This is a genomic window from Salinibacterium sp. SWN167 (genome assembly GCF_015864665.1).
Taxonomy (GTDB): domain Bacteria; phylum Actinomycetota; class Actinomycetes; order Actinomycetales; family Microbacteriaceae; genus Rhodoglobus.
In genome coordinates this window covers 57,672-256,235 of record NZ_JADYWU010000003.1, presented here as the reverse complement: position 1 = coordinate 256,235, position 198,564 = coordinate 57,672, and the positions used below count along the sequence as shown (strand labels likewise).

Sequence of the window (198,564 nt, the reverse complement as noted above, 5' to 3'; positions counted from 1 at the left end):
AGGCTGGATGTGGAAGCAGGGACTAAAGACCTGTGGAGCTGACCAGTACTAATAAGTCGATAAATTGATAACACCCCACCTCACTGGGCAACCCTCGGGTTGTCGAATGGTGACTGAGAAGAATTCTCGCGTCCACTTTGTGGTTCCCGATTTACGGTCGGGAACTGCGCCCAGCACACACTGCTGAGCACCCACCTTGGTGGAATGCTCTGCGATGTGAACTGGCCCAGACTGATACATAAATCAATAGTGTTTCGGCGGCCATAGCGAGAGGGAAACGCCCGGTTACATTCCGAACCCGGAAGCTAAGACTCTCTGCGCCGATGGTACTGCAAGGGGGACCTTGTGGGAGAGTAGGACACCGCCGGACTTCAATTGTAAAATAGCCACACCCTTCGGGGTGTGGCTATTTTGCGTTAACCACCCACGATCTTCGTCCACCGCCGGGTGCAGTTCTTGTACGATCGAAGCTCGGCGACGAGCGGACAGACATCCAGCGCCGTGCTAGCGGAGCTCCGCGTCGACCCACTCGGAGCCGACGCTCACGAGCGACCGCGAGCCCGACGTGATGCCGGCAACGCGCTCGGCCAGAGCTGATTCGTCGCCAGGGTCCGCCGCCAACGTCATCACCGCTGAACTTCCGTACTCGGTGCCGACGACCGTGACGCCGTGTTGGCGCAACTCAGACTCAACCCGCCCAGCATCCGCATGAGGGAGTGCCAGCTTAAACAGCTCACGCCGTGATCGAAGAACAAGACGCTTCTGGACGCGCAACCCGTCGACGGCGAGTGCTGTGGCATCCGAGTAGGCGCGGATAAGACCGCCGGTGCCCAAGAGGGTGCCGCCAAAATAGCGTGTAACCACCGCAACGCAATCAATGAGATTGCGGCCGGTGATCACGTCGAGAATGGGGCGTCCGGCGGTTCCTGACGGCTCACCATCATCGTTTGATCGGCGAACCTGATCTGGCTCAGTTGAAGAGCCGAGGACAAACGCAGAGCAGTGGTGCCGCGCATCCCAATGGGTTTTACGCGCCTGTTCGATGACGTCTCGGGCATCCGCTTCGTTGTCGACTCGGACTATGCGGCACAGGAAGCGTGATCGTTTGACTTCGAGTTCGGCTTCGGCGGTGGCACCGGGGCCTCCGCGTAACGTGTACTCGCGCATCCATCCATTGTCTCGCACTCGCATCGGGATGGTGGCGCACGGGCTCACGAGCGCGGCGTAGGCTGAGAACATCATGGAGCTGTTTGCCGCAATCATTCTGTTTATCAGTGCGCTGTTCAATGTCATCGCGTGGCCGCGATTCTTCAAGCGCGTCAGCGCTGACCCTCGGGCGCGCGACACCGCGGGAAAGGCCACCGCGTTCTACCGTGTGCACGCCGTGCTGCTCGGAATCGCATTGGTGATTGCTGCGGCATCCGTGCTTGCCGGCATACTTCTGCTGCTACGTGGCTAACTGATGCTGAGCTAGAGCTACTAGCTGCTAGCTGCTAGCAGCTAACTGCTCTTGTTCGGAGATTCGGCGAGATAGTCGCGCAAGACGTTCGCGTGATTGACCTGGGGATCATGAGCGGCGTAGAGCAGCGTGACGTGGTCGTGGGACTCCAAGCGGGCGATCGCATCGGGCACGTCTGGATTCTCGTCCAGTTCGAGACGATAGCGGGCGGCAAATTCATCGAGCCGCGCAGGATCGTGGTTCCACCATGTGCGCAATTCTCTGCTGGGCGCGAAGTCTTTGCACCATGCGTCAAGTTCGGCGCGGGCCTTGCTGACGCCACGCGGCCAGAGCCGGTCAATAAGCACCCGGTAGCCGTCCTCAGCCTGTGCGGGCTCGTAGATTCGTGCAGTTACGAACGTCGTCATGCGGGATTTCTCCCCTCTCGTCGCTGTGGTCACCATAGCTGGCGAAGCTTTGAACGGGGAAAGACCGGCTCGCGGACGCGGCCTGAATGCAGTTGTCAGCATCGTCGCCCAGTATAGGGAGTATGAGTTTCAAGCTCCCGCCGCTGCGGAATCCACGACGCACTATTGGTGATCGAACCTTCGACTTCTCGCGCCAGGTTGCGGTGATGGCAATCGTGAATCGCACGCCCGATTCTTTTTACGATGCGGGAACCAACTATGCGCTAGAGGACGCTGTTGCCGCGTCGCTGCGGGCTGTCGAGCAGGGAGCCGATTGGATCGACATCGGCGGTGTTCCGTTCGCTCCAGGCGACCCGCTGAGCGTCGAGGAGGAGTGCGAGCGAGTCGTTCCTGTGGTGCAGGCGCTTCGCGAAGCATCCGACGTCGTGATCTCCGTCGACACGTTCCACGCTGAGGTTGCACGCCGCAGCATCGCGGCCGGTGCCACGGTGATCAATGACACGACAGGCCTGAGCGATCCTGACCTCGCCGGAGTTGTTGCTGCCAGTGATGCATCGCTCATTCTTGTTCATTCGCGGGCGCAGCCACGCACCCAGTTCGCGCGGCCGCAGTATGACGATGTTGCGGCAGAGGTGCGTGACTTTCTGCAGAGCCGAGTCGAGCAAGCTTTGGATTCTGGAGTTGCCGACGATCGGCTCTTCATCGATCCGGGGCATGACCTGAACAAGAACACGCTGCACAGCCTCGAACTCACGCGCCGCCTCGACGTAATCACCGAACTCGGGTTGCCGACCCTCGTCGCGCTCTCCAATAAAGACTTCATCGGCGAAGTGCTTGATAAGCCGAAGCATGAACGGTTAGAAGGTTCGCTCGCAGCCGCCGTGGCATCCATCCTCAATGGCGCGAGGGTGGTGCGGGTGCACGAGGTCGCTGAAACGGTAGCTGCCGTGCGCATGACGGAAGCGATTCTGGGGCTCCGCGAGCCCGCGCTGCTGAAGCACAACATGTCCGACATCAACGAAAGGTAGGCACTGTGGCCGACGCATCTGAGATCCATTCCCTGAGCGCAGGCGCTCCTCTGACCGACGAGCAACTGCTGGCGAGCTACGCGGTAGCTGATCGATCGGTGCCGTGGTTGCGCGCGAACTTTGTGTCGAGCATCGATGGTGCTGCTACCCACGAGGGAGTATCGGGTGGCCTTGGCACGGACTCAGACGGTCGTGTTTTCGGGCTGCTCCGTCGACTTGCGGATGTCATCGTCGTTGGCGCAGGAACAGTGCGGCAAGAGGGTTACCGCAACCTCGCTCTCGACGCGGAATCTGCGGAGTGGCGGACTTCGCAAGGACTCGCTGCTCAGCCACCGTTTGCGATTGTGACGGCATCCCTGCGGCTGGAACCGGGAGACCTAGGCAGCTATGCGACGCGCCCCCTCGTGGTGACCACCGAGAGCGCACCCGCGGAGAGTCGTAAGCGAATCGAAGAGGTTGCTGACGTGATCATTGCGGGGGATGCTGCCGTAGACACCGTCGAGATGAAACACCTTTTGGCGGAGCGCGGGCTAGTTCAGCAGCACAGCGAGGGCGGTCCAACACTCTTCGCAACCATGATTGCCCAAGGCGTTGTCGACGAGCTTTGCCTCACCGTGAGCCCGCGGCTTGAAGGCGGCTCGGCGCGACGTATTGTGGACGCGGCGGATGCGACACCGCAAAACATGTCGCTCGCGCACGCGCTGTCCGCGCCCGATGGAACGCTACTGCTGCGCTACCTCCGCGCCGCTCGCTAGCGCGCTGTCGTTGCGATACGCGCGCGCTAGCACTCGACGACGTTGACGGCGAGACCGCCCATCGACGTCTCTTTGTAGCGCGAACTCATATCCTTGCCGGTCTCGGCCATCGTGATAATGACCTCATCGAGCGAGACGCGGTGCTCGCCATCACCCCACAACGCCATCTTCGCAGCGTTGATCGCCTTCGAGGCAGCAATCGCGTTGCGCTCAATGCACGGGATTTGCACGAGTCCACCAATAGGATCGCACGTGAGTCCGAGGTTGTGTTCCATCGCAATCTCGGCCGCATTCTCGACCTGCGCGGGAGTTCCACCGAGAATTTCAGCGAGCCCCGCAGCCGCCATGGAGGAGGCCGAGCCAACCTCGCCCTGACATCCGACCTCGGCGCCCGAGATGGAAGCCATGCGCTTGTAGAGCACGCCCACGGCCGCGCTGGCCAGCAAGAAGCGCACGGTAGCGTCATCCTTCGTCGCTTGGTCGGCGTCTTTCATACCTGGTGCGTAGTGGGTCGCGTAGAACAGCACGGCCGGGATGATGCCAGCAGCACCGTTGGTGGGGGCGGTGACGACCCGGCCACCTGAGGCATTTTCTTCGTTGACGGCTAGGGCAACGAGGTTGACCCATTCCTGCCAAAAGTTCGGATCGCGGTTGGGGTCTTCTTCGCGTAGGCGTCGGTGCCACTCGGGAGCCCGACGCCGCACCTTCAAATTGCCGGGCAGGTTACCGGTGCGTTCGAGGCTGTTGTTCTTGCACTCGTCCATGACATCGCGGATGTGCAGGAGCCCAGCAACCACCTCAGACTCGGGGCGGCGCGCCAACTCGTTGCGCAACATCACGCCGCTGAAGCTGAGCCCTTCGGCGCGACAGTGCGCGAGCAATTGCGCTGCAGTGCGGAACGGCAGCGGGTCTGCCACAGCGGCTGGGCCGCTAGAGGAGCTGCCATCACGGTTGTCGCCCTCCCGATAGATGAAACCGCCACCGATCGAGAAGTAGGTTGCCTCGAGAATTGCGGTGCCATCCGCATCGTATGCCGCAAAGCGCATGCCGTTCGGATGCCCGTCGAGCACGGTGAGCGGGTGCAGGGCGATGTCGGACTCGCGGAACGGCAGATCGTGACTCGCGCCCAAGCGCAGCAGCCCAGATTCTTCGATGCGGGCCAGAATCTGTTCCATCTCTGCGGGGAGAACCTGGTCGGGGAGCTTGCCCTCCAAGCCAATGAGTACCGCGCTCATCGTGCCGTGGCCAGCACCGGTTGCGGCGAGAGAACCGTAGAGGCGAACGCTGAGAGTGTCGACAGCGTCGAGCATCCCGTGGTCGGAAAGATCAGCGGCGAAGGACGCAGCCGCGCGCATGGGGCCGACCGTGTGTGAACTGGAGGGGCCGATGCCGACCGTGAACAGATCGAAGCTGCTGAGGGGCACCTCTTCGAGCGAGGGCGTTGGTACTTCAGTTCGGGGGGTCAGATTGCGAATGGCCACGGTGACTCCGTTTCTTCACCGCACAGCGTCGTACGGGTGTCGTCGAGTCCTCTCCGCTCTGTATCGGGCCTGAGAGTTTCCGCACGCTTGTGGCGTTGCGTTGCCCCGTCGGCGAGTCGGACAGGGCCGACTGCTTTTCAGAGTTGCCTATCCACTGCGGTACTGGGGCCTGAGAGATTCCCGGAGAGGGTTTGCTCCTACGGCGCCAACCAACGATCGGAAGGACTCTCCCGCAGCGGAATGACGGCTGTTCACTTGTGCCCTCAGCATACACTTGAGCCTGCCTCGCAGACCCGTCAATCTCGCGCCGGACTGGTGCTCAGTCGAGCGGGCGTTCCACCACTCAGCGCTGCGAAACGCACGCTCGTTGAGACGGTTTAGTCCTCCGGGTCTGAGGGATCGATCGGCTCGTGGTGGTCAGCGTTTGTCACTCCACGGCGCCAGTAACCGTCGGCTGTTACTTGCTGCTTGGGGAGGCCAAGCTCGCGGCGCAGGTAGCGCCGAAGCGGAACAAGGGTGGTGGCTTCGCCGGCGAGGAACACGAAGGTGGATTCACCGATCTCACCGAGCGCGCGTAGCGCGGCTTCCAGCTGCCCAAGACCGTCACGGCGATAGAACCACTCGGCATCCATGCGCGCCTTTAGCTCGTCGCTGAAGTAGCTCTCAAGGCTTTCGTCGGCGACGTCGAACAGGGCGGTGATGTTTACCGAGGTGGGGAGCATGTCGATCCAGCGCGAGGCTGCCGGGAACGCCGTTTCGTCCACGATCAGGATGACGTGGGTTGCGCCAACGGGCAGCAGTCGTGATCCCCGCGGACCGGCGATCACGAGGCTGTCGCCAGCGGCGGCTTTTCCGGCCCAGGCGGAGGCGGGCCCCTCGTCTCCGTGGACGACGAAGTCGATGTCGAGCTCGTGACGACCAGCATCGCTGCGGAAACCGAGCGGGGTGTAGTCACGCGAGATAACCTTGCCTTCGCCCTTGGGCTTCTTGATTCCATCGGCGGTCATCGTGGGTGCGGTGAGCACGCCGGTTGCGGGATCGGGAAAGAATACTTTGACGTGGTCGGTGGGGCCACTGCTGACAAATCCGGCGAGTTCATCACCGCTGAGGGTAATGCGCGCAATCGACGGCGCCGGGTGGCTGACGGCGCTCACCGTCAGGTGGCGGATGACGAGGGGATGCTTGACGGAGTCACGTTCAATTGTCATAGGCGATGGGCGCGGGCGCCAGCTCATTTCCGTAAAAGTTAGGCTTACCTAACTACTGTAACCCTCGCGAGCGGGGAGAGCTAGAGCGACGGCGCGGTTTCTGTCGTCGTGATGGAGATTTCGCCCTCGAGCGAGCGATGCACGGGGCACTTATCGGCAATGACGAGAAGCGAAGCACGTTGCTCGGCAGTGAGGTCGCCCTCGAACGTGAGCTCGCGTGTGAAATGCTCGACCATTCCTTCGGTCGAGGTGCAGTGCTCGCACGCGGCCGCGTCGATACGCTCGCGACTCAGCCGAACGCTGACCGACTTCAACGGCATCTTTTTGCGGTCGGCGTACATCCTGATGGTGATGGAAGTGCAGCTTCCGAGCCCGGCCAAGACAAGGTCATAGGGCGCTGGGCCATGATTTTCGCTCAGCGGTGCAGGCTCATCAGAGATGAGCTCGTGACCCGAAGCAAAGACGCGCTGTTCGTAGCGCGCAGGGCCGCTCTCGGTGACGATCACCGAGCTGCCATCGGCGGTGATCGAGGCGCTCGGGTGGGCGACGACCGGAGGAGTCTTCGGTCCAGCACTGCTCGCCCGCTGTTCTGGGGCTGCGGTGTGGTCGAAAGCATAGCGAGCCGACCAGGCCGCGATCATGCTGGCCGCGAAAGCAGCATCATCACGATTGCTCAGGAGATGATCCGCACCATCGAGCGCCACGAACGACTTGGGGTGCTTCGCTGTTTCGAAGATCTCCCGCGCGTTGTCGATGCCCACGGTCTGATCGATGGGGGAGTGCATGACCAAAAGTGCGGCATCCAGATCACGCAGTCGAACCGACTGCGGCTGTGCGGCAATGTCATCGAGGAGTTGTTTGCGGATGCGGAACTCGCGGCCGCCCAGCTGAACCATTGCTTCTCCCGCAGTCACAATTTCCTCGCTCGCGTGGGCGAACAGATTCGTGATGTGGGCAGGATCGCTGGGACTGCCGAGCGTGACGACAGCACGCGTCGAGGGCACGCGATGGGCTGCCGCGAGCACGGCGGCTCCGCCCAGGGAGTGTCCAATGAGGATCGTGGGGGCGCGGTAGTTGGTGCCGAGATATTCAGTGGCGGCCACAACATCATCGATGTTTGAGCTGAAGTTAGTGTTAGAAAAATCACCGTCGGAGCCGCCCAAGCCAGTGAAGTCGAAGCGCAAGACGGCGATGCCGTAGTCAACGAGTGCTTTCGAAATGCGTGAGGCAGCGAATGAGTCCTTCGAACACGTGAAGCAGTGAGCGAAGAGCGCGTAGGCGGAAGGGGTGCCTTCGGGGAGGTCGAGGCGGGCCGCCAGCATGGAGCCGTTGGAGCCGGGGAATTCGATCTTCATTGTCCGTTACCGCTTTCGTGTCGACTTGCTCCAGCGTTTCTTATCCGGATACCGGATGCAACGCCCCCATGCTCTCAGTTCTTCCCGTTAACGCCGGAACGGCTGGCAAAGACCGTGTCTTCGCCAGCCGTTCCGAAAAGAAAATTACTCTGCGGCACCTGCAAGCGAACCGCTGATCTGGTCGCCGGAGGGGTCGTAGACGAGACACAAGATCTCGCGGTCGCCCTCTGACCAGCTGCCCTCGGTGGGGTAGTACCAGGAGAAGTCGTAGACCGAGTCTTCGTACTCTGCGCCGATGAAGGTTCCGAACTCTGCGTAGCAGTCAGCCGTTGCCTGATCTTCAATTGCGGAGTCACCGGGGAAATCACCGTCGGCCATGTAGGACGCCGCGTAAACCTCTGCATCGTGCGGCTCGGCGCAGTCGATGGTCTTGGTGCTGGAAACTTCGCCGCCGTCTTGGTTGCCGACTTCGCAGTCACCAATAACGAGGCTGAAGATATCTTGAGTGGTGCCGGCTCCGGGGTCGACGGCATCCGAAATTTCGTTCGTAACTTGATCGATGATGCTGCAGCCACTGAGCGCCACAGCTGCAACAGCAATGGTGGCGATGGCGAGCGTCCGGCGCCAGATGTTATCTGTCGTCATAGAAGTGGGTCTCTTTCGTCTGAGGTGATAACGCTTCGTTCTTCTCAAGCTTAGTGAAATTCAGCACATTCACAGGTCGAAGAAGCGGGAAAAACGCTAATGAGAGCCCAAAAACCCTAGAACTTCGTCGTGAAGTACGCCATTTGTTGCCAGAGCGTTACCTTCCCACGGTCCGGGAACGCCTTCAACAGAAGTGAAACGACCGCCGGCTTCCAACACAATGGGGATCAGAGCCGCCATATCGTAGGGCTTCAAATCGAATTCGCCCACGACATCGAGCGCACCTTCGGCGAGCAACATGTACGCCCACATATCGCCGATCGCGCGCGAACGCCACGTGGCACGAGTCAACGCAACGACAGCATCGAGGCGACCAGCTTCATCCCAGCCCGGCAGGCTGTTGTAGCTGATGGATGCCGCCTCAAGCGAGGACACCTTGCTCACTGAGATCTGTTCAGGCTCGCCATCGCGGGCCTGAGCGAAAGCGCCGTGACCGGTGGCCGCCCACCACCGCTTACCAAGAGCGGGGGAACTGACCACTCCAACCTGGGGCACACCATCGATGACGAGCGAGATAAGTGTTCCCCAGATGGGGACGCCGCGCAAAAAGTTTGAGGTGCCATCGATGGGATCGATAATCCACTGGCGGTTCGAGTCTCCGGCCTCGCCATACTCTTCTCCGAGAATCGAGTCTCCGGGACGGGCAGCAGCAATTCCGGCACGGATGCTGCGCTCAACAGCTTTGTCGGCATCCGTGACCGGCGTGCGGTCGGGCTTAGTCGTGACTTCGAGATCGAGCGCGGTGAAGCGGTCGAGCGAGATGAGGTCGGCATCGCCGGCAAGGGCGAGCGCGAGGGAAAGATCGTCGGCGAGAGTGTATTCGGTCACGACTACACGCTAGCGGAACCGAGTGTCGTGATGAGCCGCTGGAACGAGTCGAGGCGTAACTTACCGACCTCGCCGAGCGCTCCGGCTGCGACCGCTTCAGCGATCGCGCAGTCGGGGGCATCAGGCAAGTGAGTGCAGCCGCGCGGACACTCTTCGGCAAGCTCGGCCAAGTCGGTAAACGACGACAAGATCTTGCTCGGGTCGATGTGACCGAGGCCAAAAGATCGAACTCCGGGAGTATCGACGACCCAGCCGGTGCCCACGCGATACGAAATGGTTGACGACGACGTGTGACGCCCGCGCCCCGTGACTGCGTTGACATGGCCGACCGCGCGATTAGCGTCGGGCACAAGAGCATTTACGAGCGTCGATTTGCCCACTCCCGAGTGGCCAACCGCAACCGTAGTGTGGCCGTCGAGAAGGGCACGCAGCTCGTCGAGGGGAACCTCATCCGAACGGCTCTCGATCACTGTCAGATCGAGACCGGCAAAGTTCTCCAAGAACGGCGCCGGATCTTGCAGGTCAGTTTTGGTGATGCACAGGATGGGATCAATCCCCGCATCAAAGGCCGCCACGAGATAGCGGTCGACGAGTCTCGGTCGCGGCTCCGGGTCGGCGGCGGCAACAACGATGAGCATCTGGTCGGCGTTGGCGACAATGATGCGTTCGACGGCATCCGTGTCGTCGGCGCTGCGGCGAAGCAGTGTGGCGCGCTCTCGGATGCGCACGATGCGCGCGAGAGTGCCTTCGGTGCCGGTCGTATCGCCGACGAGGTCGACCCAGTCACCCGTAACGACCGACACTTTGCCCTGTTGGTTGCGGCCGAGTTCGCGGGCACGAGCGGCGATGATTTGGCGTTCGTCTGGCGTTCCCTCGTCTACCCAGACGCCGTAGCGGCCCCGATCGACGCTAAAGACGCGTCCTTCGATGGCGTCCGCGTGGTCGGGGCGAATCTTGCTCCGTGGCTTATTCGCCTTGGGGTTCGGCCGCATGCGAATCGAACTCTCATCGTATTCGCTGTACTTGCGGTCATCATCGTCGTCATCGCCCGTGAGCCAACTCATCGTTAGAGCAATCCGAGAGTGTCAGTGGTCAGCGGAGCATCGCCGACGAGCGTGCGCCACAGTTCTGGGAACTGGGGGAGCGTCTTGGCGGTGGCGTCGATACCCTCAATCTCCACGCCTTCAATGGCAAGGCCAATGATGGCGCCAGCCGTGGACATCCGGTGGTCTTCGTAGCTGTGCCACACGCCACCGTGGAGTTCGGCTGGCTCAATGTGGAGACCGTCGTCGAGTTCGGTGACGGCTCCGCCGAGCGCGTTGATCTCGGTGCGTAAGGCTGCGAGACGGTCGGTTTCGTGGCCGCGCAAGTGACCGATTCCCGTGATTGTGCTCGCGGACGACGCGAGTGCTGCAATCGCCACGATTGCGGGAGCGAGCTCACCACCGGTAGAAAGGTCGAGCTCAATTCCGGGGTAGCGCTGGCCGCCCACGACGCCTACGCCGCCATCGACAGTGAGCGCGCCATCTTTGCGAGTGACTGTCGCCCCGAAAAGGGGAAGTAGCTGCTCAAGGTCAGCACCGACCTGAGTGGTTGACTCTGGCCAGCCTTCAATCGTGACAGTTCCGCCGGCCACGATCGCGGCAGCCAAGAACGGCGCTGCATTAGAGAGGTCGGGCTCGAGCGCCACGTCGATCGCGCGGATGGGGCTAGCGGGAACAACCCACACCCCGGGTTCCGGACTCTCGACCGTGACCCCACGTGCAGCAAGGCATGCCACCGTCATTTCAATGTGCGGCATGCTCGGCAGCTTGTCACCGGTGTGACGCAACGTGAGTCCGTTCTCGAAGCGTGCTGCCGCGAGAAGAAGACCAGAAACGAATTGGCTGGATGCCGAAGCATCGATGCTGACGTCGCCGCCGGCAACCGTGCCCATGCCATACAGGCTGAAGGGGAGGGTTCCGCGACCGTCGTCGGACACATCCACGCCGAGCGCTCGCAGTGAGTCAATCGTGGTGCGCATGGGACGACGAAGGGCTGCTTCGTCGCCGTCGAAAGCGACCGGGCCGAGGGCGAGCGCCGCAACGGGCGGCAAGAAACGCATGACCGTTCCCGCGAGACCGCAATCGATTGAGGTGCCACCTTCGAGCTCGCCCGGGGTGATCTGTAGGTCGGGACCAAAAGCGTTCCCCGTTGCGATCTCGTCAATTCTCACGCCGAGCGCGCGGAGAGCCTGAATCATGAGAGCGCTATCGCGCGAATGAAGGGGCGAGTGCAAACGAGAGGGGCCATCAGCGAGGGCAGCCAAGACCAGTTCGCGGTTCGTGAGACTCTTGCTGCCCGGCAAACTCAGCGACGCTGCGAGGGCATGCGAAACGGTGGGCGCAGGCCAGTTTCCGGGCACCGTGGTGTCTGGCACCGTCTCGTCGTCATACGGGCTGAATTCTGGGTTGGAATACTTAGATACGAACATCAGTTACTAAGAGTATCGGCGTTTAAGACCCCACGGAGGAGGCGCCCGTATGACCGCAGTACTGAACACTCAGCAGGATGCCGTCATCAGCGAACTAGAATTGTCGCTAATGACTACCGACAGAGTTGAGCCCAGCGCTACCGATGCTGCCGCTGACGAGAAGCGACGACAGTTTGAAGAGCAAGCGCTGCCCTTTATGGACCAGCTTTTTGGCGCTGCCATGCGTATGACCCGCAATCCCACCGACGCTGCAGATCTCGTTCAAGAGACCTTTGTAAAAGCGTTCCAAGCATTCGGGCAATACCAGCAGGGCACCAATTTGAAGGCCTGGTTGTACCGCATCCAGACCAACACCTTCATCAACATTTATCGCAAGAACCAGCGCAATCCTTATCAGGGCACGATTGATGAGCTCGAAGACTGGCAATTGGGTGGCGCAGAATCTGTCACCCAGTCGGTGTCAACCCGGTCAGCTGAGGCTGAAGCGATTGATCACCTGCCCGACAGCGCGGTGAAGGATGCCCTGCAGTCGATTCCCGAAGACTTCCGCCTCGCGGTCTACTTCGCCGACGTCGAGGGCTTCTCCTATCAGGAGATCGCCGACATCATGAAAACCCCCGTAGGCACCGTAATGAGCCGACTGCACCGTGGCCGTCGTATGTTGCGCGAACTACTGGCCGACTACGCGCGTGACCGCACCCCCGGCACGCCAGCAGCATCAAGGAGCACCAAATGACCGACTGCGGTTGTGAAAAAGCAAAAGCTGAACTCGAGGAATACCTCGACCGCGAACTCAACGAGGCCGACTTTCAGGATGTCTCAAACCATCTCGACAACTGCGAATCCTGCTCGAGCGAACACCTTGTGGCACTCGCGTTGAAGCTCAAGGTCAAGCAGGCCTGCCGTGAGACGGCACCAGATGATCTGCGCAGCGCGATCTTGTCGAAGCTGGCGGGCGCCTAAATACTCTCTAGCGCTGAGCGCCTACAGCTGCTCACTTGCTAACGCAAAAGCGGGCATCCTCCGAAGAGGATGCCCGCTTTTGTTATTAACGCGGGTGCGGTTACGGCTGGGTAATCGCGTGGTCGATCAGTTCGGCCTGCTCAAGCGCGCTGCGCTTCGACGAACCGGTCGCCGGTGAGGCGGATGCCGGACGCGAGGCGAGCTTGATCTCGCGCGACTCAACGTGGCGCTGCAGTTCCAAGCTAATGAACGGCCAAGCACCCTGGTTCTCGGGCTCATCCTGAGTCCACACGATGTCTGCGTTCGGGTACTGGCTGAGAACCACATTCATGTCAGCAACGGGGAGCGGGTAGAACTGCTCCATGCGCACCACGGCAATGTGCTTGATCTCGCGCTTGTCGAGTTCGGCAACGATGTCGTAGTAGGTCTTGCCCGACGTCACGATGACGCGAGTGACGGCCGACTTGTCGTCGAGACGAACATCGTCGAGAACGGGCTCGAAGCGACCACTCGTGAAGTCGGCAACATCACTGGTGGCACCGCGCAGGCGAAGCATCGCCTTGGGGGTGAACACGATCAGCGGACGGCGCGGACGCGAGTAGGCCTGGCGGCGCAGCAAGTGGAAATACGATGCCGGCGTCGACGGGCGAGCCACGATCATGTTGTTCTCGGCACACATCTGCAAGTAGCGCTCGATGCGGGCGGAGGAGTGATCGGGGCCCTGGCCCTCATAGCCGTGTGGCAGCAGCATGACGACGCTTGAACGTTGCGCCCACTTCTGCTCGGCGCTCGAAATGAACTCGTCTACGACGATCTGAGCGCCGTTGGCGAAGTCACCGAACTGGGCTTCCCACATGACGAGAGCGTCGGCACGCTCGACCGAGTAGCCGTACTCGAAGCCGAGAGCGGCGTACTCGCTGAGCAGCGAATCGTAGATCCAGAAGCGTGACTGGTTCTCGGAAAGGTTTTGCAGCGGCAACCACTCTTGACCGTTTTCGCGGTCGTGGAGCACAGCGTGACGCTGAACAAACGTGCCGCGGCGAGCATCCTGACCGGCCATACGCACCGGGGTGCCTTCGAGAAGCACAGAACCGATAGCGAGCAACTCGGCGAAAGCCCAGTCGATGCCGCCCTTGCGGCTCATGTCGGTGCGCTTCTTCAGCAGGGCCTGCAACTTCTTGTGCACGGTGAAGTTTGCCGGTGGGTTAGCGTGCGCATCACCAATGAGCTGAACAACACTCTCGTCGATACCCGTCGTGATGGGCTCCCCGATCGCATCGTCGCGCTGCGAGCCGGGACGCTCGAGGTCAGAAACTCCGTTGCCATCTTTGGTGAGGATCGGCATCGAACCGGTCTGAGCGGCGTGCGTTTCGGCAAAAGCGCGCTCGAGGCGGTCTTGGAAGTCCTGGTGGCTGGCTTCGTACTCTTCCTGAGTGATGTCGCCACGACCAACGAGACCCTCGGTGTAGAGGGTTCGAACGGAACGCTTCGCTTCGATCAAGTTGTACATGAGCGGCTGCGTCATCGAGGGGTCGTCACCCTCGTTGTGGCCACGGCGGCGGTAGCAGATGAGGTCGATCACAACATCGCGGTGGAACTTCTGGCGGTAAGCGAAGGCGAGCTCGGCAACGCGAACAACAGCTTCGGGGTCGTCACCGTTCACGTGGAAGATCGGTGCCTGGACCGTCTTGGCAACATCTGTCGAGTACTGCGACGTGCGGCCCTCGCTCGGCGGCGTCGTGAAACCAACCTGGTTGTTGATGTTCACGTGGATGGTGCCACCCGTGCGGTATGCACGCAGCTGCGACATCTGCAAGATCTCAACAACGATTCCCTGACCGGCCATCGCCGCGTCTCCGTGAACCATGACGGGCAGAACGGCGTAGGAACCAATGGGGCGACGGTCTTGCTTAGCGCGAACGATTCCCTCAAGCACGCCATCTACCGCTTCAAGGTGTGAAGGGTTAGCGGCAAGGTAGACAGGAATCTGGCGACCATCGGCAGCAGTGAAGGTGCCCTCGGTGCCGAGGTGGTACTTCACGTCACCCGAACCCTGAACGGTGCGCGGGTCTTGGGTTCCCTCGAACTCGCGGAAGATTTGACCGTAGGTCTTTCCGGCGATGTTCGTGAGCACGCTCAGGCGGCCACGGTGGGCCATACCGATGGCAACCTCTTCAAGATTGGCCTCGGCGGCTTTCTGGATGACGGCATCCAGCAGCGCAATCGTCGACTCTCCACCCTCAAGGCTGAAGCGCTTCTGGCCGACGTACTTGGTCTGCAGGAAGGTCTCAAAGGCTTCGGCTTCGTTGAGCTTGCCAAGGATGCGCATCTGCTCGTCGTGGCCGGGCTTGCTGTAGGGCTTCTCGACGTGATCCTGGATCCAGCGGCGCTGCTCCGGGTTCTGAATGTGCATGTACTCAATGCCAACGGTGCGGCAGTAGGCATCACGCAGTGTGCCAAGAATCTCGCGCAGCAGGGCTTGACGCTTGCCGCCGAAACCGCCAGTGACAAACTCACGGTCGAGATCCCAGAAGGTAAGGCCGTGGCTCGAAATGTCGAGGTCGGGGTGTGAACGCTGACGGTACTCGAGCGGGTCGGTGTCAGCCATGAGGTGACCACGAACGCGGAACGAGTTAATCAGTTCCTGAACGCGCGACGTCTTGTTGATGTTGTCGGCGAGGTCGACGTTGATGTCGTTGGCCCAGTGAATGGGGTCGTAAGGGATGCGCAACGCCGCGAAGATGTCTTCGTAGAAGTTGTTGGCACCGATGAGTCGCTCGTGGATCTTCTTGAGGAACTCACCCGAGCCGGCACCCTGAATGACGCGGTGGTCATAGGTGCTCGTGAGGGTAACCGTCTTGCCGATACCCAACTCCGTGAGAGTGCGAAGGCTCGCACCCTGGAACTCGGCCGGGTATTCAAGCGCTCCGGCGCCGACGATCGTTCCCGAACCGCGCATGAGGCGGGGAACGGAATGCTCGGTGCCGATTCCGCCAGGGTTGGTGAGCGAAATCGTGTTGCCCATGTAGTCGGGCCCGGTCAACTTGTTCGCGCGGGCGCGAGACACAACATCTTCGTAGGCGGCGAGGAACTCGGCGAAGCCCATCGTCTCGGCGTTCTTGATGCCGGGAACAACGAGCGCGCGCGTGCCATCAGGCTTCGGCATGTCGATCGCGATGCCGAGGTTGATGTGCGCCGGAGTAACAACAGACGGCTTACCATTTGGCTCGTCGTAAAAAACGTTCTGGCTGGGGAACTCTTTGAGAGTCTCGATAATGGCCCACGCGATGAGGTGCGTGAACGACACCTTGCCACCGCGAGCACGCTTGAGGTGGTTGTTGATGACAATGCGGTTGTCAATCATGAGCTTCGCCGGGATCGTGCGAACACTCGTAGCGGTAGGGACCGTGAGGCTTGAGTCCATGTTCGACGCGAGTGCCTTCGCAGCGCCACGGAGGGGAGCAACAACGTTCTCCGTTTTGGGCTTAGCGGCGGCCTCAGCCTTGAGCGTTTCAATCGGAGTCGTCGACGGCGCTTCAGCCGGGATCGGCTGGGGCTTCGGCTCAATCGACGTAGTGCGAGCGATGGGCTGGCTGCCCGTGCTGGGGTTAGCCTCGTCGACGAAGGGCTTGGCCTCGGCGGCGGGAGAGGCTGCAGCGGGGGCCGCGGGAGCGGCGGGAGCGGCGGGAGCTGCAGGAGTTGCTGCGGCGGTGGACTGCGGTGCAGCCGGCGTCGTCGCCGGGGCTGCGGCCGGAGCATCCGGAGTTGTCGACGTGGGAACGGCACTTGAGGGAGTCAAGTCTGCCGATGGCGTATAGCTCTCCAAGAAGGGCCACCAGGATTCCGCTACTAGATTTTTGTCTTCGAGGTACTTTTCGTACATCTCGTCGACCAACCATTCGTTGGCCCCGAAGTCGCCCGAGGAGTCTCCGTCCGCTGCGGTTCCGGTTACTTGGCCTGACACGTCAAACCGCCTACTTTCAGTTCTGGTGATCACAAAAACGGCGCGCGGTCTGCGCGCCAGACATCCCTGACAATGTTAATCGCTTTGTTGTGCGTCTGCTGGCCGTGAGGCGGCGATCTCCCTTATTTTCCTGACTTTTCTGCAGATTGTTTTCCTCTAGTGACAATTAGGCTCGTCACTATGGATTTCTACGAGACCACGCCCACGCACGACTTGACCTATTCCGACGTGTTTTTGGTGCCTAGCCACTCCTCGGTAGGCAGCCGGATGGCCGTCTCGCTGGCGCCCGGTGATGGAACGCCCGCAACCATTCCGCTCGTGGCATCCAACATGAACTCGGTGACCGGCCCTCGCCTGGCCGCCAGTCTGGCGCGACGCGGAGGACTCGGCGTGCTCCCGCAAGATCTCAGCGACGACGACATGGCTGAGGCTCTCGCGTGGGTTCGAAACCAACCCGTCGATCTCGACTCCGCCGTCTTTTTGAGCCCGAACGACACAGTAGAGAAAGCGCTGCTGCTGGTGCCTCCGCTGCCCGGCCACGGGGTTGTTCTCCAGAACGACGGCGAACTCGTTGGTGTGGTGGATGCCGAACAACTGGCCACGGCGATGCCCGGTGCCGCTCTGGGCGACATCGCCCGCGCCGACGCCCACGCGATTGACCGCACGGAGTTCGGCAGCGCTCGCGAACTCTTCGACCTTCTCGTCGAGCGGGGCCTCGGCTTCGCCCCGGTCGTTGAGGGCACTACGGTCGCAGGAACGACCAGTAAGACCAGCGCGCTCCGTTCCACGCTCTACACTCCAGCCCTCGACGGCGACGGTAAACTCGCGGTCGCCGCAGCCCTCGGAATTAACGGTGATGTTGGTGCCCGCGCTCGTGCTCTCGTCGTCGCCGGCGCGTGCGCTCTCGTTCTCGACACCGCACACGGACACCAAGAAGGCATGGTGCGGGCTATCGAAACCGTCGCCGCCCTTGACCTCGGCGTACCGCTGGTTGCAGGCAACGTAGTGACGAGCGCCGCTGTACGTGACCTTGTCGAAGCAGGAGCAACCATCATCAAGGTCGGGGTTGGCCCCGGCGCCATGTGCACCACGCGCATGATGACCGCGGTCGGTCGTCCGCAGTTCTCCGCAGTGCTCGAGACGGCGGCAACCGCGCGCGAACTCGGCGCCCACGTGTGGGCTGACGGCGGGGTGCGCTACCCGCGCGACGTTGCGCTCGCGCTCGCCGCTGGGGCGACATCCGTCATGATCGGTTCGTGGTTTGCCGGCACGATCGAAGCCCCTGGCGAACTGCGTCACGATGATGCCGGTGCGCTCTACAAAACCAGCTGGGGGATGGCGTCAACCAAGGCAGTGCGGGCCCGTTTTGGTGGCCTTGATGCCTATGATCTCGCTCGCAAGGAACTCTTCGCCGAGGGAATTTCAGGCTCCAAGATTTATCTTGACCCGGCTCGACCGTCTATCGACGACCTCGTGGACATGATCACCTCGGGGGTGCGCAGCTCGTGCACCTATGCTGGCGCGGCCACTCTGAGGGAGTTCCGCGAGCGGGCGTTGGTGGGAATCCAGTCCGCTGCCGGGTACGAAGAGGGAAAGGCGCTGCCCGTGAGCTGGTAGTACATCGGTGGTTACTGAGGAATCTGTCCTATAATCGAGCCCATAATGGACGACCCTCCCTCTAGTTGTCGCCGGGGCCCTTCTCCGTGCGACCATCACCTGTTTCTCGCCCGTTCTCTACCTACCTCCGCGGCTGGAGGTGAACTGTCATGAATGAATGGCTTCTCCTCGCCGCTGGCCTCGTGCTGACTGTCGGCACTGGCTTCTTCGTCGCCTCTGAATTTGCTCTCGTCAACCTCGATCGCTCCGATCTTGAGTCACGACAAGAGCGTGGCGAAAAGCGACTTGCCCCCATAATCGCGGCGCTCAAGCACACCTCGACTCATCTTTCGAGCGCGCAACTGGGCATCACCCTCACGACTCTTCTCGCGGGTTACACCCTCGAACCTGCATTCAGCATTTGGCTATCGATTCCGCTCGGTGAAGTGCTGCCTGACGGCGTCGTGGTCGTGCTCGCTAGCGTGCTGGCCATCACGTTTGCCACGCTGCTCTCCATGATTGTGGGCGAGCTGGTTCCCAAGAACTTCGCTCTCGCGTTGCCACGCGCCACCGCAAAATTCGTTGTGCCGTTCCAAGTTCTTTTTACGACGGTGTTCAAGCCTGCTGTGAGCCTGCTCAACAACACGGCAAATGCGATCCTCCGCTCTGTGGGAATCGAACCGAAAGAAGAACTTTCGGGCGCACGCACGGCAGAGGAGCTAACGTCGCTCGTTCGCCGTTCGGCTAGCCAAGGCAGCCTCGAAGCGGACACGGCCACCCTGCTCGCGCGCACCCTCGCCTTTGCCGATCACACGGCGCAAGACGTGATGACGCCTAGGCCGCGGGTCGACAGCATCGACCGCACCGACAGTGCGCAAGACGTCATTGACCTCGCTAAGCGCACCGGCTTCTCTCGCTTCCCCGTAATCGACGACAGCATCGACGATGTCGTGGGCTTTGTGCACATCAAGCAGGCTGTTGCGGTGCCGCACAAGAAGCGTGCCGACGTGCCCGTTTCTGCACTGCAAACCGAAGCGCTTCGGGTGCCAGAAACGATGCGACTGGATGCCCTCCTCGCCGAACTTCGCGGACGTGGCTACCAAATGGCTGTTGTCGTTGACGAATACGGCGGAACTGCCGGAGTCGCCACGCTCGAAGACCTCGTGGAAGAACTCGTCGGCGAAGTGTCCGACGAGCACGACCGTTCGAAAGCAGATGTGGTGCGCTCGCGTGACTGGTTCACCTTCCCCGCAATTCTGCGCCCCGATGAGCTTCTCGAGCGCACCGGCGTTGAGGTCCCCGAAGAGGGCCCTTACGAAACGGTCGCAGGTTGGCTCATGAGCGAACTCGGCCGAGTGCCGCGCACCGGCGACACCATTACCGCCGCTGGCGGAGTGTTCCGCATTGAACGACTGGAAGGTCGACGCATCGACCGCGTGAGGTTTACCCCCGATCCCATTGACACCACGAGCGATGCTGAGGTGGTGCGCTAATGGATGTCTGGGGAATCATCTGGCTTTTCGTTCTACTGATCATCAACGCCTTCTTCGTCGGGGCAGAGTTTGCCGTCATTTCGGCACGACGCTCACAGATTGAGCCGCTTGCGGCATCCGGTTCACGCTCGGCAAAGACCGCGCTATGGGCGATGGAACACGCAACGCTTATGCTCGCGGCGTGCCAATTGGGCATCACAGTGTGTTCGCTGCTGATTCTGAATGTGTCAGAACCGGCCATTCACCACTTGCTTGAGGTGCCGTTGGCGCTGACTGGCCTCAGCGAAGAACTGATCAGCACGATCGCGTTTATTCTTGCGCTGATCATCGTGTCGTTCTTGCACGTTGTGCTCGGCGAAATGGTGCCGAAGAACCTGTCGTTCTCGATTCCTGATCGTGCGGTGCTGATTCTGGCGCCGCCGCTCGTGTTCATCGCGACAGTCTTCCGCCCGATCATCGTTGCCCTCAACGCGACAGCGAATGGCATCCTGCGACTCTTCAATGTCGTGCCTAAGAACGAAGCGAACAGTGTCTTCACGCTCGACGAAGTGGCCACGATTGTGGCGCAATCGAAACGAGAAGGTGTGCTGATGGATGCCGGTGGCACCCTCACCGGCGCGTTCGAGTTCACCTCCAAAAAGGTTCGCGATGTCGCTATCCCGATGTCGGGGCTCGTCACGTTGCCCGAGGACGCTACCCCTGCCGATCTCGAAAAGGCGGTCGCTCAGCGCGGATTCTCGCGCTACATCCTGCTCAATGACGCGGGAGAGCCCACGGGGTATTTGCATTTGAAGGACGTCATTGACCTCGACGAGAGCGAATTCTCGGAGCCGGTGCCGCCCAAGCGGATTCGTCAGCTCATCTCGATGTACTGCGAGACCGACCTTGAAGATGCGCTGGCGACAATGCGTCGTTCAGGAGTGCACGTTGCTCGCAGCTTCGACGCGACCGGTGAAACTACCGGTGTGCTGTTCCTCGAAGACATCATCGAAGTGCTCGTGGGCGAAGTTCAAGACGCCACCCGGCGTCGCTAACAGCGTTCTCAACTATCGTTGACATCCATGGATACTGAGTCGATGTGGGGTGCTGCTGAGGCGGCACGTCACATCGCTCTGCCCCAGGACTCCGATGACAAGTATTCCCGCGGGGTGCTTGGGCTGATTACAGGGTCGGCGCAGTATCCGGGAGCCGCCGTTATCGGTGTTGAAGCCGCTGCTCGAACCGGCGTCGGGATGATCCGCTACCTCGGTGCTGAGCGTGCCGAAAACCTGATCCTCCAGCGTCGCCCCGAAGCGGTGATGGCTGACGGTCGCGTGCAGGCCTGGCTCATTGGCTCGGGCATGGACTATGCCAATCGCGAGCCCGTGTCCGAAAAACACATCACTGCCGCCCTGAGCCAGAACGTTCCCCTCGTGCTCGACGGGGGAGCCCTTGACGTGGTTCGCCGCGTGAGCACCCCAACCGTAATCACCCCGCACTATCGTGAACTTTCCCGGCTGCTTGACGAGCCTGTCGACGAGATCGCTGCGGCACCCCGGGACTGGGCGGAATCCGCTGCCACCCGACTCGGCTGCACCGTGCTGCTCAAGGGGCACACGACGTACATCACCGACGGAGTAACGACGGTCGCGGTGGCGGCAGCACCAGCCTGGTTGGCTACCGCTGGCGCTGGAGACGCCCTCGGCGGCATCCTCGGGGCACTGGTCGCAACGCACAGTGACGCGGTGCTTGCTGATCCGGCACAGCTCGTGGGGCTCGGTGCTACCGCGTCGTACATTCATGGTCGTGCGGCGCAGCTCGCCAGTGCCGGGGGACCACTCACCATCCTTGACCTGTGTGCTCACGTGCCTCACATCGTCGCGGAGCTTGTCGCGGTCGCTGGCGACAGTGCGCCTGCTCCCGCGCCAGCGTGCTGAACCGCCACACGGTCAGTGCCTTCGCGCTCTGGCTTCTCTTTATCGCGGTGCACCTCCTGCTGGGCTTGCTCAACCTTCAGGGCCCCGGAAACCCCTTTGGGGATGTCACTATTGTGTACGCAGGCTGGGCGCAGCAGGCCTATGTCTCAGGCATCGTGGTGGGCGTCGATATGCCGTGGGTGTATCCGCTACTCGCGATCGTGCCGATTCTCGCGTCAGTCACCTTCGGTATCGGCCACATCGGGGCGACGTGGCTGGCGCTCGTCATGCTCCTCAACCTCGTCGCGCTGGGGTTTCTCACCCGTTGGGGTCGCTCCCGCGCGGGAGTGATTATCGGATGGTGGTGGCTGATCTTCTTGCTGGCCCTCGGACCGATTGCGCTCGGTCGCATTGACGCGGTGACGGTGGCGGTCGCGCTTGTCGGAGTGCGGCTGCTGAGCAGGCACCCCCGAGCGGCAGGCATCGTGTTGGCGTGTGCCACCTGGATCAAGGTGTGGCCTGCAGCGCTCCTGCTCGCGGCGTTCATCACGTTGCGTCATCGTTGGGCTATCGCGATTGCCGCAGCGGGAACAACAGCCACCGTGGTCGTATTCGCACTGCTGGCAGGCTCAGGGATGAACGTGTTCAGCTTTGTGAGTGAGCAGACAGGCCGCGGCATTCAAATTGAGTCTCCGATTGCCGGGTTCTGGCTTTGGCAGGCTGTGGCGGGCGTGCCCGACACTTTTATCTACTACGACGCCTCGATTCTCACTTTTCAAGTGACCGGAGCCGGAGTGCAACTCGCGGCGGCCCTCATGACACCGCTGCTGGGAGTGGTCATTCTTGTTATTGCTGTGCTGGGCGTGAGAGCAACGCGCGCGGGCTCCTCAACTCTGGGCGTTCTTTCGATGTTGAGTCTCGCCCTCGTGACCGCGCTCATCGTGGTCAATAAGGTCGGCTCGCCTCAGTTTGTTGGCTGGCTCGCGGTACCGATCGTTCTTGGGCTGCTCATCGCGCGCGCCGAGGGGTCGCTTCGGTTCCGGCTGCCCGCGGCGCTCGCCCTCGTCATTGCCGCCCTTACCCAACTGGTGTATCCGTACTTTTATGACCAGCTTTTGGCTGCCAACCCCATCATGGTCGCCATCCTGACCGTGCGAAACGTGCTCCTTCTCGCCCTTCTGGTGTGGGCGATCGTGCAGCTCGTACGGCTCGGTTCTCGCTCGTCTGCGAGCGGGGAACAGACGCCGCAGCCGTTCTTCTCAACCCCATTCAGCCCATCCCTCGAACGCCCCTCGGCAAAGGAGTCAGTATGATCGTCGCATTCTCAATCGCACCCAGTGGTGGTTCCGACGGAACCGATTCAGTCCACGATGCCGTCGCTGCCGCTGTAAAAGTGGTGCGCGAATCAGGGCTACCGAACCAGACTGACTCGATGTTTACGACGATTGAGGGGGACTGGGACGAGGTTTTTGCGGTGGTGAAAGCCGCGACAGAAGCTGTCGGGCAATTTGGTTCGCGGGTCTCGCTCGTGCTGAAGGCCGACATCCGCCCCGGTCGCACCGGTGAGATGACCGGCAAGCTCGAGCGTCTCGAAGAAGCACTCCTTCGCGCCGACAGCTAACGGTCGTCGGCGTGCCGTCGGATGACGGCACCTGCTCTTAACGAACAAACCGCGCTGGATCCGCGTGAAGCGGAGTCAGTGCGGTTTGTTGTTGCGACCAGAACGGCGCGGTAAGGCTTAAAGGTGGTGCATCGTGTCGGTCTCGATGAGGATGCCGTCTTCGAGAGCACGCTTGCGCAGCGCTACCTTGGTGCCGACATCGAAGCCCGCGACGCGGTACTTCTCGCGAATGCGCTTGAGGTAGCTCTTGGCGGTCTCTTCAGAGATGCTGAGTTGGTAGGCGACCGACTTGACGGGCTCGCCGCCGCCGTAGAGCGCCATGACGCGACGTTCTTGAGCACTCAGCTTGGGGGCTCCACCGATTTCGTCGGCGTTGATCGCCAAGTCGAGCTCGGCCGAAATGAACGATTCGCCCTTGGATGCTGCCCGAATTGCTTCCACAATCATGTCAGCGTCTTCGCTCTTGACGAGGTAGCCGAGGGCGCCGGCGGCGAGAGCTTCGCGAACCACGTTGGGCTCGGAATAGGTGCTCATCAGGACGACGCGAACGTTCATGGACTTGAGAGTGTTGATCTTGAGCGAGACCGGGATGTTGTCTTTGAGGTCAAGGTCGAGCAGCACAACGTCGACAGGGAACTCTGGGTGGATTGTGAGTTCGGGCCACGTTGGCACGGCGACAACCATGTCGATGTCGGCTGCGGCCTGACGAATCCACTCGGTGAGCGCACCGAGCAACATTCGGTGGTCGTCAACGAGTGCGAGCCGGATGCGCTTTGTTGGTTCAGTCACGATTAGTTCCTCTGGTCGTTCGTCTTATCTTACGAAAATTATTGGTCAGCGGGGTTTTCGACAAGGCATTCAATGTCGAGGCGCAGGCTGGAGTTCTCTATGGAGTCGGTATACGTTCCGACCTTCGCGACCGCTTCCCACGTGGAAGCGTCAACACGATTTCGTGCCACTCCGGTCGAGGTGATCGAGATTCCGACTGCCACTTTGTCTTCGAAACCAGATGCCAAAACGGTAGTTGATGGCGCGATCGTGATGTGGACGGAGTTTTTGGCCCCGCGTTTGGTGGTGTCAGTCACAAAGAGCCACGCAGTCGAGAGCAAGCCGTCGCGCTGGGTGGGGTCGAGCAAACCGGCAAGGCTTCCCTTGTCGGTAAGTGTTACCGATTTGCCGAGCAGGTCAGACTCGGTGATCGCATGATAGAGCCAGGTTTCGCGGCGGCCCTCAATGAGGTGCAGTCGCAATTCGGTGGCGAGGGATGCCGCCGTCGAGGCAATTTTGGGTTGCAGAGGCAGCTTGGTCGAACCGTTTGCCACCGAGTCGAGCAGCTTTTCTGCGGCGAGGTCGAGGCGGGCAAGTTCTTCGGATGCCATCATGCCGACGGCAAAACGTGGTGCGGTGAGGGTGCTCTGAACGAGCACGCGGTCGAGCTCGACCTGCACGAGTTGGCGGAAGTTGACGATGAGGGAGAGACCAATCACGGTGGGGAGCACGGCGAACGCCACGGTGGTGATCTGCGGAGCAATATTGTCTTCAGTCAGGGGCACGTTCACCACGATGGCGGCGGCTAATCCTGCGCCGACCGCAGAGACAGCGATGATGATGTCGGCGCTCGGGCGAACCGTCAGCACAAGAAGTAACGCCATTCCGGCCGCAACCGCGGAGGTCGCGTGGCCGCCGATGTTGTGTAGATCCCAGATGGCGAAGATGTCGAGCGCCATGACGGCGGCGAGGCCAACAAGGAAGAGAACGAACATCCAGAGCGGAAGTTGTCCGCTAGTGAGCTGCACTAACGTGATGGTGCCGATGATGATGACGATCAGGAGCACCCACGCAATGGCTGCCGCAACAGGATTGGGGTAGATGTCCCATTGGATGACGAGCCACACGAGGCCGTAGATTGCGCGAAGGCTCACGAGAATGGCCGCTCCGATGCCGACGAAGCCGGTGCCGAGTCCGATGAGTCGGGGAGTGTCGTCGCCCGCGAGGCGCCGGACAGCGGCGCTCTTGGCATGGCGTGGTTTGCCGCCGACGATGACGCCGAGAGTGTTTTCTTCGGGGGGAGCGTAGGTCATCGGGGAACCTCCAAGACAACGGTGGTTCCGGAGCCGGGGGTGGAGAACAGTCGAGCTTGTCCGCCGACTTCTTTCAAGCGTGCGACAACGGACTCTTTGAAGCCGAGGCTCGCCGAATCAACATCGTCGAGGATGAAGCCGACACCGGAGTCGGTGATCATGGCTCGAACGGTCGTGTTGTCTTCGGTGATCGTGACGTGAGCTTCGGTGACGCCGGAGTGGCGGCGAACGTTTTCGAGGCATTCAGCGAGGGCGAGCAGGAAGGCGTCGAGAACGTCGCTGGGGAGCAAAACCTGGCCGGTGCCATGCCAGCTGACTTCGAGTCCCATGCGGCCGAAACGTTGCTTGACTGATTCGAGCGTTGTGCCGAGCACTGTCTCGCTTACGGGGGCGCTCAGGTTGTAGTCGCCGGATGCTTGCGGCGTGGGGGTGGCACCGAGGCGAAGTTGACGCAAAAGTCGAGCATCGTCGCCGGCCTGCTGGCGCATGGCCTCTGCTGAAACGCCGACACCGGAGTGGGCGAGCAGTGTGAGAGTGGCCAGAACTGTGTCGTGAAGCAGGCGAGCACCCTGACGACGCTGGGCTTCGGTCTCGCTGGCTTGGCGTTCTGCGCGGTGGGCACGACCAATGCTCGCGATGCGGCGTACGGCTTGTGGAACGCCCGAGCTAATCCAGAAGCCGATGAGGGCGGCAAGGATCCAGCCGAAGATCGCGAGGGCGAGAGTGCGCACGGGCGGTTGGAACGGTGCGAGCGAAATAATGGTGACGCTCGCTACGGCGAGAAAACTGAGGAGCAATACGATGCGGCGCAGCAGCGTGGTCGTCAAAACGATGGCAAGACAGGCGAGGGATGCTGACGAGAGTTGGGCCACGGCAGAAAGCCCTGCTTGGCTCGGCCCACCCGGTGTGCCCGCGATAAGAAGGATTGCGATGATGCCCACCACGAACGAGGGAATGACCCAGCCGATCGAGCGGCTGTTTCCCGTTTGGAACTGCAACACGGCCATGACCGCATAGAGCGGGAGGCACAGCAGCAGCGTCGTTGTCGACACTGCCCCCGGGATGCTGAGGCATACGACCGAAACGATCAGAAAACTAAGACTCGCTACTCGCGCAGTGCGCTGAAGTAGGCGATCTCGTTCTTTCGTAGTGAGGTCCATTTGTGGCAATGTTTGCACATTTCGTACCTCTCTCGGGGGTGACGCACCGCCGATTGTCATGAGAAAGCGACATTTTTTCGCCCAACACGCTCGGTGTCGGACGATTCTCAGCAAATTTAGAGAGCGAGTAAGCGTTCCAACTGGGCGCTCACGAGCGCATCCTCAATCAAGAAACCGTCGTGGCCGAATGGGGAATGGATGACGTGCGGCAGCGCGCCGTCGATGTTGCCAGGCAGGTGCTCGGCAATGATCTCTTGGCCGGACACGGGGAAGAGTCGATCGCTGTCGATGCCCAGCACGAGCGCGGGCATCGTGGCGCGCGCCAGTGCTTGAGCGACGGTGCCGCGACCGCGGGCAATGTCGTGGGAGCTCATTGCTTCGACGAGAGTGACGTAGCTGTTGGCATCAAAGCGGCGCGCAAATTTGTTGCCGTGAAAGTCGAGGTAGCTTTCGACGGCATAGCGGCCGCCCTTGCCCCACGGGCTCACTTCGCTTTGCCACGTGCGGGCGAAGCGTTCATTGAGCTCGTCGGAAGAGCGGTAGTTGAGCAGTGCGAGGCGACGTGCGAGAGCGAGCCCGCGGTGGGGTCCATCGCCATCGGCGGCGTCGTAGTACGCACCATCAGCGAAGGCAGGATCGGTGCGCAACGACTCGACCTGAACCGAGTTATGAGCGATCTGGTCGGCTGTGGAGACAGGCGGTGCGGCCAAAACGGCTACCTTCTCGACGCGATCAGGATGCGCGACCGCCCATTCCAGAGCATGCATGCCCCCCATCGAGCCGCCGATCACCGCGGCCCACTTGTCGATACCGAGGGCGTCGCTCAGGGCGACCTGCGCGGCTACCTGATCGCGGATCGTGATGAAGGGAAAGCGGGCGCCGAACTCGGCTCCGTCGGGCGCGTGAGATGCCGGACCGGTGCTGCCCTGACAGCCACCCAAGATATTGGGAGAGACGACGAACCAGCGGTCTGTATCGATGGCTTTGCCTGGGCCGACAAGATCGTTCCACCATCCGGCAGTGGCGTGCCCGTTTCCGGGGTTGCCGACAATGTGGCTATCACCGGTGAGGGCGTGGGCGACGAGAATCGCGTTCGACGCGTCGTCGTTGAGAGTGCCGTGAGTTTCGTAAGCGATACGCGCTGAGGGAAGGCGGCGGCTGAACTCTAAAGCGAGATCGGTGATGGTGACGAACTGGCGTTGACCTACCGGATCGCCCTCGCGCCACGCGCCCGTCGCCGGGGGCTTGCCGAGGAGTGAACGCACGTTTGCGTCAGTGATGAATGCCGAAGGAACAGTGTCTTCAGGTGTCTGCCAGTCCATGTCGCCTTAAGTATCGCGAACTATTCTGTGTGGCACGAAATTATTACGAAGCTGGTGGCTGCCGACCGCGTTAACGAGGCAGTGGCGGCAGCACTCCGAAGAGCACTGCCGCCACTGGTGAAGCCAGCAGTCTTAGACGCGGGCGCGAGCCTCTGCGGCTGTCGCGCGGGCGGCATCGAAACCGGTTTGCAGGTCGGCCTTGATGTCCTCGATGTTCTCGAGGCCCACCGAGAGACGCACCAGTCCTGGTGTGACTCCGGCGGTCAACTGCTGCTCGGGGGAGAGCTGCGAGTGGGTCGTCGATGCGGGGTGAATGATGAGGCTGCGCACGTCACCGATGTTGGCGACGTGGCTGAAGAGTTCGACGCTGTTCACGAACGAGCGGCCAGCATCCACTCCACCCTTGAGTTCGAAGGAGAGAACTCCACCGACACCCTTGGGCGCGTATTTGTTGGCGTTCGCGTACCACGGGCTCGAGGGGAGTCCGGCGTAGTAGACCGTGTCAACATCGTCGTGGCTGTCGAGCCATTCGGCGATTGCTTGAGCGTTCTGCACGTGACGCTCAATGCGCAGGCTGAGCGTTTCGATGCCCTGGATGAGCGAGAAAGCGCTGTCGGGGGAGATGGCCGAACCAAGGTCGCGCAGCAACTGAACGCGAGCCTTGATGATGTACGCGATGCCATCGCCAAGAACGCCGGTGTAGCTGGCGCCGTGGTACGACGGGTCAGGCTCGGTGAGACCGGGGAACTTGTCAACGTTCTTCGACCACTCGAACTTGCCGCCATCGACGATGACTCCACCCAGAACCGTGCCGTGACCGCCCAAGAACTTGGTGGCGGAATGAACGATGATGTCGGCGCCGTGCTCGAACGGACGAATCAGGTACGGAGTTGCGATGGTGTTGTCGACGATGAGGGGAACACCCGCAGCGTGGGCCACATCGGCAACGAGCTCGATGTCGAGAACGTTGATGCGCGGGTTACCGATGGTCTCCGCGAAGAGGAGCTTGGTGTTGGGGCGGATAGCGGCAGCCCACTCGGCAGCGTCATCCTGATTCTCAACGAAGGTGGTCTCGATGCCGAGCTTCGCGAGCGTGTACTTGAAGAGGTTGTAGGTTCCGCCGTAGACAGACGACGACGAGACGATGTGGTCGCCGGCCTGTGCAATGTTGAGCACGGCGAAGGTCGTTGCCGACTGGCCGGAAGCGAGCAACAGTGCTGCGGTTCCGCCCTCGAGAGCGGCAACGCGCTGTTCGACGACATCCTGAGTGGGGTTCTGGATGCGGGTGTAGATGTTTCCGAATTCGGCCAGCGCGAAGAGGTTCTTGGCGTGATCCGCGTTGTTGAAGACATACGCGGTCGTCTTGTAGATCGGTGTGGCCCGCGAGTTAGTCGTGGGGTCAGGCTGCGCGCCCGAGTGGATCTGCTTGGTTTCGAAGTTCCAGTCGCTCACGGCGGCCTCCTAGGTCGGTTGGTGGATCGGGATGTCCGCCACACTGTGAGCCTAAGCAGGCCCCGTGGGGCGGTCAATCACTCGTGAAATATGTCGTAACTCAACGTTTTTTAGTAGACAGATCTGTCTCTTTGGGCACGGGCACAAAAACCCAGTTCGGTTTGGGCTCGATAATCGGCCGGAAAATCTTCTTGATCAACGGAGTCGACAGTACGAGAGCGATACCGATTGAGCCGAGCACCATGCTCACGAGCCACATCGCCGAGGACTGTTCATCGAGCAGCAGCCCGCTTTCGCGAAGCGGATAGAGGATGAAGCTGTGGAGGAGGTAGACGTACATGGTGGCTTGGCCGGCATCTGTGATCCAGGTGTGGCGGCGCGGAACCAGAGCGAAGAATGCTGCACTCAAAATGATGGCGAGGGCGATAAGTCCGAGGCGCACGGCGCCAGCCCACCACTGGTCTTCACCGAGGCCCTTATAGGAGTCGTCGTAAAAGAACCAGAAGCGCAGGTTGATGGTGCGCCACAGCTCGATGTTGCTGAGGATGACGGCCATCAACCCGAAGAAGATCGTGACCGCGAGTGCCCGAATGAGCACGACCGAGCGTTCGGCGACCTTCCAGCGCTCCATGAGCTTCCACTCATTGAGTTTCCACCCCAGCACGAAGAAGGGCAGGATGCCGATGGCGCGAGAGAGCGAGAAGGTGCTGTCAACGTTGTCGAAGTACCCGACCCCGACGGAGCCGATGATTGCCCACAGCAGCGGCCAGCGCAATAGTGCGAGGTACGGGAGCACCAGGCGGAAGATGCCGAGAGCAAGAAGGAACCAGAGCGTCCAGCTGGGCTTCGACGGGTTCAGATCGGTTGTTCCCTCGGTAAAGAACTTCACGATTGACCAGATGGCTTCCATGATGAAATACGGCAGCAAAATGTCGGTAAGAACCCGACGCATCTGAAGCGCCGATGGCGGTCCGGGCTTCGAGAAATAGCCACTGATGATCGCGAAGGCGGGCATGTGGAACGCGTAGATAAAGAGGTACAGCGCTAAGGCGTTGTTGGAGTCGTACGTGAGCCGCTGGATGCCGTGGCCAATCACCACGAGGGTGACGGCGAGAAAGCGCGCGTTGTCCCAGTGGGGGAGTCGCACTTTGGGGGCGCGCGCAGGCGGCGAAGTGGTGAGAGAAGCTCCGGTCATTCGTTGAAGTGTAATCGGCATCGCCGTGAGCTTCGTGTGCCTTTTCCCGGGTTGTGGGAACTAGATTGAACCGACAGTTCGCTGCAGAAAACCTTTCAGGAGACAAATGACCACCGTGCTCGTTACCGGCGCCTCTGGCTTCATCGCCAAACACATTGTTCGCGAATTGCTGGAGAGTAACTACTCGGTGAAAGCCGCCGTGCGCTCCGGAACGCGACAGGCTCAAGTCGAGGCTTTGTTTCCCGGTGCCGCCCTGAGCTTTGTCTCCCTCGACCTGCTCTCCGACAAGGGCTGGGCCGAGGCGATGGCCGGGGTAGACGTGCTTCTTCACACCGCGTCACCTTTCCCGGTGGATGAGCCCAAAGATCCTCAGGAACTCATTCGTCCCGCTGTCGAGGGCACTCGGCGCGCACTGGCGGCGGCACAGGCCGCGGGAGTGCGCCGCGTCATCCTCACCTCCAGTTGCGCCGCAATCTATAAAGATTCCACCAAGCCGCGAATGGATGTCTCGACGCTCGCGAATTGGACCGACCCGACGCATCCCGACACCACCGCTTATGAAGCATCCAAAACCTTGGCAGAGCGAGCTGCATGGCAGTTCGTGGCCGAGCATCCTGAAATGCAGCTCACCACGATCAACCCGGGCGCTGTGTTTGGACCGCCCATGGACGAGCACTACGCGACTTCTTTGGCGTACGTAGAGCGCTTCCTCGGGGGCGTTGACCCGGCTTACCCGAAGTCGAATCTGCCCATCGTGGATGTCCGTGACGTTGCGCGCATGCACGTCGCTGCGATTGATGCCCCTGTGGCAATCGGAAAACGGTATCCGGCGAATGCGGGCGCGATGATGATTGCTGAAGCGAGCACGGTACTCAAGAATGTCTATCCCGAGCGCAGGATCACGACTCGGCAATTGCCCAACTGGCTGGTGAAAGTTGTGGCGCCGTTCAACCCCGCAGTGCGGGCTCTTGCCGGTTCCATTCAACGCAACCTTGACGTTGACGGCTCGGACGCCCCGCGTGACTTGGGCTTCACCTACATTTCGTCGACGGATGCCATTCTGGCAGCAGCCGAATATCTTGTAGCGAACGAGCGCTAGCGCCGCTGTTCCGTGCGCCAGATCAGCATCCGGTGGCTGGGTGCTGGCCGGAGCCACTACTTTTAAAGCATGGCGATCAAGCGAGTAGTAGTTACCGGCGCAAGTTCAGGCATTGGCGAAGCGACTGCTCGCCGTTTCGTGAAGCACGGCTGGCAAGTCGTTGCTGTTGCGCGACGTGAGGAACGGCTCGCGGCGCTCGCAGCAGATACGGGCGTTGACACGTTCGTTGCCGATGTCACCAAACAGGATGACGTCGACGCGCTCGCGGCCTTCTTGCGTGAGCTCGGCCCCATCCACGCTCTCGTTAACAACGCGGGTGGTGCGCTCGGCGTCGCCAGTGTTGAAGACAGCGACGCGGATGACTGGATCCGCATGTTCGACGTGAATGTTGTGGGAACGAAGCGAGTGACCAGTGCGCTGTTGCCGCTGTTGCGCGAAGGAATCGCGGAGGGCGATACGGCCAGCATCCTCATGATCACGTCGATCGCAGCAACGGTGCCCTATGAGGGCGGTAGCGGCTACAACGCCGCGAAGTTTGCCCAGCATGCGCTCACCGCAGTGCTGCGGTTAGAGCTCGCGGGGGAGCCGATTCGTGTTATCGAGGTCGCTCCCGGCATGGTGAAGACCGAAGAGTTCGCGCTCGTTCGTTTTGGCGGCGATGCGGCCAAAGCCGACACCGTGTACGAGAATGTGCCCGATCCGCTCGTCGCCGACGACATCGCCGAAACGATTGTGCACGCCCTTGAACTTCCGCCGTTCGTCAACCTTGACCTCATTACGATCAAGCCCGTGGCTCAGGCCGCGCCGCACAAGATGATCAGAGGCGAGCTCAAGCCGCGCTAGTCGGCGACGGTAGTCTCTTCGCTCGCTTCGAGCTCGCCGATGTCGTCCACGACATCCGCGAACGCGAGTTTCGGCACCAAGAACAACAGCACCGCCGCGACGAGGGCGCCCGCACCACAGATTGTGAAGACCGTCAGGTAGCCGAACAGACTGGAGGCCGTTTCGGTGACGGCGGATGCCGCCCCGGCCAGCAGCACGATGGCGAAGATTGCGGAGGCGAACGATCCGCCAATGGTTTTGGTCGTGTTGGTGAGGGCGGTCGCGATGCCGGTCTGGCCGCGCGGAGCAGCGGCGGCGGCGGCAGCGGGGAGGGCGCCGACGAGCGCACCCGAGCCGAGACCCGCAATGCTCATGTTGAGGAACACACTCAGCACCGTCATGTGGAAGGGCAAGAACATCAGGTAACCGGCCGCCACCAAGAACGTGGCGACGATGAGCGCCACGCGAGGGCTCTTCCACTTGGAGAGGATCGGGAACAGCAGGGCACCCACGATCATCGAGACGAGATACGCGCCGATGATGTACGAAATCTCATCCGATTCCATCCCGAGGCCGTAGCCGTTGATCGGGTCGGTGCCGGCGAAGGTCGCAAGCGGAGCCTGGGCGCCGAGCAAACTGATACCGACGAGGCCCGCCGTGAGCTGGATGGGCCACATGCTCGGGTCGCGCAGCATCCGAAGATCGATCGCGGGGTCTTTCTGGCGTAGCTCGTAGCGACCCCACGGGATAAAGGTCGCGACACCGGCGAGCATGACGAGGTAGACCCACCACGCGCCGGGGCCGTTGATGCGTAAGAACGTGAGGCCCGAAGTGATGAGCAATAGGCCGATAGTGAGGAGCACGAAGCCCCAGAAGTCGAGGGTGCGGCCGGGCAGTGGTTTCGATTCGGGCACGCCGAAGAGGATGACGAAGAAGACGATGGTGACGGCGATGGCGGGGATCATGAGCGTCTGCTGCACATTTTCGCCGAAGAGTTTGAAGATACGGCCGCCACCGAGCGCGCCCATGATGGCGCCCGCTTCGAGGGCAACAACGAGGAAGCCCGCAGCGCGGCGGGTCTGGGATGCGCCCATACCGGTGACGCGGCCGCGGTCAAAGATCAGTGCGACTTCGAGCGGGAGCCAGACGACGTAGAACCCCTGCAGCGCCCACGCAATCAAGAAGCTCGTGAAGTCACCCGTGAACGCCAGCCACCAGGTTGCGCCGGCGGTCAGAACGGTCGAGATCAACAGGATGCGCTTGTGGCCGTGCATGTCGCCGAGTTTCGCGAGAATGGGAACCACAATGGCGCTCAACAGCAGCTGGGCGGCCTCGAACCAGTTGAAGTCAGCATCGCGGATGCCGAGGTGATCGACGATGTCGGGGATCAGGGGGATGTAGTACCCCTGAATGATTCCGCTCACCAGCTCGACAAAGAAGAGGTAGCCGATGAGGCCCATCGTGATGGCCCCGGATTTTCCGCGCAGGAATGACATGAACGGATGCTATCGGTAGACAGGCCGCGCATTAGCGTAGTGACATGGACTTGAGCAGTGTCGACCCCGGGTGGGCTCGTGAATTACACCCGTTAGAGGGTCAGCTGGAGGCGGTTGGCGCGTTTCTTGATGCCGAGAGCGCAGCCGGGCGACCCTGGCTCCCGGAACCGGATGCCGTACTCCGGGCCTTCGAAGCACCCTACGATCAGGTGCGCGTGCTCGTTGTCGGCCAGGACCCGTATCCGACGCCGGGGCACGCCGTAGGGCTCGCGTTCTCGGCCGACCGGGCGGTGCGACCGCTGCCGCGGAGCCTCAGCAACATCTACAAGGAACTGCACGACGACCTCGGCATCCCGCCCGCTGCGCACGCCGACCTGAGTGCGTGGCAGAGTCAGGGCGTTCTGTTGCTCAACAGGGTGCTGACAGTGCAGGCCGGGGTGACGGGCTCCCACCGTCGTCACGGTTGGGAAGAGATCACGGCGGCCGCGATTCGGGCGCTCGCGGCGAGGCCGCAACCTCTTGTTGCTGTGCTGTGGGGTAAGGAGGCGGCAGCCGTCGCGCCACTGCTGGGGGATACGCCGGTGATCGTGAGTGCTCACCCGAGCCCGCTGTCTGCGCGCCGCGGGTTCTTCGGTTCGAAGCCGTTTAGTCGGGTGAATGCGGCGCTTGAAGTGCAAGGGGCTGCCCCTATTGACTGGCGCGTTGACCGCTCACTCGACCTCTAAAATAGGAGTCGCGATACCCGCGACACGGGCAAGCGTCACCACGTGCAGCCTTCGCTAATCGCATTTTTGTCACGACACCTCAGGAGCAGCCATGGCACACCACTTTAGAGACGCCATCGCAGCGGACGATGCGGCGCTCGCCGAAATCTATGGCCACTACGTGAGCACGACCGTCGTCACTTTCGACATTGTTGAGGTCACTCCCGAGATCATGACCGCTAAGCGGGTCGCCGTGGAAGAGTCGGGGCTGCCGTTCATTGTCGCGGTCGACGACGAGGATCGCGTGCTCGGCTACGCCGCCATGTTCCCGTGGCGCCCCAAGGCCGCCTACAAGCGAACAGTGGAAGGCTCGATTTACCTCTCACCGGCTGCTACCGGGCAGGGCGTGGGCGGTGCGCTGCTGAACGAACTTATTGAACGCGGGCGCCAGTCCGGCATCCGCGAGATCATCGCCGTGATTTCGGATGACGGAGCCGACGCCTCCATTCACCTTCATAAGAAGCTGGGCTTCGAATCCATCGGGCATCTCACGCGCGTCGGCTTCAAGTTCGACCGCTGGGTCGGCACGTATCTGATGCAGAAGTCGATCGACGCGTAGCGCGGAGTCACGAACCCCGTACAAACGAACGGATGCCCGGCCTCCCCCGAGGGGAGAGCCGGGCATCCGCCGTTCTGATGGGTGGTGAGGGTCAGCGCGTTGGCTGCCGCGTACGGGTTAGGCCGCGTTACGAGCTAGGCCGCGTTGCGCGGAGTTGCGCGCCGTAGCAACGTGAACCCAGCCACACCGCTGATCGCGGTGAGCACGAGGCTCCAGGCCGCGACGCCAGTGACCCCGAGATCGACCAAGGTGGCCCCGATTGCGACCCACGAATCCGTGAAGGTTGCTAGCGCAATCAAGCCGACGAGCAACGCCGCGACGACGATGAAGAACATCGTCACGCCGGTGGCCTTCCAGCGTACCCAGACAGCGGCAATGGCTGAGCCGAAGAACAGGAAGAACAAGAACGCGACGAATTGCACGAAGATGCGTTCCACAATGCCCGCTCCGAAGTAGACGGGCGCGAAAATCGTGACGCCCATTCCCCAGCCGCCTGTCATCGTTTCCGCGACCGAAATTATCGTGAGTCCTGCGGTATAGATCACGGCTAGCGCCACGAAAGCGAGCGCGCTTCCGAGGTAGTAGTCGCGGCGCGTAACGCCGTAGCCGAGAGCAAACGGGAATGTGATGCTGATCGCTTGGATCGCCACGACCATCATGTAGATGTAGATGAAAAAGCTTGAGCCGGAGAACTGCGTTCCTTCGAGGGCTGATTCTCGGGCGGACTCATCAATGGCGGAATAGATCAGCCACCAGACGGTCAGCATCCCCACAAAGATCACGCCGAGAATGATCCACGGCAGCCCAAGGGTCGTCCAGGGGTTGGCGAAATGCAGTTTGGCTACGTTGGTAATGCGCTTCAGGGGGCTTGCCGGTTGGGCGAGAGCCGTTGTGGTGGTCATGCGCTGGCCTCGAATTCCTTGGTCTCGGTGCGGGTGAGTTGGATGATGAGCTGCTGCAACGACACCGGTGACAGTTCCAGCCCGGCAGCGTGTGCGTCGCGGCGCTCGCTCTCGCTGAGCCCGGCAACGGTTACCGAGCTGAGCCCGCCGATGCCGTCGCGGTGCAACACTTCGCGGTTGCCGATGAACGCCTCGACGGCGGTCTTCATGCCGACAACGTTCGTGGCGCGGTTGCGGAGAGTTTCGGCATCCTCGTTGATGAGGAGTTTGCCTTCGTCGATCACGAGAACGTGTTCGAGCAGGTTGCTGACCTCGTCGATGAGATGAGTGGAGAGGATCACGGTGCGCGGGTGGTTGGCGTAGTCCTCGAGAAGGCGATCGTAGAAGATTTGGCGGGCTACGGCATCCAGCCCCAGGTAGGGCTCATCGAAGAAGGTGAGCGGTGCGCGTGAGGCGAGACCCACGATGACGCCGATGGAGGAAAGTTGGCCGCGTGAGAGCTTCTTGATGCGGCGGTCGAGGGGGAGGCGGAAGTCGGCGATCAGACGATCGGCGAATTCTTGGTCCCAGTTGGCGAAGAACCAGGGTGCGGTCTTGAAGACATCTTTGGGGCGGAAGTCTTCGGGATAGCGCTGGCTCTCTTTGATGAAGCAGGTGTTCTGCAGAACCTTGGCGTTCTCGACCGGAGGTTGCCCGAAGAGGGAGATGGTGCCGCTCGAGGCGAATTCTTGGCCGGTGAGCAACTGCATGAGCGTGGTCTTGCCGGCACCGTTGCGACCGAGTAGGCCGTAGATCTTGTTCTCGGCGACCGTGAAGCTCACGTCGTTGACGGCGTTCACTTTGCCGAAGTGCTTGCTGAGGTTAGTTACCTCGATGGTGGAGGTCATGAGTTATTCGCCTCCTTGGCGATCATCTGGGTGAGTTGGGCGGAGTCGATGCCGAGCTTTTCTGCTTCGGCCAAGAGAGGGCGAACGTACTCGCTGCTGAAGCTGTCGCGGCGAGCACCTTTGAGTTGTTCTTGAGCGCCGGTGGCGACGAACATTCCGATTCCTCGTTTCTTGTAGAGAATTCCGGCATCGACGAGCACGTTCACGCCTTTGAGGGCGGTCGCGGGGTTGATGCGATAGAAGGCTGCGAACTCGTTGATCGAGGGAGCCTGGCCTTCTTCGGGCAGGGCGCCGGAGATGATGTCGTTCTCAATGTTCTCGGCGACCTGCGCGAAAATGGGGCGGGAGTCATCCATGTGAGCCTCCTTTCTGGGTGCGGGTTGTGGTCTAGCGGTGCCGCGGTGTTGCGGTGCTGCGGTGAAGCAGCAACAGTGCGGCGGCTAGTTGGTTAGTTGGTGATGTAACTAACCAACCAGCATGGCGGGTCGTTGTCAACCCCCTTAGGCTGAATCCGTGTCAGAACTTCATCGCCTCACCGCCCTTGAGCAGCTTCATCTCGTGCGAGCGGGCGAGCTGAAGCCCAGCGAACTCGTGGAGTGCTACCTCGATCGCATCGAACGCCTCAACCCCGAGTTGGGCGCCTTCACGGTCGTGACTCCGGATGCTGCGCGCCAGCGTGCTGCGGAGCTCGAGGCCTCTGGCTCCCGCGCCGCCGCCCTCTGGGGCCTACCCTCGGGCGAAAAAGACTTGTGGGCCCGCGCCGGAGTGCGCACCGCCTATGGATCCCGCGCCTTCGCCGACTTCGTGCCCGAGGTGTCGGATGAGATCACCGACGTTCTCGATGCCGCCGGCGCGATCAGCCTCGGCAAAACGGCGACCCCCGAATTCGGTCTGCCTGCCTACACCGAACCACTCTCGGATGCCCCGGCCGTGAACCCCTGGGACACCTCATTGGGCTCCGGCGGCAGCAGCGGGGGAGCGGCCGTCGCCGTCTCGGCGGGGCTCTTGCCGTTCGCTCCGGGCTCGGACGGTGGTGGCTCGATTCGTATCCCCGCCGCAGCCACCGGTCTCGTCGGCCTCAAGCCTTCGCGCGGTCGCGTGCCCGCGGGCAGCGGTTTCGGCAGTCTCGGCCAGCTTCCGGTGACCGGGCCGCTGGCTCGCACCGTGGCGGATGCTGCGCTCCTCCTCGATGGAATCGCCGGCCCCTCGCCATTCTCGGTTGGCCCGCCAACGTGGGACGGCGGCGCCTTCCTCAACGCGGCCATCCGGGGCGAGGGCACCTTCACCATCGGCGTCATGACGACCTCGCCGTGGGATGACACCTACGAGATTTCTGTTTCGCCGGAGGCTAAGGATGCTCTGACCCTCGCTCGCACCGCGCTCGACCAGCTCGGCCACGGCAGCGAAGACTTCGCGCTCGACCCGTCACCCGAATACGCCGAAGCCTTCACGGTGCTGTGGCAAGCTTCAGCCGCCGGAATCCCGCTCGATGGCGAACAGCTCGAGCTCGTGGAACCGCTCACGAAATGGCTCATCGACAGCGGACGCCGGATGAGCGCGCGCGACGTTGGCGTCGCCATCGCGACGCTGTCTCGGTTCGAGCGCAGCGTCATCCGCCAGTTCTCGACCTACGACGCTGTGCTGACCCCGGCGATGGCGATGACACCGCGCCCGCTCGGCTGGTTTTTTGCCGAGGATGCCTTCGAGAACTTTGCGAAGCAAGTGCAGTACACACCGTGGACGAGCTTCGTCAACGTCTCCGGCCTGCCCGCGATCAGCCTCCCCGTGCACGAAACCGCGGAAGGGCTGCCGATGGGCGTGCAGCTCATTGGCCGCCCCGGTCGCGAGGATGTGCTGCTCGCGATTGGCGCGCAACTCGAGCGGCGCTTCCAGTGGGGCTCGCGGCATCCGGCGGCGTTTGGCGAGGTCCGCACCGAGGCTGCTCGCCCGGGCACCGACATGCCTAATTTCTAGAACCGCTTTTGCGTGAACGCTCTGCCCACAGTGCGCCATAGCTTTCGAGAAGGGGTCATTGCCTCATACGCACAAAGCGGCGCGCCCTGCGTTGGCACACAGGACACACCGCTCGGTACCGTGGTCTACTTTTCTGCGCCAGCAACCATGCCCTTCATGAAGTATTGCTGCAGGAACAGGTAAGCAATCAAGACCGGTGCAAGCGCGAGTAGCGCGGCGGCCGCTGCTGCCCCTAGATTGCTGGATTGCAACGAGAAGAACGAGGCAATCGCGGGTGCGATCGTCTGCACGTCGGGTTTGGTCAAAATGAACGATGACAAAGCGTATTCATTCCACGTGGCGATTCCCGTGAGAATGATGACCGTCGCTGTCACCGGCTTCAGCAGCGGGAACACGATGTAAAACAGAGTCTGCAGGAGGTTGGCGCCATCGAGTTTGGCCGCTTCTTCCAAAGAACTAGGAATAGTGCGAAGGAAAGCAGCGTACAGAAAGACGCTCAATGAGAGGTGCGTCGCAATCATCACCAAGATGATGCCCCAATAGGTGTTGACTCCACCCATCTTGCTCAGCATTGTGTACAACGGCACCAAAATGCTGAGCGGTGGCACCATGATCATGCTCAAAATGACGAGCATGATCACCTTGTTCACCCACGTGCCTCTGCGTGCCAAAGGGTACGCAGCGAGCGCACCCAGCACGCACACGAAGAATGTCGAGACTGCCGTGACAATGATGCTGTTCACGATCGCCCGCAGAATATTGCCATCATCCAACGCGCTGGCAAAGTTTCCGAAGAAGATTTCGCCCGGCAGCGCGAGCTGGGACGATAAGTCAGTCTTCGGTTTCAGCGAGGTCGTCAACGCCACGTAGAACGGCAGTAGCTGCACGAAACAGACGACGGCTAGCCCGATTCCGATAAGTACTTTCGAGAGTCTGGACATGATCTATGCCTCCACCTTCCGGCTACCGAGGACCTTATTCATAATGATCGTGATCACGATGATGATCGCAAAGAGTGCAACTCCCATCGCCGACGCATAGCCAGCGCTTTGGCTGTCGAAGTAGGTCGTGCTAATCAGTGTGGAGACCGACTGGGTCGAATATCCCGGGCCGCCGTTCGTCAAGATTTTGATGACGTCGAACAGTTTCAAGCCACCGATGAGGTTGAGCACAATACTGGTCGCAAATGCCGGTTGCAGTAGGGGAACAGTGACGTATCGGAACTGTTGCCAGGTCGTCGCTCCATCGAGGCTCGCGGCGTCGTAATACATTTCAGGGATTGATTGCAATCCGGCCAGGTAAATGATCATTGAGATGCCCATGAACTGGAGGCTATTGACGGCGACGATGATCGCGATCGCCATTGAAGAGTCAGCCAACCACGCCATACGCTCACCACCGAACGCGACCACGACGTCGTTGAACGCGCCGTCGTTGTATTGCAGGAGGAGGTAGTACATCGTGCCCATGATGATCGGCGAGACGAGCACGGGCAGATACACGATTGCACGCACGGTCGAACGTCCACGCAACGGCTTATCCAATGCGATGGCCAGCCCCAGCCCGAAGACTTGTTGAATAATCGTGCAACCGATGCCGAATATGAAGGTGTTGCGCACCGCTGTCGCAAAGACGGGATCGGAGAATAGCCGCGCAAAGTTGTCGAATCCGACGAAGCTGCGCGCTTCGCTATACCCGTTCCAGTTCGTGAATGCTAAGCCGATGCCGCTAATGAGCGGGTAGATCATAAAAACTGCGAACAGCACGAGTGCAGGCAGATACAGCAGGTTGACGTAGCCACCGCCACGGGTGGCGCTACGGCGCAGGCCGCGCGACGGCTTGAGCGGTGCAGTAGTCATGAGAGTCGGCTCCTTTGTCGACGAGGGGATGGTGCCCCGGGTGGGCAGTATCTGTGCAACCCACCCGGGGATTTTAGGCGTCCTACTCGGACTGGCCCCGGAGGCTGTCGTAAGTGGACTTCATTTGCTCAGTCGCCTGCGCAGGTGTGCCCTGTCCGGTAATCACGACGTCGGTAGTGACCTGCATGGATTCCCACGAACCGTTAGGAAGGTACACGCGGTCGAAGTAGGGCAGCACAGGCACTTCTTCTTCAGTCATCCACTTTTCGAAGCTCGGCTGCAACTTTCCCAGCTCCATAGTCGCCGTCGTAAGCCCGGGAGGTGAAGTGGATGCTGCGGCGAGCGCCGTGTCGTTCTCCGCGAGGAAGGCGATGAAGGCCTTCGCCTCGTCTGGGTTCTCGGTCTTATTCGAGATGCCGAACGCCGTGCGTTCGCCACCCACGAGGTAGCGAGGTGCTCCTGTAGTGGTGGGGATTGGCATGAACCCGAGGTTGGCATCGGGGTTGAAGCTCCACGCGTTATCGAACAGTAGCGAGGGCCCGTACATGAATGCGGCCTGGCCCTGAGCCAGTGCCTTCGCCATGTCGTCGCGGCTGGCTGAGGAGTAATCCGGGTTGAAATACCCCGAGTCGCCCCAGTCCTGCACCAGATCAAGCATCTCTTCGTAAGCCGGCGTCACGAAGGAGCCATCCAGCATCTCGGCGAGATCATCGTCATCGAACGTTCCGCTGACGACACGGTCAGCTAGCGCTCCCGCGAGCGGCTTGCCTCCCTGATAGATCGGCGAAACCGTATCGGAGTTGACCGCATCAGCTGCGTCGTCGAAGTCATCCCAGGATTCGATCCCGTACGGGTCGACTCCGGCCGCTTCAAGAACATCTGCGTTGTAAATCAAGCCTGAGATGTCGATGTTGGTGGGCAGAGCGAAAATTTCGCCCGCGTCGTTGCGCATCGTCTCGTCAAGCGAGTCAATGACGTCGTCCGCCCAAGGCTGATCTTCCAAGGGCAGAAGAAATTCGCTGTATCGCAGCAGCGACCAGCCGTGCGTGTTCCAGATGTCTGGCGCTGTGCCCGCAGCCAGGCGAACCTTCATATCCGACTCGTAGTCGGTACCAGCCGCGATCAGGTCGATCGTGACGCCCTGGTTGCTGGCCTCAAACTCAGAGACAAGCTCTTTCATCAGCGTCATCTCGCCGTCATCGACTGCGAATCCCGTCTGGAATTCGATCGTGACGTCGCCGCCAGCGTCGCCGCCATTGGCTCCGGATGAGCATCCGGCGAGAGTAAGGGTTGCGACGAGCGCAACAGCCGAAATTGCCTTTATTGACTTCATTGTCTTTCCTTTGCAATCGAGGTGCAAGTCTGCTGTGCCCTGACGTTACACGAGTAACTTTTCGTTGGCAAGAGTCTCTTTCATGCTGGACTTTCCACGTTTTTCCACATTTGACTGGAGTAACTAGCTAGTCCATACTTTGGTAGAAATGACAACGCAGTCACTACGGCTGCCGATTGAGACAGGAACCTCATGAGCACGGCGAGCACACAAGCTGCCCCGGGCCGCGCCACCCGCGCGGATGTGGCGAAACTGGCTGGCGTCAGCACAGCTGTCGTGAGCTACGTGACGAACGCCGGGCCACAGTCAGTGGCGCCCGCGACGCGTAAACGCGTACTCGAAGCAGCGGCAGCACTCGGGTATCGGCCTAACGCCGCTGCGCGAAGTCTCAAAACTGGTGCGACCCAACTCCTCGGCATGGTTATTCCTGACGCCACCAACCTCTACTTCGCTGAACTCGCGGTCGCCGTAGAGACGGCCGCCGTCGCTCACGGCTTCGACCTGCTTGTCGCGCACTCACACTCAAGCCGCGAGCGCGAAGCGCAACTGATGCACAGCTTCACGTCGCGACAAGTTGACGGCATCATCATGTTGAGCACCGTCGCGGACCAAAGCGCAACCACGCTCGGTGCAACGAAGACACCGTTTGTAGAGTTCGGGTGCAATATCGGTACGCCCGGCGGTCTCGCGTTTACCGTCGATCACCGCGCTGGAGCCCGCGAAGGGGTGAAACACCTGATTGAGCACGGCCACACTCGGATCGGCCTCGTTGTGGGCCCAGAGATGGCAGGGATCGCGCATTCGAGAGAAGTGGGGTGGATGGATGCGCTTGCTGATGCGGGGCTTCGACGGGGACCCATCTTCCGTGCAGATTTCTCGCGTGCCGGGGGGCTCGAAGCTGGGCGGGCGCTCGTCGAAAGCGCCGCAGCGCCCTCAGCGGTTTTCGTCGCATCCGACGTGCAAGCAACCGGAGTTATCCGGGCCGCTCACGAAGCGGGAGTGCGGATGCCCGATGAACTCGCGATCGTCTCGTTCGATGCCTCCCCTGAGTCTGAATACACCTGGCCCGCATTGACCGCAATGCAACAGCCCATCGATGAGATGGCAGACGCCGCCGTCGAAGCCATTGTTCGACTGCGTCTTTCAGAACCTGCTGAATCTCGCATGTTCAGCACCACCCTCGTGCGACGTGCGTCTTGCGGGTGCCCTCCTAGCGTCGCGCAATGACGCGCCACGCTCTCTGACGATATTTGAACGGACTTCTGATGTCTAAAAATCCCAACATCTTGCTCATTACGACCGATCAGCAACACTTCGACGCCCTTGGTAGCAGGACTCCATTACTCAAGACCCCGAACCTCGACCGGTTGGGGGAAGCCGGCGTTGTGCTTGATCGCGCATACTGCCCGAACCCGCTCTGCTCGCCGTCACGATCGTCGATCATCACGGGTCAGTATCCGTCACTCCACGGTTGCTGGACCATCGGTACCAAACTGGACGAGGACAAACAGACCGTTGGTGAGATTCTTGGTGCCGCAGGCTACTCCACGACACTGATTGGTAAGGCCCATTTCCAGCCGCTGGCATCCCAGCCTGATCAGACATCGCTCGAAGCCATGCCCACCCTGAGAGATCTCGATTTTTGGCGCTCCTTCACCGGACCCTATTACGGGTTCGACCACATTGAGCTGGCGCGAAATCATGCTGATGAACGATGGGCCGGGCAGCATTACGCCCTCTGGATGCAAGACAAGGGACTCACGAACTGGCGCGACTACTTTCAGAACGACGACGGATCCAATCCCCGCAGACATTCATGGGATCTACCTGAGGAATATCACTACACAAACTTTGTCCGGGAACGCAGCGCTCACGCTCTCGATATGGCGGCAGAGAGTGACTCGCCGTTCTTCCTTTGGGCCAGCTTCCAAGACCCCCACCCGCCGTACGTTGTTCCCGAGCCCTGGGCCTCTATGTACGATCCGGCCGACGTGACACCCGGCTCGCTCGCTCCGGGCGAACTTGATCGCATGCCGGTGTGGCACCGGCTCACTCAAGAAGAGGCACCCGACTACTCGCCGTGGCAAGAGACGCCGTACGAGAATCATGGGTTTGGCAGCCATCTCATCGACGACGACGAGCTCCGCCGCAACATCGCGATCTACTACGGCATGATGTCGTTCATCGATGACGCAGTTGGCACCCTGCTCGACCGACTTGACGCGCTTGGCCTCACGGAGGACACCCTTGTCATCTTCACGACGGATCATGGTCACTTCCTGGGTCAGCATGGCTTGATCGCCAAGGGAGCGTTCCACTACGAGGATCTTCTGAGAGTTCCGATGATGGCGCGGTTCCCCGGGCGCATCCCCGCAGGCTCGCACTCAACAGCACTGCAAAGTCTCGTCGACCTCACTCCCACCATGTTGGCGGCCGCGAACCTGCCGATTCCCCTTTCGATGCAGGGAGTCAACCAACTGCCCGTGTGGAAAGCCGAGCAAGAACACGCGCGTGACCATGTCTTGGTCGAAAACCGCCACCAACCCACGCGTGTGCACATCCGCACCTATATCGACGATCGATACAAGCTCACGATCTACCGAGATGAAAACTATGGAGAAATGTTCGATCTACACTCTGATCCTGGCGAGACCCACAACCTCTTCGACGAAGCAGAGCACAGTGAACTTCGCGCTGAACTGCTGGGCAAGTTCATGAACGCAGAGCTCACGCGCGAGGTAAGCCGCTACGCACGAATCGCTGTCGCGTGAGCGCGTTGAACGAATCGGGAGTCGTCGTGCTGCGCGGGGGAGGTGCCAGCCTCATATTCGATGCGACCGGCGCCGTTCCCGCGGTGATTCACTGGGGAGCGGATCTTGGCCATCTCGATGACGAAGCTCGACGCATGCTTGCACTCACCGCCGTTCCCGCTCAGCTCAACGCCGCGCCCGACGTGCCACGCGTGTTCGGAATTCTCCCCAGCGAGCAGACCGGCTGGCTCGGGCGTCCCGGTATTGCGGTATCGCGCGATGGTTACCAGTTAACCTGCCGCTTCAGCACGACGCAGATCAGCGCGAGCCCCGAGGGCGACTCCGTTGCGTTCACGCTTTCCGACGAAGAGAACGGGGTGCGGGTTGTCGCAACGTACGCCCTGAGCATGCAGGGCGTAATCTCGGCGCAAGCCTCAGTCACCTCAATCGCTGGCAGCGTCTTGAGCGTTGAGCGACTGTCTTTGAGTCTCCCTTTGCCCTCTCGGGCGACGGAGATCCTTGATTTCAGCGGCAAGTGGATTCGAGAACGATCTCCACAACGCCAACAATTGGCGGATGGCATCCATGCTCGCGAGACGCGTCGAGGAAAGACCGGATCCGACAGCCCGTACGTCATGAGTGCGGGGACACCCGGCTTTAGCCACCGCACCGGCGAAGTATGGTCGATGCACATTGCCTGGAGTGGCGACTCAACATGGCACGTCGAACGACTCCCGGAAGGCGCCGGCGCCTTGACCACCTCTCTAGGTGGAGCGGAACTCCTCCGCACCGGAGAAGTGCGGCTGCACCCTGGCGAGACCTACGCGACGTCGACCATCATGTTCGTGTGGTCGGGTAACGGCCTCGATGGCATCCGGTCGCGGTTTCATGCGCACCTGCGCGCTCGTCCTCACCACCCAACTTCTCCGCGACCGCTCACGCTCAACTCGTGGGAAGCCGTGTACTTCGATCACGACTACGAGACCCTGACGCAGCTGATCGACCGCGCTGCCGAGGTAGGCGTGGAACGATTCGTGCTCGATGATGGCTGGTTTCACGCGCGTCACGATGACACCGCGGGATTGGGCGACTGGTGGATCGATCCACTCACGTGGCCCCAAGGCTTTGGCCAGCTCGTCGCGCACGTGCGCAAGCACAACATGCAGTTCGGGCTCTGGTTCGAACCTGAAATGGTCAACCTCGACTCAGACACCGCACGTGCGCATCCCGATTGGGTGCTCGCACCAGCGTCAGGAGTCGGCTTACCTGCGCGTTCACAACACGTGCTCAATCTGGCTAACCACGATGCGTGGGAGTACATCCTCGGATTCATGGATGCGCTTATCGCCGAGCACGCGATTGACTACATCAAGTGGGACCACAACCGCGATCTCGTCGAAGCCTCCCGTCAAACATCTGACGGCGACCGTGCGGGGACCCGAGACCAGACCCTCGCGGCTTACGCCCTGATGGATGAACTGAGGCGGCGTCACCCTCGGCTAGAGATTGAGTCGTGCGCCGGCGGCGGCGGCCGCATCGATCTCGGCATTCTCGAACGGACAGATCGCGTGTGGGGTTCGGACTGCAATGATCCCGTTGAGCGCCAGGTGATTCAGCAATGGACGACACTCTTGATCCCGCCCGAGCTTATGGGGGCGCATATCGGTGAGCCCCGCGCCCACACAACTAAGCGAACCACCGAGCAATCGTTCCGAATGACCACCGCGTTGTTTGCGCATTCTGGAATCGAAAGCAACCTGACAAAGTTCGCGCAGCCCGAAATCGATATCTTCCGCACCTGGGCCGATCTCTACAAAGAAATGCGTTCGTTAATCCATAGCGGTGTTGCGGTAAATGCGGACCTCGCCGACGATGCCGCGGTACTCCATGGCGTCGTCGCGCACGACGGCTCTCATGCACTGTTTGAGCTCGCGCAAGTGCGAACGTCTTCTCTGGGGCAGTATGGGCGCGTTCCCATTCCCGGGCTTGACCCCGATCGCCAGTATCAGGTTCGCGTGCGATTCGATGTGGGAGCGCCAATGAGTCAGTCGTTCACCCACCCCGCGTGGATGCTCGCCGGCGAATCAGACCCACTCATTCTCGATGGGAACGCTCTGACGGTGTTAGGTCTACCCCTGCCGTCGCTCGATCCTCAGCAAGCGGTGATCATCGAGTTCCAGCGCGTCACGTAGACGTATCGAGTCCAGATGAAGGGGAAACTGTGACCAACGTTCTTGTTTTCATGACGGATCAGCAGCGTGGTTCAACCATCGACCCGGCGCACCCTGTACGAGCGATCACTCCGCGAATCGACAAGTTTCGAAACACTGGCGTGACTTTTACCCGCGCGTATGCGCCTTCGCCGCACTGTTGCCCGTCGCGAGCGAGTTTCTTCACAAGCCGATATCCGTCCGAACACGGCGTGTGGAACAACGTGAACGTTTCGAATGCCCTCTCAAGAGGACCGCGGGAACAAGTCGCTTTCTGGTCTCAGGACTTCGCTGAAGCGGGCTATCAGCTCGGTTTCTCTGGAAAATGGCACGTAAGTAATTCGCAGTCGCCCGAAGTCTTCGGCTGGGATGAATTGTTCTTGCACCCGCCGATGCCGGCTGCCGCGTCGAGCAAAGAAAGTGAACACACCACCGCAAGAAATGCTGAGTGGGCAGAGCTGAAGAACTCGCTCGCGTCTTCAGACGCGAGCGAGCGAATGCCGGGGGAGATCATCAGACCGGGGTGGCCCCAATACGTGCAGTACGGCGTTGATGAAGCCCCCTTCCGAGACGACGCCGTGACAGATCAGGCCGTGTCGTTCATTGCGGAGAGAGCCGACGGTGAGCGGCCGTGGATGCTGTACGTCGGAACATTGGGTCCCCACGACCCGTACACACCACCGCAACGATTCCTCGACATGTACGACCCTGAAGAAATCACCCTGCCAGCGAGCTTCTTGGATCCGTTGATCGATAAGCCCGCGCTCTATCGTCGAACACGCGACCCGTTCGACCAGCTCTCGCTCGAAGAACACCGAGAGTCCCTGCGGCACTATCTTGCGTTTTGCTCGTACGAGGACTACTTGTTTGGGCGACTTCTTGACGAACTTGAGGCATCAGGTGAGCTAGAAAATACTCTCGTGCTGTATGTGTCCGACCACGGCGACTACACCGGCGAGCACGGGTTGTGGGCAAAGGGGCTTCCCTCCTTCGACGCGGCGTACAACGTGCCCTTGGTGATCGGCGGGGCGAATATTTCGACGCGCGCCGCCGGCACCACCTGTGATGTCCCCGTCAGCCTCGTCGATCTTGGGCCCACCCTGCTAGAGGAATGCGGCGTCACCAGCCGTACCCGACCCTCGGGTTTCTCATTGTCTGCCGCACTGCGCGGACAAGCGCTGAACTTGCCCCGCAATGAACTTGTCTTCCAATCGAACGGAAATGAAGCGTACGGTATCCAGCGCATCGTGATGACAGACAACTGGAAACTTGTGTACAACATGTTCGATGATGATGAGCTCTATGATCGCGTCGCCGATCCTGACGAGATGACAAACCTTCTCGCCCCTACTCCCGGCCGATCACTCGGAGCAGCCCCGAGTGCGCGTATCCCGGCGCACCTACGAACAACCGTGCGGGACCTTTATGAGCGGCTATGGCGGTTTGCCAAAGAGCATGAAGACGACATCATCAACTCGTACATTGTTACCGCATTCGCCCACTTCGGGCCCACGACCACCGCGCAAGCCTAGACGTGCGATTCGGCGTGATCGGGTCTGCTCTAGGCGGCGAGCGCCGCGATCAGATCAGCCGAGGGGCCATGTAGTGGGTGCGGCTCCGCAATGTCGAAGTGATCTGGCCTGGGTCCAGTTCCGAGCGGCTTGTCCTTTCGGCTGACCGCGCCGCCATGTTCAATCACTGCAGGGGCAGGCTCTCTGCGCGCAGCATTGACTCGACATTCCAGCCAATAATTCTCCTCGAGAACACATCGGTGATGAATGTAGCCCACGCGAACCCACGCCACGTCGCGACGGAGGTCACCGCAGCCCCCACAGTCGGCGTGGGCTTGACGCGGTGAACTCTCGACGCACGAGAATCCTTCGGTTGATCTATCGCAGAGCCTGCTCGTGTCGTGAAACCTCGTCTGGAGCGTCTCACCCCGCGGACGCCGGAGGGGCGCATGAGTCGTTCGGTCTGATCGCGGCCGATCACCCATCCCCGTCGTCGTAACAGCGCATGCGTTTTCCATCTCCCATAGACGCCGTACTTTCTGCAGGTAACCGCGCAACTCCGAGTAAGAGAACCTTCACAAGCGATCGACACGTTCAAGCGAGAGATCCACACGCACCACGGTGACATCCACGCAGCAGCAATCGAGGTATTCCTCATGATGGCCGTGAACGGAGAGTGCGCGGAAATGGTCGAATTCTTGAAGATTCCATCTCGCCTGAGTCGAATAATCTGAGCAGGGCTCACACCCGCAGAAGGGTGCCACTACGGTGACGTCATTGGAATTTGCATCATCCGGCGGCATCGGGGGCTTAACCGCGCGCGTTTTCGGCCCCAACGTCGTCTGGCGCGCAGGTACATAATCCGCGCAAGTGTAGTTAGTATTTCTTCCGATCAGGCTCGCGAAAGCAGGGTTCGAGCCGAGCGGGCGCCCTAGCGGCGAGAAGATGCCTTGGGCAGGTACGCCCACACAATCTGCGCAGCGATCAGAATCGCGATAAGAATGGCGCTGACACCCATCAGCCAGATCGACCACCACCAAATTGTCGATACCCACTCGGATGCGGTGCTGCTCCACTCAGAGCGTTGAGCGAGCGCGATAGACGTCGAGGCGAGGACTCCAAGATAGAGCGCAAGGCTGATTCCCAGAACTACAAATCCTCCGATTGTTGCTCGCTTCACAGGGCCAGCGTACCTTCTGAACCCCCGATGAACAAGATGAATTCTCATAATCGCGGTCGTGCTGTTCACGGGCCGAATTTGAGACTTAGAGTCAGCCGAGAGGGCTTCGTAATTTAGGTAAGGCATGCCTATACTGGGATCAATGTTTCCCGAACTTTTCACCCCGCAGATCGCCTGGAATCCCCAGTCGGCTGACCGCGTTTTGCTCGCGGGAGACGAGACCTCGATCGACGCAATCTCGATGATTCTGGCGACATTGCCGGCCCGGTCACGAGGCCAAGTATTCATCGAGGTCGACTCGGCTGATGACATCCAGCCGCTGTCGGCTCCTGGCCGTTTCAGCGTGTGCTGGTTGCTGCGCGAGCGCGGCCAAAGCGTTTCCCGTTCGGTCGACGCGTGGCTCAGCGAAATGCTCCCCGTCAGCGCCTTCGGTGAGAGCACCGTCTACGCGTGGGTTGCCCATCAGGGTCCCGCACGCCTGCTCAGCTCGAACTAGCTCGCGCCCAGCATCCGTCCGCTAATTCTTCGTGCTGCCTTCCGGCGCACGCGAAGACTTCGCGCGCACATAGCCACCGAGCTCAAGCCCCGCCTCAACCTCGAAGCGATTCGTTAGTGGATTCTGCCCGGCCAGAAGATACAGCGGGATAAACCACAACCCGTACTTTCGCCACTGCTCGCGGTGAACAGCCTCATGCTCCAACACGTTATCGCTCGCGTTGTCGCAGGTCAGATACACGGCGCCGATCGTGGTGCCGCCACGACCAAAGGCCCAGCGAGGCACGTGCTCGGCAACGATAACGCCGCCCTGAGAGCGCACCCGCAGCCCACTCAGTACGCCACCCCACAGCAGGCCGGATGCCGTAGCAAACCAGTAGCCGGGTCGCGTGACCACTGGGTGCAGCAGCACTCGCTGAGCCCGCGGACTGTGTTCGGCGCGCGCCAGCGCGTGCCCAAGCCGCGTGCCCAGCGTTAGTGCTCGGCTCACGGACGCCCGATCGTTTCAAGCAGGCGCAGCCACACCTCGCTGATCGTGGGGTACGAGGGAACCGCGTGCCACAGGCGCGCGATCGGAACCTCGCCCACGATGGCGATGGTGGCCGAGTGCAGCAACTCCGCAACATCCTGACCCACAAAGGTCGCGCCGATAATGACCTGACGCTCGCGGTCAATGACGAGGCGCGCGTGACCTTCGTAGCAGTCGGCCTGCAGGCTCGCGCCGGCAACCCACCCGATGTTGTAGTCGACGACCTGGGCGTCAATGCCCTGCTTCTCGGCATCGTGCGACATGACCCCGACCGAAGCGACCTCAGGGTCGCTAAACGTGACTTGCGGAACAGCGCCGTGGTCGGCCGTCGCAACGTGCGCACCCCAGGGGGCGTCATCCACGGTCTCGCCCTTGGCACGGGCGGCAATCACGTCACCGGCCGCTCGCGCTTGGTACTTGCCCTGATGGGTGAGCAGCGCGCGGTGGTTGACGTCACCCACGGCGTAGAGCCAGTCAGTGTCGGGTACGAGCATGGTGTCATCAACCCGGATCCAGTCACCCGGCTCGAGGCCAACGGTCTCAAGCCCAATGTCGTTCGTGCGCGCGGCGCGACCAGTAGCAATGAGAACTTCGGATGCCGTAAAAGTGGCATCGTCGGTAGTGATCACGACGCCGTCAGCGGTGCGTTCCACGCTCGTGGGGGAGGCCGCAACGATCGTGACGCCGCGCTCCTTGAGTGCCTTCGCTACCATTTCGCCGGCGAATTCTTCTTGTCCGTGGAGGAGTCCGCTGCGGGCAAACAGAGTGACTTCGGCACCGAGGTCACGGTAGGCAGTGGCCATCTCGACGCCCACAACGCCGCCGCCAATGATGGCGAACGATTCGGGAACAACTTTCACCGAGGTCGCTTCACGCGGGGTCCATGGCTTGGCGTCGATCAGTCCGGGAATGTTGGGAAGCTTCGGATCGGAGCCGGTCGCGACGACGACCGCATGATTGGCAGTCAAGGTCTTCACAGTTCCGTCGTCAGCCGTGACGGTGACCTTCTTCTCTCCTTCGAGGCGAGCGTGACCACGCTCGAGCCCGATTCCCGCTTTCTTCACCCACTTCACTTGACCAGCGTCATCCCAATTGCTGGTGAAGCTGTTGCGGCGAGCGAGGAGCGCTTCGACGTTGATGCCACCTGTGACGGCTTCGGCGGCGCCCGGTAGCTTCTCGACAGCACGCAGAGCGAGACCGCTGCGGATAAGAGCCTTCGACGGCATACAGGCCCAGTACGAGCACTCACCGCCCACAAGTTCGCTCTCGATCAGTACGACGCTAAGCCCGCCCTGAACGGCGCGATCTGCAATGTTTTCACCAACCGCTCCGGCTCCGATGACGATGACATCCCAGTTGTTCTCGGTCATTTCGAACTCCTTCGCGGTGGTGGTGCGCGTGTGGCCGGTATTGGTTGTGCCGGCGGTCCTACTGGCCGATGAACTCGGCAGTAGTGCGCGTCATAAACGCTTCCATGCCAATTCTGGCATCTTTACTCTGAGCGACCGCTACGAGGGCGGGCTGGAGGCCAGCCTCGGCCGCTGCATCGCCCTCGCGAATCGCAAGGTTCGCATTGGCCAGCGCAGCTTGCACCGCGAGCGGAGCCTGGGCCGCAACGCGGTGAGCCAGTTCAAGGCCACGGGCGTACTGCTCGCCGTGGGGCACAACTTCTTGCACCATCCCGATGCGGTGGGCTTCGGCCGCATCGAAGCTGTCGCCGGTGAGAATCCAGCGCATCGCGTTCGACCAGCCCACTTGGCGTGGGAAGCGAATGGTGGCACCACCAAAGGGGAGGATGCCGCGGGAGACTTCGACCTGGCCGAAGACGGTCGAGTCGGCGGCAACCGCAATGTCGCTCGCCAGCAGCAGCTCAATGCCGAGCGTGAGGCACGTGCCCTGCACCGCAATCACGACAGGCTTCGAGAGCTTTTCGCCCGAAACCTGCCACGGGTTGATGCCGCCCTCGGGCACCATGTCGAGTCCGTCCGCACCAATGCGGGGGCCGATGTCGGCAAGGTCGAGGCCGCCAGTGAAGTGGTCGCCGTGAGCAAAAACGAAACCCGCCCGCAGCTCGGGGTCGCGCTCAAGCTCGCCGTACGCAAGCGCCAGCTGCTGCAACATCTCCATGTCGGCGGCATTGCGCTTGTCGGTGCGATTAAGTCCGATGAGCAAGACGTGACCGTCTCGCTCCACAGTGATTTTGGGCGTGCTGGTGTTGGCGTCAGTCATGTCTTCAGACTACGACTCACCGACTGTTCTGTCGCCGGATGCTGGCGATAAGCTCATACCCACACCAACTTTTCGGAGGCTCCTGTGTTGCGTTCCGCAATCCTCGTACTTACTCTCGCGTCGACGGCGCTCATCGCCGGCTGCTCGAGCGAGCCTCCGGTAGAAGTCCCCGCGAGTGAGATCGCTGCCACGGCAGCAGGCGCGCTCGAACAATCCACGGGAGAACTGCCCGAAATGGACTGCGGTGACGACAGCATCCCGCTCAAGAACGGCACGAAGCTCGATTGCGTTCTCACCGACACCACGCTCGGTGAAGACTTCGACAGCCGTGTCACCCTCAGTGATGTCGACGGCGCGAACTACTCGGTTTCTGTCGAGGTGTCTGAAGAACCACGCGAATGAGTGTTGGCGCTGCTGAGGGCGCCAATCAATCGCAAAATGGTCGGCAGATCATCCACGGCATGGGCGGCGGATGACGGAGCAAACTCGGTGATGCCCGCTCCTGCAAGCGGGAACTTCGCGAGCACCGCGCGAATGGCCTCGGTGAGCGCGGATGCTTCGAGCCCGAACGGCACGGGGGAGCCGAGCCCAGCCAGCGCGGCAGGATCGAGCACGTCGAGGTCGATGTGCAGGTAGACGCTCTCGGCGCCGGTTGCGGTGATGGCCTCGAGCAACGCTTCCGTTGAAAAGGTGGCAGGGCCCAGCATCCGGATGTCGGACTGTGTGATGTATTCGTCTTCGGCCGTGTCGATTGAGCGCACTCCGGCGAGAATGACCCGATCAGCGCGCACCGGATGCTCGGGAACGAGTTCAGCCGGCCCATCACCCAGCAGGGTGCGCAACACCATGCCGGTGAACGCGCCAGACGGGCTGGAGGCCGCAGTGTGCAGGTCGGGGTGCGCGTCAAACCACACCACGGCCGGTTGCTGCGCACTCACATGCTCGATTGCGGCGAGTTCAACGCCACAGTCACCACCAATCGTGAGGTGGGGTGTGTCGTCGGCAGCGAGAGCGTTGCGGGTGCGGTCACGCACGAGCAACAGGGAACTGTAGCGGTGGATACCCGTGCCCTGGTGGTCGCCCGCCTCAAGCGGGACATCGACGGAGCGAGTCGCTGCGGAGGGAAGATCTCCCCGAATCGACTCGGCTCCGTCGACCAGCTGCATGGCTCGAGAAGAACCCGAACCCTGCCACTGGGGCACGACAACATAAGTGAGTGCCATGGTGTGAACTTTCGTGCTGGCGAACTATTCGCCGGCGGTGAGTGCCTGAGCGCCACCAGCCTTGAGAGCAGCGAGTCGTGCTTCGACTTCGGTGACCTTGCCGAGGTCTTCGAGACCTTCGAACTGAGCATCGAGGCTGGATGCGGCGAGCTCCTGCTGACCGAGAACCTTGGCTTCTTCGCGACGGATCTTGTCTTCGAAACGACCGAGGTCACTGGTGGGGTCGAGGAGGTCGATTGACTTGAGAGCATCGTGCACCTGCGACTGGGCCTCAACCGTCTTCGAGCGGGCAACGAGTTCATCGCGCTTCGACGTGAGTTCGCTCAGCTTGGCGCGCATTCCGTCGAGGCCGCTCTTGAGCTGGTCAACGACCTGCGTCTGTGCGGCGATCGTGGGGGCAGCAGCGCGAGCTTCGTTCTCGGCAGAAACCTGACGCCCGATAGCGATCTTGGCGAGGTTGTCGAACTTGTCGGCATCAGCGGCATTGCCGGCGGCGCGAAGTTCGTCTCCCTTGACGCTGGCGGCAAGAGCCTTACGGCCCCAATCTGATGCAGCCTCGCGGTCTTCGGCGTGGTCCTGCTCCATGAGGCGCAAGTTGCCGATGGTCTGAGCGACAGCGCTCTCCGCATCCGCAATGGAATTGGTGTAGTCACGAACCAGCTGGTCGAGCATAAGCTGCGGGTCCTCAGCCTGATCGAGGATGGAATTGATGTTCGCCTTCACCATTTGTGAAATACGACCGAGAATCGACTGCTTTGCCATGCGAAGTGCCTTTCGTGAGTTTTCGAAGAAACCGTACTTAGAATCTACCGCCGCGACTGCGACCGCCACCACCGCGTCCAGAACTTCCACTGGAACGTCTACCGCCGCCACCCGAGAATCCGCCCGAGCGAGAGCCCCCGCCCCACGAACCGCCGCTGGACGGGCGTGACGACCGCGATCCGAGGCTGCCACCGATCAAACCACCGATGATGCCGCCCAAGACGTCGCCGCCGCTGCCGCCAACCGCGCCACCCAGACCGCCAAGCATTCCCGAACCGGAACTGCTGCCCGTCGAGAATTGCGACACCTCACGCTGGGCGAGGTCATAGGCACTTGCCGCCAACTGGTCAGCCTGGCGCGCATGCGTCAACGCCGTCACGGGATCGGATGTCTGCAAAGCCAACGCCTGCTTGAACTGACGGTCTGCTTCGCTGATTCTCGTTCGCGCCGTCGCCCCCACACCGCCACGGCGGGTGGTGATGAACTGCGCTGTGGTCGTAATGCGGGACTGCGCTGCAGCCAAAGCCGCCGACAGCTGTGTCGCGGCGTGGGCGAAGGCAGCCTGCTGATCGCGCACGCCGACGAAGACTGTCTCGAGTGCAGCGTTGGCGTCACCCAGAGTGCTGAGGCTCGCCACCGGGTTATCCGTCGCGGACTGCGCCGTCGCGAGAGCCGCTTCAGCAGCCGCGATCGCCGGCTGCAACGCTCCGGCAGTGGCATCAGTAGGCAGCGCGCGAGCAGCAGCAATATCGCCGGTGGTGTCAGTGATCGTGGCAGAAAGCTGGGTCTCGGCAGACTGGAGTTCTGTCGAAAGGGAATCGACGGCATCCATGAGTTGGATGGCCTGGCCTAGTTCCGCTTGAGCGGTGCGAACACCGACGGCGGCCTCGCTCGGTTTCTGCGCCTCGATGGCAGCGCTGGCGGCGGTGGAATCGGCAACGGCCGAGGCGAGCAAGGCGCGAGCGCGTTCACCATTGTCAGTCACGGCTTCGATAGCAACCGGCGCATAGCGACCTCGGAGCACTTCGAGCGCGCTCTCGGTTGCGGGCAATCGTTCCGACGCCTTCGCGATCAGCGTGGACGTTTCGGCGAGGGCTGCGGGCGCATTCGTTTCGAGCTTGCGCAGCTCATCGAATGCGGCCGCTTGAGCATCAAGCAAATCATCTGCCCGCTCACACAGCTCGATGATCTCAATTGTCATCGCCCGCTTCTGCTCAGCAGTCTCAGGCTCACTATCATCCAGTTCCTGACGGAGGCGGAACGCCTGCGCCACCGCATCGCTCGCCTCTTTCAGTGATGCTGCGAAGTTAGTCGTGGCCGCCGCGCCAAACTGGGCCTCAGCAAAACCGAGCTCTTGCTCGCTGGTCTTGAGCGAGTCATCTAGCTCGACAAGCGCACTTCCGGCCCGGCGGTCGAGTTCCTCTTGCGACACGCTCTCGACGGGGGCGCCCGCAGTTGCACCTGTGCTGCCGCGGCGGCGAACACGGTAAAACACGTAAGCACCAACACCAACCACAGCCGCGCCGCCCACAATCGGCAACACCGAGATGCCGCTACCCGATGACTCGGTCGAGCTGGAATCTGTGCCTGTGCCAGTGCCCGCAGCACTATCGCCCGCGAGCGAATCTGCGCCAGCGATCGCAGCCTGTCCCCAGTTATCGTCGCGCAGTTGCGACTCAATGGCGGCTTCCGCTGCATCCAACTGGGCATCGGTGACGGGAGCATCGACGGCAACCGACAGCGCGTACTGGCGCTGCGAGACGGCAACCGCGAGCAGAAGATCATCGTCACCGAGCCCATTAGCTTCTGCCGTGGCATCCGCCCAATCGATGGGAGCGGAGGGGTTAGTGAACTCGTCGACATAGACAACAAAGAGTTGGATGCCGGCCCGGTCATACAACGAATCCAGCGCGTCGGTAACGTCGCCGCTATCGCCCGCAAGCACCCCAGCGGAGTCGATGACATAGGCACCATCGAGGCTCACTGGGTCATCGGCCAGGGCAGGGCTTGCGGTTAGCAAGGCTAGTGCCGCAGCGAGGGCGAAAACGGTGCCCAATCGTGCCTTCACGGGATGCTCCTTCGTCGACAAAAGTGTCACGGCGAGTCTAACGACAGGAACCTTGGGTTATTGCAGAACGATCGGCATCTGTTCGCTGCGCACCTCAGCGGCGGCGCCGTCGGCAGGGTCGGTGGGAACGAACGCGAGTGTGCTGCTGATCGCATACGTGCCAGGGGCAACCATTCCGCCCGTGTCGATGGTGGTGCAGTCGTAGATGGCGATAGCCACGGAGAACTCGATGCTTTGGCCAGGCTGCAAATTCACCGGCATGACCGAGAGAATCTGCGCATCGGGGCTGTGGGAAATCACGATGGAATCGTCGAGGAGATTCACGTCAGGCACCGACGCGGTTGTTCCCTGCACAGGGGCATCCGAGTCGTTGGTCAGGCGTACCGTTCCGAAGGCGCTGCCCGACGCCACGACTGCTGCCGGTAGTTCGAGTTCGAGCGTCAAGCCGAAGGGCGACGCAGACTCCACCGGAATCGTCTCACCACACAGGCCAAAAGCGCGGGAATCATCGGGAGCGGCCTGCGCTGCTCCTGCGTCAGACGAATCCGCGGCCGACTCCGGAGCAGAATCGTCCGCCAACATACTCACCGCGGTATCACTGCTTGAGAACAGCGGAATAATGCTGGCTCCCGTAAAGATCAGTGAACTCACCGCGAGTGCGCTCACCACGCCCACTGCCCACTGGCGCGGCCGACGACGCGACTTACTGCGTGAAATAACAGCGGCCGTATCGATGGCCATGGCTGGCGGTTCGCTCGACGTCAGGTGCGCTCGAAGCTCGTTTTCATCAACCACGGTGACCCCCTACGGTGTCGGTAGCATCGCGATCAAGGCTTACAGCCATGCGGCCGAGGGCATCGCTCAAGTAGCGTTTCACAGCGCCTGAGCTGATATCCAGCGTCGCAGCGATGTCGTCCACCTTGAGGTCTTCGTAGTAACGCAGCACGATGCAGGCGCGCTCGCGGGGGCGCAACTTCATCAGCTGAGACTGCAAATCTAAGCGAGCCTCAGTGTCGGCATCCGCAGATTCATGGATGTCGGGCTCTACCGTGAGGTGGGCAATCTTGCGCCAGCGGCTGATCTTTCGACCGCGGTCAAGGTAGGTGTTCAGAATCGCTCGACGCACATAGGCTTCGGCGCTGGCGATGCCAAATCCGTTGCGCAGGCGACCGAATGTTTTCACGAGGGCATCGTGCACGAGGTCGGAGGCGTCGTCGCGGTTTCCCGAAATCAGGTACGCGTAGCGCGCGAGTGCTTCGCCGCGCTCTTCGACGAGTTGCGTAACTACGTCTTCCCAGCGGGCAGGGGTGTTTTCGGTCTCAGTCACTGAGCCCCTCCTCGCCGTCGTCTCTATTGTGGCCGAGGAATGGCCAATAGTTAGTGCAATTGTGGTCACACTAGTAAAGACGAACGGCGAGGCGGTTTCGTTGGTTAGCTCTGGAGACGCGTTTTCAGGTGCTCAAGTTGGCGAGAAACGGCGGCAGGAACCCGGCCGTCGAAGGTGGCAAAGAACTCTTCGGTGGCTTCGGCTTCGGCCATCCACGAGTCGTTATCGATCGCAAAAAGCTGTTCCATGGTGTCATCGGCGAGTTCAAGACCATCGATGTTGAGATCGCCTTCACGCGGCATCAACCCGAGGGCGCTTTCGCGGGCGGCAACCGTGCCGTCAACACGGTTGAGAATCCATTCGAGCACGCGCGAGTTTTCGCCAAATCCTGGCCACAAGAAGGAGCCGTCGGCACCTTTGCGGAACCAGTTGACTTGGAAAATGCGCGGCACCGTGCCGGATCCGCGGAGATCCTGGCCGACCGAGAGCCAGTGGGCCCAATGGTCTGCCATGTTGTATCCACAGAACGGCATCATGGCGAACGGATCTCTCCGTAGTTCGCCAATGGTGCCTTCGGCAGCCGCCGTCCGCTCAGATGAGATAGTGGCGCCCAGGTAGACGCCATGCTCCCAATCTCGTGCCTCCACCACTAGCGGCACGTTGGTCGCGCGGCGACCGCCGAAGATTATGGCGTCGATAACGACGCCCTGTGGCGATTCCCAGTCATCTGCGATGCTGGGACATTGTGCTGCTGCCACAGTAAAACGTGAGTTCGGGTGAGCCGACGGGGTGCCAGATTCTGGCGTCCAGTCGTTACCCTGCCAATCGATAAGGTGCTCGGGCACTTCATCGCTCATGCCTTCCCACCACACGTCGCCGTTATCTTTCAGGCCAACGTTGGTGAAAACGGTGTTGCCCCAGATGGTGTCCATCGCGGTTTCGTTGGTGGCGTAGCCGGTGCCCGGTGCCACTCCAAAGAAGCCGGCTTCAGGGTTGATGGCGCGCAGGCGGCCGTCAGCTCCCTTGCCGAGCCACGCGATGTCGTCGCCAATCGTCTCGGCCTTCCAACCGGGGATGGTCGGCTTGAGCATGGCCAGGTTGGTCTTGCCACAGGCGCTGGGAAATGCTGCCGCGATGTGGAACACACGACCGCGGGGGTTGGTGAGCTTGAGGAGCAGCATGTGCTCAGCGAGCCAGCCCTCTTCGCGAGCGATTACCGAAGCGATGCGCAGTGCGAATGACTTTTTCGCGAGAATCGCGTTGCCGCCGTACGCGGAACCGAACGACCAGATTTCGCGAGTCTCGGGGAAGTGGCTGATGTATTTGGTCTGGTTGCAGGGCCACGGCACATCGGTGTCTCCGGCAGCCAGTGGTGCTCCGACACTATGGATGGCGCGCACCCATTCAGTGGAGTCGTCGATGGCATTGAGCACGGCGGTTCCCATTCGCGTCATGATGCCCATGCTCATGACGACGTAGGGGGAGTCCGTTACCTGCACGCCGATCTTGGCGAGTGGGGAACCGAGCGGTCCCATCGAGAACGGAACAACGTACATCCGACGACCGCGCATGCTGCCGGCGAAGAGGCCGTCAAGCGTGTTGCGCATTTCTGCAGGCTGTGCCCAGTTATTCGAGGGGCCAGCATCTGCTTCTTCGGCAGAGCAAATGAAGGTTCGCGCTTCGACGCGGGCGACATCGCTCGGATCGCTGCGGGCGAGGTAGCTGTGGGGACGGTACTCGTCGTTGAGGCGGGTGAGCGTTCCGGCAGCAACCATTTCGGTCGCGAGCTCGTCTGCTTCCTCTGCGCTGCCGTTGCACCAGACAATATCGTCGGGCTGTGTGAGGGCGGCGATCTGTTCCACCCACGTCATAACACTCTGGTTTGTTCCGTCGGGTGCGGAGAAGTGCGTTCTTGTCATCTCGGCGATGCTCATTTCTACCTTCCGCTGAAGAGTTGTAGTGCTGAAAAAACTATTGTTATTCGATGATGACGCACTTTTGCTCCCCACGTTGGCGAATCGAGTGGTAAGAATCATTATTCTTTAGTTATAGTGAACGTGTGAATGATCTTGTGACTCTCGGGCAACGCATCCGACATTTCCGCACGACCGCCGGCATGACCCTCGATCAGTTGGGAGACAAGGTCGGTGTGGCTGGTAGCCAGCTCTCGCTGATGGAGAACGGGCGACGAGAACCCCGACTCACTCTTCTGTCGGCCATTGCGGCCGCCACGGACATCCAACTGGCTGATCTCTTGGAGGAGTCGCCGCCTACCAAGCGCGCTGCCCTCGAAATCGAGCTGGATCGCTTGCAACGCAGCACTATCTACGCCTCGCTGGGGTTGCCCAAGATTCGCCCATCAAAGGGCATTCCCGATGAGACGCTTGAAGCCATCGTTGGCCTCCACCACGAACTTTCGACGCGGTCGCGCAAAGCAATTGCCACGCCTGAAGAGGCCCGTCGTGCCAACACCGAGCTGCGGATCCGCATGCGTGCCCTCGACAACTACTTGCCCGAGCTTGAAAAAGAAGCCGAAAAGTTGACGATTGCCGGAAACCACACCTCGGGCGCCCTGACTCACCGGGCCGTGAGCCTGATGGCAGAATCGCTCGGCTTCGAGCTCGTGCATGTGCACGACCTGCCGCATTCAGCACGCTCGGTTACTGACCTCAAGCACGGACGCATCTACTTGCCTCCGGCATCTATTCCTGGCGGTCACGGCTTGCGCTCCATGGCGCTTCAAGCGATGGCGCACCGCGTTCTTGGGCACACCGAACCCACCAGTTACGCCGAGTTCTTGCACCAGCGTCTCGAAATTAACTACTTTGCGGCGGCAGTGCTCATGCCCCTCAAGCAGTCCGTTGCATTCTTGGGTGAAGCCAAGACGAATCGCAATATCGCTGTTGAAGACTTCCGGGACGCCTTCGGCGTCACCCATGAAGCAGCAGCGCTGCGCTTCACCAACTTGGCAACCTCGCACCTCGATCTCGAAACGCACTTCTTGCGCGTCGGCGACGATGGGGCTGTCTACAAGGCTTACGAAAATGATGGTCTGCGGCTGCCCGTTGACGTCACCGGTTCAGCGGAGGGCCAGTTTGTGTGCCGCAATTGGAGCGCGCGAACAGCGTTCACGCGCACCAACCGCACGACAGAGTTCTACCAATACACCGACACCCCAGAGGGCAGCTTCTTCGAGTCAACCCAAACGGGAACGACGGATGCCGAAGAGTTCTCCATCACCATCGGGGTGCCCTTCGCGCACTCGAAATGGTTCCGCGGCCGCGCGACCGACGTTCGCAAGTCGTCAACGTGCCCCGATGAGAGCTGCTGTCGCAAACCCGAAGACGAGTTGCGCGATCGCTGGTCAGGTAACGCGTGGTCGAGCGCCAAACTTCACGCCCACATTCTCTCGCCGCTGCCCTCGGGAACCTTCCCGGGAGTGGATGATCGCGAGCTCTACGAATTCTTGGAGTTGCACGCGAGCGACGCGCGGTAACGGCGTATCGCGTGGCCGGATCATCTCGCGGTTAGCAGTCGCAGGAGATCGCCGCTACGGGGGCGGTGAGCGGATCCTTTTCGCGGATGACGGGGCCGGTACTGCTCTCTACGGGGAAGCCTTCGCGCGCCCAGTACTCGAAACCGCCGATCATTTCGCGCACTTCGTAGCCGAGCTTCGCGAACTCCAGCGCGGCTTTCGTGCCACCGTTGCAGCCGGGGCCCCAGCAGTAGACGACGACAGGCATGTCGTGGGGGATCTCGGCGTCGGCGCGAGCGCTGATGGTGGCGGTCGGCATATGCACGGCACCTACCGCGTGACCCTGGTCCCACGCAGCGTCGCCGCGCGAGTCGATGAGCACGAAGCGGTCATTGGCCTCGAGCGCCGCCCCGACATCCGAGGGATCAGTTTCACAGTCGAGCTTGCTCGAAAAGTGGGCAACTCGGTCTGCGGCGGTAGCGGGAGGCGTCATGAGTTCAGGCTAGCGGCGCAGCGTCGGTGCGGTGGGGTAGTTTCGGTTCGACGCAGAACCCATTAGAAGAAGGAGCACCCCGCTATATGGCGAAGAAAGCAGTGACGGCAGCTCCGCTCATCGATACGCTTCGCCTGGAGAATCTCGTCGATGGAGAAGCGACGTTGCTGCGCGCCCACGAAAGCTATGACGGGCAACGGTTCACGGCATCCGATGTCAGCGAAGATGACCTTTCAGGGATTTCGTTCACGGAGTGCGAACTGATCGAGCTCGAAGCCAATGAGGCAAACTTTCGAGCAGCCACTTTCGTGGAGACGCGATTCGAAAAACTGAACGCCGCCATTTTCTCGGCCCCACGTTCTAATCTTCGTGACGTGAGTATCGAGGGCTCCCGGCTGGGGTCGGCGGAATTCTATGAGTCAACGTGGAGATCGATCCGTTTCGTGCACTGCCGCATCGGATACCTCAATCTGCGCGGCGCCCACCTGCAAGATGTGTTATTCGATGACTGTCTGATCGACGAGCTCGACCTCGGCGGCGCTACGGCAAACCGTGTCGCGTTCACGAACACGCAGGTGAACACTCTCGACCTCACCCGCGCCAAGCTCACTAACGTCGACTTGCGGTCGCTCGAATTGCGCCACGTCACGGGGGTCGAACATCTCAAGGGCGCGACGATTAACTCTTACCAACTGGCAGAACTCGCACCGGCCCTCGCCGCGCACCTCGGGATCGTGCTCGAAGACTAAGTCGGCTTAGCAACCGCCGCTAGTGGTCGAGCAACAGACGCCCGTCTCGGGCAGCATCAGGTTCACGCGGCCGGCACTCGCCACGTCGCCCGCAATGGCTGCGACGACGGAACGAACTTGTTCATAGCCGGTGGCCATGAGGAAGGTGGGCGCGCGACCGTAGCTCTTCATGCCGACGATATAGACGTTCTTTTCGGGATGCGCGAGCACGCTCGCTCCGTGCGGCTCCACGGTGCCGCAGCTGTGCACATTCGGATCGATGAGGGGCGCCAGCGTCACGGGAGCTTCGAGCACTGGGTCGAGGCTAAGGTGCAGTTCCCTCAGGATCGCCAGATCGGGGCGGAAGCCGGTGGCGGCGGCGAGAGCATCCACTGTCACTGATTGCTCGCCATCGGGATTATGGCTCGTGACGGTGAGGCGGCCATCGGGCTGTGGAGTGAGCTCGGTGACGGTGAAATCAGTCAGAAGAGTGATCGCTCCGGATTCGACGGCATCCTTGAGATTGCTGCCGAGGGCGCCGCGGCCCGGTAGTTCATCGGCGCTGCCGCCACCATAGAGTCGACGGGCCGAGCGGCTGCGAATTGCCCACGTGATTTCTGTACCGGGGTCAGTCTCGCGCAGTTCGGCGAGAGCAAGCAGCGTATTGGCAGCGGAGTGCCCCATGCCAATTACGAGGGTGTGCTTGCCAGCGAAGCGAGCCCGATCGGTGCCGAGAACATCGGGAAGCGGGCCGGTAAGCCAAGAAGCGCTGTCGGTCTCGCCTGTTGCCGGCAGCCCGGAGGCACCGATGGGGTTGTTGTGGCCCCAGGTTCCCGAGGCATCAATGATGGCCGAGGCGAGGATGTCGTACACGCCATTGGGGGAATCAATGCGCACCAGGAGCGGCCGGCGCTCGCGGCCAACCGTCTTGGTTGAGTCAATGCTCTGGCGCGACATCCCGATCACGCGGCTGTTGTAGCGGATGAGCGGTGCCAACTCGGCGGTAGCAGCGAGCGGAATTAGGTAGTCCCGCACGAGTTCGGCGCCGGTGGGCAGGGTTTCGGCGTCGGGGGAGACCCAGTCCGTTTTTTCGAGAAGTGCACGCCCGCTGGGGTCGATGTTGTATTTCCACGAGGAGAAGAGGGAGACGTGCCCCCATGCGCTAATGGCCGCACCGGCATGGTCGCCGGCTTCGAGCACTACGGCATCGATACCTCGCTGAGCGAGGTTGGCGGCAGCAGCGAGCCCAATCGGGCCGGCTCCGATGACCACGACGGGGAGCGGGCTGGAGGGGGAAGGTGCGATGGTCATTGCTCTCCTTGATGATGTTCGTCATAGCGTTACTAGCGCTCACTCACAATAACAGTACTTACTGTTGATAACAAAGAAATCAGGTAAGGTGAGGGTATGAGCGAACGTGTCGATCTTCTGATGATTCAGAAGCCCACCTGGTCGGCAACGGCCGAGCGGGCCCAGAGCCTGGCGCCGCTCCTGCGCGCCCTCGGCGATCCCAACCGGCTGCAGCTCGTGCTGCTCCTCACCGAACGCGCCCACACGGTGCGCGAACTGACGGATGCCACCGGCCTGAGCCAAACGCTCGTGAGCCACCACTTGGCGCCGCTGCGCGAGAACGGTCTCGTCACGGTGACGCCTCGCGGTCGCTCCAACGTGTACGAACTCTGCTGCGAAGCCTTCGCCGAGCCTGTCAAGATGCTCGCGTCTGTCGCGACGAGCACCGATGCTGGCGCTGAGGCCTGCTGTGTCGTCGCGAATTAGCTCCCGCGCGAGAAAGCAGAACAGCCGCACAAAGTGTGCGGCGTTGAGCTGATAACAGTGCCCCCGGAGGGAATCGAACCCCCGACCTACGGTACCGGAAACCGGCGCTCTATCCCCTGAGCTACGAAGGCAAGGGCTCCATCTTAGCAAGCAATTGCCGCCCACTATTAGCACGCTGTGGGGATGACCAGTTCAGCTTCTCGTGACAGTATCGGAGGATGCTGCGCACTGTGTCATCCCACCAAGAACTCGACCTTCGGGGTCGCACCGAAATGGTCTTCAGTATTGCGGTCTCCGCTTACTGGCCTAAGGCATCCGAGTCCATCGATTTTGTGTTGGATGGTGAGCCCCAGCAGCCAACAGAGTTGGTCGATGCGCGCGGAACCCGACTGCATTCGCTCACTGCTGGCCCGGGGCGTCTCGTCGTGGACTACGCCGCGACCGTGGAGGAAACTCCCGAACCTGCGCCGGTCAACGAGATCGACCTGATCGAGTTTTTGCGACCGAGTCGCTATTGCGAGTCCGATGTTCTGCTTCCGAGCGCTCGTTCGTTGTTCCCGAGCCAGACCGGTCACGAGTTGCTTCAGGCAGTGCGTGATTGGGTCGGCGCGAATATGCGGTACACGCCAGGTATCTCATTGGCGACCGATGGGGCAGCCCATTCGATGTTGGCGCGCCAGGGTGTTTGCCGGGACTACGCGCACCTCACGATTTCGATGCTGCGTGCCAAAGATGTGCCGGCGCGGTATACCTCGGTGTACGCGCCCGGGCTGAGCCCCATGGACTTCCATGCCGTAGCCGAGGCGTATGTCGACGGCGCGTGGTGGATCGTTGATTCCACCGGGCTTGCTCCGCGTCAGTCTCTTGTGCGCATCGCTGCGGGCCGGGATGCAGCCGATACGGCCTTCCTCACCAATCACTGGGCTGATTTGTTCTTGCAGAATCTTTCGATCACGGTGACGGCAGATACGCTGCCCGCCGACGATCATCGGTCGCCGGTGCAGCTTCCCTAACTGTCCGTGCCTTGTGGGTGCAACAACTGCCCGCGCCGCCGCCGAGCGTTGTGCGGCGAACCGGCGGGTGTTACTTCAGTGCGGCAGTGACATCCGCAACCAGGGCGGTCGCATTGCTGGCACGCGAGAACAGCGGCGAGCTGATGGTCACCCAATACGGGCCGGTGAAGACTTGAGCTGTTCCTGTGCCGCCTTGGGATGAAAAGTAGCCAGCGTAGCTATCGGTGCTTGCGCCAGCGTTTGCCTTGAGTGTACTGATCGCGCTGGGGGTTGGTTGCGCGACTGAGACATCGATAGTGGTTCCGCTGGTTCCGTTCTCCCAGCGGCAGGCGGTGCCCTGCGAACCAACTGCCGCTGCTGCGGTTGACCCGGCGGCGGGGGTGAAGTTGCTCAGCAACACATAGTTGGGGTTGAAGTCGTACATTTCCTGGGGCGTGATGAGCGCTGAGCAGGCAATGTCTACAGGGGTGGCTTCAGGAGCGGGTGCCGAAGTTGGTTCAACCGGGGTCGTTGGGGCGCTTGTGGGGTCTGAGCCACTCGTCGATGTAGCGGTTGGCGTTGCGGTGCTCGACGGCACGGTACTGGTGAGGGAGGCGCTCGGCACTGATTCGGTCGGAACACATGCGCTCAAGAGAAGAACGGATGCGCTCAGTGCGATCACTGCAGGAATAATGCGAAGTCGAGAAGCCATAGTTCCATTCTGCTGACCCGCAGCGCTGACGAAGTGCAGTGACCCGGCATTGTCGCGAACTGCGCCAGATCCGCAGTCGTCACCCAGTACTCTTAAGAGGTGAATCCTGCTGACCTTTCTGCCACCTTGCTCTCTGTCGTCTCCCGCATTGCGGCTGACCGCGGCACGCCCGATCTGGGCCTGACTGTGAACGATCTGGTGCTGGAGCGTCCGCGCAACCGCGATCATGGCGACTGGGCATCCAACATCGCTATGAAGCTGGCGAAGCCGTTGGGGGCGAACCCTCGTGAACTTGCGACAGAAATCGCTGAGCAGGCGCGCGCTATCGATGGAATTGCTTCGGTGGATGTTGCAGGCCCCGGCTTCATCAACATCACCCTGGATGCCGCTGCCGCTGGTGCGCTCGCGAAGACAATCGTTGAGCAGGGCGAGGCCTACGGTCGCAATGATTCCCTCGCGGGTCAGACCATCAACTTGGAGTTCGTTTCGGCCAACCCCACGGGCCCGCTGCACATCGGCCACACGCGGTGGGCGGCTCTCGGCGATTCGCTTGCCCGCATCCTGAAAGCTGCCGGTGCAGAGCTGGTGAGCGAGTTCTACATCAATGACGCCGGAAACCAGATGGACAACTTTGGGGCGTCAATTCTCGCGTCGGCGAAGGGTGAGCCCACTCCGGAGAACGGCTACCCGGGCGCTTATGTTGCCGAGCTCGCTCAGCGCGTGCTCGCCTCGAACCCCGAAATTCTCGAACTCGACCACGACGAGGCGATCGCTGTTGCGCGCGAGCGGGGCTATGAGCTTCAGCTCGGCGAAATTAAGAAGTCGCTCGCCGCATTCAACGTGCACTTTGACGTCTGGTTTAGTGAGCGCGAGCTTCATGCTGTCAACGCCGACGGCAAGAGTGCGATCGATACTGCCGTCGAGCGTTTGCGTGCCCAGGGCCATGTCGCCGACATCGACGATGCCGTGTGGGTCAAGACCACCGATTTCGGCGATGACAAAGACCGCGTCATCAAGCGCGGCAACGGCATTTATACCTACTTTGCAGCCGATGCGGCCTACTACTTGAGCAAGGGCGACCGTGGCTTCGCCCACAAGATCTACTTGCTCGGTGCAGACCACCACGGCTATGTCCACCGCCTCAAGGCGCTCGCGGGTGCTGCCGGTGACGACCCCAACAAAGACATTGAGGTGCTCATCGGGCAGCTCGTGAGCATCAATGGTGCTCGCCTTTCGAAGCGTGCCGGCAACATCATCGAACTCGACGACTTGCGTGAATGGCTCGGAACAGATGCGCTGCGCTACTCGCTCGGTCGCTACCCCTCCGATTCGCCGCTCAGCCTCGACCCCGAGATTCTGCAAAAGCGCACGAACGATAACCCCGTCTTCTACGTGCAGTACGCTCACGCGCGCACTCACAGCGTTGCTCGCAACGCGGGGGAGTCGGGAGTGGATCGCAGCGTCTTCGATGCTTCGCTTCTCACGAACGAATCTGAGAGCATCCTGCTTGGAGTGCTTGCTGAGTTCCCGCGCATCGTCGCTCAGGCGGCGGAGTTGCGTGAACCGCACCGCATCGCGCGCTTCGCGGAAGAGCTCGCGGGCAGCTATCACCGGTGGTACGACCAGTGCCGGGTCACTCCCTTGAACGATGAAGAGGTCACCGACGTTCACCGCACCCGACTCTGGGTCAACGACGCTGTCGGTCAGGTTCTGCGCAACAGCCTTTGGATGCTCGGGGTCAGTGCACCCGAGCGGATGTAGCTTTCGTGACTTCAGACGAACGGCCCGGTCACGACGAAGAGCTTGCCGGCTCCGAGGATGGCACGGCGCCGACGCTCGATTTGGGCGTTCAGTCCACCGTCGAGTTGCGTCTCGCTGAGACGGCTGCGCCCGCGGCGAAACCCCGGCGGCGACGTCGTTGGATCTGGTGGGTCGTTCTTGCGGTCGTGGCGATCATCCTGATCACGGGCGTCATTCTCGTGGAAACAGTCGGTCGTACTTTCGCGACGAATCTGGTGCGGGATGAGATTGCCTCGTCGCTCAACCTCGAAACGACCGAGGGCGTTGCTGTTGATCTCGGCTCCGGTTCGCTCATCGTGCAAGCTCTCACGGGCGGCCTCGATGTCGTCACGATCGACGTCGATAGCTTCGAAGTGAACGGCCTTGAGTCTTCCGTCAGCGTTGAGGCGACAGGTGTTCCGATAATGACCTCGCAGCCTGTGGGCACTCTCTCGATGGATGTCTCTATTGCGGGCAGCGAAGTGACCAAGCTTGCGACAACGTTGAGCGGCACCGGGCTCGATTCGATCGAACTCGAAGGCAGCGCCATCCGAGTGTCGACTGTCTTCAAGCTCTTGTTCTTTGAGATCCCGGTCGCCCTTGATTTGGTGCCGGTTGCTGCCGGAGACGCCGTTGCGTTTGAACCGGAGTCGGTCATTCTGGGGGATCAACAGATCTCAGTTGCTGACCTGCGCGAGAACCCGCTCGTCTCGGGGCTGGCTGGCAGCCTATTGAGCTCTCAAGAGTTCTGTGTCGCGTCATCATTGCCGACCGCCTTGACGATCGATTCGGTTGAAGTGGCGAACGACAACCTCGTCATCCAACTCAGTGCTGACGGCATCGCGCTCGACGATGCGGCCTGGCAACAATACGGCACGTGTCCAGCGCCGTAGCTCGATTCAGCGCTAGCCGCGCCAGCCGTTAGAGTGGTCAGCATCCCCAACGCCTGTGCGGACACAATCCGCCGTTTTCCGTCTACATCTCTGTGAGGTGCGACTGTGTTCGCGAACCCGCTGGCGCCCGAGTGGCTCGAAACTCCCGCCGAAGCAAATTCTTTGCCATCGACCGTCTGGTCACGCACGTCAGCGCGCGCCGAGAACGGTGAACTGACGATTGCGGGGGTCACAGCGAGCGAGCTCGTTTCTGCCTTCGGCACTCCGGTCTACGTTGTGGACGAAGCGGATGCCATTGCTCGTGCCACCGAAATCAAGGCGGCGTTCGATTCCGAGTTCTCTCGCATCGGCTCCGGAGTCAAGGTGTATTACGCGGGCAAGGCGTTCCTCTGCACGGAGGTCGTTCGGTGGATGACGGCTGCTGGCCTCAACATTGATGTCGCCTCGGCTGGCGAGATGGCGGTTGCGCTCGCGGCTGGCACAGATGCGTCGCGTTTGGGTTTTCACGGCAACAACAAAAGTCTTTCCGAGATCGACCGTGCCGTGCGCGCGGGCATCGGCCCCATCGTTATCGACAGCGTCGTCGAAATCGGTCGGGTTGCTGAAGCCGCCACACGGCACGGTCGAACCCAGCGGGTGCGTTTGCGCATCAATAGCGGGGTTCACGCATCAACCCACGAGTACTTGGCGACGGCGCGGGAGGACCAGAAGTTTGGTGTCCCGCTTGCTGAGGCTGAAACTCTCGTGGCGCAGATCCGCTCGCATCCTTCGCTGGATTTTGTGGGCATCCATTCGCATATTGGTTCGCAGATTTTTGATACTGCGGGCTTTGCTGAGGCGGCACGTCGTTTGCTTGAGTTGCACGCGCGGTTGTCGGTGGTTGCTCCGGTGCCCGAGCTCAATCTGGGTGGCGGTTTTGGCATCGCGTATACCTCGGTTGATCAGGCTTTGCCGGTTGCTGAGCTTGCCGCGTCGCTGGCTACCATCGTTGAGGCCGAGTGCGCGCGGCTCGAGATTCCGGTACCGATCATTGCGATTGAGCCCGGCCGGTCGATCATTGGCCCGTCGACAACCACGCTCTACACGGTCGGCACGATTAAGGATGTGCTCGTTGATGGTGTCGCCGTGCGCAAGTACGTCAGCGTTGATGGCGGCATGAGCGACAACATTCGTCCTGCTTTGTATGAGGCCGACTATTCGGCTCGCATCGCGAATCGGATTTCGGATGCCGCCCCTGAGCTTGCACGCATTGTGGGCAAGCACTGCGAGGCGGGCGACATTGTCGTGCGCGCCGAGTACTTGCCTGGTGACGTCGAGATTGACGACGTGATCGCCGTGCCTGCCACTGGTGCCTACGGTTGGGCGATGTCCAACAACTACAACTATCTTGCGCGCCCGCCCGTCGTTGCGGTGCGCGATGGCCACGCCCGCATCATTGTGCGCGGCGAAACCGAAGACGACCTACTCAGCCGCGACGCGGGAATCACACCATCGGGAGACTCTGAATGATCGAATATCGCAACCTTCGCGTCGCAGTTTTGGGCGGAGGGAGTGTCGGATCGCAGGTCACCGCACTGTTGCTTGAACACGCTGACGAACTCGCCGCCCGTGCCGGAGCCGGACTTGAAGTCGTCGGCGTTGCCGTGCGCGACCTCGACGCTCCTCGCGACACCAACATCCCCCAAGAACTCCTGACGACCGATGCAGAGTCGCTCATCGTCGGAGCCGACATCGTCATCGAACTCATTGGTGGCCTCGAGCCCGCTCGCACCTGGATTCTCAAGGCTCTGCATTCAGGCGCTGACGTCATCACCGCCAACAAGGCTCTGCTGGCTCACCACGGCGCTGAACTCTTCGAAGAGGCAGCCCAAGTCGGCGCGCAGCTCTACTACGAAGCTGCTGTTGCTGGCGCGATCCCCATCATTCGCCCGTTGCGCGACAGCCTCGCTGGTGACCGCGTCAAGCGCATCCTCGGCATCGTCAACGGCACCACGAACTACATTCTTGACCGCATGGATGCCACGGGCGACAGTTTCGACGACGCCCTCGCCGAGGCGACTCGCCTCGGGTATGCCGAAGCTGACCCCACTGCAGACATCGAAGGCTATGACGCCGCCCAGAAGGCATCCCTGCTCTCGAGCCTCGCGTTCCACACTCGCGTTCCGCTGGAATCGGTCCACCGTGAGGGAATCACGGGCGTCACCGCCGAGCAGGTTATTGCGGCCCGCAAGGCTGGCTATGTCGTCAAGCTCCTCGCCATTTGCGAACGCATCCTCAACGTTGACGGCACCACCGCTGGAGTCAGCTCTCGCGTGCATCCCGCACTCGTTCCGCTGACTCACCCGCTCGCTGCGGTGCACGGCGCGAACAACGCTGTGTTTGTTGAGGCCGAAGCTGCAGGCAGCCTCATGTTCTATGGCGCTGGTGCTGGCGGAATCGAAACCGCATCCGCTGTTCTCGGTGATGTCGTATCCGCTGCTCGCCGCCACGTCATTGGTGGTCCTGGCGTTGCCGAGTCGACGCACGCTAACCTGCCCATCTTGCCGATCTCTCGCGTTACGACGCGCTACCAGATCACCTTGACGGTCGTGGATGAGTCTGGTGTGCTCGCTAAGATCGCTGCCGTCTTTAGCGATAATGGCGTCTCTGTCGAGGCGGTCAATCAGACTGTCGGCGCGGTAACGGAGGGCGTGCCGAGCGCTACCCTTATTACGGTCACGCACGAAGCGACCGATGAATCGCTAGCCGCCACGGTGGCAGCGCTGACCGAGAACTCGGTGGTGCGCGATGTTGTGTCTGTTTTGAGAGTCGAAGGACTGTAGCCAATGGGCAGTGAAATCAGCAACCGGCAGCGGGAAAGTCTTCTTCAGGAGCGCGCCGACCGTCTGGGTATGACGATGGCGAAGGCATGACCTCGCTCGTCGGTCGCAGTGTCGTCGTGCGTGTGCCGGCGACTTCGGCCAACCTCGGCCCGGGGTTTGACACGCTCGGGCTTGCGCTGTCGCACTATGACGAGTTGATCGTCACTGCGGTCGATGGCTCTGGCGTCACGATTGATGTCACGGGTGTTGGCGCCGGAATTGTCGCGACCGATGAATCAAACCTCGTCATTCAGGCGATTCAGCACTGCTTCACACACTTTGGGCAGATGATGCCAGCGCTGCAGGTGTCGGCGACCAATGTCATCCCGCACGGTGGGGGACTTGGTTCGTCTGCTGCGGCAATCGTTTCGGGCGTCATGGCGGCCAAGGGGCTGCTTGAGGGCATCGTCGAAATGGATGCCGCAACTCTCCTCGTGCTCGCAACAGAACTTGAGGGACACCCCGATAACGTCGCGCCTGCTCTCTTGGGCGGCCTCACGATCGCGTGGACCACCGACTCGGGGCCGCAGGCCAAGAAGCTGATGGTGCACCGTGGAGTGTCACCTCTTGTTCTTGTGCCCGACTTCCGGGTCTCGACGGCGCATGCGCGCAGTTTGCAGCCGGATGCAGTGCCCTACGCCGACGCTGTCTACAACGTTTCGCGGGCTGCGCTCCTCATTGCGGCACTCACGCAGAGCCCTGAAGTGTTGCTCGAAGCCACCGGCGATCGCCTGCATCAGGACTACCGGGCTGCAGCGATGCCGCAGACCACAGAGCTGATCCGGATGCTGCGCTCGCACGGCCATGCTGCGGTCGTTTCCGGTGCCGGGCCCTCGGTTCTGGTGCTGGCTGATGACCCCGCGAGGCGTCTCGAGGCCGCGGCTCTCGTGCAGGAGCACGCCGCAACGCCGTGGGAAAGCCTCCTCTTAGCCGTGGACTTCAAAGGTGCTACAGTGAATGAGCACCAGGTAGAAGCTACGGCGTAGTCGTAGCCTCCCGGTCGCACTTCACCCGTCGTATCCCCGAATTTAGATTCCTGCGCATCCGCGCAGACATCGGTGAGCGACTAGCTCTCCACCAAGGAAATCAATCTTGGCTGGGGAAAGGAACCCCAAGTAGTGACTGACGTCAACAACCACGCATCAAGCGTGGATTCCCGTGCCGCGCTGAGCGCGTTGCGACTGCCCGAGCTTCAAGCTATGGCAGCCGAACGCGGCATCACCGGTACTTCCAAACTTCGCAAAGGAGATCTCGTGGACGCAATTAACGAGAAGAACAACAGCAACACCGCATCAACCCCACCCACCGAGGCTGCAGCAGCTCCGGTTCGCAAGCGCGCTTCGCGCCGTGTCACGAGCACTGACGGTGCCGCCATCGCTGGCACCGAGAGCCCCGCTGGCGCTCCTCAGGTAGACAAGAGCGCTTCATCGTCGAAGGAATCAGCTGCTCAGGCACCTGCCGCCGACGCCGCAGCGGAGAAGCCGAAGACGGCTCCTCGTAAGAAGAAGACTGAGGCTGCAGTTGCTCCCGAGTCGGATGCCGCAGCAAGCACCACCGCATCGACCAGCGCAGCAGCATCCACCGATGCTCCCGCAGCCGATGCAGCCCCCAAGCGCAACCGTCGCAGCTCCAGCCGTAGCGCTGCACCTGCGGACGCATCGAACGACGAGACCTCGGCTTCGGCCGACGCGAAGTCGGCCGACGTGAAGTCGACCGACAACGACAGCAAGGCTGCCAAGGGCGGCAACAAGAACGACAACCGCAACAACAACAAGAGTGACAAGGGCAGCAACAACGCCGACAACTCTGACAAGAATTCCGACGACAAGAACGGCAACGCTGACAAGAACGGCAACGCTGACAAGAACAGCAACGCTGACAAGAACAGCGGTTCTGACAACAGCGACGACAACGATTCCGACAACGAGTCGGGTTCGGGCCGTGGCCGCAACCGCAACCGCAGCCGTAATGGCAGCAGCCAAAACGCTGAGGGTTCGGGCCGTCAAAACAACAACCGTCGTCAGAACAACAACAACGATGGCAACAACGCTGAGGGCAACAACGGCGGAAACCGCAACGGCAACAACAATGGCGGAAACAGCCGTAACAACGATGACTCGCGCGGCGGCGACGTCGACTCCGAGCGCGGTGGACGCGGTCGTTACCGTGACCGCAAGCGTGGCCGTGGAAACATGGGCGACGACTTCGAGCCCGAGATCACCGATGACGACGTACTGATCCCGGTTGCCGGCATCCTCGACGTTCTCGACAACTACGCTTTCGTGCGCACCACTGGTTACCTTCCCGGTAACAGCGACGTGTACGTGTCGCTTGGCCAGGTCAAGAAGTACAATCTCCGCAAGGGTGACGCCGTTGTTGGCGCTATTCGCCAGCCGCGTGAGGGTGACAACAGCCAGGGCCGCCAGAAGTACAACGCGATCGTGCGCATCGACTCGATCAACGGTCTTCCCGTTGAAGAGGCTGCGAACCGCGTTGAATTCGGCAAGCTCACACCGCTCTACCCGCAGGATCGTTTGCGTCTCGAGACTGAGCCGTCGATGCTGTCGACGCGCATCATCGACCTTGCTGCTCCGATCGGTAAGGGCCAGCGCGGACTAATCGTCTCGCCGCCCAAGGCAGGCAAGACGCAGATTCTTCAGGCCATCGCGAACGCGATCTCCAAGAACAACCCCGAGGTTCACCTCATGGTTGTTCTCGTTGACGAACGCCCAGAAGAAGTTACGGACATGCAGCGCACCGTCAAGGGCGAAGTTATTGCTTCGACCTTCGACCGCCCCGCTGAAGACCACACCACCGTTGCCGAATTGGCTATCGAGCGCGCTAAGCGTCTCGTCGAGCTGGGTCATGACGTAGTCGTACTGCTCGACTCGATCACGCGCCTCGGCCGTGCCTACAACCTGACTGCACCGGCCTCGGGTCGCGTTCTTTCCGGTGGCGTCGACTCCGCAGCGCTGTACCCGCCGAAGCGTTTCTTCGGTGCGGCTCGCAACGTTGAAGAGGGTGGCTCGCTCACCATCATCGCTACCGCGCTCGTCGAGACCGGTTCGAAGATGGACGAGGTTATCTTCGAAGAGTTCAAGGGCACTGGCAACATGGAACTGCGTCTGTCGCGCCAGCTGGCTGACAAGCGCATCTTCCCCGCCGTCGACTTCAACGCATCCGGAACACGTCGCGAAGAGATGCTTCTCGGGGCCGACGAAGTCAAGGTCACTTGGAACTTGCGTCGTGCCCTCGCCGGTCTCGACCAGCAGGCTGCACTCGAGATCGTGTTGAATAAGCTGAAGGAGACGCAGTCGAACGTTGAGTTCCTCATGCAGATCCAGAAGTCACTTCCTTCCACTAACGGCACAAAAGAGGACTAACGATGTTCGAGTCAGTACAGTCGCTGCTGACCGAGCATGGGGAGCTCGAAGGTCAGCTAGCTGACCCCGAGCTCCACTCAGACCCGGTCCGCTCGAAGAAAGTCAACCGACGTTACGCCGAGTTGTCGCGCATTGTTGCGGCGTACCACAACTGGCGTCAGTTGACGGATGACCTTGCGGCAGCCACCGAAATGGCTGACGAAGATGAGTCATTCGCTGCAGAGATCCCCGGGCTCACCGAGACTCTCGAGGCCGCCCAAGAAAAGCTTCGTCGCATTCTGATTCCGCGTGACCCCAACGATTCCCGTGACGTGATCATGGAAATCAAGATGGGGGAGGGCGGCGCCGAATCGGCGCTCTTCGCTGGCGACCTGCTGCGCATGTACTTGCACTATGCAGAGTCAAAGAAGTGGAAGACAGAGATCATCGAGCAGACCTCGAGCGACCTCGGTGGCATCAAAGATGTTCAGTTGGCTGTCAAGGGCAACTCGAGCGATCCTGCTGAGGGCGTCTGGGCGCACTTGAAGTACGAGGGGGGAGTGCACCGCGTTCAGCGTGTGCCCGCCACCGAGTCTCAAGGTCGCATCCACACCTCTGCTGCTGGTGTGCTCGTGTTCCCCGAGGTCGACGAGCCTGAAGAAGTTGAGATCAGCCAGAACGATCTCAAGATCGACGTGTATCGCTCCTCGGGTCCCGGTGGCCAGTCGGTGAACACCACTGACTCCGCTGTTCGTATTACTCACCTTCCGACCGGTATCGTCGTGGCGATGCAGAACGAGAAATCGCAACTGCAAAACCGCGAAGCCGGTATGCGAGTGCTGCGCGCGCGCATCTTGGCTCGATACCAAGAAGAAGCGGATGCCGAGGCGAGCGAGTACCGCAAGAGCCAGATCCGCACGATGGATCGCTCCGAGCGCATTCGCACGTACAACTTCCCAGAAAACCGTATTGCAGATCACCGCACCGGGTACAAGGCCTACAACCTTGACCAGGCGATCAACGGCGCCCTCGAGCCTGTCATCCAGTCGTGCATCATGGCCGATGAAGAGGCTCGTTTGGCTGCGGTAGGAAACGACTCCTGAACGAGGCAATGACTGCCGAGCACAACATCAGTGTCGCTGACCTTGTAGGCAGCGGCACTGAATTGTTGGGTGCTGCAGGAGTTCCGTCTCCGACGGTCGATGCGGAACTGCTGGTCGCTCACGTGCTCGAGCTGAGCCGTGGCGAGTTGCGGGTTCGCCTGGTCACCGGTGCGCTGGTGCCCTCTGCCGCAGAAGCTACCGTTCGCGAATTGTTTGCCCGCCGTGCTGCCCGCGAGCCGTTGCAGCACATCACTGGTATCGCGCCGTTCCGCAATCTTGAATTGCGTGTTGGCCCCGGCGTCTTTGTGCCGCGGCCCGAAACAGAAACTGTCGTGCAGTTCGCGATCGATGCCCTCACTCTCAGCGCAACGCCTGAGCCGATCGGTGTCGATCTTGGCACCGGAAGCGGCGCGATTGCACTCTCGATGGCCACCGAGGTGCCGCGCGCTCGTATTTATGCGGTCGAGTTGTCACCGGACGCGATGCCGTACACAAGCGAGAACTTTCGTCGCTACGGCGCCGATAACGCGACGCTCATCAACGCCGACCTGGGGGACGCTTTTCCCGAGCTCAACGGCACCGTTGACGTGGTCATTTCGAACCCGCCGTACATCCCGGCCGCCGCAATCCCGCGCGATATCGAAGTGCAACTCCACGACCCCGCTCTGGCGCTCTACGGCGGAGAAGACGGTATGGATGTCGTACGCCGCGTCTCAACGACGGCTCGCCGTCTGTTGCACCAGGGTGGCACTCTCGTGCTCGAGCACGGCGAGGAGCAAGCTCCGGCATTGGCCGCGCTGCTCACGGCGGACGGCTGGAACGCCGTAGCTCACCACAAAGACCTCCTCGGCCGCGACCGCGCCACTACAGCGCTGCTGTAACGACCGGGTTTCGCCGGGTTCACCGCCCGCAGCGCGTGTGCAGAGGCGCTCTAGGTGCGAGCAGCCGCAAACTCTTCAATCGCCTGGTGCAGTTCTGCTCCGCTGCGAAAGTGGTGTCCGGTGATGCCGAGGGATTCGGCACCCGTCACGTTCTCGGCTAGATCGTCGGCGAAGAACGCGTTATCGGCGTCGATGCCGTACGCCTCCAACGTGCGCTCGAACACGACCGGGTTAGGTTTGCGAGCGCCGTAGAAACTCGATGTGCGCAAGTGGGTGCCGAAAATATCCACAAGCTCGGGAGCGACCACGGGAAGGTTATCTCCGAGCAGTGATCCGTTGTTGGTGAGCAGGGTCGCTTGGCCCAGTTCGGACGCGCGTCGGGCAGCGGCGAGCGAATCGGGCCAAGCCGTCATCGCATTGGATCGAATCTCTAGCCAGCGCTCGACATCCACGCTGTGGCCGATCGCTTCTTCAAAGGCCGCGAGGTACTCTTCGCCGGTCGGATACAGCCCTGCTTCGGCACCAAATTCGCCATTGTCGTGCCACCAGAGGCGTCGCAATTCGAGAAAACTGCGGCCGGTTAGCTCGCTGAGAGCGGCCATTCGTGCGCGCCAGTCGTACTCATAGAGCACGTCATCCATGTCAAAGATGAAAAGCAGCGTCATTGTTGGCCTTCGCTATCTGTTAGTCGTGATCAGTCTTTCACTGTTTCGCCCGGTACCATGTTGGGGACATGGATGACCTTTTTGATTGTGCCGACGAAGCGCAGCTCTTGACCGGCATGCGACTCGCTCGCGTCGCTATTGGCCGCGGCGATCTCGTTGTGATCCCTACTGACACTGTTTACGGGGTGGCGGCTGACGCGTTCCAGCCCGAGGCGGTGCAGAAGTTGATTGATGCCAAAGGGCGCACGAGGCAGTCTCCTCCGCCGGTGTTGATCCCGGGCATCCCAACCCTTGATGCGCTTGCCGCCCAGGTCCCTGACGAGGTTCGCGAACTGGTTGCCGAGTTTTGGCCCGGTGGCCTCACGATCATTCTTCCGGCGCAGCCTTCGCTGATCTGGGATCTGGGCGAGACTCAGGGCACAGTGGCGTTGCGGATGCCGTCGAGCCGTATTGCTCTCGAACTGTTGTCAGAGACGGGTCCGCTTGCGGTCTCGAGCGCTAACAGCACGGGTCTGCCGGCGGCACGCTCGGCGGCCGCGGCAAAGGAGATGCTGGGGGAGTCGGTTTCGGTCTACCTCGACGATGGCGAGGGCGGCGAGCTCGCTTCAACGATTGTGGATGCTACGGGTTTGCTTGTCGACGGCGGCAAACTGCGCATCGTGCGTGAGGGCGTCATTTCGGCCGACGCCATTCGCGATCTGATCGGGGCCGATCGGTGCGAATAGTTTTTTACTTCCTCATTGCGGGTATCGCCGCAATGGTCACCTATGCCTTGTCGCTGGTTGTGCTCAAAATGAGCCTCAAGTACAAGCTGTATCCGCAGGTTCGCCAGCGTGATGTGCACACGACTCCGACACCACGACTCGGTGGTGTGGCGATGTTCTTCGGAATTGTCGTCGCTTTCGCGGTGGCGTCGAGCTTTGACAACTTTTCTTTGATTTTCGACGAGCCAAGCAAAGTGTTTGGTTTGCTCGGTGGAGCTCTCATTGTCGTGGTGATTGGCGTTGCTGACGACATTTGGGATCTTGATTGGCTCACCAAGTTGGCGGGCCAGATCATCGCGGCTTTTGTCGTCGCGTGGCCCGGCGTGCAGCTTTCTACGCTCCCAATCGGGGGCAAGACGATCGTGTCGCCCCATATCTCGCTCATCATCACTATCTTCGCGATAGTTCTCGTGATGAACGCGGTGAACTTCATCGACGGTCTCGACGGCCTTGTTGCGGGCGTCGCGATCATCGCGAGCAGCGTTTTCTTTGTGTATGCCTATCTATTGCAGGGGCAAGCGCAAACGGAATACTTCAACTTGGCGTCCCTCGCGACAGCCATCTTAATCGGTGCCTGCGTCGGGCTGCTTCCCGTTAACTTCCATCCTGCCAAGATGTTCATGGGCGACTCCGGTGCTCTACTCGTCGGACTCGTGATGGCGGCGTCTGCAATCTCCGTGACGGGCCAAGTGGACAACACAGAATTGGCTCAGCCTGACCAATTCACGCTCAGTTTCTTGCCGGCCTTCATCCCGATCCTTCTCCCGGTTGCAGTCTTAGTGATCCCGTTGTTAGATTTTGGGCTTGCCATCTTGCGACGGCTCCGGGCAGGCAAATCGCCCTTCACTGCAGACCGCAAACATTTGCATCACCGCCTGCTCGACATGGGGCACTCCCACCTGCACGCTGTTCTCATCCTGTACAGCTGGACGTTTGTGGCCTCGGTCGGCGTCCTCGCCTTCACCTTCGTGCCGTGGCGGTGGGCGGCGCTTATGTTCGTCGTCGGTCTCGCTGGCTGCGCAGCTCTCACGCTCGCACCTCTCAGTCGTCGCAAGTCGCGTGAGGCTGCTGCGCAGCGCCTCGCGGCCGAGCAAGAGTCTCTCGACGATGCACGATATGACGGTCTGGATGCCGCCTCCAACGACAGTTCGACCCAGCACAACACAAAGGAACCCACCGAATGAAGTCCTCCTCAATCCTCGGCCGTGCGATCGCCTATGGCGCGATCTTGACCGTCAGCATCGCTGTGGTCGGCTCCATCGTGGGGTACCTCGTCGCAGACACCTCCGGGCTGATCAGTGCCTTGATCGGCGCTGGGCTCACGGCCCTCTTTATGGCGCTTACTGCCGGCAGTATTGTCGTCGCGTCGCGGGCAACCGGTGGCGATTCATCGAGCACCATTTTCTTCGCGATCGTTCTGGGCGCGTGGCTGATCAAGTTCGTCTTGTTCATCGCCATCTTGGTTGTGCTGCGCGGCCAACCGTTCCTGGAGCCTGTCGTATTCTTCTTCTCGATCCTCGCGGCGGTGCTCGGTAGCCTCATCGTCGACGTGCTGGCGTTTGTTCGTGCGCGGGAAAGTTACGTGCCCGGAGTGCAGTTGCCGGGTGAAGATACCTCGACGTCAAACTAATCTGGCGGATTCGCCCGCAGATTCGTCGTGAGCGTAATTCTCTTGATAGAGTTAGTTCCTGTTACAACCCCCCAATTTTCATCGCCGCGTAGTTACACGCCCCGATTCTGGAGACAGCGCTGTTATATAACGCTCTCGCGCTCTTAGCGCCCTTTGCCACCGATGACGGATCAGGCGATGGGGGCTTTCATGGCCCCTCGCTTATTGAGTTTGTCCCGCCCGGGTTTCTTTTCGTAGACACCCCCTTCGAAATCAACAGACTCATGTTGGTCCGCTTCATCGCGGTCGCCGTGCTGATTCTGTTGTTCTGGGTCGGCACCCGGCGCATGCGGATGATTCCGGGTCGCGGCCAGAGCATCCTCGAGATGGCTGTTGGTTTCGTCCAGTCGAATATCGCGGATGGCGCGCTAGGCAAGGTAGACGGCAAGCGGTTCATGCCGTTGCTCGCAACGATGTTCTTCATGGTGCTCGCGATGAACCTCACGGGTATCGTCCCTGGGCTCAACGTCGCGGGTACAGCCGTAATCGGTGTTCCACTGGTTCTCGCTCTTGTGGCGTACGTTGTTTTCATTTACGCCGGCATCAAAAAGCAGGGCATCACCTTCTTCAAGGCGTCGCTCTTCCCCGCCGGTGTCCCGTGGCCGCTCTACTTCATCGTTACTCCGATTGAGTTCGTTTCCACCTTCATCCTTCGTCCGGTAACTCTCGCACTGCGACTCCTGATGAACATGATCGCCGGTCACATGCTCCTCGTGCTGTGCTTCTCGGCAACGCACTTCTTCCTGTTCACTGCTGGCGGCCTCTTCGGTCTCTTCAGCATTGGCACCCTCGCCTTTGGCTTCATCTTCACAATCTTCGAACTCCTTGTTGCGGTACTTCAGGCCTATGTCTTTACATTCCTGACCGCCGTATACATCCAGCTCGCGCTGGTCGAAGAGCACTAGACCGATCCCGGCACTCGCCTGGATTAGAAAACCACGGAAGGAAACACAAATGAACGTCGCAGAGCTGACTGGAAACATTGCACCCCTCGCATTCGGTGTTGCAACCATCGGACCCGCAATCGGTGTAGGCATCGTTGTGGGCAAGACCGTTGAGTCTGTTGCCCGCCAACCAGAACTTCAGGGTCGCCTCACGGGCCTCATGTTCCTCGGTATTGCATTCACCGAGGCGCTCGCGTTCATCGCGATCGCAGTTGCATTCATCCCTTTCCCCGGCTAATTACTAACAACTGATTGAGGAGGCTGGGATGCTTAGCGCACTACTGGCTGCTGCAGAAGACACTGAGGCTGATGTAATCAACCCGCTTCTTCCCGCAGATTACGACATCATTTGGTCGTTGGTTTGCTTCGCGATCATCTTGTTCTTCTTCTGGAAGAAGTTTCTTCCGGCACTGACGAAGACGCTCGATGCTCGCGCTGAGGCCATCGAAGGTGGCATCAAGAAGGCTGAGATCGCTCAGGCTGAAGCCGCTGAAGCTCTTGAGCAGTACAAGACGCAACTCGCCGAAGGGCGTGCCGAGGCCGCGAAGATTCGCGAACAGGCACGACTTGAGGGCACCGAGATCGTCAACGAGCTCAAAGAGCAGGCAACGGTTGAGGCTGCTCGCATCACTGCGAACGCACAAGCCACGATCGAAGCAGAGCGCCAAGCAGCTCTCGTCTCGCTCCGCAGCGAAGTTGGCTCCATGGCCATCGACCTCGCATCGGGCGTTATCGGGCAGAGCTTGACGGACGACAAGAAGTCCTCCGCACTCGTCGACCAGTTCCTGGCTGACCTTGAGGCTTCAGAGAAGGCGAAGGCGAAGAAGTAATGGGATCAGCTACGAGAGAAGCGCTTGTAGCAGCGAAGGATGCTCTGTCATCCGTCACTGTCAAGAACTCTCTGGCCACTGGCGCAGAGCTGTTTGAAGCAGGGCGTGTCGTGGGCGATTCCGCTCAACTGCGCTCCGCTTTGGCCGATCCTGCCGCCGCTGCGAAAGACAAGGCCGCCATTGTCGGTTCGGTTTTCTCGTCGCTGAGCGCGTCAGCGCGCACCGTACTTACAGCCATCGTGAGTGTTCGTTGGTCGGATGCCGATGACCTGCTTGCAGGAATCGAAGAGATCGGCATTCGCGCAATCGCTAAGTCCGCTCCGGCGAAGCTCTCCATTGATGACGAACTGTTCGCTTTCGGCGACACTGTGTCATCCGATGCTGAGTTGGAACTCGCTGTCGGAAGCAAACTTGGTTCCGCTGCATCGAAGTCGTCCTTGGTTCGCGAACTGCTCGCAGGCAAAGCCTCCGATCAGTCAATCGCCATCATCGACCAGCTCGTGCAGCAGCCGCGTGGCCGCCGCATCGGCGAGCTCGTCGCAACAGCCGCTGACATCGTGGCTGACCAAGCGGGCAAGTCAGTCGCGACAATTACGACTGCCGCGCCGTTGAAGGCCGCACAGCTCGAACGTCTGCGCGCCGGCCTTACCAAGAATTACGGACGCGAGCTCAAGCTCAACGTTCGTATTGACCCCTCGCTCATCGGTGGGGTACGCGTTCAAATCGGTGACGAAGTCATCGACGGCAGCGTTTCCACCAAGCTCAATGACCTCAGGATCCAACTCGCGGGCTAGCGAGTTAGCAGACCTTTCCACGGAATAGGAAAACACAATGGCAGAACTCAGCATCAGTCCGGACGAGATCCGCGACGCGCTCAAGGACTTCGTCAAGGCTTACGAGCCTGGCAAGGCTGCGACAACCGAAACGGGCACCGTCGTAGACGCTGCCGACGGTATCGCTCACGTTGACGGCCTCCCCGGCGTCATGGCCAACGAACTCATTCGCTTCGCTGACGGAACTCTGGGCCTCGCTCAGAACCTCGACGAAGACGAGATCGGTGTTGTAATCCTCGGTGAATTCACCGGCATCGTCGAGGGCATGGAAGTAACTCGCACAGGCGAAGTCCTTTCCGCGCCCGTCGGAGACGCATTCCTCGGTCGTGTGGTTGACCCCCTGGGCGCCCCGATCGATGGTCTGGGTGAGATCAAGGCTGAGGGCCGTCGTGCTCTTGAACTTCAGGCTCCCGGCGTCATGGACCGCAAGAGTGTCCACGAGCCCATGCAGACCGGTATCAAGGCAATCGACGCCATGATCCCGATCGGCCGTGGACAGCGTCAGCTCATCATTGGTGACCGCCAGACCGGTAAGACGGCCATCGCGATCGACACCATCATCAACCAGAAGGAAAACTGGGAGTCCGGCGACGAGAACAAGCAGGTTCGCTGCATCTACGTCGCTATCGGCCAGAAGGGTTCGACGATTGCTGCCGTCAAGGGCGCACTCGAAGAAGCCGGCGCCATGGAGTACACCACCATCGTGGCTGCTCCCGCATCCGACCCCGCAGGTTTCAAGTACCTTGCTCCTTACACCGGTTCGGCCATCGGCCAGCACTGGATGTACGGCGGCAAGCACGTACTGATCATTTTCGATGACCTCTCGAAGCAGGCTGAGGCCTACCGTGCGGTATCGCTGCTCCTGCGCCGTCCGCCAGGGCGTGAGGCATACCCCGGTGACGTGTTCTACCTGCACTCCCGTCTGCTCGAGCGTTGTGCCAAGCTCTCGGACGAGCTAGGTGCCGGATCGATGACGGGTCTTCCCATCATCGAGACCAAGGCCAACGACGTCGCAGCGTACATCCCGACCAACGTGATCTCGATCACCGACGGCCAGATCTTCCTGCAGTCTGACCTCTTCAACGCTAACCAGCGCCCCGCCGTCGACGTCGGAATCTCGGTTTCGCGTGTGGGTGGTGACGCTCAGGTCAAGTCGATCAAGAAGGTCTCGGGAACGCTGAAGCTTGAGCTTGCTCAGTACCGCTCGCTCGAAGCATTCGCGATGTTCGCATCCGACCTCGACCCCACCAGCCGTCGCCAGCTTGCTCGAGGCGCTCGCCTCACCGAGCTGCTTCGCCAGCCGCAGTACTCGCCGTTCCCCGTCGAGAAGCAGGTCGTTTCGATCTGGGCCGGCACCAACGGCAAGCTCGATGAGGTTCCTGTTGAAGACATCCTGCGTTTTGAGAGCGAGCTGCACGACTACCTCGCCCGCAACACCAAGGTTCTCGACACCCTTCGCGAGAAGAACGCCCTCGACGACCAGCTGATCGCCGACATGGATGCCGGAGTTGAAGCCTTCAAGCTTGGCTTCCAGACGGGTGAGGGTAAGTCCCTCAACTCCGTTGGTTCTGAGCAGTTCGAAGAGATCGCTGAAGAAGACATCGCTCAAGAGAAGATCGTCAAGCAGAAGCGCTGAGCTCTGCACCAGTGATCATCGACCAACACGACATAGAAAGTTAGAAAGCCATGGGAGCGCAACTTCGGGTCTACCGGCAGAAAATTAGTTCTGCCAAGACGACCAAGAAGATCACACGCGCGATGGAGCTGATCTCCGCGTCGCGCATTCAAAAGGCGAAGCAGCGGGTTGCTGCATCGGGTCCGTACTCACGTGCGGTCACTCGCGCCGTCTCGGCGGTGGCGACTTTCTCGAATGTCGATCACGTGCTGACAACCGAACCAGAGTCAATCGACCGCGCAGCGGTCCTCATCTTCTCGAGTGACCGCGGACTCGCGGGAGCGTTCAACTCGAACGTTCTTCGTGAAGCTGGCGAGCTCGCTGCTCGACTCGAAGCTGAAGGCAAAGAGGTTGTGTACTACCTCGTGGGCCGCAAGGCCGCCGCTTACTTTGCTTTCCGCAAGCGTGACGCAGAACAGATTTGGACTGGCGGAACGGACTCACCAGAGTTCGAAATCGCTAAGGAAATCGGCGATGCAGTCGTCAGCAAGTTCTTGCAGCCGGCAAGCGAAGGTGGAGTGGACGAGATTCATATCGTCTACAACCGCCTCGTCAGCATGCTTTTGCAGGTTCCTGAGGTCGTTCGTCTTCTCCCACTGGAGATCGTTGAGGGTGTTGAGGCGCCCGAGGAGTCGGAGATTCTTCCGCTCTACGAGTTCGAACCAGAGGTAGACAAGGTGCTCGACGCCTTGCTTCCTGTGTACATCGAGAGCCGTATCTTCAACGCCATGCTCCAGTCCGCTGCTGCAAAGCACGCGGCAACGCAGAAGGCAATGAAGTCTGCAAGCGACAACGCAGACAAGCTCATCAACGACTACACGCGCTTGGCCAACAACGCGCGTCAGTCGGAGATCACCCAGCAGATTTCCGAGATCGTGGGCGGCGCGGACGCCCTCAGCTCGGCTAAGTAAGAACCATAGATAGGGAAGCCATGACTGAAAAAGCCCCGGCCAAAAAGGCCCCCGCTGCAAAGGCAGCAACCACAAAGGCAGCAGCTGCAAAGGCACCAGCCAAGAAGGCTCCTGCCAAGAAGGCAGCAGCTAAGACGGTTGCTGCGGCAACTGTTGCCGGTATCGGCCGCATCTCGCGCGTAACCGGTCCGGTCGTAGACGTAGAGTTCCCCCACGATTCGATCCCGGGAATCTACAACGCCCTCAAGACCAACGTCACGATCGGCGGCCAAACTACCGAGATCACACTTGAGGTTGCACAGCACCTCGGCGATGACGTCGTACGTGCCATCGCGCTCAAGCCGACTGACGGACTCGTTCGTGGCCAGGAAGTTCGCGACACGGGCAACCAGATCACGGTTCCCGTGGGTGACGTCACCAAGGGCAAGGTCTTCAGCGTTACCGGTGAAATCCTTAACGCGGATGAAGACGGCAAGGTCAATGGCGAGACCGTTGAGATCACCGAGCGCTGGCCCATCCACCGCAAGCCCCCGGCATTCGACCAGCTTGAATCGAAGACTGAGCTCTTCGAGACCGGTATCAAGGTCATCGACCTTCTCACCCCGTACGTTCAGGGTGGAAAGATTGGTCTGTTCGGTGGTGCCGGTGTCGGTAAGACCGTTCTTATCCAAGAGATGATCCAGCGTGTGGCTCAGGACCACGGTGGAGTTTCCGTATTCGCCGGTGTTGGTGAGCGTACCCGTGAAGGTAACGACCTCATCGCTGAAATGGATGAAGCAGGCGTCTTCGAGAAGACCGCTCTAGTCTTCGGCCAGATGGATGAGCCGCCAGGAACGCGTCTTCGCGTTGCGCTCTCTGCTCTCACCATGGCTGAGTACTTCCGCGATGTGCAGAAGCAAGACGTGTTGCTCTTCATCGACAACATCTTCCGCTTCACTCAGGCCGGTTCTGAAGTATCGACCCTTCTGGGCCGCATGCCCTCCGCCGTTGGTTACCAGCCGAACCTCGCCGACGAGATGGGTATCCTTCAGGAGCGCATCACCTCGACGCGTGGTCACTCGATTACGTCGCTGCAGGCAATTTACGTTCCTGCCGATGACTACACCGACCCGGCTCCGGCAACCACCTTCGCCCACCTCGACGCCACGACTGAGCTCAGCCGTGAAATCGCATCGAAGGGTCTTTACCCCGCCGTTGACCCGCTCACCTCGACGAGTCGTATCCTCGACCCCCGTTACCTAGGTGCCGACCACTACCGTGTCGCGACCAACGTGAAGCAGATTCTGCAGAAGAACAAGGAACTCCAGGAGATCATCGCGATCCTCGGTGTTGACGAGCTTTCTGAAGAAGACAAGATCACCGTATCGCGCGCACGTCGCATCCAGCAGTTCCTCTCGCAGAACACCTACATGGCGAAGAAGTTCACCGGTGTTGAGGGATCGACTGTTCCGCTCAAGGAGACCATCGAGTCGTTCGACGCGATCGTCAAGGGCGAGTTCGACCACGTTGCTGAGCAGGCGTTCTTCAACGTCGGTGGCATCAACGATGTCGAAGAGCAGTGGGCGAAGATTCAGAAAGAGAACTCCTAACAATGGCAGTTCTGACAGTGAGCGTCGTCTCCGCCGACCAGGAAATCTGGTCGGGGGAGGCGAGCCAGCTCGTCGCTCGCACCACTGAAGGTGAGATCGGTATCCTTCCCGGCCACGAACCGCTTCTCGCGATTCTGGCTCAGGGAGAAGTTCGTGTGACCACCGTAGATGGCAAGAACGTGACCGCTACCGCGGACAACGGCTTCCTCTCGGTTGAGCACAACACCGTAACAGTGGTGGCAAGCACCGCTGAACTCGTCTAGTTTTCTAATCATGCTTATAGCGATGGCCGGGTTGCCGGGCGCAGGAAAAACCACGATCGCAGAGGTCGTGGGCGCCCGGCGCAAGACCACCGTGCTCTCAGTCGACCAGATCGAGACAGCAATTCTGAAGGCCGGCATCAGTGCCGGACAACCCATCGGACTTGCTGCCTATCTGGTGGCTGAGGCGCTAGCAGAATCAGTCTTGCTTAACGACGATGACATCATCATCGATGCCGTCAACGCGGTAGATCCGGCCCGTGAACAATGGGTCAGTCTCGCGGAACGCACCGGCTCCGGCATCCGCTTCATCGAAGTGGTGTGCTCGGACGAAGCTGTGCACGAAGAACGACTTGTGGAACGCGCTGCGAAGCGTGCACTCGCGGGCGCACCCGATCGTGACGCAGTAGAGCAGAGCGTTGAAGAGTATTCTCCGTGGGGCGGAGTGAGCGGCGCTGTCGCGCGCATCACTCTCGACTCGGCAGGCCCCATCGGCGTGAACGTCGAACGGGCATCCGCGTTCCTCGACGCGTGATCATTCTTCTCCCACCCTCTGAAACAAAGCGTGACGGGGGAGACGATAACGCCGCGCTCGACTTAACTCAGCTCTCGTTCCCTCAACTTACTGAGGAACGAAATGCGCTGTCGCACGCTCTCATTGAGCTGGCGGGCGATACTGACGCAGCGCAGCGGGCTTTAGGTATCAGCGCGAAGCAGCTGTTCGAGGTTGAACGTAACCGCACTCTTGAGGCTTCACCAGTGATGCCCGCCCTCAAGCGCTATACGGGTGTTCTTTTCGATGGACTGGATGCCGCGTCGCTCACTCCTGAAGAATGGGCCTTCGCTGAAAAAAGCGTGGTCGTGCACTCCGCATTGTTTGGTCCGATCGGCGCGGGAGATCCCATCCCGGCCTACCGACTTTCCCACAATTCAAAGGTGCCCGGCCTCCCGTTGAAGCGGTACTGGCGTGCACCAGTATCTGCGGCGCTTGCCGCGGTTGAGGGGCTCCAGCTCGACTTTCGGTCGGAGGCTTACACCCAACTGGGTGCTGCATCCGCCGACAGCATTTACCTCCGGGTGGTGACCGAAGGCGCTGACGGCAAACGGGTCGCGCTCAGTCACTTCAACAAAAAGTCCAAAGGACTCTTTGCGCGTGCTCTCATCAGAGCGGGAATCGACCATAACTCGATCGATTCGCTCCTTACTTGGGCGAACGGCGCAGGCTTCCGTCTTGAGCATGGTGCCCCTGGCGAGCTAGACCTCGTCGTGGAGAACGCATAGCTCACGCAGCGCTGCGACTACGCCACGCGCCAGCAGCCCTCGAGGTGGTCATCAACCATGCCGGCAGACTGCATGAGCGCGTACATCGTCGTCGGTCCCACAAAGCGAAAGCCGTGTGCCTTGAGCGCTTTGCTCATGGCGGTGGACTCGGGGGTGATGGCCGGTACTTCAGTAAAAGTGCGCAGCCGTTCATGGCGAGCGGGGGGAGCGAAGCTCCAGAGAAGGGTGTCGAGGGCGCCCGGGGCGTTCTCCGTCAGCGCGAGAGTCGCTTTCGCGTTGGTGATGGCGGCGGAGACTTTGAGGCGATTGCGAATGATGCGCGGATCGTCGAGGAGCCGGGCCACGTCGTCATCGCCGTAGTTCGCGATCGTTGCCGCATCAAACTGATCGAAGGCTTCGCGGATGCCCTCGCGCCGACGCAGGATCGTGATCCACGACAACCCAGCCTGGAATGCTTCGAGCATGATCTTCTCGAATAGGCGGTGATCGCCGCGCAGCGGATTTCCCCACTCGTCATCGTGGTACTTGCGATACAGCTCGTCGTCGCCCACCCAGCTGCACCGAGCTCGGCCGTCGGGGCCGACAATCAGTGCTTCACGATCGCTCACTTGTGAGCGATCTCCTCGTGCTTGAGCAGCCACACCTTGGTGGGAACGCCTTCGCCACCGCTATAGCCGGTGATGCGCTGGTTTGAAGCCAGTACGCGGTGGCAGGGGACGATGATCGGGATGGGATTGGCTCCGACAGCGCCGCCGACGGCTCTGCCCGCACTCGGTCGCCCGGTAGCGCGCCCGATGTCGGCATATGACACTGCAGCGCCGAAGGGGAGCTGACCGAGCTGGAGCCACACCGAACGCTGAAACTCGGTGCCAATCATGGATAGCGGGAGGTCGAAGGATCGACGCGTTCCCGCGAAATACTCGGCGAGCTGCTGAGCAGCCTGCACGAGCACCGCGCACGAAGCTTCAGGCTGCTGATCGTGAGGGAGTGCGCCCGAGCTTTCGATGGCGAGCCCTGTGACGTGCTCGCCGTCGCTCGTAAGCTCGATGCGGCCGATAGGTGACGGCACTCTGAGTAGGTACGCGACCTCTGTGGAGGGGGATGTGATCGTGTGCATGTGTCGAGCGTACGCTGTGCTGTTTCTGGGCCGCTGGCTATTTTCGGACATTGCAATTCCGAGAGGAATTGGGATGCTGGTGAGGAGAGGTGTTAGATGCCGTCTTCGTTGCGCGGCTCGATGTTGATGCTCTGGTTGAGTTCGCTAATCGTCGTGTTGAGCGCCTCAAGCTGCTTCACCAGGTCGTCGTAGGTATCGACATCCGCTTCGATGGAATCATAGAGAGTGTTGAGGAAATCCTGACGACTTATGAGTTCGTTGCGTTCGCTGTTGAACTGATCGAGGGTGTTGAAATCGCCCTCATCGGCGCGTGAATTGAAGCTGTCGATATCGTCGTTGAGCTGGTCATAGCCAGAGTTGTAGGTCGCGTAGTCGTCATCGATGCTCGCGCGAAGAGTGTCCAGCTGCTCGACGAGTTTCGTGCTGGCCTCCAACTGTTCGGTGAAGACAGCGTTCGACTTCTCGTGAAGCGCTACAACGGTGGCACGGTCGGTGAAGTATGTCGCGTAGTGAGCCTCAAGTTCCGGAGTGAGATCAGCAAACTCGGTACCGATGATGGAATGCAGTTCGTTCGCGCGCTCGCCAGGCTCCGTCTTCGCGTAGAACTCAAGGGTCGTCGCAAACTCGGGATCATCCTTCATGCTTTCGGCGGCTGCCTCAAGTAGGGGAGTCAAAGCGTCTTGCTCTTCACTCGACATGCGATCCCACGCGGCGTGCAACATTTCGTGGGCAGCGACGACTTCTTCGATGCCGTCGAGTCGCTCATCCGTCACATCAAAGAGAAAGATCGACTTGCTGCTCGGAAAGTAGCACCCGAGCACGCCGAAATTCTCTTCCACGTTGGAGCACGTGGTGTTGAAAATCGGGTTCGTTTCAATCTTGGGATGACTGGCGTAGAACAGGAACTGGCCCTCTTCGGACATGGCAGCGGTAGTTACATACGCTTTCACCGTCGCCGATGGCTCAAAGTCCCACACCGCGAACTGATCCGAGATGCGCTGCTGGTTGGTCAGCGCCCAGACACCACCCGCAATGACCACGAGATTGAGCGCGACAGCGAGCACGATCGCGATAACGCGCGCAACGGTAATGCGCGCATCGCTTTCGTGGGGACGCTGCGTTAGCGATTTATCCTCAGTGCTCACGAAAAGAACTCTATCTGAGCCGTGGGGTCAGAGGGAGGGGCGAACCTGGTGAGTTCTAGAGACGGCTCCATGCTTCGGTCAAGACCGAGCGCAGGATTGATTCTATCTCGTCAAACTCGGCAGGTCCGATCGTGAGCGGTGGTGCCAGCTGAATCACAGGATCGCCACGGTCATCCGCTCGGCAATACAAGCCGGCTTCGTAGAGCGCCTTCGACAAGAACCCGCGGAGCAGGCGCTCTGATTCGTCCTCGTTAAAGGTTTCTTTTGTCGCCTTATTTTTCACAAGCTCGATGCCAAAGAAGTATCCATCGCCACGCACATCGCCGACGATAGGAAGGTCGAGCAGGCGCTCAAGGGCAGCCCGGAACTTCGGTGAGTTCTCGCGAACGTGCTCGTTGATCTTCTCTTCTTCGAAAATGTCGAGGTTCTCCAGGGCAACCGCAGCGGAAACCGGATGTCCGCCGAAGGTGTAGCCGTGGTAGAAGGTTGTAGCGCCGTGCTTGAAGGGCTCGTAGATGCGGTCAGACACGATTGTGGCGCCGATGGGCGAGTAGCCACTCGTCATTCCCTTGGCACACGTGATCATGTCGGGAACGTAGTCGTAGGCGTCGCACGCAAACATGTGGCCAAGGCGACCAAAGGCACAAATGACTTCGTCGCTGACCAGCAGTACGTCGTATTCGTCACAGATCTCGCGAACACGTTGGAAGTAGCCGGGGGGAGGCGGGAAGCATCCACCCGAGTTTTGCACGGGCTCGAGGAATACGGCTGCAACAGTCTCAGGGCCTTCGAAGAGGATCATTTCTTCGATGCGGTTGGCCGCCCACAGTCCGAATTCTTCTTCGGTGCCGTGGAAGCCCATTTCCTCTGCGCGGTAATAGTTGGTGTTCGGCACGCGGAAGCCACCAGGAACGAGAGGCTCAAACATCTCCTTCATTCCGGGGATGCCGGTGATGGCCAGAGCGCCCTGAGGGGTGCCGTGGTAGGCAACCGCGCGGGAGATTACTTTGTGCTTAGTGTGACGGCCCTGCAGCTTCCAGTACTGCTTAGCCAGCTTGAATGCAGTCTCAACGGCTTCGCCGCCGCCGGTGGAGAAGAACACACGGTTGAGGTCGCCGGGCGCGTAGCCAGCCAGACGATCTGCCAATTCGATGGCGTTGGGGTGCGCGTAGGACCAGATCGGGAAGAACGCGAGCTCTTCGGCCTGCTTGGCGGCAACCTCGGCGAGGCGCTTGCGGCCGTGGCCAGCATTGACCACGAAAAGTCCGCTCAAGCCGTCGAAGTACTTGTTTCCTTTGCTGTCATAAATGTGGTGGCCTTCGCCGCGCACAATGATGGGAACCCCGGCACCGTCTTCCATCACCGATTGGCGAGAAAAGTGCATCCACAGGTGGTCTTTGGCTTTTTGTTGAAGATCGGCTTCGTCGTACTCTGACATGGCTGACGCTTTCTTGAGGGTTGTGAGGAACGCTTAGCGTGTTCCCCAGTTGTAGAACTGCTTGTGGAGGCGCAGATAGACGAAGGTTTCCGTCGAACGCACGCCGTCGATCCCGCGAATGTCGCGGTTGAGAAGGTCGATCAAGTCGTCGTCGTTTTCGCAGACCACTTCGGCGAGGATGTCGAAGCTGCCAGCGGTGAGAACGACATAGTCGACAGCGGGCAGTTTTCCGATCGTTTCGGCAACGACGGTTGTGTCTCCCGAGACCTGAATGCCAATCATGGCTTGGCGAAAAAAGCCAAGCTGCATGGGGTCGGTAACCGCGACGACCTGCATGACGCCGGAGTCTGTCAGCTTCTGCACGCGCTGACGCACGGCGGCTTCACTGAGGCCAACTGCCTTACCGATCTCAGCGTAGGAGCGTCGGCCATCGTTCTGAAGCTGCTCGATGATGGCCTTTGAAACGTCGTCAAGATGCACAGGCTTGTTTGCGGAACTACGCGACGGGGTGGTCATGCCTCGATTTTGTCAGTTCAAACCCGCTTCTGCAAGCGATTCCGAATCAAAATAGTGATTTTGCTGCGGAAACCGTCAGTCTGCGGGTAGATTCCGGAGGACACCCTCGCTATCGTTGACGCATGAGCGCTTCAGAAATCAAGAACTTCATCAACGGCGAGTATGTAGCCGCGCGCACCGAGTCCAGTTTCGACGTGATCGACCCCGCGACTGAACACAGCTACGCAGAGTCGCCTGTTTCGTCGGCGGCCGACGTCGACGCTGCCTACGCTGCCGCATCCACCGCCTTCGAGACCTGGGGCGAAACCACCCCCTCGGAGCGCCAACTCGCCCTGTTCCGCATCGCCGATGCCATGGAAGCACGCGCCGACGAATTCGCTGACCTTGAATCGAAAGACACCGGAAAGCCTCGCGCCAGTCTCGTCGCGGACGAGATCATGCTCTCCGTTGACCAGATCCGATTCTTTGCGGGAGAGTCTCGACACCTCTCGGGCATGGCCTCTGCCGAGTATATGAAGGACCACACGTCATCGATTCGCCGCGAGCCGATCGGCGTAATTGGTCAAGTAGCGCCGTGGAACTACCCACTCAACATGGCCGTCTGGAAAGTTGCCCCGGCAATCGCCGCAGGCAACACGACGGTGCTGAAGCCCAGCGACACGACACCCTCGGCTACCCTGCTGTTCGCCGAGATCGCCTCGGAGTTCCTGCCAGCCGGCGTCTTCAATGTTCTGACGGGAGACCGCACCACTGGCGGTCTCATGATCGACCATAAGACGCCACAGATGGTGTCGATTACGGGATCGGTGCGGGCGGGAATGGAAGTCGCTAAGGCAGCATCCGTTGATCTCAAGCGTGTGCACTTGGAACTGGGCGGCAAGGCTCCGGTCATCGTCTTTGACGATGCCGACATCGAGTCCGCCGTCGCCGGAATTGGGGCCGCAGGCTATTTCAACGCGGGCCAAGACTGCACCGCGGCCACCCGAGTGATCGTGCACGAGCAAGTACACGACGAATTCGTGGCAGCCCTCGTAGCCTGGACGCGTGACAACGCGACAACGGGTGCGCCAAACGAAGACGTCTATTTCGGTGCCGTCAACAACGCGAACCAGCTTGCTCAAGTGTCACGCGTGATCGAGGAGTTGCCCTCGCACGCTCACGTCGAGCTCGGAGGCACGCGCCAAGGCAGCCAGGGCTACTTCTACGAAGCCACGATCGTTTCTGGGCTGCAGCAACACGACTCCGCCGTGCAGAATGAAATCTTCGGCCCCGTCATCACCGTCCAGAAATTCACGGATGAGAACCAAGCGCTGGAGTGGGCCAACGACGTCAACTACGGTTTGGCTTCGAGCGTGTGGACTCGCGATCACGGTCGCGCAATGCGATTCGCAAAGCACCTCGACTTCGGTTGCGTGTGGATTAACACCCACATTCCGATTGTCGCGGAAATGCCCCACGGCGGTTTCAAGCACTCCGGATATGGCAAAGATCTCTCGAGCTACGGCTTCGAGGACTACACGCGAATCAAACACGTGATGAGTTTTATCGGACAAGCGTGACGCGCTCCCACGAGAAAACGTCAAGCGTGTCTAAGATTGCGGCGTGAGGCAAGACTTTGATGACACGATAACGGCGGGCCAGCGGCCCACAGCGTGGTCGAACGTTCCTGACCTCGATGACACAGTCATTCTCAGTTCTCGACGTCGACCGGTTACCGTGCAGCCGTACGAGCGTCCGGTGGAGGCCCACGCGAAGCAGGCGTCAGCGACCTCCGCTCAGGAGGCGGCGCGATTACGGGCGCGCGCCGCAGCCCAAGTGAAGCCTCCTCAGCAGACTTCGCCGCCGGCGGCATCCGAGTCATCTGCGATGTACTACCGAGTGCAACTCGACGGAACGGGGCAGGCTCATTCACTTGAGCACGCGTGCGTATTCGGTCGTGATCCACGACCGCCGCGCATCGTCAAGGGCGTTGGGCCACGCTTGGTTGCGGTGCAATCTCCGCTGCGCGAAGTCTCTGAGACGCACGTCGAAGTGCGACAATTGGGAGCTTCGGTGATCGTGACTGATCTGCGATCAACGAACGGTTCCATCGTTCAAGTGCCAGGCAATGCTGCACGAAAACTCCGTCAGGGTGAGTCGGTGGTCGTTTCGACCGGCACGCTGGTGGATATTGGGGACGGAAACATTATTCGGATTCTGCCTCGGCGGCGTCTGGAGTAAAACGGGCAGGAAGGTAGCCGTGACCGAAATCGGCGGCAACAACCCGAAGCACACCATCGCTCTACCAGGGCGAGAACAACAAACGTTTACGTTTGCGTGGGCTGCGGGAACTCATACGGGCCATCGGCGCGCCGCAAATGAGGACAGCTACGTCGCGCGTTCTCCCATGTTCGCTGTGGCCGATGGCATGGGCGGTCACTCCGCTGGCGATTTGGCGAGCGCTGCGGTCGTGGAGAGGCTCGACGACGCGATTACGGGTGATTTTTTGCCTGCTCGCGCCGTGGAACGCGCTCTCGAACGGGCGACCGACTACATCAGCCTCATCGCTCAAGACAGCGAGTTGGGGGTTGGCACGACCGTCACCGGCGTCGTGATCACAGAGCACCACGAATCGGCAAGCTTCGCTGTCTTCAACGTCGGTGACAGCCGCGTATACGACTACGAGAACGATCGACTGGTACAGGTCACGCGAGACCACTCGGTTGTTCAGGATCTTGTGGATGCCGGGGTGATTTCCCGCGAAGAAGCGGAAGATCATCCTGATGCCAACATCATCACTCGCGCAGTGGGCTTCAACGCGACCCCGTCGCCCGACTTCTGGATACTTCCGATTCAGCGCGGTCAGCGGCTCTTGATCTGCTCGGACGGCCTCACCCGCGAGGTTTCAGACGTTGAGATTTCACGGATTTTCGCACAGCATAATTCGGCGGAGGAAACTGTGACAGAACTCATTGATTCCGCACTCGACAGCGGCGGTCGCGACAACATCACGGCCATTGTGATCGACGTGTTAGAAGTGCCTACAGCGACATAGTCGTCTAGTCCTCCATACTGGGGACAGACAATCTGACCCCAGACAAGGGGCAGAATCCGATTTGTGAGTGCTTTCCTCACTTAGAATGATCGAACTCGACGACATGTTAGGGGTGTTTCTGTGGCTCGAAGACTGCCCTCAGATCCGCCTGCCCTGCCCGGGTTCTCACATGTGCACGTTTTGGGCTCCGGTGGATTCGCCGATGTGTTCTTGTATGAGCAGAATATGCCGCGTCGCCAAGTCGCCGTCAAGGTTATGCTCAGCGAGGTCGTCAACGACCAGGTTCGCCTCATGTTTCAGGCTGAAGCGAACCTTATGGCACAGCTCAGTTCGCACCCCTCAATCCTCACGGTGTACCAGGCGAGTGTCTCGTCTGATGGTCGCCCCTATTTGGTGATGGAACTGTGTTCCTCCACTCTCAGCCAGCGCTACCGCATGGAGCGACTGCCGGTGCCCGAAGTGCTGCGGATCGCGATCAAGATCGGCAGCGCCATCGAGACGGCCCACCGTGCGGGCGTATTGCACCGAGACATTAAGCCGTCCAACATATTGACGACCGCTTATGGGCATCCGGTGCTGTCTGACTTTGGCATTGCCGCAACGCTGAGCGAGTCTGAAAATCTCGAAGCCGTTGGTATGTCGATCCCGTGGTCTGCTCCAGAAGTGCTGATGGATGAGACGGCCGGCACGATTGAGTCCGAGTTGTGGTCCTATGCCGCGACCGTGTACTCGCTCTTGGCCGGGCGCTCACCCTTCGAAGTTCCGGGGGAATCGAACAAGTCGACCGACCTCATTTCTCGAATCAACCGCGCAAAGCCACGCGCGACCGGTCGCAGCGATGTGCCCGAGAGCCTGGAGCGTGCGCTCAACCGTGCCATGTCGCGCAAGCCTGAAGCGCGCCAGGGCAGCGTGCTGGAACTCGTGCATGAACTGCAGGCCGTGGAATCCGAATTGGGGCTCTCGCAGACTGCCATCGAAGTTGCCATGGATGACTGGGCGCTCGCGACTGTCGCTGAGCTTGAAGACCGCACGCGAGTGCGTCCGGGTCAGGCCGCGCCGATGACGTCGTCACAGCGTCGCAAGCGCCGACGCCCTGCCGCCATCGATGACAGCTTTGGCTCGTTCGAAAGCGAAGCGGCTGAAGGCAAGATGTCTCGCCGCAAGACAGGGATGAGCCCGATTCCTCGTACCCGCGGCATGCAGACGATCGCCTGGATCGGTGTAGCGGTTGCAGCTCTCGTAGTCGTTCTCGGTGCCACCGTCACGCTTGTCCAATTGCAGTCGGGCTCGACTGACATCCCGACCGTGAGCGATATCAGCGCTTCGGTTTCGACTGATGTCGTGGAGTTCTCGTGGCTCGACCCCGGTCTTGAGCCGGGCGACCGGTACCAAATCACTACGACAGACAATCAGCCTCCCGTGCAGCAGCTAGAGCCCAGCTTCGTGGTTGACGCGGAGTCGGGAGAGAACGTCTGTATCTCGGTAACGGTAACTCGCGACGGCAAATCTGGTGCAGCGAGCGCGCAGAAGTGTGCGGTGTTGCAGTAATGATGGGTAGCCGTGATTAAGCGCTGGGGTAAGGCGCGTCGTTCAACAGTGACCGGTGCGGTGAGTGTTTCTGCGATCGTGGCGCTAGTCGCCACGGTCGCCATTGTTTCGACCGGCTATACCGCCCAACAAGTGGACTTGGCAGACGGTGCCGTCTGGGTCGCGAATAATCAAGAGCAGGCAATCGGGCGCGCAAGCACGGAAGTTCTCGAGATCAACTCTGTTGTAAGTGCACAAAGTGCTGATCTAGAAGTCATTCAACAAGGCGATAGCGTGTTGCTGTTTGACCGCTCGGAAAGTGCAATCGATGTAGTCGATCCGGCGGTGTCGGAGATCGAGGAAAGCGTCGCTCTTCCGCCCAACCGGCCCGAGGTGTACTTCGCCGGGGACAACGTTGTTGTTCTCGAACATGGCACGGGCGAACTCTGGATTCGGTCCTACGAGGACTTCCTCAATTTCGACGCGGAATCACCGGCATCCTTGAGTCTGGGTGCTGACGCAATTGTCAGCGTTGACGACGACGGGTTGCTTTTCGCGTATTCGCCGTCAACGAGCCAACTTTTCCGCGTGAATGCGGCGATTTCCGACACCGCTGAGTCAAGCGTGAGCCTTGAGCTCGACCCCAATGCTGAGCTCAGCATCACTTCAGTGGCTGGCCAGTGGGCCGTTCTCGATTCGGATACCGAATTGCTGTACATGGACGGCCGCACAGTTGACCTCACCGGCCTTGTCGACGGGGGAAACGGCACCGTAGTGCAGCTTCCGTCTGTCGGCGGTGAGCGCGTGCTCATCGGTTACAGCCAAGGCGTTATTAGCGTTCCGCTCAGCGGCGCTGCCGCAGTCGGCCTCGCCACTGGCCAGTCCGGTGTTGCGGCAGCTCCGCTGCGCTTGGGCGATTGCGAGTTCGCGGCGTGGACAAGTGGCGAGAACTGGCGTCGCTGCCCGAGTGATGCCGGTGAAGGCGTCATGCTGCAACTGAGTGAGATGGAAGCGAACGCTCAGCTCTCTTACTCGGTCAACGGATCGCGTGCCGTGCTCAACGACCGCCTTACCGGCCGCACGTGGGCGGTGCAAAGCTCCGGCGAGTTGATTGACAACTGGAACCAACTCATCACCGCAGAAGATGAGGAGCCTGAGGTCGAGCAGAACCTTCTCGATGTCGAGCCTGAAGTCGACAGCGTGCAGCAACCGCCGGTTGCAGTAGACGACAGCTTTGGGGCTCGCCCTGGGCGAGCGACCGTATTGCCCATTTTGCTCAACGACTACGATCCCAATGGTGACGTGCTGGTTGTCGAGGAACTGCCGACCATTGATGCCAGCATCGGGCGAATCGATCGCATCAACGAGCGTCAACAGATTCAAATCACTCTCGAAGCCGGGGCCAGCGGTCAAGTGAGCTTCAACTACACCGTGAGCGATGGTCGCGGTGGCACCGCCAGTGCGACCGTGACGGTTGAGATTCGCTTGGACTCCGAGAACTCGCCGCCAGAACAAGTGCGGTCGACGAAGCTTACGGTGCAAGCTGGCGGCCGTGTATCGAACCAGATCTTGGGTGATTGGGTCGACCCAGATGGCGATCCCTTCTACCTGACTAGTGCCTCTGTTGCGGCTCCCGATGCTGTCAGCTACAAGCCCGGGGGAGATCTAGTCTTCTCAGACTCCGGTGCTGGCGGAGAGCTTAAAGTCGTCACCCTCGTCGTGTCGGATGGCACAAGCGAAAGTTCGGGCGGTGTCTCCGTCTCAGTGAAACCGGCGGGCGAAGTCCCCATCGAAGCTGATCCCTTCGTTGTGCTTGCGTATGCCGGCAAAGAAATCACCGTTTCGCCGCTGAGCCATGTGCGCGGTGGCAACGGCAACATCCGCCTCAATAGCGTTCCCGCGAAGACCGGCGCTCAAATCCTGCCCAGTTATGAAACGGGAACCTTCCGGTTCCAAAGCGATGAGATTCGCAGCTACAACCTCGAATACGTCGTCACGGATGGCAATCTCACCTACACGGCAATCGTGCGAATTGACGTGGTGTCTCCACCCGATGCCAACACTTCGCCGATCACCGTTCCCAAGACTGTCTTTGTTCAAACGCTTCAGAACGAACGCATCGATGTCGCCGGCACTGACGTTGACCCGGCCGGTGGTGTGCTTCTCGTCACCGAAATCATGAACCTCCCCGTGAGCTCAGGCGTGCGCGCGGAAATCTTGGAACAACGACTCGTTCGTGTGAGCTTGGAAGCCCCGCTCGATGATGGGCCAGTGAGTTTCAACTACCGCATCAGCAACGGGCTCGCGGATGCCATCGGCGTTATTACCGTCGTTGAAATTGCGGCTCCGTCTCAACTTCAAGCCCCCATCGCTAACGATGATTCCGTGACGGTTCGCGTGGGACAAGCCATCGACATCAGTGTTCTCGACAATGACGAACACCCTGACGGGCTTGAACTGACTCTGGTGCCAAAGCTGGCGCAAGATCTCCCCGACGACTCGGGACTGCTCTTTGCTTCGGGCGACGTGCTGCGCTACCTTGCCCCTGATCGCACGGGAAACTTCACGGCCGCATATCAAGTCGCTGGCCCCGATGGGCAATCAGCAACCGCAATCGTGAATATCGCCGTGCGTGAACTCGACGCCTCCAGCAATAATCCTCCCGTGCCACCGACGGTCACGGCCCGCGTGCTGGCCGGTGACACCGTGCGGGTGCAGATTCCGTTGACATCGGCCGACCCCGACGGGGACTCGGTACAGTTGCTCGGTCAGGCAACGAACCCGAGCAAGGGTGCCGTCATCGATGTGGAATCCAATACCTTCGTTTACCAAGCCGGTGAGTACTCGGCCGGAACCGACACCTTCAGCTACACGCTGATCGACTCACTTGGTGCGCGTGCAAACGGCGAGATCAACATCGGAATTAGCCCGCGACTTGATGGCGCCCGCAACCCCGTTGCGATCATCGACGAAGTGACAGTCAAACCGGGAATTACCGTCTCGGTGCAGGTTCTCGCCAACGACTCCGATCCCGACGGTAGCCCGCTGTCGGTGGTGTCAGTGGAACCCAACGATCCCAACACTGTCGCAGAAATTGATGGGGACGTGGTGAAAGTCACTCCACCAGAAGAACCGGGTGACTACGGCATCATCTACGTCATCGAAAACGAGACGGGCGGTTCGAGCCAAAACTTCATTCGGGTCACTGTCGACCCCGAGGCTAAACCTGCTTACCCGATCGCCACCGATAGCGTCTTGACCCTTTCGGACGTATTGGATCGCAACCGCGTTACCGTCGATGTGCTCTCGGGAGTGTTCTTTGCCGACGGTGACCCCGGAACTCTCACGCTGGGTATCTACCCCGGGTATGGCGACGCCGCTCGAGTGACGCCAGACAAGCAGATCGAGGTCTCGGTGGGGGATGTGGGACAAATCATCCCGTTCCGCGTCACGAACCCCGCCGACCCCACCGTCTTCAGCTACGCGTTTATCAAGGTTCCGGGATACAACGACGCCCTGCCGCAAATCGACCGCCGCGCCCCCAAACTGAGTATCAATAGCGAGAGCACGCTCGTGATCGACCTCAACGACTACATCATCGCCGTCGGCGATAAGCCTGTGCGCCTCACCGACTCCAGCACCGTACTCGCCACTCACAGCGATGGCACTGATCTCGTGCGTGACGAGGACACTCTCGTTTTCACATCGGCAGAGAACTACTTTGGGCCGGCATCCATATCCTTCGAAGTAACGGATGGTAGCTCGGCATCTGACCCTGAGGGCCGTACCGCTATTTTGGTGCTGCCTATCGACGTGCTCCCTCGCGACAACCAGGCTCCCGTGTTTGGCGGCGCTGTAATCGATTTTGAACCTGGCCAAGAGAAAGAGATCGACCTCCTCAAGCTGACCACCTACCCATACCCTGACGACCTCGACGAGCTCGCTTACTCGGTGTTGAGCCCGTTGCCGGAAGGCTTCACGTATTCGCTCGAAGGCACAACGTTGATGCTTCGGGCCAACAACAGTGCGTTCAAGGGCACACGAACCTCGATATCTCTCGGCGTTCGCGATGATCTCTCCGAAGGTAAATCTGGCCGGATCGAGCTGAACGTCGTACCGTCGACGCGCCCGCTCGCGAGCCCGGCCGCGGACCTCGCCATCGTGAAACGTGGCGAGACCACTGTCGTTGATGTGCTTGCAAACGATGCGTCTACGAACCCGTTCCCGGGGGCACCGCTGCGAGTGGTCGATATCCGTGGACTTGGCGGGGGAGCTATTCCTGCAGGGATCTCGATCGTCCCGAGCAATGACAACAGCACACTCACCGTCACCGTCTCCAGCGAAGCAGCGCCTGGTGACGTGAACCTTCAATATCGCGTCGCGGATGCCACCAACGATGAGACGCGGTATGTCTGGGGCACCGTTGTAATCTCGGTTCAGGACACACCAGACCCGGTATCCAACCTCGGGCCGAGTGGCTTTGGTGACAAGACCATCATGATGCGTTGGAACGCCGGGCCAGCGAACAACTCCGCCATTACCTCGTATAGGGTGACGACGAAGTCCGCTGGTGTCCTGGTCAACACAACCGACTGTGCCGGAACTACGTGCGCGATTCCGACGACCGGAAACGGCCCGACCAACTCGGTCAAGGTCACTGTTGTGGCGATCAACGCCATTGGCGAATCGGAGCCCGTTACTCTCGCTGACTCGGTCTGGTCGGACATCATTCCGGTAGCGCCAACATCGCTCAGCGCATCGCCACTTGATCACGGGCTTCGGTTGACATGGAATGCGGTGCCCACACCGGCCGGTGGTTCCGCTGTTGACCGCTATCGCATTGCCGTCGGTGGTTTCGAAACCACGCTCGGCCTAGCTCAGTGCGACGACACGACCTGCACCTGGGAGACTCCATCATCGTGGGTTCTCGATAACGGTGTAGCCGTGACGTACACCGTGAGCCCTCGAAATGCCGCTTACACAGCGCTCTCAGTGTGGAACACGAGCGAACCGCGTAGCGCCATTCCCGCTGGCCCGCCTATCGCTCTCGCTGCGCCTGTCGCCACTGTTGTCAACGACACGACCGCCGGACTCACGTGGCCCGGTGCGTTCAACGAGAACGGGCGCCCGGTAACCGCCTACACAGCAGCTGCCTACACCGGCACCGAGCCAACCTGTTCAGCGAACGGATCGATCACTGGCAACGGTGCAAAGCTAGCGTCGGTTGGCTCGAGCACGTCAGCGACGTTCAACGGGCTCACACCTAACCGCACCTACACGATGGTGGTATTCGCCTACAACGGTCAGGGTTGCGCGGCATCGCCCACCGTCGTTGCTCATACCCCGCCGGCAGTCGTCACAGCGCTCAGCACCGCCGGTCCGGTGGCTAACGGAAACCGCTTCGACTTCACCGTTAACGGGGGAGCGATGGGCTCTGACACGCTCAACAGCGACTACACCCTGTACTACCGGCTCAGCGGTGGCAGCGTTCCTGGAACCATCTACGGGCCAGTAGCTCTCGGCTCCTTCCTCACCGCGGATGGTGGCCAGCAGTACGGTCAAGATATCTCCGTTGAGGTGCGCGCATGCCGTAGCTACGGTTCAGGACCCATCTGCCAGCCCGAGTGGTCGGCACCCTTCGCTCTCGGGGTTCCGGTGAACCCGTCAGTAGCAGGCTTGACCTTTACCTCAGACAATGACGTGCTGAACGACAGCGGGACCTTCGCTTGGCTCGACTGGCCAAGCGGAACCTACGAGAGCGTGCGCTACCGCTGCGGTGGACTCACCCTGGGACCATGGCAGACGGCAGACACCACCGTTCCTGGGGGAAGCTGTCACGCTGATGTGGTGCTTCTGCTGGCAAACCCGACCCTCGTCGTTCGTGTAGTTGCCAACGGTGGGCAGATCTACGAGAGAACTTATAACGGATATGACTATGACTAGAGGTGCGCTATGACCATGACTCCCGACGAAGCCGCATGGTTCGCGGAAAGCTTCAACCGACTCGTCACGAACGTCGAACAAGTTCTCCTCGGAAAGACGTTTGTAGTGCGACTCGGCTTCACCGCCCTACTGAGCGAAGGACACCTACTCCTTGAGGACTACCCGGGAACGGGAAAGACCTCCTTCGCTCGCGCCATCGCACAGAGTGTCTCGGGAACGACAAACCGTATCCAGTTCACGCCCGACCTTCTGCCGGGTGACATCACGGGTGTCAGCATTTTTGATCAGCGCGATAACGAGTTCGAGTTTCACGCTGGACCTATTTTTTCCAACATCGTTCTCGCGGATGAGATCAACCGGGCGAGCCCCAAAACTCAGGCAGCCCTTCTCGAAGTCATGGAAGAGGGGCAAGTCACCGTCGACGGAGTCACGCACCCTGTCGGCGCCCCGTTCATGGTGATCGCCACCCAGAACCCCATCGAGCAGGCCGGAACATACCGCTTGCCCGAAGCTCAGCTTGACCGTTTCTTGATGAAGGCTTCCATCGGCTACCCCGATCGTGCGTCCACACTGCGCATCTTGGATGGCGCCGGCGTTGCTGCACACTCGACCGCGATCGAGCCCGTCGTGAGCGCGGAACTTGTTGTCGAAATGGCGCAACTCGCACGCACCGTGCACGTTGATCCAACCATCAACGACTACGTAAGCCGTCTGGTCGAAGCGACCCGTAGTGCTGCCGAAGTGCGACTCGGTGTGAGTGTGCGCGGTGCGTTGGCGCTGATCCGGGCAGCTAAGACGCTCGCAGCATCCAATGGTCGTCACTATGTCGTGCCGGATGACGTCAAGGCTCTTGCCGAATCAGTTCTCGCTCATCGTCTCGTGATCGATGCCGAGGCCGAATTCGAGGGAGTCACTGCCTCAAGCGTGATCGCTCAGATCCTGATCGAGAACCCACCGCCCACAGAACGGCAAGCCGTGTGAGTTCAATTCTCAACCGCTCGGCGAAAGGGCAGCCACAATTCACCGCGCCGGAACAATCGAGTCCGAGCGGTGAAAAGTCGCGCTCGGATGCGGACTTTCCCACCGCTATTCGCGGTCTAGACAACGCGCGAACACGAATTGTCGGCTACCGTACGGGGTTTCTTGCTGACCTGATTGTCGGGCTTGTACGGTTTGCGGTGCTCGCGCGAGCTACTTTCTCCCGGTACGCCAAGCGCATCACGGCCGTGGTCACCCCGGTTGGCTGGGTAGTTCTTCTGCTCGTGCCGGTGACGCTCATCGTGGGGTACACGATCGCATGGCAAGAACTAGTCGTCGTAGGGTTCGCCCTCGCCGCGATTGCGCTAATGGCCGCGATTTATCTCTTTGGGCGCAGCCAGCTGACGATCAGTCTGCATGTCGGCCACCATCGCGTTGTCGTTGGAGAGAACGCAAGTGGTGAGGTGCGAGGCGAGAACGAGGGCAAGCGGCGGAGCCTCGGTGTTGTTGCAGAGATTCCTATCGCAGCGACCTATGCTGAAGCGGTGTTGCCGAGTCTGCGTCCTGGCGCTGCGGCGACACACGAATTTCCGATCCCCACTCATCGACGTGGAGTAATCACGGTCGGGCCCGTGCGCACCGTGCGTGCTGACCCGGTGGGACTCGTGCGCCGCGAGTTGGTGTGGACTGATTCTGCCGAAGTTTTCGTGCATCCGCGCACCATCAGCATCCCGAGTGTGAGCACGGGGCTTATTCGCGACTTGGAAGGCAACCCCACCAAGGACCTCGCGAACAACGACATTTCGTTTCACGCGCTGCGGGAGTACGTGCGTGGTGACGAGCGACGCAACATCCATTGGAAGACCACTGCTCGCACCGGCCGCTACATGGTGCGCCAGTTTGAAGAGACACGACGAAGCCACCTCGTGATCGCGTTGAGCTTGGCTACCACTGACTATGCGAATGATTACGAGTTCGAAATGGCGGTGAGCGTTGCCGGTTCGCTCGGTGCTCAGGCGATTCGTGATGCCCGCACGGTAACAGTCGTGGCGAGTGAGCAAACACCCCAGTTTGCGAAGCGAAAGATTTTTGCAGTGCGGGCGCTATCGACGCTCACCGGAACCCGTTTGCTGGATGACCTCACGCGCGTTCAGCGTGCCAACACGGCACTACGCCTCATCGATGTCGCGCGCGTCACCTCCGAACAGACCAGTGGAGTTTCTGTTGCGTTCCTGATTTGTGGGTCGACTGTGACTTCGCAGCAGTTGCGGGCGGCGTCTACCAAGTTTGCGACGAATGTCGAAGTGGTAGCGATCGTGTGCGACCCAGAAGCGGTCCCGGGGCTCCGACGGGTTTCTGGCCTCAGCGTGCTCACCATTGGGTATCTTGAAGAGCTGAAGAGAGCCCTCGCGAGATCGGCGGGTGCATGACCGCCCCTGTTACTCGATCTTTCGTTGTCGTCTCCGGAGCTCTGCTCTGGCTTACAGTCGCGCTCGCTTCGGCAGCGCTCTGGCCGATCTATCGCACGACAGATCTCACCATCTTGATCGTTGCCGGAGTCCTTGCAGGCTCAATAGTCGCGCTTGCTTCGCTCTGGCGCCGCTGGTCATTCCTGACAACGTCGATAGTCGCAGTAATCATGTTCGTGGTCATCGGCGTTCCTGTGGCTGTCCCATCAGAGACGCAATGGGGAGTAGTTCCGACGCTGGAAGGTCTGAGCGACCTTGTGCTTGGCGTCGCGCTCGGCTGGAAACAGTTGCTGACCATCTCGCTGCCGGTCGGAAACTATCAAGCTCTTCTCGTTCCTGCTCTCGTCCTCGTCTTCTTCGGCACCGTGATTTCGCTGAGCATCGCATTCCGCACGGCGGTCGCAGAGTTGTCTGTCGTGCCGTCGATCGTCATTTTTGTGATGGCGATCGCGTTGGGCCCGACCTACCCCGACCAGCCCGTTCCTCTCGCTCTCGCCCTTCTGATTGTGATTGCGCTCGCCATGGTGTGGTTCCGGTGGCGCCGGCGTCGAGACACCGTCAACGCGCTTGAAGCGGCAATGGACGCGCCCGGAGTTGCGCGACGCAAACGCGAGTTTGGGTTCGCGGGTGTGCGCACCATGATCAGTGCTGTGGTCATTTTGGCTATTGCCTCGGGAGTCGCGCTGGTGGCGGTGAACCTCGCTCCACCGACTAACAATCGAGCAGTGCTGCGGACGGCGATTGTGGAACCATTCGATCCCCGCGACTATGTGAGCCCGCTTTCCGGATTCCGTCGCTACTGGCAGCCGAGTACCGCGAACTCTGTGTTATTTGAAGTTTCAGGGGTTCCACTGGGTACCCGAGTGAGACTCGCGACACTCGATAGCTACAACGGTGTTGTGTATGCGGTCGGTAGTGGACTCGTGTCGGGCGCATCAGGTTCGTTCTCTCGTGTGCCATCTCGTTTTGACCAGTCTGAAGTTGACGGTGATCAAGTCGACATGACCATCACGATTGCCGGCTATGAGGGTGTCTGGCTCCCCACTGTCGGACTGTTCGAGCAAGTCGACTTTTCGGGGTCGCGCGCAGTGGATCTTCGCGATTCTTTCTACTACAACAAAATATCCGGGACAGCCGCCGTCGTTGGCGGTCTTGAAAGTGGCGATACCTACACCTTTGAGGGCGTTATTCCTGTGCAGCCGAGTGCCGAAGAGCTCAGTGCTCTCACTCCCGGTCTCGCAGAGGTTCCGCCCGTTCAAGACTCCCCAGAGGAGCTCACTGAGCGACTCGACCAATACGTTCGCGGCGTCACGACGCCGGGGGAGCGCCTCGCGGCGATGCTCGATGGGCTCGCCGCCGACGGCTACATCAGCCACGGGGTTGGCGTTGACGAGCCCGTCAGCCGGTCCGGCCACTCTGCTGATCGCATCGCAGAACTGTTCACAGCGCCCCGCATGATTGGCGATGGTGAGCAGTATGCGGTTGCGGCGTCCATGATGGCGAATGAATTGGGCTTCCCGACCCGCGTGGTTCTCGGATTCATCACCTCAGATCCTCAGATTCGAGGCGACGATGTCTCTGCATGGATCGAAGTAAACACCGCAGAGTATGGATGGGTGACGATCGACCCCAACCCGCCGCTGCGGGAAATCCCGGAAGAGAATCCCGACGATATCGCGCAGGTTGCGCGACCCCAAACTGTGGTTCTGCCGCCCGAAATCGAGTCGGACACGACCAACGGTCAGTCGAATCCTGACAGTGAGCAAGCGCTGCAGCCTGACCTCGACCCCGTACTCCAGGCGGTTCTTGCAGTGTTGCGCGTTGCGGGCTGGTCGCTGTTGGTGCTCGTGGTACTCGCGGCGCCGTTCCTACTCATTATTGCGGCCAAGGTGCGCCGTCGACAGCTGCGCAAGCGCGCCGACTCGACGGTGGAACAGATCAGTGGTGGATGGCAGGAATTCGAAGATTCGCTGATCGACCACGGCTATTCACCGCCCCTTTCGGGAACGCGAACAGAAGTTGCTGCTGTAATGGCGACTCCGGATGCTCGCACACTCGCTGAGCACGCTGACCGTGCCATTTTCTCCGGTGCTGAACCGGAAACTGTTGAAGCCGATGCGTTCTGGACGAACGTGACGGAACTGGAAACTCAACTCAATACTGGACTGTCGCGCTGGGCGCGGTTCAAGACCAAAATATCGCTGCGATCGCTCGGTGGTTATAGTGTCACAAGTCTGTTTAAGCGATAGAGGACTACCCGTGAATTGCTCTTTCTGCGCGACGCAACTGCCCGCCGATGCCGTCTACTGTGCTGAGTGTGGGCGGCCTGCGATGTCTCGTCGCGCCCGCAGGGGTGCTGCCGCAAATGGTGCAGCTCCTGCTGCCGCCGTCGCCACTGAGCGTTCAGACCGCGTCAGCGACGAAACACCGGACAATTTGCGTCGCCGCCGCAATCGTGGCTCTGCAGCGACTGCGACTGCGAGTGCGTCAGCTCCGGCCGTGACGACAACCGCTCACGAGCATGCTGAAGAGGTGGCGGCTGTGCAGAACCCGGTCGCGACATCCGACGTTGTGGATGCTCCTGCTTCCACGCCAACGGAGCGGGATCCTGAGCGTGCCGAGAGTCTTCTCGAAGCCGCGCCCGTTGCTGAGATTCCCACGGATGATGCGGAGCTTCCTGCAGCACTTCGTGACGCCCTCGAATCGACACCGGATGTGCTGGCAGATGGCGCCCGCACGCTGCGATTGGGTGAACCGCTGGTGTTGTCAGCTGCCGCTGATGTAGTTCGTGCCGATTCTGAGGCTGCGAGCGAGGCGGAGACCGAGGAGTCGGGCGTCGCTGATATCGCTGCTTCTGAGATCCCCAACGATGCGGCGTCGGCTGTCGATGCTGAGGAACAGGATCACCCTCTTCCGTTTGACGAAGATGGCCCGTACGACGAGGTGCTTCCATTTGACGAAGACGGTCCTTACGACGAGGTCGCGAATCCCGCGCTTCTTACTTTCGACCAGAACCTTCTGGTTGTGTCTGCCACTGGGCCGGAGATCGCCCCGGCCTTCGAAGCGGAAGCTGCGCCTGCCATGGAGCCCGAGCCCGAGCCTGAGCCTGAGCCTGCGGCAGCCGACGAAACCGAGCGTGCGGTAGCCGACGAAACCGAGCGTGCGGTAGCCGACGAGGTTGAGCCCGTCGCCGCTACGGACGAGCCCGAGCCCGCGGTAACGCTCAGCGCTGACGGTGAAGGTGTTGCTGGCGCTGATGCCGCGACCGAAGAGCCGCTTGGCGAAACGAACGAGAGCTGGCGGGGTATGCCAGCACCGACCCTAGAAGAATCCATTCCGCTTTCGAACGCTGCGGAGTTCTTCTCGCTCGCAGTTGATGAGGTCGAGATTGTGCGCGCGCCAGAGGTAGCAGTGCACGAAGTCGTTGAGCCGAATGTAGATGCGGATGCTGGGGATACTAACTCCGCCATCGACGCTCACGAGTCTGATGCTAATGCGGCCGTTGACGAGTCCGAAGCTCCCGTCGAGCTTGCGACTGCGACACCAGTTGAACTCGAATCCGAACAGACCGACGAAGCTCTCGCCGAAGCCACGGACGAGTCCCCGGCCCACCTGGAGTCTCAGCCTGATGCTGATGCTGATGCTGATGCTGATGCTGATGCTGATGCTGATGCTGATGCTGATGCTGAAGACGTGACGACGGCAAAGACCCCCAATGTCGCGCCCGAGTTCGAAGAGCCTGAAACTGTCGCAGATTCTGAAATAGAGAACGTTGCTGCTATGAATGGCGATTCTGAGCCAGACACTGCGCCGGAGTCAGACGTCGAGGCACTAGTTGAGCCTGAGCACGAGTCGGAGCCGGAACCCGAACCGGAGCCGGAGCCGGAGCCGGAGCCGGAACTCGAACCGGAACCCGAACCGGAACCCGAACCTGAGCCCCTCGTAGAGCCAGCACCGCTCTCACGGTCGGCTTTTGAGCCCGATCTGAGCAAGTTGGGACGGCCAGATATCGTCGACGAGGAGCCAGCGTCACTGCGGGTGAAACCCGTGCGCCGACTCGGAGAAGAACCACTCTTCACGACCGCAGACCGCTTGCGTGCATCTGCCTTCGCTCCGGTCGCCTCCGAACGTGTCGATGGCCAGCCAGCTCCCGAAACTATGGCGGCGCCGGAAGAATCAGTTGCAACAGCGTCAGGAGCGGAATCCCACGCCGCCGGCGATCACGGCACCCAACCGCGTAGTGAAGTTGCTGCGGTGGTAGCGGCCGTCGAAACACAACTTAAGGGTGACGAAGCAGGGCAGCCAGCCGAACCGACTGACTCAGCCATCGAGACGTGCCAGCAGTGCGGCACAGTGTTGGCTGAATCCGATATCTTCTGCGGTTCCTGCGGCTTTGTGCGCCACGGCGTGGGCCCGGGTGCTCGCGTCGCAGCCCCCGCACGCGCCGCCATCGTGCATGAAACCTCTGCCGCCGACGAAGGCACACGCGCTGTGTCGGATGCGATCGACGACGGTGCCCCTGCAGCCGATGAGGCTCCAATCGTCTCCACCGCCGAATCGTCGGCAGAATCCACGGCGAACGATGAAGCTCCGAACGACGTGAACGTGGAGTCGGAGATGCCTGCGGCGATCGAAGAAGCAACACCGGCCGCATCAGAATCGCCAGCGCCATCAGAGCCGATAGAAGACCCGGTTGCTGAGCATGTCGTCGTTACCGATGAGCACTTCTCTGCTGAAGCAGCCGAGCCTGACGCTCCCGAAATCATGACCGAACCGGAGCCGTTGCTCGAACCAGAGCCGCAGTATTCAGCAGCGTCCGATCTGGTAGCAGCGCCGGATCTTGAGCCTGAGACCGAGCATGACGACGCTGGTGAGGCCGCTGCCGCGCTCTCCACAGGCTCGAAGCCATTCTCTGTGCTTGCGCCGCCGCCGAAGTCCCACCAACGTGTTGAACTTCCCATCTCACCGCCGGTTCCACTGGCAACCGTTGGTGGTGATGACGAAGACATCGAAGATACGCGCATCGTGGAGCGCAGCGTCACTGGAACCCGGTTTGTGCTCCAATTCAGCACAGGGGACAGCGTGATCGTGACCGGAAACGGCCTCGTCGGTCGTAACCCGATCCCGGAACCCTCAGAAAAGTTCGACATCATCGTGCCGATCACTGACCCCAGCAAATCAGTGTCCAAGACTCACTTGGAGTTTGGGCAGATGAGTGGAGTGTTCTGGATCAGCGACCGGTATTCCGGTAACGGATCGATCGTGCGCGAACCAGGCGGCGAGCCCAAGCGCTGCGAGCCTGGGAAGAGGTATCGCGTCGTCCGCGGAACGCGAGTTGAAATTGGGGAACAGTTCTTCATAGTGAGCTAGTGGTCTGCGGCATCCGATGTTCAGCGCGTTGTGATTGCCGCATCCACCCCTACACAGCGCACGCTGAGTGGCGCTCTCCACCGACGTGAGTGCGCTCAACGCAGCGCGAGCCAGCCCTGCTGGAGTAGGGATGTGACCGAATCCCGAACCCCCGACGCGCGCATCTTCCTGCCCGCTCCGCCGCAAGCACCAACTCCTTTTCGATTTCCGCTTATCGCCGCCACAGTGCCGGTAGTCGCCTCGGTGGCGATCTGGTTGATTACTGGCTCGACGTTTGCACTCATCTTTGCGGCTCTGGGGCCTTTGGCCGCGACCGGAAGCTACATCGATTCGCGAGTAACCGCGCGCAAAACAGTGCGCGCCGAGCGGTCGCGCTTCGCGGCGGATGCCGCGACCACGACGAAAGAGATTCAGGCCTACCATCGCCGCGAACTCGTTGAACTGGCGGAGAAAACCCCCTCGTCCATCATGTTGGTCAATGACGTTCTCACCGACGCGTCGAAGTGGATGCGCGAACCCGACAATGTTCTTCCTGTCCATCTCGGCTACGGCAGCGTCCGCAGCAGCATCGCAATCGATCGCACCGCCTCGCACGATTCCGTGTCGCAGGATGTTGAAGAGACTTACCGCAGCCTGACCGAGCAAGCAGAACATTTGAGTCGGGCGCCCATCGCAGTTAATGCCCGTCTCGGCATCGCACTATTCGGTAACAACCTCATGGCTTTGTCACTCGCGCGCTCACTGGCGATTCAACTCGCTCGCACGCTCGCGCCCACCTCAAGCTGGGTGCGGCTCACGGGCGTGTTTGCAACAGAAATTTGGGGAGAACGCCTGCCCCACCGCCTGCTGCGATCGAGCGGGGCGCCAGGGCGGGTAGCGGATGCAGCCAGTGCGAGCGGTGAGATCGCGAGCGTGCAGTGGGGAGCACTTGGCGATCCCAGCCCCCGTGTCTCCATCACGATCGTCTCGGAAGAAAAACAGGTGCCGAGCGGGCATCGCATTGTGATCCGCACGAACGCTGCAAGTGTGGCCGTGGTGCGGCATCCTGACCGCCATCAACGCCGCGACTTTGAGCCGTCGTTCCTCGGCAGAGAGCAAGCGTTGGTCTGGGTGCGAGCGGCCCACGATATCGCGGCCCGCGATGGACTGGCTTCGGGGCAGGACGCCCTTCCCGATTCCTTTGCCTTTGCCGAACTCGAAAAACGTCCCGTTTCGATGCTCGCCTCGCGCCCCGATAGTCGTCGATCGCTAGCCGCTCGCCCCGCTGTCGCGGCGTCGGGGGAGCTCACCATCGATCTTGTCGTCAATGGCCCCCACGCCATTGTGGGCGGCACCACAGGCAGTGGAAAGAGCGAATTACTCATTGCGTGGGTGCTTGCAATGGCCGCCGAAGTATCTCCAGAAGACGTCACTTTTTTGCTCGTCGATTTCAAAGGTGGCTCCGCCTTCACCGCTCTGACAGAACTGCCCCACACCGTGGGAATAATTACCGATCTCGACGAGACCGCTGCCGCACGGGCGTTCTCTAGCCTTAGCGCGGAGCTGCGGTACCGAGAGCGTGCTCTCGCCCGGGCGGGCGTGCGTGATATTTCAGAACTTGCGAGCGTGCCGCGCCTCGTCATCGTGGTTGACGAGTTTGCGGCCATGATGGCCGAGTACCCCCAACTCCATGTGCTCTTCAGCGACATTGCGGCGCGCGGACGTTCGCTGGGAGTGCACCTCATCCTGTGCACGCAACGACCATCCGGAGTCGTACGCGATGCGCTTCTCGCCAATGCGGATTTACGGATTTCTCTCCGCGTCAACAACGGTGCCGACAGTTCTGCCGTCATCGGCAGCGATCGCGCCGCAGAACTGCCCGCCGAAGCAAAGGGTCGCGCGTGGGTGGCGCATGGCTCGTCTTCAGCGGAGCTCGTTCAGTTCGCGCTCGTCTCGCCCCGCGACATTCACGAGGTAGCGGAGCGCTGGCCGATCGCCGCTCCACCCAGACGGCCCTGGTGCGAACCACTGAGCGAGCACATCCCTCTCGCTTCAGTGCTGCAGGCGACGGCGGAGAAAGAAGGCCGTGAGTCGCCGGGTGAGGCAGACACCGACACTCTTCACTTTGGGCTGACCGACCTGCCTGAGCTTCAACGCCACGGTCGGGCTGTTTGGGTTCCCAAAACAGACGGACCCCTGCTGCTGTTAGGGGCATCTGGTAGCGGAAAGACAACGGCACTCACCAGCCTTGCCCACGTCAGCACGGCAGCCGTGGTCGTGATGAGTGCTGAGCCCGCCGCCTTCTGGGATACTCTCGCCGGATTATACGGTCGGCTCGACTACAGCGCTGAAGCAGCGCATCCGTCATCCCCGACCCACGTCGTGATCGACGACATCGATGCTGTGCTGGCTCGCTTCGATGATGAATACCGCGCGGTAGTCGTTGAACGGCTCACTCGTGTGCTGAGGGAGGGGCCTGCGAACGGCATCTGGGCTATTGCTAGTGCCCAACGAATCACATCGCCGTTGCAGTCACTGTCACAACTCATGCCGAGCATTCTTCGTCTCCGATTCAGTAGTCGGCAAGAGTTCATCCTCTCGGGTGGCGCTACTGATGAATACCTCCCGTCCTTGCCATCAGGGGGAGGTCTCTGGCGGGGAAAGAGAGTCCAGGTCGCGCAGAGCGGCCAGTACCTTCCGGTTGCAGAACGAAGCTCGTCAACGACCCTCTCGCGCAGCGACCACGTCGTCGTCGCGAGCAGTCGCCCGTCGGCCACTGCGACTGCATACGCGGCCGCTGGATGGGAGATTCGCTATGTCGAGGGGTCGCCAGGGAGCGAACAGGAGCTCTTGGTCCGCCCTGCAGCGTCACGTTCTCCCATTGCTTTGATCGGATCCGTTGATGAGTGGCAATCACGCTGGGGCGCGCTGGCGGCGTTGCGGCATCACGCCACGATCGTGCTCGATGGCTGCAGCCTCAGCGACTACCGCCAGCTTGCCCGCACTCGCGAGCTCCCGCCGCCACTGACGGCCGGCTCAGGCGAATACTGGTGTCTCACCGACACGGGGCCAACGCAACGCGTGCGGCTGCCCCACAGCGCCCACAGCGACGGTGGGGCCCCACCGTGCTAGGCCACTTGCTGAGACGCCGCAGGTACGTGTTCTCGACCTCAACGGGAACAGCAATTCTTGCGGGCGTGCACGAAACCCGGCGGTACCCGAATTGGGCACAATTATTGGGCGAAATTACCGCGGAAACATGGAATTATTGCAACGGACCCGCAATGCCCCTCCTAACTGGGGCTATAACAAAGAAGACCGCGCTCACTACCATCGGGGTAACTGGTGGGGGCGAAGGAGAAACAGTGACGAGACCACTTCCGCAGGATCCTGCGATCCAGCAGCTAATGCTGCAGGCGAAGCAATCTCAACTCAGCCGCAGGCGACTGCTGCAAGGAGCGGGGCTTGGCGCGTCCGCGCTCGCTCTCGCAGCATGTGCTGCGCCGGATGGGTCAGATGCGAATGATATTTCCGACAGCGACAATAAGCTTGTCTGGGCAAGCTGGCCGTCGTACATCGACGAAGACCTCAGCGGAGGCTCTCCCACGCTCAAAGCGTTCTATGAGGAGTCCGGGGTCGAGGTCGAGTACAAGGCTGTCATTGAAGACAACGTTGGTTTCTACCTTACGATGAAAGATCAGCTCTCATTGGGCGAGCCGACTGGTGTAGATATTATCTGTGTCAGTGACTGGATGGCCGCACGACTCATCCGTTTCGGGTACGCCCAAGAAATGGATGCCGCCAACATCCCCAACAAAGCCAATCTCACCGAGTCGCTTGCGAGTCCAGACTTTGACCCCGATCGCAGCTACTCGCTGCCCTGGCAAAGTGGCTTTATCGGACTGGCGTGGAACGCTGAAGAGTACCCTCGCGGAGTGCTCTCGGTCGATCAGCTCTGGAACGAGGAGCTCAAGGGCAAAGTTGTCGTTCTCGCAGAAATGCGCCACACCATGGGCATGCTGCTGCTTGCTCAGGGCATCGATATTGCCGAGGAAGACTGGGGTATCGAGGAATACAAGAAGGCAAGCGCCGTGCTCGAAGAGCACTTGACGTCGAAGCACATTCTTGGTGTTTACGGTAGTGATTACCTAGAGAAGCTCAAGTCGGGCGAAGCCATCGCTGGGTTCGCTCGTGCTGGAGACGTTGTCGTTCTTAACGCGCAAGCTGGTTACGAGAAATTCAAGTTCTTGCTCCCAGGCTCAGGCGGAACATTCTTCACTGACTCGCTTGTGATTCCTGCCGGTGCTCAACATAAAGCGAGCGCCGAAAAGCTCATGAACTTCTACTACGACCCTGCGGTGGCGACTGAAGTTGTGGAGTGGATCCACTGCGTGAGTCCCGTCGACGGAACCCTTGAGTACGCCATTGAGAACTTCCCCAAGCTGGCGTCGAATCAGTTCACTTTCCCGAACGCGACGGCAATGTCGCGAGCGCGCACTTTCCGCACGCTTAGCACTACCGACGATCAGTCATTCAATGCTGAGTTCCGCCGCATAACAGGCAAGGGCTAGCGCGCGAGTTCGCGGAGAACTTTAGGCGAGCTCGAAACGGAGTTCGCCGACGGGGAGTCCACGGCCAAGCACCTGCTCGGTCGTGGCTTTCAGTACACCAGCGACGGCATCCGCATCGAGCGCGCCAGCTTCGGCTAACAGCGAGAGCCCGACGGGAAGCAGCGGGCGGATCGATCCGTCAAGAATCTTGAGGGTCACCGTGGTGCCGTCGGGGGCTGTCGCAATGAGAACACCCTCAGCCCCTCGCTTCGCGATAATCCCGAGCGTGTCCATTGCTTCGGCCACTTGGGGCATGTCGAGGCCCCACGCGTTGGCCCGAATTGCGTCTACGAGGGCAGCGGCGTGAGGATCGGTTTCTTCCGTGGCGGTAACCACGCGCTGAATGGCGGTGGCGAGTGAGACAAGGCTCATGGCAAAGACGGGAGCCCCGCATCCATCCGTTCCCTCATGAGCAAGCGGTGCGCCCGTGAACTCGACTACGGTCTGTCGGATGCGTTCCTGCAGCGGATGCCCGTGCTCGAGGTAACTTTCCAGCGGCCACTCATTCACGACGCAGGCCGCCAAGAAGCTCGCGTGCTTGCCTGAACAGTTCATGGCGAGGCGACGAGGAGCGTCGGAGGCGCGTCGGGTTTCGGAGTCGGCTGGCCAGTCGGGCGGGCAGCGGAGGTCGTCTTCGGTAAGGCCGTACGCGGCTAGGGTCGAAGCCACGACATCTTGGTGACGTTGGCTGCCGGTGTGGCTGGCGCTCGCGAGCACGAGCTGTTCGTCGGTGAGGGTAACTCCCGCACGAAGCACAGTGATCGCCTGCATGGGCTTGAGCGTCGAACGCGGATAGATGAGCGCGTCGGGGTTGCCGAGGCGGCGTAGCTCAGTGCCGTCGGGGGAGAGCACTACCGCGGCACCCAAGTGGCGTGACTCGATCATCCCCGAGCGTTCAAGGACAGCAAGCTGAACGGTGTCGTTGACGGTGAGAGCGGTTGCGGGGGAGGTCGAGGGGGAATTCACTCTCCTACGTTATCGCCGCCAAAGCGCGTGTGGGCACCGCAGTCTTCAGGATGGGGAATAGTGTCGCTCACTCCCAGCGTTGACCGCTAGCGTGATCATGAGCGAAGTCTGCCCGATCGCCCGGTGCGATTAACAACGCTGGCTTTTCAAGCAGGCCAAGGAGGTCCCTATGAACATCGACCACAACTTTGAAGTGCGCGTGGAATGGTCGGGCAATCTGGGCGACGGCACCACTAGCTACCGTGGGTACTCGCGCCACAACGACATCACTGCCGTGGGCAAGCATCCCATTGACGGTTCGAGCGCCCGTGTCTTTCACGGCTCGGCAGATCGCTGGAATCCTGAAGAGCTGCTCATCGCGGCGCTCAGCCAGTGCCACATGTTGAGCTATCTGCATGTGGCTGTGAGCCGAGGCATTGTCGTCACGGCGTATCACGACGAAGTTTCCGGCACGATGAAGCAGACGGATAACGGTGGCGGGCACTTCACGTCGGTCACGCTGCGACCGGTGGTCACGATTGCGGCCGGCAGTGTGGAAGACGCCATGGATGCTCACGCTGAGGCCAGCCAGAAGTGCTTCATCGCCTCCTCCGTCAACTTTCCTGTTTTGCACCAACCCCGCATCATTGTGGAGGCTGAGGCCGAGTAATCGCGCCTTCACCTGCTTGCTGCGGGAGTGTCATAGCGGTTATAGGGAGAACTGTCGAGGTTTCGGCGGCGATTCCACACGCTTTGTACAGCCGCGGTACGGCAGGATTGGTGCTCCGTGTTCGTGTTGTGAAGGGTTCTTGTGCGTAAAGCGATTCCATTTTTGTTGACCATCGGCGTTGTGGCGTCGCTTGCGGCGTGTTCGCCCGCTGATACAACCACGAGTGAGAGCGCCGCCGGCGACTGTGTTCCGACGTCATCCGGTTCCGCTTCGGACGCGGTTGAAGTCAGCGGCGACTTTGGCGTAAAGCCGGAGGTCACTATCGACTTCCCGACCGACGTTTCAGAAACTGAGCGCACGGTTGCTATCGCCGGCGACGGTGACCTGATGGCGGTCGAAGCTTCCACCGCGAATGTTCAGTTCTCGTTGTACAGCGGTGCGACCGGAGAGGAACTTTCCTCCACGACGTACGACGAAACTGGCCTCACCCCGTTCCCCGTGGACGCTGAGCAGTTCTTGGTCGGAATCGTTAAGACCATCGAGTGCTCCACGGCAGGCACACGCGTTGTCGGTGTTATTCCTCCCGAGGAATCATTCGCCGACGATGAGAGCCGCGAATCGCTCGGAGTCGGCGCAGATGACGACATCGTTTTCGTTGTTGATGTCATTTCCGTCGACGAGCCCGCTGAGCCTGCCCTTCCGCGTGCCGATGGTGAAGACCAGCCTGCAGTAGAAGGCTTCCCGACTGTCGAACTCGACGATGACGGTCGCCCCACAATCACCATCCCCGACGCTGACGCTCCCACGGAGCTCGAAGTTGCTGTGCTGAAGCAGGGCGACGGCGAGACTATCGAAGAGAACTCGGATGTTGTTGTTCACTACGTGGGTATGAACTGGACCACCGGCGAAATCTTTGACGAAAGCTGGGCTCGCGGAGAACCGTCGACGTTCAACACTGGCCAAGTCGTTAGTGGGTTCAAGACCGCTCTTGAGGGTCAGCAGGTCGGCTCGCAGATCATTGCCGTTCTTCCGCCAAGCGAAGGCTATGGCGAAGCAGGCAGCGAAAGCGCGGGAATTTCTGGCACCGACACCATCGTGTTCGTCGTTGACATCCTCGGCATCGGCTAATTTAGCCCTAGCGTTGACGCACATTTGTGCGAGCCAACTAAAGTAGCGGGATGCGCAAGATAATTCTGCTCGGATCGACGGGCTCGATCGGCACGCAAACCCTCGAAGTTATCGAGGCAAACCGTGATCGATTCGAGGTCGTCGGTCTGGCGGCAGGCAGCAACCGCACTCTCGTAGAAGAACAGGCGGCACGTTTTGGCGTGCAGCACATTGCTTTCGGCGCTGAGCAGGCCGCCCAGCTGGTCCGGGATGTCCCTGCCGATGTCGTCGTTAATGGAATCACCGGTTCTGTAGGCCTCGGGCCAACGCTCGCGGCCCTCGAGTCCGGCGCCATGCTCGCCCTCGCCAACAAAGAGAGCCTCATCGTCGGCGGTGAGCTCGTCATGTCGAGAGCGAAGCCCGGCCAAATCGTTCCGGTTGATTCGGAGCACTCGGCGATAGCCCAAGCGTTGCGTTCCGGCGAACACTCGGAAGTGCGACGCCTGGTGCTGACGGCATCCGGGGGACCGTTCCGTGGTCGCACTCGGGAGTCGCTCCACACCGTGACCCCGCGTGAAGCACTCGCGCATCCCACGTGGGACATGGGCCTCGTGGTGACGACGAATTCATCGACTCTCGTGAACAAGGGTCTCGAAGTGATCGAGGCGCATCTGTTGTTCGGGGTGCCGTATGACCGCATTGCGGTCACTGTGCATCCGCAGTCGATCGTTCACTCGATGGTTGAATTCGTCGATGGCTCGACGATCGCTCAGGCGAGTCCTCCCGACATGCGTTTGCCGATCTCTCTCGGCTTGGCTTGGCCAGAGCGGGTTGCCGGCGTCGGAGCGCCGCTCGATTGGACGAAGGCGAGCACGTGGAGCTTCGAACCTCTCGATAACGAGGTGTTCCCCGCTGTGGAAATGGCCAAAGCCGTTGGCGCCGCCGGTCTCACGTTTCCGGCTGTGTTCAACGCCGCCAACGAGCAGGCGGTGCTTGCATTCCACGCTGGTGCCATTGGCTACCTTGATATTTTGGACGTCGTTGAGCAAGTTGTGCAGAGCCACGAGGCGACCGAGCTCACTCTCGATGCGCTATCGGATGCCGAGTCATGGGCGCGACGCACGGCGGATGACGTTGTAGCGACCCGCTCCTAGCGTGGGATTCGCCCCCAATCTGGGGCAGTTCTGGGGCTTCCACAGCACGAGTACAGGCGAGCGTCGGTGCTCGTGACTATTCTTAGCGAGTGGAAAACGTGCTCTTGTACATTCTTGGTGTCCTGATTCTTGTGGTTGGGCTTGCTATCTCTATTGGCCTGCATGAAATTGGTCATTTGGTGCCGGCGAAGCTCTTCGGCGTGCGCGTGAGTCAGTACATGATCGGGTTCGGCCCGACTCTTTTCTCCCGCAAGCGCGGTGAGACTGAGTACGGTCTCAAGGCCATTCCACTCGGCGGATATATCTCCATGGCGGGCATGTTCCCACCCGGCAAATCACACAACAATTCACGCAGTGCCACCACGGGTGTTTTCCAAGCTCTTGTGCAGGATGCCCGGGAGTCCAGTGCCGATACGCTCACCGATGTCGATGAGTCGCGGGCGTTCTACAAACTCCCGGTGTTCAAGCGCATCATCATCATGCTCGGTGGTCCGTTCATGAACTTGCTCATTGCGATCGTGATGTTCGCGATTCTGTTGATGGGCTTTGGCACCGCTCAGGCATCGACGACGATCAGTAGCGTCTCGGAGTGTGTGATCCCCGCTTCCGCTGACCGCGACGCGTGCATCGACAGCGACCCTGTTGCCCCTGCTCTTGCTGCCGGCATTCAACCCGACGATCGCATCGTCTCGATGGACGGTGAGCCAATCGCAACTTGGGATGAGATCACTGAGCACATTCGTGCTGCCGCGGGGGATCAGCTCACGATCGTGGTCGAGCGTGCGGGGGAAGAAGTCACTCTCACCGCTGAGCCTCTGCTCGCGGAACGATACGTGTATGACGACAGCGGGCAGATCGCTGAGAACGATGACGGCGAAGCCCTGACCGAGGAGTACGGCTTCTTGGGAATTGGCCCCGCGGCGGAGACTGTGCAGCAGCCCGTGACCGCTGTATTGCCTGCTGTAGGGGACAACATCGTGGCTGTGGCCAAAGTCGTCCTGACTCTCCCGCAGCGCATGGTCGACGTGGTAATTGCCGCGTTTGGTCCGGAGGAACGCGACCCGAACGGTCCCATCGGACTCGTCGGCGTCGGCCGTATCGCCGGAGAGGCAACGAGCTTGCAGGCGGCAACCGTTGCCGACCGTGCCGCTTACCTCATCAGTTTGGTGGGATCGCTCAACGTTGCGCTCTTCGTCTTCAACCTTGTGCCTCTGCTGCCGCTCGATGGTGGGCACGTAGCGGGCGCGCTGTTCGAAGGTGTGCGCCGCTTCTTCGCGAAACTATTCGGCAAGCCCGATCCTGGTCCGCTCGACACCGCCAAGTTCGTGCCGCTCACCCTCGTGGTGGTAGTGCTTCTCGGCATCATGACACTGCTGTTGGTGTACGCAGACATCGTGAAGCCAATCTCGCCGTTCTAGCGAAGCGGGCCGTTCTAGCGAAGCGGGCCGTTCTAGCGAAGCGGGCTGTATTAGCTAAGTCAGAGGCTCTGGCTGGCGCTGTGGTCGCGTTCGACTGAACGCGACCACAGCTAGGCAGCTTTAGCGCGTGAGCAGCAGCGCGTCGCCCTGACCGCCACCGCCACAGAGAGCGACGGCAGCGCGGCCTGAGCCGCGGCGTGCCAGCTCGTGCGCGGCATGAACGACGAGGCGAGCACCGGATGCTCCGACCGGGTGGCCGATCGCAATAGCGCCGCCGTGGATGTTTACGATGTCGTGGCTCAACCCAAGCTCGGCCGTTGAGCGCAGGCTTACCGCGGCAAAGGCTTCGTTAATTTCGGCGAAGTCGAGGTCGTCGGCCGTCCAACCCGCGTTGTTGAGGGCTGCCGCGATCGCGCGAGCAGGCTGCGAGTGCAACGAGTTATCGGGGCCGGCAACGTGACCCGAGCGGTCGAGCACCGCAAGCCACGGAAGATCGTGCTCTTCGGCCCACGAACGGCTGGCCAGAATCACGGCAGAAGCACCGTCGCTCAGTGGCGACGAGTTGCCTGCAGTGATGGTGCCTTCGGGGTCGAAGGCGGGCCGCAACCCAGCAAGGGTTTCGACGGTGGTGTTGGCGCGAACGCCCTCATCGGTGTCGAGAACGAGGTCGTCACCCTTGCGCTGGGGGATCGTGACCGGCACGATCTCGTCGGCAAATACTCCGGCGTCAATGGCGGCGGCTGCCCGCTGGTGCGAGGCGGCTGCGATCTCGTCCTGTTCGGTGCGACCGATCTCGAGGCGTCCGTTGTGGCGTTCGGTACTTGCGCCCATCGACTCAGCATCGAAGGCATCTGTGAGGGCGTCGTGGGCTGCGGTGTCGAGTGCTGACACGGTTCCGTACGCCCAACCCAGGCGTGACCCGGGGAGTACGTGAGGGGCATTGGTCATTGATTCTTGGCCGCCGGCAGCTACCACGTTGGCTTCTCCGAGACGGATGAGGCGCGCAGCATCCACAATGGCGGCAAGTCCGGAGAGGCAGACCTTGTTGACGGTGACGGCCGGGGTTTTCCAGGCGAGGCCTGCCGCGATGGAGGTCTGGCGGGCGGGGTTTTGGCCAGCGCCGGCCTGGATCACTTGTCCGAAGATCACCTGATCGATGGCGTCGACATCCACGCCGGAGCGTTCAACGGCGGCTCGAAGTGCGATTGCACCTAGCTCGACGGCGGTGAGCGAAGCGAGCTGTCCGCGCAGTTTCCCTTGTGGGGTGCGTGTCGCAGAGAGGATCACTACGTCATTGGGTGCGGGGGTGTTGGCCACTGTGCAAACTCCTTTGTTTGGGCGCCGTTGTTGACAGCGCGGTTGCGCAACCATAGGCTACATGAAACCTGAACCGGGTCTCAGGTTCAGATCACAATCCTCCTAAGGCAGCAGGAAAGGTCCCATCATGCGGGTCAGTAAAAAGTACCTCGCTCCGGCGTTAATTGCGACGGTTGCACTCACACTGGCGGGCTGTGCCCCCAGTACTGACGGCGGAACTGGCGGCGATGAACTCGCCCCCGTCGACATCTCCATCATCACTTCCCAAACTGGCCCCCTCGCGGCCTACGGTGAGGCCTACCTCGCCGGCTTCGACGCTGGTCTCGATTACGCCACCGACGGAACAGGCACCGTCGATGGTCGCGAGCTAAACATCGAAATCACGGATGACGCTGGCGACGCTGACAAAGCCGTCACGGCAGCGAAAGATGTGATTGGCCAAGGCCAGAAGATCATCATCGGCACGGTCTCGTCGGGAATCGCACTCGCGCTTGCTGAGCAAGCCGAGCAGAACAAGGTTCTCTACATTTCAGGGCCGGCCGCGGCTGACGGCATCACTGGCGTGAACGACTACACGTTCCGCTCGGGTCGTCAGAGCTACCAAGACGTCGCAACCGCCGGTACCTTCATCGGTGACCCGGCAGGCCAGTCCGTTCTGGTCTTCGCTCAGGACACCGCTTTCGGTCAGGGCAACGTAGCGGCAGCAACCGCTGTTCTTGGAGGCCAGGGCGCTGACGTGACGAGCCTGCTTGTTCCCGAAGATGCCACCGAGTTCACCCCTTTCGCGCAGCAGATCGTTGATGCTCAGCCTGACCTCGTGTTCGTCGCGTGGGCCGGAGCAACCTCGGGGGCAATGTGGGAGGCACTCAGCCAGCAGGGCGTGTTCGACAGCGTTCCTGTCGCAACCGGTCTTGGTGACATCTCGACCTATGGCGCTTACGGCGCCGCGAGCGACCAGATCAGCTTCCTCAACCACTACTTTGCAGGAGCAACCGACAATGACGCCAACAGCGCGATGGTCAGCTACCTCGAAGCAGAGGGCAAGCAGGCCGACCTGTTCTCGCCCGACGGCTTCGTTGCCGCTCAGATGGTTGTTCAGGCAGTGCGTGAAGGTGGCGACGATGTCGACGCTATGATCGCCGCGCTCGAAGGCTGGACCTTCGATTCCGTCAAGGGATCGATCACGGTTCGTGCTGAAGACCACGCGATGATCCAGCCGATGTTCCAGGTGTCGCTTGTTGCCGATGGCGACTCGTGGATTCCTGAGCTCGTCACGGCCGTTGATGCTGACGCCGTAACCCCGCCCATCGCAGAGTAAGTACCTAGAGAACTATGTCGAACCAGCCCGTGCTCACGGTCGAGCACCTTGCCCTCACGATCGGGGGAGCCGTCATCATCGATGACGTGTCCCTCTCGATCGCCCAGGGTGAGATGCTCGGCGTGATCGGCCCGAATGGGGCCGGAAAAACCACGCTCTTCAATCTCATCTCGGGGGTGATGACTCCCACGACGGGAGCCGTCACTCTTGAAGGGCGTGATGTCACGAATCAGACCATTGATGCGCGGGCCCGGGCTGGGCTCGGCAGAACCTTTCAAACATCCAGCCTCTTCCCGGCGCTCAGTGCGCTGGAGAACGTGCGCCTCGCCGCTCAAGTGAAGCTGGGCGGTGCCACCTCGGTACTGCGCTTTCCGCGGTCGCACGACAAAGCGACCACAATTGCTCGAGCTCGCCTCGACGAAGTCGGGCTCAGCCACCACGCCGCTACGGAGGCGGGGGTGCTGTCGCACGGTGACAAGCGCAAGCTCGAAATCGCCATGTTGTTGGCTACCGATCCCAGCGTCATCCTGCTCGACGAGCCGATGGCCGGTGTCGCTTCGGGCGACGTTGCCGGGCTCACCGAAGTGATTCGTCAGGTTCATCAGTCGGGTCGCACCGTGCTTATGGTCGAACATCACATGGATGTCGTGCTCGGCCTGGTCGACCGAGTCGCCGTTATGCACCATGGCAGTTTGCTCGCGTGTGACACCCCGGATGCCGTCATGGCAGACGAAGCGGTGCAGAAGGCCTATTTGGGGGCGCCACTATGACCAACAGTGTGACCGAGTCGATTCTGACGGTCGCTGGTTTGAACGCCAGCATCGAAGGTCAGCAAGTGGTCGAGGACGTGAGCTTTGAGATGCTCCCCGTCGGCGTGACGGCGCTTCTCGGCCGCAATGGTGTCGGTAAGACAAGCACGCTGCGCGCCATCATGGGCCTCATTGAGCGCTCGGGTGAAGTAACGATTGCGGGGGAGCGCGTTGATCGCGAACCGACTCACCGCATCGTGCAGCGGGGCGTTGGTTATGTTCCCGAAGACCGCGAAGTCTTTGCCTCGCTCACCGTGAACGAGAATCTCCGTTTGGCTGAGCGTGATTCCACGCCGAACCGCCAACTCATAGAAGAACTTTTTCCGGACCTCATTGCGCGGGCCGGTCAGCTTGCCGGCACCCTCTCGGGTGGCCAGCAGCAGATGGTGTCACTGGCACGAGCGCTCGTGAACGACAACAGGGTCCTCCTCGTCGACGAACCGACCAAGGGCCTGGCGCCATTGATCGTGATGGATGTCGCGAAAGCACTCGAACGTGCCGCTCAAACAGTGCCGGTGCTCTTGGTGGAACAAAACTTGCAGGTCGTGCGGATGCTCGCCGACAAAGCGATCGTGCTCGAAGGCGGTCGAGTGGTCTACGACGGCAGCGCCGAAGAACTCTTGGGCAACGAAGCCCTCACGAAAGAATTGTTGGGGGTCGCGTGAGCACCATAATTCTCCTGCTCATTACAGGACTCGGCCTCGGTGCGCTCTACTTCCTGGTCGCATCCGGTCTCTCGCTGATTTACGGCCTCATGGGCGTGCTGAACTTTGCGCACGGTTCCTTCCTCACGCTTGGTGCATTTGCCGGCTGGGAGCTATCGAGACGGATGGGCGGCGAAAGCTGGGGCACCCTCATCGCCTCGATGCTGCTCGGAATGGTCGTCGGCGCTGCTGTTGCTGCCGCGACCGAGTTTCTGCTCATCCGACGCCTCTACAACCGGCATATCGAACAAGTGCTCGTGACGGTCGGTTTGGCGCTCGCGACGGTTGCTCTCTTTGAGGGCATCTGGGGTACCGACCCGATCTACGTGACAGCACCTCCGTGGTTGTCGCAGACCACTGAGATCTTGGGGGCACGCGTTCCCAACGACCGGTTCTTGATGATCGGGGCGGCAGTGCTCGTGCTGCTCGGAATCGTTGCCTTCTTGCGCTACACCCGCTTCGGCCTCATCATTCGGGCCGGTGTTGAAAACCGATCCATGGTCACGGCGCTCGGTATCGATGTGCGCAAAGCCTTCACGGTCGTGTTCGCGATCGGTGGCGCTGCCGCCGGTTTGGGTGGCGTCCTTGCCTCGCACTACTTCGGCTACGTTTCGCCCCAGCTCGGCGGATCGCTACTGATCTTCGCGTTCATTGTCACCGTGATCGGTGGCCTGGGTTCACTCGCTGGCGCCGCTATCGCGTCGGTGGTGGTCGCCATCCTGCAGCAGTTTGCCAATTACTTCTGGGGTGGAACAGGTGACCTCATGGTCGTTCTCCTGCTCGCCGTCGTCTTGTTGGTGCGCCCAACCGGAATCTTGGGGAAGAAAGCATGAAGTCGCTCGCAAACCTGAGTCAGCGCACCTGGTGGATCGTCGGCGGCGTTCTCGTCGTCGTAGCCGCACTGCTGCCACTGCTCAACCTTTCGATCCCCGGCGTGCTGCCGGGCGCAACCTACACGCCTGGCACGCTTCAACTGCTCGCGCTCGCTTTGCTCTTTGCGTCGCTGGCGCTCAGCTACCACTTGCTCTTTGGCACGGCAGGGATGCTGTCCTTCGGCCACGCGCTGTACTTCGCGCTCGGTGCCTATGGTCTCGGCATCGTGCTGCAGCAGACCGAACTGACACTGATTCCCGCTCTCGGGCTCACTCTCGCGGTTGTCATTGCCGCCGCGTATCTTCTGGGTTCGCTGAGTCTGCGTGTCACGGGGATCTCCTTTGCCATGGTGACGCTCGCCTTCGCTCAAGCCGGCAACGTGCTCGTGCGACGCAACCCCGGCCTCACGGGCGGTGAGGAAGGGTTGCGACTCGACACCGAGCACATCCCAGATTTCTTCATCGGAGTGGTTAACACCCGTAACCTGTACTGGCTCTCACTCGCACTGCTCGTCGTGGTGTTCGTGGTTGTCGCGTGGTTCGAAAACTCCCGTGCCGGTCATGCTGTGACAGCAACCCGCGAAAACGAGTTGCGCGTGCGGGTGCTCGGCCTCCGTCCCTTCGGCGTGAAGCTCATGGCGTTTGTCATCGCCTCTGTGCTGGCCTCGCTCGTGGGAATGGTGCACTTGCTGCTGCAGAGCGGCACAACACCGCGGGCAACCTCGGCTGACTTCACGCTCACGATCCTGGTGATTGTTGTGCTCGGAGGTGTCGGCTCGCGCTGGGGTGCAATCGTCGGCGGCATCATCTATACCCTGCTCGATCAGCGCCTCACGGCTCTGGCCAGCTCGGATGCCATCGACGGACTTCCGGCAATCTTGCGCATTCCTCTCTCCGAACCGCTCTTTATTCTCGGCACCCTGTTTATCCTTGTGGTGTTGTTCCTTCCCGGAGGAATCGCCGGTGCGGTGAAGCGCCTCTCCACAGGCACCTCTGCCACACCGTCAGAGCGCAAGCTGCTTGAGGAGGCGGAATGACCCAGTCTGAAGGGCTACACACGCTAGGGCGGTGGACCGCCGACCGCGCACTCGCGACGCCAGACAGAGTTGCTGTCGATGACCGCGGTGTCGTGCTGACCTACCGCCAACTGGATGATCGGGCTACGGCGCTCGCCGAAGCCTTCCTCGATGGCGGCTACGGTGTTGGCGATCGCATCGCCACCATCACGGGCAATAGCTCGGACCACGTCGTCGTGTTCTTCGCGTGCGCCAAGGCTGGGCTCGTGCTCGTTCCGCTCTCGTGGCGGTTGTCGCCGCGGGAGATCGCGCAACAGCTCGAACAGGCAGACCCCGCACTGCTGCTCGTTGAGGACGAGTTCGCGACCCTGGCAACCCTCGCCACCGACCGCCTCATTGCACCAATCGCTCGCGGCATCCTCGGCACTCACGGTATTGAACGCGACATTGTCGCCCCGCTCCAGCACGCGAGCGTCGACCCCGTGCGACGTGCCGTGCGCGACGACGATCCTCTGCTCATCATTTTCACGTCGGGAACCCTCGATCAGGCCAAGGGCGCTATTCTCAGCCACGCCAATTGCTTCTGGACCAACCTCTCGCTCTCGCGCACGGCCGAGATTACGAGTGCTGACACCGTGCTCGCCGTCATGCCGCAGTACCACGTCGGTGGCTGGAACATCCAGCCGCTGCTGGCCTGGTGGATGGGCGCGACCGTCGTTCTCGAGCGCACATTTGATCCGGCCCGAGTGCTGCAGCTCATCGCCGACCGTCGCATCACCACGATGATGGGTGTGCCCGCCAACTACTTGATCCTCTCGCAGCATCCGCGATTCGCCTCAAGCGATCTCTCAAGCCTTGCCCACGCCATTGTCGGCGGAGCCCCGATGCCCGAACCGCTCTTGCGCGTCTGGCACAGCCGCGGCGTCGCCCTCACTCAGGGTTATGGCCTCACCGAAGCGGCGCCCAACGTGCTGTGCCTGCCCGATGAAGAAGCACGCACCCGCATCGGTTCTGCAGGCAAGCCCTACCCTCACGTGGATGTCGATATCGCCGACCCCGTGACGGGAGAACGTATCGAGGGCGAAGGCCAGGGCGAATTGCTCGTGCACGGTCCCGGAGTTTTCAGCGGCTACTTTCGTGCCCCCGAAGCTACAGCGCTCGCGCTCCGCAACGGCTGGCTGGCAACCGGCGATCTCGTCAGTCGCGACGCGGAGGGCTACTATCGCGTGCTCGACCGTCTCAAAGACATCTTCATCACCGGGGGAGAATCTGTCGCCCCCGCCGAGATCGAAGGCGTGCTCTTCGGGCATCCGGCGATTGCCGACGTTGCTGTCGTTGGGGTTCCCGACGAAACGTGGGGCGAGGTCGCTATCGCCTGGGTGGTCGTGCGATCAGGAGCATCGACCGACGAGACCGACGTTCTCGAGTTTGCGCGGGCAAGTCTCGCCAAATTCAAAGTGCCCAAGCGAGTGATCTTCGTTGAACAGATTCCTCGGTCATCCAGCGACAAAGTTCGTCGCCGAGTGTTGCTAGAACAATGGACAGAACAGCCTTCACACCACGGACGGATCAGTTCATGAGCACACCCCTCACCGCTCGCGGCACTCGCACGAAGACGAAACTGATCGAGGCGGCCGAAACAATCTTTGCCCGCTATGGCTACACAGATGCCTCAGTCGTGCGCATCACAGAAGAGGCCGGCGTCGGTCAAGGCACTTTCTATCTCTACTTCGCGAGCAAACTCGAAATCTTCGAAGAGCTCGTGGAGGATCTCAACCGCCGCGTTCGTCGTGCCATGAGCGAAGCTTCGGGGGCGGCATCCAACCGCATCGAATCAGAGCGTGCTGGGTTTAGGGCCTTCTTCGAATTCACCGCCGAACACCCCGCCCTCTATCGCGTCGTGCGCGAAGCCGAATTCGTGTCGCCCAAGTCGCTGCGCTTGCACTATTCCCGCATCGTCGACGGCTACATTGAGGGCCTCAAAGAAGCTCAACTGCTCGGCGAAATCGGTGACATCGACCCGACCGTCGCCGCCTGGGCCCTCATGGGCATCGGCGAAATGATCGGGATGCGCTGGGTGCTGTGGGGCGATTCGCCCGACGCTGGCCACGATGCTGACCCGACCGCGAGTGGCACATCTCGCGTGCCCGATGAAGTTCTCGATCAGATGATTACGTTTATCCGCCGCGCTTTGGCCGTGCCAGAGCCGAGCACTGAAGGAGTCGAGAAATGACCGATCTCACGGGCCGTCGAGCCCTCGTCACCGGCGGAGCGAGTGGAATTGGTGCCGCGTGCACCGAGTCGCTTGCTCGCGCTGGAGCCCACGTTGTCGTGGCCGACCTCAATGGTGATGCCGCGAAAGCTCAAGCCGACCGCATTGGTGGTGAAGCGTGGCAGGTTGACCTCACCGACACGGTGGCGCTCGCCGATCTCACCCTCGACGTGGATGTCATCGTCAACAATGCGGGCATCCAACACGTGAGCCCCATCGAAAGTTTCGACCCGGTTATGTTCGGCCGCATTCTCGACCTCATGCTCGAAGCGCCGTTCTTGCTCGTGCGGGCGGCGCTACCGAAAATGTACGAGCGCGGGTTCGGTCGCATCATCAATATCAGCTCGGTGCACGGCCTCCGCGCGTCGCCCTACAAATCGGCCTACGTTGCCGCGAAGCATGGGCTCGAAGGCTTCTCCAAAGTCACGGCCCTCGAAGGCGGTGCCCACGGCGTCACGAGCAATTGCGTCAACCCTGGCTACGTGCGCACGCCGCTGGTCGAAAAGCAGATTGCCGATCAGGCCAAGGTGCACGGCATCCCAGAGGCTGAAGTCGTCGAGAAGGTCATGCTCACCGAAAGTGCGATCAAGCGACTCCTGGAACCGAGTGAGGTCGCCGATCTCGTGCTCTGGCTCGCGGGGGACACGGCCGGAATGGTCACGGGCGCCTCATACACGATGGATGGCGGCTGGAGCGCACGATGACTAAGCCACACACCACCTTTACCTGCGCGGTCGATGGCGGCGAACTCACCGCTGCGATCTGGGAGCCCGAGTCGGAACCTCGCGGCACGATTTTGCTTATCCACGGCATTACGGCGTCGCACATGTCGTGGCCGCTCATCGCAGCCGCGTTCCCGGATTGCCGAGTGATCGCTCCCGATCTGCGCGGTCGCGGTGCGAGCCGCGACCTTCCCGCTCCGTTCGGGATGCCGCAGCACGCTCAGGACATGAACGCGCTGTTGGCCGCAACCGGCACTGATTCCGCGCTCGTCGTTGGGCATTCGATGGGTGCTTTCGTCGCAGCAACTTTGGCGGCGCAGTACCCGGAGCGTGTCTCCAGCCTCCTCTTGATTGATGGCGGTTTGCCGATTCCGGCACCGGAGGGCGTGTCGATGGAGGATCTGCCGCAGGTCATCTTGGGGCCGGCTGTTGATCGGTTGTCGATGACGTTCGCCGACCGCGAGAGCTACCAGGAGTTTTGGCGAGTGCACCCGGCGTTCGCCGATAACTTCACTGAGGCCATCCGCGACTATGTCGATTACGACTTGGTGGGAACCGCCCCCGAGCTGCACCCGGCGAGCAACCTGGCTGCGGTCAGTTTCGATGCGCTGCAGTTGAGCGGCGACACCGATTATCTTGCGGGACTTCGTGGACTCACGATGCCGGTGCACTTCGTCCGGGCGCCGCGGGGTCTTCTCAATCAGGTTCCGGCGTTGTATTCTCCGGAAGAGTGCGACCGCTGGCGTTCTGAACTTCCTCACGTGACGTTCTCTGAGGCCGCCGACGTGAACCACTACACGATTACTTTGACGCAGCGTGGCGCCGACGGTGTTGCGGGCGTCATTGCTGAAATATTGGCGAATCAACCGCGGGAGGTCCGAGCGTGAGCATCGACAAGACAGTGGGGTCAGCGGCAGAAGCGATCGCTGATATTCCGAGCGGGGCATCTCTTGCCGTTGGCGGCTTTGGCCTCTGCGGAAATCCGATGGTGCTTATCCAAGCGTTGCTCGAGTCAGGGTCAGATGACCTCAGCATTGTCAGCAACAACTGTGGTGTCGATGACTGGGGGCTTGGCGTGCTGCTGGCTGCCCGCCGCATCCGCAAGATGACCTCGTCGTATGTGGGCGAGAACAAAGAGTTTGAGCGTCAGTTCTTGACGGGGGAGCTCGAAGTGGAGCTGACCCCCCAGGGCACCCTCGCCGAGAAGCTTCGGGCCGGTGGCTCGGGAATCGCAGCATTCTTCACGCAAACCGGCGTCGGAACCCAGGTTGCCGAGGGCGGCCTGCCGCGCCGCTACGACGGTTCGGGCGGCATCGCGATTGCCTCGCCTCAAAAAGAGGTTCGTTCGTTCGACGTGAACGGCACCCCCAAAGATTTCGTGCTCGAAGAATCGATCACGACCGACTTCTCACTTGTGCACGCGCTCAAAGGCGACCGTCATGGCAACCTCGTCTTCGCGAAGTCGGCGCGCAACTTCTCGCCGCTAGCCGCGATGGCTGGCCGCGTCTGTATCGCCCAGGTCGAAGAGCTCGTGGAGCCAGGCGAGATAGAACCGGATGCCGTTCACCTGCCCGGCGTGTATGTCACGCGGATCATCGAGGTTGGCCCCGATGTCGAGAAACGGATCGAACGTCGCACAGTGCAGAAGGTGGTCGCATAATGGCTTTGACTCGCGAAGAAATGGCGGCGCGTGCCGCGCTCGAACTGGCTGATGGCTCGTATGTAAATCTCGGTATCGGCCTTCCGACGCTCGTGCCGAACTACGTTCCGGAGGGCCGCACGGTGGTGCTGCAATCGGAGAACGGCATCCTCGGTGTTGGGCCGTACCCCACCGAAGAGAATGTCGATCCCGACCTGATCAATGCGGGCAAAGAGACGGTCACGACCCTTCCCGGCACGGCCTTCTTCGACTCGGCCATGAGCTTCGGCATGATCCGCGGTGGCAAGATTGACGCCGCCATTCTCGGCGCTATGCAGGTCTCGGTCGCTGGCGATCTCGCCAACTGGATGATTCCCGGCAAGATGATCAAGGGCCCCGGCGGCGCCATGGATCTTGTGCACGGCGCGGCTCGCGTCATCGTGCTCATGGAGCATGTCGCCAAAGATGGCAGCCCCAAGATCGTAAACGAGTGCTCGCTGCCGCTGACTGGCCGCGGTGTCGTTCACCGCATCATTACCGATCTCGCGGTGATTGATATCACTGACCGCGGGCTCGTTCTTCGCGAACTTGCCCCCGGCGTCGACGAAGCGACCGTTCGCGCTGCCACCGAACCCGAACTCATTGTCGAGCTCACTACTTAAGAAATTTCGCCACCACCCGTAGTTCCACTCACCAAAGGACACATCATGGCTACCCTTCTCACTGGCATCGTTCAGCACAGCGTCACCACACCGCGCATTGTCGCGTCGGTTCTTGAGCGCCCATCCGACACCGCAACGTCGACGGTGGTGTTCGTGCACGGAAACGTCTCGTCGTCGCTGTTCTGGCAGCCCACGATGCTCGCACTCGATAGCAGCGTTCGCGCGTTGGCGATTGACCTGCGCGGCTTCGGCGACAGCGAAACACTTCCCGTGGATGCCACGCGCGGCGTTCGCGACTTCTCTGACGACATCGCTTCCGTGCTTGACGCGCTGAGCATCGAGAGCGCGAGCTTCGTCGGCTGGAGCCTGGGCGGCGGAATCGTGATGCAGTTCATGCTCGATTACGCCGACCGTGTTGAGACCGTCTCGTTGGTGTCTCCCGTCTCGCCCTACGGCTTCGGCGGCACGAAGGGCGCGAATGGCGAACTCCTGAACCCGGAGTGCTCGGGTACGGGAGGCGGGGGAGCGAACCCCGAGTTCGTGGCTCAGCTAAACGCGGGCGATGCGGCCGACGAGTCGCCGACCTCCGCTCGCTCGGTGTTCCGCACCGCTTATGTGGCGGATGCTGCAGCCCACACCGAACACGAAGACCTGTGGATCGAATCGATGCTCACGACCGCTACCGGTGAGGACAACTACCCGGGTGACTCGGTTGCTGTTGACGCGTGGCCGGGCTTCGGCCCCGGCGGTCGTGGCGTGCTCAACACCATGACTCCCAACCACTTCAACGTCAGCGCCATCACCGAGTTGCCGACGAAGCCGCGCATACTCTGGGTGCGCGGTCTGCAAGACGCGATTGTGTCGGATGCCTCCGGTTTCGACCTCAACTTCTTGGGACAGCTTGGTGTCATCCCGGGCTGGCCCGGCGCCGAGGTTGCCCCGCCGCAGCCGATGATCGAACAGACCCGCGCGGTCCTCGAGCAGTACAAGGCCAACGGCGGCGAGTACACCGAGCTGGCGTGGGAAAACTGTGGCCACTCAGCGCATCTTGAGCGTCCCGAGGAGTTTGTGCAGGCACTGACTGCTCACCTCGGCGCGCGCTAGCGTTCCGCTGATGTTCAGGAGTCGGCTTTAGGATGGGTTAGTGCCAGCAATTAATCTCGGAATGCCGAAAGTCCCTGAAGTCCTCGCTCCCCGTCGCAAGACCCGGCAGATCAAGGTCGGTTCAGTAGGAGTCGGCAGCGAGTCACAAGTGAGCGTCCAGTCCATGACGACGACGCAGACCACCAATATTGACGCGACGCTGCAGCAGATTGCCGAACTCACGGCATCCGGTTGTGACATCGTGCGTGTTGCTGTGCCTCATCAAGACGACGCGGATGTGCTGCACATCATCGCGAAAAAGAGCCAGATTCCGGTTATTGCCGACATCCACTTCCAGCCGCGTTATGTTTTTTCCGCGATTGATGCCGGAGTGGGCGCCGTGCGCGTCAACCCGGGCAACATTCGCAAGTTCGACGACAAGGTTGGCGAGATCGCTAAGGCTGCCAAAGACGCGGGCACAAGCCTGCGCATTGGTATCAACGCCGGTTCGCTCGAGCCAAGTCTGCTGCAGAAGTACGGCAAGGCCACCGCAGAAGCGCTCGTAGAGAGCGCTGTCTGGGAGGCAAGCCTCTTCGAAGAGCACGACTTTCACGACTTCAAGATTTCGGTCAAGCACAACGACCCCATTGTCATGGTCAAGGCGTACCGCATGCTCGCAGAGCGCGGCGACTGGCCGCTGCACCTCGGTGTGACCGAGGCCGGGCCGGAGTTTCAGGGCACGATCAAGAGCGCAACGGCGTTCGGCATCCTGCTATCGGAGGGCATCGGAGACACGATTCGTGTCTCGCTGTCGGCTCCTCCCGTGCAAGAGATTAAGGTTGGCCTGCAAATTCTGCAGTCGCTCAACCTGCGTGAGCGCAAGCTTGAAATCGTCTCGTGTCCCTCGTGTGGTCGCGCGCAGGTCGATGTCTACAAGCTCGCCAACGATGTCACCGAGGGCCTCGAAGGAATGACGGTTCCGCTGCGCGTCGCTGTCATGGGCTGTGTCGTCAACGGACCGGGTGAAGCTCGCGAAGCTGACCTCGGTGTTGCCAGCGGTAATGGCAAGGGCCAGATCTTTGTGAAGGGTGAAGTCATCAAGACTGTTCCCGAAGCAGACATCGTGGCGACCTTGATCGAAGAGGCCAACCGCATCGCAGCAGAGATGCCGGCCGGTGCCACGGGAAGTCCGCAAGTTCTCACCCCGTAGGCGCACTACCATTGAGGCGTGTCTACACGTCTCTCTCAACTCTTTGTCCGCACGCTTCGCGAAGATCCCGTCGATGCTGAAGTAGCCAGCCACCGCCTTTTGGTGCGCGCCGGCTACATCCGTCGGCAGGCTCCCGGTGTTTTTGCGTGGTTGCCGCTCGGGCTCAAGGTTCGCCGCAAGATTGAAGCGGTCATCCGTGAAGAACTCGAGTCGTTTGGCGCCCAAGAGGTGCTGTTCCCGGCTCTGCTGCCGCGCGAACCCTACGAGCTCACGGGCCGCTGGACTGAGTACGGTGACGGCATCTTCCGTCTCAAGGACCGCAAAGACGCCGATTATTTGTTGGCGCCCACGCACGAAGAGGTCTTCACGTTGCTCGTGAAAGACCTGTACTCGAGCTACAAAGACTTGCCGCTGTCGCTGTACCAAATCCAGGACAAGTACCGCGATGAAGCCCGCCCCCGTGCCGGTCTGCTGCGTGGTCGCGAGTTCTCGATGAAAGACAGCTACTCCTTCGACTACACGGATGCCGGCCTCGATGTTTCGTACCAGCAGCACCGTGACGCCTATGAGCGCATCTTCAACCGCCTCGGTCTCGAATATGTGATTGTCAGCGCGGATGCCGGCGCGATGGGTGGCTCGAAGAGCGAAGAGTTCTTGCACCCGACTCCCGTGGGCGAAGACACGTTCGTGCGCTCGGCTGGTGGCTACGCCGCCAACGTTGAGGCGTACCGCACCACCGTTCCCGAGGCATTGCCGATTGATGGCCTGCCCGCTCCGCTGGTCTTCGATTCGCCGAACACTCCCACGATCGACACTCTTGTTGCTCTCGCTAACGAAGAGCAGCCCCGCGATGATCGTCCCTGGACCGCCGCAGACACGCTCAAGAACATCGTTCTCGCGCTGACGTCAATTGACGGAACGCGCGAACTCGTTGTCGTCGGTTTGCCTGGCGACCGCGATGTTGACATGAAGCGCGCCGAGGTTGCCTTCGCGCCGGCTCAGGTTGAGCCCGCCACGGAGAAAGACTTCGCCGAGCTGGCCAAGCTCGAGGGAAACCCCGGCTTTGTTAAGGGCTACATCGGTCCATGGTCGCCCGAGGGCGCTGTCATCGGCGAGAAGTCGACGACGGGCGTGCGCTTCGTACTCGACCCCCGCGTCGTTGATGGCACGCAGTGGATCACGGGCGCCAACCTCCACGAAAAGCACGTCCTAGGTCTCGTTGCCGGTCGTGACTTCATCTCTGACGGCACCGTTGAGGTGTCGGATGTCCGCGCCGGCGACCCTGCCCCCGATGGCAGCGGTCCCATCGAAACCGCTCGCGGCATGGAGATCGGTCACGTCTTCCAGCTCGGCCGCAAGTATGCTGAGGTGCTTGGGCTGAAGGTTCTCGATGAGAACGGCAAGCTTGTCACCGTCACGATGGGGTCCTACGGAATCGGCGTCACCCGTTTGATGGCGGCCATCGCTGAGACCACGAACGACGGCAAGGGCCTGTTGTGGCCCAAGCAGATCAGCCCCTACGACGTGCACATCGTTGCGGCGGGCAAGGACGCCGTTGTCTACGAGACCGCCGAAGGCCTCGTGAGCTCGCTTGAGCAGTCGGGTCTCGACGTGCTCTTCGATGATCGCCCGAAGGTTTCGCCCGGCGTGAAGTTCGGCGATGCTGAGCTCCTCGGCGTGCCCATGATTGTGATTGTCGGTCGCGATGCCGCCAACGGAATGGTCGAAGTCTGGGATCGCGCGACGAACGAGCGCACGAGTACCCCTGTGGCCGATGTCGTCGCTGCACTCTCGAAATAAGCCAGCTAAACTAGCAAGTTCGGAGCCGCAGACGGTTTCGAGTCACAACCCCTAAATGAATATCGGAGGTCCTCAATGGATATCGACTTGAGCGTGCTGCGCATGATGGAGCGCGAGCGAGAGATACCGTTCGAAGAACTGGTGCAGATTATTGAGCAGGCGATTCTGAGCGCCTATCTCAAGCACGTTGAGGCTCCCGAAGGTAAGGCTGCAGAAGTGCAGCCGACCGCTCGTGTTGTGCTCGACCGCAAAACTGGACACGTCAGTGTCTGGGTCCCTGAGTACGACGAAGAGGGTGCGGTTATTGGCGAGGCTGAAGACAGCCCCAGTGATTTCGGACGTATTGCAGCGTTCGCGGCAAAACAGGTCATCAACCAGCGCTTGCGCGACATTGGTGACGACAAGGTGCTTGGCGAGTTCAAGGGTCGCGAGGGTGACATTGTTGCCGGCGTGATTCAGCAGGGTCCCAACCCTCGCATGATCCACATCGACCTCGGTTCGGTGGAGGCAATCATGCCTCCCGAAGAGCAGGTTCCCAGCGAGGAATACACGCACGGATCACGCATCCGGGTGTACGTCACGGCAGTAAACAAGGGCGACAAGGGGCCGCAGATTACGGTCAGCCGCACCCACCCGTCGCTCGTTCGTAAGCTCTTCGCGCTTGAGGTTCCTGAGATTGCCAGCGGACTGGTAGAAATCACTTCTGTTGCCCGCGAGGCAGGCCACCGCACCAAGATGGCTGTCCGGGCAACCGAGACCGGCATCAACGCGAAGGGTTCGTGCATTGGCGAGCTTGGCCAGCGTGTTCGAGCAGTAACAGCGGAACTCAATAACGAGAAAATCGACATCGTCGACTACTCCGAGAACCTCGCCACCTTTGTTGCTAATGCGCTCTCGCCCGCCAAGGTATCGAGCTCCTTCGTGATCGATGAGGCCACCAAGGCGGTTCGTGCCCTCGTGCCCGACTACCAGCTGTCATTGGCAATTGGCAAGGAAGGGCAAAACGCCCGACTGGCTGCCAAGCTCACCGGCGCACGCATCGACATCCAGCCCGACTCGATTCTCGACGACTAATAGTCGTTCGTCTGGCTCTCCCCGCAGCACGGTGTGCTGTGGGGGAGGCCGGTAGCGTTCCATCGCGCGTGCGTTTATTCTCGGGCGCGGGGGAGTGCGGGATTGCAGAGTAGGGGTATCATGGAAGCAGTAAGAACGTGTATTGGCTGTCGCGCGAGCGCCAGCAGATCCTCGTTACTGAGGGTTATCGCATCTCACGGTGCGGTTGTGGCCGACCATTCGGCCACACTTCCGGGTCGCGGTGCGTGGCTTCATCCCACAACTACGTGTTTTGAGTCTGCAATCAAACGCAGAGCTTTTGCACGTGCGTTGAAGGTGGAACCACCGCTAGATACCGGAGCACTTCTTTCAGTGTTAGCTGAATATGAGGCGGGACATCAACCGATGTCCCCTAACGAACAGGCTGATTGACCTATGGACAACTAATGAGCGGCTCGAAATGAGTTCCGTCCGTAATTAGTGGTCTGCCCCTGTCTGGGAGCAGACCCAGACAGGAGAAAAGTGGCTGCAAAACCACGCGTACACGAAGTCGCCGCCGAAGCTGGCGTCGATAGCAAGGCTGCTCTAGCGAAGCTCAAAGAAATGGGCGAATTCGTTAAGGGCCCGTCATCGAGCATTGAGCCCCCCGTCGCCCGACGGTTGAAGGCTGCGCTCGAAGCTGACGCAGCGAAAGCACCGGCAGAGCCAGAGAAGCCTAAGGCTGCTCCCAAGGCCGCGCCGAAGGCTGCCGCTAAAGCGACACCGAAGCCCAAAACTCCGATGCCAAGCGCGCCGACCCCAGCACCTGTTGCTGAGGAAGCACCCGCTGCTGCACCGGAGCCCGAGCAGGCTGCTGAACCAGAAGAAGGCGCGGCTCCCGCTCCTCTGACTGTTGCCGAGCGTCAAGCTCAGGCATTGGCTGCTGAAAAGGCATTGGCCGCTGAGAAGGCTTCCGCCGAGTCTGGTGCAAAGCCTGCGGGCGGCGCAGCAGATGCTCCCAACCCTTCCGCTGTTCCTCGTCCGGGTACTCCCCGTCCGGGAAACAACCCCTTCGCCTCGAATCAGGGCATGGGACGACCGGCACCTGCCGGTGGCGCAAGCTCAATTCCTCGTCCTGGCGCTCCGCGTCCGGGCCTGCCTCGTCCCGGCGCTCCGCGTCCGGGTGCACCTCGTCCCGGTTCGCCGCGCCCAGGTTCACCTCGTCCCGGCTCGCCTCGTCCCGGTGGACCCGGCCAGGGTCAGCGCCCAGGTGGCTTCGGTCAGCGTCCAGGCGGTCCTGCTGGAGCAGGCGCCGGCGCACGCCCAGGCGCAGCTGGTGGCGGATTCCGTCCCGGTGGAGCACCAGGAAACAACTTTGGTCCTAACCGTCCGCCAGCTGGTGGACGCGGTCGTGGCCCCGGTGGAGGCACCGCAGGTGCTTTCGGTCGCGGTGGCGGCAAGAGCAAGGCACGCAAGTCCAAGCGGGCGAAGCGGGCAGAGTTCGAACTGAGAGAAGCACCGTCGCTTGGTGGCGTTAGCGTCCCGCGCGGAAACGGCAAGGAAGTCATTCGTCTTCGCCGTGGTGCGTCGATCACCGACTTCGCCGACAAGATCGACACGAGCCCCGGAAACCTCGTCACCGTTCTGTTCCACTTGGGACAAATGGCGACGGCAACCGAGTCTCTCGATGAGGCCACGTTCGACATCCTGGGTGAAGAACTCGGCTTCAAGATCGAAATGGTCTCGCCAGAAGAAGAAGACCGCGAGCTTCTGCTCGGCTTCGACATGGACCTCGATCAAGAACTCGAAGACGAATCAGAAGATGAACTTGTTATTCGTCCTCCTGTTGTTACCGTCATGGGTCACGTCGACCACGGTAAGACCAAGCTTCTTGACGCTATCCGTAACGCCAACGTTGTTGCGGGCGAAGCCGGTGGCATCACGCAGCACATTGGTGCTTACCAGGTCGTCAAAGAGCACGACGGTATCGAACGTCCGATCACCTTCATTGACACCCCGGGCCACGAAGCGTTCACCGCTATGCGTGCTCGTGGTGCTCAGGTCACCGACGTTGCGATCCTCGTGGTTGCAGCAGACGACGGAATCATGCCCCAGACGGTTGAAGCTCTCAACCACGCTCAGGCAGCAAACGTTCCGATCGTTGTCGCGATCAACAAGATCGATAAAGAGGGTGCAAACCCGGCCAAGGTGCGTCAGCAGCTCACCGAATTCGGCCTCGTTGCAGAAGAGTACGGCGGAGACACCATGTTCATGGATGTCTCGGCGCTCAACAAGGTCGGTATCACCGAGCTTCTTGACGCAGTGCTCCTGACAGCGGATGCCGGACTCGACCTGCGCGCAAACCCCAACAAGGACGCTCGTGGTGTCGCGATTGAAGCGAAGCTCGACAAGGGCCGCGGTGCTGTTGCTACCGTGCTCATCCAGTCGGGAACGCTTGAAGTCGGAGACCCCATCGTTGCGGGTACCGCCTACGGTCGCGTTCGTGCCATGTTCGATGAGAACGGCGAATCGGTTACACACGCGGAGCCTTCGCGCCCCGTTGCTGTGCTCGGTCTGACTTCAGTACCCAAGGCCGGCGACGTGTTCTTGGTTACCGACGACGACCGCATGGCCCGCCAGATCGCTGAAAAGCGCGAAGCAGCAGAGCGTAACGCAATGCTCGCTCGCAGCCGCAAGCGCATCAGCCTCGAGGACTTCACGAAGGCCCTCGAAGACGGCAAGGTCGAATCGCTCAACCTCATCATCAAGGGTGACGTATCGGGTGCTGTTGAAGCCCTCGAAGAGTCGCTGCTCAAGATTGATGTTGATGACTCGGTTCAGCTGCGCATCATCCACCGCGGTGTCGGTGCTGTTACCGAAAGCGACATCAACCTCGCCACGGTCGACAACGCCATCATCATTGGATTCAACGTTCGCCCCGATCCGAAGGCACGCGAGCGCGCCGTTCGCGAAGGTGTCGACGTGCGCTTCTACTCGGTCATCTACGCCGCGCTGGAAGACGTGGAGAACTCGCTCAAGGGAATGCTCAAGCCTGAATTTGAAGAAGTTCAGTCGGGTGTTGCTGAGATCCGCGAGATCTTCCGCTCCTCCAAGGTCGGAAACATCGCCGGTGTCATCGTGCGATCGGGAACGATCACGCGAAACGCCAAGGCACGAGTTATCCGCGAAGGTGTCGTCGTTGGCGACAACCTGGCGATCGACTCGCTGCGTCGCTTCAAGGATGACGTCACTGAAGTTCGTACCGACTACGAAGCCGGTATCGGACTTGGTAAGTTCAACGACATCCAAATCGGTGACGAGATCGAGACAATTGAAATGAAGGAAAAGCCGCGGGTCTAGCCTGTTGGCTTATGACGGCAACCTGATCAGGAAGCGGAGCTACGCAAGCTTCCTGGTCAGGTTGCCGTCAACGCCTCGGTACACCCCGAGGCGGAGAATGTTCTAAGGAGTAAAGATGGTTGACGCAGCTCGCGCCGCGAAAATGGCGGACCGCATCAAGGTGATCGTTGCCAAGACGCTTGAGCGTGGCATCAGAGATCCTCGCTTGGGTTTCGTGACCATCACTGACGTTCGGGTAACCGGCGATCTCCAGCACGCTTCAGTTTTCTATACGGTCTACGGCACTGACGAAGAACGCAGCGACAGTGCAGCGGCTCTCAAGTCGGCCACCGGCCTCGTGCGTCGCGAAGTGGGTAAGAATCTCACCGCACGCCTCACGCCATCAATTCAGTTCATTGCAGACGGCATCCCCGAGAACGCGGCTCTCATCGACTCGCTTCTTACGGAAGCCCAACAGCGGGACGCGTCGGTTGACGCTCTCAAGAAGAGCGCGAAGTACGCAGGAGAAGAAGACCCCTACGTGAAGCCTCGCGATCTTGCCGCCGAAGAAGAAGCCGCAGGCTTTGACGACGACGAGGATGACGCGACTCAGGCCTAGCGCTTCCGCCAGGCGGCGAAAGCGCGCCTGACTGACGCCCGCTAGGGCAGAACGTAACCCGAATCCTCAGCTACGGCGAGTCCGTCCTTCAGGAGGCCTGCCAGTGCGCGTTCACGCTGTTCGGCATCCGCCCACACTTGCGTGATTTCGTCTGCGGTGACCGGCACATCGCTGGCCCGAAGCTCGGCAAGGATAAGACCGCGCACTTGGCGGTCTGAGCCCTCAAATTTTTTCTGCACCACCTGCCGCTTACCCTCATAGGCCGGGTAGCCAGCAGCACGCCATGCGCACAGCTCGCGCACCGGGCACTCCTCACACCGCGGTTTCTTGGCGGAACACACGATCGCGCCTAGTTCCATGACGGCCGCGTTGGTGGCGTGAGCTGCAGCCCGGTCGGCGGGCAGAAGCTGCTCCATCGCTGCGAGATCTCTCTTCGTCGACGGCGGGCCCGCTTCGCCCTCGCCGTTGACGGCCCGGGCGATCACCCGCCGCACGTTGGTGTCAACGACCGGGTGATGGTGGCCGTAGGCGAACACAGCGACAGCGCGGGCCGTATAGTCGCCGATCCCGGGCAGCGACAGCAGGGTCGGCACATCCTCGGGAACCACGTTGTGGTGGACCTCAGCGATGACGGTCGCGGCAGCGTGCAGGTTGAGAGCGCGGCGCGGATAGCCGAGCCGTTCCCACGCTCGAACGGCGTCGCCGGGGGCGGAGGCTGCGAGGGCTGCGGGGGATGGCCAGCGTTCGAGCCACTGCGCGAGTCGGGGGATGACGCGAACCACGGGGGTCTGCTGCAGCATGATCTCGCTCACGAGGATTCCCCACGCCCCGAAGTCATCGTGTCGCCACGGCAGGTCGCGGCCGTGTTCGGTAAACCAGTTGCGGATGAGTCGGGCGATTTCGCTGCGATCAGGCGTCGCGGTTTCGGTGGTCACGGAAGTCTGTGGTTTCGTCGAAGTCGTCGGGCGCAGGGTCGGGGCGTAATCGGCGCTGGCTATCGAGCGGGGCGAGTGCTGGTGTCGAGCGCGGCGTATCGTGCAGCGACATCGTCGATACTCAAGAAGTTGCCGGTCTTTTCGACGGAGTGCACGAGCTCAACCATGAGCGCGTTGATCGGAGCGGCGCGGTTGATCTCGGCGGCGGCGCGCACGACGGCACCGTTGAGGGCATCCACTTCGCTGATCTGGCCGCGACGAATGCTCTGCAACGTAGAGCCGGGATTGGGCGTGCGCCCCATCCGTTGGCTCATGAGTAGGGGAATGATCTGACCGACCCACAGCGGTGACCGTGCGAGGTCGCGCAGGCGTCGGTGGGAGAGCCCTTGAAGGGTTTCGAAGCGGATGCCGCTGGCGAGGGCGGTGCGTGCCGTCTCACGCATACTTGCGGTCATTATCCGGCGCAGCGCCCGATCTTCGATGACGTCTTGCACGCTGAGGCCCGTGATCGCCGGCAACGCGTTGACCTGATTGATGACGAGCTTCGTCCATTGGGCACCCTGGAAGTTGGCCACAGCGAAGGTCGGCATCACGGTATTGAGCGCGTGAGCGGCGTACCGTGCCGGCACATCGTTGTTCCCGGCGACTCCGAGGTAGCTGGGGCCGGCGGCGGTGACACGAATGATGCCGGGCGAGAGGAATGATGAAGCGAAGGTTGCAAGCCCGCCGATGATGTCTGATCGCGGGGAAGCGTGGGTGGCGACATCGAGTGAGTCGAGACCGTTCTGGAAGATGACGACCGGAAGGTCGCGCAAGAAGCGGATGTTGTCGCGAATCGCCTCTTCAGCATCGTGCGCTTTTGTGGCAACGATCACGAGTTCGTTGACGCGGCTGAGGGTGCCAGCAACGCGTACGCGGGAAACACTGTCACCCCAGGCGCCGGTGAGGGTGAGTCCCGATTCGCGGATGGCCTGAAGGTGGGCTCCGCGGGCTGTCACTTCAACATCGTTGCCGGCGCGCGCGAGTAACGCTGCTATTGCACCGCCCACGGCACCCGCCCCAATAACGCCGATTCGCATAGGGGAAGTCTAGGCGTACTACGTGAACATTTATCCTGACCGAACTCAATGGAGCGCCGCACGTCGACGGCGCCAGAATTGGCTAAAGTTGTGGGGCTGCCCATCTAGGGCACCCGTGCGGAAAGGAATGTTATGGCTAAGCCGCCACGCAATCCTACGAGCGGCATCCTGTTCGTCGATAAGCCTCAAGGCATCACGAGCCATGGCGTCATTTCTCGGGCCCGCAAATCAGTGGGCACCCGCAAGATCGGTCACGCGGGCACGCTCGATCCGATGGCCACCGGGCTTCTCGTGCTCGGCGTCAATAACGCGACTCGACTGCTCACCTATCTCGTGGGCCTTGACAAGCAATACACGGCCACAATTCGTTTGGGGGCGTCGTCGAATACCGACGATGCTGAGGGAGAGCTTTCTGAGACCGCGGATGCCGCGGCTCTCGCTGCCGTAACCGACGATGCCATCGCGCACGCCGTGGCTAACCTCACCGGCGCTATTTCGCAGCGCCCCAGTTCTGTGAGCGCCATCAAGGTGGATGGTCGCCGTGCGTACACGTTGGCTCGCGCGGGAGAAGAGGTCGTGCTGGCTGAGCGAGCGGTCACAGTTTCTGTTTTCGAAGTGCTGGAGATCGCTCGCGGAGAGTTCATTGATGTGAAGGTTCGAGTGGATTGTTCCTCGGGCACCTATATCCGTGCCCTTGCTCGTGACATGGGGGAGGCGCTGGGCGTTGGTGGTCACCTCACGGTGCTGCGTCGCACTCGGGTCGGGCCGTTCTCTGTCGAGCACGCGAGTGCTGTCGATGAGGATCTCGAAACGAAGCTCGTGGCACCGGCCGTGGTCGCTCGTGTGCTTTTCGACACTGTCGATCTCGATGACGAGCAGGCGGCAGATCTGGCGCAGGGCAAGCAGATCGCTCTGGAGCCTCAGGGCGAGGGTGCGATCGCCGCTATCAACGCGGAAGGCCGCCTGGTTGGTCTCTTGGAGATCGTTGACGGCCGCGCCCGCATCCTCTCCAATTTTCGGCCGGATGCCGAGCCAGCTGCGCCCGAGAAGCTGCCGACGGCCGACGGCGAGTTAGCCCCTGAGGAAGGAACCCCGAGCAATGGTTGAGTGGTTTGTGTGGGTTCAGATCGTCACCGCGATCGTTGCCGGGCTTGGCGCCCTGATCGTTGGCTTTGCGGGAGTGAAGCCCAATGACTACACGCTTGGCGCGACGCTACTAGTCGAGCTTTTTCTCATCATCCAGCTCGTGATGGCGATCATCGCGCCGCTGCTCGGTAACGTCGCGACAGGCAGTGCACTGGAGTTCTGGATTTACCTCGTGTCGGCCATCCTGATTCCTCCCGCCGCTGTCATGTGGGGGCTTATCGAGCGCAACCGCTGGAGCACGGTCATCTTGGGCGTGGCCTGTTTGTCGATCGCCGTCATGGTCTACCGCATGAGCCAAATCTGGTTTGTGCAATTGGCGTAGCCGAGAGCGCCTAAAGTTGAACGTGATGACTAGGAAAGCTTCTTCGACTGCCTCGGGCATCGGCCGAGTGCTGATTGCCGTCTATGCGGTGATGGCGCTGGGCGCCACCGCGCGGTCGCTGTTTCAGATCGCCACCAAGTTCGATGAAGCGCCTCTGGCATATCTGTTGTCGGGGCTAGCGGGGCTCGTCTACATTGTCGCCACTGTTGCCCTCATTCGCTCGGGTCGGGGCTGGTTCCGCGTCGCTGTGATCGCGATTGTTTTTGAACTTGTCGGAGTAATCACTGTCGGAACCCTCAGTCAGGTAGATTCCGTGCTGTTCCCTGCAGATACTGTCTGGTCCGCTTTCGGCGCCGGCTATCTCTTCGTGCCTCTCGCTCTTCCGGTGCTTGGCCTGATCTGGCTGTATCGGGTGCGTCGTGCTGAGGGGAGACGCTGACATGGATGTTTTCGAGTCAATTGATGCTGTCCCCGTGACCTACGGTCCCGTTGCCGTCACTATCGGCAAGTTCGATGGCGTGCACAGCGGACACCGTGCGGTGCTGGCTCGCTTGCGGGAGGTTGCCGCTGAACGCGGTTTGCGCTCTGTCGTTGTCACTTTTGACCGCAATCCGATGAGCCTGTTGAACCCTGCAGCGTGCCCACAACCTTTGCTGAGCAAGGAACAGAAGCTGGAACGACTGGCCACGACCGACGTCGACGCCGCTCTTGTCTTGACCTTTGACCGTGCCCTCAGCGAAGTCTCCGCTGATGACTTTGTCGCGACGGTACTCGCGGGGGCGCTCGACACCAAAGTTGTTCTCGTCGGGGCTGATTTCCGCTTTGGCGCTCGCGGCGCCGGCGATGTCGCTTTGCTGCGCACTCTTGGCGAGCAACACGGTTTTGATGTCGTTGTCATCGACGACATTGCTTTGGAAGAAGGCCGTCGCGTCTCCTCCACCTTTGTGCGCGAGCTTCTCGCTGAGGGCCGAGTGGCTGAGGCGGGGCAATTGCTCACGGCCCCGCACTCGGTTCGGGGCGTGGTGGTACTCGGCCAACAGCGTGGGCGAGAGCTCGGGTATCCGACCGCCAATTTGGAACGAAACTCTGAAGGCTTTATTCCGGCAGATGGCGTCTACGCGGCGTGGCTCGTCATAGACGGTGTTCGCTTTGCGGCAGCGGTGTCCATCGGCAACAACCCGACTTTTGACGGGGTGCCAGAGAAGCAGGTCGAAGCACACGCTCTCGACCAAGATTTCGATATTTACGGCAAGCGAGTCGAAATCGAATTCGTCGAATACGTCCGTGGCATGGTCAAGTACACGACGGTCGATGCTCTGATCGAGCAAATGTGCCTTGACGAGGTTGCCGTGAGAGAAATCTTGGGCGTCCCCGCAAAAGAGACGCCCAAGAAATAGTTCTTAAGAGTTAGCCCTTGATGAGCTTGTCGAGGGGAACCTTGACGCCGTTCTTGAGGTTCTCCACCACGTCATCGGGCACGTTGCCGACGATGGGCAGGTTGAGGTCCTTGGCCCAGTTCGCGACGGTCTCAAGGATCGTGTCGGTGTCGAGACCCTTGAGGGTCGGCTGGATGCCTTCCCAGATGGGCTCAAGAGCGTCAGTGTCGAGACCCTTGCCTTTGACGAGATCGCCGACGACGTCACCAATGTCCCCGAGGTCGAATCCGCTGTTACCCATATTTGTCTCCCTGAGATGCCAGCCGACACGAGTTGTCGGCGATACCACTATCGTACGGGTAGACGATTTCGGGACGTAGACTCGTGCGAATGATTACACCCACGCGCACCCTGTGGAGGGGCCGCATTCTTGCCCTTGCTGGCATCCTGTTTGTCGCTCTCAATGTGCGCACTGCAGTGGCGGCCATTTCGCCGATTATTGGCGTGATCGAAAACGACATCCCGATCTCGAGCCTCGGCCTTGGAGTGCTCGGGATGCTGCCGCCGATTGCTTTCGCCATCGCCGGGATCGCCGCGCCGGCGCTCGCTCGCGCCCGCGGTCTCGACGCTGGATTGCTCATCGCGGCGGCGGCCATGGTTGTGGGGTCCAGCCTGCGTGCGGTCAGTGATGACTACGTCGTCTTGGCCATTGGTAGTTTTGTCGCTCTGGCGGGAATGGGCATCGGCAACGTTCTGCTGCCTCCCGCCGTCAAAAAGTATTTCCCGGATCGCCTAGCGACGGTGACGGGTGGCTACGTCGTGCTCATCTCGTTGGGCGCAGCTATCCCAGCATTCTTCGCGGCACCGATCGCGGATGTTGCCGGCTGGCGAGTCTCTGTTGCGGTCTGGGCGGCGCTCGCACTCACAGCGTTCGTGCCGTGGCTTATTTTGACGACGCGCGGACGGCAGGCCAAACGTCGTGCGGTGAGCGATGAGAGCGTGCTGCCGCTGACGCCCCATATTTCGGTGTGGGCCGTCGCTAAATCGCGGACGGCGTGGGCGATCACGATTGCGTTCGGTGTTTCCTCGGTTTCGTTCTATTCATTCTTTGCCTGGCTCCCGGAGATTCTTATCGAGTCTGCCGAGTTCACTCCGGTTGAGGCCGGGGCGATGCTGTCCCTCTTCGGACTCATCGGAATTCCGCTGGGTATCCTGAGCCCGATTCTTGCCAGCCGCGTGCAGAATATTGGTTTTGTCATCGCCGGGGGAGTCCTCGTGGGCGTCATCGGTTTTATCGGCCTGGCGTTTGCACCGACGGTCGCGACCTGGTTGTGGGTGGTGCTCGTCGGGATCAGTTCGATCCTGTTCCCGCTGTGCCTCGTGTTGATCAATCTGCGCACGAGATCCCACGAAGGCTCAGCAGCCCTCAGCGGGTTTGTGCAGAGCGTCGCCTACTCGGTCGCGGCGCTTGGCCCGTTTGCGGTCGCCCTCGTGCGTGAGCTCAGCGGTGGCTGGGTGTGGCCGCTTATGTTCTTGCTGGGAGCTAGCCTGCTCGCGCTCATCAGCGCGGTTATGCTCGCCCGCCCTCGCTTTGTCGAAGACGAGATCGATTTTCCGGTAGCCGCTCTCGACGATTAGCGGTGCGCCTAGCCGCGTTCAGGATGCCAGCCGCAGCACGACATCCTGAACTGTGCGTCTAATGGCCGAGTGCTGAGGTGCTCAGGCGCTCGGGGTGGTGCACGAGGGAAGCCGCGCCAATCAGCGGGCCATCGCTGGAGAGCCCGGAAGCGACGACGCGCACCTTGGTGATGAACGGAAACGGTGCGCGGTCGGTGATGGCGTCGGAAACCAGATCGATGTAGTCGGCGGCGACGTGGGAGAAACCGCCACCGATTGCGACGAGTTCGAGATCAACGAGCGCCGTGGCTGAGGCGATTCCGTGGCCAACGGCACGCGCAGAGCGGCGAACCGCAGCGATCGCAATGTCGTTTCCGGCCGCATAGTCGGCAGACAGCTCTTCGCCGGTGGTACCGGTCCAGCCCTGCGATTGTGCCCACTCCACGGTTTTGGGGCCAGCGGCGACTGCTTCAACGCAGCCTGTTCCGCCACAACCGCAGATAACAGTTTCTCCTCCAACTTCGACGTGACCAAAGTGGCCGCCGTTGCCCGTGGGGCCGTCGATGAGCTGATTATCGAGGATGAGCCCGCCGCCGACGCCGGTGGAGACGACCATGCCCATGAAGTATTTCACTCCCTGGGCAGCGCCAATCCAGTGCTCAGCCAGTGCGATGCAGTTTCCATCGCCGCGCAGAGACACTGTGAGTCCTGGCAATTCTTCTTCGACCAAGGCTCGGACTCCAAAGTCGCGCCACGCGGGCAAGTTCAAGGGGGAGACTTCGCCGCGCGACACCGAGATGGGGCCAGCGCTGCCGATGCCAGCACCGAGTAGTTCCGCACCATCCGGAAGCTCGGCGATCGACTGGCGCACGACGGTGCGCACGCTCTCAGCGAGTTGGGCGCTCGACGATGCACGACCCGTGGGGGCGCGGAAGCGACTCGGGGTGAGAACAACGCCGTCGGGGTCAACGAGGGCGGCCTCAACTTTGGTTCCGCCAATATCAATGGCAAGGGCATAGCGATTTGATGTGGTGGTGGTCACGGCATCCACCTTATGGGGTTCGAGGGGTGGTCATTGTGCACCTGTGGACGTTCGTGTGGTGTTCAGCTTCAGGGTGTTTGCTGCTCGTGTGCGCACTCACGACCCCAACCAGCTGCTCATCTGAGCAAGCATCCCCGCATATGTTGCACGTGGGTGTCCGTGACTCTATCGTTGAAGCAGGAGGCAGCAGTGGATGAATCAACCGAACTCTTGGCCGTGCGCGTTGCCGAGCTCTATTACGAAGAGAACAAGACGCAAGACGAAGTCGGCGCCCTCCTCGGAATAACCCGGTGGAAAGTGGGCCGTCTGCTTACCCGGGCGCGCGAAGCCGGGATCGTGCGGATCGAAATCGTGCACCCGCGTGCGCGCCGGTTAGATGTCGAACGCCAACTTCGGGATCGCTTCGGGCTGAAAGATGCCGTCGTGGTTCCGCTGCCCACTGAAGACGAAGAAGTGAGCCCTCGTGTGGCGCAGGCCGCCGCCGATTACCTCGCCGCCGTACGCCCCATTCCTCGGACTCTCGGGGTGAGTTGGGGGCGCACCCTCGATGAAGTAGCTCGTGTGCTCGCCGACGGGTGGACCGTCGGGGTGCAGGTGGTTCAAATCAACGGTGGAGTGAGTCTCAACAGCAAGCAAGGTACCGCGGCCCAGACTGCGGTGACCATCGCCCAGAAGGGGCACGGTCAAGCAACGCTGCTGCCGATCCCCGCGATTCTGGAACAGGTCGAAACGAAGCGTGCGATCGAACGTGACCGCACGGTCGCGAGTGTCCGAGCTTTAGGTGCTTCGGCATCCGCTTACCTCTACAGCGCTGGAGTCGCGGGGGCGAGTTCCGTGCACGTCGACAGCGGGTACCTCTCTGAAAGCGACGTCGATGACCTCGTGGCCAAAGGTGCGGTGGGCGATGTGGTCGGCCGCTATATCGATAGCGCCGGCGAGATCGTCGATTCGGCGCTCGACGAGCGCACGGTCGGCATCGGTCTTGATGAACTCCGTGCTGCTGATCACGCAATTTTTGTCGTCGCTGGCGACGCTAAACATGACGTCGCGCGCGCCGTCGTTACGAGTGGGCTGTGTTCCGTCATCGTCACTGATGAGGCCACTGCTCACGCCCTTCTGGAGGAAACTACATGACAATCGAACAGGCCATCGCGCTCGCTCCGGCTGAGCGCGCGGTCAATCTCATCGGATCAGACCTGACCGAGAAATCCCTCAAGCTTCACCTTGAGGGTCTCGCGGGCGTCGACGCCGTCGGTCTCGAGCAGCGTGCCGCCGGATTGGGCACGCGCTCGATCAAGACCACGTCGAAAGCCTGGGCGCTCGACACGATCATCAAGTTGATCGACCTCACCACGCTCGAAGGAGCGGATACTCCCGGCAAGGTGCGCTCGCTCGCGGCCAAGGCCGTGCTGCCTGATGCTTCGGATGCCTCGACCCCGCAGGTCGCAGCCGTGTGCGTTTACGGCGACATGGTTCCCTACGCAGCAGACGCCTTGGGCTCGGCGTGGTCGAACGGCTCAGACAACGGAATCAACGTTGCCGCCGTCGCCACCGCGTTCCCGAGCGGACGTTCGTCGCTGCCGATCAAGATCATGGACACCAAAGAAGCCGTCGCTAATGGAGCAGACGAAATCGACATGGTCATCGACCGTGGCGCCTTCCTCTCCGGCAAGTACGGTGTCGTCTTCGATCAGATCGTTGCCGTCAAAGAGGCGTGCCGCCGCGAAAATGGCACCTACGCCCACCTCAAGGTGATCTTGGAGACCGGCGAGCTCAACACGTACGACAACGTGCGTAAGGCATCGTGGTTGGCAATTCTCGCCGGGGGAGACTTCATCAAAACCTCCACCGGTAAGGTCTCGCCGGCAGCGACCCTGCCCGTGACTCTGCTCATGCTTGAGGTTGTGCGCGACTGGCACCTGCTCACCGGGGAAAAGATCGGTGTTAAGCCTGCCGGCGGCATCCGCAGTTCGAAAGACGCCATCAAGTACCTCGTGACTGTTGCCGAGACCGTGGGCGAGGAATGGCTTCAGCCGCACTTGTTCCGCTTTGGAGCATCCAGTCTTCTTAATGACGTGCTCATGCAGCGTCAGAAGCTCACCTCTGGCCACTACTCCGGCCCCGACTACGTCACGATTGACTAAGGCACCCCATGACTGAGAATGACAAAGCACTGAGCGTGAAGGCACCAAGCTTTCTCGACTACGCGCCAGCCCCCGAATCGACTTCGGTTCTGCACCTGAAGAAGCACTACGGTCTCTTCATTGATGGCGAGTTTGTGGATGGCCGCGGCGACGCGTTCACCACGATCTCTCCGGCAACCGAAAAGGAGATTGCTTCGATCTCCAACGCCAACAACGCCGACGTGGATGCCGCTGTCGCTGCCGCCCGTAAGGCCTACGACCGCACGTGGTCGAAGCTCTCGGGCGCTGACCGGGGCAAGTACCTCTTCCGCATCGCTCGCCTCGTGCAGGAGCGGGCTCGTGAGCTTGCCGTTGCCGAGAGCCTCGACAACGGAAAGCCGATCAAGGAGAGCCGCGACGTTGACGTGCCTCTCGTTGCGGCGTGGTTCTTCTACTACGCCGGCTGGGCCGACAAGCTCGACTACGCCGGTCTCGGCCCGAACCCGCAGTCGCTCGGCGTTGCCGCTCAGGTGATCCCGTGGAACTTCCCGCTGCTCATGCTCGCGTGGAAGATCGCTCCGGCGCTCGCCGCGGGAAACACTGTCGTGATCAAGCCGGCTGAGACCACGCCGTTGAGCGCGATGATCTTCGCCGAAATCCTGCAGCAGGCTGACCTGCCCAAGGGTGTCGTCAATATCGTCACCGGTGCCGGTGACACGGGCCACGCGCTCGTCAATCACCCGGATGTCAACAAGGTCGCCTTCACCGGCTCGACCGGTGTTGGCCGCGCGATCGCCAAGTCGGTCGCGGGTACGGGCAAGAAGGTCACGCTCGAGCTCGGCGGTAAGGCCGCGAACATCGTTTTCGATGACGCCCCGATGGACCAAGCCATCGAAGGAATCGTTAACGGCATCTTCTTCAATCAGGGTCACGTCTGCTGTGCAGGATCGCGACTGCTGGTTCAAGAGAACGTGCACGACGAGGTCGTCGACCGTCTCAAGGCGCGACTCTCCACCTTGCGCATGGGCGACCCGCTCGACAAGAACACCGACATCGGTGCGATCAACTCCAAGGCTCAGCTCGATCGCATCCGCGAACTGAGCGATATTGGTGAAGCTGAAGGATCCGAGCGCTGGACTGCCGAGTGCCCGATCCCCGAGAACGGCTTTTGGTTCGCTCCGACGATCTTCACGAACGTGTCGACCTCGAGCCGCATCGCTCGTGAAGAAGTCTTCGGGCCGGTACTGAGCGTTCTCACGTTCCGCACCCCAGCAGAAGCTATCGCTAAGGCCAACAACACGCCCTACGGCCTGTCTGCGGGCATTTGGAGCGAGAAGGGCTCACGAGTCCTCGCGGTGGCCGACAAGTTGCGTGCTGGCGTGATCTGGGCCAACACGTTCAACCGTTTCGATCCTGCGTCGCCCTTCGGCGGCTACAAGGAGAGTGGCTACGGCCGCGAGGGTGGCCGTCACGGACTGGCCTCCTACCTAGAATCCGCTGGATGGGCCGCGCCCGCCGTCACGAAAGGTGGCAAGAAATGACCCGTCTCACGGTTCCTAAGACCTACAAGCTCTACATTGGTGGCAAGTTTCCGCGCAGCGAAAGCGGCCGCACCTACGAAGTCGCCACTAAAAAGGGTGCCTTCCTCGCGAACGCAGCGCTGGCAAGCCGCAAGGATGCACGGGATGCCGTAGTCGCCGCCCGCGCAGCCTTCAGCGGCTGGTCGGGGGCCACGGGCTACAACCGTGGCCAGGTGCTGTACCGCATCGCCGAGCTGTTGGAGGGTCGTCGCGAGCAGTTCATCGACGAGCTCATGGCTACCGAATCGCTCTCGAAGTCGGCAGCGAGCGCACAGCTCGATACGGCAATCGATGCGTGGGTTTGGTATGCAGGCTGGGCAGACAAGTACGTGCAGGTTGCCGGTAACGGTAACCCCGTTTCTGGTCCGTACTTTAACCTGTCAACGCCTGAGCCGAGTGGCGTTATCGCGATCGTTGCTCCGCAGGACTCGTCGTCGTTGCTCGGCCTCGTGAGCGTCATTGCTCCGGCTCTCGTCAGCGGCAACACAGTTGTCGTGGTCGCTCACCAGAACGCTCCGCTCAGCGCGATCAGCCTCTCTGAGGTTCTCGCGACGAGTGACGTTCCCGGTGGTGTCGTCAATATCCTCACGGGGTCACCAGCGGAGATCGCGCCGTGGCTTGCGAGCCATGCGGATGTCAATGGTCTCGACCTCGCCGGAGCAGAACAGCTCGAGTGGGTTGACCTTCAAATCGCGGCAGCCGACACGCTCAAGCGCGTGCTCGGCCCGGTGGTAGGGGTTCCTGCGCCCTCCGTTGAACGCATCGTTCAGTGGACCGAAACGAAAACGGTCTGGCACACGAAGTCTCTGATTTAGCCGAGAGGTGTGGCGTGGGGGTTGCCCAGCGCGCGTATCTACGGATACTTGCTGAGTAATGATTTTTTCACGCCACACTCCGTCTCGTATTGTCAGCGCCGCCTTTGCCTTCCTGCTGGCGATATTTCTGGTCCCTGTCGCCGCAGCCAGCCCCGCTTCTGCGGCAGAGGCAGACACGATTTACAGTCTCGTGAATGAAGCTCGGTGGGATGACGGTCAGCTTGGCCTCATCCGCAACGCTGAGATGGACGCGGTCGCTTTGGCGTGGGCCAAGAAGATGGCGGCGAACAACACCATGTCGCACAACCCCAACTATTCGGATCAGATCCCGAGTGGCTGGCGTTCGGCTGGCGAAAATGTGGCACAGGGCTACCGCACCGCTCAGGCGATGCATGATGGCTGGATGGCGTCGCAGGGCCACCGCGAGAACATCCTGGGCGCATTCACCGACATCGGTATCGCCTTCTACTCCAGCGGGGGAACAACGTGGGGAGTCCAGGTCTTCGCGACCTACCCCGGCCACACTGGTCCGGATGCGGCTTCCGCAGCGCCCGCACCGGATCCCGATCCTGAGCCTTCTGAGGAGGCAAGCGATTCGGCAACCGCCTCCGCAACGCCGACTCCCACCCCGACCGCCAGCGAGACGGGCGACGCGGGCACGGGAACGAACTCATCCTCGGGGTCGTCCTCCGACGGAGCAATTGGTGAGATTGACGGCGATGCCGCTCCCACGCTCTCGCAAGCCGAGTTGCAGGCCAGCGTCTATGGCGCTCGCCCCGACTACAGCTGGATCTCGTGGACCATCTTCTTCACCCTGCTTGCGGTCGGCGGAGGCTTCTGGTTCGTGGTGTGGCGTCGTCTGAAGTCACGACGGCCTCTAGCGCGTCGCGCCCGTCAATAGAAGCACCTAGGGCGAGTATCTAGGCGTTTGTGCGCTGCTTCCCAGTCGCGCTGCCTAGTGTTGTCGCATGCGCGTTCTAGTAACTGGAGCAACAGGATATTTGGGTGGCCGACTCGTACCTCGGCTGATCGAAGCGGGTCATACGGTGCGCGTTCTGGTGCGCAACCCCCGCAAGCTGCAGGACGTCCCGTGGCGTGAGGATGTCGACGTCGTCGTTGGTGATCTCACCGACGCGAACTCTCTCACCGACGCCATGGTCGACATCGATGCGCTCTATTACCTCGTGCACGCCATGGGCGCCGCTGGGGACTTCGAAAAGACCGAGAAGCTCTCCGCGACCAACGTGGCAAAGGCGGCCAAGAAGGCGGGTGTCTCGCGCATCGTCTATCTCGGTGGCTTGCACCCCGCCGGAGATATCTCTGAGCTCAGCCGCCACTTGCGCAGTCGCGCCGAGGTGGGCAACATCCTGCTGGAATCTGGTGTGCCCACGATTGCGTTCAACGCCGGCGTGGTGATCGGTTCGGGTTCGGCATCATTCGAGATGATCCGCCACCTCACCGAGGTGCTTCCTTACATGCCCGCACCGAAATGGGTGCGTAACTTTATTCAGCCGATCGCGGTGCGCGACGTGCTCTATTACCTCGTGTCTGCCCTCGAACTGCCAGCAGAGCTCAATCGCAGCTTCGACATCGGCGGCCCGGATGTGCTGCGCTACGGCCAAATGATGAATGGCTACGCTCTCGAGGCGGGGCTTCACCAGCGCCCCATCGCGTCATTGCCGGTGCTGACCCCGTGGCTGGCCTCGCAGTGGGTCAACTTGGTGACGCCCATCCCGCGCTTGCTCGCTGTGCCGATTATTGAGTCGCTTCAGTTCGACTGTGTCGTGCGCGACACGTCGGTGTCCGATTTCATTCCTGAGCCCGAGGGCGGCCTCACGGGGTACCGCGCTTCGGTGCGCTTGGCCCTGGTAAAGATGGGCGATGGCGAGGTAGAGACGAGCTGGCAGGATGCCACAGTTGTCGGTGCGCCGAGCAATCCGCTCCCCAGCGACCCGGAATGGACGGGGCACACGGTCTATACCGACCTTCGAGAACGTGAAACTCCGGCGTCAGCGGAGGCCCTCTGGGGCGTCGTCGAGGGAATCGGTGGCGAGAACGGGTGGTATTCCTTCCCGCTGGCGTGGGCTCTGCGCGGCTGGCTCGACAAGCTGGTTGGTGGGGTCGGCCTGCGTCGTGGCCGGCGGCATCCGAGCACGCTCAATACGGGCGATGCTCTCGACTTTTGGCGAGTGGAAAGCATCGATCGTGGGCACAGTTTGCGGTTGCGTGCCGAGATGAAGCTTCCCGGGCGGGCGTGGCTTGAGCTGACCGTTGAGGATCGCGGTGACGAGGGTGCGCTGTATCGCCAGCGCGCCGTATTCTTCCCGAGCGGTTTGGGCGGTCGGCTGTATTGGGCGGCCATTTTGCCCTTCCATGGCGTGATCTTTAGCGGCATGGTGAACCGGATTGTGGCAGCGGCCGAAGCCGAGTCAGCCGAATAAAGTGCGCCGAGCGGGCCAGAAATGCGCTATTTTTGACTAATGTCAGGAATCGTCGTCGTCGGTAGCGCAAACATTGATCAGGTCTTTCGAGTAGAACGGATTCCCTCTCCGGGAGAGACCGTCCTTTCTCAAGGGCTCAACACCGCGCTCGGCGGTAAGGGTCAAAACCAGGCTGTTGCCGCGGCGCGCGCGGGAGTAGCAACCACGTTTATCGGCGCCGTCGGAAACGATGGTTTCGGCGAAATGGTGCGCACCGGACTCGCAGCCGACTCTATCGACGTGTCGCACCTCAAGACCACAGACAAGCCAACCGGAACCGCGCTCATCGCTGTCGATCCCACGGGCGAGAACACGATCATCGTTGAGGCCGGTGCCAATAACGACGTCGCTAACCTCACGAGCGAAGACTCTGCCGCGATCAGCGCAGCATCCGCTCTCATGATGCAGCTGGAGATCCCGCTGGCTACCGTGATCGAGTCAGCTCGTATCGCTCGTGCCGTTGGCACGCGCGTGATTCTGAATGCAGCACCCATTCAGGCTCTGCCCAAAGAGCTGCTGGATAACCTCGACATCTTGATCGTCAACGAGCACGAGGCTACTGAGCTCGCGCGCGATAATGGACTCTCTGCTGACCTTGAGGGAGTGGGAGAGCGACTCTTGAGCCTCGTCTCTACCGTCATCGTCACCCTGGGTTCGAAGGGTGCTGCTCTTCACCGCGTCGGCTCTGAGCCGGTCGTCGTTCCCGCTCACCGGGTCACGGCCGTAGACGCTACGGGCGCTGGCGACACGTTCTGTGGTGCCTTCGCCGCGGGCGTCGTCGAAGGAATGATGATGGATGATGCTCTGCGCTTTGCTGGCGCTGCGGCATCCATTTCGGTAGAAAATCACGGTGCTGTGCCGTCGATTCCGCACCGGGCAGCGATTGAGACACGCCTTAACTAATCCGCCCAAAAGGTAACGGATTGGTAACAGGCTCGCTATAGTGGGGTCACCGTGAACGTGCGGCAACCCGACACAAGGACGGCGAGTCAATGGCGACATCGCACCACCTGGCACACCCGAAACACCATCTTCGAGCACGGCGAGCTGCGCTAGCGGCCACGATAGTGACGGCGGTCACGCTTGCTCTCGTGCTGAACGCCAACGTCGCTCGCGTGCATGCGGCGGGAGTTTTCACCTCGCTTAAGGCGCCGGGGGAGGCCGCGTTCATCGCCGGTCATCGCGGCGACAAGACCGTTGCTCCCGAGAACACGATCGAAGCCTTGAGTCTCGCGCTCGATAGCGCGGCCGACTATGTCGAAACGGATGTGCAACTGACCTCCGATGGCGTTCCCGTGCTCATGCACGACTGGACCGTTGATCGCACGACAGACGGCACTGGTCCGGTGTGGCAATACACCTACGAGGAGCTTTCTGCCTTAGACGCTGGCTCGTGGTTCGGCGAGGAATTTGCGGGAGCCAGTGTGCCCACCCTTGAGCAGTTCTTAGGGGTGCTTCGCTGGTCGACAAAGAACGCCATCCTTGAACTCAAAGGATCATGGACCGACGATCAGGTGGCGCTCGTCGCCGATCTGATTGCCCGCAATGGCGTGAACAACCACGTGATCATCGGTAGCTTCGACATCATGACGCTGCAGGCCGTACAGCGGGTGAGTCCAGAGTTACCCGGGATGCTCATTGTTGGAGACATCGTCGGAGACCCGGCAGAACTCGCGGCAGCATCAGGGGCGGTGGCACTCGTCACGAGCAAGAAAGCCATCACTCGCGACCCCACCCTCGTGCAGCGCGTTCACGATGCGGGGCTCGGCATCCTGATTTACACCCTCAACGATTCAGACACGTGGTCGGATGCTGTTGCCCTTGGCGTCGACGGAATCGTCACCGATCGTCCGGCAGAGCTCGGCACGTGGATCGCGAAAGAAGTCTCGGACGCAAATACCCTCCCGCTAGCGCCTCGTCGTGCCGCAGCGGGATAACGCAGTCGTGTACGACTCACCTACAGCGAAGCGATGAGGGCTCGATAGAACGCGATGCCGTCGAGGTAACTGCTGACGAGCATCCGCTCATTGCGCGCGTGCAGAGTGTCGCGCACCTCTCGTGCCATCGCGAACGGCGTGAAGCGGTAGACGCCGGTGCTGATGCGGGTGAAGTGGCGGCTGTCCGTAGCGCCATTTTGTACGTAGGGGGTTACGAGGGTTCCTGGGAAGCTTTTTTCGATCGTTGAGCGCAGCAGTTCCCAGGCGAGGCCCGTGGTAGCCGAAACCGGCGATGGCTCGCCGGGGGAGTCGACCGTCACCCGAACGCGCTTGTCGTTGATCGCGCGCGTCACATGCTTGACCGTCTCGTCGAGACTTGAGTTCACGGCGATGCGCACATTGATGACGGCGCTGACCCGCTCGGGCATGGCATTGACGGCGTGACCACCCTCAAGGATCGTGACAGCTTGGGTCGTGCGCATCATGGCGGCGAGCTCGTCGCTTTTGCGTACAAGAATCGGCACGAGGAGTGCTTTGGTCCACGACACGTTGCGCAGCAAGTAACCGGTAACGCCGCCAGCGTGCTCGCCGAGCAGTCGCATGAGGTCAGCGCCCGTGGGAGTGAGTCGCGACGGAAAAGGACGAGAGTTGAGACGCACGATGGCCTGAGCAAGACGCACGGCGGCGGGGGTTTTCGGCGGTGTAGAAGCGTGTCCACCCGACTGATCGACGGTGAGTCGAAGAGCCGCTGTGCCCTTCTCCGCAACACCAACCACGGCCATCGGGGAATCGACCTGCTCGAAGACATCATCAACGATGGCGCCCCCCTCATCGAGCACGAGGGTGGGCTTGATGCCTCGGCTTTCGAGAAGATCGACAATGGCGGCTGCCCCGGTTCCGTGAGTTTCCTCATCGTGGCCGAAGCACAGATAAATGTCCTGAGCCGGAACGAGGCCGGCTTCGAGTTGCGTCTCGACAGCCTCAAGGATGGCGACAACAGAACCCTTGTCGTCGAGCGTGCCGCGACCCCAAATCAGCTGCTCATCTTCTTTGCCGCTGAGTTCGGCAGCGAACGGCGGCCGTTTCCAGCCTTCGTTAGTGGCCGCGACGACGTCGTAGTGCCCCATGAGCACAGCGGGTTCGGTCGATGCGCGACCGCGCCAGCGGAAAATCAGGGAATGGTCCAGCACCGTTTCGCGCTCGAGCCGGCTGTGGCACAGTGGATACAGTTTGCGCAGCGTCTGGGCGAAACGGTCGAACTCTTGCCATTCGGTAGTGGAGGCATCCTCCCGAGAAATGGTGGGAATCCGAACGAGTTCTTGCAGATGTTCGACAGCCAAAGCACTCTTCATACGTCGACTCTAGCGAGCACTGGGCGGTGCGTGTTTTCCCGCGAGGGTGAAGGAAATCGGAGACAGCATGACGAACGGTCGATTGCGGATGGTCGGGATTCGGGCCTTGGCCCGAGTCGGAGCCCGGTTTCTGAGCATAATCACGATTGTTCTCGTACTCGGTTTAACTCCCGCTGCCGCTTCTGCCGCTACCCCTCCGGTAGCCGTCTCAGCCGGCTCCTCCGCTTCAGCGAGCGTAGTTCGCACGGGTCTCGACGATTTTGTCTTCGATAGTTATGAGGCAGAATTCTTCCTTGATCGGGATGCTGACGGCCGGTCGACGTTACGCACGGTAGAAACGTTCGTCGCTATTTTTCCTGCCGATCAAAACCGTGGGATGCGCCGGGCTATCCCCAACTACTACAAGGGTGTCCCGGTCGACGTGCACAACATTTCCGTGACGGATGAGACGGGCACAGCACGGCCGTTCGACGTCGAGAATGATGACGAGTTCACTCTCGTCACGAGCGCCGCTACCTCTTTCGTGGAGGGGCCGAACACGTATGTTTTTAGCTACGAGCAATCGAACGTCACAGCATTCGCCCCCGACACTAACGCCGACGAGTTTTACTGGGACACCAACGGCACCGGGTGGAATCAGCCCTTCGGCTCGGTTGAGGCCACCATTCACTTAGGTGAGGGGCTCAGCGACGCTCTGGTGGCGGAGCCCGATTGCTATTGGGGCATTGCGCGATCCACGCAACAGTGCGAGATCGCTGCCCGCGATGCCGATACGTACGTCGCGACGCATGAACTGCTGCAGAGAGGCCAGAATGTCACGGTCGCGTTTGGCTTTGAACCTGGCACGTTCGTCGAGCGTGACAGTTCCTATTTGGCCTCCCCGGCGGGATACGGGCAATCGGTTGGCTTTCTTGCTGCGCTGAGTGCCCTCATCTGGGCGATCCGTCTGCGACGTACCCAACTTGCGGATGCCGCTGGGCGTCCGACGATCATTGCTGAGTATGCGCCGCCGAAGGGAGTTTCGGTCGCTACCGCCGCTCTCGTGATCAATAAGCGCACACGAGTGGTTGCTGCTCAGATTCTGGATTTTGCTGTGCGCGGCACAGTGCGTGTGCTTGAGCAGGAGTCCAAGGGAATGTTCCGTACGCGAACGGAGTACCGGCTTGAACTCGTTGACCCTACGAGGGTCGAGGGGTACGAGTTAGAAATCTTGCGGGCACTCTTCGGCAATTCCCTGCACCACGGAGCGATTCGGGAACTGAAAACAGCGGACTCCAAGCTCAGTCGCGCGCTCTACAAGATTGTGCAGAAACAGCATTCTGGACTGATCTCCGCAGGGTATCGACGAAAGGTGCCGGCCAATCGCTACCTCCCGCTGCTGGTGGCAGCACTCGCGGCCCTAGCCTCGATCGTTTTCGGAGCAGTGCTGATCACGGGCTCGTATGGATCGGCGTTTCCGTTCGTGGCGATCGTGTTCACGATGGGGGTTGCCTTCGCGTGCGTGTTCTTGCTGTTTCGGTCGCCGCTCACTCCGGAGGGGGCGGAGCTGCGGGATCATCTCGCGGGGCTTGAGCTGTATATCCGTTTGGCTGAGGCCGATCGATTGCGCATGTTGCAAAGTCCAGCGGGCGCCCTTCGGGAACACAACGAGGACACCGGTGCTGCCGATGTTCTCGCAGTGTACGAAAAGCTTCTTCCCTACGCCGTCATTTTCGGTCTCGAGAAGCAGTGGCTGACCGAGCTGGGCAACTACTACGCCGATGAGTCACCCGGGTGGTATTCGGGCTCAGGAGCGTTCAACGCGGCAGTATTCGCGTCGAGCATTTCGACCGTGTCTTCGTCGATCGCGAACTCGTACTCCGGCAGCTCGTCGAGCAGCTCAAGCGGCGGATCGGGCGGTGGAGGTTTTTCCGGCGGTGGCGGTGGTGGTGGCGGTGGCGGCGGGGTCTAGCGCCTGAGGCGACGAAGGGCTCAGCCGCAGGCGGGTATATTCGAACGAGTGAGTGCAACGTATCCGAACCGCCCCCGACGCGTGGCACTGCCCGCCGCCATTCTTGCCGTGCTTGTGCTGTTGGTGGGCGCCGGCGTCGTCGGAACCGAGATCTTTACGATCGTGCGCTATGTCGTGAGCATCCTCGCTCTTATCTGCGTTGTGCTCGTCTGGCAGGTTCGCCAGTGGTGGTGGGCCGTCGGGCTCATTCCCATTGCCATCCTGTGGAATCCGATTTTTCCCATCGAGATTGCTGACGTGCAACTACTGCAAGGGCTGCACTACACGGCGGCTCTCGTGTTCATTGCGGTCGGTGTGGGAGCACGCGTCACCGACTCCACAAGTCGAGGTTAATTCGCGCGGATAGCGCACTCTGGTGATTTTCTGCGTAGACTGATTCACGCATCCCTTGAGACCACCAATCGCATCGCAGTTGGGTCTGGCTCCCTTGAGTGGATGTTGTCACTCTATTGAAGTCCCTATCGTGGCAACGTCTATTCGTTCAACGGCTATGAGTCCTCGTACCCGCGACTGAGCCGCTCGCCTAGCGCCAGGAGAATAATTGACCACCTCGTCAAAGTCCGATTCCGCACAGCGCAACAAGCGACCCAAAAATTCGGGTCAGCGCCAAGCGGGCGGCGCTCAGCGTCGTCGTGCTCGTCCCGGTGATGACACCGGTGTGATCCCCGTGTTGGCCCGTGCCGCACGCGAGGTCGAAACTGCTGTGCAAAAGGGACCGCTGAAGCCCGCCAACCGTGCCCGCTTCCAAGTTGCGGCACTACTGCTGCGCGAAGAACGTGCTCGAGTAAAGACGGATGCAACCCTCACTGACTCTGAGCGCGCGAATGAACAAAAGCGCCTCGATGGCCTCGCTGGCATTCTGGCTAAGACGGCCGCTCGGGATACGAGCCTGCTGTCGATGTTGGGGGAGTCAGCGCCGATCACACCCGCAGCGAAGGCGCTGCGCCGTGACCTTCTGCTCGACGCCGGTGTCGAGTTGAGCCCCGATGAGCTGATCATCACCGAAGAACCCAAGCCCGTTGACAAGCAGGTCGAGAAGCAGGTTGTTCCCGCATCCGTTCGTCAAATGCAGATGGCGAACCCGTTCTTGGCCCCCGATTTCAGCGCGATTGCTCCGCAGAAGGAACACAGCAACCGGCTCGCTAACTGGGAACTCATTGATCCTCTCTTCCGTGCGTTTGAGCACGGCTCCGGCGGTGGAGCGGCATCGATGGAGTTGCCAGAGGCCGCATCGCTGCGCACCCGCGGAAATCTTGAACTCATGCGTCACCAGGCGCGATTCGTCGAGGTCGTCAAGCAGGGTCACCGCACCTTCTTGCTCGCCGATGAGCCAGGACTTGGCAAGACCGCGCAGGCGTTAATGGCAGCTGAAGCCTCTAACTCGTACCCGCTGCTTGTCGTGGTGCCGAACGTCGTGAAAACCAACTGGGAACGCGAAGTTGAACTCTGGACTCCGGGTCGCAGCGCGACGGTCGTGCACGGTGACGGCGACACGGTAGACGCGTTCAGCGACGTCGTGATCGTCAACTACGAAGTTCTCGACCGCCACGTCGGCTGGCTCGGCCGTTTCGGCTTCAAGGGCATGGTCGTCGACGAAGCCCACTTCATTAAGAACCTCAAATCTGAACGCTCCAAGCACGTTCTGAGCCTGTCGCAAAGCATCCGCGCCACCTACCCGAAAGCGCTCCTCATGGCGCTGACCGGAACACCGCTGATCAACTCGATCGAAGACTTCCGCGCTATCTGGCAATTCCTCGGTTGGATCGACGGCACCAAGCCGCTCGCGCCGCTCATGTCGAAGCTCGAAGACTCCGATCTCACGCCAGCCGATCCCGGGTTCTTCTCTGAAGCACGCCGTGCTGTTATCGATATGGGAATCGTGCGTCGCAAGAAGGTTGACGTCGCTGCCGACATTCCTGCCCGCCGCATCGCCGACATCCCGGTGGAGCTCGACGACGACCTCGGTCGCTCGATTCGGGCCGCAGAACAGGCTCTCACCGCCCGCCTTGTCGACCGGTTTACACGAGTACGCAAGCTCAAGCCCGACGTGGCTATCGAAGACCTCATTCGGGTTGTTGCTCACGCCGAACTCGAAGAGTCGAAGAGTGCAACCACCGGCGAGAACGTCTTCACGATGGTGCGCCGCATCGGTCAGGCCAAGGCAACGCTGGCCGCCGACTACACGGCGCAGCTCGCTCGCTCCGTGGGCAAGGTCGTCTTCTTCGCCAAGCACATCGATGTCATGGACACCGCAGAAGCACATTTCGCCAAGGTTGGCCTCAAGGCTGTGTCCATTCGTGGCGATCAGAGTGCCAAGGCGCGTCAGAACGCTATTGATTCGTTCGCCAATGATCCGGATGTCGCGATTGTGGTTGCGTCGCTCACCGCCGCTGGTGTCGGGCTCAACCTGCAGGCAGCATCCAACGTGGTGCTTGCCGAGTTGAGCTGGACCAACGCCGAGCAGACGCAGGCAATCGACCGCGTGCACCGCATCGGTCAGGAGCTTCCGGTCACCGCCTGGCGCATCATCGCCGCGCACACGATCGATGCTCGCATAGCCGAGCTGATCGACAGCAAAGCTGGCCTTGCCGCCCGCGCGCTCGACGGTTCTGACGAGGCTGTTGTGGCCGAGGCGAACATCCAATTGCAGGCTCTTTCAGCGCTCTTGCGAGACGCGATCAAAGACTAGCGGCACGTTAAGAAGTGGCTTTCTGGCCACGGCTCTTTCCTCCGGCACGACTCTGCGCGAGCGTACACTTGAGGCGTGATCACAACGCTTGTGCGTCGCGCCAAAAATCAATGGAGATGAGAAAAAGAGTTGAGCAACACCTCTGTGCAGAACACCGCCACCCGTATCGAATCCGATTCACTCGGCTCGCTTGAGGTCCCTGTTGATGCGTATTGGGGAGTGCACACGCTACGCGCGATGCAAAACTTTCCCATCACGCGTCGCGCTATCTCCGTTTACCCCGATCTTGTCCGCGCACTCGCTCATATCAAGCAGGCAGCAGCGCGCGCTAACGCCGAACTAGGCGTTCTCGAATCACGCAAGGCGCACGCTATCGACCAGGCCTGCCAAGAGATCCTCGATGGCTCTCTGCACGCAGAGTTCTGTGTCGGAGTGATCCAGGGCGGTGCCGGAACGTCGACCAATATGAACGCGAACGAAGTGATCGCGAACCGTGCCCTAGAAATTTTGGGACACAGCAAGGGCGAATACTCGTTCCTGCATCCCATTGATGACGTGAACCGCAGCCAGAGCACGAACGATGTGTACCCCACGGCGATCAAGCTTGCGATGGTCTTCGGCGTGCGGCGACTGCTCGTGGAGCACGAGTTGCTCTCGGAGTCGTTCGGTGCCAAGGGACGCGAGTTTGTCAATATCCTCAAAATCGGTCGCACGCAGATGCAAGATGCCGTGCCGATGACGCTTGGTCAAGAGTTCACGGGGTTCTCCCACACGCTTGAAGAAGATTATGCGCGCCTCACCGAGGTCTTGCCGTTCATGAGCGAGATCAACATGGGCGCCACCGCGATCGGCACCGGTATCACCGCCGACTCTCGTTACGCCGAAGCGGTGCGCCGTCACCTCACCGAGGCCACCGGCATCGAGATGAAGACCGCGTTTGACCTCATCGAGGCCACAAGCGACGTCGGAATCTTCATGACCCTCAGTAGCGTTCTCAAGCGCTCTGCTGTCAAGCTCTCAAAAATCTGTAACGACCTTCGGCTGCTGTCGAGCGGTCCGCAGGCAGGTTTCGGCGAGATCAATTTGCCGGCCAAGCAGGCCGGGTCGTCGATTATGCCCGGCAAGGTCAACCCGGTTATCCCTGAGGTCGTCAACCAAGTTGCCTTCAGCGTGATTGGAGCGGATGCCACGGTCACGGCAGCCGCGGAAGCGGGCCAGTTGCAGCTCAACGCTTTCGAGCCGGTGATCGCTCACTCGATTCTGCAATCAGTGATGTGGATGACCAATGCCTGCCGTACGTTGCGGGAGAACTGCATCGATGGCATTACGGCCAATGAAGAGCGACTCGCGGCTCAGGTTGAGACGAGCGTCGGCGTTGTGACGGCGCTGACGCCCTACATCGGCTACGCGGCGGCAGCGAATCTTGCGCATACGGCTCTCACGACAAATGCGTCGATTGCGCAGCTCGTCGTCTCGTCGGGGCTCATGAAGGAAGAAGACGTGAAGCGTGTTCTCACGCCCGAGCGTCTCAGTGGAACTTCGCCGATGACCGCAGCGATCTCGCTGCCCTGGCTGGAAGAACAAAAGTAGCCACCCGGTAGACCAGAAAGACGCCCCAGCTTCTCACGAGAGGCTGGGGCGTCTTTGTGTGGTCAGGTCGCTCGTGAGCGATAACCGAGAACGGCGTGGGGCTTTACTTCTGGGTGGCCGGTTCGTCGTAGTCCTCATCGTCTTCGTCATCAAGAGGAGCGAGGGCTTCATCTCGCGCTTTTCCCGCGGTAATGAAAGCGCGGTCGATGGCTTCTTCGCCGCGTTCGCGAAGCTCTGCTAGTTCCTTATTAGCGTTCTCGCGAACGTCGTCAGCAGTTTCCGTGACGCGACCGACGGCACCACGGGCGGTGTTCGACGCACGATCGGCGAGTCCCTTGGCGGATTCCTTGGCGTTGTCGGCAAGCTCTTTCGCCGATTCCTTCGCGTTCTCCGCCAGCTCCTTGGCTGACTTCTTCGCGTTCTCCGCGAGATCTTTGGCGGTGTCGCGCGTGTGCTCGGCAAATTCCCGAGTGTTCTCGGCGACATCCTTCGCTTTTTCGCTCACGAAACCGGGCGTCGCTTTGGCAACGGCGGTTGCTTTGTCACGCACGATGGGGCCCTGAGTGCGGGCATATTCTTCGACCGAAGTGCGCGCGCTCGACACTCGAGGGCTCTCCCACACTTGGGTGGCTTTGCCCTTCATTTGGTCGTAACGTTCGCGGCCGGCGCGGGCGCCAACAACGTATCCGACAGCGATACCGAAACCGAGGATGAAGAGTCTGGCGTTCATGACCCCAGCCTACGGTGACGTTGCCTTTCGCTCCACCTGCACGGGCCTCGATCGCCACAAGTGCATGCACGCGTAGCTTCGCCACGGCGCCCACCGGCGTGAGTATTCGGTGAGAGCCTTCGCGGTGTCGGGCAGCCCCAACTCCCCAGCACCTTGGCGAACAACGAGGTCGCTGCTGAGCATGATGTCGGAGTTGCCGAGCACACGCATCGCCATGTAGCCCGCGGTCCACGGGCCGATTCCGGGCATCGCCACCAACTTTGCTGTGAATTCGTTGACAGGGGTCGAGACGTCCAGGTCGAGGTCACCCGAGGCGATGGCTTCGGCGACCCCGAGGATGCTTGCAACGCGCGTGGCCGGACCCCGCAGAACCTGTGCTCCGGATGCTGCGAGCACGGCCGCGGAGGGGAACAGCCCGTCGCTGCCCAGTTCTTCCACGACGCGGGCATGCACCGTGCGGGCGGCAGCCACGGAAATCTGCTGGCCGATGAGCGTGCGGAAGAGGGTCTCTTCGGTGTCGACGCTGCCGGGGAGGCGCATTCCGGGAACACGTGCCACAGAGTCAGCCAGCGCCGGATCGCTGCTCAGCGCGCGATCGATCGCGAGCGAATCGGCGTCGAGATCGAAGAGACGCCGCACGCGGGCCACGAGCGGGGCGACATCCGAAATGGTGGCCAATTGGGCTGTGCAGAGGATGCCGTGGTCGCCGAGTTCTAGCCGCACTCGAGCGACGCCTCCCGGAAGCCGGATCGCGCGCTCAAGGCTGGTGTCGGTCGCAGTCTCGATGCCGGCAACGGCGTGGTTGGCAAAGAATGTCATGAGCCCGGCGCCGTCGAATGGGGGGCGAGTGGGCAATCGCAGGGTAAGCGCTGACGGTCGTTCGACGGCACCGTGGGGATGGGCTGCAGCCCCGCGGCGGGCAAGGGCGCGAAGTTGGCTCGGTGTGGTTTCGTACACCGCCTGAATGGTGTCGTTAAACTGACGGATGCTGGAAAACCCGGCAGCAAACGCAACGTCAGAAATACTGAGCTCTGTCGCGGCGAGCAAGGTGCGGGCGGCTTGGGCGCGGTGAGCGCGGGCGAGTGCGAGCGGACCGGCGCCGAGTTCGGCGGAGAGTACGCGTGTGAGGTGGCGACTTGTGTAGCCGAGACGTGTCGATAGCCCTTCTACGCCGTCGCGTTCGACAACACCGTCGGCGATGAGTCGCATAGCGCGCGAGGCAAGGTCGTCGTTGAGATTCCATTCGGGCGAGCCGGGAACGGCATCCGGCTGGCAGCGTTTGCAGGCGCGAAGTCCTGCTTCGTGGGCGGCGGCAGCGGTGCGGTAAAAACGCACATTGCGCGGTTTGGGGGCGACCGCAGGGCAACTGGGGCGGCAATAGATTCCGGTGGAGTGCACGCCAGCGATGAACTGACCGTCAAAGCGAGCATCCCGCGAACAAAGGGCGCGGTATTGCTCATCGAAGCTGAGCGTGGGGGAGGGCATGCCTTAACTGTGCCACCCCCAGCCGCGCGCGACCAGCGGAAATCAGACATCACCACGGCACCGTTTCCCCTCGACTGCCCCCGGTGACCATGCGCAAGGGGAGCGTGAACGACTACAGTCGCACCGTGGAATCTTCGTGGACAGCTCTTACCGTTGTGGCAGCACTGTGGCTTATTGCGTTCTCGGCGCAACTCGCTGACTACGCCACCGCCCGCTTCGATGACCTCCGCCTCGCGCGCGGAGTTCGCACCCGACTGCGTTTACATCCGGTCGCGTGGATCGTGCCGACGGCGGGGCTGGGGATTGTCGCGCTCACGATTGCGGCCGACTGGAGCACCCGACTGTTCTTTGCCGAGCCAGCGCAGGCACCCGCGGCCATCCTTATCGCGCTCAGCACGGTAGTGGTAGCGGTCACGATCGTGGCAATTATCGCGGTAGTCATCGTTCGGCCGCCCGCCGACAGCTACCGTCTTGTGCGCGACGAACTCATCGAGTCGGCGGGGCTGCGCATCCATCAAGACCAGGTTGAGGAGTTTCGCGCTCGTGTTAACGCCATCGACAGCGCATCACGCGGTCGATTGAACACGGATGCCACCACCATCGCTGCGGCGCTGCAGCTGAGCGTGCGCACCCCCTATCGCCTAATCGCCCCCGTTCTTGCTCTCGTACTGGTGGTTGCTTCGGCTAGTGAGGTTGCCGCGGAGTCCTCGCCGGGCTGGGCGGTCGTTGTCGCGGTGCTTGCTCTAATCGCGAGTTGCGTTATCGGCGTCATCGCGGCCCAAGCCTCGCTCGGTCTCAGAGCATCAGTGCGGTCGACTCACGATGTCTATCGAGGCGAGCTCATGGGCCTCATCGCGGATGCCGAGCGCTCGTCCAAGAAGCGCGTCGCCGGGCTCGGCGATCGAGTCACTCGCGCGCTTAGCATTCTGCGCGAGCAGCAAGAAGCAGAGTAGCGGCGACACGGCGGGGTGCCGCCTTCACGCTAGTCTCGTTGACATGACCGAGAGCCATTCTGCTTCTGCGACTCCCGATTTCACCGCATCTTCTGGACGATCAGCACCGCACCCGACGGCGGCCTCCGCCGAGATCGCCGATCAGGCGCGCCAACACCACTTGCCTCCGCATGTGCCTCAGCCTCGGGGACCAGGCCTGCTTATTCTGGGAATCTTGGGAGTCATCGCACTCTCGTTCGTTCTTCTCTTCGTTGTCGTCTACGTAATTTCGGGCATCGGGACTGATGCCTTCGCTATCGGGGGAGTGCTGGCCGTAGTCCCGCTTGCTGTCGTGTTTTTCGCGGTGCGCTGGATCGACCGTTGGGAGCCGGAGCCTCGGCTCGCCGTGGTGTTTGCCTTTCTCTGGGGCGCCGGCGTTGCGGTGTTGCTCGCACTCATCGTGGGAGCCGAGATCGACAACGTAATCAACTCTCTCGGAGGCCCCGGCCCCGGCTACGAATTCTTCTCGGCAGCGATTCAAGCGCCCATCGTTGAAGAAGCGGGCAAGGCGCTCGGCATTCTGGTGATCTTCTGGGTCGCGCGACGCCACTTCGATGGTCCGGTCGATGGCCTCGTGTACGCAGCGTGGATCGCGGGCGGTTTCGCTTTCACTGAGAACATTCTCTATTTCGGTTCCGAACTGCTCAGCGCTGGGGATAACAGCACAGGCATCCTGCAGGTGTTCCTCATCCGCGGGCTCATGTCACCGTTCGCGCACGTCATGTTCACGGCCTGCACCGGTATCGCATTGGGCTTTGCTGTGCGATCGACAAGTAACGCCCGCAGCGTCGGTGTCTTTGCCGCAGGCCTCGGCCTCGCGATCGCGTTGCACGCCCTCTGGAATGGCGCCCTCTTCTTTGTGAGCGACTTCTTCGGTTACTACGCCATCGTGCAGGTGCCGCTCTTCGTGATCGCCATCATCATCGTGGTGTACCTGCGCCGCCAAGAAGAGCGCATGACTTTCGAGCGACTCACCGAATACGCGAATGCTGGCTGGTTCAATCAGGATGAGGTGCCGGTTCTCGCGACTTCCCAGGGACGTCGACGGGCCCTGACGTGGGCGGCGCAACACAACAAGCGCGCCACGATGAAGGTATACATCCAAGAGGCCACTCGGCTCGCTTTCGCTCGCCAACGCATCATCACCGGACGGGATCGGATCGGGGCAATCGCTGACGAAGCAGTATTGCTCGGTGCAATCGTCGAAGCACGCCACGCGCTCACGGGTGCGCCGCGACCGTAAGGTTCTGATCGCTACGCCCAAACTCGACCTCGGCGGCGTTAGGTGAACATCCCGAGCACGAAAGGGATGCCCCACACTGCCGCGAAGAGCGCGACCATCACGAGCGTGGCTGCGGGGATGCCGGCCTTGAGACGTTGACCGCGGGGAGCCACGAGGTTGACGTTGTAGTCGCCGATTGCTTCATCGGCATAGCGACGTGATTGCCGCACAGTTTTTGTGCCCACGGTGTCAGCGATGCCGAGGAGGCGGCGGTGCTGGGCCGGATCTACAAGGTCAAATGGTTTCGGGGAGTACACCAATAGCCACTTGTCGACTACTTCCACGTCGTACGCTGCCACGTTGTCGATCAGCAGCGCCATAAGGTCGGGCGTGAAAATGTATAGAGCGTCACGTTCGTACTCGCGCGGGCAATAGAGGGTGAAGTGTGAATTGAAATCGCCCTCGAGCGTGAGGACCTGATTCTTCGCGAACGTCTGAGGAAGATTGCTCATGCCAAAGAATTGGTTATTGCGGGTGGCGTCGAGCACCATGTGGGGCAGGGCGCGGTCGAGTTCGAAGGCCAAAAATCCCCAGTCGTAGGTGCGACGGTTCTTCCCTGAGCCGGTGGTGTACTGGTAGTTTCCGTAGTCGAGTGCTCGGCCGCTTGCGCTGCGGAATCGATCACGAATCGACTGATTGCCGCCCTGTCCAAAAATCAGGCCGGGATACTCGGCGCCCAGATCTTTGGGTGAAAACGCTAGATCGTTGTCCTCGGCGAACTTATTCATCCGGTAGAACCGCTTCCACGGTCCGCCGTCTTTTCGCCATGCCCGCACCACGGTGAAGAGCGCGCCCGCGGCAACAGCAATGACGAGGCCGGCGATGATGAGCATCGGGGCGACCTGGGCGATGTTGCCTGTCTGCGCTGCGCTGCGAAAATCATGCGCAACGATCAGAGCGAATGGGACGCCGGCGAAGGAGATGAACGCAACGATGATGAAACCCACCATCAGCACTCTGCCCACAAGGTGCGCCTGCGAATAGCCGAATAGTCCGCGGCGGTTGGCTTTGAACTCTGCGACAGCGTGAGGGGTCACAGGATAGATCAACCCGGAATAGTCGATAGAGCGAAGCATCCGCCCATCGTAAGGGCTGGGGGATGGTTGCTGCAGTCTCCGTTTGGGGGTGATCAGCGCGGTCTCTACCCCTTAACAGACTCATCGCCCGCTGGTGCGGCACTGCCTGCGACCTAGAGGGCGATGAGTTTAACTGCTTTTAGATTGCCACTGAGTTTCGCTGAGCGCAAGAGTTAAGCGGCGAATTCATAGTCAAAAAGCGCGTACGATTGGACGTCGCAATTTGGAGAGGACGGCTGATGTCATCGAGTGAGCTTGAACGCGAGCGGGACTATGTCCACGGCCTCTACCGGCGGCTCGACGCCCTGAGAGATGCGGCTCAGGAGCAACTCGAATCAGTGCGCCGGAGTGCGCCAGGTGGCACCCACCAGAACCGTTCAGAGCGCGACGCTTTCGCCCGCATCTACGAAGACCGAATCGGCCAGTTGCGCGAAATCGATGAGCGGCTCGCCTTCGGTCGCCTTGAACTCGAGATCGAGACCGAGACCGACGCGGAGAGCGACAGTGCTATTGAGCGCCCCGTGCGGTACATCGGCCGCATCGGATTGCGGGACGAGGATCAGCGCTCGCTCCTGCTCGACTGGCGGGTTCCTCAAGCGCGAGCTTTCTATCAGGCCACGGCCGCGACGCCACTGGGGGCGAGAGCCCGCCGGCACCTGCAAAGCAAAGGTCGAGATATCGTGCGCATCGACGACGAGATCTTTGACTCCCAACTCCTTGAAACCGATGCGGCATCCCTCCAGGGTGAAGCAGCCCTCATGGCAAGTCTCACGGCAGAGCGCACCGGACGCATGGGCGACATTGTCGCGACCATTCAGGCTGAGCAGGATGCGATCATCCGCTCCGAACTTCGCGGCGCGCTCGTCGTGCAGGGTGGACCCGGCACCGGAAAAACGGCCGTCGCGCTGCACCGCGCCGCTTTCTTGCTGTACTCGCACCGTGAACGCCTCTCGGCATCCGGAGTGCTCATCGTCGGACCGTCGCGCGCGTTCGTTCGTTACATCGAGGCCGTGCTGCCTTCGCTCGGCGAGACGGGGGTGGTCTTGGCGAGCCTGGGGCAGCTCTATCCGGGCGCCGATGCGCGCCATGATGATGATGCGGCAGTGGCCCAGTTGAAGGGCTCCCTCGAGATGGCGGCGCTCATCAAGCGTGCCGTTCGCTCGCGTCGGGTAGTTCCGACTGAGACGCAGCGCATGGAGATCAACGGTGAGATTCTGGATGTGCCTGCCGAGCTTCTGCGGTCAGCCATGCAGAAAGCGTGGGATTCCCACAAGCCGCACAACCTTGCACGAGTGATTTTCAATAAGGCGGCGATCGCAGGCATTAGTCGATTGCTCGCCGACCAGTTGCGGGCCCACGGCAACACGATCGACGACGCTGACCAGAAGTGGCTGCGCGAAGATATTCGCACCGCCCACGACGTCAAGGTTGCGCTCAATACTGCGTGGATGCCGTTGACGCCCCAGAAACTTATCAACGACCTCTATGCCCGACCTGGTTGGTTGAAGAGCCTCACGCACCACTGGACGCCCGAGCAGCGCGAACTGTTGCGCCGCGAGCGAGACGCTGCATTCACCATCAGCGATGTTGCTTTGCTCGATGAAGCCGCCGAACTGCTCGGTGAAGTCGATGTGGCCCACACGGCGGCAGAGCACGAGCGCAAGCAGCAACGCAAACGCGACGTGGAGAACGCAACGGCCGCTATTCGCAACATGGGCGTTGACGGCATGATCGATGCGGAGACGCTGGCCGAGGGCTTCGAGGCAAGTGTTGAGCGATCAACGACGGCAGAGCTGGCATCCGCTGACCGGTCGTGGACCTACGGTCACATCGTGGTTGATGAGGCTCAAGAATTATCGCCGATGCAGTGGAAGCTGCTGGCGCGTCGCAATCCGCTGAAGTCCTTCACGATTGTCGGCGATATCGCCCAGGCGAGTGCTGCTGCGGCCACCTCGAGTTGGGGAGCTGCGTTGTCGGCTGACGTCGGTGAGCACTGGCGTCTCGAAGAGCTCACGGTTAACTACCGCACACCATCCCAGATTGTTGCGGTTGCCGAGGCGGTGGCGGTTGCCCACAACGTGTCCATCACGCCATCGCGGGCGGTCCGTCACAGTGAATGGCCCGTGGCCGTCACCGTCACGACCCCGGAACAGCGAGGCGCACGAGTCAGCGCCGCAGTGACGGCTGATCGTGCTATTTCGAGCGACGGCACCATCGCGGTGATCGTTAGTGATTCTCTGACGGCCAGCATCGTAGATGCTCTGCAGCAGTCCTTCGCCGGCGAGGTTGGGGAGGGTGCCGCTGGGCTCAACAAGTCCATCGCGGTGCTAACGCCGCGCGAGTCGAAGGGGCTCGAGTTTGACTCTGTGATTGTGGTCGAGCCACAACGCATCGTCGAAGAGATTTCTCGCGGTGCTGCGGCGCTGTATGTCGCCATGACGCGGCCAACTCAACGCCTCGCCATCGTCGCGGCCGAGGGGCTTCCGGAAGGTATTCCCGAACCGTCATAGAGGGTGGTCAGAGTAGTTGACCCCCACTCGGGTATGCCCAATAGTGGGGGTTTCGGCAGATTCACAGGTTCGGCAGTATGTATCTAGAAGTTATTCCTCGGGGGAGGAACCTTCACTCGGGAGCGATTCTTCGCCACGAGTCGGGCCGGAGGCGGGGGAGCCTCCGGCCCAACGTATTTCTGCATGCTTTTCTACGCATGTGAGAGTTGGAGGTCTGCGTGCCGCAGAATCATGATCTTCGCGGCCGGATCGCCGGACAGTCAGCCATGGCCGCCGTCGTAGAGGCGCAATCTCGTCGTGCGCCTCGACGTGCTGTGGCGCGCTTGTTTGGTATCTCACCGCTGACGAAGCAAAGCCGCGCTCAGTATCGTGGGGCAGTCGGGGAGCTTCTCGTCGGTTCCATCCTTGATCGGCTTGGGCACAGCTGGGACGTACTCCACGGAGTTCCACTCGGTGACACCTCGCTCGACCACTTTGCTGTCGGGCGTGCGGGCGTCTTCGCCGTGACTGTCGTGAACTGTCAGGGCGACGATGTTGCCGTGAACGGCGACGAGCTGATCGTCGCGCGAAGCGTGAGCACAGCCATCGTTACCGCTCGGACTGCCGCTCGTGCAGTCGCTGCGGCGCTCTCGACGGCGCTGGGGCGCGATGTCGACGTCATTGCGGTGCTTGTCATGGTCGAGCCGGTGAAAGTTTCGATGCTCGCGATTCCGGCTGACGTTCAGATCCTCACCTCGATGCAGCTTGAGCAATGGCTTGCGAGTGCGCCGGCACTATTCACGGGGGAAGAGGTCGCCACGCTCTCCACTGCGGCTGAAGCAAGCACAACGTGGCCGCACCCGCAGCAGGCGGCGCAGAAGTCACGCAACCTGACGCGCGCTTTTGTGCGCATCCATCATGATGTTCGCGCCGCGAGCCTCCGAAGCTTCTTCTGGATCGTCACGGCGCTCATCGTCACCTTCCTTTCAGTGTGGGTTCTTGTCTCTGTCTTAACCGAGCTTGTGGTGACCTCCTAGCGCGTCGAGCACTTTCCGAGCGTACGTAGGGCACGATTAGTGGATGTTTCGGCGTCATCCTTATCTGAGCGCTGCCACGTTCAGCTATCTCGCCGTTGTGGCGTGGTTGACGTTGAGCCCGCAGGCCCCCGACCAACGCGATGGTCCGCTCTGGCAGCTCGCTGTTTTTCTTGACCGTTTTTCGGCGACCCAGTGGCTCACCTTCAATGATCTTGAATTCGTTGCGAACATCGCGTTGTTTGTTCCGCTCGGACTTTTCTTCGTGCTCTTGGTGGGAAAGCGGCGCTGGTGGCTCGCTCTCGCCCTGGCTGTCGTTTTGACCTCGGGAATCGAGTGGGTTCAGCAGTTCATTCCCTCTCGCGTATCTGATGTGCGCGATATTGTGTCGAATTCGCTTGGCGCCACAATCGGCGTGGTGGTGACACTGAGTGTGGCCGCGGCTCGGGAGCGCGCTCGCCGTCGTCACCGTGAACACAATTACGATAATTATTCACAAAAACGGTGATTCGCTCTACGCTGTGAAAGTGATCAACTTCCGATGGTTTGGCATTTATGGCGCGGTCGCGCTTGTTCACGTCGTCAGCCTCCTGGGGGGCTGGGATGCAATAGCCACTCCCAGTAAATTCCTCTTGATGCCCGCTCTCGGGGTTGCGGTCGTTCTCGCGAGTGCTCGTCCATTTCGGCGCCCCGACTACGGGTTCCTGGCAGCGCTCGCTCTGGCCTGGATCGGCGATATTTTTGTGGCGGATGCCGCGAGCTCAAGCTTCATCATCGGACTTGCCGCTTTTCTCGCTGCCCACGCTGTGTACCTCGCACTGTTCCTGACGGCCGTGCGCTCTCGTCGGATTCCGTGGGGCACCGCCGTGCTCGTCGTGTGGTGGGTGGGGCTGCTCGTCATCCTGCGCGACGATCTCGGGCTGTTCTTCGTGCCGCTCGCGGCCTACGGAGCGGTGCTGGCTGCCTCCACGGCGTCGGCATTCGCGACGAACCGGCTCATCGCATCCGGAGCCGTACTATTTTTGGTCTCTGACACCGCGCTGGCATGGGCTCTTTTCGCGCCGACCGCAGTGTGGTGGCAGTCGGATGTCGTCATCATGGCGCTCTATACGGGAGGCCAGTTGTCGATCGCGATTGGCTTTGTCGCGGCACGAAGGGCCTCGCGGAAGACTGCTAGCGTATCCGGGTGACTCCCGAGCCCTCTGAACCCTCCGTGAACCGACGCGTCGCCGTCGTCCCTGTGGTTATCGGGGTTGTTGTGCTGGTGGTCTTTGCGGTTGTCCTCACCGTGGTTATTACGTTGGCTGCGGCATCGTCGTCTGAAGCTCCAGTGACACCGATTGCCGCTTCGCCGTCGTCCTCCCCGCCAATCGAATCGGAGGCGCCGGAGCCAGGGTCGACCGTCGTCGACCCTGCGGGGGTATCGAGCGGCAACGAGTGCGTGGATTTCACAAACGAAGTCGAGTCGCTCGATATCGAGTCAGCGCGGGTAGCGCAGTCGGAGCGCGACGATGTCGCGATCGAGATCACTCTCGCGTCGCCGATTGATCAGGATTCATCGCAACTCGGTATCTATGCCGAGACAGCAGACGGCGATCGCGCCTACCAATTCATGGCCGAGCTCGACGATGGCGAGGTCGACGAGGTCTCGGCGTACGAGCTGTCCCGAGACGACAGCGACAGGCTAGATGCTGACGACGCCCAAGTGAATGGGGCCACCGTTCGCTTTCTCATTCCCCGTTCGATCGGCAAGAAGCTCGGCGACGACTGGTCATGGTTCGCGTTTAGTGCCGCCAATGAATCGACAGTGGACACGTGCCCAGGAACACCGGATGCGCCGGAGTACTTGATCGTCGAACGCTAGCGCTCTAGCGCTCTAGCGCACATTCCGCAGCGGATTAGTGTGCGATGCAGGAACCGCTAGAAACAGTGCTTGTGAGCTCTGCAGCGTTCTCGACAATCGGTTGAACGGCATCCAGCGTGAGAGCGTAGCCGACGTTGTTTTGTTCGGTGCTACTGCCGAAGATTGCACCAACGACGTCTCCGTCGAGTGTGAGAAGCGGGCCCCCAGAATTACCCGGATTGACCTGCCCGGCGAGGGTGTAAACCTCGCGTGGGGCCCCTCCGTTTCCATAAATGTCGGGGCTTTCGAACGTGCTGATGTGTTGCACGAGCGCGGCGTGGGTGTTGAACGGTCCGCCGTAGGGGTACCCCTGAAGCGCCGTGCTTGTTCCGGGGCGCGCGGTGACACCAAGTTGCAACGGATCAGCATTTAATCCGGGAACGGCGAGCACCGCGAGGTCATTAATGGAGTCGAAGTACACGATGGTGCTCGGCAGCACTTGACCGTTCAACGCCTCGATGACCGGGTCGGTAGTTCCCGAGATCACATGCGCGTTCGTCATGACTCGTTCGGGCGCAATAACGAACCCGCTGCCGGTCTGGCCCTGACCGCACGCATAGGCGTTTCCTGTTATTCGCACGACCGATTGTGCGGCTGCGGCAAGCGCCGGACTATCAGAGTCGATCGTCGGGATCAGAGCATTGGGGTCGCCGAGCGGAGAGCCAATCAGAGGCAGGGCTTGATCGGTGAGCACAGTTCGCCAGCGGGCGATGCTTGCTTCAACGACGTCGGGCGTGATGTCCTGAATGGTGCGGATGACCGCCGAAGAGGCAATGGTGCGCGAGAGAATCGGCAGGCCAAGTTGGGCAGCGCTGAAGCTGACGGTGGAGATGACGAGGGCCGCAACGACACCAATCACGAGCCCACCAACGGCACGGTTCGCTCCCCGCAGCGCGCTCGTTCGAATCTCAACATGGATTGCTTTGCCGGCAGCAACGCCCACGGCGTGGCCGAGAGCGATGAGTCCGACGGCGACCGAGATGGCAACTATCGCCCGCAACTGTGGAAGCTCCACGAGCTGGGATGCGGCCGGGGCGAGCATCGTGGCAAAGAAAATACCAACGCCAACGCCCGCAATCACAAAAATGCCGCGCGTGAGACCGATGACGAGGCCGTAGATGACATACCCCAGCAGAACCACCACGAGGAGTAGATCGAGCAGAGGCGCCACGTTCATGGGTTCAGCCTAAACTGCGTCGGCCTGTGACGTGCCGAGTTGGGCGAAAGCGAGACGCCAGATATTCTCTGACGGAACGATGTTGGGGGGATCCCGTGAGCGAGTCAGCACACAAAGGCCAGGTTCCGGCGACCCCAATGCTCGATCGCGGCTTTGGCGCAGCGATGGCTGCGTGTCTCCGAGCGCAAGCTGATCATGAACCGCGCACCTGGCTTCAAGCCCTCCGCGGAACGAGCCCGTTGTCTGGAGAAGCGAATGATCTGTACCCGCACGGAGTTGGCGAGTTGGAGTCAGCAGTGGCGCTCGCCGCGCTGGGATCCGACTGGATGGTCGCGCAATCCGACGACGATCACGATCCGAGCGTGGGCGCCAACCATCTGGTCTTAGGCCCAGCCGGTGCCTTCATTGTGAGCAGCCGCCGGCATCCGGGGGACAGGGTTGTGACGGCGGGGCGCATGATTCTGGTGAATGGTCATCGTGCCGACTACGTGCGCGACGCAACAACGCGTGCAGTGCAATTGTCGGAGGAGTTTACGCAACGAGGAGCGGCCGACGTCGCTGTGCGGCCGATCGTGGCGCTCACGGGCGCATCCGATCTCATCCGTGGCCGGTCGAAAGCGCCGGTACCCGTCCTTGCTCTCGGCGAGCTGGCCGGCTGGTTAATTCGTCATGAAGCGGTGTATTCACGTGCTCAAGTCGCTGCTCTCGTGCCGGTCGCTGGCCGCCTCTCCGGCTGGCAGGTGCGCCCTGCCGTCACGGGTGCGAGCGTGCGACTCACGGCACGATTCGAACGATTGCGAACAGAAGTGGATGCCGCCCGCCGGCGCTCGCGGCTGTGGATCATCCTCGGGGCAGCGGTTGCGCTCGCGGCTACCGTCACCATGCTGGCGTTCGCGATTCCCGCCATCGTTGCGCTTGTCTCGGGATAGTGCTTGTCGAGGGATAGTGCTTGTCTCGGGATAGTGCTGCCGGAGCATCCGTTCTGCTAAGCTTTCAAGGTTGCCGTCCAACGGCCGCGGATAAAGAGAGCTCACGCATTCAGCTATGGGCACCGCGCAACGACTAGAGAGGGGATTACCTTATGGCACTTGAAGCAAGTATCAAGAAGGCGATCATCGAAGAATACGCAACACACCCAGGTGACACGGGATCCCCCGAGGTCCAGATCGCGATGATGACTCGTCGCATCCTCGACCTCACGGAGCACCTCAAGATGCACAAGCACGACCACCACTCACGTCGTGGACTGCTTCTTCTTGTTGGTCAGCGTCGCCGTCTGCTGGGTTACCTGCAGAACGTTGACATCACGCGTTACCGTACGCTGATCGAGAAGCTGGGACTGCGTCGCTAGTCGATTCGTCACACTTGCCAAAGGCCGTCATCGCAATGCGATGGCGGCCTTTGTTGTTTCCGGCAGGGCCCGCCACCTCGCGCTGTGCCTGCCTGGTCACTTATCCAGAAAGGGGCCGGGCTACCCTTGCGGCTGGCCCGACCCCGTTCGGTCGATCGAGAGTGCTAGCTAGACGGTTGCAGCCGTGGAGTTATCGGTGGCGTCCTTGGGCTTACGAGGCAACGTCAGCAGGGTGGTCAGGCTTACGGCGATCATGAGAATCGCGCCGATCGCCACGAGCGAGAACACTCCAGCTGCGGGGAGCACGAACATGGCAACGCCAGCGGCCATGGAGACGATTCCGCTGACCCAACCGAACCAGCGGGGCTGGATGGTGCCGCGCACGCCGCCAACGAGGTCGACGATTCCTTCAAGAATCCAGCCGATTCCGATCACGAGCGCGAGCGCGATGAGCGACTGGAAGGGGTTGGCGAGGCACAGGATGCCGGCAATGACGACGAGGAGTCCCAGGAGGCCGGTCGTCCAGCGCATCGGGGAATCAAGGTTGTTGGCGACGAAGGCCGCGGTGACGCGGTAGATGCCAGAGGCAATGAGGTAGATACCGAAGAGCACTGCGATGGTAAGCAGCGTTGCTCCGGGGAACAGCAGCCCAATCACTCCGAGAACGAGTCCGATGACGGCAACGGCGATGAGTTGCCCGCGGTGCACGCGCAGCAAACCAGGGAGAAGGTCGTTCACCGAAGAGGTGGGGGATGTCGTGCTGTCAGACGAGCTCATGAGAGTCCTTATCCAGAGTTGTCAAGTGATGCCTTACTCTGCCATTCTCCCAGTTCGATTGGCTCGGTGTGCAACTGCGACGCACCGGTTAGGCTCGGTATATGTCGCGACGTGTTACTTTCTCCCAGCTCGGTGGGCCCGAAGTGCTCACTATTTCCGAAGTCACTGAGCCCCACGCGGGCGCGGGGGAGGTGCGCGTGCGAGTCAAGTTCGCTGGCATCAATCCTTTCGACGCGAAGGTGTTCAGAGGCGCCGCCACTGCTGCTCCTCAGGACGTGCAGTTTCCGAGCGGAAACGGCAACGACTTTGCTGGTGTCGTTGACGAAGTCGGCGCTGGAGTAGACGGTTGGACTGTCGGCGATGAGGTCCTCGGAGGCAAGGGCTTTAGCGGCCAAGCTGATTATGTGGTGGTGCCCGCCGACAAGCTCGTGCGCAAACCTGAAGCTCTCAGTTGGGAACAGGCCGGTGGCCTCGACATTGTCGGGCGCACGGCGTGGGCGAGTGTCGACGCGATCGATCTGACGCCGGCTGACACCGTGCTAGTGAGCGCAGCAGCGGGTGGTGTCGGTTCCATCGCCGCCCAGCTTGCCAAGCTCAAGGGCGCGACAGTAATTGGCTCCGCGAGCGAATCGAACCACGAATTCTTGCGTTCGCTCGGCATCCATCCTGTGAAGTACGGCGAGGGCATGGTCGAACGCATTGTGGAGATCAGCCCCGAAGGCATTACAGCTGCTCTGGATAACAACGGCCGCGAAACTGTGGATGCTGCGCTTGCGCTTGGGGCTCCAGCCCACCGCATCAACACAATCGCTGACTACGCCGCGGTCTCGGAATACGGCACATCAGGCGTTGGAGCAGCCGGTGCCACCCCAGCAGACCTTGCGGCGCTTGCCGCGCTGGTTGCTGACGGCTCCGTGCAGGTGCCGATTGATTCTGTCTTCCCCTTCGAGCACGTCTCCGAGGCCTACGCGAAGCTTCTTGAGGGGCACTCTCGCGGAAAAATCGTTCTCGCGCTCTAGAGCTCACCGCTTGACCCGGATTATCCCTGCGCAGAGAGCGACAACCACTATTTTCCAGCTCCTCACCACCGGCATCATTGCCGGAATCGCCGGTTTTGCGTCCTCGTTTACTCTCGTCGTTGCGGGGCTTCACGCGGTTGGCGCTAGCGACGCGCAAGCGGCATCCGGCCTGCTGATTGTGACCGTCATGATGGGGCTCGTCACGATCGGTTTGGCGTGGCGATACCGGATGCCGATCACCGTGGCCTGGTCAACTCCGGGAGCAGCGTTGCTGATCGTCGCAGCGCAGGGTGATATCGAGTTTCAGGCGGCCGTCGGTGCATTCATCGTGTGTGGCGTGCTCATCATGGTGTGCGGTCTGGTGCCAGCGCTGGGCCGACTCATCACTCGCATTCCGCAGCCAATCGCGAGTGCGATGCTCGCGGGCATCCTGTTCCCCATTTGTCTTGCTCCGATCACGGCTTCGGTTGACTACCCGTGGCTGGGCCTGCCGATGGTTGTGGTGTGGCTGATCCTGTTGAAAGTGGCGCCGCGCTGGGCTGTGCCCGGCGCGCTCGTGGCGGCGATTGTCGCGATTACGCTCACGACCGAGGGCAACCTATTAGGGGATGCCGCCGTGGTGCCGCAACTTACTCCTGTCGTTCCGATTTTTGACCCGATTCTGATCGTGAGCCTCGGCATCCCGCTGTTCATCGTCACGATGGCTGGTCAGAACGTACCCGGCTTCACTGTGATGCGCACCTACGGCTACGCGGTGCCCGCGGGCCCCGTGCTCACGGTGACAGGAGCGGCATCGGCAGCGAGCGCGTTCTTCGGAGGCCATGCTCTCAACCTGGCTGCCATCACGGCAGCGCTGACGGCCAGTGAAGAAGCGCACGATGATCCCAAGCGACGTTGGATCGCATCCGTCTCCGCCGGAGCAACCTATGTCGTGATTGGGCTGGCGGCAGGCTTTGCGACGGCGTTGGTGTCTGTTGCGCCCCCGATCGTCGTGGTCGCGATCGCAGGCCTTGCCGTGATTGGTGCCCTCATCACGTCGGTGCGCACGGCTCTGGATGCTCCCGAGCATCGCATCGCGGCCATAGCGACCTTTCTTGTCGCCGCGTCGGGCGTCACCGTGATCGGAATCGGCTCCGCGTTCTGGGCGCTCATCGTGGGAGCAGTCTTTATGGCGTGGCTCGGCTGGCGCCGGAAGGTGGCTCCCGCGCCGGTGCCCGGTGGCGAAGAACCAACGCCCGAGGGAACCAAAGCGGCGACCCCAGAAAAGAAACTTTAAAGTTTTTTGAGAGTGCTGCATCCAAAACAGGGGTTCAGCCGGAAGTACTCCATGTAAGGCGATTTACGCCCGACCATGAGAGGACAAGAACAGTGCGAAACAAAATTTTTGCCGGTGTAGCCGCCGGAGCGATTGCCGCCGTAGGAGTCGCCATTCCCGCCAACGCCATCTCGGACACCACTGCGGACTTATACGTTCTGCACGCAGTACCGGGACTCACCGTAGACGTCTACGTCAACGGTGAACTAACCCTCGACGACTTCGAGCCCGGTGACCTCGCTGGCCCCCTCGATCTTCCGGCCGACACCTACACGGTCGCGATCACCGCTTCTGACGCTACCGACGATTCGGCGCCCGCTATTGGCCCCATCGACCTCACGCTCGAAGCCAACACGAGCTACACCGCTGTAGCTCACCTCGACGAGTCTGGTGATCCCACGGCAAGCCTCTTTACGAACGACCTCTCGACGGTCGCTGCCGGTGAAGGCCGACTCACCGTTCGCCACACTGCGGCAGCCCCCGCTGTCGACGTGCTCGCCAACGATGCAGTTGCCTTCGAAAACCTGAGCAACCCCGACGAAGTAAAGGCTGACCTCGCGGTCGGAACGATTTCCGCCGCTGTTGCCCTCACCGGAACCACTGACCCTGTAATCGGCCCGGCTGACGTCGACATTGCCGAAGGTGTTAACACCATCGTTTACGCCTGGGGCAGCGCCGCGGACGACAACCTGACGCTCGCAGTGCAGACCATTGATGGTCTCCACTCGAACCCCACCGGTGTGGATGCCGGAACCGCCGGTCTCGCCGCTGATAACAACAACGGCATCCTCTTCGCCGGCCTTGGCGGCCTCGCAGCGCTTCTTGCTCTCGCAGGATTTGCCGCAACCCGACTCACCGCAGCTCGCGCCGCGAAGTAGTCACCAGCACAACCTCCACAGCACGACCCAGCAACACCAGCACTCACACACCCCAGCAAGGAGAACGTCATGGCCTCGAGAATCCTAGCCCTCACCGCCATGGCGCTTCTCCTTGCTGGCTGTGCTGCAGCCCCCGCCGAATCCATCGCTCCCACGCCCGTGCCTTCTCCGCCGCCAACCGCGGTGATCGATGTGCCCCGCCAGTCGAGTGAACTTGCGCCGGTAGAGCAGCTCGCTGCTCCGGTTCGGATTCAGATTCCCTCCGTGGGCGTGGACATCTCGATTGCTCCGGTCGGTATCCAGCCCGACGGCTTTATGGAAATCCCCGAAAACATCACCGTTGCGGGCTGGTACCAATACGGCTCGTCTCCGAGCAGCGACACAGGGTCTACTGTCATCACGGCCCATGTCGACGACTTCATTCAAGGTCTTGGACCGTTTTCGCAACTGGCATCGATGCCAGCTCAAGCGGAAATCATTGTGACGACCGACGACGGCGTCGATCACCGCTATCAACTCGAATCGGTTCAGAACGTTCAGAAGGCCCAGGTCCCACTCGACCAAGTGTTTGATCGAGACGGAGCGCCACGCATCGTCCTTCTCACCTGTGGTGGACAGTTCGACGAAAATGTGCGGCAATATTCTGACAACGTTGTAGCGATCGCTAACCCGCTATGAACGACATTCTCAACCGGAGAGCTATGACGGACGACGAAGCCGCAGCCGAAGCCCGCATGACGCAGGCCTTCATCGCCGGCGACGAGACGGCGCTCGCCAAGGTTTACAAGCGGTGGTCGTCGCTCGTGTTCACTCTTGCAGTTCGCTCGCTCGGTGATCGCGGCGACGCAGAAGACGTCACGCAAAAAGTTTTCGTCTCCGCGTGGACTGGTCGGTCGAGTTTCAAGCCTGAGCGATCGAGCCTCTCCGCCTGGCTCGTCGGAATTACCAAAAACAAGATTGCCGACACCCACGAAGCCCGGGCACGTATCCGCCGACTTCAAGAAGAGCTGGCGTCGACAACATCGCGAGGGGACGCAGTCGTGGAAGACTTCGACTTAGCGGACACGTTGATGGTGGCCGACGAGATTTCTCGCCTTGAACCAGATGCCCAAGCGATCATGAGGTTGGCATTCTTCGACGATCTCACCCACAACCAAATAGCCGACCGTCTCGAACTACCTTTAGGAACGGTCAAGAGCCATATCCGGCGCAGTCTGCAACGGATGCGAACACGATTGGAGGCGACCTATGCGACACGTTGATCCGGATATCCTTGCGCTGCTCGCCCTCGGTGAGCAAGTCGCCCTCCCCGAAGACAGTGTGCACGTCAGCGAGTGTGAACAGTGCCGCCGCGAGATCGAAGTTCTCTCTCGTGCTGCCATGGTTGGTCGTTCCACCTTCGATGCTGGCGAGCTCGTGGAGCCGCCGTCGCGGGTGTGGGAACGCATCAGCGACGAGCTGTCGTTGGCACCGCCCGCCACGGGAGTTGAACCCGTGTTGGCTGCCGTCGGCGATGCTGCCGATAGTGCCGATGCTGCCGATGCCCCCGCTTCTCATGATGTCTCCGCCGCAGGCGCAACGGTGCACTCGCTCGCCGAACGCCGACGTCGCCCGTGGGTTGGCATCGTGGCCGCAGCGGCCGCTGTAGCTCTGGTCGCGAGCGCCGGTACCGCGCTGTGGTCAACTTTCAGCCCCGCCGAACGGCCGACCATTCTCGCGAGCGCAACTCTCGACGCGTTCCCGGCGTGGCCAGATTCTGCTGGTGAAGCCACGCTTGAGCAGCTGCCCGATGGCACACGCGTTATCGACGTCAACTTCGATGCTCCCGCGACCGACGGTGGCTATCGCGAAGTCTGGCTGATTACGACGGATGCCACGGCTCTCGTCAGCCTCGGAATCGTCGAAGGCACGTCAGGTCAGTTCACGGTGCCCGACGGTCTCGATATTTCGAGTTACGACCTCGTCGACATCTCGGAGGAACAGTTCGACGGAAACCCGGCTCACTCCGGTGACTCCATCGTGCGCGGTCAGCTCTCAACCGAGGCGTAGCGAAGGCCGCTGCTGAAGTGCCGCCGAACCTTCGGCTCGCCTCGGCTCACTCGAAGCGTGCGGTTTCGAGCCGGTGCAGGGCGAGAGCGACGGATAGCCGGGTGCGGCCGCGCGACGTTCGCACGTCAAAACCGAGCTTGGCGCTGAGTTCCTCCGCGCGAGACTGCACCGTCGAGTGGTGAAAGCCGAGCGTCGCGGCTGCGGCCCGCAAACTTTCACTGGCGGCGAGAGTGTCGAGCATCGGCAGGATGCGCGGTGTCTCGCGAATCACGACACCGAGCGACTGCAGATCGCAATTCTCAGGAGCTCCGGCGGTACTGATTTCGGCGAGTAACAACAGCGAACCAAGATCGTCGCCATAAAGCACGGGCTCATGATCGGAAGTCAGGCGCAGCGCCGTGAGCGCCGACATCCACGAGCGTACGAGGTCAGCGGGCGAGGCAGCGATGCCGATGCCGGCGCGCGGGGCGGCGACGGCATCCGTGCTCAGCACGATCTCGGCGCGCACAGCACCCGCAACGGTGGTGATCACGGCAGACGGCCCGGCCGCGGCCTTCGTAGTGCTCGCTGGTTGAGTGATCACGCGATAGCGGGTTGTGGCAACCAAATGGAGAGCGTGGGCGGCGGTTTGTCGGCTCTCGGCGCTCTCCGATGAATCGAGCAATGTTTCAACGGGGTTGTGAACGGACTCAGCGGGCCCGGTGCGTTCGAACAGGATGCCGAGGGCGAGCGCCACTCGTTCGAGAATCATGTCGTCGTTTGCGTGGGGGCTTTCGTCGCGTTCGATCCACACGGTGCCGCCACCGGTGACCGCCCGTGCTGGCCAAGACGCGGGGGTGCCCGCTTCTGGGCTGCGACGTCCGCGTTCGTCAACGCGAAGGGTGAGGGCTGGAGAGGTGAGCCCGCTAGCGCAGCCGGCAAGCATGCTGGCGCCGCGCAAGAGAACTTCAACGCTCGCGTGGCCTGCGGTGAGCGCATCGAAGTACGAGATCACCCGCAGGGTTTCGCTGGCTTCGGGGTCAAGCGCTTTCAAGCGCCCGGCTAGTTCTTGCATTCTCGTTCCGCCCTCTGTGGTTCGAGCCCTACTCTATTGCGGCCTGCCCAGAACAAACAGTCGCAGCAAGGCCCGAACCACAGCGGTGTCAGTCGCGCTTCAGCCTGCCGGCTCGTTACACACCGAGCGTGCGGCGCAACCAGTTGAGTCGAGCGTCTTGAGTGGCGATGGAGAGGGCGGCGAAGGGAGCCATGGCATCGTAGCCGTGGAAGCCGCCGGGCCAGACGTGCAGCTCGCAGTGGCCGCCCGACGCCCAAATGGTTAAGGCGTAGGCGACGTCTTCATCGCGAAATACTTCCGAGGTGCCCACGTCGATAAAGGCGGGCGGCAAGTTGCTGAGGTCCGTCGCTCGCGCGGGGGCCGCATAGATCGAGACGTCGTCGGTCTTTCGGCGGTCGCCGAGCAGAGCATCCCAGCCGGTGTCATTGCTGCCGCGATCCCAGACTCCCGTGCCGTCGATCTGATAGCTCGACACTGTCTCGTTGCGGTCATCGAGCATGGGGTAGATCAGCATCTGAGCGGCAAGCGCGGGTCCCTTGCGGTCGCGTGCCAAGAGCGTCGTGCCCGCAGCAAGGCCACCTCCAGCGCTACCGCCGGCGATAACGAGTTTCGTCGCGTCGATGCCGAGCCGTGCTGCGTTCTCCGCCGTCCAGACGAGAGTCGCATAGCAGTCTTCGACCGGAGCGGGGTCAGGATGCTCAGGAGCTAACCGGTACTCGACCGACACGACCACGGCATCCAGCTCGTCGACCCAGCTGAGCATTGTCTCCATGCCGCTGAAACGGTCGCCAATGATCATTCCGCCGCCATGCGTGTGAACGATGCCGGGCCCGGCAACGCTGTGATCGTTGCGGTGAAAAATGGAAACCAGCAGGTCCCCACCGGGACCCGCGAAGGTCTCTTCGCGGTGAGTGATCGCCCGCCCTTCGAGCAAATCGGCGACCGGCGTAGCCAGCCCGGCCCGAAGAGGCTCGATCATCGCGGGAGTGAGTGTGGGCGGCAGCTGCTCGTTCACGATCGACAGCACTGCAGCCAGCTCGGCATCGAACGGGGGAGCGGGATGAACATTGTTCGTAGTCATGAGACCTCCATTGGTCTGCGTCACGCCAGTGTGACGGCCTACGTCCACGCTAGAGCGTTGCGGCTCCACGGTAGTACCGCCAGCCACTCCACGTTCGGAGCCCCTTAACCGCCATCTGGCGGTACGGTGCTGGAATTATCGGGAAACCGTGTGGTTGAACCGGATAACTGATTCATCCAGACAGATTTTGGGAGACCGGAGCACACCATGCAGTTCGGAATTTTCACCGTTAGCGACGTCACGACTGACCCGACAAACGGCACAACGCCCACCGAGGGCGAGCGCATCAAGGCCATCGTGACGATCGCTAAGAAGGCAGAAGAAGTCGGGCTCGATGTCTTCGCCCTCGGGGAGCACCACAACCCACCGTTCTTCTCCTCAAGCCCCACCACGACGCTGGCGTACATCGCCGCACAGACCGAGAAGCTCATCCTCTCGACGAGTACGACGCTCATCACCACCAACGACCCCGTGAAGATCGCCGAAGACTACGCGATGCTTCAGCACCTCTCCGATGGTCGCGCCGACCTCATGATGGGCCGCGGCAACACTGGGCCGGTCTACCCGTGGTTTGGCAAAGACATTCGAGAGGGCATCCCGCTCGCCATCGAAAACTATTCGCTGCTGCACAAGTTGTGGCGCGAAGAGTTCGTCAACTGGGAAGGCAAGTTCCGTACGCCGCTGCAGGGCTTCCAATCGACGCCACGACCGTTGGATGGCGTGCCTCCCTTCGTGTGGCACGGCTCGATCCGCAGTCCCGAGATCGCTGAGCAAGCCGCGTTCTACGGTGATGGTTTCTTTGCCAACAACATCTTCTGGCCCAAAGAGCACTACATGCGCCTCGTCGGCTACTACCGCCAGCGCTTCGAGCACTACGGTCACGGCACGGCAGCACAGGCCATCGTAGGTCTTGGCGGCCAGGCATTCATGCGCAGCAACTCGCAAGCCGCGAAGGCTGAATTCCGCCCGTACTTCGACAACGCACCGGTTTACGGCCACGGGCCATCGATGGAAGATTTCACCGACCAGACTCCGCTCGCCGTGGGCAGCCCGCAAGAGGTCATCGACAAGTACGCCGGGATGCGTGAACACTTTGGCGACTACCAACGCCAGCTCTTCCTCATGGACCACGCCGGCTTGCCGCTCAAGACCGTTCTCGAGCAGCTCGACATCCTCGGTGAAGAAGTTGTGCCGGTGCTCCGCAAGGAGTTCGCCACGAATCGACCTGCCGAAGTTCCGGATGCCCCAACCCACGCCTCGCTCGTCGCTCAGCGTGATGCGGCTCTCGCCGCCTCCGCAGCCGACGCCCCGGCGACTGTCTAGTTTCGCGGCCCGCCGCGCACCCACACCCAGATCCATAGAAAGAAGCACACCATGTCCGACGTCAAGAAGATTGCCGTCATCGCCGCTGGACTCAGCCAGCCGTCCTCAACCCGCCTCCTCGCCGACCGCCTCACCGAGGCAACCATCATCGATCTGCGGGAACGTGGCATCGAAACCGAAGTGACCGTCATCGAGTTGCGCGACCTCGCGCACGACGTCACGAACAACCTGCTCACGGGCTTCCCGAGCGCCAAGCTCGACGAGGCAATCGCCGCGGTTGCTGGCGCTGACGGACTCATCGCCGTCACGCCCATCTTCACCACGAGCTATAGCGGGCTGTTCAAGTCATTCATCGATGTGCTCGACCCGCAATCGCTCACCGACCTACCAGTACTGCTCGGCGCGACCGGTGGCACCGATCGGCACTCTCTCGCGATCGACTACGCGATGCGACCGTTGTTCAGCTACCTCCACGCTGTGGCGGTGCCGACGGGAGTGTATGCGGCATCCGCCGATTGGGGAAGTGGTTCAGACAGGACGTCGAGCACCCTTCCCGAACGAATCTCGCGGGCGGCCGGGGAGTTGGCGGCGCTCGCCGCGGTTTCCCAACGCTCCTCGCGGGTGACCGACCCGTTTGCCCTTCCCGAGGGATTCAGCCCCGTCGGGAGCTTTGGGGCGCAATAAAACGAACCGGCGGTGGCGGGCACGGGTGACACCGAGCCCGCTGCCGAGGGTCTAGATAGTGGGGAAGGTTCCGCCGAGCACTTCGCCATCATCGTAGATTGATCGTGGGCTACCGATCACTTTCGGATCAGGAATCCCGACTACATCGTTGTCTTTGTTGGTGTAATCAAATTGCGCGAGGAGCCAACGCATCGCTTCGGTTCGAGCGAGCTTCTTATCGTTGGATTTAACGACGGTCCACGGGGCCTGCGGGGTATCGGTATAGAAGAACATGGCTTCTTTGGCCTCGGTGTAGTCATCCCATTTGTCGAGGCTCGCGAGGTCTGTTGGCGATAGCTTCCATTGCCGCACTGCATCGTGGGACCGCGCGGCAAACCGTGCGCGTTGTTCATCCCGGCCAACAGAGAACCAGAATTTAACCAAATGGATGCCCGACTGCACGAGCATGCGCTCGAACTCGGGTGCTGAGCGGGTGAACTCGAGATGTTCATGCGGCGTGCAGTAGTCCATTACGCGTTCTACACCGGCTCGGTTGTACCAGGAGCGGTCGAAGATCACTATCTCGCCACCGGTCGGCAAGTGCTGCACGTACCGCTGGAAGTACCATTGCTTTCGCTCGCGCTCGGTGGGGACTTCGAGCGCAACCACCCGGGCCCCTCGAGGATTGAGATGCTCCATGAATCGTTTGATGGCGCCGCCTTTGCCTGCGGCGTCGCGGCCCTCGAAGATGATGACGACCTTTCGGTCTGTCTCCTTGATCCACGACTGAAGTTTGAGCAGCTCGATCTGAAGCAATCGTTTCTGGCGCTCATACTCGCGACGGGACATCTTGGTCTCATATGGATGACCGTGCCGCCACGCGACTTTCGGTTCTTGGAGTGGCAGAACGCTGTGCTCGCTAGGGGAGGGGGCACTCGTTGCACTTTCACGCGAGACCGCGTCGGAGTTGGCTTCTGGTCCTGAATCACCGTTGGATGAGGTCATTCAGCAATTCTACAGCGTGTAGAAAAAATAGCTCGAAAAAACTTAGCTCAGCGACAGAAGTCCTGATCTCACCGGGAAAAGCCTGTCGAACTGCGCGTCATTCAGCCGTGACTACCCGGTCTTGCGGCGGAAGTCGCGCTTGTGGTCTGCGCGGTCCTGCGTGCCGTGGATAGCCGATTCGGCATCCAAATGGCCTGGACGTGATGTTTGCTTACCCTGCTTGCGGTCAAGCGCCTCGCGGAACCTGCGCTTGTTCTCTTCGCTCGCAGAGGGTGTCTCTTCTGTGGGTTCCATACTTGTCAGCGTAGGCCACCTCTAGGGCAATGCGCTCCTCGTTCGTGTCGCGCGCCAATCTCTGGGGCTTCACAGGCCCCCGGTGCTACGATTAGGGGAGTTGTCCTGCTAGTTAGAGGGCAACGCACGGAGCAGGCTGGCAAGAAGCTGGTCACCGGTGGTAATTTTCCGAGTCGTTCGGAGGCTTTCTACTGTTGGCCAGACATGCGCCGCCACTCTAGGCATGCGCATGAACCATCGCGTCCTTCTGCCCGCTCCTGCTCCTTGACGAGTCGCACACCACACGGGTGCGCGACGTAAAACAAAGGAGAAACCCCCGCATGGAGGGTCCAGAAATCACATTCGCCGAAGCCGTTCTCGATAACGGCAAGTTCGGCAAGCGCACCGTGCGCTTCGAAACCGGTCGACTCGCTCAGCAGGCACAGGGTGCCGTTGCTGCGTACCTCGACGAAGAAACAATGATCTTGAGCGCCACGAGCGCGGGTAAGCACCCGCGTGAAGGCTTCGACTTCTTCCCGCTCACCGTGGATGTCGAAGAGCGTTCGTACGCTGCCGGCAAGATCCCCGGAAGCTTCTTCCGCCGCGAGGGTCGTCCCTCCACGGAAGCGATCCTTGTCTGCCGTCTCATCGACCGTCCGATGCGTCCGACGTTCGTTGAGGGTCTCCGCAACGAAGTTCAGATCGTCATCACTGTTCTGAGCATCGCTCCGGACGAGTTCTACGACGCTCTCGCGATCAACGCCGCATCGCTCAGCACCCAGATCTCAGGACTCCCGTTCTATGGTCCGGTTGCCGGCATCCGCATGGCTTTGATCAACGACCAGTGGGTTGCCTTCCCGAAGTACAGCCAGCTTGCTGACGCTGTCTTCGACCTCACCGTTGCTGGCCGCATGGTCACCAACGACAAGGGTGAAGAAGACATCGCCATCATGATGGTGGAAGCAGAAGCTACCGAGAACAGCTGGGAGCTCATCAAGGCTGGCGCGACCAAGCCCGACGAGGCTGTTGTTGCTCAGGGTCTCGAAGCTTCCAAGCCGTTCCTCAAGCAGCTTGTGAAGGCTCAGCTCGAGGTCTCGACCAAGGCTGCCAAGCCCGTTGCCGAGTTCAAGCTCTTCCCGCCGTACTCCGACCAGGCGTACAACGCGGTAAGCGAAATCGCTGAAGCTGAGCTTCGCGATGTCTACAAGATCGCGGACAAGATCGAGCGCCAGACCGCTGATGACGAGCTCAAGGCTCGCGTCAAGGCTGAGGTTCAGTCCAAGGTCGACGCTGAAGAACTCGGCGAAGACGTTCTCGGCATGGTTGGCGGAGCGTACAAGGCCGTCAGCAAGAAGGTCATGCGCACTCGCGTCCTTACCGAGGGCATCCGTATCGACGGCCGTGGCTTGAGCGACATTCGTGCGCTCGATGCTGAGGTTGAGGTCATTCCTCGCGTTCACGGTTCGGCAATCTTCCAGCGCGGCGAGACTCAGATCTTGGGTGTCACCACGCTGAACATGCTCAAGATGGAGCAGCAGATTGACTCACTGGCACCAGTGACCAAGAAGCGCTACATGCACCACTACAACTTCCCGCCCTACTCGACTGGTGAGACCGGTCGCGTTGGTAGCCCGAAGCGTCGCGAGATCGGGCACGGCTTCCTTGCCGAGCGCGCCATCGCACCGGTGCTTCCTGCGCGTGAAGATTTCCCTTACGCGATCCGCCAGGTATCCGAGGCTCTCGGTTCCAACGGTTCAACGTCGATGGGTTCCGTCTGTGCATCGACTCTGTCGCTGCTCAACGCTGGTGTGCCGCTGCGCGCACCGGTTGCGGGTATCGCTATGGGCCTGATCTCGGATGAAGTTGATGGCGTCACGCGCTACGCAGCTCTCACCGACATCCTCGGTGCTGAAGATGCTCTCGGCGACATGGACTTCAAGGTTGCCGGTACGAGTGAGTTCATCACCGCTATCCAGCTCGACACCAAGCTCGCTGGTTTGCCTTCGTCGGTTCTCGACGGTGCACTCAAGCAGGCCAAAGAAGCGCGTACCGCGATTCTTTCGGTGATCAACGCTGCAATCGATGCTCCTGACGAGATGGCCCCCACGGCACCTCGCGTGATCTCGGTTCAGATTCCGATCGACAAGATCGGTGAGCTGATTGGCCCGAAGGGCAAGAACATCAACCAGATCCAGGATGACACCGGAGCCGACATCTCAATTGAGGATGACGGAACGGTCTACATCGGCGCTGTCGATGGTCCTTCTGCTGAGGCTGCACGCGCGGCGGTCAACGCTATCGCGAACCCGCTCAACCCTGAGGTTGGCGAGCGCTTCTTGGGTACGGTCGTCAAGATCGCTACCTTTGGTGCTTTCGTTTCGCTCACCCCTGGTAAAGACGGTCTGCTGCACATCTCCGAGGTTCGCAAGCTTGCCGGTGGCAAGCGTGTTGAGAACGTCGAAGACGTGCTCGGAGTCGGCCAGAAGATTCAGGTTGAAATCACCAAGATCGATGACCGTGGCAAGCTCTCGCTTGCTCCCGTCCTCGACGAGGCTGACGCAGAAGCAGCGGCTCCCGCTGACGAAAGCTAAGTCCCGCTAAACGCACATCACACGGCGCCTCTTCTCGTTGAGAAGGGGCGCTGTGTCGTTAACGGCACGGGGGGAGTGTGCGCACGAAAACTTTCTTGCGCAAATGACAGCTAGAAAGGGGGTAGTCACCCTAGTCTGCCCTTCGTTGGGGTGCCGCTAGGTGGGGGTTACCGCGCTATTGTGTGGTTGTGACCCGAATCACTACACCTCTTGATGCCTTCATGAGCGACATGCTCATTTGGCTAGAGACCGCATGGTATTTGTGGGTGGCGCTCGGCATTGTTGTAATCGTCGTGGTCGTCAGCGTGGTTGTTGCGAAGATGCGCAACCGAGGCTACGAACGCGTGCCGCACTACTACCGCCGTAACACCTAAGTCAGAGACTCTCGCGTTCTCCCGATTGCCCGTATTCCCGATACGGGATGCTCGTCGTGCCTGCGCTTTCTGCTGCGCGCTTTCGGCCGAGCGTTTCGTAAGCGAGCTACTCGCTAGTGCTCGACAGGCCGATCAGCTGGGCGCGGGCAACGATGTGGTCGCGTAGTGCGAACCCCAGCATGGCGGGAGTGCTTCCTTCGGCAACGTCGAGGCGCTCGACGTTGAGTGCACTCACGGTGAAGACATAGCGGTGCGGCCCATGGCCAGCGGGAGGGGCTGCTCCTTGGAACGAGGTGAGCCGCAGTTCGTTGGGAAGAGCAATTGCGCCGTTGGGCAGGAGTTGGCCATCCGGATTGCCGGCGTCGTGCGGCAACGACTCAACGGAGGCGGGGATGTTGTAGACCGCCCAGTGCCACCAGCCGCTGCCGGTGGGGGCATCAGGGTCAAAGACCGTCAGCGCGAAGCTCTTCGTGCCGGAAGGGAAGCCGTGCCAGTGCAACGTGGGGGAGCGATCTTCGCCGCCGGCATTCGCAATTCCGGAGCGAGCCCACTGGGGAAGCATGCCGCCCTCTTCGAAGTCGGGACTTTCGAGCGCAAATGAGGGGACTTGAGGCAGTTTCCAGTTGGGGTCATTCACGGTGATTGTCCTTTCGGTTGCAAAAAACGACGCTGGGGCCAGTATGACGAGAATGACGTCCGGATGACACTTTCACGGGGCGTGTGACCCGAAAATGACAGTTTTCGACACGGACTAATAACGATCTGTCTGTCCTCCCTCCATTCAGTGCTGTGGCGACATATTCTTACCAAAAGCCTTGTGGGAGGCCGTTATGACGCAGGTGCACCCGACTCAATCACTGACGGGTTCCACTCGCGCGCGTCCAGTAACTGGGCAGCATTTCTCTACCCGGGTAATCGGGTCATCTGACCTCCGTGTTTTCCCGGTTGCGCTCAGCGGAAACATCTTCGGCTGGACCGCAGATGATGCTGCAACAGCATCGATCCTCAACGCTTTCGCCGACGGCGGTGGCAACTTCATCGACACAGCAGACTCCTATGCTTCTGGTCGCAGTGAGCTAATGATCGGAAAGTGGATGCGCGTCCGTCGCAATCGCGATCAGATTGTGGTGGCGACCAAGGTCGGCAAGAGCCGCGATAACCCCGGCATGGAAGCGGACGCCATCAAGCGTTCGGTGGATGCCTCGCTTGCGCGGTTAGGGACATCCCACATCGATCTTTTGTACCTGCACGTCGATGACGAGAGTGTCGACTTCGACGAGACTCTGCTCGCGGTCGACGAACTTATCGGCGAAGGCAAAGTGCGCTACTTCGGCGGTTCCGATCACACGGGCAATCGCCTTATCCAGGCGCGCATCGCGTGCGGTCAGATGGGCGTTGCCCCCATGGTGGCTGTGCAGGCGCACTACAACCTTCTTCACCGCCAAGAGTACGAAACCGGGCTCGCCCACGTGGCAGCCATTCAAGGCCTAGGTGTGATGCCTCGGTTCGCGCTGGCTAGTGGGTTCTTGAGCGGCAAGTACCGACAGCGTGCCGATCTGGCGCTCAACTCGCGCGGTCACGATGCGGCGCAGTACCTGCGTCGCCGCGGTATCAAGATTTTGAATGCTCTCGACGGAGTCGCCGAAGAGCAGGATGAAAGCGTTGCGACGATCGCTTTGGCGTGGCTCTTGAACAAGCCTGGTGTTGTCGCACCCGTGGTGAGCGCTAGCCGTGCAGAGCAGGTTCCTGAGCTCATCGCGGCGGCGCGCGTGCAATTGACGCGGCACCAGTCAGCCGAGTTGGATCGCGTCTCTAACTTCTAACGCGCGTTTGTAGCAGGCGCGTTCTGGCGTCGATCGCGTCTCTCGCTACTGCTTCGTTCCAGCCGTCAGCGTGCCTCACCGTCACGGGGAATCGGGCGCGCAGGTGGGTCGCTAGACCTTCACTGAGTCAGAGAGTACGCGCTTGACCACGCGGGCCATGGCGGCGCCAGCAGCGATGGTGTCGCCAGCGTAGCCACCGGCGAGGGCACCATCCTTGGCGAGCATGAGCTCGTCAGCGGCGTCGCCGGCAAAGGGGTGCTCTGCGGCGCGCATAAGTTCGTAGAGCGACTCGTTGTACCAGTCGCGGTGATCAGCGATCAGCATACGGACGGGGTGCGTCGGGTCGGGGAACTCTGCGACAACGTTGAGAAACGGGCATCCACGGAAGTCGGGCTTAGTGAGCTCCGCAGCGACTGACTCCAGGAGGCCAAGAACAGCGTCGTGCGGTGAGGCGGCGTTGTCGATTATCGACTGCACGTCACCCTCAACGGCGGCACGGCGGCTCTTGACGTACTCAAGGATGAGGTTGTCTTTTGAACGGTAGTGCTTGTAGAAGGTTGCCTTGGTCACGCTCGACTGGGCGATGATGCGGTCTACCCCGACGTTCAGAATGCCGTCTTGGTAGAAGAGTGTGTTGGCCGTCTCTAAGATGCGGCCTTTGGCCGGAGCGCGCTGCGCGGTCTCTGGTGTCTCAAATACCATCGCAGCGCACTCCTTCCGTGGAGGTTCGGATCAGGAACTGTCCCCACTATGTGCATCGCTAGATTCGGGTCCAAGCGATGCGGTTTGTTTCATAACCCGGATTCGGGTCTGGGTTATGTGGTTTACATCAACCGGTTCGGGTCCGGATGATGGGTTGTCGGCTTCGGGTGCCTAGAAAGAACATTAGCATGTGAGGACATACAGACAAGTCTGTCTGTCCCCTTTTTTTCACCCCAATATGGGGGACGCAATCCGACCGAATCTGAGCAATCGGCTCAGGAGAGAGACAAATGACGTAGGCTCAGTGGTGATGAGCGACGCTGTAATTCTTCCTCTTGACCTTCCCGAACTGTCGTTCACCGCAACCGGCGACAGTCTCGTTCGTAGAACTGTTTTGCCGAGCGGTGTGCGCATTCTGAGCGAACAAGTACCCGGAGCGCGCAGCGCAACCGTGGGCTACTGGGTTGCTGCCGGTTCCCGTGACGAACATCCCGAGACATTCGGCGCCACGCACTTTCTTGAGCACCTGTTGTTCAAAGGCACCGCCGCGCGTTCGGCTCTTGACATTGCTGTGAGCTTCGATGCTGTGGGCGGTGAGCACAACGCGATGACGGCCAAGGAATACACCTGTTACTACGCCAAGGTGCAAGACATCGACCTGCCGATGGCGATCGAGGTCATCGGCGACATGCTCACGTCAAGCCTCATCGATCCCACCGAGTTCGCTAACGAGCGCGGCGTCATTCTCGAAGAACTGGCGATGGCCGACGACGATCCCACGGATGTTGCCAGCGAGCGCTACTTCGAGGCCGTGTTCGGCGCTCATCCACTCGGCCGTCCTATTGGGGGAAGCCCCGACACCATCAATGCGATCTCGCGCGATGCCGTCTGGGACCATTACCAAGCCAACTATCGTCCGCAAGACCTCGTCATCACGGTGGCAGGGGCGGTTGACCACGATGAACTCGTAGCAGCGATTTCCGCGTGCCTCGTTTCGGCCGGCTGGGATCTCTCGGTAGAAGCAGCTCCGGTTGCGCGTCGCGACCTCTCTGGCAGCGCGCATTCTCCGGTGCTGACCCCGGGCCAACGGCTGCACGTCACGCATCGCCCCATCGAGCAGGCCAATATCATCGCCGGGGTCGAAGGCCTCTCCGCGACCGATAGTCGTCGCGCAACGCTGACGGTGTTGAACTCGATCCTGGGCAGCGGCATGTCGTCGCGCCTTTTCCAAGAGGTGCGCGAAAAGCGCGGGCTTGCCTACTCCGTCTACTCGTTCTCACCGAGCTACTCCGACGCAGGCGTGTTTGGTATTTATGCCGGATGCTCGCCCGAGAAAGTCACCCAGGTTACTGACCTGATGCTCGCGGAGTTCCACAAGCTAGGTACCGCCCACGTCACCGACGAAGAGATCAGCCGTGCGATTGGCCAGTTGCGGGGAGGGTCAGCGCTCGCGCTCGAAGACTCCGATTCCCGCATGTCACGCCTCGGCCGCAGTGAGCTCACTCTCGGTGAGTTCGTCGACCTCGACGCCTCCATTGCCCGCATCTCGGCAGTTACTGCCGACGACATCCAAGAACTTGCTCATGAACTCTCGTCGCGCCCCCTCTCTATTGCAGCGGTCGGGGCCGTCAACGAAGAGATGTTCTCGGGGCTTGCTCTCGGCAACGTTGCCCAGAGCTAGATCAGCAAAGGAATGATGATGGCGCATTACCTGTATCTCGTACGGCACGGAGAGCAGCAGGACGCAGAGCACGGGTTACCCGACGGACCGTTGTCGGGCAAAGGAGTCCGGCAGGCCCAAGCGATCTCTGAACGACTGAGCGGGGTTCCCTTCACTCGAGCGTTCCATTCGCCGTTGCAGCGTGCAGAAGAGACAGCCGCGATTATGACCGAGCGGATGCCCGCCCTTGAGTCTCAGCCGACGACGCTACTCATGGACTGCATTCCCAGCGGCCCCACTCACGATATGCCCGCAGCCTTTGAGCCCTTCTTCGGTTCCGTGACGGATGAAGAGATCGACGCCGGGCAGGCGCAAATGGAAGATGCCGTCAACGAGTTTTTGACTCCGGCGCGCGAAGACCGTCATGACCTTCTTATTACCCACAACTTTGTGATTTCGTGGTTCGTGCGCGAAGTGCTTGGCGGGGATCAGTGGCGCTGGCTCGGCCTCAATCAGGCCAATTGCGGGCTGACAATTATCCGTGTGCGTAGTGCCAAGCCACCCGTGCTCGTGACCCATAATGACCTCGGGCACTTGCCCGCTGAGCTGCGCACCGGGTTGCCAACGGAACAGC

At 61.0% G+C, this 198,564-nt stretch carries 180 protein-coding genes, 1 tRNA gene, 1 rRNA gene and 1 riboswitch (1 of these 183 cut by a window edge); of the genes, 120 read left to right on the top strand and 62 right to left on the bottom strand.

Translation table 11 applies throughout. From position 1 onward, the window contains the following. Positions 1 to 253: 253 nt before the first annotated feature. Positions 254 to 370: ribosomal RNA gene (rrf, locus tag I6E60_RS14310) — 5S ribosomal RNA — on the top strand. Positions 371 to 504: 134 nt separating this feature from the next. Here rrf and I6E60_RS14305 read toward each other — a convergent pair. Then, positions 505 to 1,242 (bottom strand): YigZ family protein, encoded by a 738-nt coding sequence (locus I6E60_RS14305; RefSeq protein ID WP_307841874.1) that lies wholly within the window; start codon positions 1,240 to 1,242, stop codon positions 505 to 507. Here I6E60_RS14305 and I6E60_RS14300 point away from each other — a divergent pair. Continuing rightward, on the top strand, positions 1,241 to 1,459 hold the full coding sequence (locus I6E60_RS14300; RefSeq protein ID WP_197181016.1) for an SCO4848 family membrane protein: 219 nt from the start codon (positions 1,241 to 1,243) through the stop codon (positions 1,457 to 1,459). The two genes, I6E60_RS14305 and I6E60_RS14300, sit on opposite strands and share 2 nt — an antisense overlap. Positions 1,460 to 1,500: 41 nt before the next feature. On the opposite strand, the gene I6E60_RS14295 is transcribed toward I6E60_RS14300, so the two are convergent. Continuing rightward, positions 1,501 to 1,866: a DUF488 domain-containing protein gene (locus tag I6E60_RS14295; protein ID WP_197181014.1), complete on the bottom strand. Its 366-nt coding sequence runs from the start codon at positions 1,864 to 1,866 to the stop codon at positions 1,501 to 1,503. 122 nt (positions 1,867 to 1,988) lie between these two features. On the opposite strand from I6E60_RS14295, the gene folP reads away from it, so the two are divergent. Both folP and I6E60_RS14285 read left to right on the top strand, forming a co-directional pair. Beyond that, entirely contained in the window at positions 1,989 to 2,894 is a 906-nt protein-coding gene (gene folP / locus I6E60_RS14290; RefSeq protein WP_197181012.1) for a dihydropteroate synthase, read from the top strand. Positions 2,895 to 2,899: 5 nt separating this feature from the next. Next, positions 2,900 to 3,649 (top strand): pyrimidine reductase family protein, encoded by a 750-nt coding sequence (locus I6E60_RS14285; RefSeq protein ID WP_197181010.1) that lies wholly within the window; start codon positions 2,900 to 2,902, stop codon positions 3,647 to 3,649. A gap of 26 nt (positions 3,650 to 3,675) precedes the next feature. Here I6E60_RS14285 and I6E60_RS14280 read toward each other — a convergent pair whose 3' ends face one another. The 7 genes from I6E60_RS14280 to aroA all read right to left on the bottom strand — a co-directional run bounded on the left by I6E60_RS14280 (position 3,676) and on the right by aroA (position 11,699). After that, entirely contained in the window at positions 3,676 to 5,130 is a 1,455-nt protein-coding gene (locus tag I6E60_RS14280) for an L-serine ammonia-lyase (RefSeq protein ID WP_374189226.1), read from the bottom strand. A 147-nt stretch (positions 5,131 to 5,277) separates the two neighbouring features. After that, positions 5,278 to 5,373, bottom strand: a riboswitch (glycine riboswitch). Between the two features lie 134 nt (positions 5,374 to 5,507). Continuing rightward, positions 5,508 to 6,338 (bottom strand): siderophore-interacting protein, encoded by an 831-nt coding sequence (locus I6E60_RS14275; RefSeq protein ID WP_197181008.1) that lies wholly within the window; start codon positions 6,336 to 6,338, stop codon positions 5,508 to 5,510. 80 nt (positions 6,339 to 6,418) lie between these two features. Further along, entirely contained in the window at positions 6,419 to 7,693 is a 1,275-nt protein-coding gene (locus I6E60_RS14270; RefSeq protein WP_197181006.1) for a bifunctional alpha/beta hydrolase/OsmC family protein, read from the bottom strand. A 144-nt stretch (positions 7,694 to 7,837) separates the two neighbouring features. Continuing rightward, positions 7,838 to 8,338 carry a septum formation family protein gene (locus tag I6E60_RS14265; RefSeq protein ID WP_197126448.1) on the bottom strand — a complete coding sequence of 167 codons (501 nt, stop codon included), beginning with the start codon at positions 8,336 to 8,338 and terminating at the stop codon, positions 7,838 to 7,840. Between the two features lie 96 nt (positions 8,339 to 8,434). Beyond that, positions 8,435 to 9,226, bottom strand: a complete 792-nt coding sequence (locus I6E60_RS14260; protein WP_197126450.1) for an inositol monophosphatase family protein — start codon at positions 9,224 to 9,226, stop codon at positions 8,435 to 8,437. Between the two features lie 2 nt (positions 9,227 to 9,228). Next, entirely contained in the window at positions 9,229 to 10,290 is a 1,062-nt protein-coding gene (gene rsgA / locus I6E60_RS14255; protein WP_197126455.1) for a ribosome small subunit-dependent GTPase A, read from the bottom strand. A 2-nt stretch (positions 10,291 to 10,292) separates the two neighbouring features. Continuing rightward, a complete protein-coding gene (gene aroA, locus I6E60_RS14250) occupies positions 10,293 to 11,699 on the bottom strand; it encodes a 3-phosphoshikimate 1-carboxyvinyltransferase (RefSeq protein WP_197181004.1) in 1,407 nt (468 codons plus the stop codon). Between the two features lie 109 nt (positions 11,700 to 11,808). Between aroA and I6E60_RS14245 the strand changes: the two genes are divergently transcribed. Together I6E60_RS14245 and I6E60_RS14240 are read left to right on the top strand one after the other, a co-directional pair. Next, a complete protein-coding gene (locus I6E60_RS14245) occupies positions 11,809 to 12,435 on the top strand; it encodes a sigma-70 family RNA polymerase sigma factor (RefSeq protein WP_231601699.1) in 627 nt (208 codons plus the stop codon). Further along, positions 12,432 to 12,662 carry an anti-sigma factor gene (locus tag I6E60_RS14240; protein ID WP_197108994.1) on the top strand — a complete coding sequence of 77 codons (231 nt, stop codon included), beginning with the start codon at positions 12,432 to 12,434 and terminating at the stop codon, positions 12,660 to 12,662. The genes I6E60_RS14245 and I6E60_RS14240 overlap by 4 nt, the downstream gene beginning before the upstream one ends. Before the next feature lie 100 nt (positions 12,663 to 12,762). Here the strand turns inward: I6E60_RS14240 and I6E60_RS14235 are convergent, their stop codons facing one another. Continuing rightward, on the bottom strand, positions 12,763 to 16,626 hold the full coding sequence (locus I6E60_RS14235; protein ID WP_197181002.1) for a multifunctional oxoglutarate decarboxylase/oxoglutarate dehydrogenase thiamine pyrophosphate-binding subunit/dihydrolipoyllysine-residue succinyltransferase subunit: 3,864 nt from the start codon (positions 16,624 to 16,626) through the stop codon (positions 12,763 to 12,765). Positions 16,627 to 16,806: 180 nt separating this feature from the next. On the opposite strand from I6E60_RS14235, the gene I6E60_RS14230 reads away from it, so the two are divergent. The 6 genes from I6E60_RS14230 to I6E60_RS14205 all read left to right on the top strand — a co-directional run bounded on the left by I6E60_RS14230 (position 16,807) and on the right by I6E60_RS14205 (position 23,231). Beyond that, positions 16,807 to 18,243, top strand: a complete 1,437-nt coding sequence (locus I6E60_RS14230; protein ID WP_197181000.1) for a GuaB1 family IMP dehydrogenase-related protein — start codon at positions 16,807 to 16,809, stop codon at positions 18,241 to 18,243. Positions 18,244 to 18,392: 149 nt separating this feature from the next. Then, on the top strand, positions 18,393 to 19,715 hold the full coding sequence (locus I6E60_RS14225; protein WP_197180998.1) for a hemolysin family protein: 1,323 nt from the start codon (positions 18,393 to 18,395) through the stop codon (positions 19,713 to 19,715). Next, positions 19,715 to 20,749 (top strand): hemolysin family protein, encoded by a 1,035-nt coding sequence (locus I6E60_RS14220; RefSeq protein ID WP_197126465.1) that lies wholly within the window; start codon positions 19,715 to 19,717, stop codon positions 20,747 to 20,749. Before I6E60_RS14225 ends, I6E60_RS14220 begins: the two co-directional genes overlap by 1 nt. Positions 20,750 to 20,776: 27 nt before the next feature. Continuing rightward, positions 20,777 to 21,631, top strand: coding sequence for an ADP/ATP-dependent (S)-NAD(P)H-hydrate dehydratase (locus tag I6E60_RS14215; protein ID WP_197180996.1), 855 nt, complete (start codon positions 20,777 to 20,779; stop codon positions 21,629 to 21,631). Then, positions 21,625 to 22,923, top strand: a complete 1,299-nt coding sequence (locus I6E60_RS14210; RefSeq protein ID WP_197180994.1) for a glycosyltransferase 87 family protein — start codon at positions 21,625 to 21,627, stop codon at positions 22,921 to 22,923. The genes I6E60_RS14215 and I6E60_RS14210 overlap by 7 nt, the downstream gene beginning before the upstream one ends. Next, entirely contained in the window at positions 22,920 to 23,231 is a 312-nt protein-coding gene (locus I6E60_RS14205; protein WP_197126471.1) for an MTH1187 family thiamine-binding protein, read from the top strand. Before I6E60_RS14210 ends, I6E60_RS14205 begins: the two co-directional genes overlap by 4 nt. A 117-nt stretch (positions 23,232 to 23,348) precedes the next feature. Here the strand turns inward: I6E60_RS14205 and I6E60_RS14200 are convergent, their stop codons facing one another. From I6E60_RS14200 to I6E60_RS14175, 6 genes are all read right to left on the bottom strand, one after another. Then, complete coding sequence (locus I6E60_RS14200) at positions 23,349 to 24,020, bottom strand: response regulator transcription factor (RefSeq protein WP_197126473.1); 672 nt, start codon at positions 24,018 to 24,020, stop codon at positions 23,349 to 23,351. Between the two features lie 38 nt (positions 24,021 to 24,058). After that, on the bottom strand, positions 24,059 to 25,312 hold the full coding sequence (locus tag I6E60_RS14195) for a hypothetical protein (RefSeq protein ID WP_197126475.1): 1,254 nt from the start codon (positions 25,310 to 25,312) through the stop codon (positions 24,059 to 24,061). Beyond that, entirely contained in the window at positions 25,309 to 26,472 is a 1,164-nt protein-coding gene (locus tag I6E60_RS14190; protein ID WP_197126477.1) for a sensor histidine kinase, read from the bottom strand. The genes I6E60_RS14195 and I6E60_RS14190 overlap by 4 nt, the downstream gene beginning before the upstream one ends. A 116-nt stretch (positions 26,473 to 26,588) precedes the next feature. Beyond that, a complete protein-coding gene (locus I6E60_RS14185; RefSeq protein WP_197126479.1) occupies positions 26,589 to 27,794 on the bottom strand; it encodes a homoserine O-acetyltransferase in 1,206 nt (401 codons plus the stop codon). Between the two features lie 132 nt (positions 27,795 to 27,926). Continuing rightward, positions 27,927 to 29,246, bottom strand: a complete 1,320-nt coding sequence (locus I6E60_RS14180) for a bifunctional o-acetylhomoserine/o-acetylserine sulfhydrylase (protein WP_197126388.1) — start codon at positions 29,244 to 29,246, stop codon at positions 27,927 to 27,929. A gap of 100 nt (positions 29,247 to 29,346) precedes the next feature. Next, positions 29,347 to 30,441, bottom strand: a complete 1,095-nt coding sequence (locus I6E60_RS14175; protein ID WP_197180993.1) for an acyltransferase family protein — start codon at positions 30,439 to 30,441, stop codon at positions 29,347 to 29,349. 106 nt (positions 30,442 to 30,547) lie between these two features. Here I6E60_RS14175 and I6E60_RS14170 point away from each other — a divergent pair, with 106 nt between their 5' ends. Together I6E60_RS14170 and I6E60_RS14165 are read left to right on the top strand one after the other, a co-directional pair. Beyond that, positions 30,548 to 31,540 carry an NAD-dependent epimerase/dehydratase family protein gene (locus tag I6E60_RS14170; RefSeq protein ID WP_197180990.1) on the top strand — a complete coding sequence of 331 codons (993 nt, stop codon included), beginning with the start codon at positions 30,548 to 30,550 and terminating at the stop codon, positions 31,538 to 31,540. A gap of 69 nt (positions 31,541 to 31,609) precedes the next feature. Further along, positions 31,610 to 32,383, top strand: a complete 774-nt coding sequence (locus I6E60_RS14165) for an SDR family oxidoreductase (RefSeq protein ID WP_197126485.1) — start codon at positions 31,610 to 31,612, stop codon at positions 32,381 to 32,383. Here I6E60_RS14165 and I6E60_RS14160 read toward each other — a convergent pair. Further along, on the bottom strand, positions 32,380 to 33,858 hold the full coding sequence (locus I6E60_RS14160) for an MFS transporter (protein WP_197126486.1): 1,479 nt from the start codon (positions 33,856 to 33,858) through the stop codon (positions 32,380 to 32,382). The two genes, I6E60_RS14165 and I6E60_RS14160, sit on opposite strands and share 4 nt — an antisense overlap. Positions 33,859 to 33,902: 44 nt before the next feature. Here I6E60_RS14160 and I6E60_RS14155 point away from each other — a divergent pair, with 44 nt between their 5' ends. Next, positions 33,903 to 34,583: a uracil-DNA glycosylase gene (locus I6E60_RS14155; RefSeq protein ID WP_197180988.1), complete on the top strand. Its 681-nt coding sequence runs from the start codon at positions 33,903 to 33,905 to the stop codon at positions 34,581 to 34,583. Between the two features lie 91 nt (positions 34,584 to 34,674). Next, on the top strand, positions 34,675 to 35,181 hold the full coding sequence (locus I6E60_RS14150; RefSeq protein ID WP_197126490.1) for a GNAT family N-acetyltransferase: 507 nt from the start codon (positions 34,675 to 34,677) through the stop codon (positions 35,179 to 35,181). Between the two features lie 134 nt (positions 35,182 to 35,315). On the opposite strand, the gene I6E60_RS14145 is transcribed toward I6E60_RS14150, so the two are convergent. The 3 genes from I6E60_RS14145 to I6E60_RS14135 are packed head-to-tail and all read right to left on the bottom strand — an operon-like array spanning position 35,316 to position 37,326. Then, positions 35,316 to 36,083: an ABC transporter permease gene (locus I6E60_RS14145; RefSeq protein ID WP_129071134.1), complete on the bottom strand. Its 768-nt coding sequence runs from the start codon at positions 36,081 to 36,083 to the stop codon at positions 35,316 to 35,318. Further along, positions 36,080 to 36,970, bottom strand: coding sequence for an ABC transporter ATP-binding protein (locus I6E60_RS14140; RefSeq protein ID WP_197126404.1), 891 nt, complete (start codon positions 36,968 to 36,970; stop codon positions 36,080 to 36,082). Before I6E60_RS14140 ends, I6E60_RS14145 begins: the two co-directional genes overlap by 4 nt. Next, on the bottom strand, positions 36,967 to 37,326 hold the full coding sequence (locus I6E60_RS14135) for a GntR family transcriptional regulator (protein ID WP_197126406.1): 360 nt from the start codon (positions 37,324 to 37,326) through the stop codon (positions 36,967 to 36,969). Before I6E60_RS14135 ends, I6E60_RS14140 begins: the two co-directional genes overlap by 4 nt. Before the next feature lie 157 nt (positions 37,327 to 37,483). Here I6E60_RS14135 and I6E60_RS14130 point away from each other — a divergent pair, with 157 nt between their 5' ends. Further along, positions 37,484 to 38,944 (top strand): amidase, encoded by a 1,461-nt coding sequence (locus tag I6E60_RS14130; RefSeq protein WP_197180986.1) that lies wholly within the window; start codon positions 37,484 to 37,486, stop codon positions 38,942 to 38,944. Positions 38,945 to 39,069: 125 nt separating this feature from the next. Here the strand turns inward: I6E60_RS14130 and I6E60_RS14125 are convergent, their stop codons facing one another. From I6E60_RS14125 to I6E60_RS14115, 3 genes are all read right to left on the bottom strand, one after another. Further along, the gene (locus tag I6E60_RS14125; RefSeq protein ID WP_197126498.1) at positions 39,070 to 39,885 is read right to left on the bottom strand and encodes a carbohydrate ABC transporter permease; all 816 of its coding nucleotides are present in this window, start codon (positions 39,883 to 39,885) and stop codon (positions 39,070 to 39,072) included. Between the two features lie 3 nt (positions 39,886 to 39,888). Beyond that, a complete protein-coding gene (locus I6E60_RS14120; RefSeq protein WP_197126500.1) occupies positions 39,889 to 40,803 on the bottom strand; it encodes a carbohydrate ABC transporter permease in 915 nt (304 codons plus the stop codon). A gap of 82 nt (positions 40,804 to 40,885) precedes the next feature. Next, a complete protein-coding gene (locus I6E60_RS14115) occupies positions 40,886 to 42,136 on the bottom strand; it encodes an ABC transporter substrate-binding protein (protein WP_197126502.1) in 1,251 nt (416 codons plus the stop codon). A 192-nt stretch (positions 42,137 to 42,328) separates the two neighbouring features. Between I6E60_RS14115 and I6E60_RS14110 the strand changes: the two genes are divergently transcribed. From I6E60_RS14110 to I6E60_RS14095, 4 genes are read left to right on the top strand one after another with little or no spacing between them, the layout of a single operon-like run. Then, positions 42,329 to 43,363 carry a LacI family DNA-binding transcriptional regulator gene (locus I6E60_RS14110; RefSeq protein WP_197180984.1) on the top strand — a complete coding sequence of 345 codons (1,035 nt, stop codon included), beginning with the start codon at positions 42,329 to 42,331 and terminating at the stop codon, positions 43,361 to 43,363. 38 nt (positions 43,364 to 43,401) lie between these two features. Continuing rightward, positions 43,402 to 44,907: a sulfatase gene (locus I6E60_RS14105; protein WP_197180982.1), complete on the top strand. Its 1,506-nt coding sequence runs from the start codon at positions 43,402 to 43,404 to the stop codon at positions 44,905 to 44,907. Continuing rightward, positions 44,904 to 47,078 carry an alpha-galactosidase gene (locus I6E60_RS14100; protein WP_307841869.1) on the top strand — a complete coding sequence of 725 codons (2,175 nt, stop codon included), beginning with the start codon at positions 44,904 to 44,906 and terminating at the stop codon, positions 47,076 to 47,078. The genes I6E60_RS14105 and I6E60_RS14100 overlap by 4 nt, the downstream gene beginning before the upstream one ends. Positions 47,079 to 47,107: 29 nt before the next feature. Further along, positions 47,108 to 48,628, top strand: a complete 1,521-nt coding sequence (locus I6E60_RS14095; protein ID WP_197126507.1) for a sulfatase-like hydrolase/transferase — start codon at positions 47,108 to 47,110, stop codon at positions 48,626 to 48,628. Positions 48,629 to 48,791: 163 nt separating this feature from the next. Here I6E60_RS14095 and I6E60_RS14740 read toward each other — a convergent pair whose 3' ends face one another. Together I6E60_RS14740 and I6E60_RS14085 are read right to left on the bottom strand one after the other, a co-directional pair. Further along, positions 48,792 to 49,235, bottom strand: coding sequence for an IS3 family transposase (locus I6E60_RS14740; protein WP_374189227.1), 444 nt, complete (start codon positions 49,233 to 49,235; stop codon positions 48,792 to 48,794). 303 nt (positions 49,236 to 49,538) lie between these two features. Then, positions 49,539 to 49,787 (bottom strand): hypothetical protein, encoded by a 249-nt coding sequence (locus I6E60_RS14085; RefSeq protein WP_197126511.1) that lies wholly within the window; start codon positions 49,785 to 49,787, stop codon positions 49,539 to 49,541. 142 nt (positions 49,788 to 49,929) lie between these two features. Between I6E60_RS14085 and I6E60_RS14080 the strand changes: the two genes are divergently transcribed. Further along, positions 49,930 to 50,283 (top strand): siderophore-interacting protein, encoded by a 354-nt coding sequence (locus I6E60_RS14080; protein WP_197126513.1) that lies wholly within the window; start codon positions 49,930 to 49,932, stop codon positions 50,281 to 50,283. A gap of 21 nt (positions 50,284 to 50,304) precedes the next feature. Here I6E60_RS14080 and I6E60_RS14075 read toward each other — a convergent pair whose 3' ends face one another. Genes I6E60_RS14075 through I6E60_RS14065 form a run of 3 tightly spaced genes read right to left on the bottom strand, consistent with a single transcriptional unit; the run spans position 50,305 to position 53,040 of the window. Beyond that, entirely contained in the window at positions 50,305 to 50,772 is a 468-nt protein-coding gene (locus tag I6E60_RS14075) for a hypothetical protein (RefSeq protein WP_307841868.1), read from the bottom strand. Then, positions 50,769 to 52,181 carry an NAD(P)/FAD-dependent oxidoreductase gene (locus I6E60_RS14070; RefSeq protein WP_197180980.1) on the bottom strand — a complete coding sequence of 471 codons (1,413 nt, stop codon included), beginning with the start codon at positions 52,179 to 52,181 and terminating at the stop codon, positions 50,769 to 50,771. The genes I6E60_RS14075 and I6E60_RS14070 overlap by 4 nt, the downstream gene beginning before the upstream one ends. 58 nt (positions 52,182 to 52,239) lie before the next feature. Beyond that, a complete protein-coding gene (locus tag I6E60_RS14065; protein ID WP_197126517.1) occupies positions 52,240 to 53,040 on the bottom strand; it encodes a crotonase/enoyl-CoA hydratase family protein in 801 nt (266 codons plus the stop codon). Positions 53,041 to 53,124: 84 nt separating this feature from the next. Between I6E60_RS14065 and I6E60_RS14060 the strand changes: the two genes are divergently transcribed. Further along, complete coding sequence (locus tag I6E60_RS14060; protein WP_197110676.1) at positions 53,125 to 53,442, top strand: DUF4333 domain-containing protein; 318 nt, start codon at positions 53,125 to 53,127, stop codon at positions 53,440 to 53,442. Here the strand turns inward: I6E60_RS14060 and I6E60_RS14055 are convergent. The 6 genes from I6E60_RS14055 to I6E60_RS14030 form a co-directional block, all read right to left on the bottom strand. Further along, positions 53,400 to 54,263 carry an arginase family protein gene (locus tag I6E60_RS14055; RefSeq protein WP_197180978.1) on the bottom strand — a complete coding sequence of 288 codons (864 nt, stop codon included), beginning with the start codon at positions 54,261 to 54,263 and terminating at the stop codon, positions 53,400 to 53,402. The genes I6E60_RS14060 and I6E60_RS14055 overlap by 43 nt on opposite strands. Positions 54,264 to 54,287: 24 nt before the next feature. Continuing rightward, entirely contained in the window at positions 54,288 to 55,025 is a 738-nt protein-coding gene (locus I6E60_RS14050) for a PspA/IM30 family protein (RefSeq protein ID WP_197126522.1), read from the bottom strand. A 37-nt stretch (positions 55,026 to 55,062) separates the two neighbouring features. Then, a complete protein-coding gene (locus I6E60_RS14590) occupies positions 55,063 to 57,093 on the bottom strand; it encodes a TPM domain-containing protein (protein WP_197180976.1) in 2,031 nt (676 codons plus the stop codon). A 57-nt stretch (positions 57,094 to 57,150) separates the two neighbouring features. After that, positions 57,151 to 57,888: a hypothetical protein gene (locus I6E60_RS14040; RefSeq protein ID WP_197180974.1), complete on the bottom strand. Its 738-nt coding sequence runs from the start codon at positions 57,886 to 57,888 to the stop codon at positions 57,151 to 57,153. Beyond that, positions 57,881 to 58,420: a sigma-70 family RNA polymerase sigma factor gene (locus I6E60_RS14035; RefSeq protein ID WP_197126535.1), complete on the bottom strand. Its 540-nt coding sequence runs from the start codon at positions 58,418 to 58,420 to the stop codon at positions 57,881 to 57,883. Before I6E60_RS14035 ends, I6E60_RS14040 begins: the two co-directional genes overlap by 8 nt. Positions 58,421 to 58,524: 104 nt before the next feature. Then, a complete protein-coding gene (locus tag I6E60_RS14030; protein WP_231601660.1) occupies positions 58,525 to 60,339 on the bottom strand; it encodes a phosphoenolpyruvate carboxykinase (GTP) in 1,815 nt (604 codons plus the stop codon). Between the two features lie 140 nt (positions 60,340 to 60,479). Between I6E60_RS14030 and I6E60_RS14025 the strand changes: the two genes are divergently transcribed. After that, positions 60,480 to 61,916, top strand: a complete 1,437-nt coding sequence (locus I6E60_RS14025) for a helix-turn-helix domain-containing protein (protein WP_197126539.1) — start codon at positions 60,480 to 60,482, stop codon at positions 61,914 to 61,916. Between the two features lie 31 nt (positions 61,917 to 61,947). Here the strand turns inward: I6E60_RS14025 and I6E60_RS14020 are convergent, their stop codons facing one another. Beyond that, positions 61,948 to 62,388 (bottom strand): rhodanese-like domain-containing protein, encoded by a 441-nt coding sequence (locus I6E60_RS14020; protein ID WP_197180970.1) that lies wholly within the window; start codon positions 62,386 to 62,388, stop codon positions 61,948 to 61,950. Positions 62,389 to 62,474: 86 nt separating this feature from the next. On the opposite strand from I6E60_RS14020, the gene I6E60_RS14015 reads away from it, so the two are divergent. Continuing rightward, complete coding sequence (locus tag I6E60_RS14015) at positions 62,475 to 63,137, top strand: pentapeptide repeat-containing protein (RefSeq protein ID WP_197180968.1); 663 nt, start codon at positions 62,475 to 62,477, stop codon at positions 63,135 to 63,137. Between the two features lie 6 nt (positions 63,138 to 63,143). Here I6E60_RS14015 and I6E60_RS14010 read toward each other — a convergent pair whose 3' ends face one another. Next, entirely contained in the window at positions 63,144 to 64,427 is a 1,284-nt protein-coding gene (locus I6E60_RS14010; RefSeq protein WP_197180966.1) for an FAD-dependent oxidoreductase, read from the bottom strand. Between the two features lie 96 nt (positions 64,428 to 64,523). Here I6E60_RS14010 and I6E60_RS14005 point away from each other — a divergent pair, with 96 nt between their 5' ends. Further along, the gene (locus tag I6E60_RS14005) at positions 64,524 to 64,892 is read left to right on the top strand and encodes a helix-turn-helix transcriptional regulator (RefSeq protein ID WP_197126547.1); all 369 of its coding nucleotides are present in this window, start codon (positions 64,524 to 64,526) and stop codon (positions 64,890 to 64,892) included. Between the two features lie 58 nt (positions 64,893 to 64,950). Here the strand turns inward: I6E60_RS14005 and I6E60_RS14000 are convergent. Further along, a tRNA-Arg gene (locus I6E60_RS14000) sits at positions 64,951 to 65,023 on the bottom strand. A gap of 87 nt (positions 65,024 to 65,110) precedes the next feature. Here I6E60_RS14000 and I6E60_RS13995 point away from each other — a divergent pair. Further along, positions 65,111 to 65,905: a transglutaminase family protein gene (locus tag I6E60_RS13995; protein ID WP_197180964.1), complete on the top strand. Its 795-nt coding sequence runs from the start codon at positions 65,111 to 65,113 to the stop codon at positions 65,903 to 65,905. A gap of 70 nt (positions 65,906 to 65,975) precedes the next feature. Here the strand turns inward: I6E60_RS13995 and I6E60_RS13990 are convergent, their stop codons facing one another. After that, complete coding sequence (locus tag I6E60_RS13990; RefSeq protein WP_197180962.1) at positions 65,976 to 66,596, bottom strand: arginyl-tRNA synthetase; 621 nt, start codon at positions 66,594 to 66,596, stop codon at positions 65,976 to 65,978. Positions 66,597 to 66,695: 99 nt separating this feature from the next. Here I6E60_RS13990 and argS point away from each other — a divergent pair, with 99 nt between their 5' ends. The 8 genes from argS to prmC all read left to right on the top strand — a co-directional run bounded on the left by argS (position 66,696) and on the right by prmC (position 77,475). Beyond that, positions 66,696 to 68,357, top strand: coding sequence for an arginine--tRNA ligase (gene argS / locus I6E60_RS13985; RefSeq protein WP_197180960.1), 1,662 nt, complete (start codon positions 66,696 to 66,698; stop codon positions 68,355 to 68,357). A gap of 5 nt (positions 68,358 to 68,362) precedes the next feature. Next, on the top strand, positions 68,363 to 69,268 hold the full coding sequence (locus I6E60_RS13980) for a DUF2993 domain-containing protein (protein WP_197180958.1): 906 nt from the start codon (positions 68,363 to 68,365) through the stop codon (positions 69,266 to 69,268). Positions 69,269 to 69,373: 105 nt separating this feature from the next. Then, positions 69,374 to 70,777 carry a diaminopimelate decarboxylase gene (gene lysA / locus I6E60_RS13975; RefSeq protein WP_197126557.1) on the top strand — a complete coding sequence of 468 codons (1,404 nt, stop codon included), beginning with the start codon at positions 69,374 to 69,376 and terminating at the stop codon, positions 70,775 to 70,777. Beyond that, positions 70,774 to 72,090 carry a homoserine dehydrogenase gene (locus tag I6E60_RS13970; protein ID WP_197180956.1) on the top strand — a complete coding sequence of 439 codons (1,317 nt, stop codon included), beginning with the start codon at positions 70,774 to 70,776 and terminating at the stop codon, positions 72,088 to 72,090. The genes lysA and I6E60_RS13970 overlap by 4 nt, the downstream gene beginning before the upstream one ends. Before the next feature lie 86 nt (positions 72,091 to 72,176). Next, positions 72,177 to 73,115, top strand: a complete 939-nt coding sequence (gene thrB / locus I6E60_RS13965; RefSeq protein ID WP_197180954.1) for a homoserine kinase — start codon at positions 72,177 to 72,179, stop codon at positions 73,113 to 73,115. A 132-nt stretch (positions 73,116 to 73,247) separates the two neighbouring features. Beyond that, positions 73,248 to 75,512 (top strand): transcription termination factor Rho, encoded by a 2,265-nt coding sequence (rho, locus tag I6E60_RS13960; RefSeq protein WP_197180952.1) that lies wholly within the window; start codon positions 73,248 to 73,250, stop codon positions 75,510 to 75,512. A 2-nt stretch (positions 75,513 to 75,514) separates the two neighbouring features. Continuing rightward, positions 75,515 to 76,594, top strand: coding sequence for a peptide chain release factor 1 (prfA, locus tag I6E60_RS13955; RefSeq protein WP_197108951.1), 1,080 nt, complete (start codon positions 75,515 to 75,517; stop codon positions 76,592 to 76,594). Positions 76,595 to 76,602: 8 nt separating this feature from the next. Next, a complete protein-coding gene (gene prmC, locus I6E60_RS13950; RefSeq protein WP_197180950.1) occupies positions 76,603 to 77,475 on the top strand; it encodes a peptide chain release factor N(5)-glutamine methyltransferase in 873 nt (290 codons plus the stop codon). Positions 77,476 to 77,525: 50 nt separating this feature from the next. Here the strand turns inward: prmC and I6E60_RS13945 are convergent, their stop codons facing one another. After that, positions 77,526 to 78,140, bottom strand: coding sequence for an HAD family hydrolase (locus I6E60_RS13945; protein ID WP_197126569.1), 615 nt, complete (start codon positions 78,138 to 78,140; stop codon positions 77,526 to 77,528). Between the two features lie 68 nt (positions 78,141 to 78,208). Here I6E60_RS13945 and I6E60_RS13940 point away from each other — a divergent pair, with 68 nt between their 5' ends. The 13 genes from I6E60_RS13940 to I6E60_RS13880 all read left to right on the top strand — a co-directional run bounded on the left by I6E60_RS13940 (position 78,209) and on the right by I6E60_RS13880 (position 88,896). After that, complete coding sequence (locus I6E60_RS13940) at positions 78,209 to 78,865, top strand: L-threonylcarbamoyladenylate synthase (RefSeq protein ID WP_197126575.1); 657 nt, start codon at positions 78,209 to 78,211, stop codon at positions 78,863 to 78,865. Beyond that, positions 78,862 to 80,088 (top strand): MraY family glycosyltransferase, encoded by a 1,227-nt coding sequence (locus I6E60_RS13935; RefSeq protein ID WP_307784492.1) that lies wholly within the window; start codon positions 78,862 to 78,864, stop codon positions 80,086 to 80,088. The genes I6E60_RS13940 and I6E60_RS13935 overlap by 4 nt, the downstream gene beginning before the upstream one ends. After that, positions 80,085 to 80,534, top strand: coding sequence for a hypothetical protein (locus I6E60_RS13930; protein ID WP_197180948.1), 450 nt, complete (start codon positions 80,085 to 80,087; stop codon positions 80,532 to 80,534). Before I6E60_RS13935 ends, I6E60_RS13930 begins: the two co-directional genes overlap by 4 nt. A gap of 119 nt (positions 80,535 to 80,653) precedes the next feature. Then, positions 80,654 to 81,478, top strand: coding sequence for a F0F1 ATP synthase subunit A (gene atpB / locus I6E60_RS13925; RefSeq protein ID WP_197126757.1), 825 nt, complete (start codon positions 80,654 to 80,656; stop codon positions 81,476 to 81,478). A 49-nt stretch (positions 81,479 to 81,527) separates the two neighbouring features. Further along, positions 81,528 to 81,755, top strand: a complete 228-nt coding sequence (atpE, locus tag I6E60_RS13920; RefSeq protein ID WP_197108946.1) for an ATP synthase F0 subunit C — start codon at positions 81,528 to 81,530, stop codon at positions 81,753 to 81,755. Between the two features lie 28 nt (positions 81,756 to 81,783). Beyond that, a complete protein-coding gene (locus tag I6E60_RS13915) occupies positions 81,784 to 82,347 on the top strand; it encodes a F0F1 ATP synthase subunit B (RefSeq protein WP_197126579.1) in 564 nt (187 codons plus the stop codon). After that, entirely contained in the window at positions 82,347 to 83,141 is a 795-nt protein-coding gene (locus tag I6E60_RS13910) for a F0F1 ATP synthase subunit delta (protein WP_197126581.1), read from the top strand. Before I6E60_RS13915 ends, I6E60_RS13910 begins: the two co-directional genes overlap by 1 nt. Before the next feature lie 37 nt (positions 83,142 to 83,178). After that, positions 83,179 to 84,816, top strand: coding sequence for a F0F1 ATP synthase subunit alpha (gene atpA, locus I6E60_RS13905; RefSeq protein WP_197126583.1), 1,638 nt, complete (start codon positions 83,179 to 83,181; stop codon positions 84,814 to 84,816). Between the two features lie 50 nt (positions 84,817 to 84,866). Next, positions 84,867 to 85,766 carry a F0F1 ATP synthase subunit gamma gene (locus tag I6E60_RS13900; protein ID WP_197126585.1) on the top strand — a complete coding sequence of 300 codons (900 nt, stop codon included), beginning with the start codon at positions 84,867 to 84,869 and terminating at the stop codon, positions 85,764 to 85,766. A 20-nt stretch (positions 85,767 to 85,786) separates the two neighbouring features. Then, positions 85,787 to 87,355 (top strand): F0F1 ATP synthase subunit beta, encoded by a 1,569-nt coding sequence (gene atpD / locus I6E60_RS13895; protein ID WP_231601659.1) that lies wholly within the window; start codon positions 85,787 to 85,789, stop codon positions 87,353 to 87,355. Positions 87,356 to 87,357: 2 nt separating this feature from the next. Then, the gene (locus tag I6E60_RS13890; protein ID WP_197180946.1) at positions 87,358 to 87,618 is read left to right on the top strand and encodes a F0F1 ATP synthase subunit epsilon; all 261 of its coding nucleotides are present in this window, start codon (positions 87,358 to 87,360) and stop codon (positions 87,616 to 87,618) included. A 10-nt stretch (positions 87,619 to 87,628) separates the two neighbouring features. Next, positions 87,629 to 88,150 (top strand): ATP-binding protein, encoded by a 522-nt coding sequence (locus I6E60_RS13885; RefSeq protein WP_197126589.1) that lies wholly within the window; start codon positions 87,629 to 87,631, stop codon positions 88,148 to 88,150. After that, on the top strand, positions 88,147 to 88,896 hold the full coding sequence (locus tag I6E60_RS13880) for a YaaA family protein (RefSeq protein WP_197126592.1): 750 nt from the start codon (positions 88,147 to 88,149) through the stop codon (positions 88,894 to 88,896). Before I6E60_RS13885 ends, I6E60_RS13880 begins: the two co-directional genes overlap by 4 nt. A 17-nt stretch (positions 88,897 to 88,913) precedes the next feature. Here the strand turns inward: I6E60_RS13880 and I6E60_RS13875 are convergent, their stop codons facing one another. From I6E60_RS13875 to I6E60_RS13855, 5 genes are all read right to left on the bottom strand, one after another. Further along, the gene (locus tag I6E60_RS13875) at positions 88,914 to 89,504 is read right to left on the bottom strand and encodes a DNA-3-methyladenine glycosylase I (RefSeq protein WP_197180944.1); all 591 of its coding nucleotides are present in this window, start codon (positions 89,502 to 89,504) and stop codon (positions 88,914 to 88,916) included. After that, positions 89,501 to 90,013 carry a methylated-DNA--[protein]-cysteine S-methyltransferase gene (locus I6E60_RS13870; protein WP_197180942.1) on the bottom strand — a complete coding sequence of 171 codons (513 nt, stop codon included), beginning with the start codon at positions 90,011 to 90,013 and terminating at the stop codon, positions 89,501 to 89,503. The genes I6E60_RS13875 and I6E60_RS13870 overlap by 4 nt, the downstream gene beginning before the upstream one ends. A gap of 92 nt (positions 90,014 to 90,105) precedes the next feature. Continuing rightward, positions 90,106 to 91,158, bottom strand: a complete 1,053-nt coding sequence (locus I6E60_RS13865; protein WP_231601658.1) for a hypothetical protein — start codon at positions 91,156 to 91,158, stop codon at positions 90,106 to 90,108. Positions 91,159 to 91,213: 55 nt separating this feature from the next. Then, positions 91,214 to 92,596 (bottom strand): aspartate aminotransferase family protein, encoded by a 1,383-nt coding sequence (locus I6E60_RS13860; RefSeq protein WP_197126599.1) that lies wholly within the window; start codon positions 92,594 to 92,596, stop codon positions 91,214 to 91,216. A gap of 33 nt (positions 92,597 to 92,629) precedes the next feature. Then, the gene (locus I6E60_RS13855) at positions 92,630 to 93,112 is read right to left on the bottom strand and encodes an Lrp/AsnC family transcriptional regulator (protein WP_197108937.1); all 483 of its coding nucleotides are present in this window, start codon (positions 93,110 to 93,112) and stop codon (positions 92,630 to 92,632) included. A gap of 122 nt (positions 93,113 to 93,234) precedes the next feature. Between I6E60_RS13855 and I6E60_RS13850 the strand changes: the two genes are divergently transcribed. From I6E60_RS13850 to I6E60_RS13800, 11 genes are all read left to right on the top strand, one after another. Beyond that, positions 93,235 to 94,671, top strand: a complete 1,437-nt coding sequence (locus I6E60_RS13850) for an aminobutyraldehyde dehydrogenase (RefSeq protein WP_197126601.1) — start codon at positions 93,235 to 93,237, stop codon at positions 94,669 to 94,671. 43 nt (positions 94,672 to 94,714) lie between these two features. Further along, on the top strand, positions 94,715 to 95,332 hold the full coding sequence (locus tag I6E60_RS14715; RefSeq protein WP_197180940.1) for an FHA domain-containing protein: 618 nt from the start codon (positions 94,715 to 94,717) through the stop codon (positions 95,330 to 95,332). A 19-nt stretch (positions 95,333 to 95,351) separates the two neighbouring features. Continuing rightward, positions 95,352 to 96,146 (top strand): PP2C family serine/threonine-protein phosphatase, encoded by a 795-nt coding sequence (locus I6E60_RS13840; RefSeq protein WP_197126604.1) that lies wholly within the window; start codon positions 95,352 to 95,354, stop codon positions 96,144 to 96,146. Between the two features lie 120 nt (positions 96,147 to 96,266). Then, entirely contained in the window at positions 96,267 to 97,694 is a 1,428-nt protein-coding gene (locus I6E60_RS13835; protein WP_197126613.1) for a serine/threonine-protein kinase, read from the top strand. 12 nt (positions 97,695 to 97,706) lie between these two features. After that, positions 97,707 to 103,616, top strand: coding sequence for an Ig-like domain-containing protein (locus I6E60_RS13830; protein ID WP_197180938.1), 5,910 nt, complete (start codon positions 97,707 to 97,709; stop codon positions 103,614 to 103,616). Between the two features lie 9 nt (positions 103,617 to 103,625). Further along, positions 103,626 to 104,597, top strand: a complete 972-nt coding sequence (locus I6E60_RS13825; RefSeq protein ID WP_197126618.1) for a MoxR family ATPase — start codon at positions 103,626 to 103,628, stop codon at positions 104,595 to 104,597. Next, positions 104,594 to 106,024 (top strand): DUF58 domain-containing protein, encoded by a 1,431-nt coding sequence (locus I6E60_RS13820; protein ID WP_307841864.1) that lies wholly within the window; start codon positions 104,594 to 104,596, stop codon positions 106,022 to 106,024. The genes I6E60_RS13825 and I6E60_RS13820 overlap by 4 nt, the downstream gene beginning before the upstream one ends. Next, positions 106,021 to 108,312, top strand: a complete 2,292-nt coding sequence (locus I6E60_RS13815) for a transglutaminase domain-containing protein (protein WP_197180936.1) — start codon at positions 106,021 to 106,023, stop codon at positions 108,310 to 108,312. The genes I6E60_RS13820 and I6E60_RS13815 overlap by 4 nt, the downstream gene beginning before the upstream one ends. 82 nt (positions 108,313 to 108,394) lie before the next feature. Then, positions 108,395 to 111,433: an FHA domain-containing protein gene (locus I6E60_RS13810; RefSeq protein WP_197180934.1), complete on the top strand. Its 3,039-nt coding sequence runs from the start codon at positions 108,395 to 108,397 to the stop codon at positions 111,431 to 111,433. A 132-nt stretch (positions 111,434 to 111,565) separates the two neighbouring features. Then, positions 111,566 to 114,544, top strand: a complete 2,979-nt coding sequence (locus I6E60_RS13805) for an FtsK/SpoIIIE domain-containing protein (protein ID WP_197180932.1) — start codon at positions 111,566 to 111,568, stop codon at positions 114,542 to 114,544. A 233-nt stretch (positions 114,545 to 114,777) separates the two neighbouring features. Next, a complete protein-coding gene (locus I6E60_RS13800) occupies positions 114,778 to 115,983 on the top strand; it encodes a PotD/PotF family extracellular solute-binding protein (RefSeq protein ID WP_197126635.1) in 1,206 nt (401 codons plus the stop codon). Positions 115,984 to 116,004: 21 nt separating this feature from the next. Here the strand turns inward: I6E60_RS13800 and I6E60_RS13795 are convergent, their stop codons facing one another. Continuing rightward, positions 116,005 to 116,988 carry an asparaginase gene (locus tag I6E60_RS13795; RefSeq protein WP_197180930.1) on the bottom strand — a complete coding sequence of 328 codons (984 nt, stop codon included), beginning with the start codon at positions 116,986 to 116,988 and terminating at the stop codon, positions 116,005 to 116,007. A 169-nt stretch (positions 116,989 to 117,157) separates the two neighbouring features. Between I6E60_RS13795 and I6E60_RS13790 the strand changes: the two genes are divergently transcribed. The 4 genes from I6E60_RS13790 to I6E60_RS13775 all read left to right on the top strand — a co-directional run bounded on the left by I6E60_RS13790 (position 117,158) and on the right by I6E60_RS13775 (position 121,316). Then, positions 117,158 to 117,637, top strand: a complete 480-nt coding sequence (locus I6E60_RS13790; protein WP_197180928.1) for an OsmC family protein — start codon at positions 117,158 to 117,160, stop codon at positions 117,635 to 117,637. A gap of 141 nt (positions 117,638 to 117,778) precedes the next feature. Further along, on the top strand, positions 117,779 to 118,765 hold the full coding sequence (locus I6E60_RS13785; protein ID WP_197126638.1) for an FKBP-type peptidyl-prolyl cis-trans isomerase: 987 nt from the start codon (positions 117,779 to 117,781) through the stop codon (positions 118,763 to 118,765). 50 nt (positions 118,766 to 118,815) lie between these two features. After that, positions 118,816 to 119,898: a 1-deoxy-D-xylulose-5-phosphate reductoisomerase gene (gene dxr, locus I6E60_RS13780; protein ID WP_197180926.1), complete on the top strand. Its 1,083-nt coding sequence runs from the start codon at positions 118,816 to 118,818 to the stop codon at positions 119,896 to 119,898. Positions 119,899 to 119,987: 89 nt separating this feature from the next. Then, on the top strand, positions 119,988 to 121,316 hold the full coding sequence (locus I6E60_RS13775) for an RIP metalloprotease (RefSeq protein ID WP_197180924.1): 1,329 nt from the start codon (positions 119,988 to 119,990) through the stop codon (positions 121,314 to 121,316). A 120-nt stretch (positions 121,317 to 121,436) separates the two neighbouring features. Here the strand turns inward: I6E60_RS13775 and I6E60_RS13770 are convergent, their stop codons facing one another. Continuing rightward, positions 121,437 to 122,633 (bottom strand): acetyl-CoA C-acetyltransferase, encoded by a 1,197-nt coding sequence (locus I6E60_RS13770; RefSeq protein WP_197180922.1) that lies wholly within the window; start codon positions 122,631 to 122,633, stop codon positions 121,437 to 121,439. 127 nt (positions 122,634 to 122,760) lie between these two features. On the opposite strand from I6E60_RS13770, the gene I6E60_RS13765 reads away from it, so the two are divergent. The 18 genes from I6E60_RS13765 (at position 122,761) to rbfA (ending at position 141,730) form a co-directional block, all read left to right on the top strand. Next, positions 122,761 to 123,951 (top strand): substrate-binding domain-containing protein, encoded by a 1,191-nt coding sequence (locus I6E60_RS13765; protein ID WP_197126644.1) that lies wholly within the window; start codon positions 122,761 to 122,763, stop codon positions 123,949 to 123,951. Positions 123,952 to 123,965: 14 nt separating this feature from the next. Beyond that, entirely contained in the window at positions 123,966 to 124,721 is a 756-nt protein-coding gene (locus I6E60_RS13760; RefSeq protein WP_197180920.1) for an ABC transporter ATP-binding protein, read from the top strand. Then, positions 124,718 to 125,425 (top strand): ABC transporter ATP-binding protein, encoded by a 708-nt coding sequence (locus tag I6E60_RS13755; protein ID WP_197180918.1) that lies wholly within the window; start codon positions 124,718 to 124,720, stop codon positions 125,423 to 125,425. The genes I6E60_RS13760 and I6E60_RS13755 overlap by 4 nt, the downstream gene beginning before the upstream one ends. Next, on the top strand, positions 125,422 to 126,297 hold the full coding sequence (locus I6E60_RS13750; protein ID WP_197126649.1) for a branched-chain amino acid ABC transporter permease: 876 nt from the start codon (positions 125,422 to 125,424) through the stop codon (positions 126,295 to 126,297). Before I6E60_RS13755 ends, I6E60_RS13750 begins: the two co-directional genes overlap by 4 nt. Continuing rightward, a complete protein-coding gene (locus tag I6E60_RS13745) occupies positions 126,294 to 127,373 on the top strand; it encodes a branched-chain amino acid ABC transporter permease (protein WP_197180916.1) in 1,080 nt (359 codons plus the stop codon). Before I6E60_RS13750 ends, I6E60_RS13745 begins: the two co-directional genes overlap by 4 nt. Further along, on the top strand, positions 127,370 to 128,932 hold the full coding sequence (locus tag I6E60_RS13740; RefSeq protein WP_197126651.1) for a class I adenylate-forming enzyme family protein: 1,563 nt from the start codon (positions 127,370 to 127,372) through the stop codon (positions 128,930 to 128,932). The genes I6E60_RS13745 and I6E60_RS13740 overlap by 4 nt, the downstream gene beginning before the upstream one ends. Further along, positions 128,929 to 129,585 carry a TetR/AcrR family transcriptional regulator gene (locus I6E60_RS13735; protein WP_197126652.1) on the top strand — a complete coding sequence of 219 codons (657 nt, stop codon included), beginning with the start codon at positions 128,929 to 128,931 and terminating at the stop codon, positions 129,583 to 129,585. The genes I6E60_RS13740 and I6E60_RS13735 overlap by 4 nt, the downstream gene beginning before the upstream one ends. Further along, positions 129,582 to 130,328 carry a 3-hydroxybutyrate dehydrogenase gene (locus I6E60_RS13730; RefSeq protein ID WP_197126653.1) on the top strand — a complete coding sequence of 249 codons (747 nt, stop codon included), beginning with the start codon at positions 129,582 to 129,584 and terminating at the stop codon, positions 130,326 to 130,328. The genes I6E60_RS13735 and I6E60_RS13730 overlap by 4 nt, the downstream gene beginning before the upstream one ends. Beyond that, positions 130,325 to 131,233: an alpha/beta fold hydrolase gene (locus tag I6E60_RS13725; protein ID WP_197180914.1), complete on the top strand. Its 909-nt coding sequence runs from the start codon at positions 130,325 to 130,327 to the stop codon at positions 131,231 to 131,233. Before I6E60_RS13730 ends, I6E60_RS13725 begins: the two co-directional genes overlap by 4 nt. Next, positions 131,230 to 132,006, top strand: coding sequence for a CoA transferase subunit A (locus I6E60_RS13720; protein WP_197180912.1), 777 nt, complete (start codon positions 131,230 to 131,232; stop codon positions 132,004 to 132,006). The genes I6E60_RS13725 and I6E60_RS13720 overlap by 4 nt, the downstream gene beginning before the upstream one ends. Beyond that, positions 132,006 to 132,647 (top strand): CoA transferase subunit B, encoded by a 642-nt coding sequence (locus I6E60_RS13715; protein ID WP_197126655.1) that lies wholly within the window; start codon positions 132,006 to 132,008, stop codon positions 132,645 to 132,647. The genes I6E60_RS13720 and I6E60_RS13715 overlap by 1 nt, the downstream gene beginning before the upstream one ends. Before the next feature lie 45 nt (positions 132,648 to 132,692). Continuing rightward, complete coding sequence (locus tag I6E60_RS13710; RefSeq protein WP_197180910.1) at positions 132,693 to 133,751, top strand: alpha/beta fold hydrolase; 1,059 nt, start codon at positions 132,693 to 132,695, stop codon at positions 133,749 to 133,751. Positions 133,752 to 133,791: 40 nt separating this feature from the next. Then, a complete protein-coding gene (ispG, locus tag I6E60_RS13705) occupies positions 133,792 to 134,940 on the top strand; it encodes a flavodoxin-dependent (E)-4-hydroxy-3-methylbut-2-enyl-diphosphate synthase (protein WP_197110642.1) in 1,149 nt (382 codons plus the stop codon). 18 nt (positions 134,941 to 134,958) lie between these two features. Further along, on the top strand, positions 134,959 to 136,740 hold the full coding sequence (locus I6E60_RS13700) for a proline--tRNA ligase (protein ID WP_197180908.1): 1,782 nt from the start codon (positions 134,959 to 134,961) through the stop codon (positions 136,738 to 136,740). 75 nt (positions 136,741 to 136,815) lie between these two features. Continuing rightward, entirely contained in the window at positions 136,816 to 137,814 is a 999-nt protein-coding gene (nusA, locus tag I6E60_RS13695) for a transcription termination factor NusA (RefSeq protein WP_197158252.1), read from the top strand. Between the two features lie 120 nt (positions 137,815 to 137,934). Next, on the top strand, positions 137,935 to 138,225 hold the full coding sequence (locus I6E60_RS13690; protein ID WP_197108869.1) for a YlxR family protein: 291 nt from the start codon (positions 137,935 to 137,937) through the stop codon (positions 138,223 to 138,225). Positions 138,226 to 138,315: 90 nt separating this feature from the next. Further along, positions 138,316 to 141,132 (top strand): translation initiation factor IF-2, encoded by a 2,817-nt coding sequence (infB, locus tag I6E60_RS13685; protein ID WP_197126658.1) that lies wholly within the window; start codon positions 138,316 to 138,318, stop codon positions 141,130 to 141,132. 115 nt (positions 141,133 to 141,247) lie between these two features. After that, positions 141,248 to 141,730 (top strand): 30S ribosome-binding factor RbfA, encoded by a 483-nt coding sequence (gene rbfA / locus I6E60_RS13680; protein WP_197126659.1) that lies wholly within the window; start codon positions 141,248 to 141,250, stop codon positions 141,728 to 141,730. Between the two features lie 41 nt (positions 141,731 to 141,771). Here rbfA and I6E60_RS13675 read toward each other — a convergent pair whose 3' ends face one another. Then, on the bottom strand, positions 141,772 to 142,665 hold the full coding sequence (locus I6E60_RS13675; protein ID WP_197180906.1) for an A/G-specific adenine glycosylase: 894 nt from the start codon (positions 142,663 to 142,665) through the stop codon (positions 141,772 to 141,774). A gap of 59 nt (positions 142,666 to 142,724) precedes the next feature. Further along, positions 142,725 to 143,744, bottom strand: a complete 1,020-nt coding sequence (locus tag I6E60_RS13670) for a ketopantoate reductase family protein (protein WP_197180904.1) — start codon at positions 143,742 to 143,744, stop codon at positions 142,725 to 142,727. Positions 143,745 to 143,876: 132 nt separating this feature from the next. Here I6E60_RS13670 and truB point away from each other — a divergent pair, with 132 nt between their 5' ends. From truB to I6E60_RS13650, 4 genes are read left to right on the top strand one after another with little or no spacing between them, the layout of a single operon-like run. After that, entirely contained in the window at positions 143,877 to 144,851 is a 975-nt protein-coding gene (truB, locus tag I6E60_RS13665; protein WP_197180902.1) for a tRNA pseudouridine(55) synthase TruB, read from the top strand. Next, positions 144,844 to 145,212, top strand: a complete 369-nt coding sequence (locus tag I6E60_RS13660) for a hypothetical protein (protein ID WP_197126663.1) — start codon at positions 144,844 to 144,846, stop codon at positions 145,210 to 145,212. Before truB ends, I6E60_RS13660 begins: the two co-directional genes overlap by 8 nt. Before the next feature lie 25 nt (positions 145,213 to 145,237). Beyond that, positions 145,238 to 145,651, top strand: coding sequence for a hypothetical protein (locus tag I6E60_RS13655; RefSeq protein ID WP_197126664.1), 414 nt, complete (start codon positions 145,238 to 145,240; stop codon positions 145,649 to 145,651). A 1-nt stretch (position 145,652) separates the two neighbouring features. Beyond that, positions 145,653 to 146,609, top strand: a complete 957-nt coding sequence (locus tag I6E60_RS13650; RefSeq protein ID WP_197126665.1) for a bifunctional riboflavin kinase/FAD synthetase — start codon at positions 145,653 to 145,655, stop codon at positions 146,607 to 146,609. A gap of 10 nt (positions 146,610 to 146,619) precedes the next feature. Here I6E60_RS13650 and I6E60_RS13645 read toward each other — a convergent pair whose 3' ends face one another. Next, positions 146,620 to 146,889, bottom strand: coding sequence for a hypothetical protein (locus I6E60_RS13645; protein ID WP_197126666.1), 270 nt, complete (start codon positions 146,887 to 146,889; stop codon positions 146,620 to 146,622). A gap of 89 nt (positions 146,890 to 146,978) precedes the next feature. Between I6E60_RS13645 and I6E60_RS13640 the strand changes: the two genes are divergently transcribed. Further along, positions 146,979 to 148,226, top strand: a complete 1,248-nt coding sequence (locus tag I6E60_RS13640) for a CynX/NimT family MFS transporter (RefSeq protein ID WP_197180900.1) — start codon at positions 146,979 to 146,981, stop codon at positions 148,224 to 148,226. Positions 148,227 to 148,284: 58 nt separating this feature from the next. Here I6E60_RS13640 and I6E60_RS13635 read toward each other — a convergent pair whose 3' ends face one another. Next, a complete protein-coding gene (locus tag I6E60_RS13635) occupies positions 148,285 to 149,247 on the bottom strand; it encodes an ROK family protein (RefSeq protein WP_197180898.1) in 963 nt (320 codons plus the stop codon). A 189-nt stretch (positions 149,248 to 149,436) separates the two neighbouring features. Between I6E60_RS13635 and I6E60_RS13630 the strand changes: the two genes are divergently transcribed. The 8 genes from I6E60_RS13630 (at position 149,437) to I6E60_RS13595 (ending at position 158,182) form a co-directional block, all read left to right on the top strand. Beyond that, positions 149,437 to 150,381 carry a sugar-binding transcriptional regulator gene (locus tag I6E60_RS13630; RefSeq protein WP_197180896.1) on the top strand — a complete coding sequence of 315 codons (945 nt, stop codon included), beginning with the start codon at positions 149,437 to 149,439 and terminating at the stop codon, positions 150,379 to 150,381. After that, complete coding sequence (gene deoC, locus I6E60_RS13625; RefSeq protein WP_197180894.1) at positions 150,378 to 151,391, top strand: deoxyribose-phosphate aldolase; 1,014 nt, start codon at positions 150,378 to 150,380, stop codon at positions 151,389 to 151,391. The genes I6E60_RS13630 and deoC overlap by 4 nt, the downstream gene beginning before the upstream one ends. Before the next feature lie 8 nt (positions 151,392 to 151,399). Continuing rightward, positions 151,400 to 152,911 carry an aldehyde dehydrogenase family protein gene (locus tag I6E60_RS13620; protein WP_197180892.1) on the top strand — a complete coding sequence of 504 codons (1,512 nt, stop codon included), beginning with the start codon at positions 151,400 to 151,402 and terminating at the stop codon, positions 152,909 to 152,911. Continuing rightward, positions 152,908 to 153,765 (top strand): aldehyde dehydrogenase family protein, encoded by an 858-nt coding sequence (locus I6E60_RS13615; protein WP_197180890.1) that lies wholly within the window; start codon positions 152,908 to 152,910, stop codon positions 153,763 to 153,765. The genes I6E60_RS13620 and I6E60_RS13615 overlap by 4 nt, the downstream gene beginning before the upstream one ends. A gap of 58 nt (positions 153,766 to 153,823) precedes the next feature. Beyond that, positions 153,824 to 154,666 carry a CAP domain-containing protein gene (locus I6E60_RS13610; protein ID WP_197180888.1) on the top strand — a complete coding sequence of 281 codons (843 nt, stop codon included), beginning with the start codon at positions 153,824 to 153,826 and terminating at the stop codon, positions 154,664 to 154,666. Positions 154,667 to 154,733: 67 nt separating this feature from the next. After that, on the top strand, positions 154,734 to 156,206 hold the full coding sequence (locus tag I6E60_RS13605; protein WP_197126673.1) for an SDR family oxidoreductase: 1,473 nt from the start codon (positions 154,734 to 154,736) through the stop codon (positions 156,204 to 156,206). 39 nt (positions 156,207 to 156,245) lie between these two features. Continuing rightward, positions 156,246 to 157,148 (top strand): ribokinase, encoded by a 903-nt coding sequence (locus I6E60_RS13600; RefSeq protein ID WP_197126674.1) that lies wholly within the window; start codon positions 156,246 to 156,248, stop codon positions 157,146 to 157,148. 164 nt (positions 157,149 to 157,312) lie between these two features. After that, positions 157,313 to 158,182, top strand: coding sequence for a glycerophosphodiester phosphodiesterase family protein (locus I6E60_RS13595; RefSeq protein WP_307841860.1), 870 nt, complete (start codon positions 157,313 to 157,315; stop codon positions 158,180 to 158,182). Between the two features lie 20 nt (positions 158,183 to 158,202). Here I6E60_RS13595 and I6E60_RS13590 read toward each other — a convergent pair whose 3' ends face one another. Next, entirely contained in the window at positions 158,203 to 159,534 is a 1,332-nt protein-coding gene (locus I6E60_RS13590; protein WP_197180884.1) for a M20/M25/M40 family metallo-hydrolase, read from the bottom strand. Between the two features lie 67 nt (positions 159,535 to 159,601). Between I6E60_RS13590 and I6E60_RS13585 the strand changes: the two genes are divergently transcribed. From I6E60_RS13585 to I6E60_RS13570, 4 genes are all read left to right on the top strand, one after another. Continuing rightward, complete coding sequence (locus I6E60_RS13585; RefSeq protein ID WP_231601656.1) at positions 159,602 to 161,485, top strand: DUF2207 domain-containing protein; 1,884 nt, start codon at positions 159,602 to 159,604, stop codon at positions 161,483 to 161,485. 48 nt (positions 161,486 to 161,533) lie between these two features. Next, a complete protein-coding gene (locus I6E60_RS13580) occupies positions 161,534 to 161,878 on the top strand; it encodes a DUF6804 family protein (protein WP_307784488.1) in 345 nt (114 codons plus the stop codon). A gap of 208 nt (positions 161,879 to 162,086) precedes the next feature. Then, positions 162,087 to 164,234, top strand: a complete 2,148-nt coding sequence (locus I6E60_RS13575; RefSeq protein ID WP_197126677.1) for a DEAD/DEAH box helicase — start codon at positions 162,087 to 162,089, stop codon at positions 164,232 to 164,234. 129 nt (positions 164,235 to 164,363) lie between these two features. Next, positions 164,364 to 165,824 carry an aspartate ammonia-lyase gene (locus tag I6E60_RS13570; protein WP_197126678.1) on the top strand — a complete coding sequence of 487 codons (1,461 nt, stop codon included), beginning with the start codon at positions 164,364 to 164,366 and terminating at the stop codon, positions 165,822 to 165,824. Positions 165,825 to 165,927: 103 nt separating this feature from the next. On the opposite strand, the gene I6E60_RS13565 is transcribed toward I6E60_RS13570, so the two are convergent. Together I6E60_RS13565 and I6E60_RS13560 are read right to left on the bottom strand one after the other, a co-directional pair. Continuing rightward, entirely contained in the window at positions 165,928 to 166,554 is a 627-nt protein-coding gene (locus I6E60_RS13565; RefSeq protein WP_197126679.1) for a protoporphyrinogen oxidase, read from the bottom strand. A 9-nt stretch (positions 166,555 to 166,563) separates the two neighbouring features. Further along, a complete protein-coding gene (locus I6E60_RS13560; RefSeq protein WP_197180882.1) occupies positions 166,564 to 168,039 on the bottom strand; it encodes an AlkA N-terminal domain-containing protein in 1,476 nt (491 codons plus the stop codon). Between the two features lie 125 nt (positions 168,040 to 168,164). Between I6E60_RS13560 and I6E60_RS13555 the strand changes: the two genes are divergently transcribed. Next, positions 168,165 to 168,992, top strand: coding sequence for a hypothetical protein (locus I6E60_RS13555; RefSeq protein WP_197180880.1), 828 nt, complete (start codon positions 168,165 to 168,167; stop codon positions 168,990 to 168,992). Positions 168,993 to 169,035: 43 nt separating this feature from the next. Further along, positions 169,036 to 170,274 carry a PrsW family intramembrane metalloprotease gene (locus I6E60_RS13550; RefSeq protein ID WP_197180878.1) on the top strand — a complete coding sequence of 413 codons (1,239 nt, stop codon included), beginning with the start codon at positions 169,036 to 169,038 and terminating at the stop codon, positions 170,272 to 170,274. A gap of 38 nt (positions 170,275 to 170,312) precedes the next feature. Here the strand turns inward: I6E60_RS13550 and I6E60_RS13545 are convergent, their stop codons facing one another. Then, positions 170,313 to 171,389 carry a hypothetical protein gene (locus tag I6E60_RS13545; RefSeq protein WP_197180876.1) on the bottom strand — a complete coding sequence of 359 codons (1,077 nt, stop codon included), beginning with the start codon at positions 171,387 to 171,389 and terminating at the stop codon, positions 170,313 to 170,315. Positions 171,390 to 171,628: 239 nt separating this feature from the next. Between I6E60_RS13545 and I6E60_RS13540 the strand changes: the two genes are divergently transcribed. The 5 genes from I6E60_RS13540 to I6E60_RS13520 all read left to right on the top strand — a co-directional run bounded on the left by I6E60_RS13540 (position 171,629) and on the right by I6E60_RS13520 (position 176,776). After that, positions 171,629 to 173,899: a UvrD-helicase domain-containing protein gene (locus I6E60_RS13540; RefSeq protein WP_197180874.1), complete on the top strand. Its 2,271-nt coding sequence runs from the start codon at positions 171,629 to 171,631 to the stop codon at positions 173,897 to 173,899. A gap of 218 nt (positions 173,900 to 174,117) precedes the next feature. Then, positions 174,118 to 174,915, top strand: a complete 798-nt coding sequence (locus I6E60_RS13535; RefSeq protein ID WP_307841858.1) for a nuclease-related domain-containing protein — start codon at positions 174,118 to 174,120, stop codon at positions 174,913 to 174,915. 43 nt (positions 174,916 to 174,958) lie between these two features. After that, entirely contained in the window at positions 174,959 to 175,420 is a 462-nt protein-coding gene (locus I6E60_RS13530) for a VanZ family protein (RefSeq protein ID WP_197126685.1), read from the top strand. A 19-nt stretch (positions 175,421 to 175,439) separates the two neighbouring features. Beyond that, positions 175,440 to 176,102, top strand: coding sequence for a lysoplasmalogenase family protein (locus I6E60_RS13525; protein ID WP_197180872.1), 663 nt, complete (start codon positions 175,440 to 175,442; stop codon positions 176,100 to 176,102). Next, a complete protein-coding gene (locus I6E60_RS13520; RefSeq protein WP_197180870.1) occupies positions 176,099 to 176,776 on the top strand; it encodes a hypothetical protein in 678 nt (225 codons plus the stop codon). The genes I6E60_RS13525 and I6E60_RS13520 overlap by 4 nt, the downstream gene beginning before the upstream one ends. Before the next feature lie 34 nt (positions 176,777 to 176,810). Here I6E60_RS13520 and I6E60_RS13515 read toward each other — a convergent pair whose 3' ends face one another. Beyond that, positions 176,811 to 177,992: a MarP family serine protease gene (locus tag I6E60_RS13515; protein WP_197126688.1), complete on the bottom strand. Its 1,182-nt coding sequence runs from the start codon at positions 177,990 to 177,992 to the stop codon at positions 176,811 to 176,813. Positions 177,993 to 178,087: 95 nt separating this feature from the next. Between I6E60_RS13515 and I6E60_RS13510 the strand changes: the two genes are divergently transcribed. Together I6E60_RS13510 and rpsO are read left to right on the top strand one after the other, a co-directional pair. Continuing rightward, on the top strand, positions 178,088 to 178,921 hold the full coding sequence (locus I6E60_RS13510; RefSeq protein WP_197180868.1) for a hypothetical protein: 834 nt from the start codon (positions 178,088 to 178,090) through the stop codon (positions 178,919 to 178,921). A gap of 152 nt (positions 178,922 to 179,073) precedes the next feature. Then, positions 179,074 to 179,343: a 30S ribosomal protein S15 gene (gene rpsO, locus I6E60_RS13505; RefSeq protein ID WP_009771894.1), complete on the top strand. Its 270-nt coding sequence runs from the start codon at positions 179,074 to 179,076 to the stop codon at positions 179,341 to 179,343. Positions 179,344 to 179,511: 168 nt separating this feature from the next. On the opposite strand, the gene I6E60_RS13500 is transcribed toward rpsO, so the two are convergent. Next, positions 179,512 to 180,120: an HdeD family acid-resistance protein gene (locus tag I6E60_RS13500; protein ID WP_197126690.1), complete on the bottom strand. Its 609-nt coding sequence runs from the start codon at positions 180,118 to 180,120 to the stop codon at positions 179,512 to 179,514. A 101-nt stretch (positions 180,121 to 180,221) separates the two neighbouring features. Between I6E60_RS13500 and I6E60_RS13495 the strand changes: the two genes are divergently transcribed. The 6 genes from I6E60_RS13495 to I6E60_RS13470 all read left to right on the top strand — a co-directional run bounded on the left by I6E60_RS13495 (position 180,222) and on the right by I6E60_RS13470 (position 185,381). Beyond that, complete coding sequence (locus I6E60_RS13495; protein WP_197126691.1) at positions 180,222 to 181,139, top strand: NADP-dependent oxidoreductase; 918 nt, start codon at positions 180,222 to 180,224, stop codon at positions 181,137 to 181,139. 10 nt (positions 181,140 to 181,149) lie between these two features. After that, positions 181,150 to 182,415: a benzoate/H(+) symporter BenE family transporter gene (locus I6E60_RS13490; protein ID WP_197180866.1), complete on the top strand. Its 1,266-nt coding sequence runs from the start codon at positions 181,150 to 181,152 to the stop codon at positions 182,413 to 182,415. Positions 182,416 to 182,507: 92 nt separating this feature from the next. Next, a complete protein-coding gene (locus tag I6E60_RS13485; protein WP_197158314.1) occupies positions 182,508 to 183,332 on the top strand; it encodes a DUF4397 domain-containing protein in 825 nt (274 codons plus the stop codon). A 69-nt stretch (positions 183,333 to 183,401) separates the two neighbouring features. Continuing rightward, a complete protein-coding gene (locus I6E60_RS13480; protein WP_197180863.1) occupies positions 183,402 to 184,010 on the top strand; it encodes a class F sortase in 609 nt (202 codons plus the stop codon). Positions 184,011 to 184,033: 23 nt separating this feature from the next. Further along, complete coding sequence (locus I6E60_RS13475) at positions 184,034 to 184,594, top strand: RNA polymerase sigma factor (protein ID WP_197180861.1); 561 nt, start codon at positions 184,034 to 184,036, stop codon at positions 184,592 to 184,594. Continuing rightward, positions 184,581 to 185,381 carry an anti-sigma factor gene (locus I6E60_RS13470; RefSeq protein WP_197180859.1) on the top strand — a complete coding sequence of 267 codons (801 nt, stop codon included), beginning with the start codon at positions 184,581 to 184,583 and terminating at the stop codon, positions 185,379 to 185,381. The genes I6E60_RS13475 and I6E60_RS13470 overlap by 14 nt, the downstream gene beginning before the upstream one ends. Before the next feature lie 46 nt (positions 185,382 to 185,427). On the opposite strand, the gene I6E60_RS13465 is transcribed toward I6E60_RS13470, so the two are convergent. Together I6E60_RS13465 and I6E60_RS13460 are read right to left on the bottom strand one after the other, a co-directional pair. Continuing rightward, the gene (locus I6E60_RS13465; protein ID WP_197180857.1) at positions 185,428 to 186,435 is read right to left on the bottom strand and encodes a helix-turn-helix domain-containing protein; all 1,008 of its coding nucleotides are present in this window, start codon (positions 186,433 to 186,435) and stop codon (positions 185,428 to 185,430) included. A 115-nt stretch (positions 186,436 to 186,550) separates the two neighbouring features. Beyond that, complete coding sequence (locus I6E60_RS13460; RefSeq protein WP_197126698.1) at positions 186,551 to 187,516, bottom strand: alpha/beta hydrolase; 966 nt, start codon at positions 187,514 to 187,516, stop codon at positions 186,551 to 186,553. A 207-nt stretch (positions 187,517 to 187,723) separates the two neighbouring features. Between I6E60_RS13460 and I6E60_RS13455 the strand changes: the two genes are divergently transcribed. Together I6E60_RS13455 and I6E60_RS13450 are read left to right on the top strand one after the other, a co-directional pair. After that, entirely contained in the window at positions 187,724 to 188,839 is a 1,116-nt protein-coding gene (locus I6E60_RS13455; RefSeq protein WP_197126699.1) for an LLM class flavin-dependent oxidoreductase, read from the top strand. Positions 188,840 to 188,890: 51 nt separating this feature from the next. Beyond that, entirely contained in the window at positions 188,891 to 189,523 is a 633-nt protein-coding gene (locus tag I6E60_RS13450; RefSeq protein WP_197180855.1) for an FMN reductase, read from the top strand. Between the two features lie 51 nt (positions 189,524 to 189,574). On the opposite strand, the gene ppk2 is transcribed toward I6E60_RS13450, so the two are convergent. Together ppk2 and I6E60_RS13440 are read right to left on the bottom strand one after the other, a co-directional pair. Further along, positions 189,575 to 190,507 (bottom strand): polyphosphate kinase 2, encoded by a 933-nt coding sequence (gene ppk2, locus I6E60_RS13445; protein ID WP_197180853.1) that lies wholly within the window; start codon positions 190,505 to 190,507, stop codon positions 189,575 to 189,577. 111 nt (positions 190,508 to 190,618) lie between these two features. Beyond that, positions 190,619 to 190,801, bottom strand: a complete 183-nt coding sequence (locus tag I6E60_RS13440) for a DUF5302 domain-containing protein (protein ID WP_197126702.1) — start codon at positions 190,799 to 190,801, stop codon at positions 190,619 to 190,621. A 320-nt stretch (positions 190,802 to 191,121) separates the two neighbouring features. Between I6E60_RS13440 and I6E60_RS13435 the strand changes: the two genes are divergently transcribed. Then, positions 191,122 to 193,371 (top strand): polyribonucleotide nucleotidyltransferase, encoded by a 2,250-nt coding sequence (locus tag I6E60_RS13435; RefSeq protein WP_197126703.1) that lies wholly within the window; start codon positions 191,122 to 191,124, stop codon positions 193,369 to 193,371. Positions 193,372 to 193,559: 188 nt separating this feature from the next. After that, positions 193,560 to 193,745, top strand: a complete 186-nt coding sequence (locus tag I6E60_RS13430; RefSeq protein ID WP_197126704.1) for a hypothetical protein — start codon at positions 193,560 to 193,562, stop codon at positions 193,743 to 193,745. A gap of 106 nt (positions 193,746 to 193,851) precedes the next feature. On the opposite strand, the gene I6E60_RS13425 is transcribed toward I6E60_RS13430, so the two are convergent. Then, positions 193,852 to 194,382: a YbhB/YbcL family Raf kinase inhibitor-like protein gene (locus I6E60_RS13425; protein WP_197180851.1), complete on the bottom strand. Its 531-nt coding sequence runs from the start codon at positions 194,380 to 194,382 to the stop codon at positions 193,852 to 193,854. 193 nt (positions 194,383 to 194,575) lie between these two features. Between I6E60_RS13425 and I6E60_RS13420 the strand changes: the two genes are divergently transcribed. Next, positions 194,576 to 195,568 carry an aldo/keto reductase gene (locus I6E60_RS13420; protein WP_197126706.1) on the top strand — a complete coding sequence of 331 codons (993 nt, stop codon included), beginning with the start codon at positions 194,576 to 194,578 and terminating at the stop codon, positions 195,566 to 195,568. 111 nt (positions 195,569 to 195,679) lie between these two features. Here the strand turns inward: I6E60_RS13420 and I6E60_RS13415 are convergent, their stop codons facing one another. Beyond that, positions 195,680 to 196,270: a TetR/AcrR family transcriptional regulator gene (locus I6E60_RS13415; RefSeq protein ID WP_197126707.1), complete on the bottom strand. Its 591-nt coding sequence runs from the start codon at positions 196,268 to 196,270 to the stop codon at positions 195,680 to 195,682. 310 nt (positions 196,271 to 196,580) lie between these two features. On the opposite strand from I6E60_RS13415, the gene I6E60_RS13410 reads away from it, so the two are divergent. Next, positions 196,581 to 197,951 carry a pitrilysin family protein gene (locus I6E60_RS13410; RefSeq protein WP_197180849.1) on the top strand — a complete coding sequence of 457 codons (1,371 nt, stop codon included), beginning with the start codon at positions 196,581 to 196,583 and terminating at the stop codon, positions 197,949 to 197,951. An 18-nt stretch (positions 197,952 to 197,969) separates the two neighbouring features. Further along, positions 197,970 to 198,564, top strand: the 5' portion of a protein-coding gene (locus tag I6E60_RS13405) for a histidine phosphatase family protein (protein WP_197126633.1). The gene runs 8 nt beyond the window's last position; the window shows 595 of its 603 coding nt (coding positions 1–595); the start codon lies at positions 197,970 to 197,972; the stop codon falls past the right edge of the window.

Excerpts from the sequence above, each read along its gene's own strand:
- I6E60_RS14265 (WP_197126448.1), bottom strand. The coding sequence starts at position 8,338 with ATGACGACAGATAACATCTGGCGCCGGACGCTCGCCATCGCCACCATT.
- I6E60_RS14070 (WP_197180980.1), bottom strand. The coding sequence starts at position 52,181 with ATGACCGAGAACAACTGGGATGTCATCGTCATCGGAGCCGGAGCGGTT.
- I6E60_RS13825 (WP_197126618.1), top strand. The coding sequence starts at position 103,626 with ATGACCATGACTCCCGACGAAGCCGCATGGTTCGCGGAAAGCTTCAAC.
- I6E60_RS14195 (WP_197126475.1), bottom strand. The coding sequence starts at position 25,312 with ATGACCTACGCTCCCCCCGAAGAAAACACTCTCGGCGTCATCGTCGGC.
- I6E60_RS14020 (WP_197180970.1), bottom strand. The coding sequence starts at position 62,388 with ATGACGCCTCCCGCTACCGCCGCAGACCGAGTTGCCCACTTTTCGAGC.
- I6E60_RS13650 (WP_197126665.1), top strand. The coding sequence starts at position 145,653 with ATGGATGTTTTCGAGTCAATTGATGCTGTCCCCGTGACCTACGGTCCC.
- I6E60_RS14275 (WP_197181008.1), bottom strand. The coding sequence starts at position 6,338 with ATGACAATTGAACGTGACTCCGTCAAGCATCCCCTCGTCATCCGCCAC.
- I6E60_RS14110 (WP_197180984.1), top strand. The coding sequence starts at position 42,329 with ATGAGCACGGCGAGCACACAAGCTGCCCCGGGCCGCGCCACCCGCGCG.
- I6E60_RS13940 (WP_197126575.1), top strand. The coding sequence starts at position 78,209 with ATGGATGACCTTTTTGATTGTGCCGACGAAGCGCAGCTCTTGACCGGC.
- I6E60_RS13645 (WP_197126666.1), bottom strand. The coding sequence starts at position 146,889 with ATGGGTAACAGCGGATTCGACCTCGGGGACATTGGTGACGTCGTCGGC.
- I6E60_RS14155 (WP_197180988.1), top strand. The coding sequence starts at position 33,903 with ATGGACTTGAGCAGTGTCGACCCCGGGTGGGCTCGTGAATTACACCCG.
- I6E60_RS13760 (WP_197180920.1), top strand. The coding sequence starts at position 123,966 with ATGTCGAACCAGCCCGTGCTCACGGTCGAGCACCTTGCCCTCACGATC.
- I6E60_RS13850 (WP_197126601.1), top strand. The coding sequence starts at position 93,235 with ATGAGCGCTTCAGAAATCAAGAACTTCATCAACGGCGAGTATGTAGCC.
- I6E60_RS13465 (WP_197180857.1), bottom strand. The coding sequence starts at position 186,435 with ATGCAAGAACTAGCCGGGCGCTTGAAAGCGCTTGACCCCGAAGCCAGC.
- rbfA (WP_197126659.1), top strand. The coding sequence starts at position 141,248 with ATGGTTGACGCAGCTCGCGCCGCGAAAATGGCGGACCGCATCAAGGTG.
- I6E60_RS13550 (WP_197180878.1), top strand. The coding sequence starts at position 169,036 with ATGACCGAGAGCCATTCTGCTTCTGCGACTCCCGATTTCACCGCATCT.
- I6E60_RS13745 (WP_197180916.1), top strand. The coding sequence starts at position 126,294 with ATGAAGTCGCTCGCAAACCTGAGTCAGCGCACCTGGTGGATCGTCGGC.
- I6E60_RS13710 (WP_197180910.1), top strand. The coding sequence starts at position 132,693 with ATGGCTACCCTTCTCACTGGCATCGTTCAGCACAGCGTCACCACACCG.
- I6E60_RS13585 (WP_231601656.1), top strand. The coding sequence starts at position 159,602 with ATGACGAACGGTCGATTGCGGATGGTCGGGATTCGGGCCTTGGCCCGA.
- I6E60_RS14245 (WP_231601699.1), top strand. The coding sequence starts at position 11,809 with ATGACTACCGACAGAGTTGAGCCCAGCGCTACCGATGCTGCCGCTGAC.
- I6E60_RS13615 (WP_197180890.1), top strand. The coding sequence starts at position 152,908 with ATGACCCGTCTCACGGTTCCTAAGACCTACAAGCTCTACATTGGTGGC.
- I6E60_RS13735 (WP_197126652.1), top strand. The coding sequence starts at position 128,929 with ATGAGCACACCCCTCACCGCTCGCGGCACTCGCACGAAGACGAAACTG.
- I6E60_RS13930 (WP_197180948.1), top strand. The coding sequence starts at position 80,085 with ATGAAGTCCTCCTCAATCCTCGGCCGTGCGATCGCCTATGGCGCGATC.
- I6E60_RS14305 (WP_307841874.1), bottom strand. The coding sequence starts at position 1,242 with ATGATGTTCTCAGCCTACGCCGCGCTCGTGAGCCCGTGCGCCACCATC.
- prfA (WP_197108951.1), top strand. The coding sequence starts at position 75,515 with ATGTTCGAGTCAGTACAGTCGCTGCTGACCGAGCATGGGGAGCTCGAA.
- I6E60_RS14115 (WP_197126502.1), bottom strand. The coding sequence starts at position 42,136 with ATGAAGTCAATAAAGGCAATTTCGGCTGTTGCGCTCGTCGCAACCCTT.
- deoC (WP_197180894.1), top strand. The coding sequence starts at position 150,378 with ATGACAATCGAACAGGCCATCGCGCTCGCTCCGGCTGAGCGCGCGGTC.
- I6E60_RS14055 (WP_197180978.1), bottom strand. The coding sequence starts at position 54,263 with ATGGCACTCACTTATGTTGTCGTGCCCCAGTGGCAGGGTTCGGGTTCT.
- I6E60_RS13970 (WP_197180956.1), top strand. The coding sequence starts at position 70,774 with ATGATCGAATATCGCAACCTTCGCGTCGCAGTTTTGGGCGGAGGGAGT.
- I6E60_RS13655 (WP_197126664.1), top strand. The coding sequence starts at position 145,238 with ATGACTAGGAAAGCTTCTTCGACTGCCTCGGGCATCGGCCGAGTGCTG.
- I6E60_RS13890 (WP_197180946.1), top strand. The coding sequence starts at position 87,358 with ATGGCAGTTCTGACAGTGAGCGTCGTCTCCGCCGACCAGGAAATCTGG.
- I6E60_RS13495 (WP_197126691.1), top strand. The coding sequence starts at position 180,222 with ATGTCGCGACGTGTTACTTTCTCCCAGCTCGGTGGGCCCGAAGTGCTC.
- I6E60_RS14185 (WP_197126479.1), bottom strand. The coding sequence starts at position 27,794 with ATGGACTGGCAGACACCTGAAGACACTGTTCCTTCGGCATTCATCACT.
- I6E60_RS13455 (WP_197126699.1), top strand. The coding sequence starts at position 187,724 with ATGCAGTTCGGAATTTTCACCGTTAGCGACGTCACGACTGACCCGACA.
- folP (WP_197181012.1), top strand. The coding sequence starts at position 1,989 with ATGAGTTTCAAGCTCCCGCCGCTGCGGAATCCACGACGCACTATTGGT.
- I6E60_RS13590 (WP_197180884.1), bottom strand. The coding sequence starts at position 159,534 with ATGAAGAGTGCTTTGGCTGTCGAACATCTGCAAGAACTCGTTCGGATT.
- I6E60_RS13410 (WP_197180849.1), top strand. The coding sequence starts at position 196,581 with ATGAGCGACGCTGTAATTCTTCCTCTTGACCTTCCCGAACTGTCGTTC.
- I6E60_RS13545 (WP_197180876.1), bottom strand. The coding sequence starts at position 171,389 with ATGCTTCGCTCTATCGACTATTCCGGGTTGATCTATCCTGTGACCCCT.
- I6E60_RS13480 (WP_197180863.1), top strand. The coding sequence starts at position 183,402 with ATGGCCTCGAGAATCCTAGCCCTCACCGCCATGGCGCTTCTCCTTGCT.
- I6E60_RS13995 (WP_197180964.1), top strand. The coding sequence starts at position 65,111 with ATGCTGCGCACTGTGTCATCCCACCAAGAACTCGACCTTCGGGGTCGC.
- I6E60_RS13725 (WP_197180914.1), top strand. The coding sequence starts at position 130,325 with ATGACTAAGCCACACACCACCTTTACCTGCGCGGTCGATGGCGGCGAA.
- I6E60_RS13915 (WP_197126579.1), top strand. The coding sequence starts at position 81,784 with ATGCTTAGCGCACTACTGGCTGCTGCAGAAGACACTGAGGCTGATGTA.
- thrB (WP_197180954.1), top strand. The coding sequence starts at position 72,177 with ATGACCTCGCTCGTCGGTCGCAGTGTCGTCGTGCGTGTGCCGGCGACT.
- ppk2 (WP_197180853.1), bottom strand. The coding sequence starts at position 190,507 with ATGACCTCATCCAACGGTGATTCAGGACCAGAAGCCAACTCCGACGCG.
- I6E60_RS13815 (WP_197180936.1), top strand. The coding sequence starts at position 106,021 with ATGACCGCCCCTGTTACTCGATCTTTCGTTGTCGTCTCCGGAGCTCTG.
- I6E60_RS14065 (WP_197126517.1), bottom strand. The coding sequence starts at position 53,040 with ATGACTGACGCCAACACCAGCACGCCCAAAATCACTGTGGAGCGAGAC.
- I6E60_RS13740 (WP_197126651.1), top strand. The coding sequence starts at position 127,370 with ATGACCCAGTCTGAAGGGCTACACACGCTAGGGCGGTGGACCGCCGAC.
- I6E60_RS14215 (WP_197180996.1), top strand. The coding sequence starts at position 20,777 with ATGGATACTGAGTCGATGTGGGGTGCTGCTGAGGCGGCACGTCACATC.
- I6E60_RS14220 (WP_197126465.1), top strand. The coding sequence starts at position 19,715 with ATGGATGTCTGGGGAATCATCTGGCTTTTCGTTCTACTGATCATCAAC.
- I6E60_RS13870 (WP_197180942.1), bottom strand. The coding sequence starts at position 90,013 with ATGCACACGATCACATCCCCCTCCACAGAGGTCGCGTACCTACTCAGA.
- I6E60_RS13810 (WP_197180934.1), top strand. The coding sequence starts at position 108,395 with ATGTCTCGTCGCGCCCGCAGGGGTGCTGCCGCAAATGGTGCAGCTCCT.
- I6E60_RS13885 (WP_197126589.1), top strand. The coding sequence starts at position 87,629 with ATGCTTATAGCGATGGCCGGGTTGCCGGGCGCAGGAAAAACCACGATC.
- atpA (WP_197126583.1), top strand. The coding sequence starts at position 83,179 with ATGGCAGAACTCAGCATCAGTCCGGACGAGATCCGCGACGCGCTCAAG.
- I6E60_RS13670 (WP_197180904.1), bottom strand. The coding sequence starts at position 143,744 with ATGCGAATCGGCGTTATTGGGGCGGGTGCCGTGGGCGGTGCAATAGCA.
- I6E60_RS13730 (WP_197126653.1), top strand. The coding sequence starts at position 129,582 with ATGACCGATCTCACGGGCCGTCGAGCCCTCGTCACCGGCGGAGCGAGT.
- I6E60_RS13475 (WP_197180861.1), top strand. The coding sequence starts at position 184,034 with ATGACGGACGACGAAGCCGCAGCCGAAGCCCGCATGACGCAGGCCTTC.
- I6E60_RS14105 (WP_197180982.1), top strand. The coding sequence starts at position 43,402 with ATGTCTAAAAATCCCAACATCTTGCTCATTACGACCGATCAGCAACAC.
- I6E60_RS14270 (WP_197181006.1), bottom strand. The coding sequence starts at position 7,693 with ATGAAGATCGAATTCCCCGGCTCCAACGGCTCCATGCTGGCGGCCCGC.
- truB (WP_197180902.1), top strand. The coding sequence starts at position 143,877 with ATGGCTAAGCCGCCACGCAATCCTACGAGCGGCATCCTGTTCGTCGAT.
- I6E60_RS13560 (WP_197180882.1), bottom strand. The coding sequence starts at position 168,039 with ATGCCCTCCCCCACGCTCAGCTTCGATGAGCAATACCGCGCCCTTTGT.
- I6E60_RS13440 (WP_197126702.1), bottom strand. The coding sequence starts at position 190,801 with ATGGAACCCACAGAAGAGACACCCTCTGCGAGCGAAGAGAACAAGCGC.
- I6E60_RS13540 (WP_197180874.1), top strand. The coding sequence starts at position 171,629 with ATGTCATCGAGTGAGCTTGAACGCGAGCGGGACTATGTCCACGGCCTC.
- I6E60_RS13715 (WP_197126655.1), top strand. The coding sequence starts at position 132,006 with ATGGCTTTGACTCGCGAAGAAATGGCGGCGCGTGCCGCGCTCGAACTG.
- I6E60_RS14300 (WP_197181016.1), top strand. The coding sequence starts at position 1,241 with ATGGAGCTGTTTGCCGCAATCATTCTGTTTATCAGTGCGCTGTTCAAT.
- I6E60_RS13515 (WP_197126688.1), bottom strand. The coding sequence starts at position 177,992 with ATGAACGTGGCGCCTCTGCTCGATCTACTCCTCGTGGTGGTTCTGCTG.
- I6E60_RS14135 (WP_197126406.1), bottom strand. The coding sequence starts at position 37,326 with ATGGATGACTCCCGCCCCATTTTCGCGCAGGTCGCCGAGAACATTGAG.
- I6E60_RS14140 (WP_197126404.1), bottom strand. The coding sequence starts at position 36,970 with ATGACCTCCACCATCGAGGTAACTAACCTCAGCAAGCACTTCGGCAAA.
- I6E60_RS13415 (WP_197126707.1), bottom strand. The coding sequence starts at position 196,270 with ATGGTATTTGAGACACCAGAGACCGCGCAGCGCGCTCCGGCCAAAGGC.
- atpE (WP_197108946.1), top strand. The coding sequence starts at position 81,528 with ATGAACGTCGCAGAGCTGACTGGAAACATTGCACCCCTCGCATTCGGT.
- I6E60_RS14145 (WP_129071134.1), bottom strand. The coding sequence starts at position 36,083 with ATGACCACCACAACGGCTCTCGCCCAACCGGCAAGCCCCCTGAAGCGC.
- I6E60_RS14740 (WP_374189227.1), bottom strand. The coding sequence starts at position 49,235 with ATGTCACCGTGGTGCGTGTGGATCTCTCGCTTGAACGTGTCGATCGCT.
- I6E60_RS13660 (WP_197126663.1), top strand. The coding sequence starts at position 144,844 with ATGGTTGAGTGGTTTGTGTGGGTTCAGATCGTCACCGCGATCGTTGCC.
- rpsO (WP_009771894.1), top strand. The coding sequence starts at position 179,074 with ATGGCACTTGAAGCAAGTATCAAGAAGGCGATCATCGAAGAATACGCA.
- I6E60_RS13945 (WP_197126569.1), bottom strand. The coding sequence starts at position 78,140 with ATGACGCTGCTTTTCATCTTTGACATGGATGACGTGCTCTATGAGTAC.
- I6E60_RS14015 (WP_197180968.1), top strand. The coding sequence starts at position 62,475 with ATGGCGAAGAAAGCAGTGACGGCAGCTCCGCTCATCGATACGCTTCGC.
- I6E60_RS13600 (WP_197126674.1), top strand. The coding sequence starts at position 156,246 with ATGTCAGGAATCGTCGTCGTCGGTAGCGCAAACATTGATCAGGTCTTT.
- I6E60_RS14230 (WP_197181000.1), top strand. The coding sequence starts at position 16,807 with ATGGATTTCTACGAGACCACGCCCACGCACGACTTGACCTATTCCGAC.
- I6E60_RS13530 (WP_197126685.1), top strand. The coding sequence starts at position 174,959 with ATGTTTCGGCGTCATCCTTATCTGAGCGCTGCCACGTTCAGCTATCTC.
- I6E60_RS14080 (WP_197126513.1), top strand. The coding sequence starts at position 49,930 with ATGTTTCCCGAACTTTTCACCCCGCAGATCGCCTGGAATCCCCAGTCG.
- I6E60_RS13565 (WP_197126679.1), bottom strand. The coding sequence starts at position 166,554 with ATGAACGCCAGACTCTTCATCCTCGGTTTCGGTATCGCTGTCGGATAC.
- I6E60_RS14170 (WP_197180990.1), top strand. The coding sequence starts at position 30,548 with ATGACCACCGTGCTCGTTACCGGCGCCTCTGGCTTCATCGCCAAACAC.
- I6E60_RS14165 (WP_197126485.1), top strand. The coding sequence starts at position 31,610 with ATGGCGATCAAGCGAGTAGTAGTTACCGGCGCAAGTTCAGGCATTGGC.
- I6E60_RS14120 (WP_197126500.1), bottom strand. The coding sequence starts at position 40,803 with ATGACTACTGCACCGCTCAAGCCGTCGCGCGGCCTGCGCCGTAGCGCC.
- I6E60_RS13790 (WP_197180928.1), top strand. The coding sequence starts at position 117,158 with ATGAACATCGACCACAACTTTGAAGTGCGCGTGGAATGGTCGGGCAAT.
- I6E60_RS13855 (WP_197108937.1), bottom strand. The coding sequence starts at position 93,112 with ATGACCACCCCGTCGCGTAGTTCCGCAAACAAGCCTGTGCATCTTGAC.
- I6E60_RS14240 (WP_197108994.1), top strand. The coding sequence starts at position 12,432 with ATGACCGACTGCGGTTGTGAAAAAGCAAAAGCTGAACTCGAGGAATAC.
- I6E60_RS14050 (WP_197126522.1), bottom strand. The coding sequence starts at position 55,025 with ATGGCAAAGCAGTCGATTCTCGGTCGTATTTCACAAATGGTGAAGGCG.
- I6E60_RS13610 (WP_197180888.1), top strand. The coding sequence starts at position 153,824 with ATGATTTTTTCACGCCACACTCCGTCTCGTATTGTCAGCGCCGCCTTT.
- atpD (WP_231601659.1), top strand. The coding sequence starts at position 85,787 with ATGACTGAAAAAGCCCCGGCCAAAAAGGCCCCCGCTGCAAAGGCAGCA.
- I6E60_RS13450 (WP_197180855.1), top strand. The coding sequence starts at position 188,891 with ATGTCCGACGTCAAGAAGATTGCCGTCATCGCCGCTGGACTCAGCCAG.
- I6E60_RS13755 (WP_197180918.1), top strand. The coding sequence starts at position 124,718 with ATGACCAACAGTGTGACCGAGTCGATTCTGACGGTCGCTGGTTTGAAC.
- I6E60_RS14030 (WP_231601660.1), bottom strand. The coding sequence starts at position 60,339 with ATGACAAGAACGCACTTCTCCGCACCCGACGGAACAAACCAGAGTGTT.
- I6E60_RS14225 (WP_197180998.1), top strand. The coding sequence starts at position 18,393 with ATGAATGAATGGCTTCTCCTCGCCGCTGGCCTCGTGCTGACTGTCGGC.
- I6E60_RS14010 (WP_197180966.1), bottom strand. The coding sequence starts at position 64,427 with ATGACCATCGCACCTTCCCCCTCCAGCCCGCTCCCCGTCGTGGTCATC.
- aroA (WP_197181004.1), bottom strand. The coding sequence starts at position 11,699 with ATGTTCGTATCTAAGTATTCCAACCCAGAATTCAGCCCGTATGACGAC.
- I6E60_RS13435 (WP_197126703.1), top strand. The coding sequence starts at position 191,122 with ATGGAGGGTCCAGAAATCACATTCGCCGAAGCCGTTCTCGATAACGGC.
- I6E60_RS13460 (WP_197126698.1), bottom strand. The coding sequence starts at position 187,516 with ATGACTACGAACAATGTTCATCCCGCTCCCCCGTTCGATGCCGAGCTG.
- I6E60_RS13420 (WP_197126706.1), top strand. The coding sequence starts at position 194,576 with ATGACGCAGGTGCACCCGACTCAATCACTGACGGGTTCCACTCGCGCG.
- I6E60_RS13605 (WP_197126673.1), top strand. The coding sequence starts at position 154,734 with ATGCGCGTTCTAGTAACTGGAGCAACAGGATATTTGGGTGGCCGACTC.
- I6E60_RS13500 (WP_197126690.1), bottom strand. The coding sequence starts at position 180,120 with ATGAGCTCGTCTGACAGCACGACATCCCCCACCTCTTCGGTGAACGAC.
- I6E60_RS14150 (WP_197126490.1), top strand. The coding sequence starts at position 34,675 with ATGGCACACCACTTTAGAGACGCCATCGCAGCGGACGATGCGGCGCTC.
- I6E60_RS14205 (WP_197126471.1), top strand. The coding sequence starts at position 22,920 with ATGATCGTCGCATTCTCAATCGCACCCAGTGGTGGTTCCGACGGAACC.
- I6E60_RS13640 (WP_197180900.1), top strand. The coding sequence starts at position 146,979 with ATGATTACACCCACGCGCACCCTGTGGAGGGGCCGCATTCTTGCCCTT.
- I6E60_RS13860 (WP_197126599.1), bottom strand. The coding sequence starts at position 92,596 with ATGTCAGAGTACGACGAAGCCGATCTTCAACAAAAAGCCAAAGACCAC.
- I6E60_RS14005 (WP_197126547.1), top strand. The coding sequence starts at position 64,524 with ATGAGCGAACGTGTCGATCTTCTGATGATTCAGAAGCCCACCTGGTCG.
- I6E60_RS13900 (WP_197126585.1), top strand. The coding sequence starts at position 84,867 with ATGGGAGCGCAACTTCGGGTCTACCGGCAGAAAATTAGTTCTGCCAAG.
- I6E60_RS13990 (WP_197180962.1), bottom strand. The coding sequence starts at position 66,596 with ATGGCTTCTCGACTTCGCATTATTCCTGCAGTGATCGCACTGAGCGCA.
- dxr (WP_197180926.1), top strand. The coding sequence starts at position 118,816 with ATGCGCAAGATAATTCTGCTCGGATCGACGGGCTCGATCGGCACGCAA.
- rsgA (WP_197126455.1), bottom strand. The coding sequence starts at position 10,290 with ATGAGTTGGCTCACGGGCGATGACGACGATGATGACCGCAAGTACAGC.
- prmC (WP_197180950.1), top strand. The coding sequence starts at position 76,603 with ATGACTGCCGAGCACAACATCAGTGTCGCTGACCTTGTAGGCAGCGGC.
- I6E60_RS13690 (WP_197108869.1), top strand. The coding sequence starts at position 137,935 with ATGGAAGCAGTAAGAACGTGTATTGGCTGTCGCGCGAGCGCCAGCAGA.
- I6E60_RS14175 (WP_197180993.1), bottom strand. The coding sequence starts at position 30,441 with ATGACCGGAGCTTCTCTCACCACTTCGCCGCCTGCGCGCGCCCCCAAA.
- I6E60_RS14160 (WP_197126486.1), bottom strand. The coding sequence starts at position 33,858 with ATGTCATTCCTGCGCGGAAAATCCGGGGCCATCACGATGGGCCTCATC.
- I6E60_RS13620 (WP_197180892.1), top strand. The coding sequence starts at position 151,400 with ATGACTGAGAATGACAAAGCACTGAGCGTGAAGGCACCAAGCTTTCTC.
- I6E60_RS13470 (WP_197180859.1), top strand. The coding sequence starts at position 184,581 with ATGCGACACGTTGATCCGGATATCCTTGCGCTGCTCGCCCTCGGTGAG.
- nusA (WP_197158252.1), top strand. The coding sequence starts at position 136,816 with ATGGATATCGACTTGAGCGTGCTGCGCATGATGGAGCGCGAGCGAGAG.
- I6E60_RS14125 (WP_197126498.1), bottom strand. The coding sequence starts at position 39,885 with ATGTCCAGACTCTCGAAAGTACTTATCGGAATCGGGCTAGCCGTCGTC.
- I6E60_RS13765 (WP_197126644.1), top strand. The coding sequence starts at position 122,761 with ATGCGGGTCAGTAAAAAGTACCTCGCTCCGGCGTTAATTGCGACGGTT.
- I6E60_RS14190 (WP_197126477.1), bottom strand. The coding sequence starts at position 26,472 with ATGGACCTCACTACGAAAGAACGAGATCGCCTACTTCAGCGCACTGCG.
- I6E60_RS13910 (WP_197126581.1), top strand. The coding sequence starts at position 82,347 with ATGGGATCAGCTACGAGAGAAGCGCTTGTAGCAGCGAAGGATGCTCTG.
- I6E60_RS14295 (WP_197181014.1), bottom strand. The coding sequence starts at position 1,866 with ATGACGACGTTCGTAACTGCACGAATCTACGAGCCCGCACAGGCTGAG.